This window comes from Croceivirga lutea (genome assembly GCF_014235875.1).
Taxonomy (GTDB): domain Bacteria; phylum Bacteroidota; class Bacteroidia; order Flavobacteriales; family Flavobacteriaceae; genus Croceivirga; species Croceivirga lutea.
The window spans coordinates 115,344-346,029 of the sequence record NZ_JACJUK010000003.1 but is presented as its reverse complement, the minus strand read 5'-3'; the positions used below and the strand labels follow the sequence as shown (position 1 = coordinate 346,029).

The 230,686-nt window shown below is 35.4% G+C and carries 220 protein-coding genes and 1 tRNA gene (2 of these 221 only partly in view); 124 read left to right on the top strand and 97 right to left on the bottom strand.

Annotated features, from left to right (window positions below; all coding sequences use genetic code 11):
• The 7 genes from hemF to hemA all read right to left on the bottom strand — a co-directional run.
• A protein-coding gene (gene hemF / locus H5V42_RS07795; protein ID WP_185782577.1) for an oxygen-dependent coproporphyrinogen oxidase crosses the window boundary here: on the bottom strand, nucleotides 1-414 show its 5' portion. Its footprint begins 489 nt before the window's first position; the window shows 414 of its 903 coding nt (coding positions 1-414); the start codon lies at nucleotides 412-414; its stop codon lies beyond the left edge, outside the window.
• The gene (locus tag H5V42_RS07790) at nucleotides 404-838 is read right to left on the bottom strand and encodes a DUF6973 domain-containing protein (protein WP_390809397.1); all 435 of its coding nucleotides are present in this window, start codon (nucleotides 836-838) and stop codon (nucleotides 404-406) included. Before H5V42_RS07790 ends, hemF begins: the two co-directional genes overlap by 11 nt.
• A gap of 71 nt (nucleotides 839-909) precedes the next feature.
• Nucleotides 910-1,461 (bottom strand): GNAT family N-acetyltransferase, encoded by a 552-nt coding sequence (locus H5V42_RS07785; RefSeq protein WP_185782575.1) that lies wholly within the window; start codon nucleotides 1,459-1,461, stop codon nucleotides 910-912.
• Nucleotides 1,462-1,470: 9 nt separating this feature from the next.
• The gene (gene hemE / locus H5V42_RS07780) at nucleotides 1,471-2,496 is read right to left on the bottom strand and encodes a uroporphyrinogen decarboxylase (RefSeq protein WP_185782574.1); all 1,026 of its coding nucleotides are present in this window, start codon (nucleotides 2,494-2,496) and stop codon (nucleotides 1,471-1,473) included.
• Nucleotides 2,489-3,142 carry a uroporphyrinogen-III synthase gene (locus H5V42_RS07775; protein WP_185782573.1) on the bottom strand — a complete coding sequence of 218 codons (654 nt, stop codon included), beginning with the start codon at nucleotides 3,140-3,142 and terminating at the stop codon, nucleotides 2,489-2,491. Before H5V42_RS07775 ends, hemE begins: the two co-directional genes overlap by 8 nt.
• The gene (gene hemC / locus H5V42_RS07770) at nucleotides 3,120-4,040 is read right to left on the bottom strand and encodes a hydroxymethylbilane synthase (protein ID WP_185782572.1); all 921 of its coding nucleotides are present in this window, start codon (nucleotides 4,038-4,040) and stop codon (nucleotides 3,120-3,122) included. The genes H5V42_RS07775 and hemC overlap by 23 nt, the downstream gene beginning before the upstream one ends.
• Nucleotides 4,037-5,293, bottom strand: a complete 1,257-nt coding sequence (gene hemA / locus H5V42_RS07765; protein ID WP_185782571.1) for a glutamyl-tRNA reductase — start codon at nucleotides 5,291-5,293, stop codon at nucleotides 4,037-4,039. Before hemA ends, hemC begins: the two co-directional genes overlap by 4 nt.
• A 195-nt stretch (nucleotides 5,294-5,488) precedes the next feature.
• Between hemA and H5V42_RS07760 the strand changes: the two genes are divergently transcribed.
• Nucleotides 5,489-6,364, top strand: a complete 876-nt coding sequence (locus tag H5V42_RS07760) for an AraC family transcriptional regulator (protein ID WP_185782570.1) — start codon at nucleotides 5,489-5,491, stop codon at nucleotides 6,362-6,364.
• Here H5V42_RS07760 and H5V42_RS07755 read toward each other — a convergent pair.
• The gene (locus H5V42_RS07755) at nucleotides 6,361-7,440 is read right to left on the bottom strand and encodes a mechanosensitive ion channel family protein (RefSeq protein WP_185782569.1); all 1,080 of its coding nucleotides are present in this window, start codon (nucleotides 7,438-7,440) and stop codon (nucleotides 6,361-6,363) included. The genes H5V42_RS07760 and H5V42_RS07755 overlap by 4 nt on opposite strands.
• A gap of 126 nt (nucleotides 7,441-7,566) precedes the next feature.
• Between H5V42_RS07755 and hemH the strand changes: the two genes are divergently transcribed.
• The 4 genes from hemH (at nucleotide 7,567) to H5V42_RS07735 (ending at nucleotide 11,938) form a co-directional block, all read left to right on the top strand.
• Complete coding sequence (gene hemH, locus H5V42_RS07750) at nucleotides 7,567-8,613, top strand: ferrochelatase (protein WP_185782568.1); 1,047 nt, start codon at nucleotides 7,567-7,569, stop codon at nucleotides 8,611-8,613.
• 14 nt (nucleotides 8,614-8,627) lie between these two features.
• Nucleotides 8,628-9,413, top strand: a complete 786-nt coding sequence (locus H5V42_RS07745) for a DUF3050 domain-containing protein (RefSeq protein WP_185782567.1) — start codon at nucleotides 8,628-8,630, stop codon at nucleotides 9,411-9,413.
• Nucleotides 9,414-9,428: 15 nt separating this feature from the next.
• On the top strand, nucleotides 9,429-10,814 hold the full coding sequence (locus H5V42_RS07740; protein ID WP_185782566.1) for an MATE family efflux transporter: 1,386 nt from the start codon (nucleotides 9,429-9,431) through the stop codon (nucleotides 10,812-10,814).
• A 107-nt stretch (nucleotides 10,815-10,921) separates the two neighbouring features.
• On the top strand, nucleotides 10,922-11,938 hold the full coding sequence (locus H5V42_RS07735; protein ID WP_229665611.1) for a lactonase family protein: 1,017 nt from the start codon (nucleotides 10,922-10,924) through the stop codon (nucleotides 11,936-11,938).
• On the opposite strand, the gene H5V42_RS07730 is transcribed toward H5V42_RS07735, so the two are convergent.
• The 6 genes from H5V42_RS07730 to H5V42_RS07705 all read right to left on the bottom strand — a co-directional run bounded on the left by H5V42_RS07730 (nucleotide 11,935) and on the right by H5V42_RS07705 (nucleotide 16,219).
• Nucleotides 11,935-12,321, bottom strand: a complete 387-nt coding sequence (locus tag H5V42_RS07730) for a DUF2306 domain-containing protein (RefSeq protein ID WP_185782564.1) — start codon at nucleotides 12,319-12,321, stop codon at nucleotides 11,935-11,937. The two genes, H5V42_RS07735 and H5V42_RS07730, sit on opposite strands and share 4 nt — an antisense overlap.
• A gap of 4 nt (nucleotides 12,322-12,325) precedes the next feature.
• The gene (locus H5V42_RS07725) at nucleotides 12,326-12,772 is read right to left on the bottom strand and encodes a YybH family protein (protein WP_185782563.1); all 447 of its coding nucleotides are present in this window, start codon (nucleotides 12,770-12,772) and stop codon (nucleotides 12,326-12,328) included.
• Between the two features lie 56 nt (nucleotides 12,773-12,828).
• Nucleotides 12,829-13,917, bottom strand: a complete 1,089-nt coding sequence (locus H5V42_RS07720; protein ID WP_185782562.1) for a DNA helicase PriA — start codon at nucleotides 13,915-13,917, stop codon at nucleotides 12,829-12,831.
• Between the two features lie 92 nt (nucleotides 13,918-14,009).
• Complete coding sequence (locus tag H5V42_RS07715; protein WP_185782561.1) at nucleotides 14,010-15,149, bottom strand: SPFH domain-containing protein; 1,140 nt, start codon at nucleotides 15,147-15,149, stop codon at nucleotides 14,010-14,012.
• Nucleotides 15,150-15,255: 106 nt separating this feature from the next.
• Complete coding sequence (locus H5V42_RS07710; RefSeq protein ID WP_241731857.1) at nucleotides 15,256-15,813, bottom strand: DUF427 domain-containing protein; 558 nt, start codon at nucleotides 15,811-15,813, stop codon at nucleotides 15,256-15,258.
• Nucleotides 15,814-15,841: 28 nt separating this feature from the next.
• Nucleotides 15,842-16,219, bottom strand: a complete 378-nt coding sequence (locus H5V42_RS07705; protein WP_185782560.1) for a DoxX family protein — start codon at nucleotides 16,217-16,219, stop codon at nucleotides 15,842-15,844.
• A gap of 43 nt (nucleotides 16,220-16,262) precedes the next feature.
• Here H5V42_RS07705 and H5V42_RS07700 point away from each other — a divergent pair, with 43 nt between their 5' ends.
• From H5V42_RS07700 to H5V42_RS07690, 3 genes are all read left to right on the top strand, one after another.
• Entirely contained in the window at nucleotides 16,263-16,625 is a 363-nt protein-coding gene (locus tag H5V42_RS07700; RefSeq protein ID WP_185782559.1) for a DoxX family protein, read from the top strand.
• 96 nt (nucleotides 16,626-16,721) lie between these two features.
• A complete protein-coding gene (locus tag H5V42_RS07695; protein WP_185782558.1) occupies nucleotides 16,722-16,868 on the top strand; it encodes a hypothetical protein in 147 nt (48 codons plus the stop codon).
• A complete protein-coding gene (locus H5V42_RS07690; protein ID WP_185782557.1) occupies nucleotides 16,861-17,226 on the top strand; it encodes a DUF2237 family protein in 366 nt (121 codons plus the stop codon). Before H5V42_RS07695 ends, H5V42_RS07690 begins: the two co-directional genes overlap by 8 nt.
• On the opposite strand, the gene H5V42_RS07685 is transcribed toward H5V42_RS07690, so the two are convergent.
• On the bottom strand, nucleotides 17,223-18,422 hold the full coding sequence (locus tag H5V42_RS07685) for an FAD-dependent oxidoreductase (protein WP_185782556.1): 1,200 nt from the start codon (nucleotides 18,420-18,422) through the stop codon (nucleotides 17,223-17,225). The two genes, H5V42_RS07690 and H5V42_RS07685, sit on opposite strands and share 4 nt — an antisense overlap.
• A 390-nt stretch (nucleotides 18,423-18,812) precedes the next feature.
• On the opposite strand from H5V42_RS07685, the gene H5V42_RS07680 reads away from it, so the two are divergent.
• A complete protein-coding gene (locus H5V42_RS07680; RefSeq protein WP_185782555.1) occupies nucleotides 18,813-19,457 on the top strand; it encodes an HAD family hydrolase in 645 nt (214 codons plus the stop codon).
• 2,079 nt (nucleotides 19,458-21,536) lie between these two features.
• Here H5V42_RS07680 and H5V42_RS07675 read toward each other — a convergent pair.
• Nucleotides 21,537-22,403: a fructosamine kinase family protein gene (locus H5V42_RS07675; protein ID WP_185782554.1), complete on the bottom strand. Its 867-nt coding sequence runs from the start codon at nucleotides 22,401-22,403 to the stop codon at nucleotides 21,537-21,539.
• 124 nt (nucleotides 22,404-22,527) lie between these two features.
• Between H5V42_RS07675 and H5V42_RS07670 the strand changes: the two genes are divergently transcribed.
• Both H5V42_RS07670 and H5V42_RS07665 read left to right on the top strand, forming a co-directional pair.
• Complete coding sequence (locus H5V42_RS07670; protein ID WP_185782553.1) at nucleotides 22,528-22,836, top strand: hypothetical protein; 309 nt, start codon at nucleotides 22,528-22,530, stop codon at nucleotides 22,834-22,836.
• Between the two features lie 30 nt (nucleotides 22,837-22,866).
• The gene (locus tag H5V42_RS07665; RefSeq protein WP_185782552.1) at nucleotides 22,867-23,565 is read left to right on the top strand and encodes a hypothetical protein; all 699 of its coding nucleotides are present in this window, start codon (nucleotides 22,867-22,869) and stop codon (nucleotides 23,563-23,565) included.
• Between the two features lie 19 nt (nucleotides 23,566-23,584).
• Here the strand turns inward: H5V42_RS07665 and H5V42_RS07660 are convergent, their stop codons facing one another.
• From H5V42_RS07660 to H5V42_RS07625, 8 genes are all read right to left on the bottom strand, one after another.
• Entirely contained in the window at nucleotides 23,585-23,974 is a 390-nt protein-coding gene (locus tag H5V42_RS07660; RefSeq protein WP_185782551.1) for a hypothetical protein, read from the bottom strand.
• A gap of 106 nt (nucleotides 23,975-24,080) precedes the next feature.
• On the bottom strand, nucleotides 24,081-27,293 hold the full coding sequence (locus tag H5V42_RS07655) for a type I restriction endonuclease subunit R (protein WP_185782550.1): 3,213 nt from the start codon (nucleotides 27,291-27,293) through the stop codon (nucleotides 24,081-24,083).
• Between the two features lie 9 nt (nucleotides 27,294-27,302).
• Nucleotides 27,303-29,093 (bottom strand): GmrSD restriction endonuclease domain-containing protein, encoded by a 1,791-nt coding sequence (locus tag H5V42_RS07650; protein ID WP_185782549.1) that lies wholly within the window; start codon nucleotides 29,091-29,093, stop codon nucleotides 27,303-27,305.
• A 3-nt stretch (nucleotides 29,094-29,096) separates the two neighbouring features.
• The gene (locus tag H5V42_RS07645) at nucleotides 29,097-29,783 is read right to left on the bottom strand and encodes a TIR domain-containing protein (RefSeq protein WP_185782548.1); all 687 of its coding nucleotides are present in this window, start codon (nucleotides 29,781-29,783) and stop codon (nucleotides 29,097-29,099) included.
• Nucleotides 29,784-29,787: 4 nt separating this feature from the next.
• Nucleotides 29,788-30,387 carry an SLOG domain-containing protein gene (locus H5V42_RS07640; RefSeq protein ID WP_185782547.1) on the bottom strand — a complete coding sequence of 200 codons (600 nt, stop codon included), beginning with the start codon at nucleotides 30,385-30,387 and terminating at the stop codon, nucleotides 29,788-29,790.
• A complete protein-coding gene (locus H5V42_RS07635; protein WP_185782546.1) occupies nucleotides 30,369-31,541 on the bottom strand; it encodes a toll/interleukin-1 receptor domain-containing protein in 1,173 nt (390 codons plus the stop codon). The genes H5V42_RS07640 and H5V42_RS07635 overlap by 19 nt, the downstream gene beginning before the upstream one ends.
• A gap of 3 nt (nucleotides 31,542-31,544) precedes the next feature.
• A complete protein-coding gene (locus H5V42_RS15160) occupies nucleotides 31,545-32,690 on the bottom strand; it encodes a restriction endonuclease subunit S (protein WP_206682538.1) in 1,146 nt (381 codons plus the stop codon).
• Nucleotides 32,680-34,248 (bottom strand): type I restriction-modification system subunit M, encoded by a 1,569-nt coding sequence (locus H5V42_RS07625; protein ID WP_185782545.1) that lies wholly within the window; start codon nucleotides 34,246-34,248, stop codon nucleotides 32,680-32,682. Before H5V42_RS07625 ends, H5V42_RS15160 begins: the two co-directional genes overlap by 11 nt.
• Before the next feature lie 451 nt (nucleotides 34,249-34,699).
• On the opposite strand from H5V42_RS07625, the gene H5V42_RS07620 reads away from it, so the two are divergent.
• The 4 genes from H5V42_RS07620 to H5V42_RS07605 all read left to right on the top strand — a co-directional run bounded on the left by H5V42_RS07620 (nucleotide 34,700) and on the right by H5V42_RS07605 (nucleotide 38,818).
• Nucleotides 34,700-35,134, top strand: a complete 435-nt coding sequence (locus H5V42_RS07620; protein WP_229665612.1) for a nucleoside deaminase — start codon at nucleotides 34,700-34,702, stop codon at nucleotides 35,132-35,134.
• 97 nt (nucleotides 35,135-35,231) lie between these two features.
• Nucleotides 35,232-35,771 (top strand): hypothetical protein, encoded by a 540-nt coding sequence (locus H5V42_RS07615; RefSeq protein ID WP_185782544.1) that lies wholly within the window; start codon nucleotides 35,232-35,234, stop codon nucleotides 35,769-35,771.
• A gap of 338 nt (nucleotides 35,772-36,109) precedes the next feature.
• Nucleotides 36,110-36,319, top strand: coding sequence for a hypothetical protein (locus H5V42_RS07610; RefSeq protein WP_185782543.1), 210 nt, complete (start codon nucleotides 36,110-36,112; stop codon nucleotides 36,317-36,319).
• Between the two features lie 948 nt (nucleotides 36,320-37,267).
• Complete coding sequence (locus H5V42_RS07605) at nucleotides 37,268-38,818, top strand: serine hydrolase (protein ID WP_185782542.1); 1,551 nt, start codon at nucleotides 37,268-37,270, stop codon at nucleotides 38,816-38,818.
• Between the two features lie 40 nt (nucleotides 38,819-38,858).
• Here H5V42_RS07605 and H5V42_RS07600 read toward each other — a convergent pair whose 3' ends face one another.
• The 3 genes from H5V42_RS07600 to H5V42_RS07590 form a co-directional block, all read right to left on the bottom strand.
• Nucleotides 38,859-39,623: an SOS response-associated peptidase gene (locus H5V42_RS07600; protein WP_185782541.1), complete on the bottom strand. Its 765-nt coding sequence runs from the start codon at nucleotides 39,621-39,623 to the stop codon at nucleotides 38,859-38,861.
• A 938-nt stretch (nucleotides 39,624-40,561) separates the two neighbouring features.
• The gene (locus H5V42_RS07595; RefSeq protein ID WP_185782540.1) at nucleotides 40,562-41,995 is read right to left on the bottom strand and encodes a Gfo/Idh/MocA family protein; all 1,434 of its coding nucleotides are present in this window, start codon (nucleotides 41,993-41,995) and stop codon (nucleotides 40,562-40,564) included.
• Nucleotides 41,996-42,020: 25 nt separating this feature from the next.
• A complete protein-coding gene (locus H5V42_RS07590; protein ID WP_185782539.1) occupies nucleotides 42,021-42,815 on the bottom strand; it encodes a 3-keto-disaccharide hydrolase in 795 nt (264 codons plus the stop codon).
• Nucleotides 42,816-42,919: 104 nt separating this feature from the next.
• On the opposite strand from H5V42_RS07590, the gene H5V42_RS07585 reads away from it, so the two are divergent.
• Nucleotides 42,920-46,060 carry a WD40/YVTN/BNR-like repeat-containing protein gene (locus tag H5V42_RS07585; protein WP_185782538.1) on the top strand — a complete coding sequence of 1,047 codons (3,141 nt, stop codon included), beginning with the start codon at nucleotides 42,920-42,922 and terminating at the stop codon, nucleotides 46,058-46,060.
• Nucleotides 46,061-46,070: 10 nt separating this feature from the next.
• The gene (locus H5V42_RS07580; RefSeq protein ID WP_185782537.1) at nucleotides 46,071-49,199 is read left to right on the top strand and encodes a WD40/YVTN/BNR-like repeat-containing protein; all 3,129 of its coding nucleotides are present in this window, start codon (nucleotides 46,071-46,073) and stop codon (nucleotides 49,197-49,199) included.
• Nucleotides 49,200-49,272: 73 nt separating this feature from the next.
• Here H5V42_RS07580 and H5V42_RS07575 read toward each other — a convergent pair whose 3' ends face one another.
• Together H5V42_RS07575 and H5V42_RS07570 are read right to left on the bottom strand one after the other, a co-directional pair.
• The gene (locus H5V42_RS07575; RefSeq protein ID WP_185782536.1) at nucleotides 49,273-49,812 is read right to left on the bottom strand and encodes a hypothetical protein; all 540 of its coding nucleotides are present in this window, start codon (nucleotides 49,810-49,812) and stop codon (nucleotides 49,273-49,275) included.
• 9 nt (nucleotides 49,813-49,821) lie between these two features.
• Nucleotides 49,822-50,433, bottom strand: coding sequence for a hypothetical protein (locus H5V42_RS07570; RefSeq protein WP_185782535.1), 612 nt, complete (start codon nucleotides 50,431-50,433; stop codon nucleotides 49,822-49,824).
• Between the two features lie 128 nt (nucleotides 50,434-50,561).
• Here H5V42_RS07570 and H5V42_RS07565 point away from each other — a divergent pair, with 128 nt between their 5' ends.
• From H5V42_RS07565 to H5V42_RS07545, 5 genes are all read left to right on the top strand, one after another.
• Nucleotides 50,562-51,110, top strand: a complete 549-nt coding sequence (locus H5V42_RS07565; RefSeq protein WP_185782534.1) for a CopD family protein — start codon at nucleotides 50,562-50,564, stop codon at nucleotides 51,108-51,110.
• 134 nt (nucleotides 51,111-51,244) lie between these two features.
• Entirely contained in the window at nucleotides 51,245-52,651 is a 1,407-nt protein-coding gene (locus H5V42_RS07560) for a sensor histidine kinase (RefSeq protein ID WP_185782709.1), read from the top strand.
• 54 nt (nucleotides 52,652-52,705) lie between these two features.
• On the top strand, nucleotides 52,706-53,488 hold the full coding sequence (locus H5V42_RS07555; RefSeq protein ID WP_185782533.1) for an enoyl-CoA hydratase/isomerase family protein: 783 nt from the start codon (nucleotides 52,706-52,708) through the stop codon (nucleotides 53,486-53,488).
• A gap of 21 nt (nucleotides 53,489-53,509) precedes the next feature.
• Nucleotides 53,510-55,057 (top strand): hypothetical protein, encoded by a 1,548-nt coding sequence (locus H5V42_RS07550; RefSeq protein ID WP_185782532.1) that lies wholly within the window; start codon nucleotides 53,510-53,512, stop codon nucleotides 55,055-55,057.
• Between the two features lie 39 nt (nucleotides 55,058-55,096).
• Nucleotides 55,097-56,170: a PA0069 family radical SAM protein gene (locus H5V42_RS07545; protein ID WP_185782531.1), complete on the top strand. Its 1,074-nt coding sequence runs from the start codon at nucleotides 55,097-55,099 to the stop codon at nucleotides 56,168-56,170.
• Between the two features lie 379 nt (nucleotides 56,171-56,549).
• Here H5V42_RS07545 and H5V42_RS07540 read toward each other — a convergent pair whose 3' ends face one another.
• Genes H5V42_RS07540 through H5V42_RS07525 form a run of 4 tightly spaced genes read right to left on the bottom strand, consistent with a single transcriptional unit; the run spans nucleotide 56,550 to nucleotide 59,899 of the window.
• On the bottom strand, nucleotides 56,550-57,974 hold the full coding sequence (locus tag H5V42_RS07540) for a Gfo/Idh/MocA family protein (RefSeq protein ID WP_185782530.1): 1,425 nt from the start codon (nucleotides 57,972-57,974) through the stop codon (nucleotides 56,550-56,552).
• 60 nt (nucleotides 57,975-58,034) lie between these two features.
• Complete coding sequence (locus H5V42_RS07535) at nucleotides 58,035-58,697, bottom strand: HD domain-containing protein (RefSeq protein ID WP_185782529.1); 663 nt, start codon at nucleotides 58,695-58,697, stop codon at nucleotides 58,035-58,037.
• Between the two features lies 1 nt (nucleotide 58,698).
• Nucleotides 58,699-59,448 carry a lysophospholipid acyltransferase family protein gene (locus H5V42_RS07530; RefSeq protein ID WP_185782528.1) on the bottom strand — a complete coding sequence of 250 codons (750 nt, stop codon included), beginning with the start codon at nucleotides 59,446-59,448 and terminating at the stop codon, nucleotides 58,699-58,701.
• Between the two features lie 40 nt (nucleotides 59,449-59,488).
• A complete protein-coding gene (locus tag H5V42_RS07525; RefSeq protein WP_185782527.1) occupies nucleotides 59,489-59,899 on the bottom strand; it encodes a BrxA/BrxB family bacilliredoxin in 411 nt (136 codons plus the stop codon).
• A gap of 109 nt (nucleotides 59,900-60,008) precedes the next feature.
• On the opposite strand from H5V42_RS07525, the gene H5V42_RS07520 reads away from it, so the two are divergent.
• From H5V42_RS07520 to H5V42_RS07505, 4 genes are all read left to right on the top strand, one after another.
• Nucleotides 60,009-60,743 (top strand): tellurite resistance TerB family protein, encoded by a 735-nt coding sequence (locus H5V42_RS07520; RefSeq protein ID WP_185782526.1) that lies wholly within the window; start codon nucleotides 60,009-60,011, stop codon nucleotides 60,741-60,743.
• Nucleotides 60,744-60,763: 20 nt separating this feature from the next.
• A complete protein-coding gene (locus H5V42_RS07515; RefSeq protein ID WP_185782525.1) occupies nucleotides 60,764-61,351 on the top strand; it encodes a HupE/UreJ family protein in 588 nt (195 codons plus the stop codon).
• A gap of 75 nt (nucleotides 61,352-61,426) precedes the next feature.
• Nucleotides 61,427-61,864 (top strand): deoxycytidylate deaminase, encoded by a 438-nt coding sequence (locus tag H5V42_RS07510; RefSeq protein ID WP_185782524.1) that lies wholly within the window; start codon nucleotides 61,427-61,429, stop codon nucleotides 61,862-61,864.
• A gap of 13 nt (nucleotides 61,865-61,877) precedes the next feature.
• Nucleotides 61,878-63,503, top strand: a complete 1,626-nt coding sequence (locus tag H5V42_RS07505; RefSeq protein WP_185782523.1) for a S41 family peptidase — start codon at nucleotides 61,878-61,880, stop codon at nucleotides 63,501-63,503.
• Between the two features lie 2 nt (nucleotides 63,504-63,505).
• Here the strand turns inward: H5V42_RS07505 and H5V42_RS07500 are convergent, their stop codons facing one another.
• Nucleotides 63,506-63,703 (bottom strand): hypothetical protein, encoded by a 198-nt coding sequence (locus H5V42_RS07500; protein WP_185782522.1) that lies wholly within the window; start codon nucleotides 63,701-63,703, stop codon nucleotides 63,506-63,508.
• Between the two features lie 12 nt (nucleotides 63,704-63,715).
• Complete coding sequence (locus H5V42_RS07495; protein WP_185782521.1) at nucleotides 63,716-64,291, bottom strand: MarC family protein; 576 nt, start codon at nucleotides 64,289-64,291, stop codon at nucleotides 63,716-63,718.
• Between the two features lie 262 nt (nucleotides 64,292-64,553).
• Here H5V42_RS07495 and H5V42_RS07490 point away from each other — a divergent pair, with 262 nt between their 5' ends.
• Nucleotides 64,554-64,910 (top strand): hypothetical protein, encoded by a 357-nt coding sequence (locus H5V42_RS07490; RefSeq protein WP_185782520.1) that lies wholly within the window; start codon nucleotides 64,554-64,556, stop codon nucleotides 64,908-64,910.
• A gap of 46 nt (nucleotides 64,911-64,956) precedes the next feature.
• Nucleotides 64,957-65,523 carry a DUF3109 family protein gene (locus H5V42_RS07485; protein ID WP_185782519.1) on the top strand — a complete coding sequence of 189 codons (567 nt, stop codon included), beginning with the start codon at nucleotides 64,957-64,959 and terminating at the stop codon, nucleotides 65,521-65,523.
• On the opposite strand, the gene H5V42_RS07480 is transcribed toward H5V42_RS07485, so the two are convergent.
• Nucleotides 65,516-67,402 (bottom strand): tetratricopeptide repeat protein, encoded by a 1,887-nt coding sequence (locus H5V42_RS07480; protein ID WP_241731856.1) that lies wholly within the window; start codon nucleotides 67,400-67,402, stop codon nucleotides 65,516-65,518. The two genes, H5V42_RS07485 and H5V42_RS07480, sit on opposite strands and share 8 nt — an antisense overlap.
• A gap of 84 nt (nucleotides 67,403-67,486) precedes the next feature.
• Nucleotides 67,487-68,221, bottom strand: coding sequence for a LytR/AlgR family response regulator transcription factor (locus H5V42_RS07475; RefSeq protein WP_185782518.1), 735 nt, complete (start codon nucleotides 68,219-68,221; stop codon nucleotides 67,487-67,489).
• Nucleotides 68,222-68,445: 224 nt separating this feature from the next.
• Between H5V42_RS07475 and H5V42_RS15295 the strand changes: the two genes are divergently transcribed.
• Nucleotides 68,446-68,574 carry a hypothetical protein gene (locus H5V42_RS15295; protein WP_262889916.1) on the top strand — a complete coding sequence of 43 codons (129 nt, stop codon included), beginning with the start codon at nucleotides 68,446-68,448 and terminating at the stop codon, nucleotides 68,572-68,574.
• 302 nt (nucleotides 68,575-68,876) lie between these two features.
• Here the strand turns inward: H5V42_RS15295 and H5V42_RS07470 are convergent, their stop codons facing one another.
• Entirely contained in the window at nucleotides 68,877-69,530 is a 654-nt protein-coding gene (locus H5V42_RS07470; RefSeq protein WP_185782517.1) for a gluconate 2-dehydrogenase subunit 3 family protein, read from the bottom strand.
• Nucleotides 69,530-71,248 (bottom strand): GMC oxidoreductase, encoded by a 1,719-nt coding sequence (locus H5V42_RS07465; protein WP_185782516.1) that lies wholly within the window; start codon nucleotides 71,246-71,248, stop codon nucleotides 69,530-69,532. The genes H5V42_RS07470 and H5V42_RS07465 overlap by 1 nt, the downstream gene beginning before the upstream one ends.
• Nucleotides 71,249-71,385: 137 nt before the next feature.
• Between H5V42_RS07465 and H5V42_RS07460 the strand changes: the two genes are divergently transcribed.
• The 5 genes from H5V42_RS07460 to H5V42_RS07440 are packed head-to-tail and all read left to right on the top strand — an operon-like array spanning nucleotide 71,386 to nucleotide 76,490.
• Nucleotides 71,386-72,378, top strand: a complete 993-nt coding sequence (locus H5V42_RS07460) for a sugar phosphate isomerase/epimerase family protein (protein ID WP_185782515.1) — start codon at nucleotides 71,386-71,388, stop codon at nucleotides 72,376-72,378.
• 24 nt (nucleotides 72,379-72,402) lie between these two features.
• Nucleotides 72,403-72,849 carry a DinB family protein gene (locus tag H5V42_RS07455; RefSeq protein WP_185782514.1) on the top strand — a complete coding sequence of 149 codons (447 nt, stop codon included), beginning with the start codon at nucleotides 72,403-72,405 and terminating at the stop codon, nucleotides 72,847-72,849.
• Nucleotide 72,850: 1 nt separating this feature from the next.
• Complete coding sequence (locus H5V42_RS07450; RefSeq protein ID WP_185782513.1) at nucleotides 72,851-74,062, top strand: nucleoside permease; 1,212 nt, start codon at nucleotides 72,851-72,853, stop codon at nucleotides 74,060-74,062.
• Between the two features lie 34 nt (nucleotides 74,063-74,096).
• Nucleotides 74,097-75,314 carry an MFS transporter gene (locus H5V42_RS07445; protein ID WP_185782512.1) on the top strand — a complete coding sequence of 406 codons (1,218 nt, stop codon included), beginning with the start codon at nucleotides 74,097-74,099 and terminating at the stop codon, nucleotides 75,312-75,314.
• A 39-nt stretch (nucleotides 75,315-75,353) separates the two neighbouring features.
• Nucleotides 75,354-76,490 (top strand): Gfo/Idh/MocA family protein, encoded by a 1,137-nt coding sequence (locus H5V42_RS07440; RefSeq protein ID WP_185782511.1) that lies wholly within the window; start codon nucleotides 75,354-75,356, stop codon nucleotides 76,488-76,490.
• A gap of 48 nt (nucleotides 76,491-76,538) precedes the next feature.
• Here the strand turns inward: H5V42_RS07440 and H5V42_RS07435 are convergent, their stop codons facing one another.
• A complete protein-coding gene (locus H5V42_RS07435) occupies nucleotides 76,539-77,000 on the bottom strand; it encodes an ASCH domain-containing protein (protein ID WP_185782510.1) in 462 nt (153 codons plus the stop codon).
• Nucleotides 77,001-77,120: 120 nt separating this feature from the next.
• Here H5V42_RS07435 and H5V42_RS07430 point away from each other — a divergent pair, with 120 nt between their 5' ends.
• The 6 genes from H5V42_RS07430 (at nucleotide 77,121) to nadD (ending at nucleotide 81,861) form a co-directional block, all read left to right on the top strand.
• Nucleotides 77,121-78,173, top strand: coding sequence for a sugar phosphate isomerase/epimerase family protein (locus H5V42_RS07430; protein WP_185782509.1), 1,053 nt, complete (start codon nucleotides 77,121-77,123; stop codon nucleotides 78,171-78,173).
• Nucleotides 78,170-78,910, top strand: a complete 741-nt coding sequence (locus H5V42_RS07425; RefSeq protein WP_185782508.1) for a 3-keto-disaccharide hydrolase — start codon at nucleotides 78,170-78,172, stop codon at nucleotides 78,908-78,910. Before H5V42_RS07430 ends, H5V42_RS07425 begins: the two co-directional genes overlap by 4 nt.
• Nucleotides 78,911-78,912: 2 nt before the next feature.
• Nucleotides 78,913-79,728: a 3-keto-disaccharide hydrolase gene (locus H5V42_RS07420; RefSeq protein WP_185782507.1), complete on the top strand. Its 816-nt coding sequence runs from the start codon at nucleotides 78,913-78,915 to the stop codon at nucleotides 79,726-79,728.
• Between the two features lie 98 nt (nucleotides 79,729-79,826).
• Nucleotides 79,827-80,684 carry a YicC/YloC family endoribonuclease gene (locus H5V42_RS07415; RefSeq protein ID WP_185782506.1) on the top strand — a complete coding sequence of 286 codons (858 nt, stop codon included), beginning with the start codon at nucleotides 79,827-79,829 and terminating at the stop codon, nucleotides 80,682-80,684.
• Nucleotides 80,681-81,280: a guanylate kinase gene (gene gmk, locus H5V42_RS07410; RefSeq protein ID WP_185782505.1), complete on the top strand. Its 600-nt coding sequence runs from the start codon at nucleotides 80,681-80,683 to the stop codon at nucleotides 81,278-81,280. The genes H5V42_RS07415 and gmk overlap by 4 nt, the downstream gene beginning before the upstream one ends.
• Nucleotides 81,277-81,861 carry a nicotinate (nicotinamide) nucleotide adenylyltransferase gene (nadD, locus tag H5V42_RS07405; protein WP_185782504.1) on the top strand — a complete coding sequence of 195 codons (585 nt, stop codon included), beginning with the start codon at nucleotides 81,277-81,279 and terminating at the stop codon, nucleotides 81,859-81,861. The genes gmk and nadD overlap by 4 nt, the downstream gene beginning before the upstream one ends.
• Here the strand turns inward: nadD and H5V42_RS07400 are convergent, their stop codons facing one another.
• Together H5V42_RS07400 and H5V42_RS07395 are read right to left on the bottom strand one after the other, a co-directional pair.
• Entirely contained in the window at nucleotides 81,862-82,578 is a 717-nt protein-coding gene (locus tag H5V42_RS07400) for a DUF6503 family protein (protein ID WP_185782503.1), read from the bottom strand.
• A gap of 11 nt (nucleotides 82,579-82,589) precedes the next feature.
• Nucleotides 82,590-84,863 carry an inorganic phosphate transporter gene (locus H5V42_RS07395; protein ID WP_185782502.1) on the bottom strand — a complete coding sequence of 758 codons (2,274 nt, stop codon included), beginning with the start codon at nucleotides 84,861-84,863 and terminating at the stop codon, nucleotides 82,590-82,592.
• Nucleotides 84,864-84,997: 134 nt separating this feature from the next.
• On the opposite strand from H5V42_RS07395, the gene dgt reads away from it, so the two are divergent.
• A complete protein-coding gene (gene dgt, locus H5V42_RS07390; RefSeq protein WP_185782501.1) occupies nucleotides 84,998-86,356 on the top strand; it encodes a dGTP triphosphohydrolase in 1,359 nt (452 codons plus the stop codon).
• Here dgt and H5V42_RS07385 read toward each other — a convergent pair.
• Both H5V42_RS07385 and H5V42_RS07380 read right to left on the bottom strand, forming a co-directional pair.
• Nucleotides 86,353-87,447 carry a DUF3078 domain-containing protein gene (locus tag H5V42_RS07385; RefSeq protein ID WP_229665614.1) on the bottom strand — a complete coding sequence of 365 codons (1,095 nt, stop codon included), beginning with the start codon at nucleotides 87,445-87,447 and terminating at the stop codon, nucleotides 86,353-86,355. The genes dgt and H5V42_RS07385 overlap by 4 nt on opposite strands.
• Nucleotides 87,434-89,182: a 1-deoxy-D-xylulose-5-phosphate synthase gene (locus H5V42_RS07380; protein WP_185782500.1), complete on the bottom strand. Its 1,749-nt coding sequence runs from the start codon at nucleotides 89,180-89,182 to the stop codon at nucleotides 87,434-87,436. The genes H5V42_RS07385 and H5V42_RS07380 overlap by 14 nt, the downstream gene beginning before the upstream one ends.
• Before the next feature lie 165 nt (nucleotides 89,183-89,347).
• On the opposite strand from H5V42_RS07380, the gene H5V42_RS07375 reads away from it, so the two are divergent.
• The 11 genes from H5V42_RS07375 to H5V42_RS07325 all read left to right on the top strand — a co-directional run bounded on the left by H5V42_RS07375 (nucleotide 89,348) and on the right by H5V42_RS07325 (nucleotide 104,966).
• A complete protein-coding gene (locus H5V42_RS07375; protein ID WP_185782499.1) occupies nucleotides 89,348-89,617 on the top strand; it encodes a response regulator transcription factor in 270 nt (89 codons plus the stop codon).
• Nucleotides 89,618-89,685: 68 nt separating this feature from the next.
• A complete protein-coding gene (locus H5V42_RS07370; RefSeq protein ID WP_185782498.1) occupies nucleotides 89,686-91,137 on the top strand; it encodes a C1 family peptidase in 1,452 nt (483 codons plus the stop codon).
• A gap of 63 nt (nucleotides 91,138-91,200) precedes the next feature.
• Nucleotides 91,201-91,629 (top strand): hypothetical protein, encoded by a 429-nt coding sequence (locus H5V42_RS07365; protein ID WP_185782497.1) that lies wholly within the window; start codon nucleotides 91,201-91,203, stop codon nucleotides 91,627-91,629.
• Nucleotides 91,622-93,070 (top strand): hypothetical protein, encoded by a 1,449-nt coding sequence (locus H5V42_RS07360; protein ID WP_185782496.1) that lies wholly within the window; start codon nucleotides 91,622-91,624, stop codon nucleotides 93,068-93,070. Before H5V42_RS07365 ends, H5V42_RS07360 begins: the two co-directional genes overlap by 8 nt.
• 104 nt (nucleotides 93,071-93,174) lie before the next feature.
• Complete coding sequence (locus H5V42_RS07355; RefSeq protein ID WP_185782495.1) at nucleotides 93,175-94,632, top strand: DUF5723 family protein; 1,458 nt, start codon at nucleotides 93,175-93,177, stop codon at nucleotides 94,630-94,632.
• A 10-nt stretch (nucleotides 94,633-94,642) separates the two neighbouring features.
• Nucleotides 94,643-100,012 (top strand): T9SS type A sorting domain-containing protein, encoded by a 5,370-nt coding sequence (locus H5V42_RS07350; RefSeq protein WP_185782494.1) that lies wholly within the window; start codon nucleotides 94,643-94,645, stop codon nucleotides 100,010-100,012.
• 1 nt (nucleotide 100,013) lies between these two features.
• Entirely contained in the window at nucleotides 100,014-100,757 is a 744-nt protein-coding gene (locus H5V42_RS07345; protein ID WP_185782493.1) for a hypothetical protein, read from the top strand.
• A 58-nt stretch (nucleotides 100,758-100,815) separates the two neighbouring features.
• Nucleotides 100,816-101,436: a hypothetical protein gene (locus H5V42_RS07340; RefSeq protein ID WP_185782492.1), complete on the top strand. Its 621-nt coding sequence runs from the start codon at nucleotides 100,816-100,818 to the stop codon at nucleotides 101,434-101,436.
• 92 nt (nucleotides 101,437-101,528) lie between these two features.
• A complete protein-coding gene (locus H5V42_RS07335) occupies nucleotides 101,529-102,977 on the top strand; it encodes a LytR/AlgR family response regulator transcription factor (RefSeq protein WP_185782491.1) in 1,449 nt (482 codons plus the stop codon).
• A gap of 28 nt (nucleotides 102,978-103,005) precedes the next feature.
• Complete coding sequence (locus tag H5V42_RS07330; protein WP_185782490.1) at nucleotides 103,006-104,199, top strand: CHASE2 domain-containing protein; 1,194 nt, start codon at nucleotides 103,006-103,008, stop codon at nucleotides 104,197-104,199.
• The gene (locus tag H5V42_RS07325; protein WP_185782489.1) at nucleotides 104,172-104,966 is read left to right on the top strand and encodes a hypothetical protein; all 795 of its coding nucleotides are present in this window, start codon (nucleotides 104,172-104,174) and stop codon (nucleotides 104,964-104,966) included. The genes H5V42_RS07330 and H5V42_RS07325 overlap by 28 nt, the downstream gene beginning before the upstream one ends.
• 77 nt (nucleotides 104,967-105,043) lie before the next feature.
• Here the strand turns inward: H5V42_RS07325 and H5V42_RS07320 are convergent, their stop codons facing one another.
• The gene (locus tag H5V42_RS07320; RefSeq protein ID WP_185782488.1) at nucleotides 105,044-105,847 is read right to left on the bottom strand and encodes a hypothetical protein; all 804 of its coding nucleotides are present in this window, start codon (nucleotides 105,845-105,847) and stop codon (nucleotides 105,044-105,046) included.
• A 176-nt stretch (nucleotides 105,848-106,023) separates the two neighbouring features.
• Between H5V42_RS07320 and H5V42_RS07315 the strand changes: the two genes are divergently transcribed.
• From H5V42_RS07315 to H5V42_RS07305, 3 genes are all read left to right on the top strand, one after another.
• On the top strand, nucleotides 106,024-107,340 hold the full coding sequence (locus H5V42_RS07315; protein ID WP_185782487.1) for a DUF5723 family protein: 1,317 nt from the start codon (nucleotides 106,024-106,026) through the stop codon (nucleotides 107,338-107,340).
• Between the two features lie 27 nt (nucleotides 107,341-107,367).
• A complete protein-coding gene (locus H5V42_RS07310) occupies nucleotides 107,368-108,522 on the top strand; it encodes a hypothetical protein (protein WP_185782486.1) in 1,155 nt (384 codons plus the stop codon).
• Nucleotides 108,523-108,599: 77 nt separating this feature from the next.
• The gene (locus H5V42_RS07305; protein WP_185782485.1) at nucleotides 108,600-109,049 is read left to right on the top strand and encodes a nucleoside deaminase; all 450 of its coding nucleotides are present in this window, start codon (nucleotides 108,600-108,602) and stop codon (nucleotides 109,047-109,049) included.
• Between the two features lie 235 nt (nucleotides 109,050-109,284).
• Here H5V42_RS07305 and H5V42_RS07300 read toward each other — a convergent pair whose 3' ends face one another.
• The 4 genes from H5V42_RS07300 to aspS form a co-directional block, all read right to left on the bottom strand.
• Entirely contained in the window at nucleotides 109,285-109,476 is a 192-nt protein-coding gene (locus H5V42_RS07300) for a cold-shock protein (protein WP_185782484.1), read from the bottom strand.
• 79 nt (nucleotides 109,477-109,555) lie between these two features.
• On the bottom strand, nucleotides 109,556-109,822 hold the full coding sequence (locus H5V42_RS07295) for a hypothetical protein (protein WP_185782483.1): 267 nt from the start codon (nucleotides 109,820-109,822) through the stop codon (nucleotides 109,556-109,558).
• A complete protein-coding gene (locus tag H5V42_RS07290; RefSeq protein WP_185782482.1) occupies nucleotides 109,819-111,603 on the bottom strand; it encodes a chloride channel protein in 1,785 nt (594 codons plus the stop codon). The genes H5V42_RS07295 and H5V42_RS07290 overlap by 4 nt, the downstream gene beginning before the upstream one ends.
• A 57-nt stretch (nucleotides 111,604-111,660) precedes the next feature.
• Nucleotides 111,661-113,409, bottom strand: a complete 1,749-nt coding sequence (gene aspS, locus H5V42_RS07285; protein WP_185782481.1) for an aspartate--tRNA ligase — start codon at nucleotides 113,407-113,409, stop codon at nucleotides 111,661-111,663.
• A 180-nt stretch (nucleotides 113,410-113,589) separates the two neighbouring features.
• On the opposite strand from aspS, the gene H5V42_RS07280 reads away from it, so the two are divergent.
• The 3 genes from H5V42_RS07280 to H5V42_RS07270 all read left to right on the top strand — a co-directional run bounded on the left by H5V42_RS07280 (nucleotide 113,590) and on the right by H5V42_RS07270 (nucleotide 118,473).
• Complete coding sequence (locus H5V42_RS07280; protein ID WP_185782706.1) at nucleotides 113,590-116,520, top strand: SusC/RagA family TonB-linked outer membrane protein; 2,931 nt, start codon at nucleotides 113,590-113,592, stop codon at nucleotides 116,518-116,520.
• Nucleotides 116,521-116,529: 9 nt separating this feature from the next.
• Complete coding sequence (locus tag H5V42_RS07275; protein WP_185782480.1) at nucleotides 116,530-117,843, top strand: RagB/SusD family nutrient uptake outer membrane protein; 1,314 nt, start codon at nucleotides 116,530-116,532, stop codon at nucleotides 117,841-117,843.
• A 279-nt stretch (nucleotides 117,844-118,122) separates the two neighbouring features.
• The gene (locus tag H5V42_RS07270) at nucleotides 118,123-118,473 is read left to right on the top strand and encodes a nicotinic acid mononucleotide adenyltransferase (protein ID WP_185782479.1); all 351 of its coding nucleotides are present in this window, start codon (nucleotides 118,123-118,125) and stop codon (nucleotides 118,471-118,473) included.
• 71 nt (nucleotides 118,474-118,544) lie between these two features.
• Here the strand turns inward: H5V42_RS07270 and H5V42_RS07265 are convergent, their stop codons facing one another.
• The 6 genes from H5V42_RS07265 to H5V42_RS07240 form a co-directional block, all read right to left on the bottom strand.
• Nucleotides 118,545-122,048 (bottom strand): efflux RND transporter permease subunit, encoded by a 3,504-nt coding sequence (locus H5V42_RS07265; RefSeq protein WP_185782478.1) that lies wholly within the window; start codon nucleotides 122,046-122,048, stop codon nucleotides 118,545-118,547.
• A 3-nt stretch (nucleotides 122,049-122,051) separates the two neighbouring features.
• Nucleotides 122,052-123,236, bottom strand: a complete 1,185-nt coding sequence (locus tag H5V42_RS07260; protein WP_185782477.1) for an efflux RND transporter periplasmic adaptor subunit — start codon at nucleotides 123,234-123,236, stop codon at nucleotides 122,052-122,054.
• A 6-nt stretch (nucleotides 123,237-123,242) separates the two neighbouring features.
• Nucleotides 123,243-124,589, bottom strand: coding sequence for a TolC family protein (locus H5V42_RS07255; protein ID WP_229665616.1), 1,347 nt, complete (start codon nucleotides 124,587-124,589; stop codon nucleotides 123,243-123,245).
• Nucleotides 124,590-125,195 (bottom strand): TetR/AcrR family transcriptional regulator, encoded by a 606-nt coding sequence (locus tag H5V42_RS07250; RefSeq protein ID WP_185782476.1) that lies wholly within the window; start codon nucleotides 125,193-125,195, stop codon nucleotides 124,590-124,592.
• A 203-nt stretch (nucleotides 125,196-125,398) separates the two neighbouring features.
• Entirely contained in the window at nucleotides 125,399-125,836 is a 438-nt protein-coding gene (locus tag H5V42_RS07245) for a hypothetical protein (protein ID WP_185782475.1), read from the bottom strand.
• A gap of 6 nt (nucleotides 125,837-125,842) precedes the next feature.
• On the bottom strand, nucleotides 125,843-126,370 hold the full coding sequence (locus H5V42_RS07240) for an RNA polymerase sigma factor (protein WP_185782474.1): 528 nt from the start codon (nucleotides 126,368-126,370) through the stop codon (nucleotides 125,843-125,845).
• Between the two features lie 136 nt (nucleotides 126,371-126,506).
• Between H5V42_RS07240 and H5V42_RS07235 the strand changes: the two genes are divergently transcribed.
• Nucleotides 126,507-127,481 (top strand): polyprenyl synthetase family protein, encoded by a 975-nt coding sequence (locus tag H5V42_RS07235; protein WP_185782473.1) that lies wholly within the window; start codon nucleotides 126,507-126,509, stop codon nucleotides 127,479-127,481.
• A 13-nt stretch (nucleotides 127,482-127,494) separates the two neighbouring features.
• Here H5V42_RS07235 and H5V42_RS07230 read toward each other — a convergent pair whose 3' ends face one another.
• The 4 genes from H5V42_RS07230 to H5V42_RS07215 are packed head-to-tail and all read right to left on the bottom strand — an operon-like array spanning nucleotide 127,495 to nucleotide 132,925.
• A complete protein-coding gene (locus H5V42_RS07230; RefSeq protein WP_185782472.1) occupies nucleotides 127,495-128,640 on the bottom strand; it encodes a lycopene cyclase family protein in 1,146 nt (381 codons plus the stop codon).
• A gap of 52 nt (nucleotides 128,641-128,692) precedes the next feature.
• Nucleotides 128,693-129,856 carry an MFS transporter gene (locus tag H5V42_RS07225; RefSeq protein WP_185782471.1) on the bottom strand — a complete coding sequence of 388 codons (1,164 nt, stop codon included), beginning with the start codon at nucleotides 129,854-129,856 and terminating at the stop codon, nucleotides 128,693-128,695.
• A 7-nt stretch (nucleotides 129,857-129,863) separates the two neighbouring features.
• Nucleotides 129,864-130,616 carry a 23S rRNA pseudouridine(2604) synthase RluF gene (gene rluF, locus H5V42_RS07220; protein WP_185782470.1) on the bottom strand — a complete coding sequence of 251 codons (753 nt, stop codon included), beginning with the start codon at nucleotides 130,614-130,616 and terminating at the stop codon, nucleotides 129,864-129,866.
• A 38-nt stretch (nucleotides 130,617-130,654) separates the two neighbouring features.
• Nucleotides 130,655-132,925, bottom strand: a complete 2,271-nt coding sequence (locus tag H5V42_RS07215) for a TonB-dependent receptor (protein WP_390809396.1) — start codon at nucleotides 132,923-132,925, stop codon at nucleotides 130,655-130,657.
• A gap of 63 nt (nucleotides 132,926-132,988) precedes the next feature.
• Between H5V42_RS07215 and H5V42_RS07210 the strand changes: the two genes are divergently transcribed.
• The gene (locus tag H5V42_RS07210; protein WP_185782469.1) at nucleotides 132,989-133,645 is read left to right on the top strand and encodes a metal-dependent transcriptional regulator; all 657 of its coding nucleotides are present in this window, start codon (nucleotides 132,989-132,991) and stop codon (nucleotides 133,643-133,645) included.
• Nucleotides 133,645-134,466 carry a ZIP family metal transporter gene (locus H5V42_RS07205; RefSeq protein ID WP_185782468.1) on the top strand — a complete coding sequence of 274 codons (822 nt, stop codon included), beginning with the start codon at nucleotides 133,645-133,647 and terminating at the stop codon, nucleotides 134,464-134,466. The genes H5V42_RS07210 and H5V42_RS07205 overlap by 1 nt, the downstream gene beginning before the upstream one ends.
• Here the strand turns inward: H5V42_RS07205 and H5V42_RS07200 are convergent.
• From H5V42_RS07200 to H5V42_RS07190, 3 genes are all read right to left on the bottom strand, one after another.
• The gene (locus tag H5V42_RS07200; protein ID WP_185782467.1) at nucleotides 134,463-135,578 is read right to left on the bottom strand and encodes an efflux RND transporter periplasmic adaptor subunit; all 1,116 of its coding nucleotides are present in this window, start codon (nucleotides 135,576-135,578) and stop codon (nucleotides 134,463-134,465) included. The two genes, H5V42_RS07205 and H5V42_RS07200, sit on opposite strands and share 4 nt — an antisense overlap.
• Before the next feature lie 3 nt (nucleotides 135,579-135,581).
• On the bottom strand, nucleotides 135,582-139,907 hold the full coding sequence (locus H5V42_RS07195; RefSeq protein WP_185782466.1) for a CusA/CzcA family heavy metal efflux RND transporter: 4,326 nt from the start codon (nucleotides 139,905-139,907) through the stop codon (nucleotides 135,582-135,584).
• A gap of 73 nt (nucleotides 139,908-139,980) precedes the next feature.
• Entirely contained in the window at nucleotides 139,981-140,379 is a 399-nt protein-coding gene (locus H5V42_RS07190; RefSeq protein WP_185782465.1) for a hypothetical protein, read from the bottom strand.
• 152 nt (nucleotides 140,380-140,531) lie between these two features.
• Between H5V42_RS07190 and H5V42_RS07185 the strand changes: the two genes are divergently transcribed.
• Nucleotides 140,532-140,765: a hypothetical protein gene (locus H5V42_RS07185; RefSeq protein WP_185782464.1), complete on the top strand. Its 234-nt coding sequence runs from the start codon at nucleotides 140,532-140,534 to the stop codon at nucleotides 140,763-140,765.
• 48 nt (nucleotides 140,766-140,813) lie between these two features.
• On the opposite strand, the gene H5V42_RS07180 is transcribed toward H5V42_RS07185, so the two are convergent.
• The 4 genes from H5V42_RS07180 to H5V42_RS07165 form a co-directional block, all read right to left on the bottom strand.
• Nucleotides 140,814-141,287 carry a hypothetical protein gene (locus H5V42_RS07180; protein ID WP_185782463.1) on the bottom strand — a complete coding sequence of 158 codons (474 nt, stop codon included), beginning with the start codon at nucleotides 141,285-141,287 and terminating at the stop codon, nucleotides 140,814-140,816.
• Nucleotides 141,288-141,360: 73 nt separating this feature from the next.
• On the bottom strand, nucleotides 141,361-144,579 hold the full coding sequence (locus H5V42_RS07175; RefSeq protein ID WP_185782462.1) for a VPS10 domain-containing protein: 3,219 nt from the start codon (nucleotides 144,577-144,579) through the stop codon (nucleotides 141,361-141,363).
• 133 nt (nucleotides 144,580-144,712) lie between these two features.
• On the bottom strand, nucleotides 144,713-145,471 hold the full coding sequence (locus H5V42_RS07170; protein WP_185782461.1) for an SDR family NAD(P)-dependent oxidoreductase: 759 nt from the start codon (nucleotides 145,469-145,471) through the stop codon (nucleotides 144,713-144,715).
• Nucleotides 145,468-146,214 (bottom strand): DUF6090 family protein, encoded by a 747-nt coding sequence (locus H5V42_RS07165; RefSeq protein WP_185782460.1) that lies wholly within the window; start codon nucleotides 146,212-146,214, stop codon nucleotides 145,468-145,470. The genes H5V42_RS07170 and H5V42_RS07165 overlap by 4 nt, the downstream gene beginning before the upstream one ends.
• A gap of 114 nt (nucleotides 146,215-146,328) precedes the next feature.
• On the opposite strand from H5V42_RS07165, the gene H5V42_RS07160 reads away from it, so the two are divergent.
• From H5V42_RS07160 to H5V42_RS07150, 3 genes are read left to right on the top strand one after another with little or no spacing between them, the layout of a single operon-like run.
• On the top strand, nucleotides 146,329-148,371 hold the full coding sequence (locus tag H5V42_RS07160) for a S9 family peptidase (RefSeq protein WP_185782459.1): 2,043 nt from the start codon (nucleotides 146,329-146,331) through the stop codon (nucleotides 148,369-148,371).
• Complete coding sequence (locus tag H5V42_RS07155) at nucleotides 148,355-148,786, top strand: hypothetical protein (protein ID WP_185782458.1); 432 nt, start codon at nucleotides 148,355-148,357, stop codon at nucleotides 148,784-148,786. Before H5V42_RS07160 ends, H5V42_RS07155 begins: the two co-directional genes overlap by 17 nt.
• Before the next feature lie 55 nt (nucleotides 148,787-148,841).
• Nucleotides 148,842-149,249, top strand: a complete 408-nt coding sequence (locus tag H5V42_RS07150) for a DUF2141 domain-containing protein (protein WP_185782457.1) — start codon at nucleotides 148,842-148,844, stop codon at nucleotides 149,247-149,249.
• A gap of 1 nt (nucleotide 149,250) precedes the next feature.
• On the opposite strand, the gene H5V42_RS07145 is transcribed toward H5V42_RS07150, so the two are convergent.
• On the bottom strand, nucleotides 149,251-149,676 hold the full coding sequence (locus H5V42_RS07145) for a TonB-dependent receptor plug domain-containing protein (RefSeq protein WP_185782456.1): 426 nt from the start codon (nucleotides 149,674-149,676) through the stop codon (nucleotides 149,251-149,253).
• A 188-nt stretch (nucleotides 149,677-149,864) separates the two neighbouring features.
• Between H5V42_RS07145 and H5V42_RS07140 the strand changes: the two genes are divergently transcribed.
• A complete protein-coding gene (locus tag H5V42_RS07140) occupies nucleotides 149,865-150,374 on the top strand; it encodes a hypothetical protein (RefSeq protein ID WP_185782455.1) in 510 nt (169 codons plus the stop codon).
• A gap of 143 nt (nucleotides 150,375-150,517) precedes the next feature.
• On the opposite strand, the gene feoB is transcribed toward H5V42_RS07140, so the two are convergent.
• Genes feoB through H5V42_RS07125 form a run of 3 tightly spaced genes read right to left on the bottom strand, consistent with a single transcriptional unit; the run spans nucleotide 150,518 to nucleotide 153,722 of the window.
• Nucleotides 150,518-152,752, bottom strand: coding sequence for a ferrous iron transport protein B (gene feoB, locus H5V42_RS07135; RefSeq protein WP_185782454.1), 2,235 nt, complete (start codon nucleotides 152,750-152,752; stop codon nucleotides 150,518-150,520).
• A gap of 13 nt (nucleotides 152,753-152,765) precedes the next feature.
• The gene (locus H5V42_RS07130; protein ID WP_185782453.1) at nucleotides 152,766-152,990 is read right to left on the bottom strand and encodes a FeoA family protein; all 225 of its coding nucleotides are present in this window, start codon (nucleotides 152,988-152,990) and stop codon (nucleotides 152,766-152,768) included.
• 57 nt (nucleotides 152,991-153,047) lie between these two features.
• Nucleotides 153,048-153,722, bottom strand: a complete 675-nt coding sequence (locus H5V42_RS07125; protein ID WP_185782452.1) for an SCO family protein — start codon at nucleotides 153,720-153,722, stop codon at nucleotides 153,048-153,050.
• 152 nt (nucleotides 153,723-153,874) lie between these two features.
• Here H5V42_RS07125 and rseP point away from each other — a divergent pair, with 152 nt between their 5' ends.
• From rseP to H5V42_RS07100, 5 genes are all read left to right on the top strand, one after another.
• Nucleotides 153,875-155,206, top strand: coding sequence for an RIP metalloprotease RseP (gene rseP, locus H5V42_RS07120; RefSeq protein ID WP_185782451.1), 1,332 nt, complete (start codon nucleotides 153,875-153,877; stop codon nucleotides 155,204-155,206).
• Nucleotides 155,207-155,268: 62 nt separating this feature from the next.
• Nucleotides 155,269-155,342 (top strand) — tRNA-Asn (locus H5V42_RS07115).
• A 178-nt stretch (nucleotides 155,343-155,520) separates the two neighbouring features.
• Entirely contained in the window at nucleotides 155,521-155,850 is a 330-nt protein-coding gene (locus H5V42_RS07110) for a YtxH domain-containing protein (protein ID WP_185782450.1), read from the top strand.
• Between the two features lie 11 nt (nucleotides 155,851-155,861).
• On the top strand, nucleotides 155,862-156,200 hold the full coding sequence (locus H5V42_RS07105) for a phage holin family protein (protein ID WP_185782449.1): 339 nt from the start codon (nucleotides 155,862-155,864) through the stop codon (nucleotides 156,198-156,200).
• Nucleotides 156,190-156,393 (top strand): hypothetical protein, encoded by a 204-nt coding sequence (locus H5V42_RS07100; RefSeq protein ID WP_185782448.1) that lies wholly within the window; start codon nucleotides 156,190-156,192, stop codon nucleotides 156,391-156,393. The genes H5V42_RS07105 and H5V42_RS07100 overlap by 11 nt, the downstream gene beginning before the upstream one ends.
• Here the strand turns inward: H5V42_RS07100 and H5V42_RS07095 are convergent.
• Nucleotides 156,374-157,477: a helix-turn-helix domain-containing protein gene (locus tag H5V42_RS07095; protein WP_185782447.1), complete on the bottom strand. Its 1,104-nt coding sequence runs from the start codon at nucleotides 157,475-157,477 to the stop codon at nucleotides 156,374-156,376. The two genes, H5V42_RS07100 and H5V42_RS07095, sit on opposite strands and share 20 nt — an antisense overlap.
• 335 nt (nucleotides 157,478-157,812) lie before the next feature.
• Here H5V42_RS07095 and H5V42_RS07090 point away from each other — a divergent pair, with 335 nt between their 5' ends.
• A complete protein-coding gene (locus H5V42_RS07090; protein ID WP_185782446.1) occupies nucleotides 157,813-158,715 on the top strand; it encodes a mechanosensitive ion channel family protein in 903 nt (300 codons plus the stop codon).
• Here H5V42_RS07090 and H5V42_RS07085 read toward each other — a convergent pair.
• The gene (locus tag H5V42_RS07085; RefSeq protein ID WP_185782445.1) at nucleotides 158,712-158,924 is read right to left on the bottom strand and encodes a hypervirulence associated TUDOR domain-containing protein; all 213 of its coding nucleotides are present in this window, start codon (nucleotides 158,922-158,924) and stop codon (nucleotides 158,712-158,714) included. The two genes, H5V42_RS07090 and H5V42_RS07085, sit on opposite strands and share 4 nt — an antisense overlap.
• A gap of 446 nt (nucleotides 158,925-159,370) precedes the next feature.
• On the opposite strand from H5V42_RS07085, the gene H5V42_RS07080 reads away from it, so the two are divergent.
• The 3 genes from H5V42_RS07080 (at nucleotide 159,371) to H5V42_RS07070 (ending at nucleotide 160,712) form a co-directional block, all read left to right on the top strand.
• Nucleotides 159,371-160,078, top strand: a complete 708-nt coding sequence (locus H5V42_RS07080; protein WP_185782444.1) for an SOS response-associated peptidase family protein — start codon at nucleotides 159,371-159,373, stop codon at nucleotides 160,076-160,078.
• Between the two features lie 224 nt (nucleotides 160,079-160,302).
• Entirely contained in the window at nucleotides 160,303-160,464 is a 162-nt protein-coding gene (locus tag H5V42_RS07075; protein WP_185782443.1) for a DUF1328 family protein, read from the top strand.
• 41 nt (nucleotides 160,465-160,505) lie between these two features.
• A complete protein-coding gene (locus H5V42_RS07070; protein WP_185782442.1) occupies nucleotides 160,506-160,712 on the top strand; it encodes a hypothetical protein in 207 nt (68 codons plus the stop codon).
• 50 nt (nucleotides 160,713-160,762) lie between these two features.
• Here H5V42_RS07070 and H5V42_RS07065 read toward each other — a convergent pair whose 3' ends face one another.
• Together H5V42_RS07065 and H5V42_RS07060 are read right to left on the bottom strand one after the other, a co-directional pair.
• Entirely contained in the window at nucleotides 160,763-161,866 is a 1,104-nt protein-coding gene (locus tag H5V42_RS07065; RefSeq protein WP_229665617.1) for a DUF748 domain-containing protein, read from the bottom strand.
• Nucleotides 161,850-163,385 (bottom strand): DUF748 domain-containing protein, encoded by a 1,536-nt coding sequence (locus H5V42_RS07060; protein WP_185782441.1) that lies wholly within the window; start codon nucleotides 163,383-163,385, stop codon nucleotides 161,850-161,852. The genes H5V42_RS07065 and H5V42_RS07060 overlap by 17 nt, the downstream gene beginning before the upstream one ends.
• 116 nt (nucleotides 163,386-163,501) lie before the next feature.
• On the opposite strand from H5V42_RS07060, the gene cls reads away from it, so the two are divergent.
• Both cls and H5V42_RS07050 read left to right on the top strand, forming a co-directional pair.
• On the top strand, nucleotides 163,502-164,923 hold the full coding sequence (gene cls / locus H5V42_RS07055) for a cardiolipin synthase (RefSeq protein ID WP_185782440.1): 1,422 nt from the start codon (nucleotides 163,502-163,504) through the stop codon (nucleotides 164,921-164,923).
• Between the two features lie 244 nt (nucleotides 164,924-165,167).
• Nucleotides 165,168-165,719, top strand: coding sequence for a hypothetical protein (locus H5V42_RS07050; protein ID WP_185782439.1), 552 nt, complete (start codon nucleotides 165,168-165,170; stop codon nucleotides 165,717-165,719).
• A 15-nt stretch (nucleotides 165,720-165,734) separates the two neighbouring features.
• On the opposite strand, the gene H5V42_RS07045 is transcribed toward H5V42_RS07050, so the two are convergent.
• The 3 genes from H5V42_RS07045 to H5V42_RS07035 form a co-directional block, all read right to left on the bottom strand.
• Complete coding sequence (locus H5V42_RS07045; protein WP_185782438.1) at nucleotides 165,735-167,255, bottom strand: GH3 family domain-containing protein; 1,521 nt, start codon at nucleotides 167,253-167,255, stop codon at nucleotides 165,735-165,737.
• 72 nt (nucleotides 167,256-167,327) lie between these two features.
• Nucleotides 167,328-167,891, bottom strand: coding sequence for a type 1 glutamine amidotransferase domain-containing protein (locus H5V42_RS07040; protein ID WP_185782437.1), 564 nt, complete (start codon nucleotides 167,889-167,891; stop codon nucleotides 167,328-167,330).
• Nucleotides 167,892-168,019: 128 nt separating this feature from the next.
• Nucleotides 168,020-168,187, bottom strand: coding sequence for a lmo0937 family membrane protein (locus H5V42_RS07035; protein ID WP_185782436.1), 168 nt, complete (start codon nucleotides 168,185-168,187; stop codon nucleotides 168,020-168,022).
• A 206-nt stretch (nucleotides 168,188-168,393) separates the two neighbouring features.
• On the opposite strand from H5V42_RS07035, the gene H5V42_RS07030 reads away from it, so the two are divergent.
• From H5V42_RS07030 to H5V42_RS06975, 12 genes are all read left to right on the top strand, one after another.
• Nucleotides 168,394-169,005 carry a hypothetical protein gene (locus H5V42_RS07030; RefSeq protein ID WP_185782435.1) on the top strand — a complete coding sequence of 204 codons (612 nt, stop codon included), beginning with the start codon at nucleotides 168,394-168,396 and terminating at the stop codon, nucleotides 169,003-169,005.
• A gap of 6 nt (nucleotides 169,006-169,011) precedes the next feature.
• Entirely contained in the window at nucleotides 169,012-169,503 is a 492-nt protein-coding gene (locus H5V42_RS07025) for a (2Fe-2S)-binding protein (RefSeq protein ID WP_185782434.1), read from the top strand.
• 2 nt (nucleotides 169,504-169,505) lie between these two features.
• Entirely contained in the window at nucleotides 169,506-171,665 is a 2,160-nt protein-coding gene (locus H5V42_RS07020; protein ID WP_185782433.1) for a xanthine dehydrogenase family protein molybdopterin-binding subunit, read from the top strand.
• Nucleotides 171,666-171,709: 44 nt separating this feature from the next.
• Nucleotides 171,710-172,345 (top strand): Crp/Fnr family transcriptional regulator, encoded by a 636-nt coding sequence (locus H5V42_RS07015; RefSeq protein WP_185782432.1) that lies wholly within the window; start codon nucleotides 171,710-171,712, stop codon nucleotides 172,343-172,345.
• Entirely contained in the window at nucleotides 172,346-174,064 is a 1,719-nt protein-coding gene (locus tag H5V42_RS07010) for a SulP family inorganic anion transporter (RefSeq protein ID WP_229665619.1), read from the top strand.
• A 68-nt stretch (nucleotides 174,065-174,132) separates the two neighbouring features.
• A complete protein-coding gene (locus H5V42_RS07005) occupies nucleotides 174,133-175,542 on the top strand; it encodes an MBL fold metallo-hydrolase (RefSeq protein ID WP_185782431.1) in 1,410 nt (469 codons plus the stop codon).
• Between the two features lie 4 nt (nucleotides 175,543-175,546).
• Nucleotides 175,547-175,927, top strand: coding sequence for a rhodanese-like domain-containing protein (locus H5V42_RS07000; protein ID WP_185782430.1), 381 nt, complete (start codon nucleotides 175,547-175,549; stop codon nucleotides 175,925-175,927).
• Nucleotides 175,927-176,517, top strand: a complete 591-nt coding sequence (locus H5V42_RS06995) for a methyltransferase domain-containing protein (RefSeq protein WP_185782429.1) — start codon at nucleotides 175,927-175,929, stop codon at nucleotides 176,515-176,517. The genes H5V42_RS07000 and H5V42_RS06995 overlap by 1 nt, the downstream gene beginning before the upstream one ends.
• Before the next feature lie 76 nt (nucleotides 176,518-176,593).
• On the top strand, nucleotides 176,594-176,944 hold the full coding sequence (locus H5V42_RS06990) for a rhodanese-like domain-containing protein (protein WP_185782428.1): 351 nt from the start codon (nucleotides 176,594-176,596) through the stop codon (nucleotides 176,942-176,944).
• A gap of 10 nt (nucleotides 176,945-176,954) precedes the next feature.
• Nucleotides 176,955-177,968, top strand: a complete 1,014-nt coding sequence (locus H5V42_RS06985) for a Tll0287-like domain-containing protein (protein WP_185782427.1) — start codon at nucleotides 176,955-176,957, stop codon at nucleotides 177,966-177,968.
• On the top strand, nucleotides 177,952-178,245 hold the full coding sequence (gene trxA / locus H5V42_RS06980; RefSeq protein ID WP_185782426.1) for a thioredoxin: 294 nt from the start codon (nucleotides 177,952-177,954) through the stop codon (nucleotides 178,243-178,245). The genes H5V42_RS06985 and trxA overlap by 17 nt, the downstream gene beginning before the upstream one ends.
• The gene (locus H5V42_RS06975; RefSeq protein WP_185782425.1) at nucleotides 178,238-178,960 is read left to right on the top strand and encodes an acetolactate decarboxylase; all 723 of its coding nucleotides are present in this window, start codon (nucleotides 178,238-178,240) and stop codon (nucleotides 178,958-178,960) included. The genes trxA and H5V42_RS06975 overlap by 8 nt, the downstream gene beginning before the upstream one ends.
• On the opposite strand, the gene H5V42_RS06970 is transcribed toward H5V42_RS06975, so the two are convergent.
• The 5 genes from H5V42_RS06970 to H5V42_RS06950 are packed head-to-tail and all read right to left on the bottom strand — an operon-like array spanning nucleotide 178,943 to nucleotide 183,197.
• Nucleotides 178,943-179,698, bottom strand: a complete 756-nt coding sequence (locus H5V42_RS06970; protein WP_185782424.1) for a sulfite exporter TauE/SafE family protein — start codon at nucleotides 179,696-179,698, stop codon at nucleotides 178,943-178,945. The genes H5V42_RS06975 and H5V42_RS06970 overlap by 18 nt on opposite strands.
• An 8-nt stretch (nucleotides 179,699-179,706) precedes the next feature.
• Entirely contained in the window at nucleotides 179,707-180,576 is an 870-nt protein-coding gene (locus tag H5V42_RS06965) for a sterol desaturase family protein (protein WP_185782423.1), read from the bottom strand.
• Nucleotides 180,576-181,511, bottom strand: coding sequence for a sulfurtransferase (locus tag H5V42_RS06960; RefSeq protein ID WP_185782422.1), 936 nt, complete (start codon nucleotides 181,509-181,511; stop codon nucleotides 180,576-180,578). Before H5V42_RS06960 ends, H5V42_RS06965 begins: the two co-directional genes overlap by 1 nt.
• Complete coding sequence (locus tag H5V42_RS06955; protein ID WP_185782421.1) at nucleotides 181,495-181,980, bottom strand: monoheme cytochrome C; 486 nt, start codon at nucleotides 181,978-181,980, stop codon at nucleotides 181,495-181,497. The genes H5V42_RS06960 and H5V42_RS06955 overlap by 17 nt, the downstream gene beginning before the upstream one ends.
• Nucleotides 181,977-183,197, bottom strand: coding sequence for a sulfite oxidase (locus H5V42_RS06950; RefSeq protein ID WP_185782420.1), 1,221 nt, complete (start codon nucleotides 183,195-183,197; stop codon nucleotides 181,977-181,979). The genes H5V42_RS06955 and H5V42_RS06950 overlap by 4 nt, the downstream gene beginning before the upstream one ends.
• 199 nt (nucleotides 183,198-183,396) lie before the next feature.
• On the opposite strand from H5V42_RS06950, the gene H5V42_RS06945 reads away from it, so the two are divergent.
• The 26 genes from H5V42_RS06945 (at nucleotide 183,397) to rimK (ending at nucleotide 205,817) form a co-directional block, all read left to right on the top strand.
• Nucleotides 183,397-183,603: a YgaP family membrane protein gene (locus H5V42_RS06945; RefSeq protein WP_185782419.1), complete on the top strand. Its 207-nt coding sequence runs from the start codon at nucleotides 183,397-183,399 to the stop codon at nucleotides 183,601-183,603.
• A gap of 153 nt (nucleotides 183,604-183,756) precedes the next feature.
• Nucleotides 183,757-185,019, top strand: coding sequence for an NAD(P)/FAD-dependent oxidoreductase (locus H5V42_RS06940; protein WP_185782418.1), 1,263 nt, complete (start codon nucleotides 183,757-183,759; stop codon nucleotides 185,017-185,019).
• A gap of 163 nt (nucleotides 185,020-185,182) precedes the next feature.
• Nucleotides 185,183-185,845 (top strand): peroxiredoxin, encoded by a 663-nt coding sequence (locus H5V42_RS06935; protein ID WP_185782417.1) that lies wholly within the window; start codon nucleotides 185,183-185,185, stop codon nucleotides 185,843-185,845.
• A 128-nt stretch (nucleotides 185,846-185,973) separates the two neighbouring features.
• Nucleotides 185,974-186,102 (top strand): hypothetical protein, encoded by a 129-nt coding sequence (locus H5V42_RS15290; RefSeq protein ID WP_262889914.1) that lies wholly within the window; start codon nucleotides 185,974-185,976, stop codon nucleotides 186,100-186,102.
• 103 nt (nucleotides 186,103-186,205) lie between these two features.
• On the top strand, nucleotides 186,206-187,561 hold the full coding sequence (locus H5V42_RS06930; RefSeq protein WP_185782416.1) for a cytochrome ubiquinol oxidase subunit I: 1,356 nt from the start codon (nucleotides 186,206-186,208) through the stop codon (nucleotides 187,559-187,561).
• A 10-nt stretch (nucleotides 187,562-187,571) separates the two neighbouring features.
• Complete coding sequence (gene cydB, locus H5V42_RS06925) at nucleotides 187,572-188,609, top strand: cytochrome d ubiquinol oxidase subunit II (protein ID WP_185782415.1); 1,038 nt, start codon at nucleotides 187,572-187,574, stop codon at nucleotides 188,607-188,609.
• A 274-nt stretch (nucleotides 188,610-188,883) separates the two neighbouring features.
• Nucleotides 188,884-190,338 carry an NAD(P)/FAD-dependent oxidoreductase gene (locus H5V42_RS06920; RefSeq protein WP_185782414.1) on the top strand — a complete coding sequence of 485 codons (1,455 nt, stop codon included), beginning with the start codon at nucleotides 188,884-188,886 and terminating at the stop codon, nucleotides 190,336-190,338.
• Between the two features lie 30 nt (nucleotides 190,339-190,368).
• Complete coding sequence (locus tag H5V42_RS15285; RefSeq protein WP_262889913.1) at nucleotides 190,369-190,497, top strand: hypothetical protein; 129 nt, start codon at nucleotides 190,369-190,371, stop codon at nucleotides 190,495-190,497.
• 9 nt (nucleotides 190,498-190,506) lie between these two features.
• Nucleotides 190,507-190,713: a DUF6132 family protein gene (locus H5V42_RS06915; RefSeq protein WP_185782413.1), complete on the top strand. Its 207-nt coding sequence runs from the start codon at nucleotides 190,507-190,509 to the stop codon at nucleotides 190,711-190,713.
• A gap of 150 nt (nucleotides 190,714-190,863) precedes the next feature.
• A complete protein-coding gene (locus H5V42_RS06910; protein WP_185782412.1) occupies nucleotides 190,864-192,171 on the top strand; it encodes a TolC family protein in 1,308 nt (435 codons plus the stop codon).
• A 7-nt stretch (nucleotides 192,172-192,178) separates the two neighbouring features.
• Nucleotides 192,179-193,270 carry an efflux RND transporter periplasmic adaptor subunit gene (locus H5V42_RS06905; protein ID WP_185782411.1) on the top strand — a complete coding sequence of 364 codons (1,092 nt, stop codon included), beginning with the start codon at nucleotides 192,179-192,181 and terminating at the stop codon, nucleotides 193,268-193,270.
• 9 nt (nucleotides 193,271-193,279) lie between these two features.
• Nucleotides 193,280-196,483 carry an efflux RND transporter permease subunit gene (locus H5V42_RS06900; protein WP_185782410.1) on the top strand — a complete coding sequence of 1,068 codons (3,204 nt, stop codon included), beginning with the start codon at nucleotides 193,280-193,282 and terminating at the stop codon, nucleotides 196,481-196,483.
• A 1-nt stretch (nucleotide 196,484) separates the two neighbouring features.
• The gene (locus H5V42_RS06895) at nucleotides 196,485-196,790 is read left to right on the top strand and encodes a hypothetical protein (protein WP_185782409.1); all 306 of its coding nucleotides are present in this window, start codon (nucleotides 196,485-196,487) and stop codon (nucleotides 196,788-196,790) included.
• Between the two features lie 9 nt (nucleotides 196,791-196,799).
• On the top strand, nucleotides 196,800-196,985 hold the full coding sequence (locus H5V42_RS06890; protein WP_185782408.1) for a YgaP family membrane protein: 186 nt from the start codon (nucleotides 196,800-196,802) through the stop codon (nucleotides 196,983-196,985).
• A gap of 49 nt (nucleotides 196,986-197,034) precedes the next feature.
• The gene (locus tag H5V42_RS06885; RefSeq protein ID WP_185782407.1) at nucleotides 197,035-197,592 is read left to right on the top strand and encodes a YeeE/YedE family protein; all 558 of its coding nucleotides are present in this window, start codon (nucleotides 197,035-197,037) and stop codon (nucleotides 197,590-197,592) included.
• Between the two features lie 3 nt (nucleotides 197,593-197,595).
• The gene (locus tag H5V42_RS06880; protein WP_185782406.1) at nucleotides 197,596-198,009 is read left to right on the top strand and encodes a DUF6691 family protein; all 414 of its coding nucleotides are present in this window, start codon (nucleotides 197,596-197,598) and stop codon (nucleotides 198,007-198,009) included.
• A 37-nt stretch (nucleotides 198,010-198,046) separates the two neighbouring features.
• Nucleotides 198,047-198,430 carry a response regulator gene (locus H5V42_RS06875; protein WP_185782405.1) on the top strand — a complete coding sequence of 128 codons (384 nt, stop codon included), beginning with the start codon at nucleotides 198,047-198,049 and terminating at the stop codon, nucleotides 198,428-198,430.
• 44 nt (nucleotides 198,431-198,474) lie between these two features.
• Nucleotides 198,475-198,837 (top strand): DUF7009 family protein, encoded by a 363-nt coding sequence (locus tag H5V42_RS06870; protein ID WP_185782404.1) that lies wholly within the window; start codon nucleotides 198,475-198,477, stop codon nucleotides 198,835-198,837.
• A gap of 27 nt (nucleotides 198,838-198,864) precedes the next feature.
• Nucleotides 198,865-199,305, top strand: a complete 441-nt coding sequence (locus H5V42_RS06865) for a molybdenum cofactor biosynthesis protein MoaE (protein WP_185782403.1) — start codon at nucleotides 198,865-198,867, stop codon at nucleotides 199,303-199,305.
• Nucleotides 199,287-199,736, top strand: coding sequence for a cyclic pyranopterin monophosphate synthase MoaC (locus H5V42_RS06860; RefSeq protein ID WP_229665620.1), 450 nt, complete (start codon nucleotides 199,287-199,289; stop codon nucleotides 199,734-199,736). The genes H5V42_RS06865 and H5V42_RS06860 overlap by 19 nt, the downstream gene beginning before the upstream one ends.
• Before the next feature lie 308 nt (nucleotides 199,737-200,044).
• On the top strand, nucleotides 200,045-201,445 hold the full coding sequence (locus H5V42_RS06855) for an arginine decarboxylase (RefSeq protein WP_185782402.1): 1,401 nt from the start codon (nucleotides 200,045-200,047) through the stop codon (nucleotides 201,443-201,445).
• The gene (speB, locus tag H5V42_RS06850; RefSeq protein WP_185782401.1) at nucleotides 201,432-202,367 is read left to right on the top strand and encodes an agmatinase; all 936 of its coding nucleotides are present in this window, start codon (nucleotides 201,432-201,434) and stop codon (nucleotides 202,365-202,367) included. The genes H5V42_RS06855 and speB overlap by 14 nt, the downstream gene beginning before the upstream one ends.
• Complete coding sequence (locus H5V42_RS06845; protein WP_185782700.1) at nucleotides 202,357-203,331, top strand: deoxyhypusine synthase family protein; 975 nt, start codon at nucleotides 202,357-202,359, stop codon at nucleotides 203,329-203,331. The genes speB and H5V42_RS06845 overlap by 11 nt, the downstream gene beginning before the upstream one ends.
• Nucleotides 203,332-203,333: 2 nt before the next feature.
• Nucleotides 203,334-203,657, top strand: a complete 324-nt coding sequence (locus H5V42_RS06840; protein ID WP_185782400.1) for a hypothetical protein — start codon at nucleotides 203,334-203,336, stop codon at nucleotides 203,655-203,657.
• Nucleotides 203,658-203,663: 6 nt separating this feature from the next.
• A complete protein-coding gene (locus H5V42_RS06835) occupies nucleotides 203,664-204,440 on the top strand; it encodes an RMD1 family protein (protein WP_185782399.1) in 777 nt (258 codons plus the stop codon).
• 3 nt (nucleotides 204,441-204,443) lie between these two features.
• A complete protein-coding gene (gene rimK, locus H5V42_RS06830; RefSeq protein WP_185782398.1) occupies nucleotides 204,444-205,817 on the top strand; it encodes a 30S ribosomal protein S6--L-glutamate ligase in 1,374 nt (457 codons plus the stop codon).
• Here rimK and H5V42_RS06825 read toward each other — a convergent pair.
• Nucleotides 205,812-206,759 (bottom strand): NAD-dependent epimerase/dehydratase family protein, encoded by a 948-nt coding sequence (locus H5V42_RS06825; RefSeq protein ID WP_185782397.1) that lies wholly within the window; start codon nucleotides 206,757-206,759, stop codon nucleotides 205,812-205,814. The two genes, rimK and H5V42_RS06825, sit on opposite strands and share 6 nt — an antisense overlap.
• Nucleotides 206,760-206,823: 64 nt before the next feature.
• Here H5V42_RS06825 and H5V42_RS06820 point away from each other — a divergent pair, with 64 nt between their 5' ends.
• Together H5V42_RS06820 and H5V42_RS06815 are read left to right on the top strand one after the other, a co-directional pair.
• Nucleotides 206,824-207,324 (top strand): hypothetical protein, encoded by a 501-nt coding sequence (locus H5V42_RS06820; protein ID WP_185782396.1) that lies wholly within the window; start codon nucleotides 206,824-206,826, stop codon nucleotides 207,322-207,324.
• The gene (locus H5V42_RS06815) at nucleotides 207,314-207,820 is read left to right on the top strand and encodes a nuclear transport factor 2 family protein (RefSeq protein ID WP_185782395.1); all 507 of its coding nucleotides are present in this window, start codon (nucleotides 207,314-207,316) and stop codon (nucleotides 207,818-207,820) included. The genes H5V42_RS06820 and H5V42_RS06815 overlap by 11 nt, the downstream gene beginning before the upstream one ends.
• On the opposite strand, the gene H5V42_RS06810 is transcribed toward H5V42_RS06815, so the two are convergent.
• The 4 genes from H5V42_RS06810 to H5V42_RS06795 all read right to left on the bottom strand — a co-directional run bounded on the left by H5V42_RS06810 (nucleotide 207,817) and on the right by H5V42_RS06795 (nucleotide 212,237).
• Nucleotides 207,817-208,515: a hypothetical protein gene (locus tag H5V42_RS06810; RefSeq protein ID WP_185782394.1), complete on the bottom strand. Its 699-nt coding sequence runs from the start codon at nucleotides 208,513-208,515 to the stop codon at nucleotides 207,817-207,819. The two genes, H5V42_RS06815 and H5V42_RS06810, sit on opposite strands and share 4 nt — an antisense overlap.
• A 123-nt stretch (nucleotides 208,516-208,638) precedes the next feature.
• Complete coding sequence (locus tag H5V42_RS06805) at nucleotides 208,639-209,016, bottom strand: hypothetical protein (RefSeq protein ID WP_188669509.1); 378 nt, start codon at nucleotides 209,014-209,016, stop codon at nucleotides 208,639-208,641.
• A 130-nt stretch (nucleotides 209,017-209,146) separates the two neighbouring features.
• Nucleotides 209,147-209,950, bottom strand: coding sequence for an NAD(P)H-binding protein (locus H5V42_RS06800; protein ID WP_185782392.1), 804 nt, complete (start codon nucleotides 209,948-209,950; stop codon nucleotides 209,147-209,149).
• A complete protein-coding gene (locus H5V42_RS06795) occupies nucleotides 209,943-212,237 on the bottom strand; it encodes a M20/M25/M40 family metallo-hydrolase (protein WP_185782391.1) in 2,295 nt (764 codons plus the stop codon). Before H5V42_RS06795 ends, H5V42_RS06800 begins: the two co-directional genes overlap by 8 nt.
• 129 nt (nucleotides 212,238-212,366) lie before the next feature.
• On the opposite strand from H5V42_RS06795, the gene H5V42_RS06790 reads away from it, so the two are divergent.
• Nucleotides 212,367-212,837, top strand: a complete 471-nt coding sequence (locus H5V42_RS06790; protein WP_185782390.1) for a CBS domain-containing protein — start codon at nucleotides 212,367-212,369, stop codon at nucleotides 212,835-212,837.
• Between the two features lie 54 nt (nucleotides 212,838-212,891).
• On the opposite strand, the gene H5V42_RS06785 is transcribed toward H5V42_RS06790, so the two are convergent.
• The 3 genes from H5V42_RS06785 to H5V42_RS06775 are packed head-to-tail and all read right to left on the bottom strand — an operon-like array spanning nucleotide 212,892 to nucleotide 214,523.
• Complete coding sequence (locus H5V42_RS06785; protein ID WP_185782389.1) at nucleotides 212,892-213,245, bottom strand: DUF2116 family Zn-ribbon domain-containing protein; 354 nt, start codon at nucleotides 213,243-213,245, stop codon at nucleotides 212,892-212,894.
• A gap of 9 nt (nucleotides 213,246-213,254) precedes the next feature.
• Nucleotides 213,255-213,827, bottom strand: coding sequence for a pentapeptide repeat-containing protein (locus H5V42_RS06780; RefSeq protein WP_185782388.1), 573 nt, complete (start codon nucleotides 213,825-213,827; stop codon nucleotides 213,255-213,257).
• A 3-nt stretch (nucleotides 213,828-213,830) separates the two neighbouring features.
• A complete protein-coding gene (locus H5V42_RS06775) occupies nucleotides 213,831-214,523 on the bottom strand; it encodes an SIMPL domain-containing protein (protein WP_185782387.1) in 693 nt (230 codons plus the stop codon).
• A 339-nt stretch (nucleotides 214,524-214,862) separates the two neighbouring features.
• On the opposite strand from H5V42_RS06775, the gene H5V42_RS06770 reads away from it, so the two are divergent.
• A complete protein-coding gene (locus H5V42_RS06770; RefSeq protein WP_185782386.1) occupies nucleotides 214,863-215,195 on the top strand; it encodes a single-stranded DNA-binding protein in 333 nt (110 codons plus the stop codon).
• A 144-nt stretch (nucleotides 215,196-215,339) separates the two neighbouring features.
• Entirely contained in the window at nucleotides 215,340-215,765 is a 426-nt protein-coding gene (locus H5V42_RS06765; protein WP_185782385.1) for a hypothetical protein, read from the top strand.
• Between the two features lie 307 nt (nucleotides 215,766-216,072).
• On the opposite strand, the gene H5V42_RS06760 is transcribed toward H5V42_RS06765, so the two are convergent.
• Both H5V42_RS06760 and H5V42_RS06755 read right to left on the bottom strand, forming a co-directional pair.
• The gene (locus H5V42_RS06760; protein ID WP_185782384.1) at nucleotides 216,073-216,915 is read right to left on the bottom strand and encodes a phosphatase PAP2 family protein; all 843 of its coding nucleotides are present in this window, start codon (nucleotides 216,913-216,915) and stop codon (nucleotides 216,073-216,075) included.
• A 16-nt stretch (nucleotides 216,916-216,931) separates the two neighbouring features.
• Entirely contained in the window at nucleotides 216,932-217,834 is a 903-nt protein-coding gene (locus tag H5V42_RS06755; RefSeq protein ID WP_185782383.1) for a histone deacetylase family protein, read from the bottom strand.
• A 66-nt stretch (nucleotides 217,835-217,900) separates the two neighbouring features.
• Between H5V42_RS06755 and H5V42_RS06750 the strand changes: the two genes are divergently transcribed.
• Nucleotides 217,901-218,857, top strand: coding sequence for an L-threonylcarbamoyladenylate synthase (locus tag H5V42_RS06750; RefSeq protein WP_185782382.1), 957 nt, complete (start codon nucleotides 217,901-217,903; stop codon nucleotides 218,855-218,857).
• Nucleotides 218,858-219,038: 181 nt separating this feature from the next.
• Entirely contained in the window at nucleotides 219,039-221,378 is a 2,340-nt protein-coding gene (locus H5V42_RS06745) for a hypothetical protein (RefSeq protein ID WP_185782381.1), read from the top strand.
• A gap of 61 nt (nucleotides 221,379-221,439) precedes the next feature.
• On the opposite strand, the gene H5V42_RS06740 is transcribed toward H5V42_RS06745, so the two are convergent.
• The 5 genes from H5V42_RS06740 to H5V42_RS06720 form a co-directional block, all read right to left on the bottom strand.
• Complete coding sequence (locus H5V42_RS06740) at nucleotides 221,440-223,566, bottom strand: Tex family protein (RefSeq protein WP_185782380.1); 2,127 nt, start codon at nucleotides 223,564-223,566, stop codon at nucleotides 221,440-221,442.
• 132 nt (nucleotides 223,567-223,698) lie between these two features.
• Nucleotides 223,699-224,010 carry a GIY-YIG nuclease family protein gene (locus H5V42_RS06735; protein WP_185782379.1) on the bottom strand — a complete coding sequence of 104 codons (312 nt, stop codon included), beginning with the start codon at nucleotides 224,008-224,010 and terminating at the stop codon, nucleotides 223,699-223,701.
• Nucleotides 224,011-224,142: 132 nt separating this feature from the next.
• Nucleotides 224,143-226,215 carry a methionine--tRNA ligase gene (metG, locus tag H5V42_RS06730; RefSeq protein WP_185782378.1) on the bottom strand — a complete coding sequence of 691 codons (2,073 nt, stop codon included), beginning with the start codon at nucleotides 226,213-226,215 and terminating at the stop codon, nucleotides 224,143-224,145.
• Between the two features lie 172 nt (nucleotides 226,216-226,387).
• The gene (locus tag H5V42_RS06725) at nucleotides 226,388-228,103 is read right to left on the bottom strand and encodes a DUF1501 domain-containing protein (protein ID WP_185782377.1); all 1,716 of its coding nucleotides are present in this window, start codon (nucleotides 228,101-228,103) and stop codon (nucleotides 226,388-226,390) included.
• Between the two features lie 11 nt (nucleotides 228,104-228,114).
• Nucleotides 228,115-229,623, bottom strand: coding sequence for a DUF1800 domain-containing protein (locus H5V42_RS06720; RefSeq protein WP_185782376.1), 1,509 nt, complete (start codon nucleotides 229,621-229,623; stop codon nucleotides 228,115-228,117).
• Nucleotides 229,624-229,789: 166 nt separating this feature from the next.
• On the opposite strand from H5V42_RS06720, the gene H5V42_RS06715 reads away from it, so the two are divergent.
• Together H5V42_RS06715 and H5V42_RS06710 are read left to right on the top strand one after the other, a co-directional pair.
• Complete coding sequence (locus tag H5V42_RS06715) at nucleotides 229,790-230,149, top strand: YraN family protein (RefSeq protein WP_185782375.1); 360 nt, start codon at nucleotides 229,790-229,792, stop codon at nucleotides 230,147-230,149.
• Nucleotides 230,150-230,201: 52 nt separating this feature from the next.
• A protein-coding gene (locus H5V42_RS06710) for an aspartate kinase (protein ID WP_185782374.1) crosses the window boundary here: on the top strand, nucleotides 230,202-230,686 show its 5' portion. 175 nt of this gene lie beyond the right edge of the window; the window shows 485 of its 660 coding nt (coding positions 1-485); it begins with the start codon at nucleotides 230,202-230,204; its stop codon lies off the right edge, out of view.

Sequence of the window (230,686 nt, the reverse complement as noted above, 5' to 3'; positions counted from 1 at the left end):
TGCATCTTCTTCAAATAAATAATATGGCGTTAAGTCTTGACCTCCACCAAACCATTGATCAACAATGTTTCCGTTTTTGTCATACATCTCAAAATAACGCCAATTTGCATGTACAGTTGGTACAAACGGATTTTTTGGATGTAAAACCAGACTTAACCCGCAGGCAAAGAAATCAGCATCTTTTACTCCAAAATACTTTTGCATACTTTCTGGTAAGGCGCCATGAACCGCGGAGATATTTACACCACCTTTTTCAAACACATTTCCATTTTCAATAACTCTAGTTCTGCCACCACCACCTTCTGGTCTTTGCCATACATCTTCCTGAAATTTTGCTTTTCCATCAATGGTTTCAAGCCTATGGGTTATGGTATTTTGTAATTCTTGGATGTAGGTGTAAAATTTATCTTTCATCTGACGCTGTAATATGTACCAATGAGTATTTTAAGTTTTTTGTTTCGTTTGAATGCTTAATTTTTACAGAGTTTTCTGCAAGTTCTAAAAAATAGTTAATTGCTTCTTCTGAAGTTGAAAAAGATTGTTCTTGGTAGGTTACTAAACCTACTAAGTTGTTATGACAGTCCATAACTTTTGCTAACTCTCTGTTAGGAAAAGCAAACTCATGCCAATCTGTTATATCTTTTGTCCAAGAAACAATTTTTTTGGTGTTTGTACTATACTTTTCACATGCTTTGGCAATAGCATAGTTCCAATAGGCATGTCTAAAAGCATTTGCAGGTCCATTTTTATAATGTGCTCTACCAAAATTAGCTGTAGAAACTATCATGCAGCTTTTTGTTGCCCTGTAAGTGGGTAATATAAAGGGTAAATGTTGCATACCCAGCTTTACTAATTTGATGAGCTCTACCCATTGTAACCTTTTAAAACTCTTTATTAGCGTTGTAATCTTCAAAGGTTATTTTTTGAGATATAATTAAGTTCATACAACTGCATAGTAACTAATTCTCCATTAGGTAATTGATGAGCCTTTGGTGCCTGCTTTACAAAATGAAAGTTATTTTTTAAAGCAACTTTTATACTGGCCACATTACTTTTATGTACCATAATTTGTAAAGTGTCGAGTCCTATTTCAGTTAAGCTCCAAGAAATTATTCGCTTTAAAAAAGCACTAATGATTCCTTTATTTTCATATTGGTATCCAATACAATAGGCCAATTCACCTTGTCCTTGTTTCTTTTGAAGTTCTTTTAGATATACCAGTCCTATTATTGTTCTATTTTCATTTTCTTTAATTACAAACAAATACTCTTCATTGGTATGGAATTGCTTTACTTTTTTAGCAACAAAAATTTCGGCTAAAGTTGGTGTTAGGTTTTGTTCTAAAGTTTTAGGAAAATAGGTTTTTAATCGGCTTTCGTTAGAAACTACAAAATTGCATAAGCGCCACGCATCTTTTTCATGAATGGGAGCCAGGCTATAGTTTGCTATTGAAATATTCATTGCAGTGTATTAGGCACTATATTCTTTGACTGCTTCAATAAAGGCACCTGCGTTTTCTATGGGTATATTAGGTAAAATACCATGTCCTAAATTTACTATGTAACGGTCTTTGCCAAACTCATCTATCATCTGTTTTACCATTTTTTTGATAGCTGCAGGGGGTGAAAGTAATCTAGAGGGGTCAAAGTTACCTTGTAGTGTTATTTGACCTCCTGATAAATATCTCGCGTTTTTTGGTGAGCATGTCCAATCTACACCCAAGGCAGAAGCACCGCTCTTAGCCATATCATTTAAAGCAAACCAGCACCCTTTGCCAAATAGAATAACAGGAATTTCATCTTTAAGCGCATCTACAATTTGCTGCATATATTGCATTGAGAATTCTTGGTAATCTACCGGCGATAGCATTCCACCCCAAGAGTCAAAAACTTGAATGGCATTACAACCAGCTTTTACTTTTTCTTTTAAATATGCAATAGTTGTGTCTGTTATTTTTTGAAGTAACGCATGAGCGGTTTTAGGGTCTGAAAAACATAATCCCTTAGCTAAATCAAAGTTTTTACTGCCTTGGCCTTGTACACAGTAACACAAAATTGTCCATGGAGAACCTGCAAAACCAATTAACGGAATTTCATTATTGAGTTTCTCTTTAGTCATTTTTATAGCATCCAATACATATCCTAAGCTATCTTGAATGTCTGGTACAATTACATTGGCTAAGTCTGCTTCGTTACGAATGGGATTAGGTAAATACGGACCAAAATTTGGTTTCATTTCTACATCAATATTCATGGCTTGTGGAATCACCAAAATATCACTGAATAATATTGCCGCATCCATGCCGTATCTGCGAATGGGTTGTACTGTAATTTCTGAGGCTAATTCGGGTGTTTGGCAGCGGGTAAAGAAGTCATATTTATTTTTTAACTCCATAAACTCTGGTAAATATCTACCTGCTTGGCGCATCATCCAAACAGGAGGCCTAGTAACAGTTTCTCCTTTTAAGGCTCGCAGAAATAAATCGTTTTTAATCATTTTGTTTTAAGTGTTTAATTGCCTGAACAAGTACATTTTCAATGGTTTGCTTAGTAGCAATTTTAATTTTATTTGTATGTTTTTTTGCTTCGGTTGCCGTGGTTTCTCCAATGCAAAAACACGTTCCTTTTACCTTGTTTTGTTTTGTAAAACTTTGAACACCACTAGGACTGTAAAAAAGAAGTCCGTCAAAATCTTGCTCAAAAGATTTTGGATTAAATGCGGTTTCGTAAGTCACCACCTCTTTAAGCTCAAGAGTTTTGTTTTCGCAAAGCCTTGGTATGTCTTCTTTTCTTAGATTACCAGATAAAAAAAGAAAAGATGTATCCTTGTAATGTTCAGTAATATATGCAGCTAAATCAGCCGCGTACTTAAATTGTTGAATTATTTCAAATCCATTTAGCTCTAAAAATTCTTTAGTTTTTTCACCAACACAAAAACAAGGTTTCTTATCAGCGTATTGATTAACATATGATTTTACGGCATTTTTACTCGTAAAAATATAATAGTCAAAAGGCTTTTTGGGTATTTCAAAACCAATTGGTTTTGTTTCTATGGCATTGTAATGTACAAAGCCTAACCCAGCGTTTAATAAAAGATGTTGTTGGGCGGTGGTCAATATTTTAGTTGATAGAACTGATTTCATTTTTAATACTTTCCATCAATTCTTTACCACCATCAGCAAGTACTAACTTGGCACAATGCGCTCCAAAGTCTTTTACTTTGGCTAACGGACATGTTTTTTCAATTTCAATTTTAGTTTTACCATCTAAAGAAAATAGCGCGCCTTTAAAAAATACCGTTTGTTCTTTAATGGTTGCAATAGCACCAATAGGTGCGGTACAACCACCTTCTAAGGTGCGTAAAAACTGTCTTTCTACAGTAACGGCAATTTCACTTTCAGGGTGATTTAACTTTTTTGTGGCAGTTATAGCCTCTTTGTTGTTTTCTAATGCCACTATTAACATTGCGCCTTGCGCAGGAGCAGGAATCATCCAATCTAGCTCTACAGCATCTTTTGGTAATAATTTAATGCGTTGTAGACCAGCCTTAGCGAAAATAGCACCGTTATACCCATTTTCAATAATCTTAATCAGTCTTGTGTTCACATTTCCTCTTAAGTCCACAACATTATGTGAAGGGTAGCGGTTCAACCATTGTGCTCTTCTTCGCAAACTACCTGTAGCTAATGTTCCAGTACCCTCTAAAAAATCAAGACCTAAATGAACCAATACATCTGTATTAGCTGCACGTTCTAAAACAGCTGTCTGAACTACACCTTTAGGCAATGCTGTTGGTACGTCTTTCATTGAGTGTACGGCAATGTCTATGTCTCCTTTGATTAAGGCGATATCTAAGGTTTTGGTAAAAACGCCTGTAATTCCCAATTCATACAAGGGCTTATCTAAGATTAAATCGCCATCAGATTTTACAGGAACTAGTACTGTGGCAAACCCAAGTTCTTCTAGTTTGTTTTGAACAGTAGTAGCTTGCCATAAAGCAAGTTCACTATCACGAGTTCCTATTCGAATTACTTTACTCATTTAGATTGAATTTCAAGATGAAAAACTTGTTGAATCCATTCTAAACTGTCTTCGGTATCAACGTTAGGGTCGCGTAAATGGTTGGCAAACTGCTTTGTTATTTTTTGAATAATTCGGTCAGAAATTATTTCAGCTTGCTGTTCATTAAAATCAGCTAATTTTTTTGATTGAAAATCAAGTTCTTCTGACTTTATTTCTTTCAATTTATCTTTTAAAGCACTAATTACTGGAGCAAATTTTCTGGTCTCTAGCCATTTTTGAAAATCAGCTTTTACCTCGCTTATTATCTTTTCAGCTTTGGGAATAAATGTTTTTCTACGTTCCAGAGTTTCATCAGTCATTTGAGAAAGTTGGTCTAAATGTAGCAGGGTTACATTGTCTAAATCTGTAACATTATCGTCTACATTTTTAGGAACTGATAAATCTAAAATTAGTAATGGTTTTTTAGTATGCAGTAATGCTTTAGAAACGGTAGGTAATTGGGCTCCGGTGGCAACCATTAATATATCGCATTTGCGAATTTCAGATTGTAATTGACCATATGGTTGAACATTTAAATTAAACTTACCAGCAATTTTATCTGCTTTTTCTTTAGTTCTATTAATTAAAGTTATGTGCGAGTTTGCGGTGTGTTTAACCAAATTCTCACAGGTATTTCTGCCAATTTTACCAGTTCCAAAAAGTAAAATATTCTTGTCTGAAACTTGGTCAACGTTGTCTAAAATATATTTTACCGCAGCAAAAGCCACAGAAGTAGCCCCAGTTGATAGTTCGGTTTCGTTTTTAATACGTTTACTTGCCTGAAGCACTGCATTGCATAACCTTTCAATAAAGTGATTTGTTAACGCTAGCTTTTTGGAACGAAAGAAACTTTGTTTTATCTGACTCGTAATTTCAAAATCACCAAGTATTTGACTATCTAAACCGGTACCAACTTTGAAAAGATGATCAATCGCTTCTTGGTTTTTATAAACGTAAGATACTTGTTGAAACTCTTCAACAGACCCTTTTGTTTCATCACATAACAATTTAATTAATTCGTAAGGATGTTGTGCAAAGCCATAAAGCTCGGTTCTGTTGCAGGTAGAAATGATTAATAAGCCGTCTACACCAATCTTTTTGGCTTCTAAAGAAACCCTATCGATTGCTGGCACGTCTAAACTAAATTTGCCACGTAGTAAGGCATCTGCCTTCTTGTAACTTAGTCCTACAGCGTAAAAAGAATGATGTCTAGAAAGGTTATAGGCTTTCATTCGAAATATAATGCATGCAAAAATATAATTACAATTGCGCAAAAAATAACGCTAGCGGTTCAATTAATATCTATATGTTGTAATTTTGTAGTTGAATGGTTAAAAGATTGGGATTATCAGGTTTTATAGTGTTTCACATTCGTTATTTATACTGATTCTTAATAATCATTTGAAAGGATTTAAATTTATTTAGAAATGAAAAGTATCGCTGAAGGTTCCGTTAAGGAAATTAAACTTGAAAATGATTTTTATTTGCTTCGTATTCAGAACGATAGTAATGAACTCTTTGCTTTTGAACGTTTTTTAGATAAAACAGTTATTCAAATGCATTTCTCCTTAAAAGGCGAAGCTGTGTTTAATTTTAATAATCGTAGCTATCAGTTACAAGTAACCGAAGAAAATTCTTTATTACTCTATAACACCCAAAAAGACCTTCCTTTAGATGTGGTTTTGCAGCCAAATACGTGGGTGGTATCTGTAATTATGTCTATTCAAAAATTTCATTCTCTTTTCTCTAGTGATGCTGGTCATATACCCTTTTTAGACCCTTCTTTTGGTGAAAAAAAGTATTATGGGCAAGAGCTATTAACCCCTGCTATGGCGGTTGTAATTAGCCAGTTAATGAGTAATGTATTGCATCCATCTATGGAAAAGCTCTACGTAAAGGCCAAGGTTTATGAACTTATTGCGCTGTATTTTAATAAAAATAACGATGCCGATTTACAACAATGCCCGTTTCTGGCTGATGAAGAAAACGTTCGTAAAATAAAATTAGCCAAAGACATTATTATAGAACGTATGGCTGAACCACCTACCTTAAATGAGCTTTCTGAAGAAATTGGGTTGGGGGTTAAAAAATTGAAAGAGGGTTTTAAACAAATTTATGGCGATTCTGTGTACGGATTTTTATTAGACCATAAGATGGATTATGCCCGCAAGCTGCTCGAAAGTGGTAGCTACAATGTTAATGAGGTTGGATTAAAAGTAGGGTATAGCACGGCTAGCCATTTTATAGCTTCGTTTAAGAAGAAATACGGTACTACTCCTAAAAAATACCTGAGTTCTATTTAAGAATTTCTGTCGCCTTTTTGTTTTTCTAAAGAACTGTCCTCTAAACGCACTCGCGTTCTGGCAATACTTTGTGGATATGTGTTTTGAATAAATACTACCATTTTTTCACGGATATGAACTCGTAAATCCCAAGCGGTTGAGGCATCTTTAGCACTAACTAAAATTCTGCTTTCTACATGGGCAGGTTTAGTATCGGTTACTTGAATGATACCCAATTCGCCATCCCACAAATCAGTATTGTTTAATATACGGTCGAGCTCTGCTCTCAATGCTTCAAACGGAATATCGTAATCGGTATATAAAAATACCGTACCCAAAATATCTGAATTGGTTTTGGTCCAGTTTTGAAAAGGTTGATCAATAAAATAGGGGGTGGGCACAATTAACCGTCGTTTATCCCAAATTTTTACGACCACATAGGTTAACGTTATTTCTTCAATTCGGCCCCACTCGCCTTCAACAATAACTACATCATCTAATTTAATGGGTTGGGCAATGGCAATTTGAATTCCTGCAATTATGGTTCCTATAAATTTTTGAGCAGAAAAACCTATGATAATACCCGCAACCCCGGCTGATGCAAATACACTTACGCCTATTTCCCTTATAGACTCAAATGTCATTAATGCCGCGCCCAAGGCTAAAATAACTATGACAAAAATTCCAATGCGTTCTAAAATATTAAATTGGGTGTATACTTGCCTTGCTTTTAGATTGTCTGCCTCATCAATATTGTACATGCTGGTAACAATTTTTTTCACAATCCCTAACAATACCAACAAAAACCAGGTGAATGAAAAAATAAATAGTAATGTACTTCCTTTTTTAAACCAAAAAGCAAATTCACTTAAACCCAATAGGTCCCTAAAAGATTCAATTCGTATAAAAATGGATAATAGAATAATTATCAACGGCCAAGAAAGTTTTTTAAAAGAACCTTTTGGTAGCAAATATTTTGGGTTTCTACCTATTTTTCTAAGAAAGAAAGAAACCAAACCATAGCTAATAAATAATAAAAGAATGGTAACAAGAATATAGAGGTGGTCTTGGGTTAAGATTTTCATTAGTTGCTGCATAGCTGCTAAATTGATAGGTGTACAAGTTAGCCATAGGAAAAATTGATTCCCAATAAAAAACTTCTTAATTCATAATTCCGTAAGTAAATCTGTGCTGTCGTATTTTTGTTAAAACGAAAATCTGCTATGAAAAAAGGAGTTCTTCTTGTTAATCTTGGGTCACCAGATAGTCCAACAAAAAAAGACGTTAAACCTTACCTAGACCAATTTTTAATGGACGAGAGGGTTATAGACGTTCCTCCATTGTTGAGAAATCTACTGGTTAGAGGTATTATATTAAATACACGTCCTAAAAAATCTGCAAAGGCATACGCTAAAATCTGGTGGGATGAAGGCTCTCCTTTGATAATAATTTCTGAACGCTTTAAAGAAAAAGTGGCCGATAAATTAAATATGCCTGTTGCTTTAGGTATGCGTTATGGTAGTGGTAGCATTAAAGAAGGTTTTCAAGAACTCGTGAACAAAGGTGTAGACGAAGTGTTATTGGTGCCATTATATCCACATTATGCCATGTCTTCATACGAAACTGTGGTGGTTAAGGCTTTAGAAGACCAACAGCAGTTTTTTCCTGAGGTTAAAGTAACTACCATGCCTGCTTTTTATAGTAATCAAGATTATATTAAGGTTTTAGCAAAAAGTATTGCTGAAGGTTTAGAAGGGTTTGCGTATGACCATGTGTTGTTTTCCTATCACGGTATTCCTGAAAGGCACATTAGAAAATCTGACCCTACAAAGTTTCATTGTAAAATCGATGGTACCTGTTGTAAAGTTAATTCAGTTGCACATCACACCTGCTACCGTCATCAGTGTTACGACACTACAGAGTTAGTCGTAAAAGAATTAGGTATTGCGCCAGAAAAATATAGTACTTCATTTCAGTCTCGTTTAGCAGGAGACCCTTGGTTAAAACCTTATACTGATTATGAATTTGAAAGATTAGCTAAAGAAGGTAAAACCAAATTGGCTGTGATTACACCTGCATTTGTTTCTGATTGTTTAGAAACTCTAGAAGAAATTGCTATGGAAGGTGAAGAAGAATTTAAAGAGGCGGGTGGAGAATCTTACAAACACATTGCTTGTTTAAATGACCGTGATGATTGGGCAGACTTAATGGTAAATTGGATTACAAACTGGGAAAAAGACGGTCAACTCCCTCAACTACACATTCGTTAGAAAAAATAAGTGCTATGACTATTGAAACTATTGAAAAAGAACTTTTACCACTTAGAAATCAGTTAAAAAATCACGAATTATACGCAGAACTTTCATCTATAAATGATATTCGACTTTTTATGGAAAGTCATGTGTATGCGGTATGGGATTTTATGTCGTTACTTAAGGCATTGCAAAATCAGTTAACCACAACTACACTTCCTTGGAAACCTAAATTGAATTCGGCTGCTGCCAGATTCATTAATGAAATTGTCTTAGAAGAAGAAAGTGATGTTAATGTGAATGGGCTTCCGCAAAGTCATTTTGAAATGTATCTCGAAGCAATGGTTGAAGCTGGTGCTGATGTTCAAAGAATTCAGATGTTGTTAACCGATTTTAAGGATTTGGACAATTTTGATACCACTTTAGAGGTAGCCAATTTATTACCAGCAGAACGAGATTTTTTAAAGTTTACGTTTTCTGTTATTCAAACACAAGAACCTCATATTATAGCAGCTGCCTTTACTTTTGGTCGTGAAGACTTAATTCCAGACATGTTTTTAAAAATAATTGAAGGTGCCGAAGCTCAAGGAAGTAGCTTTCCTAAGCTTGCTTATTATTTAAAAAGGCATATTGAATTAGATGGTGACGACCACGGACCGCTTGCGCTGAAAATGATACAGGAGCTTTGTGGTAATGACCATTTTAAATGGAATGAAGTTGCGGTATACAGTAAAAAAGCTTTAGAAAAAAGAATTGTGCTATGGAATAGTATTGCTGAGCGCATCAAACATAAAAAGACAGGTTTAGTAGAAGCCTAATGTATCTTTGCTTCAATGGCCAAAGTAACCTCTGAAGAATTAGGAATAGAACCTATTGGTAAATTGCTTGTAAAACAGGCGGTACCAGCTTCTATAGGTATCTTGGTAATGTCATTGAACGTTTTAGTCGATTCTATTTTCGTGGGTAATTGGATTGGTTCTATTGCCATTGCCGCGATTAATGTAGTCTTACCCGTTTCTTTTTTTATTGCTGCTTTGGGTATGGCAATAGGTATTGGAGGAGCAAGTATAATTTCTAGAGCTTTAGGTGCAGATAATAAAGAAAAAGCCCTAAAAACCTTTGGGAACCAAATTACCTTAACACTTCTGGTGACCATTACTATGGTTACCGTAGGCTTGTATTTTGTAGATACCCTAATTCCTGCTTTTGGTGGTAAAGGTGCCATCTTTGAACCGGCTAAAATTTATTATGTAATTGTTTTATATGGAGTGCCTTTTCTAGCGCTTTGTATGATGGGTAATGCAGTTATTAGAGCAGAAGGCAAACCTAAGTTTGCTATGATGGCCATGATTATACCGTCTATTGGTAATCTGATTTTAGATTACGTTTTTATATATCTGTTAGACTGGGGTATGCACGGTGCAGCTTGGGCAACAACGGCAGGTTATCTCTTGTGCTTTGGCTATATTTTTTACTTTTTTCTATCAAAAAACTCAGAACTTAAACCTAGCCTTACTCATCTTGGTCTAGACTTTCCTATTCTAAAAGAAATGGGGTCTTTAGGCTTTGTTACTCTTGCTAGGCAAGCCGTTACAAGTATAATTTACTTGCTCCTTAACAATATTCTATTCAGTTTAGGTGGCGAAGCTCTAGTTGCGGTTTATGCAATAATTGGGCGTATGTTAATGTTTGCGTTGTTTCCAGTTTTTGGGGTCACACAAGGGTTTTTACCCATTGCTGGTTTTAATTACGGCGCGCATAAATTTGAGCGTGTTAAAGAATCTATCTACACCGCTATTAAGTATGCGGCCTTAGTGGCTACTTTGGTTTTTATCATTTTAATGGTTTTTCCAGCGGATATCGCTAGTTTGTTCTTAAGTGATAGGCCCGATTTACCTCTTAAGGATAAAGAAACTAACGCTTTTGTACTAGAACATGCACCTTTAGCAATGCGGCTGGTATTTGCGGCAACCCCAATAATTGCCCTTCAGCTTATAGGTTCTGCTTATTTTCAAGCCATAGGGAAGGCTGTGCCAGCTTTGTTACTAACCTTAACGAGACAAGGATTTTTCTTTATTCCGCTTATTCTGCTGTTGCCCAATTTTTTGGGTGAACTTGGGGTGTGGCTCTCTTTTCCGATTGCCGATGTTTTGGCAACTATTGTTACTGGAATTTATCTATGGAAAGAAGTACACTATAAATTGACACCAACTAACTAGCTATTCCGTATTTTAGAATTTTTAAAAGCCAAACCATGAAATCTTTTTATATACTGCTGGTTAGCAGTTTACTGCTTTTTTCTTGTACAACTGATAAAACTCCTTGGATGAAAATTTATATAGGCACATATACTGATGGTCAAAGTGAAGGAATTTATACGGTAAAGTTCAATCCAGAAACGGGCGAATTGGATTCATTGCAATTAAAAGCGAAGCTCCCAAACCCTTCTTTTTTAGCCTTATCTCAAGATAAAACTAGGCTTTATGCAGTTCAAGAAACAGCCGATTTTGATGCTGATGGCGGAGGAATTACGGCATTTAAAATTACTGGGGAGCAGTTAGAAGAAATAAATACAAAGGGTACTGGTGGGGCACATCCTTGCCATGTTGCCTTGTCTAATAATGGGCAATTAGCGGTCAGTAATTATAGTGGTGGCAACCTAGCCGTTTTTGATATAGCTGCTGAGGGCGGTTTATCAGACCGTCAATTACTACAGCACAATCCTGCAGACACTACAGGTGTTGCTCATGTACATAAAGCCATTTTTAATAAAAACGCCTTATTTGTGGCAGATTTGGGTTTAGATGCCGTAAAACGATATGCAAAACAACCTTATGGCTGGATTCCTGCCAACCAAGCAACACTGGAATTTCCAAAAGGTGCAGGCCCCAGACATTTTGTATTTAACGCTGATGCTTCTTTTTTATATGTAATTAACGAATTGAATGCTACACTCACTGTTTTTGAACAAAATGCAGAGGGTAGTTACCGTCAAATTCAAAACATATCTACATTGGCTGAAGGTTTTAACGGTGAAAGTTTTTGTGCGGATGTACATTTATCCCCAGACGGAAATTTTTTATACGGTTCTAACCGAGGTGAAAATACAATTGTCATCTTTAAAGTTGATAAAGATTCTGGTAAGATTGCAACTGTAGGTAGAGAAAGTGTACAAGGAGATTGGCCCCGAAATTTCACGTTATCCCCTGATGGTAAATTTTTACTTGTTGCCAATCAAAAAAGCAATAACATCACTGTTTTTAAAAGAGATTTAGATTCTGGCGGCTTAATTTATACTCATGAGTATAAAATTGAAGCGCCTGTTTGTTTGGTGTTTAATTAACCAAAAAACAACTCATGCAAATAGCGGCCTGGAGCTAGAGTAAATCCACCGGCTATGCCAATTGCTCCTATGTAGAGCAACACCATTTTTCGTTGATGTGATTTAATTTTTCCTTTTTTAATAGCGGTATAGGCTGTAGGTACAGTCCAAATAGTTAAAAAGCTAAAAAGGTGAATCCATCCAAAGTGATGTAAAAACTGACTACCAACTCTTGCGGGCATAAACAGGCTAATTATCGCGGTAAATAGCATGAGTACCATGTAAACTTTTCCTAAAGTTCTATGGATAGCTGTTCCTTTTTTACCAAACAGACCATAAGCCCCTAAAAAAATACAAGGAACCACAGTTACTAAATGTAGATACATAAGGGTGTCGTAGTTCATTGCTTCAATTAATTTTTGCTGAGGTATCAGCAATTACTTTCCATTCACCGTTAATTTGCTTTAAAACAAGCATAAAAATACCGTTAGTATCGCCCACGCTTCGGGTTAAATGGTATTCTCCCATTACATAGTAGCTTTCTTCAGCAATTGGCGCAATCTCATTGAATTTAAATTTTAAGGTGCCAAAATGTTCTTTTGAAGGATAGCTCTTTCGGTATCTTTCAAGAGTTGCCTGCCAACCTTTAATTACTCCGCCACTTCCATAAAAAGTAAGTTCGTCAGATTTCCAATAACCTTCCATAAAGGTTTCAATGTCATAGTTGTTCCATGCATCTTCTTGGGCTTTTAAAATTTTAAGAATGGCGTTTCTATCTTTTTCATAAGCAGTATCCTGAGCATTACTAGGAAAGGCAAACACCAAAAGCAGACTAATCACAACTAATTTTTTCATGGGAGGTTTGGTATAGAATCCTTTAAAAATAAAGAAAACCACACCAATTAGTTGGGTTACTTGTTAAAAAAGACCAGTAAACCAATAACAATAAGTACTGCTAGTATGGTAAAAAATATTTTCCAAGCACTGTAGGGTCGTGTTCCAGAAATGGTTCCGTTTTCACCATTGACAAAGAAATTGTATTCTTTTCCATTGTACCTGTATGCACTTACGTAAACAGGCAACAAAATATGTTTAAAGGTCTCCTCTGATAATTTTACCTGCATGCTGCTCACCCGTTGCGTATCTCCGCCAATATCTTGTCTGCACCATCGCTTTGCAATTCGATCGGCTTCTCCCTTTGCTGATAAATGACCTTGACGTAACGGAATGGTGTATTTCTCAGTAACGAAACCTCTTAAAAAACTAGAATTAAAGGGTTGTAATAATTTTAAATTCCAACGTGCTATTTTAGAGGGCACACGACCTTTTCGCTGTTTTGAAGCTTCCACTAAAGTGTCATCTACAAAGCCAGATACTTGGCCAGATGCGGGGTACCATCGGGTTTTACGAACACGCTTACTTACCATCTTACCATTGGCGTTACGTACCCTTTTTGTCTCATAATAATATTCGCCTCGCTGCCCGGTGTATTGCGCATAAAGTTGAGCATCAAACGTCCAATAGGGTAAATAAAGCCCTTTGGTAAACTGTGGGTCTAAAGCTGCTTTTTTGAGGTTGTTGGGCGCAAACCATAAGCGCTTTACCCAGCGTTGAAAAATCTGGTAACTTTTCTTTTTATCTATTTGAAAAGGGAGTACCGCTCCAGGTAAAATCCATTCTTCTTTATACTGGTCTTCTAAAACCAGAGGCATACTGCAATACACACAGTGTAACGACTTGTAGTTTTCTTCTATATGCTGAGTGGCTCCACAATTTTTGCACTGGAGCATTGAAATTTCCTCACTGTGCCGCTGCGCCCCCATGGCATTTAAATAGGGGTATAATTCTAATTCTTCAAACCCATTTTCATTAATAATAGTCTCTTGATGCCCGCAATATTCACATGAAATATTTGTAGTTCCGGGTTGATATTTCATTTCTGCCCCGCAATTAATGCAGGGTTTTTTGAGCTCGGTATTTTTTACGGTGTTTTCTTCCATGTGGTCATTCCCGCGTAAGCGGAAATCTTTTGCTTTAATTCCCCTGATACAGCTTTGAGAACAGCCTTACAGGGTAGACAAAACCAGATTAATTAGGCGTTAGGTAATGGGGGTGGAGTATTACCGCCTAAAAACGACTTTAATTCTTCAACTTCTTGTAGAGCTGTCCAATTGGCCATGCCTTGTTTCCACACCAAACTATCTCTATTAATGGTACGGTTGGCAAATAGTGCTTTTAATTGATCAAAAGAAACCGGACCTTGTTGTGTTCCATTTACTGCATAGAAATACTGTACGGCAACTGGCATTGGTGGAGGTGCTGCAGCACTACCTGCTTGCGGAAAAGACTGCTGTTGCCCCATTGGGGAGCCGCCCATCATACCGCCCATTTGTTGCGCTAATACAAAGCCCATACCCATGCCCATACCAGCACCTGCAGTTCCGCCTTCATTTTTTGCAGCTAATTCCATGGCTTTAGCCGCTTTAAATTGGGCTAGTTTTTGCATGTCTAACTTGTCTAAACGACTGTATTCGAAGATTTCTTTCTTTAAATCTTCTGGCATGCTTACATTCTCGATATAGAATTTCTCTAAAGCAATACCAACACTTTCAAATTCTGGTGCCATAACCTCTCTACAGGTATCTGATAATTCAGAAGTATTTGCAGCATACAATTCAATTGGTAAATTGGCTTCGCCAACGGTATCTGTAAAACGGGTGGCAATTAGACTTTTTAAATGTTCATTGATTTCAAAGTTGGTAAAGTTGTTATCTGTACCTACGATATCAACGATAAACTTTCCGGCATCCGAAATTCTAAATGCATACGTACCAAAAGCACGAATTTCTACTAAACCAAAACGGTCATCACTTAAGGTAATTGGGTTTTTAGTGCCCCATTTTTCATCGGTAAATAAATGGGTATTTACAAAATACACTTCTGCTTTAAAAGGGGAGTTAAACCCGTATTTCCATCCTTTAAGTGTAGAAAGAATAGGTAAATTTTGCGTAGTAAGGTCGTAAGTACCAGGTGTAAATACGTCCGCTAGTTGACCTTCATTAACAAAAACGGCGGTTTGTCCTTCTCTAACAATAAGTTTTGCTCCATTTTTTATCTCGTTTTGGTAGCGTTCAAAACGATGTGCAATGGTGTCATCTGTATAATCTAGCCACTCAACAATGTCTATAAACTCATTGCTAAGCTTTTCTTTAATTTTTCCGAATATGTCCATTTATGTAGTGTTTACAAGTTGTAATGCTAAAGCTAACAAAAAACTAGAAGCTTCACTTTAGGTTAGTGTGAATTTGTGAAGAATTGTTACACCACTACGTAACTGTTTACCAATGACCAGTTTTAGGCTCTCCTTTAAACGGGCCAACAAACTCATCTGTAATCCATCCAGCATAGAAACAGCCAGGTTGTCTTCGAGCTTTTTCATCATCAACATAACAATCCAATGCATCAGGATAAAAACTATAATACGCAGTTAATTCTGAAAACTCTTGATACGGTTTTTCATATGACCACCCAACCATGAGTTGTGGCTTGTCTTTTAATGCCCAATAGGTGGCAGCACCTTTCCATTCGCAAAATGAGGACTTACCAGGTATTTTCACCAAAATATCCTGCTTTACATGTTGCGGCGGAATGTAATAGGTAGGAGGGTGGGCCGTTTCTAAAAGCATCATGGCCTCTGCACTACCAGCAATAAGCTCACCTTTGTATTTTACTTTAATAAGTTTTGTGGTTTTCTCTAGAACTGGCGGTCTGGGAAAATCCCATACAGAGCGCTGACCTTCATTTGGAGTTTCGGCAAAATCTGGTCGTTGTTCGCCTTTAAATTGCCAGTGTGTTCTTGCTTTTTGTAGCCAGTTTGGGATGGTTTTTTTCATCATGGTTATAGGTTTAATTCAGCTATAAGGATTATAAAATGCCGGTATAATTTAAGATGAGTAACAATGACAAAAACAAAAATGAAAAAGCTGGAAAAGCTTTTTTAAAGGGGTCTTTAATTTTTAAATGCATGCTAATAGCTCCACCCATTAGTATGGCCATTACAATTGCCGCCGGTAATAATAGTTGAGGAACCCATATAGAAAGCACCATACCAAGAGCACTTAATACTTTTAATCCGCCAACTATATACATTATAGTTTCTGATAGGCCGTAATTTTTAAACTCGGCTTTCATGCTATTAGCTTCACCGCCTCTGTATACAGTGGGTTTGTTAAATCGAATAAACCAAACATTAATAATGCTTAGAAAAATAAAAATCTTGATTGCAGTGAATAGATATTCCATAGTGTCTTTATTTTAAAATTTTACGTTCGTATTTTTGTAATTCATGTCAGTAGCAAACCCATTCCTCATCGGAATTCAATTATTTTCTGCCATTTCTTTTGTGTTTTTTGGCTTTTCTTGCCTTTACGCTCCATTCTTAAAATTGGAGTTTAAACGTTACGGATTAGTAAACTATAGAAGATTAACAGGTTACTTACAGTTATTAGGAGCTTTAGCTTTACTACTCGGATTGTTTTATAAACCTTTAGCTATTGTGGGCAGTTTAGGACTTTCTATTTTGATGTTCATGGGACTCGCTATCCGAATTAAAATCAAAGACTCCGTACGTAAGTCACTCCCCGCTGCTTTTTATGCTGTTTTAAACTTGATACTCTTCTTGTGGTTACTAAAATTTCATAATGTTTAATAAATTTACACAAAAGTTAAACAAAATTTGGTACCTTAGGAAAAAGAAGTACTAAATAACCGTTAAAAGTTCACGGTTGCCTAAAAATCAAATGCTATGAAAAAGAAATCTCACTTTATTACAGAACGCCCTTTAGCAGACATGCATGCAGACGGTGTGCGCTTTAGTGAATCAATTAGAGAAGCACTAAAAAACCAACAAACGATTTCTGAAGTAAAAAATCAACAACAAAACAATGCCTAAAAATGTGCTGGGTACACCATTGGTGGCCTGCTGCTTTGAACCAAAAACTGGATTTTACCGAGATGGTTTTTGTAAAACTGGTGATATAGATACAGGAACACACGTAGTTTGTGCTGAAATGACGGAAGAGTTTCTTCGATTTACATTGGAAAAAGGGAACGATTTGATTACCCCTATTCCTTTTTACCAGTTTCCAGGGCTACGACCAGGTGACCAATGGTGTTTATGCGTTTCTCGTTGGAAAGAAGCCTATAATGCTGGGGTTGCACCTCCGGTTAAATTAGAAGCTACCCACGAAAAAGCACTTAAATATGTTTCTTTTGAAATGTTGTTAGCACACAAACGTACAACTGATTAAGTTGTTTGTCTCAAGTAAGTAATTGCAGCATAGGCTGCTGCTTCTCCTGAGGCCATTGCGGCATTTAATGAACCATTTAAGGTATAGTCACCAGCTTTAAAAACACCCTCTGGTTGTGATGTAGCTTTTGGGTGCATGGTAACTGTGGGCAATTCGGGTAATGCCTTGGTAATTTCGTAATGTTTTAAAAGCATACCCACTTCTAAACCACAATATTCTTGCAACTCTTTTCGAACTTGTTTTTCCAATTCAAGCAAAGAAAGATTAGTTTCTTTAACTACGGTTACTGATAGTACGGGATAATCTGTAGTAAACAAATAGTACATATTATTAACCAGCGAATTTTCATCAGCAATTAAAGCAATTATTCCAGTATCAAAAGTTTTAGCAGCTGTTCTAAAGTAAAAGTTGTGGCAGCTTTTCCATTTTACATTTTCGTTTAACGGAAATGTTGATAGCATCGGTTTTTGAGATATGCTACTCCCATCACTTAGCGTGAGGGTTTCATTTGCTACTGCAACCACTTTTGTGTTATACTTGAAAACGGCTGTAGACAAACCATTTTTAAGTTGCTGGGCTATTGCACCAATACCCTTTTTAGGAACTGCTGCGTAGCCTTCTGCAAACATTTTAAAAATAAAATTGAACATTCTAGAGGACGTTCGGAGCTCCTCCTCTAAAAATATACCCGTAAAAAAAGGTTTAAAAAAGTTACTGATGATTGCTTCTGAAAACCCATAATTCCTTAAGAAAGTTATCGTTGAGGTATCTTCCGCCTCAAAAATTTTGGAAATGGATTGTTTTTTTAATTCTTGGGTTAGTTTAAAAATTTTCCATTTGTCTATTAAGGTTCCAACAGTAGAAATTAGTGTAGGCCATAAAGCCGATAAATCCCGTAAAGGGTCCCCAATTCTGGTTGTTTTTCCGTTTTTAAAAATCAAAGCCCCCGGTTTAAAATACTGTAGTTCCAAAGCTTCTAAATCCAGGTGTTTTTGAACTTGTGGGTACGCAGTTAGCATTACCTGAAAACCATGATCAAAGGCTATATCGTTTTCAATAGTAGTTTTAACTCTGCCGCCCACCTCATTGGTTGCTTCAATAATGGTGGTGTTAAACCCCTGTTCTTCCAACGTTTTAGCAGCTAATAATCCGCTAATACCTGCTCCTAAAATGGTAATCTCTGTTGTATTTTGCATAGTTTTCTATAGTTAAGCGATTGCCTATTGTGCTGCATTAACACCTCTTTACTCTTTTGATAGCTTTTTAATAGATTAATGACTGCAATTAGTTGGTGAGGCAACAAATACTTGTAAGCAGGCTTTTTTAGTTTAGTGTCCCATTTAGTTTTTAGGGTATTATCTAAGGCAATTCGTAAATAGCAGTGGTTCCTAAAGTTTAACTCAGGATACTGCTTTTCTAACTTTTCAGGCAAACCTTGATAAATCAATTTAATTGTTCATTAAAAATTAATTCAAAGTTAAACAGAAATTGAAGAATTTAATGCTTTGACACGCTAAGCTTTTTCGTAATAAAGGTTATACTAGGTAACTTGCCAGAAGCTACTATTTTTGCTCAAAATTTAAAGAATGGTAAAAGCAGTACTTTTTGATATGGACGGCGTAATTATTAACTCTGAACCGCTGCATTATAAAGCCTATCATCAAATGTTTAAGGACTTTGGAATTACCGTTGACGCTTCATTGTATGAAAGCTTTACCGGCATGGCCACCTTACCTATCTGCCAAATTTTGGTTGATCATTTTAACCTTGACTACGAGGCAAAAGAACTAGTTGCTCGTAAGCGTAGCCATTTTAAAGATTTATTTTTTAACGACCCCGATTTGCAATTGATTGATGGGGTTTTAGAGCGTATTCAAGACTATTATGAAAACGGATTAACCCTAGTTTTGGCGAGTTCTGCCTCAATGCCCAATATAAATAACGTGTTTAAACGATTCAATTTAGACCAATATTTTGTAGCTAAATTGAGCGGGGCCGATTTACAACAATCTAAACCGCATCCTGAAATTTTTAATAAAGCTGCCGCGGCTTCGGGCCACAAAAAAGAAAACTGCATGGTTATTGAAGATTCTACAAACGGAATTATAGCCGCTAAAGCTGCAGGTATTTACTGTGTGGGTTATGATAGTCCGAACTCTAAAAATCAGGATTATTCACAAGCGGATAAGGTAATTCACTCTTTTGAAGAGATTGCTTTTACTAAGTTGTAGTTTTCGCACACCTTAGGTTCTTTGGGTTTTAACCTAAGATTTTGTTTTATGTTACTAGATTGTCAGTTCGAGTGGCGGCCTGAAAGAGCGGTTGTATCGAGAACTGGTTGAGTTGAAAAAGCTTCTCGATACTAATTTTTTCCTATACTTCGACTGCGCTCCGTATTCACCTCGAAAATTTATTCGAAGTGACATTTAGTTACCAAACACAACCCCTTCCGTCCTGACTATCGTCAGTCCACCTTCCCCTAACTAGGGGAGGGAGTTTTTTTTATGTTTTTAGCTTTCTATTTTCATTGGAATGACAGTGAAACCAACTTCACGATTTGTCATTTCGATATGAGGCGCGAGCCGATTGAGAAATCTCTTAGTTTTCTTCATTTTCTTTGATTGTGCAACGACTAAAATTTAAAAATGCAGTGCATCTTTAAATTTTATGTGCGAGATGTAGCGCTGGTAAGCAAAAGAAAACACACTTTCCAGCAGGAATCCATTACGCTAAGAATTGCTTTTTAAAAGATTCCCATTTTCATCGAAATGACAGAGGTTAATTAAAGGGGAATCCGGCCTATTTTCAGATTTGTAGTAAATCAAGAAGTATTTGAGAAGGTTGAGGGAAATCGTCCAAAGAGTATTCCGATGACATCGGAAACGGTCTGGACGATGCGGACCAAAGACTTCGTTAGATTTCAAGAATCGGAAAATCAGCCTAGACTTTTTGGATACTTTTTTGGCAATGAAAAAAGTATCGGATACACAACCCTTTCCATCCTGACTATCGCCAGTCCACCTTCCCCTAACCAGAGGAAGGAGTTCTTTTGATGTTTTGGATTCCCATGTTCATTTGAATGACAGTGGTCAATTAAAGGGAGCCCGGCCTATTTTCAGATTTGTAGTAAATCAAGAAGTAGTTGGGTATAGCAGCAGGAAATCGTCCAAAGAGTATTCCGATAACATCGGAAACGGGCTGGGCGATGAGGACCAACAACTTTGATAGATTTCAAGAATCATAAAATCAGCCTAGACTTTTTGGATACTTTTTTGGCGATGAAAAAAGTATCGGATACACAACCACGCCTACGGTCGCCAACCTTTATCGACAAAAAACAAAAAACCAACTAGATTTCTCACACTTCACTGCGTTTTGGTTCGAAATGACATTTAGCGTTCGGAAAGCCTTTTCTAATGCTATAATTCCTGCGAAGGCAGGAATCCACTATAGCAATGAAAAAAGTATCGGATACACAACCCCTTCCGTCCTGACTATCGTCAGTGCACCTTTCTACTGAATCAAGATAAGCTCAGGCCTAACTAGGGGAAGGAGTTTAGTGTCATTTCGATATGAGGCGCGAGCCGAATGAGAAATCTCTTGGTTTTCTTCATTTTCTTTGCTCTCCAACGACTAAAATTTAAAAATGCAGTGCATCTTTAAATTTTATGTGCGAGATGTAGCGCTGGTAAGCAAAAGAAAGGAGACTTTCCAGCAGGAATTTTTACTACGTAAAACCCATCTCGAAACTCGGCCGTTCCGTTTCACGGAACAGGTACCATTCCGAGCTTTCTCAATGTATTCTTCTGTAAAGAAAACCACACATTAACCTTTTCGTCGTGGTTTTGTCATTCCTGCGAAAGCAGGAATCCATTACGCTAAGAATTGCTTTTTAAAAGATTCCCATTTTCATGGGAATGACAGTGGTCAATTAAAGGGAAGCCCGGCCTATTTTCAGATTTGTAGTAAATCAAGAAGTATTTGAGAAGGTTGAGGGAAATCGTCCAAAGAGTATTCCGATGACATCGGAAACGGTCTGGACGATGCGGACCAAAGACTTCGTTAGATTTCAAGAATCGGATACACAACCCTTTCCATCCTGACTATCGCCAGTCCACCTTCCCCTAACCAGAGGAAGGAGTTTAGTGTCATTTCGATATGAGGCGCGAGCCGATTGAGAAATCCCAAGAACAAACTAGATTTCTCACGCTTCACTGCGTTTCGGTTCGAAATGACCTTTAGCGTTCTGAAAGCCTTTTCTAATGTCGTAATACCTGCGAAAGTAGAAATCCAAAACCGCTTTCACTTCTTCACAAAAAATATCGTTTAACAATCTCGAGAACAGAGTTTTTATACGAAACCCCAAACATATTCAGGTGTGCCAATAAATAATACAATTGGTATAGTGCTGTGCGTTCGTTGCAACCACTGACTTCTGGGCGAATTTCATGATACGCATCATAAAAGCGCTGACCAAATCCACCAAAGAGTCGCGTCATAGCTATGTCCACCTCAGCATGCCCATAATATACTGATGGGTCTATTAAATACGGTTCCCCGTTTTCAGATATCAAATAGTTACCACTCCACAAATCGCCATGCAAGAGTGCCGGTTGTACCTCTGGGAAAAGCGCTTCACATCTTTTGAGCAATTTACTTTCAGTTGGCAGTTCCGTAGCCGTTACTAGTTGCGTATCTCTAGCTAGTTTAAACTGGGGTACTAATCGCTCTTGCACAAAAAAGTCTACCCATTTAGAATGCGTACGATTTTGTTGTGGCAGACTACCTATAAAATTAGCGTTTGAAAAACCGAATGTTGGTGGTGCAGACAACTGATGTAGTACCGCTAACTGCTGCCCTAATTTTTCCAAGTCGGTCGCACTGGCCTGTTTAGCGGTAATGTGCTCCATAACCAAAATGGCGTTACCTTCAAATGTACCACACCACAACACTTTAGGTACGCTTATGGTCTTAGTTTTGCGCAACGCTTGCAACCCTTGTTGCTCAGCTTCAAAAAGGGCTAAGCCCTGCGGGCTCCCATTAACCTTACAAAAAAACTGTTCGGTATCAGCGGTAATACCGTACGCAGCAGAAATATCGCCTCCCGAAACAGCACGTATACTGTTCACCCGAATACACAACACATAGGCTAAATGTTTTTGTAAGGCTTTATTCATTTTGGAGTTCATCTAAAGCTAAAGATACTACCTGCGCTCTTAGGGCTAAAAGCTTCATTTACTGTGGTTACGTTTGTATGCACTCGCTAAAAGTAGTAGTTTTAAAGTACCAACCATCCATCCTATGAATACGATACACCACTACCGCTCTTTTTGGATTGCCCTTATGGGCGTACTGCTATTTTCTTGTTCTACTGATAGTGACGGCGACGAACCTATGGAGGAGATTCCCGTAAACGCCAGACCCGTAATTGAAGACCAAAGTTTTGAGGTATTAGAAACCATTGGCGGCTTTATAGAAATAGGTCAAATAGAAGCCGTTGACCCTGAAGGTGGCGCCCTTAAGTATTTTATTGAAAGTGACTATCCTTTAGCGGTTAATCTAAATACCGGCGTACTGTCTACAGTGGCTAAAAATGTGTTTGATTACTAAACTACCCGCAGCATACAGGCTACCATTACCGTGCGCGATGCTGAAAGTGCTACCGCTTCAGCAACCATTACGCTAAACGTGCTCAATGTTGAGGATGGCCCACTAACCGATGCTCAAAAAGAATTTGTAGAAGAATACATTTACCTTACCTATAAACTATCACCAACCGCTTCTGGGGGTACGCTAAGCGAAAAATGGCAAGGGGTACTTAACGTATATATCGAAGGGGTTTCGGATAGTTATCTAAACACCCTCAACAGCTTTTTAGACGAATACCGCGGGTTTATTACCGATGGTACCGCCATACAGTTGGTAAATACCGCAGCTGAGGCCAACGTACACGTAATTTTTGGCCCAACCGAAGCTGTGCGAGAACAGTGGCCAGATATGTATGAGTTTATTAAAAGTAACCAGTTTGGGGGCTATGCCTTATACAACTCCACCTTTGACAATTACATTTTTCAGGGTAGAATTTGGATGGGTTACGAAGACGAAGGCCTTTTTAAACACGAGTTTGGCCACATTATTGGGCTGGGGCATACCTCTGACCAGTACTGTGCCGACGAAATTACCAGCGTTATGTGTTCTGGTGCGGCGCAAGAGTTTAACGACTTTGACCGTGAAATTATTAAAACGCTCTACCACCCAGATACTCCAGTGGGCTTAACCACCATACAAATGCGCGAACATGTGGAAGGGTTTATTGTAGCGAATGGGGTGGAGTTGTAGTTTTTCTCGTTAGGTAGAATTAACCCGTTCTACCCGATTTAATCAATGGTTCAAGTTTATTTTCTAAGTAGATTTCTACAGCAGCTACCCAATGGTAGTTTTTAGGGTCAGAAACATTAAAAAGTATCACTTTTGTCTCAGGTTTATCTGCTAAGGATTTCATTTGAAAAACACCTTTCCCAGAAGTATTATCTCTTATATGTTCCAATGCTCGTTTTCTGCTATTGGTTAAGTGACGCCCCACTTTGATTACCTGATTGTCTAACACAAACACATAGACTCCTGGGTTATACACATGTGTTTTAGTACAAGCGGCAAGTGAACTTAAGGGCTCTTCAATAATGGTGAAAAGATGAGTGATAGACCCAAATTCTTCTTGGAATGAAGCTTTAATCTTAGATGTAATCATTTTTATAGGTGTTTAATGCCTACCATAATACGGTATTAGTTTTTTTATAATTCTTTTTCAATTAGCTACAGTAGCTTTCCATCTTCATAATTAAAATGAACTAAATTCAGCTGGAATGTTTTTTAAAATTCTCCGCCTGTGAGAAGATTTCTTCATAAACTTCGTCTCTTTCTACTGGTGGATATCCAAATTCGTCTAAGAGTAGAATCAGTCCAACTTTTAAAGCTGCTTTAATATCGTCTCGTTTACTCCAATCAGGGAATTTTGCTTGACTATCAACTAATTCTTTTACCTTCTTAGCTAACTCAATTAACTTGTCTTCTGGATATGTAAAATCATATTTAGCACATAATTCTAAAAGAATATCATAAAAGGCTTTTTCTTCAAAGTCAATACCGAGCTTGTCACCTGCTTTAAATTCATCACGAACTTGCATTATCATCTCTGTTAATGCTTCTGCCATTTCTTCGTAAACTTCACTTCGTAAAATGTCGTTTTCACTTCTGTCATTGTATCTAGCTACCAAAGCATCCATCTTTTTAGTGAAATCAACACCTTTTACCTTATTTACTTTCTTCATTTCACCAATGGCTTTTGCCAATAGTTTTTGAAGTAGTTTAATTTTAGTGTTCGGTAATTTTATCTTGTCTATTTTGGCTAAATAATCATCATCAAAAATATCTTGTTCAGCTTCTGTGTTTTCGCCTAGTTTAAATATTTCTTCTACGCCATCACTTTGCAAGGCATCTTTAATCATATCACGCACTTTTGCGTTCATTTGAGCAGTGTCTGGTGCATCACCTTTAGTTAATTTGAATACGATAGAACGAACTGCTAAATAGAAATGCGTGTAATCTCTTTCCTCTTGCGTAAGCTTTTCACTTCCTGCACAAATGTCGTAAGCTGCTTTTAGCCTTTTAACCAAGCCCATAAAACGGGTTTCAGCTTCTTTGGTTACTTGTGAAAATTCAGCTGCTTTATTTAAGGTGTGTAATTGGTCTAATGAAGAGCCATTAAAATATTTACTATTGTCAAATTTGTGGAAGAACTTACCTAATAAATCTAAGTGATTACGAACTACAATTAAAGACGATTCTATATCTTCAAAATTATCTTGGTCGCCTTTTCCATATTTGGCTAAAGCCATATTCATAGCTTTTTTAATACCAATATAATCAACTACTAAACCTTTGTTTTTTCCTGCAAATTTTCGGTTTACACGAGAAATTGTCTGAATTAAATTGTGTTGTTGAATAGGTTTATAAATGTAAATACTGTCTAAGAAAGGAACATCAAAACCTGTTAACCACATATCTACAACAATGGCAATTTTAAAGTTAGATTTTTCGTTTTTGAACTGACGGTCTAATTCTTTTCTATACTCTTTTGTACCCAAAGCTTCATACAGTTCTTTTGGGTCGTCTTTTCCACGTGTCATTATCATTTTAACACGTTCCATTGGTTTTATTTCTCGTTTCTCTTTGTCGGTTAATTCTGCTCCGTCTTCCGCTTGTTTTATTTCTGCCCATTCTGGTCGTAATGCAATGACGTTTTTGTAAAACTCGTAAGCAATAGGTCTACTTGGGCAAACAAACATTGCTTTACCTTTTACAGTTGCACCTTCATTAATTCGGTTTTCATAATGATTAACAAAATCAACTGCAATTTTTTGTAGCACATCTGGGTCACCCAAAATAGCATTCATATTTGCCGATTGCTTTTTACTTTCTTCTACTTGATATTCATTGGCTCCAGCTTCGGCTGCTTCTTCGTAGTATTTCTCAATTTTTTCTAGTTCGCTATTGTTTAAAATCACTTTTGCAGCTCGTCCTTCATATACAATTCTTACGGTGATTTCATCTTTTACAGATTCTGTCATTGTATAAGAATCTACTACTTTACCAAATACATCTAATGTGGCATCAATGGGCGTTCCAGTAAAGCCAACAAAGGTTGCATTAGGTAATGAATCGTGTAAGTATTTTGCAAAACCGTAGGTTTTCTTAACCCCTTTTTCGGTAACTTTTATTTTTTGGTCTAAATTGGTTTGACTTCTGTGTGCTTCGTCAGAAATACAAATGACGTTGGTACGTTCTGTGAGCAATTCTAAATCTTCGGTAAACTTGTGTATGGTCGTTAAAAACACACCACCAGATTCACAACCTTGCAGTAATTCTCGCAAATGGTCACGACTTTCTACACTTACAATGCCATTATCTCCAACATAATTTTTTGCATTGGTAAATTGTGATGATAATTGGTCGTCTAAATCGGTGCGGTCAGTAATAAGAACAATTGTTGGGTTTTTAAAATATTCGCTTTTCATTAATAAGCGCGTTAAGAACAACATTGTAAAACTCTTTCCGCAACCTGTAGCACCAAAATAGGTTCCACCTTTTCCGTTACCATCTGGTTTTTGAGCTAGTTTAATATTCTCGTACAAAGCTCTAGCTGCATAATACTGCGGATAACGGCACACAATTTTTTCGTCTTTTTTACTACTGTCTGGTAAGTAAATGAAATTGCGAATAATGTCTCGCAAACGATTTTTGTGTAACATTCCTTGAACGAGTGTAAACATAGAATCTATGCCATCAACATCTTTTGCTAATCCAGAAACACGTCTCCAAGCATAATAAAACTCATAAGGTGCAAAAAAAGAACCTGCTTTATTGTTTACGCCATCACTTATTACGCAAAACGTATTGTATATAAACAGTTGCGGAATATCTCGCTTGTAGCGTGTAGTTAATTGTACATAAGCGTTATGGATGGTTGTGTTTTCTTGAATAGCTGTTTTGAACTCAAACACCACTAAAGGCAAACCATTCACATATAAAATACCATCTGGAATACGTTTGTGGCTACCTACAATTTCTAATTGATTTACAAATTTATAAATGTTGTTATCGCCAAAGGTAGGTTCAGGTTCTGAAACTTTAATTGTTTCTAGGTTTTCGCCCTGAACTTGTTTTTCTAAACCAGAAAAATCTATTAATTGTACGTAGATATCCTTTTGGTTTGGGTCTTCCCGTTTTAGTATAAACCCATCAGAAAGCATACGCATAAAACGTTTATTGCTTTCATATAAATCAGAAGCTGGCAAGGTTTTTAATTGTAAAATAATACCGTCTATTTCTGTGCTAGTAATGTTTTCTCTGCCATATTTTGAAGCTAAAAACAAACGTAAATCGTCTTCCAAAATCACTTCGTCTTCTGCACGATTTAGGGTAGTGCCTAAATGGTGCGGATAGCCTTCATTTGCTAATAACTCTCCAAAAACATTTTCTAGTTGTGCTTCTGTAAATTTTTGACCCATCCGTTACATTTATAAACTTTCGTAATATGCTTTTAATTTCTTAGACATCAGCTTACGCCTTTGTTCTAAAAATCTTGTGTAATCTTGATGTGTTGATTCTTTAATAAAAGACGGAATATCGTTAGCTCTAATATTTTCTTGTAAAGCATCTTTAGTATCTATAGTGCTAATTTCATTAATCCCTTCGTTTATTTGGGTTTCTATTTTGCTTAGGTATTCTACGGGTGGCATTTTACCTACTTTTATATTAGTTGCTTGCTCCGTGTACACAAAATTTGCTACTTGGTTGTATGCTTTTTGCGGATAACCGTTGGCTATTAAGTATTGTTTAGGGAAAATGTGATGAACATCTCCTCGTTGCTCAATAAGACTAGTAATAGTCATTGATTTAGATAAGAAGGCTGTGGCATTACTATTTACTTGAGCAGCCAAATACAAGGTATAGGCGTTATTGTTTACACTAGAACTTTCCAAGTCGTTAATTAAACCAAAATCCCAGAAGCCTTCTCCTAAATGCGCTTGCTCCATTTGTAACAAATAAGCTGCAATGCCCTTGGTGTTTATTTGTTTGATATCTTCATCTATTCTAGATTCTGCTGAGCCTGAATAACGACCGATAAAAATGGATAATATCATCCATCTTTTTACATAACCTTGTATTTCTGGTTCACTCATTCCTTCATCCCTTAATTTTAGGTATAAGGCGTAGGCAAAGTTTAAACTGTTTTGTGATGAAATAAGCTTTCTACTTATTAACCCAGTCGATTTTAATATCATTACAAACCTTTGGTAATTGGTTTGGTTAACAAAGGCTTCTAAGCCTTCTGAAAGCCTATTGTAACTGGCAGCTGCAATTTCATTTTCGTAAGTTCTGGTTTCAAAATTTCTACCAGATAATAAAGCGACCAGATCACTAAACTTACCGCGGCTAAATTTAAAAGTGAACGCCACACGGAGCATATCTATATAATCAGGGCAATACAAGTCGTCATTACCTGTAGCCATCCATTTAATAGCTTTATAGTAGTTGCTTTCTGCAAAATTGGTATCGTTATCTACAATATGTTTGTTGAAACCTTTATCTACCAATAAACGGCAGAAATAATCTACCATTTTGCGCATTTTGTTACCACCGTATTGCTCGTCTGAAGCAATTTTAGACATTACAAAATCTGCATTACTTAGTACCACACCTTTTTGATTGATACGAATAAAAATTTCGGTTACTGTATCTATATCTAAACTGGCATCTAGCTCAATAATACCAGCTTGTTTACTCTTTATTTTTTTAAGATTTTCTATTCTATCCTCAACCAAATCTTCATCTGCCTCAGGGTTATCTTTTAGGTATTGACGAATGGCTTTGGTAATAGAAATTTCATCATTTACAATAGGATTGATATTGTTAATCCATTCTGGACTTCTTTCTTTGGCTTTATTTAAAACTTCAAAAGCTTCAGTTAACGGATTAAAAGCAATACGAATATTAATTTCTTTATAGTTTTTGTTTAAAACACGTTGCCCTACTATAGCGGCTGTTAAGGCTGTAATACGCTGTTGCCCATCTATTAAAACTTTTTTACCTGCAGATAACTCTCCATTTTTTAATTTAACATCATGGTTGCGCCAAGTAATAATATAGCCTACAGGATAGCCTTGGTATAAAGAGTCTATTAAATCTCTTACCTTGGAAGCTTTCCATACAAAAGGACGCTGTATTTCTGGTATCGCGATATCGCCAGATTTTATCCAACTTAATAATGTTTCTACAGGTTGTTGGTGTACGCTATATTTTGCCATTAATTACCTAATTGTTTTTACAATGTTAAAATCATCCTTCTTATCTCGTAATTCTATTGCTTTGTCAATATATTTTGTAGGATTTACTATAAAATCAGACCACTTTACAGATTGAATATAAGAGCTATCGCCAGAGTAAACCCAACCGCCATTGCAAGCCCTTCTGTTTGGTTCTTTAACATTGAACATATTATCACGTATTATTTGAAACAAAATAGGAGTATTCAATTGTCTACAATTACATTCGCTATCACGTGTTATATAATATTCGTAACTTCCATTTTCATCTGGAAGTATAACGGCTATAACACCATTAGTGCTACTGGTCCTGCCTAATCTTGTTTGCTTTTTTAAAGAATATGAAACTTCCCAAGGAATCCATTGGTCTTTTTCAGATTTAAACGATTCCTTCATTCCTTTAGAAATCAAAACAACCGTAACACTACTATCAAAAATCTTGTCACCTAATTTTGAACTGATAGAAGAATCTGCCAAGTTCTCCATACTTTCATCATCATTTTCACCTTTATAAATATGGTCATCACCTGTTAGATGCTTTGAAATTTCATCTACATAATGTCTTGCTGTTGTATCAATTTTTATTTTACCAAAAATCGAGTCTACATATATATCTAAATCTTGTACTAATGAGTCAGAATATTTATATGAAACGAATACTTTTCTTGCCATACTTTTAAATTTTATCCATTAAAAAATCCTGAAACAAGGACATATACCCATAATCCTTTTCAAGTCTAGTGTTTTTTAGGTTTTGAGGAAATAAATTCTCATATACTAATTTAGTTGCCGCACCGGTACTAGCTATAGGAAGTAATATTGCTTCTGGGTAATATTCTTTAAACATTCTATATTCATCTTCAATACCATCCATACCTCCAATGAAAACTCCTGCTGCAAAATCTGATTCACTCAACATTCTTTCTCGCATATGAAGCAAAGAGAGGTCTCTATTATTATCAATGATATCAGTCAATATTACATTTTCGAATTTATTATTATCTTCTGGAAAGAACTTTTCAAATAACTTTGATTGATACAATGTAACGTGTTCTTGAATATTCATATCCAATTTTTGCATCACGTAATAAATTAATGGCGTTATTGAGGGATGACCACCCCATATTATTCTATGATGTGGCAATACTACTGTTGTCAGAGCAATAACTGCGTCACGAATTGCAATAATGTCTGCTGTTTCTATATACTTTACATCTCTATTAGGCAAGGGAATACTAGCAGATAGAAATATATTTTTTATGCCTTTTGTAGCCATAATTCAAAATCTTGTTTTTTTAGTGTTTTTATATCCTTTTTGAAATTGTCATTCAACCATTCCAAATGTTGCAACCATTTATCACGAATTCGCAAATCATCATATATCAATCGTATAGACACTTCATCGTATCCCATCAACTCTTTTTTGATTTCGGCAGATTGACAACTAGTAGATTGAGGGATACCAATAGTAGGTATGTAGATAATATGTTCTCCATTCGGTAAATCCTCTGTTAAAATCTTTTCAGGTTGTACAGTTACCTTTCGATTATTCTTTTCTGCAATGTTTCTAAATTCAGTAATTAAATTATCTTGTCTAGCTGCTAAATTTCTTGCGCGTACAGATTCCACTTCAGTAAGCACACCTTCTACCATTACTTCAATAAAGCGACCAGTACTATCTAACCTGTTATTGACAAAGTCATCTTCTGTTAATTGTATTGGGTAACTTATATAAGAAGATTTGTCTATATCCTTTATTTGATGATTTGGCCATACCAATTGTACTATGCCTATTTGCTTAGCACTTGCTTCTGCAAATTCTTCTTTACACCAATGACTTTCCAAAAAACCAGGAGTATTTAGTAGCACAATCACATCACAATCAGTCATACGATACCACAATTCATCTTGAAAGGGTTCTCCTTTCTGAATTGAATGCGTATCTAGAAATACATCAAAATTATAGGCTTCTAAAGCCTCGTATAATTGAATAGCTACAGCGGTAGATTCTGCTCTTCGGTAACTAATAAATACTTTTCTCGTGCTTCGTAACAATTCAAAAGCTTCTAAGACAACATTAGTAATTCTATTTACTTCATTTTCTGAATATTTAACAGCATTTTGATTTTCTAAAACGCTTGGAATATCATTTTCAAAACTGTCATAGAAGATTGGAAGTATCATTGTACCATCTTTCAGAAGCCTTTGAGTAACATCTAAATCCTTAAAATCGCTATTAGTGTCTCCAAAATATAATGCAAATGCAGGTTGGTTACCCTTATATTCATCTTCAATAGAAGATGCTGGAATAACTTTAATAAACTCTTCAGGCAATTTGAGATTCCTTAATTCTTCCCTTATCTGGTCAATAATTATTTGTCTTTCAGGAACGTTTGAGCCTAATGTTATGAGTTGATATTTATATTTCATTTTTTAAGACGATAATGTTTTAAGTTCAACTTGAGTCATCTTAGCTAATAACAGACTTTGTAGTTCTTTGAGGGTTTGGTTTTCTTTAGTTTGTAATTGAATTGAATTAAGAATACTTTTAGAAACTAAATAAAAACTAGTTAGCTCATCTTCGTCTGGTACTTGTATTTTCATTGTTGCTAAAATTGGCACGTATAAATTCCTTTGAGCACTACCTGTAGCCAAATCAATTAGCTCATTATAACTACTTTTTAAGGAGAAAAATATAAAAGGTAAATTATTGTCTTCTTTTGGTTTAATATTTATCACTGCTCTATTTCCACACATATAGTCATTCAAAATACCAAGTCTTCCAATAGTTCCTGATTTTGTAATTACGATAGTATGCGGTGCGAAAAGTAATGCACTGGCACCTGCACTTTCAAAGCCTTCTTCAGTTAATGTTCTACTTGTATTTAAAATAAAACCTCCGTTAACATCATTAGCGCGAAGCCATTTTATATTTCCATCAAAATAATTGGGATATTTTTGAGAAGGATTAACATAGCCTTCTTGAAATGAGCACAAATCTTTTAATAAATATTCTTCGCACTGATTTTCGGCCACTAATTTTTTATATAAGGCTTGCGCAGTAGCTTCTAGGTTAGCGTTTATTTTTTCGTTGAGTTGTATGCGGTTGGTCACCGTGTTGTAGTCATCTACTATTAGTTGTTGTTTTTCTATGGATGGGATGGGTAACGTCATATCCATAAAAGCATTCCAATCTAATTTACCTCTCACGTCAGAATCTGTATGAAACCAACAATTTCTATCAAACTCTTCACGAGTAAACCACATCATTAAGTATTCTGGTAATAATGCGTTGACATCATTAATTTCAAAAACATCATAAGCAGGTGAAACAATGAAATCGTAATCTCTATCAGAAAGTGCAATTGGCAGTCTTTTGTCTCTTCCAACGTGCATTCTATTACAAGCAAATTGATTGTTTGAAACTACCTTATATCTTGTCAAATCCGTACCAATTACATTTGCCACCGAAGGCATAAAAAACTTATCAATATTAATTCCATAAAGTATCTCTGCTAAACCATCTGTGTTTTTTACAGATATTCTTTTTATGTAATCACCTAAACGCTTATAGTTCATAACCTAAACTTTTAAAAACGTTCTGCAAATCAGTTTTAGAAGCTTCTTCTTGTGCTAAAAGGTCTTTTAATTCGGTTTGTAAACCTGTCATTTTGGTGTCAAAATCTAAGTTTTCGTCTTGGTTTACAAACTCAACATACTTGCTTGGTACCAATGAGTAGTCTTTTTTAATCACTTCCTCTTTGGTAGCCGAATAGCAGTATTCTGGAATGTTTTCATAGGCTTCTTCATTAGTCTGCCACGTATGGAAAGTATTAGCAATATCCTCAATTTGGGTATTTGAAAACTGTATATATTTCTTCTCAAAAGGCTCGCCTTTTTGGCGTAAGTCCATAAATAATATTTCGCTTTCGCGAAAGCGGTATTCTCTAGTTTCCGTTCCTTTGTTGACTGTTTTTTCAGTTTTGTTATTATTTAAAATCCAAAGCGTAACCGAAATATCAGTCGTGTAAAACATTTTCTGTGGTAGAATGACAATGGCTTCTACCAAATTGTTTTCAATCAATTTTTTACGTATTTTATATTCTTCACCGCCACCAGATAATGCACCATTTGCCAATATAAAACCAGCTACACCGTTATCTGATAATTTAGATACCATATTTAAAATCCAACCGTAGTTGGCGTTACTTTTTGGAGGTACATCATAACCTCTCCAACGTGGGTCATCCGTTAATTCGTTTTCACCTCTCCAATCTTTTTGATTGAAAGGTGGATTTGCCATTATAAAATCAGCTTTTAAATCTGGGTGTTGGTCGGCTCCAAAAGTATCGGCTGCTTTTTCGCCCAAATTGGCAGCAATACCACGTATGGCTAAATTCATTTTTGCCAGTTTATACGTAGTATTGGTATATTCTTGCCCGTACACAGAAACCTCTTTTTTGTTTCCGTGATGGTTTTCTATAAACTTAACCGATTGCACAAACATACCCCCCGAACCACAAGCAGGGTCGTAAATAATACCTTGATAAGGTTCTATTAATTCAGCAATAAGATTTACAATACTTTTCGGGGTGTAGAATTCACCTTTTCCTTTCCCTTCTTTGATAGCGAATTTGGCTAAAAAATATTCGTATACACGACCAACAATATCATTTTGTTTATCGGCAATGGTGTTTATTTCACTTATTTGGTCAATAAGCGATGCAAGTTTGGTTTTGTCTAATCCTAATCGTGAAAAATAATTATCTGGCAATGCACCTTTAAGCGCAGGATTGTTCTTTTCAATGTTGTGTAAGGCAGTATCTATTCTTGTAGCATTTGTTCCTACCTCATCATTTTCAACTTTTGCATATTTTTTTATGTATTCCCAACGAGATTTTTCATTTAAGAAAAAGACATTTTTCATATTGTAGAAATCCTTCATTTCTACATATTTCTCTTTTCCTTCTTCAATGAGCTCTTTTTTACGTTCTTCAAATTTATCGCTGGCAAATTTTAAGAAGATTAAACCTAGTACAACGTGTTTGTATTCGCTTGATTCTACAGAGCCTCTAAGCTTGTCACAGGCTTGCCATAATGTTTCTTCTATGGATTTGGTTTTTTCTTGTTTTGCCATTTATGTTAAATACTAAAATTTAAAGATTAATGATATTGTTCAAAAGATTTAAAGTCAATGTTCTTCGAAAAAAAATATTGAAAAGGTTAACAGGTTTCTTCATCCTAAACAGCATTTTTTAAAAAAATGTAGGTATACCCAAGTTGGGTTAAATGCAGTATTGCAGGAAGTTTTACTCTAGAGTCTTCGTTGAATTTCATTTAGAAATAAATAATACAAAAGGGGGAGATTAATAATAGGTTTCGGTACCCCCAAATTAACCAATCCCCCCTAAACAAAAAACAGATTTCCGTAATTTGAGGTTTACCTATAATCTAACTGGGGTTTTAAGATTTTTTAGGCAGAAGAACACTACAAAATTCTAAGCTTTTTTGGTACGCACTCATACTTCTGGTAGTAGAGCGCCAGTTACTGGAGTAATCCTACTATCTTTAAAAACAAAAAACTAAACATGCATAAAACGTATATGCGCATGGCTATTGCCAAAGCAAAAGAAGGCAAGGCTTCGCCCACCGGCGGTGCTTTTGGAGCGGTCATTGTATTAAAAGACCAAGTGGTATGTGCTGTGCATAACCAGGTAAAAAAAGAGCAAGACCTTACCCAACATGCTGAGCTACATGCCATACAAATCGCCGCTAAAAAACTGGGTAAAAAAGCGCTACAAGAATGTGTACTCTATACCAGTTGCGAACCCTGTATGATGTGTTTAGGTGCCTGCCATTGGGCGCAGTTTAAAGCCATTTATTTTGGCGCTTCGGCCCAAGATGCTAAAAAATACGGTTACGTATATTCCGATTGCTATTACCAGATGAATACGCAATTGCGGCACCAAGAATTTAAGATGACCCAGCTATTGGCTGAAGAAGCCGTGGCGGTGTGGGAATAAATTTTGGCTTGCGCCTAGTTCTAAAACGTATTGGAGTATCTTAGGGGTGTTAACCTTCCCCGTTTAAATTTACCAACATATGCAAAAATGGTTTTTAGTGCTTTGCTTCGTAGTTGCCGGACTTAGTTATGGGCAGACACGTTTTTGGGAGGATGCCATGAAAAAAGTAGAAGAAAGCAACATTCTCATCGCCCAGAAAAACTACGATGCGGCCTTAGCTAATATTCATTCGCTCAAAAATAGGTTAATGGCCAAACGCCTAACCGAAGAAGAGCTTTCTATTCTACAGATGGTGGTGGGCATTGAAATGAATGTGGCTGCACTACTAGAAGACTTTGATACCGTGCTAAAGCGCAATCAAGAATTTTCTAAAAAATTATATCCTGATAGTAGACGTAATGAGACGTTTGCAATTGCCTATTACGGGAATGTAATTCTGGAGCAGTACTACATCTATTTAGCCGATGCCGATAACTTGGCTACTTTAGAATCGGTCAAAAAGAATTTATACATAATTAAGAACAAAATAAAAGCCCACCGCTGGACGCATAAAGTGTACGCCGATACCTATGACCATACCATAGAAGTGTATGCCAATCTTATTTCCACCAAGATGAAGGAGTTAGGGGCGGAGTAAGGTGATGGATACGCCATTTTTTACGCTGTCATTCCTGCGATAGCGGGAATCCTTTTTTTTATAGCATTTTAATGAGTTAGGATGTCATTCTGGTATGAGGTGCGAGCCGATTGAGAAATCCCAAAAACAAACTAGATTTCTCACGCTTCACTGCGTTTCGGTTCGAAATGACATTTAGCGTTTTAGATGCTTTTTGTTCTGTTTTTGTCATTCCTGCGAAAGCAGGAAACCATTTTACTTGCCACCGATTTTAGTAGATTTCCATTTTCATGGGAAGGACAGGAGTAATTGTAGGGAAGCCCGGCCTATTTTCAGATTTGTAGTAAATCAAGAAGTAGTTGGGTAGCGCAGGAGGAAATCGTCCAAAGAGTATTCCGATAACATCGGAAACGGTCTGGACGATGCGGACCAAATACTTTAATAGATTTCAAGAATCGGAAAATCAGCCTAGACTTTTTGGATACTTTTTTGGCGATGAAAAAAGTATCGGAGACAAAAGCACGCCTACGGTCGCCAACCTTTATTTAGAAATCTCAAGAACAAATTAGATTTCTCACGCTTCACTGCGTTTCGGTTCTAAATGACATTTAGCGTTCTGAAAGCCTTTTGTTTCGCTGTCATTCCTGCGAATGCAGGAATCCATTTTACTTTACACTCATTTTAGTACATTCCCATGTTCATCGAAATGACAGAGGTTAATTAAAGGGGAATCCGGCCTATTTTCAGATTTGTAGTAAATCAAGAAGTATTTGAGAAGGTTGAGGGAAATCGTCCAAAGCGTATTCCGATAACATCGGAAACGGTCTGGACGATGCGGACCAAAGACTTCGTTAGATTTCAAGAATCGGAAAATCAGCCTAGACTTTTTGGATACTTTTTTGGCGATGAAAAAAGTATCGGAGACAAAAGCACGCCGACTGACATCAACCTTTATTTAGAAATCCCAAGAACAAACTAGATTTCTCACGCTTCACTATGTTTCGGTTCGAAATGACATTTAGCGTTCTGAAAGCCTTTTGTAACGCTGTCATACCTGCGAAGGCAGGAATCCATTTTACTTTACACTGATTTTAGTAGATTCCCATGTTCATGGGAATGACATTGGTTAATTAAAGGGAGCCCGGCCTATTTTCAGATTTGTAGTAAATCAAGAAGTAGTTGGGTAGCGCAGGAGGAAATCGTCCAAAGAGTATTCCGATAACATCGGAAACGGTCTGGACGATGCGGACCAAATACTTGGTTAGATTTCAAGAATCGGAAAATCAGCCTAGACTTTTTGGATACTTTTTTGGCAATGAAAAAAGTATCGGAGACAAAAGCACGCCTACGGTCGCCAACCTTTATCGACAAAAACCAAAAACAAACTATATTTCTCACGCTTCACTGCGTTTCGGTTCGAAATGACGTTTGTATATGTGGCTTCGAGAACCTCAGCCACCTTGCTTTTCCGTATTTAATTCCTTTCATACCTTTAGATTTCATAAAAACTACTATTCATGTGTAAAAAAATAGGCTTGTTGATTTTTCTATTTCTAATCAGTAGTTCACTAACCGCTCAAATTGAAGAAACTGAACTAGACCAACTAATAGAACGTACAAGAGCTACTTTTGAGGTGCCTGGCATAGCCGTAGGCATTCTAAAAGATAATGCAGTAGTATATGCAAAAGGTTTTGGGGTGAGTTCGTTAAACACGCAAAAGCCGATGAACGCAGATACTAAAGTGGGTGTGGCCTCTAATAGTAAAGGGTTCACTTGTTTTGCATTGGCCATGCTTATTGATGAAGGTAAGTTGGCTTGGGATGATAAGGTGCGAAAGTATATTCCTGAATTTCAATTACACGACCCCTATGTTACAGAAGCTTTTACGATAAGAGATTTAGTTACCCATCGTAGTGGTTTAGGGCTAGGCTCTGGAGATTTAATGTTTTTTCCGGAAGGAAGTGATTTTTCAATTCAAGACATCATAAACAATCAAAAGCACATAACGCCAGAGAGCAGATTTAGAACAGAGTTTCGATACAATAACAATATGTTCATTATAGCAGGAGAGGTGTTACGCCGTGTTAGCGGAAAAACTTGGGAAGATTTTATTGAAAACCGAATTATGAAGCCGGTTGGAATGTTGGCTAGCAAGGCATCTTACAACCGGGTTGCCGATAAATCAAATAGCATAGATGCGCATATAAGAACTGAGGGTAAGGTAATACAAATACCCCACGACTGGAGCGAAACAGCAAATGCAGCAGGTGGTATTGTTAGTACCGTAAAAGACATGTTGACCTGGGCTGAGTTTTTAATGAACGATGCTGTCACCAAAGAGGGTACGCAACTATTAAGTAAAGAGCAATTTCATGAGTTATGGCAGCTGCAAACACCACTTAAAGTAGGAATTAATGATATTTACGATTCTAACTTTAGAGGGTATGCTTTAGGTTGGTTTGTTACCGATGTAAAAGGCGGATTTAAGCAAGTTTACCATACAGGAGGTTTATTAGGTACGGTAACGCAGTTTACCATGATTCCAGATTTAGATTTAGCTATTGTCGTACTAACCAATCAAATGGTAGGTGCAGCATTTACTACCATTACAAACACCATAAAAGATAGTTATTTGGGTTATGATGATAGAAACTGGTTAGGGCAATTTGGTACAAAGCATACTAACTTTCTTAACTTGAACGACAGTATAAAACTAGCCGTTTATGATACGGTAGATAAGGTGAAAAACAGCGGAACTTTTCCTAAAGCCCATCAAATTGTGGGTACTTATAAAGATGCGTGGTTTGGGAATGTAGTTATTTCACAAAATGGAAATTCGTTGCGAATCGAAAGCGAAAGAAATCCACAAATCACGGGTCAATTACTACCGTTTTCTGCGACAAGTTTTGTGGCAAAATGGGATAATAGAAGTTTTGATGCTGATGTTTTTGTGAATTTTGTGTTCGATGAAAAAGAAAAAGCGCAATCTGCTACGTTAAAATTTATTGCACCTATAACAGATTTTAGTTTTGATTTTGAAGATTTAAAACTCAAACGTGTAGATTAACTAACCATTTTATTGATTTTTTGGGCACTATGTTTTACCATTAAAATGAGTTAAAATCAATAGAAACTTCTGTGTAGGCTACTTTATCACTTATGCCTGGGTAATTACTATTAACGGTACGACTATACAAATCTTTACTTACAGGATGGGCGCTGAGTTCACCTTCCCACAAATCGTCTTCTACTAATTCTTGAACATCTGCTCTAGTATTACCATTATGCAACCAAGAATCTATGTTTTCTTGCGGAATAATGACCGGACGTCTTTTTTTATCGTTATGAATCTTAGCAAACATAGGCGTGGCCGGCTTGGTGAGTATGGTAAACGTCCATCGGTCATCAGCGGTTTGGGTGTAAATACCGGCTAAATATAAAGGGTCACTGTCTGATTTATGAAAATAAAACGGCACTTTAAAGTCGCGCCCCTTTACTTTCACCTTGGTGTTATGGGGTTCGTAAAAACCATCAACCGGAATAATACAGCGCCGGTGTTCCCAAGAATAGCGGTATAAAAAATGGTCGAAAAGCTTTTCAGATTGCGCGTTGAGACCGCCAAAGGTTTTTGGGTTTTTAAAATAGGCCTTGTAATCTGTTTGCTTTTGTTTACTGGGCATAATTCCCCACATGGCAGGTACTAAACTGTTAGCATGCTCTTGAGGTACCATCCACATTATGGGGTGATTCCATCCGCTTGCATTAAAGTAGATGAGTTCCAATTCAGTTTGTGAATCTTTTAGTGCGGGCTCTACGTTTAGCCACTTTTTAAGCTCTAGCTTCTTACGCGATTGTTTGGTGTTGTAACACATAGGGGTAAGGTACAAAAGAAGTTTTATGTCAGTTCGAGTGGCGTCTTGTTAGCGGCGCTGAATCGAGAACTATTTAAGTTGAAAAAGCTTCTCGATACTAATTTTCTCCTACACTTCAAAAATTCACTCGAAGTAACATTTAAGTTCCAAGCACAACCCCTTCCGTCCTGACTGTCGTCAGTCCACCTTCCCCTAACCAGGGGAAGGAGTTCTTTTTGATAGTATTAGATTCTCATTTTCATGGGAATGGCACTGATGCTACGCATCACGATTTGTCATTTCGATATAAGGCGAGAGCCGATTGATAAATCTCTTGGTTCTCTTCATTTTCTTTGATTGTGCAAAGAAAACGAAGCAAAAGAAAGCACACTTTCCAGCAGGAATTTTTACTTCGTAAAACCCATCTCGAAACTCGGCCGTTTCGTTGCACGAAACAGGTACCACTCCGAGCTTTCTCAATGTATTCTTCTGTAAAGAAAATCACACATTAACCTTTTCGTTAGTTATTGTCATTCCTGCGAAGGCAGGAATCCACTTGCGAAATAGAATTCTTTAAAGACTATCATGTTCATTTGAATGACAGTGGTCAATTAAAGGGAGCCCGGCCTATTTTCAGATTTGTAGTAAATCAAGAAGTAGTTGGGTATAGCAGCAGGAAATCGTCCAAAGAGTATTCCGATAACATCGGAAACGGGCTGGGCGATGAGGACCAACAACTTTGATAGATTTCAAGAATCATAAAATCAGCCTAGACTTTTTGGATACTTTTTTGGCGATGAAAAAAGTATCGGATACACAACCACGCCTACGGTCGCCAACCTTTATCGACAAAAAACCAAAAACAAACTAGATTTCTCACGCTTCACTGCGTTTCGTATGCACTTCAAAAATTCACTCGAAGTGACTTTACTAAACTATTGTAATTACTAATGTAAAACCTAAAAATCACGATAGTCACCAGCCAAATACTGATTGGCTTCTTCTTCAGCAAACTTGGCGTTTTCAGCATCCCAATGTAAGGTCTGGTTTGGAAAACGGCCAGCAATAACACCTAATAGAATAGTTTCTGTTAGTCGCGCCGCATATGAAAAAGGTGCAGAACATTTATCTTTTCCTAAGCAGGCATCTACAAACTGATGGTAATGCTTGGGTGCATCCGCAGCATAGTTTCGAGAGGGTTCACTTAAATTGTATTTTTCAGTAAGTCGTTCAATGTCTTTTGATATATCTACATACTTTCCGTTTTTAATTTTTCGTGGTAGCTGCATAAAATGTGGTAGTAATAATCGCCCTTTTGTGCCAATAAACATGGCCCCTTGTTCTGGCAATTGTCCCTCTTCCATTGCTTTAGCTTCCAGCGATGTTAGCTCCTCCATGCTTTGAGCTTTATGATCCACCTTTTTGGTGGTTTTTGCTCCTGGTAGAATTAAATCTTCATGTGTTTTTGGCATTCCGGGACCATCATACCAAATCCATTTTAGTGTTTTTCCAGTGTATTTCGTGCCCGGGAATTCATAAGTCACGGTATTGTTAACAGGGAAACCATATCCATTTGGTGCTCTGCATTCGTTTTTAATGGTCATCGGCACATCTAGATTAAGCGCATTGTAAGGAGTGTCAAAAATATGCACCCCCATATCGCCCAAGGTACCACAACCATAATCTACAAGCTTTCGCCAATTGCCTGGGTGGTAATACCCTTCTTTATAGGGTCTTTTGGCTGAGGTGCCTAACCATAGGTTCCAATCTACTTGTGGTGGCACTTCGTCTTCACCTTCGGGCGGAGCCCCATCATATCCCCAATTTTTTGGACTCCATGCGTGTACGGTGTGTACTTTGCCAATAATACCATCTTGTATCAACAGTGTAGCCAACATATAATCGTAAAACGAATGTACCTGAATACCCATTTGCGTTATAAGGCCTTTTTCTTTAGCCATAGTATTCATAGCTCTAGATTCTGAAACGTAGTGGGTTAGTGGTTTTTGGCAATACACATGTTTATTGTTCTCCATAGCTAATAGAGATGCTGGGGCATGTGTATGGTCTGGTGTAGAAACGATAACGGCATCAATTTCATCAGCCATTTCTTCAAATAGTACCCGGTAGTCAAAAAATACACGGGCTTTTGGGTGCAATTTTCGGGCGGCAGATAAATTAATAGCATCAACATCACACAAGGCTACTACTTCAACTTGAGCGTGTGAAGAAATATCACGCAAATCTTCAGCACCCATATTACCAACGCCTATATGGGCTGTGCGTAGTTTGCCATCTGGAGAAGTGGTGGATTTAGCATGTAAGACAGATGGTGCTGCCATTAAGCCAAGGGCACCTATACCGCTTTTTTTTAGAAAATCTCTTTTATTCATTATTCAGTTAGTTTAGTTTTTTCAGTTAGTTTAATTTTTTTATTTTGATGTTTTTGAACCAGATGGGACTCGCATGGTCTTGTAATGCAATGTAACCGGTCTTGAATTTTCCGTAATCTGGAGCATTATCCCATTTACCCGAATTCTTTTTAGCATGCCAATCGTCTGACCACGGCACAAATTCTAGTAGTTTTTTACCATTTAACCAGTGTTCCACTTTTTCTGGAGTAAACACAATTTTAGAAGAATTCCATTCCCCAACCGGATGTAACACTTTTTGAGAGTCATCAGCAGTATGCATGGCGTAGTCGGCCCCAGTTTTTTGCCAATCTTGAAGCAGTTCTGGATGTTCAGCGCCAAATTGAGAATTGTAGCCTACCAGATCATGAATGTCAGCGTAGTTTTCATCATCAATTAATTGGTATTCTGGTGAGACCACTGGTGGACCTTCGTATCCTTCTTTAACATGGTAAAAAATTCCACTATTTCCGCCTTTTGGAAGTTTCCATTCGAGATACAATTCAAAATTATCAAATTCTTCAGCACCATACAAAATGTCTTTTCCGCCTTCATAGTCTTGCTCCATGCCCAATTCAGTATCAAAAGTAAGGGTGCTATCCACTATGGTCCATCCTGGTGGAAGGCTATCCATACCATAGCCTCTCCAACCTTCTGTTGAAGTGCCGTCAAATAAATATATCCATTCAGAGGTTTCTGTTTTTTCTACTTCAGCAGTAGTTTCAGTAGTTAACGTTGTCGATTTGTTCTTGCAAGCTAACAGCATACAGGCTAGCATAGCAAATACATAAATTTTATTCATTAGATAGTTGTTGGATTGAATCTCTTAAAGTACAAAATATTGTCTTAAAATATCTTGCGCATTTTCACTACATTTAATGCTAGCTAATTCAGAGAACAATCAACATGAAAACATTCACAGCCAAAGCCAGTGTGTTAGTACTGGCTACTTTCCTATTTACATTATCGGGGCATTCACAACGCCGAAAACAAAATCAAGATACCGGTCCTAAAGAAGAACTGTATTCTAGTTTGGAATACCGTTTAGTAGGTCCGTTCCGTGGCGGTAGGTCTGCGGCGGTAACCGGAGTTCCTGGCGAACCTAACCTGTTTTATTTTGGAGCCACTGGCGGTGGCGTTTGGAAAACTCTAGACGGTGGTAGAAGCTGGAAAAATATTTCTGACGGTTATTTTGGAGGTAGTATTGGTGCGGTTGAAGTGGCGCAAAGTGACCCTAACGTAATCTATGTTGGTGGAGGAGAAAAAACCCTTAGAGGTAATGTCTCTAGCGGATATGGAATTTGGAAAACTGAAGACGGGGGCAAAACTTGGATGAAAGCTGGTCTTGAAAAAAGTAGACATGTGCCGCGCTTACGAGTGCATCCTAAAGATTATAACACTGTTTATGCTGCTGTTTTAGGTGATATTTACAAGCCTACCAAAGAACGTGGGGTGTACAAAAGTACTGATGGTGGTCAAAGCTGGAAACAGGTGCTTTTTGTTAATGACCAGGCAGGTGCCGTAGATTTAACATTTGACCCAAATAACCCTAGAATTTTATATGCGTCTACGTGGCGTGCACAACGTACACCTTACAGTTTAAGTAGTGGTGGAGAAGGCTCTGCACTTTGGAAAAGTACCGATAGCGGAGAAACTTGGACAGAAATATCAACTAACGAAGGTTTTGCTAAAGGTACATTAGGTATTATTGGGGTGTCGGTTTCTCCAGTGAATTCTGAACGGGTGTTTGCTATTGTTGAAAATAAGAATGAAGGCGGATTATACCGTTCTGATAATGGAGGTAAAACGTGGACCAAAGTGAATAGCGAACGTAAATTACGTCAGCGGGCTTGGTATTATACACGTGTGTATGCAGATACAGAAGATGAAGATGTGGTATATGTATTAAACGTGCGCTACCATAAATCAACTGATGGCGGTAAAAGCTTTAAAACATTTAATGCGCCTCATGGAGACCATCACGATTTATGGATAGCTCCAGAAAACTCTAAACGCATGATTATTGGTGATGATGGCGGTGCACAAGTAAGTTATGATGGTGGCGAAACCTGGAGTACGTATTACAATCAGCCTACGGCACAATTCTACAGAGTAACTACAGATAACGCTTTTCCATATCGTATTTATGTAGCCCAACAAGACAATTCTACGGTACGTATTAAACACCGTTCAGACGGTGGCAGTATCTCAGAAAAAGATTGGGAGCCAACAGCTGGGGGTGAAAGTGCACATATTGCAGTAGATCCAACCAATAATGATATTGTGTACGGTGGTAGTTATGGCGGATTTTTAACACGAGTGAATCACGAAACAAATACCACTAGGGGAATCAACGTTTGGCCAGATAATCCAATGGGGTATGGTGCTGAAGGTATGAAATACCGTTTTCAGTGGAATTTCCCCATCATTTTTAGCAAACATGACCCTAAGAAATTGTACACCTTTAGTAATCATGTGCACCTTAGTACTAACGAAGGGCAAAGTTGGGAGTTGTTAAGTGATGATTTAACGCGTAATGATCCTGATAAACTAGTGAGTAGCGGTGGACCAATTACGCAAGACAATACAGGGGTAGAGTATTACTGTACCATCTTTGCAGCAAATGAAAGTCCGTTAAAAGAAGGTTTACTTTGGGTAGGTAGTGATGACGGATTAGTACATCTAACCAAAGATGGGGGTAAAACTTGGGAAAATGTTACCCCAACGGGTATGCCAGAATGGATGATGATTAACAGTGTAGAACCTTCGGCTTTTGATGAAGGTACTTGTTATGTTGCGGGTACTCGATATAAATTGGGTGATTTTACACCTTATCTTTATAAAACCACTGATTACGGTAAGTCGTGGACAAAAATAACGAGCGGTATAGAGAGTGAGCATTTTACTAGAGTGGTTCGCGAAGACCCTAAACAAAAAGGGTTGTTGTACGCAGGTACGGAAACCGGGATGTATATTTCGTTTAATGATGGCGCTTCTTGGAAACCTTTTCAATTGAATTTACCCATTGTACCAATTACCGATTTAACTATTAAAGACAACAATCTAATTGTAGCAACCCAGGGGCGTAGTCTTTGGATAATCGATGATTTAACGGTATTGCATCAGCTATCTAATGCTGCTAATGAAAGTACAGTAAAATTATTTGCACCAAAAGATAGCTATCGAACTAAGGGTAGAGCAAGACCGGCAGACAAACCCAGTTTAACAGAAGGTCAAAATCACCCTGCGGGTGTGGTAACTCATTTTTACCTAAATAATTTTGACAAAGAAAAAGATACCGTACAACTAACGTATCTGTCTATGAGCGGCGACACCTTGGCCAATTTTAGCACAAAAGCAACCGATAAAAATAAGATGCTTAAAGTTGAAAAAGGTGGTAATATTCATAATTGGAATACCAGAGGTAAAGGAGCAGAAAAACTAAAGGGTATGATTTTTTGGTGGGCTAATTTTAATGGAGCCAAAGCGGTTCCCGGTGATTATCAAGTTGCATTAAACGTGAATGGAAACACACAAACCGAACGGTTTAAAATTTTACCTGACCCAAGAGCTGAGGTTTCTGTAGCTGATATGCAAAAGCAGTACGATTTTATAACGAGCATTAATGAGACGGTAGATAAGGCGCATCAATCCATCAAAAAGATAAGAGGTATCAATGAGAAATTAGATGCGTTTATCAAACAAAATAAAGATGATGAACGTACCAAAACGTTGGTTGAAAAGGCTAAGAAAATGAAAGAAGGATTTAGTGAGGTTGAAAAAGCGCTATATCAAACTAAAAATAGAAGTAATCAGGATCCATTGAACTTTCCAATTCGTCTTACTAACAAATTAGCGCATTTAAATAGTTTGGTAAGTATTGATGATTTTCCACCTACAGCACAAGATATTGCTGTTAAGAATGAAATGACTACTAAAATCAGTTCAGAATTGGCCAAGTTTGATGCTCTAGTTGAAAAAGAAATGAAAGCCTTTAATGCTGAATTTAATCAGCTAGGTTTAAATTATTTGTCAATTGAGGAGTAATTTGGTAATGATGAAAAAATATCTTTTTGTTCTTGTATTGGGTGTTTTTGGGTATTTAGGTCTTGCTCAAACCGCTAACGACTATTTTAGTCCACTTAAATACCGAAATATTGGTCCGTTTAGAGGAGGACGTTCCGTAACGGCAACCGGTGTTATTGGTGACCCGCTAACCTATTACATGGGAACTACCGGAGGTGGACTTTGGAAAACCTCCACGGCCGGTCAAAAGTGGGATAATATTTCTGACGGTTATTTTAAAACGGGTTCTGTTGGGGCGGTGGCAGTGGCTCCTTCTAATCCCAATATCGTGTATTGTGGTATGGGAGAACATGCCCCTAGAGGGGTAATGACTTCCTACGGCGATGGGGTATACAAGTCTACAGATGCAGGTAAAACTTGGAAGCATATTGGTCTCACCAAAACCCAGCATATATCTCGTATCATTATTCATCCTACAAATCCAGATATCGTTTATGTAGCGGCACAGGGGGCATTGTTTCAAGGCAATCCTGAACGTGGAATTTATAAGTCGGTTGATGGTGGTAAAACATGGAAAAATACCTTGTTTGTAAATGAACTAACTGGCGCTTCAGAACTATCTATAGATGCTAACTATCCTGAAATAATGTATGCTGCTATGTGGCAACATCAACGTAAACCCAATATGGTAGTTAGTGGTGGTGAAGGTAGCGGCCTGTACAAGTCTACCGATGCTGGTGAAACCTGGACTAAAATCCATAAAGGATTACCACAAGAAAAGGGGAAAATGGCTATTGCAGTGAGTGGTGCCGATTCTAACCGAGTTTATGCCTTAATAGAGAGCGATTCCAACCAAGATAAAGGCGGATTGTTTGTTTCTAACGATGCGGGTGCTTCTTGGCAAATGGTGAGTGGCGATAATCGGTTGGTGCAACGCGCATGGTACTATATTGAAGTCTTTGCAGACCCCAACGATACCGATACGGTTTATGTGTTAAGCGCACCAGCTTTACGTTCTACCGATGGTGGAAAGACTTGGGAGAGATTATCTGGCACACATGGAGATTATCACGATTTATGGATTAATCCCGACAACTCTAATAATATGGTCATTGCTAATGATGGCGGAGCAGCGGTGAGTTTTGATTTTGCTAAAACATGGTCGCCACAAGACCATATGCCTACGGCTCAGTTTTACCGCATTAGTGTTGACAATTTGTTTCCGTATAACATTTATGGCGGTCAACAAGACAATACTTCGGTACGTATTGCAAGCAGGTCTTTAGGTAGATATAGTATTAGTGAACAAGATTGGACCTACGCTGCAGGGGGTGAAAGTGCCTTTTTGGCGTTTGACCCAGACAACCCTACACATGTTTTAGGCGGAAGTTACTTAGGCACTATAGAAGTGTTAGATATGGAAAGCAAAGCTTCTACGAAAATTATGGCGGCACCTATTCAATATTTAGGCAGGGAAGCCCGAAATATGAAGTATCTATACAATTGGAATGCACCTATCATTGGTTCCAAACACGAACCTGGTACGTATTACCATGGGGCACAGTTGGTACTACGCACACGCGATATGGGTAAGAATTGGGAAGAAATTTCACCCGATTTAACGCGTAATATTGATGAAAAGCAGGGTAATGGTGGCGGCCCATATACGAACGAAGCCGTTGGTGCAGAAAATTATGGTACGTTGGCGTATATGATAGAGTCACCTCATGAAAAAGGCGTACTGTTAACAGGTAGTGATGACGGTTTGGTTCATATAACCAAAAATGGAGGTGAAACTTGGGAAAATATCACGCCTAAAGGCATAGGAGAGGCTTTGGTTAATGCGATTGAAGTATCGCCGCACAATCCAGCCACCATTTACATTGCCACAACAAAATATAAGTTTAACGATTATACTCCTGCCATTTACAAGAGCACTAATTACGGCGCCTCTTGGGAGAAAATCAACACTGGAATACCGTATGGGGCATTTACCAGAGTTGTTCGAGAAGATACCAAGCGTAAAGATTTGTTGTATGCGGGTACTGAGCTGGGCATGTACATTTCCTTTAATGGTGGTGCCAATTGGGAGCCTTTTCAATTGAACTTGCCAACCACGCCTATTTTGGATGTAAAGGTGCATGAGCGCGATTTAATCGTAGCAACTTCCGGTAGGTCTTTCTGGATTTTAGACGATTTGGATGTACTCACCACTTATGAAAAATTGGATAGTAATGAAGTGAAAATCTATCAACCAGACGACGCTTACTTAGGGTCGTGGGGAAGCCCAATGAGTGGCAATACCGATAAGTTTACAGGTATACATCCTTTTGAAGGTATTAATCCAGCAAACGGAGTGGTGTTGTATTACGAGTTGCCTAAGTTGGATGATTCAGCAAACATCACCTTAGAAATACGTGATGAAAACAATGAATTGATTCGTTCGTTTACCTCTAAAAAGGATAGCACTTATGTGCCACACAACGGAGGGAGTGCACCACGAGCACCACAATTGCCTAAAAAAGAAGGATTAAATCGTTTTGTGTGGGATATGAAACATCCTATCATGCCGGGCGTACCTGGAGTCTATATCGAAGCCGGTTTTACGGGACATAAAGTAATTCCGGGCACCTATAACATCACGCTACAAGCTAATGGCAAAACGGTCACTACTAAGGCAGTGATTAAAAAGATAACTACATACAATGTTTCAACGGAGGATTATGAGGAGTTTGATGTTTTTATGAGTGCGATGGAAAAAGAGCTTACCACCATGCATGAGCTAGTAAATAACTTGTACCTTATTCAAAATAAACTAAATGGTATTTTACCCAAAGTTAAAGACAAAGAATTAAAACAAAAGGGAACCGAGTTATTAGCAAAATTAAAATCTTGGGATGAGGCTATGGTACAGCGCAAGTCGCAAGCCTATGATGATGTAGAGAACTTTCCAAATAAATTTACAGCAGAGTATTTATTCTTAATTAATCAGACAAATAGTGATTTGCCTAGAGTGAACACCGCTAATAAGGAACGTAAAGCAGAGCTAGAAAAAGAGTGGCAAACACTTAAGGCAAAGGCAACAGATTTAAAAAATAACACCATACCAGCTTATAACAAGTTATTGTGGGAGGCTGGTATTGGTGCGTTGAGTTTATAAGCAAGCCAAAGCTTTAAAAATTGGGTTAGTGACTAAATGGAGGGTATGTTTTTTTAAACAACCCTCCATTTTTTTATTCTGTTACTGTGAAAAAATATTCTTGAGGTGTGTTAACACCAATATTTTGAATATTCAAATACACGTTGTTTGGGGTGTAATTGTAATTTCCAAAATAAGTAAAATTGAAGTTTAATTGATATTCCCCAGGTTCCACCAAAACAATTGCGGTGGTAGAAGTGTAGGTTTCTGTAACAGGATTATAACTGGCTGAATTGGTTTCACCATCAGGTGAATAGTAATTTCTCTCTTCTGCAAATACTCGTTGATAGCTGTTAGAGAAGCTTGAAAATTTACTGAACTCAATGTCATAGAAAAACTCATTTGCACCTGTACTCTCAAAGATGTCTAAAAGATTTGGCTGGCCCTCTTCGGGAAGGTAACGGCTAAATTCTAACGTAAAATAAATGGTATCGCCAAGTTGATAATTTTCTTGATTATCAAAAACAAAACCATCTTCAATGGTAATCAAGGGACTAAAAAAATCGTCATCAGAAATGCAACTACTTATTGCAAACAAAAAGCAAACGCTCAAAATTCCAAATATTTTTCTCATAGCTAAATCTTAAAATCTATACCCAATATTAATACCAGATTGCGCAGTTGAAACGCCCCAATCGTAATCGTAATACGAATTTCGCCCTATTAAATCGCCTCCCAATCCAAAAACCAATTCGAGTGAAACACGCTTTTTGAACAATAAAAATTCTTGACCAATAGCAGCACCCAAAGCAAGATTGGTATAATTGTTTATACCTCTTCGATAAACTCCAAAACCAGCAGCTGTGGTTTCTCTACTAATACCGTCATAACGGCCTCCATAAATACTCGCAAAACCTTGAATAAAAAAACTTGTTCGTTGCGTACCTCTTACATACCAACGGGCAAATGGTGTAATCTCATAGTCGCGCGTACCATCACCAAAACCGTCTGTAAAATCAGAACTGCCATCTCCGTATCGTCCATACCATAAGCCAGCTCCTGCAGAAAATTTATCACTAAATCTGTTTTCATAAACTAAATACGCAGATGCATCTGCAAGTAAATAGATAGTGTTTAATGCTATTTCATGCTGGTAGTCTGGAATAGAATCTTGACTATGACTATGGTAGAGGTTTCCTATAAAGAAAGCGAAACAACAATATACTAGAGGTATATTTTTAGTTAATGGTCCCATAAATGGTAGCTTAGTTTTTACTAAGATGAAGATATATACAATAGGATGCATTAAGAAATTGTTAATTGCTTTGTTTTCAAAAAAGTTAAAAAGGTTGTAGTAAGTTTGTGATGTAAATCTGAGAGCATATGCAGGCATATTTTTACATTAAAGCACTTCACTTGATATTTGTAGTAACCTGGTTTGCTGGACTGTTTTATATTCCTAGATTATTTATTTACCATATTGAAGCAGCTGAAAAACCATCGCCAGAAAAAGAAATTTTGACTGCACAATTAAAGTTGATGACCAAACGATTGTGGAATATTATTACTTGGCCTTCAGCAATATTATGTACGCTCTTTGCATTGATACTGTTACACTTAAATTCTGGTTTAGTATATCAGCCTTGGATGCAAGTAAAGTTGGTGTTTGTGGTAGTATTGTGGGCATACCACATTAAATGTCATTTGATAGTCAAAGAATTACAGCGAGACAACATAAAATATACCTCTAGGTTTATGCGTATTTTTAATGAAGTAACAACGCTAATTCTGTTTGCCGTAATTTTTTTGGTAATACTAAAAAGCGCTTTTAACTGGATTTATGGTGTGGTCGGAATCTTTGTTTTAGGCCTTTTGCTAATGTTGGGTATAAAGCTTTACAAAAGTATACGAGATAAAAATCCGGATGCATGATACCGTTTTATGGCTAAAAAATTAGCGCACGATTTCTGTTAAAATGTGACTTTTGGTGCGATTCTTGCTAACTTTATTGAAAACCAATCGACTTGCTCAAAAATCTTTCGCTTAGATCTCGAATTTTTGTCGCCATGATTTTATTGGTGGTTATAGCTTCTGTACTTATTGCAGCTATAACGGTGTTTCAATACCGAGAACAATCACAAGATTACCATAGAAATCGTTTAGAACGTAAAGAAGAGCAAATTATACAAAGTATTAACTATGCCATTCGTGAAACTACCTACGAACCTACCACCAAAAATTTAAAATATATTTTCAGTAATGAAATCTATAAAATTGCTGATGTTCAGAATGTAAATTTTAGCATCTACGATTTAGAGGGTGAGCTAATTAAAAGTTCCAAGCCTAGTTTTGAACAGGATTCTATAAGTCATTGCTTAGACCCCATAATTATTAATAGTTTACGTGAGAGTATTAGTAAACGTTTTGTTGAAAAGAAATCGGCAGCGGGTGATAACTACCAAACTTCATATAATTACATAACCGACCCAAAATTTAAACCCATTGGTATTCTTCACTTGCCTTACTATGAAGACAACTCTTTTAACAATATGGAGCTTCGTGAGTTTTTGGTACGTTTAGGAGGGGTGTATGTGGTAATGTTAGTAATAGCAATTGTGATTGCCTACTTTATTTCTAAATACATTACCCGTTCGTTACAAACTATCTCAGATAAGCTTCGAAAAATGAATTTAACACAGCGTAACGAAAAAATTCATGTAGAAGATTCCAGTATTGAAATTGGTAAGCTAGTAGCATCCTATAATTCTATGATTGATGAATTAGAAGCCAGTGCCGCAAAACTAGCTCGTAGTGAACGCGAACAAGCTTGGAGAGAAATGGCAAAACAGGTAGCTCATGAAATTAAAAATCCGCTCACACCAATGCGGTTATCTGTACAAAGTTTTGAACGTAAGTTTGACCCAGACGACCCAAATATTCAACAAAAGGTTAATGAGTTTTCGAAATCTTTGGTGCAACAGATAGATATTATGACAAACATAGCATCTGCCTTTTCCAATTTTGCTGATATGCCAGCGCAGCAAAAAGAAACTTTGAACGTGGTAGATGTAACTAAATTGGCACTAGATATTTTTAATGAACCCTACATTCATTTTATTGCAGATACAGAAGAAGCAATTGCCAAATTAGACCGTACACAACTTATTAGAGTGGTCACTAATTTAGTTAAAAACGCAATTCAGGCTGTACCCGAAGTTTCGAACCCGCGTATTTTGGTTACTGTGGCTACTGAAAATGATATGGTTAAAATATGTGTTGCCGACAATGGCATTGGTATTGCAGACGAGGTAAAAGAAAAGATTTTTGAACCAAAATTCACGACAAAATCAAGCGGTATGGGTCTTGGTTTAGGAATGGTTAAAAACATAGTCGAAAATTATAATGGGGAAATAGCATTTACTTCTAAAGAAGGCCATGGAACCGTTTTTACGGTAAAATTTCCAAAGGAATAAAAGAATTTCTCTCTATTACATTATTTAAATTTACAACAAACGAATATCGCTTTTATGGACTACGAAAACATCTATATTGAAGAAGAAGGTAGCATTGCTACCATTACTATTGATAGACCTAAAAAACTAAATGCCCTCAACAAGCAAACCATACATGAATTGCACGTGGCGTTTAAAGAATTAGAAGAGGACAAAACAGTTAAGGTTATTTTAATTACGGGTAGTGGTGAAAAAGCCTTTGTTGCAGGAGCTGATATTTCAGAATTCTCAGATTTTGGTATAGCAAAAGGGGGTGAATTGGCTGCTAAAGGACAAGAAATTTTATTTGATTTTGTTGAAAATTTATCAAAACCCGTAATTGCAGCGGTTAACGGCTTTGCCTTAGGTGGCGGTTTAGAACTGGCTATGGCTTGTCATTTTAGAGTGGCTAGTTATAATGCAAAAATGGGCTTACCAGAAGTAACTCTAGGTCTAATACCGGGTTATGGTGGCACACAACGATTACCACAATTGGTAGGTAAAGGTCGAGCGTTTGAAATGATTACTACGGCTGCTATGATTTCTGCAGAACAAGCTTTAGATTATGGCTTGGTAAATTATGTGGTAGAACAAGAAGAGATACTACCACTTTGTAAGAAGTTGGCTGGTAAGATATCGAATAATTCTTCTGTGGCTATATCTCAGGCAATAAAAGCCGTAAATGCTGGTTATAAAAGTGAATTGAATGGCTATGCCGTTGAAATTGACGCTTTTGGTAAGTGCTTTGGAACCAATGATTTTAAAGAAGGTACAACTGCATTTTTAGAAAAACGTAAAGCTGATTTTCCAGGTTCATAGCTATTGGAAAGCATACCCCAAATGAAAAACCTACTTTGTATTCTGCTTTTAGTGGCTGGGTCTTGCCTTGCTCAAGATATGCCTATATCCTATGATTTTGGAGAAACTTTTAACGACCGTCATAAGTACTCTAATCTGGTGACCATGTCAGATGACGGTGATGGTGGCTACTTATTAGTTCGTTCGTACTATCAAGGTCTGGTTTTAAAACCTAAAGGATATCTAATAGAACGTTATGATGCCGATTTAAATCTGATTTCAGAATACAATTACAAGTTTAACGGTATGCAGTTCGTTGACGGTTTTTTTAAGAACGGTATTTTAAATCTGCTATTCTTTAACTACGATTTCGAAAAAGAACAATATGAATATTGGGTACACCAAAGTTCAGTCTTAAACTATGATTTTAAACCAAAACGTTTATTGGCTATAAAATCAGATGTGGTTAAAGGTGCTTTTGGTAAGAATTACTACAATCGAGATTTTAAAAAAGGCTTTTCAACTATTCTACTTTTTGATCAACAAAAGAATGGCTTTTTAATAAGCACCCATCATAGAAAAGGAAAACTTAATAAGCATACTTTACATCTTTTTGATGCTAGCTTAACTAAAAGATGGGAATATGATTTTTCTGCGGAAGTCGAAGAAAAAAATTATGCCTTTGAGCAGTTAGCCATTAGCAGTGATTTGAGTGAAGCCTATGTAATGGGCAAAGCGTATTTTAAAAAGAAACGTTTCAAGGCAGAAGAACGTAAATACCAATACGAATTAATAAAAGTATCTGAATCTGATGCGCAAACGCAAGCGTTTCAAGAGCCTGGTAAATTGCCAGAAGCGTTATATCCTATTTTAAAAGACAACAAATTGGTCTGTGTGGGCTTTTATGCAGATAGAAAAGATAACAGGTATAACGGTTTAAGTTATTATCAATTAAATCCGTCTACTTTAGCTATTTCAAAAGAAAAATACCATCCGTTTACTCAAGAATTTATGAATGATAAATTTGGACGAGACCAAGAAAAAGTAATTAAGAATCTGATTTTTAAAGGGGTTGAGGTTACCGCTGATAATGATATCATCTTTAACGCTGAAGAGTATTTTGTGACCAGTAGTATGCAAAATACGGGCACTGGTCAACGCATGAAAATTGAGCGTTACCATCATAACGATATTGTTAGTGCTAAAATAGATGCACAAGGTGAACTAGACTGGGTAAGAAATATCAACAAATTAGAAGTAACTCAAGGTGATGGGGCATATGCTTCTTATAGCTCTTACGCTAAAGATGGTAAAACCTATTTCTTTATTTGTACCGCTGCCGAAAACCCACAGGTATTTAATAATGAACGTATGGTTTTTAGACAAGGCTTTGGTAAAAACCGTAATGTATTTGTGATTTCTTTAAATGAAGCCGGTAAATTGTCTTATGAGAAAATTATTGATGCTAAAGAAGCTCGTTTACCACTTATGGTTTCTAAACCTTTTGTTACCAAAGAAAAAGATATAATGCTTTTTTATGCCAAACGTGGTAATAAGAAACAGTTGGTTGAATTAGAGTTTCAAAATTAGTAAGGATAAAATCCATAAATTTGGATTAAATCCTAATAATTGAATAAAAAGCATTTTGAAAAAGGTAGAGGCGCACAGCTAAATGTGCACAATAGGTTTTTGAGCGAAGTCTATGAAAAACGAGACGATTTTCTCGAATTCTGTCGTATTGAGGGTGAAGCGCCTGAAAACATCAAAACCGAATTTTTACCCATTTTTCCAAAAACCATTGTCAATAAAGTAACGAGTCCGGATGTGGGTATGAACTACTCTATGAATCCGTATCAAGGTTGTGAACATGGTTGTATTTATTGTTATGCCCGCAATGCACACGAATTTTGGGGTTACAGCGCAGGTTTAGATTTTGAACGAAAAATTCTAATTAAAAAAGACGCTCCTAAACTTTTAGAAAATCATCTTAAAAAAAAGAACTGGAAAGCAGAAACCATTGTGTTGTCTGGAAACACAGATTGTTACCAACCTGCTGAAAAACAGTACCAGATTACAAGACAATGTTTAGAAGTTTTTTACAAGTATCGGCATCCGGTGGGTATTATTACCAAAAACTCCTTGATATTGCGCGATTTGGATATTCTAAAAAAATTAAATGAAGAGCAATTAATAGGAGTGAACATTTCAGTAACCTCATTGTCTGAAGATACCCGAAGATTATTAGAACCACGAACCGTAACCAATAAAAAGCGACTACAAACCATACAAACCTTATCTGATAATGGTATACCCGTAAATGCTATGTTAGCGCCGATGATACCTGGCATTAATAGCCACGAATTATTAAAGTTGGCACAGAGCGCTGCAGCACATGGTGCAGTATCGTTTGGTTTTACCATTGTACGCTTAAACGGCGCCATTGGTCAATTGTTTACAGATTGGATTAGAAAAGCGATGCCCAATAAAGCGGAAAAAGTTTTACACTTAATTCAAGCTTGTCATGGAGGAACTTTAAATGACAGCCGTTTTGGGGTTCGTTCTAAAGGGGAAGGTAAAGTAGCTGAACAAATACATGCTATGGCCAAACTAGCAAAACAGAAGTATTTTGCGAATAAAACTTTTCCAAAATTGAGAACTGATTTGCATTCCGATTTTAAAGATGGGCAAATGAAACTATTCTAATACCTTAAAATTAAATTGAAAAAACCCAAATTAACGTACCAACAAGCAGGATAAGTGTTACTAGAAGTAGATAAACTAGAAAAAACATATCATTTTGTATTTTTCGTTGCGCCACTTGGTTTATTGTGGCCTTTATATTTTTTAATTCAAAATCGGTTACTGTTTTAAATTTCAACATTGTTTTTGAACGGGGGTATCTAATTACCTTTCGTTTTGTAGACTGTTTAAATTTTGCGCGTTGAGAGGGTTTTAAGCTAGCGTTCTGCTTAACACTATTGTTCATGTCTTGATAGGCGCTCATCTAAACTTAAATTTAGGCAAAAAAAAGCATTGCGTATAAGATGCAATGCTTTTTACAATATTTACTAAAGTTGATGTATTATTTTAACTCCCACCCTTTACGGTATTCACGTGTTACCCACTCGTTGGCTTTATCGTAATTGGTAATTTTCATGTTTTCACCATCCCATAGCAGTTTTCTTCTACCTTCATATTCAAAGGGGTCCCAATCACCAATCTTTTTACCAGGTTTTAATTTTTTGTATTGATATGCTTTTACGGCAAGATTACCCATAAGAACAGTTTCAGTTAATTTACCTGCTTTTTCAAAGTTAGAAGAGGTCTCTACACCAGTTAAACAACCCGCTACAAAGTTGGCAATATGTCCATCCATACCACCTTTTATTCTAGTGTATTTAGGTTGAGGAGACTTGTAAATCTCTTTTAACTCTGATGGTAAAAATCGAGCGTTTTGAGAATACGTATCAAAAATTAAGGTACCTCTGTCACCATACATAATGGTACCGCCACCAGATGAACCTATGGTTTCACCGTCTTTTAATTCGTCTGGTAAGTCTGGTTTAAGGCCACCATCATACCAGTTTAATTGTATGTCTCCATGATAATCATGCGCAAACTTTAAATGAATTTTAGAAGAAGGAGGGCAAGAATGACTGTAGTCGGCTTCAACAAAATCGCCTACCCAAACCGTTGTGCAGCTGGCTTCAGCTTCTTTTGGATAACCTAAATCTAATACGCTGAACGGGGTTTCCATTATATGGCAACCCATATCTCCTAGTGCTCCAGTTCCAAAATCCCAGAATCCTCTCCATTTAAAAGGTAAATAGGCTTCGTTATAATCTCGCATTGCTGCTGGCCCTAACCATAAATCCCAATCTAAACCTTTGGGTATACGTTGTTTTTCGGTTGGTTTTGGCACGCCTTGCGGCCAAACAGGTCTATTGGTCCAGCATTCAATAGTATGTATTTTACCAATAACACCACTTTCAACCCACTCTCTAGCAATACGGCTATCGTCACTAGATGCCCCCTGGTTACCCATTTGCGTAACTATACCATTTTCACGAGCTACCTGTGTCATTAAACGTGCTTCGTAAATATTATGTGTTAAGGGCTTTTCTACATATGCATGCTTTTTCTCACGCATAAAGGGTAGTGCTATACTAGCATGCGTATGGTCTGGTGTGGCCACCATTATAGCATCAAACTCTTTTAAATGCTTATCATATACTTTTCTAAAGTCTTTGTAGGTTTTAGCTTTTGGAAATTTTTTAAATGTTTCCCCAGCGCGTCTTTCATCTACATCACATAAGGCTACAAACTTTACTTTGCCCGTATTATGTAGACCATTTATAACACCGCTACCACGACCACCAACACCAAAACCAGCAACATAGAGAGTATCACTCGGAGGTACATGGGTTTTGCCTAAAACATGGCTAGGAACAATAGTAAATGCCGCAGCAGATGCCGTTGCATTTTTTATGAACTTTCGTCTTTGCATTTTTCATTTAGTTTAGTTGGACTTGAAGATACAAAAACCTGTTCTTAAAAAGCTTAAATTTTAGGCGTTACCATTCCATTCCGCATAAAACTGTTCTAAAAAATCAAGAAGGTATTGATGCCTTTTTTCGGCTAATTTTTTACCAGTTTGGGTGTTCATTTTATCTTTTAACAACAATAGCTTCTCGTAAAAATGGTTTAAGGTAGGCGAATTTGACTTTTTGTAGGCTTCTTTAGACAGATTGAGTTGTGGAGGCACATCTGGATTGTAGAGTTCTCTATTTTTAAAACCGCCATAATTAAAAGCACGTGCAATGCCAATAGCCCCTAGCGCATCTAAACGGTCAGCATCTTGTACAACAGCTAATTCTTTGGAGAAGAATTTAGTAGTGGAGTTGTTGTCAAGTGAGTTTTTATACGAGATATTCTCAATAATATTCTTAACATGAGTAATTACTTCTTGGTTAACAGCAATTGATTCTAAAAAGGCTACAGCCATTTTGGGACCCACGGTTTCATCACCATCAAAAAACTTAGCATCAGCAATATCATGCAATAACGCACCTAGACTAACGGTAAGAATATCTACGTTTTCATCTTTTGAAATTAGTAACGTGTTTTTAAAAACCCGCTGAATATGAAACCAATCATGCCCACCTTCAGCGCCTTTGAGTGTTTCTTTTACAAAGGCTATAGTTTTTTCTACAATTTCAGTATCCGTCATTTTATACGTTTATTCCTGAGGTAATGGTAGCTTCAATTTTTGCAATAAGTTCTATGGGGTCTCCCGTATTTTCTATAGGTTCATGAACCTGAAATTTTACGTGGTTGCCTAAGCCCATGGGAAATTTTCCATACTTCAATATTTTCCATGAATTATTAATACTAATAGGCACAATTAATGCATTAGGGGCATATTTCAGCAATATTTGTAGTCCTTTAGTTTTAAACGGTTTTGGTTCACCATTTCTGCTTCGAGTGCCTTCTGGAAATATTACCGCACTTCTATTATGTTTTTCAATATACTTACCTAGTTTAGCAACTTCTGTAAGGGCTTGTCTTGGATTTTTTCTGTCTATTAATACAGAGCCACCATGTCTTAAATTATAGGAAACGCTGGGTATACCTTTGCCCAATTCTTTTTTGCTCACAAACTTTGGATGAAACTTACGCATATACCATATAATTGGGGGTATATCATACATGCTTTGATGATTGGTAACGATTATCAAGGGCGTGTTTAATGGAATTTTTTCTCTCCCTTTAAAGGTGAAGCGCGTTCCTAAAATATTTAGACAGCGCATTAAAGACCAGTTTAAAATAGCAACGCTCTTTCTGTGCGGGTTATAGCCTAATACGTTAAAACAAAACCATTGTATAGGATGAAAAACAATTAGGCACAACCCAAAAAAGAAAAAGTAAATTACCGTTATTGGATAGGATAAAATTTTCACGCTATAAAAATAAAAAACCACTCCGTTTAAGAGTGGTTTAAATGATAAACTCTTTTAAATTTTAGCAATGCTCGTTATAAGCTTCCATTAAGTTTTCAGCAATCATTTCTGCTGGTCTACCTTCAATATGGTGTCTTTCAATCATATGAACCAATTCTCCATCTTTAAAAAGTGCCATACTCGGAGAAGATGGTGGAAAAGGAATCATTGCCGCTCTAGCTGTATTAACAGCTTCAGTGTCAACACCAGCAAAAACAGTAACCAAGTTGTCTGGCTTTTTGCTGTTTTGTAAGCTTAATTTTGCTGCAGGGCGGGCATTAGCAGCAGCACAACCGCAAACTGAATTTACAACAACTAAGGTTGTGCCTTTTTTTTCTAATGCAGATGCTACGGCTTCACTTGTATATAATTCTTCAAATCCGGCAACGGCCAAATCTTGTCTCATTGGAGCAACCAATTCTTCTGGATACATAGTCAATAATTTTGATTTTCAAAGATATAAGATTTGTCGAAGTTTACCTATGGTACTTAACAAACCTTTCATACGCAAAAACGTATCTTTAGGCCTTAAATTATAAAGCATGGTTAAATGGTTTGCAGCCATTCTTGGATATAGTTTATTTAGATTTCCTGGTGCTATACTTGGTTTTTTATTGGGTAGCTTCTTTGAAAACTTTAATAGTTCCAAAGCAGGTGGTAGTACTATTTTTCAAGATTTAACAAGACAAAACGTATCGCCAGCAGATTTTGAACTGAATTTACTATCGCTTTGCTCTATTGTTATTAAAGCAGATGGTCAGGTAAGTCAAAAAGAGTTGGACTACGTTCGCCAATATTTTGTAGCTACCTACGGCAAAGAACGTGCTAATGCAATTTTTCGAACATTTAATGAGGTTATTAAAAAGCGTGAAATTAACGCACAACGTATATGTCAATACCTAAATCAACGTACTAGGTATGAAGTTCGCCTACAATTACTTCATTTTCTATTTGGTATTGCACAAGCAGATGGCCAAGTTAGTCAGGCAGAAATAATAAAGCTAAAAGAATTGGCAGGCTTTTTTAGAATTGGGTCGAATGATTTTGAAAGTATAAAGGCCATGTTTTTTAAAGATGCTGACCAAGCTTATAAAATTTTAGAGATTGAAAAATCAGCTTCAAATGAAGAGGTAAAAAAAGCCTATCGTACTATGGCTAAAAAATATCACCCAGATAGGGTGGTTACTAAAAACGAAGCTATCAAAAAAGGTGCTGAAGATAAGTTTAAAGAGGTTCAAAAAGCCTACGAAACCATTCAAAAAGAAAGAGGAATTTAGGTATAAAACAGGCAGCTAGTATGAGTAATGATTTTGTTTTTTATGTAAAGTTGGGTTTAGAGCATGTGTTAGATTTTGCTGCGTATGACCATATTTTATTTTTAACTGCTTTGGCTTTGCCATTTACATTTAAAAGATGGAAAGCGGTATTACTACTAGCTACAATTTTTACCATTGCTCATTGTACCTCTCTTGCTTTGTCAGCTTATGAGGTACTTCAAATTAATAGTGCTATAATAGAGTTTTTTATACCAGTTACTATTGCACTAACCGCATTGTACAATTTATATTTAGTGTTTATAAATAGAGAACAAACCAATATCTATTTTCATGCAATTTCAACAGCATTTTTTGGATTAATTCATGGGTTTGGCTTTTCAAATTATTTTAATATGATGATGGCCGAAGAAACCGAAAAACTTTTGCCTTTACTAGGTTTTGCTAGTGGAATTGAAATAGCACAAGTTCTAATTGTATTAGCTGTTTTGTTGTTAGCATTTGTGCTACAAGACCTAATTGCAATAAAACAGCGCTTATTTATTGCTGTACTTTCTTTTTTAATTGTTCTAATAACAATACCAATGCTTATTGATACGTTCCCATCTTAAGGGCCACGTTAATTTTTACAAAATAAGGTTGCGGTTGCGTTTTTAGACCGGTATATTTAAAATTCAACTAGTTGTATGGCTGAAAGCAAGCAATTAAAATACGATAAAGCTTATTTAAGAATGGCTATGGAATGGGCTAAACTATCGTATTGTAAGCGTAAACAAGTTGGCGCAATTATTGTAAAGGATAGAATGATTATCTCTGACGGTTACAATGGAACTCCAACAGGTTTTGAAAACTTTTGTGAAGATGACGAAGGTTATACAAAATGGTATGTGCTTCATGCAGAAGCCAACGCCATCTTAAAAGTGGCAAGTTCAACACAATCTTGTACGGGAGCAACGTTATATATTACGTTATCGCCATGTAAAGAATGTAGTAAGTTGGTTCATCAAGCAGGTATAAAAAGAGTAGTGTATAAAACGGCTTATAAAGATACCTCAGGCTTAGATTTTCTTATTCGTGCAGGTGTTGAAGTTGAGCATATACCAATTATAGAGGAGTTAGCTTAAAACGAAAAAATCAATGAAAAAATACGGGTATATATTTCCAACCATTTTAGCCTTAGCGGTGGCTATTGGTATTTTCATTGGTGGTAAACTTCATTTTGCGGATTCTCCTGAAAAATTATTTTCAACCAATTCTAAAAAAGATAAACTCAACAGACTAATTGATTATATAGATTATGCCTATGTTGATGATATAGATACAGATAGTATTGTTGATGTCACCGTAAATAATATACTAGAAAAATTAGACCCACACTCAGTTTACATACCTAAAAGCGAAATGGAAAGTGTTACAGAGAACATGAAGGGTGATTTTGTTGGTATAGGTATTCAATTTAGAAGGGTAGGAGATACCGTAACTGTGTTACGAGCAATTAAAGATGGCCCTAGTGATAAGAAGGGCATAATTGCTGGAGATAAAATTCTTATGGCAGATGGTGATACCCTTTATGGTAAGCGAATTTTAAGTTCAAAATTGGTTAAAAAACTAAAAGGTAAAATAGGAACTTCGGTTAAACTAACTGTGTACAGAAAAGCCGAAGACCGTTTTTTTGATGTCACCCTTAAAAGAGATGTTGTGCCAATTAGAAGTGTGGTGGCTTACCATATGCTTACTACAGATATGGGTTTTATTAAAATTAATCGTTTTGCAGAATCTACTTTTTCAGAATTTAAGACTGCCCTTAGAAAATTACAAGCTCAGGGAGCACAAAAATTGGTTTTAGATTTACGGGATAACCCAGGGGGTTATCTCGGAATTGCAGAAAAATTAGCTGATGAGTTTTTAGAAAAAGATAAATTAATCTTCTTTACCAAAAACAAAAAAGGCAATATCAAAAGAGCCTTAGCCACTAAAAGAGGCACATTTGAGAACAAACCAATCTATGTACTTATTAATGAACGGTCGGCTTCAGCAAGTGAGATTATTGCAGGAGCATTGCAAGACAATGATTTAGGCACAATTGTAGGTAGACGTTCTTTTGGCAAAGGGTTAGTACAACGTGAAATGGATTTGGGTGACGGTTCTGCTGTTAGGCTAACCGTTTCTAGGTATTACACCCCTACAGGTAGATCTATTCAGAAATCTTATGAAAATGGTAATGATGATTATTATCAACGTTTTTTACAACGTTACCAAAGCGGTGAATTAATTTCAATGGATAGTATTAAAGTGGTAGATTCTTTACGTTTTACAACGCCTAAAGGCAAAGTAGTTTATGGTGGTGGCGGAATTATTCCAGATGTTTTTGTGCCCATTGGAACTCTTGATGAAGAACGTGTAGAAAGTCTTGATTCCAGTGGCTATATAGCTGATTTTGTTTTCTGGTTTCTAGAGAATGACCGGTTAAGATTTTACAATTATCCGCAGAATGAATTTATAGAAAACTATAAGGTTGACGATATTATTTTTGAGCGATTTATAGATTACTGCACAGCCCCAAATCTCAACATTAAAATGGATTATTACGGGCAAGAGGGTAAAATAAAATCGTATTTAAAAGCAGCTATTGCCGAGCAATTGTACTCTCCAAATTTGGCAAATGCAATAAAGGGTAAGCACGACCAAATGCTAAAACGAGTGCTAGATTTAGATAGTTTAGCAATACAATTACAAGAAGAAGGGCAGCTAGAAGCCTTTTAAAACTATTTTAGTTTTTGATGTATTTGTTTAGATAAATACAATATCAATAACAACACTATAGCACATAAGGAAGCCAAAATACCTATACAGGCAATAAGACTATTACCTTCAAAGGGATTTTCAAAATCTAAAAGAGTTACGTTATAAGTTGCTAGGCCTAAGGCTACAACCATTAAAATTAAAAGTAGTGTTCTGCTCATAAATTTATTTAATTATGACATTAGTCCGCCAATGTTTGCAGCAAAAAGTTTTACTGCAATAGCCATTAAAATAACGCCAAAAACTTTTCTAATTACACCTAAACCATTTTGGCCAAGCACTTTTTCTATGCGTTTAGATGATTTCAGAACAAAATATACGAAGATGACATTAATAATAATGGCAACAATTATGTTTTCTACATGATATTCCGCTCTAAGGGATAAAATCGACGTTAAAGTACCCGCACCAGCAATTAATGGAAAGGCAATAGGTACTATTGAAGCCGTTTCTGGTAGGTCATCTTTATACAGCGTAATTCCTAAAATCATTTCAATAGCTAGAAAAAAGATAATAAATGCACCAGCTACAGCAAATGAGTTTACGTCAATTCCAATTAGATTTAAAATGCGTTCCCCTACAAATAAAAAAGCAATCATAATACTTATGGCAACAATCGATGCTTTTTCTGATTGTATATGACCCACTTTTTTACGCAACGAAATAATAACAGGTATACTGCCAAGTATATCAATTACTGCAAAAAGTACCATTGTAGCTGTTGCTATCTCTTTAAAATTTAGGTTCATTTTTCCCTTTTTTAAAAAACGCTGCAAATGTAGGTTAAACAAGACAGTATAAAAGCTAAATTTTAGATAACATTTTGTTATTTAATGATAACATTTATCGACTAAAATCAACCATTCGTCTACACCCAATTTTCTTTTAAATACCACTTACTATCGACGGTTGGGTAAATAGCATCGGTAAATGGTAAATTTTAATCTAAATACGCTTGTGTTTAAGCAGTAGTAGTATTTTTCGGGAGAATAAAAACCCAAATTTAATACTATGAAATTCATCTATGGCTTGACATTTATATTATTGTTATGTAGTGCTACTACCCTAGCCCAAACAGCAAAATCAAATAGAGATTTATCAATTGAACAAACAAGAACGCGTAACTTGGTAGAGCGTTTCGATAGAAATTTAGTTGCTAAAAATGAACAACTTCAAAAAAAGCTTGAAAAGAATAAACTTAAGCTCGAAGCTATACATTGGGCAATTGAAAATGCTGAATTAAAAGATAAACAAAAGAGTAAGTTAAAAGAAGCACTAAACTCAAATGCTTATTCTGCCTCTTTAAGCAAGTTTATCGCTGAAAATAAGTCGGTGATAGATGACTACTTAAAAAGCATTGACGCTTAATCAAAAAATTCCTTATTAGAAGTTAACTTTGTCTTTTTGTTGAGATATGTTTCAAATTGGCAATACTTTAATTTCTGAAGAAATACTAGAAAATGATTTTGTGTGCAACTTAAATGCATGCAAAGGTGCTTGTTGTGTTGATGGTGATTCTGGTGCACCTTTAGAGGACCACGAAACTGAAATATTAGTAGATATTTTTACTGATGTGAAACCATTTTTGCGAAAAGAAGGTGTTGCAGCAATCGAAGAACAAGGCGCTTTTGTTAAGGGCTATGATGGGGAATGGGAAACGCCCTTAGTTAATAATAGTGAATGTGCTTATGTTATTTTTGATAATAACATTGCTAAATGCGGATTAGAAGAAGCTTATAATCAAGGTAAAACCACGTGGAAAAAACCCATTTCTTGCCATATGTATCCGGTAAGAATTCGAGAGTATTCTGAATTTATTGGTGTAAATTATCACAAATGGGAAATTTGCGACCCAGCTTGTGCTCTCGGTGTCGAATTAAAAGTGCCTATATACAAATTTGTGAAAGACGCTTTAATTAGAAAATTTGGCCAAAAGTGGTACTCAGAGTTAGAGGAAGTTGCTAAAGAATATCTTAAATAGTTGGTATTTTTAATACCACTTGTGTACCTGTTGATACCCCTTGTTGATCAAATAAATCAGATATGGTTATATCAAAATCATTCTGATAGTCTCTTGAGAAATTAGCTAGCCTTTCTTTTGTAATATCTATACCAACAGATTTTCTTTTAAGAACTCTTTTCTGTTTTGCTATTTCAGAAGCAGAGCGACCTACACCATTATCTTTAATTCTTATTTCTGTGTGATAATCATCTTTCTTTGAAACCGTAATCCATAGATTTTTCTCTCCTTCTTTGGGTGATAATCCATGCCAAATAGCATTTTCTAAAAAAGGTTGAAGTATTAAAGAAGGTATTTTAATAGCGGATGGATTTAAACCTTCTTCAATTTGAATTTCATAATTAATTTCTTCGTTAAACCTTATGTTTTCTATGTTAAGGTAAAGCTCTACTGTTTCTAATTCTTCATCTAAAGCAATTTCTTTCATAGAAGAACCTTCTAAAATACGGCGTATCAACTTTGAAAATTTATTGAGATAATGAACTGCCTTTTTCTGGTCATTATTTATGATATATAGCTTAATAGAGTTCAACGAATTGAATAGAAAATGCGGATTCATTTGACTTCGAAGCATATTTTGCTCTAAACTCAACACCTTTTTTTCACTATTAGATTTATATTGCCTGTAAAGTATAAAAAGCATAGTGCCCAGTAGGGTAAGCAACAAAACTCCAATTAAGATACTTGTATGGTTTTTTCTTAATTGAAGTTTATAAATTTCGCTCTCACTAGCAAGTTTAAGTATTTCATTATCCTTCTTTTCGGCCTCATACCGCAATAGAATATCATTTATATATCTAATATTTCTTGTATCAAGTAAACTTTTTTCTATGGCATAAGACTGTTCTAAATATTCTTTTGAGGCTCGGTAGTTTCCTGTTTTTTCTGCTAACTCAGAAAAATGACTTAATGCTTCTGCTTTTAAGTTTGGTATATTACTTTCTGTAGCTAATCGCAATCCTTGGTTCAGATGCTCATAGGCTGCTGCAAAATAACCTAATTGACCATTTGCCCAGCCTAAGTTGATATGAACGGTGCTTATAATAAAGTTATCTCCAATATTGGTGATTGGTTCTACAAGAGGAGTTAGTAAAGTGAGGGCTGTTTGTGGTTTGTTTTGCTTTAAATAGATTTGCGCAATACTGTTTTTACAAATTACTTGCCCGTAAACAGATTTAATTTCTTCGTTATAGGCTAATGATTTTCTGTAATAATTTAATGCCGTATCAAGCTCTCCTAAATGTTCGTAACAATCCCCTATATTTTGATTGTTAATTGCTAAACCTAATTTATTGTTTAAGTCTGCTTCAGATTGTAGTGCACTTTTAAACTCTTCAATTGCCATTTCATACTGCTCTAGCCATTGATATAAATTTCCAATACTGTTTTTAGCAACGTTTATACTACGCTTTAAATGAAGCGTTGGCTCTTCAACAGACTCTGCTAAAACCCGTGCTTGTTGACTATAATCTAAAGCATATCGTAAACTATCTGTTCTTCTATAGGTAACACCTATCATGTTTAAGCTAAAAACCTCTAATTCAACATTGTTAAGTTTTTGTGCAATTGTCAACGCTTCTTTATGATATTCTAATGAACGCTTGTACTTTGAAGTGTTTCTATAAACACGACCCAGTTGATTTAAAGCAAAAGATTGGCCTTCAGGATAATTGAGTTTTTTAGTCTTAGCTAAAAAATCATTCATTAAAATAGTATCATACCTATACTTTTTTAGTTCCTCATCTAATCCAGCGTAGGTAGTGGGTTTTAACTCAATTATTCTTTGTGTGGCGGTTATATAATCCTCAGGAAGTGTTTGAGCAATTAAATTTTTACTCAAAGTCAATACTACTATAAAAAATAGACATTTCTTTAATGACATTTTGGTATGGGGGTGTATTAACCAACTCATTAAATTAAAAGGTTATAGCAAATCTAGAAAATCAGATTTTTTTTGTCTTGAAACTGGAATTTTTTGACCAGAGGTAAGCACAACATAGCCATCTGTTTTTAAAAATTCTTTGATTTTTTCAAGATTTACAACATACGAATTATGTATTCTAAAAAAACTGTCGCTAGGAAGCATTTGATTAACTTCTTTCAATTTTTTGGTCAGTACTAATTTATGACCATCTTCTAAATAAAGGGTGGTGTAATTTCCATCAGATTCTGCATACAAAATCTCATTGCTTTCTAAAAAGATAAGCTTACCATCTGTATTGATACTTATTTTTTTGTTCAGAGCTTTTGCATTGAAGTTGAGTAGAATTTTTTCTAGGCGTTCTACAGATATATTTTTGGAATTATACTTTTTTATTTTTCTAATGGTTTCATTTAAATCATCAGTATCAATAGGCTTTAATAAATAATCTATAGCTTCATTCTTTAGTGCCTTTAGTGCGTATTGGTTATAAGCTGTAGTAATTACAATTGGGAAGTTGACTTTTTTGAGACTTTTAATAAATTGAAAACCGTCCATTACAGGCATTTCAATGTCTAGAAACAGACAATCTGGAGTATTATTATCTAAGAAATTAATTGCCTCATGAGCATCGGTAAATGAAGCAATAATTTTAACCTCATCGCTTAAATTGGTGAGTTCCCAACTTAAACTTTCTAAGGCCTTTGCTTCGTCATCAACCAATACGGCTTCTATCATTATTAATTTTTAAAGAAAGGTAAAGGTAAATTTTCGATAATACCAAGCCACCCCTTATGTATCAATGGTAGACAATTAATTATAAATGGTTTTATTTCTTTATAAATGGATTTTTAGACCATTTTCCCAACTATACAGGAATTCTTGCCAATTATACAAACAGCCCAATTCATAGGGGTTCTTCAAAGTATCTTCACTTCGAATTGAACTAAAACCATCTTGAAATGAAAAAGTGTGCGTTGTTTTTTTTCTGCGCGGTAGCGGCATTACTTATAGCTGCTATGGTTATGAATAAGGAGCAAAATGTACCTGAAGCAGAAATTGTTGCTAATGTTGAGGTTGTTGCCAATTAAGTATGGTATTAAAACTAAGAGTTTATTCTGAAATCAAATTGTGCGGCCAACCAACATGCAAAAAGTATGTATATGCAAAATAGTGGGGTTATTGTAGCGCATTTTTTAGGTATTAAAATAAGGTTTCGGGGGAACTACCTTATTTAAGAATAAAAAATATAACTCAATAACCTGGCCGCACTTTAATGCGTTGCAAAAATGCCCTTGACTACAGGTCAAGGGCATTTTTTTAATTTTGCGGGTTTGTAAAGCAAAAAAGTCACTCAACTGAGTGACTTTTGATTTTTTAGTAAAAAAATATATTACAATGACCAAGCCTTACCTTGGGTAAGTTCTTGTGCATCACCACACGCAATATATTCACCAGGTATAGAAGAGTACGCTAGCACTTCTTCTCCAATAAACTCAGTATTTTTATATGCCCATGTAGCTAAATCTCTAACATCATTCGCAAAAGAAAATCTAGAAATGTCTTCATCTAAATCTGCTTCTCCACCGGCCATAATAGCTTGCATGTAGTTAGAAATGCTCTCTGAATGCATTTTTTCAGTTTCGTCATCACGCTTTTTTAAATAGGTATCTAATAAAGGTGTAATATGCTCTGCTTTAACATCCATTAGGCTTTCCAAATCGGCATCCGCTTTAACTTTGTTAAAAAACGCATCCATATTCTTTTTAACCAGATTTTGTTGTTCTTCTGGCATAACTTCTTTCATAAAAGAATCTATAAAAACATGCACGTTTAACTCTGTAGCAGAAGGAGTATCTGTTTTTGGTAAAATAACATCTAATGTTTGTGCTAAGGCATATCCTTTTTCTTTTTCAAAAAAGGCTGGTGTCCAATCTGCATACGCCGCTTTACTTTCACAACTTTGTAGTACACTCAATAACGTTGGGGCTGCAACAGCGTAGCCAAAAGATAATCCTATTTTTTTTAGTGCTGATCTTCTTTCCATTATATATTTCCTTTTTTAAGTTGATCTGCAGCATGGTTTGCTGCCCTAGCAGTGAATGCCATATATGTTAACGATGGATTTACACAAGAGGCTGAGGTCATAAATGCACCATCGGTTACATAAACATTTTTACATGCATGTACCTGATTGTACTCATTTACCACCGAAGTTTTTGAGCTACTACCCATTCTTGCGGTTCCCATTTCGTGAATACCTAAACCTAAAGCATAAGGGTTGTCATAAGGTTCAATATCTTTTGCTCCAGACTTTTCTAGCATTTGAACAGCTTGATCTTGCATGTCCTTACGCATATTTAATTCGTTTTGTCTGATTTCTGCATCAAAAGTTACCGTAGGTAGACCCCACTGGTCTTTTTTATCGTAGTCTAGTACCATTTTATTATCATGATATGGTAATATCTCCCCAAAGGCTAACATATTCATGTTCCAACCACCTGGGGTCAACATAGCATCTTTATATGCTTTACCATAGTTGGCTTCCGCTACTAGATTTTCGTAATCGCCTCTACCGGCACCACCTTGGTATCCATAACCCCTGGTAAAGTCTTTCATATCAGAATCGCCACCTAAGTTTCTAAACCTAGGTACATAAATACCATTAGGTTTTCTTCCTTTATAATACTTATCATCAAAACCTTCCATTTTTCCACGAGCGCCTACTAAAAAATGGTGATCCATTATATTGTGACCTAGCTCACCAGAGTCGTTGCCTAATCCGTTTGGAAAACGGTCAGATTTTGATTGCATTAAAATAGAAGTGGAGGCAACTGCTGATGCACATAAGAAAATTACTTTGGCTTTAAACTCAAATTCTTCTTTAGTTTCGCGGTCTATTACTTTTACTCCCGTTGCTTTTTTGGTGTCAGCATCATAGATAATCTCATGCACAATAGAATCTGGTCTTAAGGTCATATTACCTGTACGCTCCGCAGCTGGTAAAGTAGAAGATAAACTGCTAAAGTATGCTCCAAAAGGACACCCTCTTATACATCGGTTTCTAAATTGACAACGAACCCTTCTGTCACCTTCAAATTTTTTATCACTATTGATATGAGCAACTCTACCTGCAGTGATAACCCTGCCACCAAAACTTTCTGCAACCTTTTGGCGAACATGGTCTTCTACGCAATTAAGTTCCATCATGGGTTCAAATTGCCCATCTGGTAATTGCGGTAAACCAAGAAGTTCTCCAGAAACGCCTATGTAAGATTCTACCTTGTCATACCAAGGGGCAATATCTTTATAACGAACAGGCCAATCAACAGCTATGCCTTCTTTTTTGTTAGCAGCAAAATCTATATCGCTCCAGCGGTAACTGTGTCTACCCCACATAATTGAACGTCCGCCTAAGTGATACCCACGCATCCAATCAAATCTTTTTACCTCATTATAAGGGTGGTCAACATCATCAACAAACCAATGGTGGTGAGGGGCTTTGACCGTGTAGCCAGTTCTAGCTTGTTTTTCTTGTCTTTTCTGTTGTTCTACAGGTAATTCTCCGTTATGCGGAAAATCCCAAGGATCTTTATGTGCTGTTTTATAATCATCTCGGTGTTTAACCATAGGGCCACGTTCCAAAACAAGTGTTTTTAACCCATTCTCACATAATTCTTTAGCTGCCCAACCGCCACTTATGCCGGTTCCAACTACTATAGCATCATAAGATTCCTGCTCTTCGTTGTAATAGAATTTACTCATTCAGTTGCAAATTGTTTATTCCCTAAAAGTATTAAAACTTAAATTAATTTTCTACATTTAATCCCTTAGAAAATTGAGAATATGTTACTCTAACGTTTTCGTAGATAGGAATTTCACACAACCAAAAATCAATCTAAATGAAAAAAAATCAGACAATTAGATTTCTTGTTTTAGCATTTTTTGCACTTGTGTTGTTTAGTTGTAAACAAACCAAAAAAGAAGAAGCTACCACGACATCAGAAGAAACTGTAGAAGCTACTATGAATTCTAATGAACCATTTTTTAAATTATCACTTGCGCAGTGGTCAATGCACAAAATGATTTTCGATAAAGAAATTAGCCCTTATGAATTTGCAGCAAAAGCTAAAGAATGGGGTTTTGAAGGATTAGAGTATGTAAGTGGCTTGTACTATGAAGAATTAAAGGCAAGCGATTTTTCTGAAGAGGCTATGCAAAACTTTATTGATAAAAGTAATGCTGAGGCAGAGAAACACGGACTTAAAAACTTACTTATTATGATAGATGGTCAAGGTAATTTGGCCGCTGCTGATGCTGCAGAGCGAAAAGAAGCTGCGGAAAATCATCATAAGTGGGTAGATGCTGCCGCTGCTATGGGCTGTCATTCTATTCGAGTTAATCTTAATGGAACTCAAGAACCAAAAGCTTGGATGGAAGCATCTGTAGATGGCTTAACGCAATTGGCAACTTATGCTAAAGACAAAAATATTAACATCATTGTTGAAAATCATGGCGGTCCTTCTTCTAACGCACAATGGTTAGCTGAAGTAATGCAAAAGGTAAATATGCCTAATTGTGGAACCCTACCAGATTTTGGAAATTTCTGTATTAAGAGAACAGAAGGAGATTATTATTCTTCTGAATGTTTAGAAGAATATGACAAATACAAGGGTGTAGAAGAATTAATGCCATATGCTAAAGCTGTAAGTGCAAAGTCTTATGTTTTTGATGAAAATGGAAATGAAGTAAGAGTAGATTATGAAAGAATGATGAAAATTGTAAAAGACGCTGGGTATACCGGCTATATTGGTGTTGAATATGAGGGTAGTGAACTTAGTGAAGAAGAGGGCATTCTAGCTACTAAAGAATTAATGTTAAAGGTTGGTCATTAATATTTTTTAACTTCTTGAACCAAAATGGGAGCGTTTTTTGAGCAACTTTTTGATTACAACTTTTACGCAAATAAAAAAATTATTGAAGCTTGTTTAGCGCAAAACGAGCTACCTATAAGTATTGAAAAAAAGTTTAGTCATATTCTTAACGCTCATCATATTTGGAATTCTAGAATATTGAAGGAAGAAGTGGTCTTCTCAGTTTGGCATATGCATCCTAAAGATTCTTGGTCAGAAGTGCATTACGATGTGCAACGCAAGACATTTGACATTCTTAAAAACACTCAAGATTTTCAATTACGAGTAGATTATGAAAGTAGTGAGGGTAAAATGTACATCAATGCAATAGATGATATTTTGTTTCATATCATTAATCATTCTACCCATCATAGAGGTCAAATTATAGCTGAGTTGAGAAGCTTAGATAGCATACCACCATCCTTAGATTATATATTTTACAAGCGAAAGTAAAATGCAAACCAAAGTTAAAATTCAACTATCAGTAATGATGTTTCTCGAATTTTTTGTTTGGGGTGCATGGTTTGTTACTATGGGTACGTATTTAGGAACCAATCTAAATTCAACCGGAGGAGAGGTAGGTACGGCTTACATGACTCAGGCTTGGGGTGCAATTGTGGCACCTTTTGTAATAGGTCTAATTGCTGACCGCTATTTTGCAGCTCAGAAATTGTTAGGGGTATTACATCTTTCAGGGGCAGTTTTACTTTACGTTATGAGTATGTCTACTGAATTTTCAGTTTTTTACCCCTATGTGTTGGGCTATATGCTTATTTATATGCCAACTCTTGCTTTGGTAAATGCTGTGGCATTTAATCAAATGAAAGATCCGTCAAAACAATTTGCTTCTATACGCTTTTGGGGTACTATAGGTTGGATTTTACAAGGGCTTTTAATTGGGTATGTGCTTTTGTGGGAATCTCAGGGGCAATTGCAACAAACATTTTTATTAGCTTCTGCAGTTTCTGCCTTTTTGGGTGTTTTTAGTTTTACACTACCAAATACTCCACCACCAGCAAAGGGACAAAAAGCAAATTTCCGTGATATAGTTGGGGCAGATGCTCTTGCTTTGTTAAAAGACAAAAATTATTTGATATTTTTCTTGTCTTCTGTGTTGATTTGTATACCCTTAGCATTTTATTACAGTTTCGCAAATCCTTTTTTAAATGAAGTAGGTATGGCAAATGCAGCTGGTAATATGAGTTTTGGGCAAATTTCAGAAGCACTTTTATTATTGTTACTACCTATATTTTTAAAACGATTTGGTCTAAAAATTACCTTGTTGGTTGGCATGCTTGCTTGGGTAATTAGATACGCTTTATTTGCTTTTGGAAATGCGGGCGAAAGTATTTGGATGCTCTTTTTAGGTATTGTATTACATGGTATTTGTTACGATTTCTTTTTTGTATCTGGGCAAATATTTACAGACTATAAAGCAGGAAAGAAAATACGTAGTGCCGCGCAAGGTCTAATAACACTAGCAACCTACGGTGTAGGTATGTTAATTGGTTTTAAAATCGCCGGTAGTATTGTGGATAATTATACCTTAGAAACTGGATTACATCAATGGAAGAATATATGGTTAATACCTTCAGCAATTTCAGCCGTAGTTTTTATCTTCTTTTTACTAAGCTTTAAAAACGAAAAAATTCAACTTAATAACTAATCAAATAAAAACATAAACTAACTAATATTTTAAAATGGAGCAGATAAACAAAAACAAGTTGTTTTTAGCGGCATGTGTTTCGCTAATTGTAACCTCAATGACTTTTGCAATTAGGGCAGGAATTTTAACCCAACTAGGCGTTGATTTTGGTATAAATAATACACAATTAGGTTATATCAATAGTATGGCGTTTTTAGGTTTTCCTATTGCAATGCTTGTAGGTGGGCTAATCTATAATTCTATAGGGCCTAAAAACTTACTTATAATTGCATTTATATGTCATGTGCTAGGTCTAGTACTAACCATTTTTGCAGGTGGTTTTTGGACATTAATTATTTCTACATTCTTTATTGGTGTGGCAAACGGTTCTGTTGAGGCAGCTTGTAATCCAATGATTGCAGATATGTATACCAATAATAGAACAGCCATGTTAAATAAATTTCATGTTTGGTTTCCAGGTGGTTTAGTAATTGGTTCTTTAGTTTCTAAATTTATGACTGATGCCGGATTAGGATGGCAACTGCAAATAGCAACCATGCTTATTCCAACTATCATATATGGTATACTGGTGTTTACGCAAAAATTTCCACAGAGTGAGAATATTGAATCAGATACTTCTTTAAATATTAAGGCGCTAGCAGACCCTTTGTTCATATTTATGATTGTATGTATGACGTTGACCGCTACTTCAGAATTTATACCACAACAATGGGTTGAAACCATTTTAGGTAGTTCTGGGGCAAGTCCTATGCTAGTTCTTGCACTAGTTACTGGTATCATGGCTTTAGGTAGATTCTTTGCTGGCCCACTGGTACATAAATTAAATCCTATTGGAGTTTTATTAATGTCTGCTATCATTACTGCTTCAGCAATTTACTTCATGAGTATTGCAGATGGCGGAATGATATATGTAGCAGCTGCCTTATTTGCTCTTGGAGTTTGTTATTTCTGGCCAACCATGATTGGCTTTACCTCTGAATACATCTCTAAAACAGGTGCGCTAGGTATGTCGTTAATGGGTGGTGCAGGTATGTTTGCTGTTTCTATTTGGAATCCAATTATTGGTTCACGTTTAGATACTGAAAAAGCAACTGCTTTAGCCTCTGGTTTGGTAGGTGAGGCTGCCGATATTGCTGCTGGTAGGTCTGTATTAGGTTTTATGGTGCTTTTCCCATTTGCCTTAGTAGTACTTTTTGGTATTCTATTCGCTATTAGAAAGAAAATTGAAGCTAGAAGAATACATACACATTAAATACAATTAAAATTATTAATCAAAAAAATAAAGTAAACAATGCCAAAGAAAATCAGATTAGGAATTTTAGGTGGTGGAGGAGAATCTCTAATTGGAATTTTACACAGAGTTGCTTCTCAAATAAATGACAACTATGAAATTGTTGGGGCGGTTTTTAATCCAGACCATGAAGTAAGTCTGGAGTTTGCAAAACACATTGATATTCCCACAAATAGAATTTATAAAGATTTTGAAACGTTAATTGAGGAAGAATTAAAGCTTCCTGAAAATGAGCGTATACAAGTTTGCTCGGTTCAAACGCCAAACTTTTTGCACTATCCGATGGCCAAAAAATTATTGGATAATGGTTTTCATGTGATTTGCGAAAAGCCAATGACGATGAATTTAGAAGAGGCAAAGTCGTTACAAGATTCTCATGAAAAATCAGGTAAGGTCTTTGCATTAACCCATACCTATACCGGTTATCCAATGGTTCGCCAGATGCGCGAAATGATAAAAGCTGGTGCTTTAGGTAAAATTCATAAAGTGGATGCACGTTATTATCAAGGATGGATTAACCCAATTATACATGATAAAGAGCAACGTTCTTCAGTGTGGCGATTAGACCCTACTAAAGCAGGAATTAGCTCTTGTATGGGAGATATTGGTGTGCACGCTTTTAATTTAGTTGAATATACTACCGGACTAGAAGTTAAATCTTTACTATGTGATTTTAACTACCTATATGATGACAACCAAATGGATGTTGACGGTACTGTGCTAATTCGTATGGGAGAACATGTAAAAGGTGTTATTCGTGGTAGCCAAGTAGCTACCGGTGAAGAAAATGGATTAGCAATACGAATTTATGGCCAAAAAGGTGGATTTGTTTGGGAACAAGAGAAACCTAATTTTTTATACTTTTTTGAAGAAGGTAAACCGCTACAAGTATACAAACCAGGTCATGCCTATAATTCTGAATTTTCTTTAGATGGAACCAAATTACCTGCTGGGCATCCTGAAGGTATTTTTGATAGTATGGCAAATATTTATTTGGGCGCTGCCAGGGCCATTAGAGGTGAAGCTCAAAATGATGGGGCTTATCCAACAATGCGTGATGGAGTTCGTGGAATGAATTTTATTGAAGCAACCGTTGAAAGTCACAAAAACGGTAATACATGGGTCAACTTAGACTAAATTTTAAACTAAACTGAAATCTAAAAGAGCGGCTTTATGCCGCTCTTTTTATTCAAATATTTTTTCAAATCGTTCAAAAACAATAATCATGCTTTCTCTAGGTGTTCTGTTAAATGGTTTCAATTCTCGGTTATAATAATCCCAATGAACCTGCTTCCAGTATTCCAAACTTTTGTCACCCTCGCCTTCCAATCTAGCATGTTCAGCATGAATTCCAAAATAGGGTATAAGTTTTACAGATGTTGTTTTTACAATACATTTAGCATCACCATCCCAATTGGTAACAATAAACGTATCGTTAAGTTTGGGTAGTGCTTCTTTCCTAAATTGAAGGCCTAATAACGAATGTGAGGTTGCTCTTTTAATATCTTTTTGAACCAATTCTGCTAGTTGATTAGCATCTTTTTCATTGTCTCCAAAATAACCAGATTTTGGTTTAGCTTGTTTGGCATACTTAGGATTAGCTTCTAAAAATCGTTTCCAAAGTGTTTCCACCGAATTGTTTATCATCAATTTATGATTTTTGAATTGTTGGGTTCGGGGGTATTTAGTATTTTTCAAGTTCGGTCGTCTAAAACGACAAATTCGTATTAATAACGTTAAAAAAACAAAAATAACATACAACCACCTATGAAAACAATTAAGGGACCAGCTGTTTTTTTGGCACAGTTTGTTGATTCAAAAGCACCATTTAACTCTTTAGATGGTATGTGCAAATGGGCAGCTGATTTAGGCTACAAAGGAATTCAAATCCCAACATGGGAAAATTTTCTTATCGATTTAGACAAAGCAGCAGAAAGTCAAGATTATTGTGATGAGCTCAAAGGGAAAGTAAATTCTTATGGTCTAGAAATTACGGAGCTATCTACTCATCTTCAAGGACAATTAGTAGCAGTGCATCCTGCATATGATATTATGTTCGATAACTTTGCCCCAGCGGAATTACATGGTAAACCTAAAGAAAGAACTCAATGGGCAATAGAAACGGTTAAAAAGGCTGCAACTGCTAGTCGTAGATTAGGTATTAAGGCACATGCTACTTTTTCTGGCTCTTTACTTTGGCATACGGCACATCCTTGGCCACAAAGGCCACCGGGTCTTGTAGAAATGGGCTTTAAAGAATTGGCAGACAGATGGCTTCCTATATTGAACCATTATGATGAGGAAGGAGTAGATGTTTGTTATGAGGTTCACCCAGGTGAAGATATTCATGATGGTGACACCTTTGAACGGTTTTTAGAGGCTACCGGTAACCATAAGCGTGTAAACATCCTTTATGACCCAAGTCACTTTGTGTTACAACAATTAGACTACATTGCTTACATAGACCATTATCATGAGTTTATAAAATCATTTCATGTAAAAGATTCAGAGTTTAATCCAACTGGTAAAAAAGGAGCTTTTGGTGGCTATAATGATTGGGGAGATCGTGCCGGTAGATACCGTTCTTTAGGTGATGGCCAGATAGATTTTAAAACCATATTTTCTAAATTGACCCAATACGGTTGCGATGTTTGGGCAGTAATGGAATGGGAATGTTGTATCAAAAGTCCAGAACAAGGAGCCCGAGAAGGGGCTAAATTTATTCAGGACCATATTATTGAAGCAACTCAAAAAACCTTTGACGATTTTGCAGGCGCTGAAACTGATACTGAAAAACTAAAACGAATTCTAGGATTATGAGATTAACATATATATTATTGCTAACCTTAGCAATAGTAAGCTGTAAACAAAAAGAAACTAAAAAAGAGGTGGCCGCAGAAGAACCAACTGAAACTGTAACAGATGAAAACCAATGGGAAGTTTTATTTGATGGAACTTCTTTTGATAATTGGAGCTATTATAGAGGCGGGGAGCTTACTGAGCCATGGAAAATTGAAGACGGGGCCTTAGTTTTTTACCCTCCAAGTAATCGACCAGAGGGTGAAAGCTATAACATTGTTACTAATAAAACATATACCAATTTTGTTTTACATGTTGAGTGGAAAATTGCAGAAGGTGGTAATAGTGGAATATTTTGGGGCGTTTATGAAGATGAAAAGTTTGGTCAACCTTATGAAACTGGTCCAGAAATTCAGGTTTTAGATGATGAAAGGCATCCAGATGCCAAAAATGGTACAACGCACCAGGCAGGGGCTTTGTACGATATGGTTGCTCCTTCAGAAAAAGTTGTTAAGCCAGCGGGAGAATGGAATACGTGTGTTTTAACAGTTAACCATAAAACCAACGAGGGTACTGTAAATTTAAATGGTACAGAAATCGTAAAATTTCCTGTTCATGGAGAAATGTGGGATCAAATGGTTGAAGATTCTAAATTTAATGGTTGGGAAGGTTTTGGTGCATATAAAACAGGTAAAATTGGATTGCAAGACCATGGCGATGTTGTAGCATTCAGAAATATTAAAATCAAGCAATTATAAAAATGAAAAATTATATAAAATCGCTTCTAATACTTGGTTTAGTTGCATCATGTAATACAAATGCCTCTAAAGAAACTGTTCTAGAAGAAGCGGAGAAACCGGTAGAAGGAATTGTTTACGAAGAATATCAAGGTGAAGAACCAACAAAACCCGAAGAAACTGAAATTTACGAGCCCGTTCCTCCAAGGGTAACACTATCTAAAAGAGGTATACCTAGTGATGCAATTGTGTTATTTGATGGTAGTTCTTTAGACAATTGGATTAGTACATTGGATAGTACCGCGGCCAAATGGACTATAAATGATGATAACAGTATGACCGTGGCCAATAAAACTGGAGACATACAAACCAAACAAAACTTTGGTAGTGTGCAATTACATATTGAGTGGCGTTCACCGGCAGAGGTGCAAGGTGAAAACCAGAGTAGGGGTAATAGTGGAATTTTCTTGAACAATCTATATGAAGTTCAAGTTTTGGACAATAACGACAATCCAACTTATGTAAATGGTCAAGTAGCATCTATCTACAAGCAACACATACCTTTAGCTATGGCTTCTTCTGAGACGGGTGACTGGAATGTTTATGATATTATTTATCACGCACCAGAATTCAATGATGATGGGGCCAAAATAAAGTCAGGTACGTTAACAGTTATTCATAATGGGGTATTGGTTCAAGACCATGTTGAAATTAAGGGAACAACACCGTATATAGGATGGCCTAAAAATCCTGCCCATGGTAGAGGTCCGTTACGTTTACAAGATCATGGAGATAATAGTAGAGTAAGCTACCGTAATATTTGGGTTAGAGAGTTGTAGTACTAACTTTATTTAGAAAATTAAATTTAAGAGCTAGCTTTGGATGTAATCATTTTAAGGCTAGCTTTATTTACCTTTGTTCAAATCCAAATTAGCTTATGATTAAATCCATGACGGGTTTTGGAAAGCACACCATGCAGTTGCCTTCTAAAAAAATCACAGTAGAGATAAAATCACTTAATAGCAAGAATCTCGATTTAACCGCAAGATTACCTCAAGTTTATCGCGAATTTGAATTGGAGTTCAGAAAACAAATTTCTGATGCTCTCCTGCGCGGTAAAGTTGATTTTACACTTTCTGTTGAGTTTACGGGTAAAGAGGCCTCAGCTTCTATTAACACCCCTGTTGTACTTAAATTTATGGATGAACTTAAGGCTATTGCAGGCGGAGATGATGTTAAGCTTTTAGAATTAGCGCTTCGCATGCCAGATACATTAACTACTGATAAAGACGAAATAGAAGAGGAGGAGTTAAGTGCTATAAGAGCAACATTGAGCAAGGCTTTAGAGGCAATTCAAGATTTTAGACAAACCGAAGGTAAGGTACTAGAAGATGACTTTTCTTTAAGAGTTAAAGCTATTAGAGAATTACTTTCTCAGGTAGAAGTCATGGATAAAAATCGGCTAGACGCAATCAGAGAGCGCTTAGAAAAGGCCGTATCTGATTTAAAAACCGATGTTGATCAAAATAGATTTGAGCAAGAACTCATCTATTATCTTGAAAAATATGATATTACCGAAGAAAAGGTTCGTTTGAATAATCATCTAAATTATTTTGAAGAAACACTAAACACCAGTGATTCTAATGGTAAAAAATTAGGTTTTATAAGTCAAGAATTAGGTAGAGAAATCAATACAATTGGTTCAAAAGCTAATTACGCGCCAATGCAACAATTGGTAGTTCAAATGAAAGATGAGCTCGAAAAAATAAAAGAACAAATGCTAAATGTTTTATGACAGAAGGAGGTAAACTTATCATATTTTCGGCGCCATCTGGCAGTGGTAAAACTACCATTGTGAGACATTTGTTAGCGCAGCCAGAACTTAATTTGGCCTTTTCAGTTTCAGCAACGTCTAGACCAAAAAGAGGAAAAGAAAAAGACGGAGAGCATTACTACTTTATGACCAAGTCTGAGTTTAAAAATCATATTAAAAATGATGACTTTTTAGAATGGGAAGAAGTATACCGAGATTGCTTTTACGGAACGTTAAAATCAGAGGTTGAACGTTTATGGGCAGAAGGTAAAAATGTGATTTTTGATATTGATGTGGTTGGTGGTCTACGAATTAAAAAGAAATTTCCTGAAGAAACCTTAGCCGTTTTTGTGAAACCACCAAGTGTTGATGAGCTAAAGATTCGCTTAAAAAAACGCAGTACAGAAAGCGAAGACAAAATAAATATGCGAGTGGCAAAGGCTTCGGTTGAAATGGCAACAGCACCACAGTTTGACAGTATCATCAAAAACTACGATTTAGACATTGCTTTACATGAAGCCCATCAATTAGTGGCTAATTACGTTGGTGCCAGCATACCCAGTTTAGAAGAAGAATGAAAAAAGTAGGTCTTTACTTTGGCACCTTTAATCCCATTCATATTGGTCATCTCATAATTGCCAATTATATGGCTGAATTTTCAGATTTAAATGAAGTTTGGTTTGTTATCACACCTAAGAGTCCGTTTAAAGTAAAAAAGAGCCTTTTAGATAATCATCATAGATACCAAATGGTGTTAGAAGCTATTGAAGATTATGATAAGCTTAAAGCCAGTACAATTGAGTTTAATTTACCCCAACCCAACTATACAGTGGATACGCTTGTTCATTTACAAGAAAAGTATGCTGATGGATATCAGTTTTCGTTAATTATGGGTGAAGACAACTTAAAAAACTTTCATAAATGGAAGAATTACGAGGTAATTCTAGACCAATACCAAGTGGTAGTATATCCACGAATTTCTGATGGTAAAACAACTCATGAGCTTATGAATCATGCTAAGATTTATAAGGTAGATGCGCCTATAGTTGAGATTTCATCAACCTTTATTCGTAAAGCTATTAAAGCGGGGAATAACATCCGACCTATGTTGCCAGCTGCAGTTTGGAACTATATTGATGAAATGAACTTTTACAAGTAATTAGAGGTTCTTCGAAAGCATATCAGTTCCTAAAAATGTATCATCACTGTTATAATACCATTTTCTAATTTTTGGCATTTTAATATCATTGATAGTTTCTAGGCTTTCAAGCAAAATGTACTCCCCATCGTTTTTACTTTCATCATGATAAAACTGATAAAGTTTCATTTCATAAGAAATTGGGTCAAAATAAAAATACCAGGTATCATCACCTACCTTCTTGTCATAAGTAACCTTTAACACTAAATATTCTTTTCCTTTAAAATTCTTGGCTACAACTTTTTCATCAATAGTGGTTCCAGGGTCTTTAAGCTTCATAGGTAAGCCGTATAGATAGGTATAATAATTTTTAAACATAGAAGCACGCTCACAACTTAAACCATACTTTTCTTTTGCATTTTCTGGTATAGACCTATTACCGTTAAAGGTTACTGCGCATGTGTCTTTATCAATTGCATAAGTATACGAATCATCAGCAATAACAACGTTTAAGTTAAAAAGTTGTTTTGGTAAATTGATAGTAATGGTACTATGTCTATCATTACCTTTTGGAGTTTTCATTACCACTTTAAAAGAATCATTAAAAGTACTCCAGTTGTTATTAGGGTCGTGAAAAGCAATGGCTTTAGTAAGGAGTTCAGAACCACTAATATCTTGGGCTGTAATCTTAGTGAATACTAGAAAAATTAACAAGAAAAAATAGAATCTAACTATCATGTTAATTGTTGTTATTTTTCAATTTTTGCTGGTTCCACAGAACTATCATGCTCAGTGTAGTACAACTCTAGTAACTTCATTGTAGTCTTAATAATGTCGTTGCTTTCTGTTAAGATAGAAAAATAAAGTGTGGTGTTTTTAGGACTTAATTCTTCGGTTCGCGTTCTAGCAATTTGTTGTTCAATCTTTCTATTGACCAAGTTCAAATGCTCATCCTTAGTATTTAAAATACCGGCAATGTCGTCGAATTTATTATTCTCAAAAGTGGTAGAAATTTTTTGAAGTAAGCTTTCTAAACGCTGGTCTAAATCTTTTAATTCTTTTATCTGATTATATTTTAACTTTTTGTGATTGTTATTTACGTGTTTATAACTAGATTTTGCAAGATATTCTAGTGACTGGGACATATCTTGGAGTAAGGATAAAAGCTTAATATAAAAGTTACTTGCTCCGCCGACGCTAGATTCATCTAGATTTTTAATAAAATAGAAGATATTATTCTGCAGGTTATCAATTTCTTTGGTGAGTTTATTGATATCCTTGTTGTTCTTTTTGAGATTATCAAGGTTGTGTCTAGCTAAACCATCAATTGTTTGGGTGTAAATTTTGTTGGTTCTTTCAACGAAGTTCACAATGGTTGCAGTACTTTCTCTGATAACACCTTGTATGGAACTACTTTCAGACCTTCTTAAAACCTCTTCTACTTTACTTTCTTTATTTCTCTTGTTGTGAGACATAAAATTGCGGGTTAATAGTACAGCAGCAATTAGTAACAGCACAGAAAGTCCCCAAATGCCTCCAGCATAAATTATGTATGCAATTATAGCAGCAGCAACAAAGGCGCAAATTGCGGTAAAAAACCAACCGCCAATAACATTCAATACCCCAGCCACTCTGTATACGGCACTTTCTGAGCCCCAAGCTCTATCTGCCAAAGAAGAACCCATAGCCACCATAAACGTTACATAGGTTGTAGAAAGTGGTAATTTCATTGATGTAGCAATAGAAATAAGTACGCTGGCAACCATTAAGTTTACAGAAGCTCTAACCATATCAAACGCTGGTTGGTCATGTTGTTTCCCTTTTGGAATGTAAACATTGGGTTTAACAAAGCGTTTATTGAAACTTTCGTGAACGCTTTTAGGAAATACTGCCGAAACACTATCAAACGCAATAACTGAAAATTTTACTATAATTCTAGATAAGAAATTAGGTTGAAAACGTTCTTCTCCCTCACCTTCTCTTGCAAGATTTATCTCTGTTTCTGTAACATATCTAGCTTTAGTTGAGAACCAAAGGGTACCAATCATGATTAAACCAGACAATAATAATAAATAAGGAGAAGTTCTAACCGCTACCGCTAAACCTTCCATGGTGTATTCATCTGCTGCAATACCTGAAGCTTGCCAATCTTGAAACGATTGTAAAGCAGCTATAGGTACACCAATAAAATTCACCAAATCATTACCTGCGAATGCCATAGCTAGTGCAAAGGTTCCTAACGTGATAATTACCCTATAAATGTTAACCTTAAAATTTGTAGAAAGTACCCAAGAAACAATGGTCCAAACACCAAAATTTATTAGCAAAAATAAGCTTGGATTCTCAGCAGCGAATCCAGTTAAGTTACCATTAAAAAGCTCAGCACTTTTTAGGCCTTTAACCAAAATAAAGTATACGATAGAGGTTATAGCAAAGCCACCAAAAATGGCACTTACGTATTTTGGTTGTTTGTTAAAGTTAAAGGTTATTAATAGTCTTGAAATTAATTGTACTATGGCTCCAATGGTAAATGCTATTGCGACCGAAAGTAGAATACCCGTGATAATTTCAGTAGCCTTTGCCGTGTTAATATAATTTCCTAGGGTCTCTACCCCACCAGCAGTACCAACTGTTTTTATTAAAGCCATAGCAACGGCTGCTCCTAATAATTCAAATACAATAGAAACTGTAGTTGAGGTAGGCATACCAAGTGTGTTGAAAAAGTCTAGAAGCAAAACATCGGTTATCATTACAGCCATAAAAATTATGATGATCTCTGCAAATACAAATTCACTTGGATTAAAAATCCCCTTTCGGGCAACTTCCATCATACCACTAGAAGACATAGCGCCAAAGGCAATACCAATACTGGCAACTATCATTATGGTTCTAAATGAAATAGCTTTGGAACCTAAAGCCGAATTTAAAAAGTTTACAGCGTCATTGCTGACACCAACAACAAGATCGGTTATTGCAAGAATTGCTAATGCTATAACCATAAAGATGTAGATGTTCTCTGCCATGGTTGATTTTGAAAGTACGCAAAATTCATACTATAATTCCGCTTACACGTTAATAAAATGTTACCAAATCTACGTGAATTGCTTCACTGAGCCTGCGTAACTGTTGTTATCTTAGCCACAAATATGAGAATTTAATGAACTGGGAAAAGCTACTTTCTTTAAAACGTTTTGGAGATACGCAAAAAAGACATCGCTCAGCACAAGATGAAACACGACTAGGTTTTGATGTGGATTATGACCGAGTTATTTTTTCTTCAGCATTTAGAAGTCTTCAAGATAAAACGCAGGTAATGCCATTGCCTGTGGCAAGTGCAGTAAATAGAAATTTTGTGCATACACGTTTAACTCACAGTTTAGAGGTATCTGTTGTAGCAAGAAGTTTAGGTAGAAAAGTTGGCAAACAGCTTTTGCAAAAATACCCAGTTTTAACTTCAGAATATGGGTATAAATTCAATGATTTTGGAGCAATTGTTGCGGCGGCTGCATTAGCTCATGATATTGGAAATCCACCTTTTGGTCACAGTGGAGAAAAAGCTATTGGCACCTATTTTAAATATGGTGCTGGCAAACAGTTTAAAGAATTGCTTAGCAGCCCTCAGTATCAAGATTTAGTAGATTTTGAAGGCAATGCTAACGGACTAAAATTATTGGTAGAATCTAAAGATGGTGTATCTGGTGGATTACGATTAAGTTATGCTACTTTGGGTGCTTTTTTAAAATATCCAAAAGCGTCTTTACCTAAAAAACCAACTACGGCTATATCTGATAAAAAATTTGGATATTTTCAATCGCAAACTGAATTTTTTAAAGATTTAACTAAAGATTTGGGACTCTTGCAGAAAACACCAGAAGGAGATCGTTTTCACCGCCACCCTCTTACGTTTTTGGTTGAAGCAGCAGATGATATCTGTTATACCATTATTGATTTTGAAGACGGAATAAATCTTGGATTGATTTCTCAAGACTATGCTTTAGAGTATTTAATTAACCTGGTTAAAGACACTATTGATACTAAAAAGTATAATCAAATCTCTAATGCTAAGGATAGATTGAGTTATTTACGAGCTCTAGCAATAGGTAATTTGGTAAATGATGCGGCCACTATTTTTCTTGCGAATGAAGAAGCTATTTTAAAGGGTGAATTTGAACACGCTTTACTAGACAAAAGTAAATTTGAACCCCAAATAAGTGATATTATTAAACTCTGCGTTGAAAAGGTGTATCAATCTAATGAAGTTATAGAAAAAGAATTAGCGGGGTATAAAATAATTTCCAATTTATTAGATGCCATAACAACAGCTATGTTAAATGCTAAAAATGAGAATACCTCTAATTATGATAAATTGCTTTTAAAAACATGCGGGTTAAAATTAGATACTATTGCCGATATGGACTTATATACCATTCTATTAGAAGCTAGTTGTTTTGTGGCAAGTTTATCTGATGGTGCTGCAGTAAATCTTAATGGTATGGTTACGGGTAACCATCTTTAGAATTTATAAACAAAACCTACTCCAAGTAATTGTTTAAACTGAATTTTGGCAATACCAGGGTCAATTACAGTACCGTCATCAGCAGTAACTTCATCAAACTTAATATCGTTATCAAATATTAAATGGGTTCCTATGTTTGCACTAACGTAATCATTTACCTTTAAGTTAAAACTCATCTCCCAGTCAACATCAATATTTCCAAAACTTTTAAGGTAGTCTGTATACAAATTCAAACGATGTTTCATTAAAATGTTCTTGAGAATTTCTTTCTCCCAAGTATTTGTAATTAAAAAACCAAGTTCCATAAAAGTATTTTCTCCTGGGTCAACACCAAATGCTCCTTGGTTGGAAAGCGCTTCATCTAAAACAAAAGTGGCTTTTTGGGTTAATGGTGAAATGTATAGGTTAAATTTTTTTCCTTCAGGCATAAAGGTAGCTCCACCCCCTAAAAACAAATAACCGGGTGCCATAAATGAAGATATAGGATTATCTCTATCAGGATATTTATAACCGTTAGAAAATTGGGTGTTAAAATTAAACTTGACAGAAAAATACCAAGGCGTTATAGTATCTTTTCTGTAGCCAAAAACAGAAGTATATCGTATAAAATCATCAGTTTTACGCAGACTTCGGCCTTCTTGTACATTTACGCCATATCTAAGTCTTAACTCATTAGACCAAGAAACTTTATTGAATTTATAATTACGAGTAAAATTGAGATTTGCTAGCCCTGATATGGAATTGTCTCCACCGGCATTCCAGTTCACAAAAGCAACTTCATTAATATTTAAGCTGAATTGGTTTTCGGAGTCCCAAAATGAAAAAGGCACAAAGCGTTTAAACTTTTCGTCTAAAGGTTTAGAATTTTTTAAAATTTTGTTAGGGTTAACGTTAACACGTTCAATGCCTCTTGCTTCTACATTAATTTTATTCTGAGGCCAACGAATTACAATAGTGTCAATTTTTACGCTATCGAGTTGTTTTTTAAGGCTGTCTAAAACCTGTGGTTGTTGTGCTTCAAGGTTTTGCATAAATCCTATCGCAAAAAAAGGCAATAGCAATAAACGCCAAATGTTTTTAGATGGTTTCAATGTATTCTTCTAAATTTTGTTTTGTTAGGCCGCAAATTTCATGCAATTCTTTAATTGTGCCATGTTCAATAAAAGAATCTTCTATGGCAAATACGGTTATGTTTTTGGTTTGGTTCATTTCATTTGCAAAATTTACAATTGAAGCACCAAAACCCCCAATTTTACAACCGTCTTCTAGAGTAGCTATGTAATCATATTTATCAAAAATTTGTAATAATAATTCGCTATCTAAAGGTTTTGCAAAACGCATATCATAATGACCCAAATTGTATTTTTCTGCTAGTTCTATAACAATATTACCAATTGGGCCTATGGTTAAAAAGGCAATTTTCTTTCCCTCTCGTAAGGTTACACCAGTGCCTAATTCTATTTTGGAAAACGGCTGTTGCCAATTTAATATACTTCCTCTACCTCTAGGGTATCTAATTGCTATTGGGTTATTTAGACCTAGTTGAGCTGTATACATTATGTTTCGAAGTTCCACCTCATTACGTGGAGAAAAAATTGTAATGTTTGGAATACAACGTAAATAGGCAATATCGTAAACCCCATGGTGTGTAGGGCCGTCTTGACCAACCAACCCAGCTCTATCCAAACAAAAAATCACGGGTAGTTTTTGTAAGGCTACATCATGTATTATTTGGTCGTAACCTCGTTGAAGAAAAGTAGAATATACATTACAGTAGGTATACAGCCCTTCCGCAGCCATGCCAGCTGCCAATGTTACTGCATGCTGTTCAGCTATACCCACATCAAATGCTCTATTTGGAAACTTTTGCATCATAAATTTCAAAGAACTGCCCGTAGGCATTGCAGGTGTGATACCTACAATTTTTTTGTTGGATTGTGCCAATTCAACTATGGTATGGCCAAATACATCTTGAAATTTAGGAGGATGATTTTCTCCACTATAAGTGATTTTTTCACCTGTTTTAGAATTGAATTTTCCGGGTGCATGGTAAGTTACTTGGTCTTCTTCTGCCTTTTGTAAACCTTTACCCTTAGTTGTTATTAGATGCAATAATCGGGGACCTTTTAATTCTTTTTGTCGCTGTAGTTCAGTTATTAAATGGTCTAAGTCATGACCATCAATTGGTCCAGAATATGACAGATTTAAACATTCAAAAATGTTTTCTTCTTTAGCAGTACCCTTTTTTACATTAGTTAGGTATTTTTTTAACGCTCCTACACTGGGATCAATACCAATGGCATTATCATTTAAAATAACCAGAACATCGGCATTGGTTTCTCCTAAATGATTTAATGCTTCAAATGCCATACCGCTAGCTATGGAGGCGTCACCAATAACCGCAATATGCTTATGGTGTTCGTTTTTAAGTTGTGAGGCCAACGCCATGCCTAAAATTGCAGATATAGAAGATGAGCTATGACCAGTGCCAAAAGCATCATAACTACTTTCATCTCGTTTTGGAAAACCACTTATTCCACCTAATTGGCGATTGGTTTTAAATATTTCTTTTCGTCCAGTTAAGATTTTATGACCATATGCTTGGTGACCCACATCCCAAATTAGTTTGTCTGTAGGTGTGTTAAACACATAATGCAATGCTATGGTTAGTTCTACTACGCCAAGACCGGCACCCAAATGTCCTTCTTTGGTAGCAACTATATTTATGATAAATTCTCTAAGTTCTTTGGCTAAATCAATTAAACTACCTTGAGATAGTTGTTTTAGGTCTTCTGGAGAATCAATGTTATCTAGTAATTTTTTCACTTCTCAAAAATATGGAATAACCTAAAGCAAAATAGATAATTAGTAGTTGTAAGAAATACCCTCTAACGGGTATGTTATTCACGACATTTGAATTTTCATTCACGACAAATATTTTGTAAACCATTGCTATTAAAGGAATTTAGAGGAAACCAAAAATTTTGAAGTATGGAGTTAGAAATCGTAGATAACAGCACTTTGGTAAAGCTTGGTAAACGAGTGTACCACATGAAAAAGACATTTGAAATAAAAAAAGGTGTATTTACAAGACGCGAAACTGAAATTATTAAGCACATGGCCGATGGTTTAACCAGTGATGAAATTAGTGCTGAATTATACATTTCTAAAAATACGGTAGATACCCATCGTAAGAATATTTACCGAAAAGGAAATTTTAAAAGCATTAGAGATGTTGTCCTTTACTCGTTGTTTCTATAACGCTTGTCAATTTTATTTGTTAAAGAAAAGCAAAAAGTCTAATTTCAAAACGAACCAATCTCAACAAAATGAAAAAGTTAGCAATTCTATTTTTACTTCTACCCTTATTTTCAGTTGCTCAAGTTCAAATACCAGCTACGGGTTTGATTATTGATGACTATTCGGATGAAGTATACCAAGCAACTCCCTTAAAATCTCCCGACTTAGGTTTTCAAGATGTGACAGCTGATATCTCTACAGCCTCTTTGAGAGATTTTACCCCAGAAATTAAATCACAAGATGAATATGGTACTTGTGTGGGTTGGGCCACTGCCTATTATGCCAGAACTATTCTCGAGGCAAGACAAAAACAATTGTCTGATAAAACCGAAATATCCAATTTGGCTTTCTCACCATTATTTACTTACCTAAATTCTAATGTAACTAGTGATTTTGACTGTTTAAAAGGTGCCTATTTAAGCAAAGCTCTAGAACATATGAGTACTATTGGAGCGGCTTATTTTAATGACTTTCCTGTGCTGTGCGCAGATGAAGTGCCAGAAAGTTTATTTGAGAATTCTCCAAAATTTAAGATTAAAGACTATACCAAGCTTTTTGATAAGGATGATGAAATGGATTTAAAAACCGAACAAGTAAAAAAGGCACTTATTGGTAATAACCCAGTTGTAATTGGTTTTAAAGTAGATTCTGATTTTGTAAGTGCTGAAGAGGTATACCTGCCAACAGAAGGAGTTGGTACTGCCGGTCATGCAATGTGCGTGGTTAGTTTTGATGACGATAAGTTTGGTGGTGCCTTTGAAGTGGTTAATAGTTGGGGCCCAGACTGGGGAAATAATGGCTTTACTTGGATACGATATAAAGATTTTGCCGAAAGAACTTCTTATGCTTATGAGATTATACCTTTTCCCGTAAAAGTAAACTCTAAAAATCAACTTTCTGGTTCTTTGGATATTACCGTAAGGGGTAAAGGTCCAATGGATGCAGTCTTAGCAAACAATGCTGACCCAAATACGCTAAAATTTCAAACTGTTGAAGTTGATGAAGAAATCGTTGGAATTGGCGATTATGTAACCAAAGAAAAGTATGGGTTGGAACGTTATTTTATGAATGCTAATGTAAATAAACCATCATATGTATATGTATTCGGCTATCAAGTAGGTAAAGGAGCTAATGTGTTATTTCCGCATCAAGAAAACTTGAGCGCCTACGTAAGTTCAGAAGATTCTTTTGTGAGATTACCTTCTAAGGGAAGTATTTATCGCTTAAATGATGATGGCGTGGATTCTGATTATACTGTGGTTCTCTTTTCTTTAGAAGAATTACCTATAAATGATATTGTGAGCAATATAAGTTCGAGTACTTCTGGCTCTTTGCTAGATAAAGTGTATTCTCAATTAGGAGATAAGCTTATTAATAATAATGATATGAAGCTTTTAGAAGATAAAGTGGGCTTTACAGCCGAGTTCGAAAAAGGTTCAGTAGCTATGTTGGTTTTAGATATTAGAAGAGAAAATCCGTAAGTCATGGCTAATTACAGGCTTACTTTCTTAGTGGTGAGTTTTGCAATACTCACATTGTCTTGTATGTCTAAGACAAAAACTGGAGCTGTTGCCGATAATTTAGAAATTAAAGCTTCGCAAACCACTTCTTTATTGAATACCTCGCAAATAGAAAAGTTGTCAGCTATTACTACCGTAAGTTTATATGATATGGTAAATTCTGATTATGAAGGTATAAAAGAAGCACAATTCAAAAGAAATTTAACACCTGAAGAAATTCAGCTTCTGATTCAGCAATTAACTAAGGCTACAAAAGATGAGAACTTTGTAGTAGACCCTTATTCTGAATATGCATATCGATTAAAATTAGAAGGAACAGATTATTTTCTGACTTTGAACTTTTATGAAGGTATGGAGCAAATTAAGATTGGAGACATCACCAGGGGAGTAGTAACTTCCAACGCTAATTCTGATTTTTTTGAAGCTATAAAAACAATCGTATCTAATGAATAAGTATTATACTTTTTGCCTATTTCTAGTATTAAGCCAATTTAGCATTGGGCAAGAAGGTTATTTTGGGTTTGATAGTGATGCTGAGGCTTTTGGTTTTCAAACTGTAGAACAAATCAAAGAAACTTGTTTGTCTAATAACGTAGATGAAAGCTCAAGGTCTTTTCAAATTGTAAGCCGAATCTTAAAGCAAATGGGATTGTACGATTTGCAATTTAAAATGAGCGAATGTCCCAATATCAAAAATGCAAGGGCACAGTTGGTTCCCAATGATGCGGGTGTAAAAGAACATTTTATAGTTTATGATAAAGAATGGCTAAATCAATTATCTGGCAATACTACCAATTGGGCGGCTATTGGCGTTTTAGCGCATGAAATTGCGCATTTTCAATTAGATCATGAAGTAAGAGGTGGCGGTAGCCGACCAGATTGGGAGTTAGAAGCTGACAAGTTTTTAGGATTTCAATTAGCAAAAATGGGCGCTTCGCTTTCACAAGCTCAAAGTTGTTTTGCCAAAGCTTCAATCAAAGGAACTAGAACGCATCCTCCAAAAGCTGAGCGTTTAGAAGCCGTGGAAATTGGATGGTCTCGTTTTAGATTAGAGTCGGCAAATCAGCTAACCGAAGACACCCGTTTACGTGATGTTACTCCACAATTAATTTTAGATAGGTATTCTAAAGAATTGGGTGGTTATAAGGTGTTAAATACGGTTTCAGGAATTGCATATGATGTACAAATCGAAGAAAAACATACGCTGTCTAATTACAAAACCAGTAGTTATACCTATATGCAACAAATGGATTTGACTCCAAGTGAATACACCATTATAGACGGGGATCAGGACGAAAAGTTTAGAGTAGTTACAACTAGCGGTATTTCTGGAGACAGCTTATTCTATAAAAGACCCATAAATAGCAACTCTTGGTCGTTGGGCGCACCACCCAACGGAACAGGAAACATACTAACTGTAGAAGACCATCAATTTATAGCATCAAGACAACCAAGATTAATGGCCTTTTTTGAACACCTAAAATTAACTTCAAAACCAGACCGTGCTCAATTTAATTATTTGAGAGTTCCGTTTAATCAACAAGAATGCTATGTTTTAGAATTGCCAGAGGTTATTATTGAAAAGGGTTCCAAAGATAAGTCCTGGTTTAGAGCTACCATTACTACAAAAAATTACTACAGCACAATTACAGGTTTACTTGTAGGAATGATAGAAGAAGAAAAAATTCACTATTTCAAAAAAGAGAAACCCATTATTAAAAAAGATAAAGAGTTTGTTCGTGAGACTGTTTTTTCGGAGTACCAACAATTCAATCAACAATTATTACCCAGTAAAATAAATACGGTTATTCAAGAACGAAATAATAGAGGGGTGTTACAAGAAGAAGGTAAAATGGAACAAACACGAACCCTAACCAATGTTAGTATACGGTGAATTAATGAAATACCTACTAAAGGGTATTTCGTAAAATTATTTAAACCAATAATTTAGAACAAAGCAGGTAAATAGGATATTTTAAAGCGCAAACCAACCATTCTATGAAAACGAAATTAACAATATTACTCCTATGGCTTTTTGTCGTCTCCCCATCTTTTGGGCAAACTAGTCAAGGACTTTCTTTTGATAACTATAATGGTATTTATAATATCGCTACAAATCCAGCATTTTCAGTCGAGTCTAAGAGTAAATGGCATATTAATGGCTTATCGTATTCTAGTCTTAATTTTACAGCTATTGGGGTTAATGATGCTTTAAGTTTAGAATACAATAAAAGTCCTAATGGTTTCAATGCAATATCATTTGAAGAAAACAATACTAGTAATGAAAACCTTCATAATGCCTTTACTGAACAAGATTGGTTGCTCCCCTCGGTAATTTTTAAACCCACAGAAAGATTGGCATTTGGCTTATTGTTGCGTGCAAGGCAGCTTACAAATTATTCAAATTTTAGTGGTAAGTTCTGGCAAGGATTAAATGCAAAAACTGGTTTTGAAAATACCGGCCCCATTCAAAACGACCCACATACTTTTGTAAATACATCTCATAGTTGGAGTGAGGTTGGTTTAAACATCTCTTACACGTTGGTAAACTCTGACAAACACCTGATTAAAATCGGTGGTACTGCTAAATTACTACTAGGGCAAGGTGTGGTAAACATTAGAGGAGACAATTTCTCTATTTCTAAAACCCAAGAAAATCCTAACCAAGTAACAATTTCTGCGGACTCATTAAAGTATTTAAATACCTATGAGAATCCTTTTAATTCAAATGCTGATATCATCACACAAATTGATGAAAATAATATTTTTGCTGGCCCATTTAATAGTTTTTTTAATTCAACCTCTACTTCTGGTAATCTAGGTGGTGATGCGGGTTTGGTATGGGAATACAGGCCAAGTACTACCAACCGTTTAGACAGGGGAGTGAGTGAGGCTGCTGTAAATTTATACAAACTCAAAGTTGCGGCTGCAATAGTTGATTTGGGCAGTATTACCTATGAAACTAATCCTAATACTGATGGAGCTATTGTTAATGATACCTACCAAATTTCACAATTACCATTGGCAACTTCAGATTTTCCGGATGAAAACTTAATTGCAGTGTTAAGAGAAGAAACAGGGGAAGAGGTGAATAGAAGCCAACCTCGCGGAGAAGTGAAAGTGTCTTTACCCACTGCAGTTAACGTAAATGTAGATTACCTTTTTAGCGCTAATCAGAACATTTACATTAATGTAAACTATATGCACCCTATACGAAAAAATACCGATGCTTTTTCTAATCAGAGAAACCAAATGGTAACGGTAACCCCACGAATGGAAAACCCAAATTGGAGTTTTTATTTACCACTTTCTTATGGTGTAGACAGCGGATTTGCTGGTGGTATTGGTGGTCGTTTTAAATTTATAACCGCGGGGTTATCTGTAAGCAATTTTGTAAATGAAGGCGGGCTTAATTATCTCTTTATAGGGATTAACCAAACCCTATTCAAACTTTAAAAATATTGGTATGAGAAAACTATTATTTATAAGTCTAGTGTTCTTTGCAACCTTAAAATTGCATAGTCAAAACTATACCTTTATTCCAGACGCTGCATTTGAGCAAGCTTTAATTAATCAAGGCTATGATGATGTTTTAGACGGACGCATTTTGACCTCATCAGCAGCGGCGGTGACCAGGTTAGAAATGTCTAATCAAAACCCAAAAATCACTGATATTACCGGTATTGAGGCTTTTACTAATTTAGAGTATTTTGAAGCCATTGACAATAGCATTGTTGTTTTAGATTTTACCAAAAACACCAATCTTCAAGAGATTAGATGCTGGCATAATAGCTCCAGTGACCGTACGGTTGAAATGTTAGATGTTACCGGATTAACCGCACTTACTTATGTGGGTTTAGACAATAATTTAATACGCGTTGCTGATTTTTCAACAAACAGTGCGTTGCAAATAGTAGGTATTCAGAACAATGAATTAACTAGTTTAAAATTTCATCCTAATGCAGACTTAGAGTTTCTACGTTTTGGCGATAATAGTTTAATTACTCATGTTGACATCTCTTCTAATGATACCAACATAAATACGTTTAGGGCTGTTAATAATCCTAATTTAACTTGTATTCAGGTGAGCAATTTAACTAATGCGCAAACCAATCCTAATTGGGAAGAAGACAATATTGGTAATTACTCAACCACCACATGTGCAGAAGCTGCTTTTACTTTGGTACCAGATGTTGGATTTGAACAATTTTTAATTGATAACTCTTGGGATTCAGGAGTGCCAGATGGAAGAGTTTTGACTTCAAATTTAAATTTTCAAGGAAGATTTAACGGTTTTAATATTACAGATGGTTCCTACAATATTAATGAGTTAACGGGTATTCAGGATTTTACAGATGATATAGAAGGTATTGATATTCAAAACCAACCCCTATCCATCACACCATATCTTGGCCCTAACCCAAATTTGAATTTGATAATTTTTCAGAATAACCCTAATTTAAATGATGTCTCTTTTTTGTCATTTTCAAATCTGACCAATATTACGTTAACAGGTAATGGGTTAGATAGTTTTTCAGTTACGGAATTCCCGCAATTAGCATCTTTACAAATTTGGGAGAATCTGAGCTTTTTAGACGTAACGCAAAACGTGAATTTAGATTCCTTGTCTCTTAACAACAATAATATTTCGGAAATAGATGTACTTCCACTTTCCTCGTTAACAACGTTAAGCCTTTACGGTAATAATATTGGTGATATTGATTTAAGTCAAAATACCAATCTAATTAGTTTGACTTTGGGAGAAAACAATCTGACAGAATTGGATATTTCCAATAACCTAAGCTTAGAACTATTGGATATTGGATATAATTCTATTTCCTTAATTGATGTTAGGCCTCATTCAACTTTGGAATTTTTAGACTTAGAATTTAATAATTTTTCAACTATAGATGTTACTCAAAATCCTTTGTTAACTCATCTATTATTAACTAACAATTCAATCTCCACAATTGATATTTCTCAAAATAGTAACCTAGAAGTGTTAGAGCTAGATGAAAATAATCTAACCGAGATAGATTTATCTCAGCAAACAAACTTGTTTCTCTTTTATATCAATGATAACCAAATCTCTGAATTAAATATTTCTAACAGTTTTGTAGAAGAAGCACCTGGAGTTTTTACCTTTTTTAATGCACAAAACAATCCTAATTTATCTTGTATTCAGGTAGACAATGTAACAGATGCTCAGAACAATACTAATTGGACAAAAGACCCAACAACTACGTACAGTTTAAATTGTGGTAATCAGCCATTTACCGTAACAACTTCTATTGGTGGAGATGTAGTTGATATAGACCCAGAAGCCTGTTGTACAGCTTACGAAATCACTGAGGGCGGACTACTAGAAATTTATTTTGAAGCTGACGCTATTGCAACCTTAGGTGAAGAATATATTGTTCAACTTTCTCTTTCTGGTAGCGAGGCAACTGAGGCAGATATTTCAAATAGGGAAAATAGTCCAACACTACAATACACCTATTCCGTAAAGGCTGGAAACCCAGACAATACTATGCAAATTGATATCCTGAATGATGGTATTGAAGAATTGGGTGGAGAAAATTTAAAATTAACTTTTACAGCAGTTGGTTCAAACTATTCTTTTACCGGAACTACGGTTTATGACATTACCATTAATGACCAACCAACAACACCATACACTGTTGCGGCTAACCTAACAAATGCAGGTAGTTTACCAAACTATACCGTAACTGAGGGGCAAACCTTTAATCTAAACCTTAATGCAGATGCAACTGCTCAAAACGGAACGGTATATAATCCAATTATCACGGTAACCAGAAACGGCGTTGATGCAACCGCTGATTTTTCGATTTCGGGTCTAAATCAACCAATAACAGTTAATAACGGTGTAAACCCTGATGGAAGTATTCAGTTTACTGCTAATGATGATGGTAATGATACTGGTGACCAAGTCTATACCATAACTGTGGCTTCTGAGAATACAGCAAATTATACTATACAAACGCCAGAAACTTTTGTGGTAACGGTGACAGATGCTTTAAATGCACCAATACTTTTGAGAACAACGGTAATAGGAGCTACACCGAATGGAAATAATTATGAAATATTAGAAGGACAGACTTTAGAGATACAAATAGAAGCTATAAATGGCATAGATGGAACTTCTTTTACCATACCATTAGATTTGAGTAATACTACTGCTCAAACTGCAGATTATACTGGGCCAGAAACCTCATTTGAGGTTACGGTAGATACCAATGCAAATCCTGATGGAGCTTTAACTTATGTAATTGTAGCCAATGATGGTGATGATGCGGGCGAGGTTCTCGATATCATTTTAGATCAACCAGTAGGGTATCAGTGGGAAGATGTCTCAGGTGACGGTTTTTTAAGAATTAGAGTTACAATTAATGAACCCTCAAGTACCGTATTTACAGTAACTCCAAGTATTGAAAATACAATAATTATTGGAGACTATCCAACTTTAGAAATAACAGAGGGAGACACTTTTAATATCAATTTTGAGTCTGATTCTAATGCCATTGAAGGAACTGAATACCAACCTCAATTCATAATTGAAGATGAAGAATTTGCTTTGGATTTGTCATCAGACTTCATTGTAAACTCTCAGCCACTCATAGTAAATAGTAATAACCCCGATGGTTTTATAGAATTAACTGCTCTTGATGATGGAGAAAATGGAGTAGATAGGGAATATTTGGTCTATATAACACCTGCACCTGACGAAGATTATTATTTTATTAATGAACCTCAAGTTTTTAAGATAATCGTAAAAAATAAATTAGACCCTAATGCTCCGTTTGCAATTGATATATTCTTCACTGGTAATTATCGATTAGACGATGTAGGAAGTTTAGCTTGTTGTTTTTGGTATTTAGTCGAGGAAGGTGAAAAAATAACAATTAATTATGATGCTGAGTCACAAGCTCCAAATGGTTCTGAGTATCAGGTTAAATTGAATGTTACACCCAATGGTTTTGCCCCAGATGACAGTGTGTATATCCCGTTCAGTGAAGATAATGATGACTATAGTTTTACTGAAAATGTTGATGAAGTGCTTACGAAAGTTGTTAATTCCAATGAAATCGATGGTTTCACGCAATTAACAATCGCTGATAATGTTGATGGTAATAATACCTTGGAATACTTCACCATAGAGTTTGATTCTGAAAACCCTATAAACTTTCGGGGGGCTGATGAATCTGACAACTTTACTTTTGTAATAATAGAAGCACCTTTTGCTCAGTTTCAAACCACTTTTCCCTCCGCCAGTGAACCTTCTGAAGAACAACCGCAAGCTGAAAACGGAGAGGTCTTTTTTAAAGTTGATAATCCTAACGTAGAAGACATTAAAGTTCAGTTTAGACTTACAGGTAGTGCCACTTATTTGGTAGATTATCAACTTGCTCCTATGGAAAGTATTGAGGTAGTTGATGAAGAAGCTCAAATATTTAGTATTCTATTAAACCAAGATGGTGAGGCTAGTGTTGTGGTGGTTCCAATTGATGAAGACGCAAATAATCAAGAGCCAGAACCAACCGAGTCTGTGATTTTTACCCTAGTTGATAGTTTTGGATATAAAGTTCAAGAAGGTGAGTTTGCAGAAGTTTCTATTTTGGATACCGATAGGTCTACAAATTTTGTTTTTCTTGCAGATGTTTCCGATGAAAATAAGTTGATTTATGAAGATCAATCTAGGGGGGCAACATCATTTTTTGAAGTTTCATTGCTTGATCAAGATAATATTGCCTTAACAGCTAGTGAAGATATTTTAGTTGAATTTACTATACAGAGAGAAAACAATCAACCTATAACAGGGGTAGATTATTTAATATTTGATGGTAATGATAATAATAAAACCAATATTTCACAGAATAGTGAGTTTTACGTTACTATAAAATCCGGAGAAAATAATGGATTTATTTCGGTCGAGGCTTTACCAGATACTGCAGTAGAACCCCAAAACGAAAGAATACAAATTCAATTAAGTTCGGGTTCCAATTACGAAGTTAGACAAATTGAAAAAACGGCTTCCATTGCCATTGTAAGTGAACAAAGAGGAGACCAATTTGATCCAAGTCAGATAATTGCAACAGTGAGTAGTCCAACCTGTCCAGGATTTAATGAAGGCGCCATTTTAGTTACCAATAACACGCAATTCAATTTTATAGCGGAGTTATTACCCACTCAAGAAAATGTTCCAAACCAAGAATTAGCTCAAGATAGCGATATTACTTTTGATGAATTGCCTGTTGGTGAATATGAAATTAGATTAACCGCTGTAGATAATGAAGAAATTATTGCACCTTCATTTAAACTGTCTATTAGAAATGCATTACAGGAAAATTCATTACTAGCTTCAACTATTGATAGTGATTTAAAAACAGCCAATCTTACGGTAAGCGGAAGTTCAAGATACCAAGTGCGAGTAAACAACTTGGTTTACGATTTTGAATTCGATGATAGAGAAGCTAATGACTTAAAAATACCAATTGAAAATGGCTCAAATAAAATTGTAATAACTGGTGAAGCAGTTTGCCAAGGCGAATTAAATACAGAAGTATTACTCTCTAATTATTCTATTTTCCCTAATCCGTCTGCAAATTTAATTTATGTTAACGGCCTTATGCCTAACGCAACTATAGATGTTTCATTTTATAATCTAATGGGACAACTGGTGTTTACAGAACAGAAAATTTGTAATGGTTCGGGCACTATGGAAGTTGATGTTTCTAAACTACCTCCTGGCTTATATATTGGTAAAGTAAAATCAACTTCCCAAGAGCTATTTCAATTAAAGTTATTAAAAAAGTAAGATGAAAAATTTAAGAATTATTACAATAGTATTTTTCACCCTAAACTTTTTTATAGGGTGCGAAGAAGGTGAATTTATTGCTGATACCTCTGGAGCGATAAATCTAACGGAGCCTAAAAAAGATGCCCTCTGTGAAGGCGGAGAGCCTCAAGGCAATGGTAGAATTTTAATCCCGTTTAGATGGACTTTAGAAGGGGATGATAGTTACGATAGTTTCACGGTAAATATTTATGAAGCATCTAATTTAGAGGCTCCGGTTGTTACAAGTCAAACTCAGAATGGAACTCAAACTTCTATTGAAATTGAATTAGAAAGAGGTAGAAATTTAACTTGGGAAGTTATTGGTAATATTTCTGGTAGCACAGATGTGGTCCCAAGTTTAAAATGGGGTTTTTATAGCGAAAGTATTCCTCAAAACGATAACGCTCCATTACCAACAAGAATATTATCCATAGAAAGAAGATTAGATAACTTTTTTATTACTTGGGATAATGATAATGAATCAGTAGATGAATTAACTTATAATATATATCGTTCCATCAGCCCTGGTATACAAGACATTTCAAATGAAAATAATTATACAAAAATTGGTAATACAAGAAGTGAAACAGATTCAAAAGAATTGACTTTACGTTTTACTGAATTACCTGATAGGGGTGAGTATATTTTTAGAGTAGAAACTATAAAATCTATCTCTAGCAGTATTCAGTTTACAACCAATTCGTACTCAAAATTTACCTATTAACCAATCTCCCATCCCCCACCAACAAAAACAATTTTATAAACCCTTTACTAAAGTAATTATGAGAAAATTAGTTGTTTTGGTGGCGCTTTTGGGCATAACCACCACCACATTTGCACAAACCGATGAGCAGTGCACCGATTTAAAAAGTAGAATACCGAAGAACTTAGTTGAACTGTCTGCATTTACAACTTTAACAGTAGACTTAGAAAACGATTGTACTTTTCAACCTATTCATTACCAAGTAAGAACAGAACAACCAACAACAGAAATTATAGCCCGTTTTACAGGTGAAAAGGTTGGAGATGATTTTGCTATCGAAAAAGTTGAACTTAAACATTTTGAAATAACCGAAAATGCTAGAACAGTAATAATTGATTCTGCTTACTTTAAAAATTCGGAGATTAATGATAGAATGAAGGTTATAGTTGTTTTATTAAGAAACTTAGACGATAAAAAGTGGGATGATGCCGAAGCCCGAAAGGCAAGACTAGAACAAGAAATTGTGGATTTTGCACTTATACCAGATGCTCCTGAATTAATCTCTAGTGAAATGATTATAGATATTCATATTAACAACGAGGAAGAACTATACCCCGAACCTGAAGTTTTAAGGTCTGGCGGAGAAGAAGTACTTGGTAGACCCTTTGGAAGTCACTGTAAAACTAAAGTAGTTTACTAAAAAAATATTAATTGAAGAGTTTTTATTGCACCCTTATTATTTTCATTTTTTATTTCTTCTCGTTTGCTCAAGATTTTAGCAAATTAGACAGTTTGCTCTTATCATATAAACGTTTAGAAATTGAATCATTAGAAAAGCAAATTTCATCAATTGAGAATCTTAAATTAAAACAGTTATTCCAATATGAAATTGCTTTTCAAAAAACGGGTGAGATTGTTGATACAAATTCTTTGAATTTAGATATAGTAGACGAACGTGAAAAAAGAATTGGGCAGTATTTACTTACTATTCTTAACAGCCGAATAGATGATAAAAAGTCAGCCACGCAAATATCACAATTATTAAAACTACTAAGAGAAGCAGAAATAGTATCAGATACAATTTACATCAACCTCGTAATTCAATCTATTAACGAAAAGCTTTTAAATAATTCAAAGAACTTATCTAGATATCTAAACTATATAAATGTAGCAGAAGATTATGCTCAGGATAGTGTTGATGTTTTCTATACAAATCTTCACAAGATTTTTTATGTAGAACTACAAAATGATGAAAATCCAAGTGGGATGCTTCCAGATGAAATTAAAGAAATCGACAGCCTATTTAAACAAGTAAGAAATAATGCAATATCTCCATACTTTATTGCTTATGCACAAAGTATGGAGAGCGTATTTGAATCTTTTGTAAAACAAGATCAAGTCAGAGCTTTACAACTTAATGATAGTGCTAGAATAAATTATGGTAAAAGGCCACATTATTATTCAAGGTATGGTATACAAAGTGTCAATTTTAATTCTGCGATTCTTTTATTTAAACTTTCAAAATTTGAAAAAGCAATAAAATTATTTCAACATGCCATAAATAATGAGCATAATCTAATCTATAAAATGGAGGGGTACGACTGGCTTCACAAATGTTATGATAGTATCGGAGATTATGGAAATGCCTATAGTGCATTCAAAAGAATGGGTGAAGTAAAAGATAGTCTAAATCTACTTAAACACGCATCAGAAATTGAAGCAATCGAATCCAAATACGACTTTAAAGAAAAAGAAAAAGAATTAGCTGCCCTCGCCCTAAACAATCAAAAACTCGTGAACAAACAAAATGTGTTGGTGCCAATTTTAATGGGAGTTATAATACTGGCCAGTCTTGTTTTTTTCCTATACAGAAAGTACAGGTCTAAAAGTGAACAATTAGAAGGGGAACAAAGTGAAACCCTTAAAAAATTAGATGAGATTAAAAGCATTGTAGTTAAAAACCATATTGTTTTAAAAGACAAACGTAAAGTATATGTGGCTGACCTTATGTTTATAAAATCAGAAGACCACTATCTAAACCTCTTTTTGGCAGACGGTAATAACTACTTTGTACGCGGTAAATTAAAAGATATCAAAGAAGAATTGCCACCTAATTTTATTCAGTGTCATCGTTCTTATATTGTAAACAGAAATTTTGTAAAACAACAAATGGCAACAATATTACTTTTGTTAAACGGGGAACGTGTACCCGTTTCTAGAAGCTTTAAAGATAACTTTTAATCAGCACTCAAATATACCAACCCCACGTATGACAGTTAACTCAAAATCAAAACTATTACTATTAGATACCTTACGGTGTATGGTATTTTCGGCAGGTATTTTGTTTATATTGTTTTTGTTAACCAGACTAATAAATTTTGGAGCATTCGATTTATACCGGTTAACCTTTAAAGAATTTAGTTTCTTAGATACCTATTACGCTGAAGATTTTAAAAGAGATAAAACCAATACTTGTGAAGAAATAGTACTGGTTAACGTGCAGCATTTTAACCGTTCAGAACTTGCTACCATAATTGAAAACATCCAAAAAGAACAACCCAAAGTTATTGGGGTCGATGTTATTTTTGACCATCAAAAAAAAGATAGCACAGATAAAAGGCTCTCTGCGGCATTGCAACCAGAAAATGTGGTTACTGCCTTTGCTTTTCAAAATAGGCAGCTAGTTAAAAATCATCCGGTATTGGGCGTTTTCAGACACAAATTGGGGTATGCTAATTTTAATTTTGATACGTACAATGCAGTTATTCGAAATTTTCAAGCAAAAAACACCTTTGAAGGTCACGAATACCAATCCTTCGGTTTGCGCGTAGCACAAACCTATTTAGGTACCCGTAAAAAATTACACTGGGTTGCTATTGATTCTAAAAGTATACCAATAAACTATAGCGGTGGCCTAAACCGGTATGAGGTGGTAAATGGTAATACGCTGTTGTTAGGTAAACCAGAACCAATACTGAAAAATAAAATAGTATTACTTGGTTATTTGGGTACCCCTCTAGGTAGCCAATTTGATATTGAAGACAAGCATTTTACACCTATGAATAAGGAGTTTTTAGGTAAGTCGGCTCCAGATACGTTTGGGGTAGTAGTACATGCCAACATTATAGAAATGTTAGTAAAAGATAAAATGCATTACATAGTTCCCAATTGGATTGTTTGGTCCATTGGGTTACTACTTACCTTTTTATCGTTGGCCTTTTTTATCACTTTGAACAAAAAAAGCCTGGCAACCTATATGTTTACCAGAAAAATAACACAACTTGCAATAACTATACTTTTTATAGGAGTTGCCCTATGGCTCCTATCAAACAATGTATACTTTAAAATTACCTCGGTAATTTGGTATATTGTTTTAAGTATTGAATGTATATGGGCGTATAAAGTATTTTCTAATTACACTAATAAAAAATTCGGATGGAAAAGTTATTTCTTTCAATCGTAGTACTACTTTGTATATGCGCAAGCAATCCAGTTTTAGCACAGAATCAAGAACAGTATTATTGTACGTATCTGGTTGAGGGGCAACCTATGCTAGATGATGAAAAAACCTTAGAAAAAGGCATGTTTGTTAGGCCTAATAATTTTCTAACCTTAGGCGAAGAAGACCATATTATCCTCATGGATCAAGATGGATATTATTATGAGATAAAGAAAAAAGCCATAATACCCTACGCCCGTATAAAACGCTACACAAAAAAGGAAGTGCAAAGTTCATTTTCTGTGAAATACTTAAAATACGTTTGGCAAAAACTATGGGAGCGGGAAGAAAGTGAAAATATAGGTGTTGTTTTTAGAGCCCCAAATTTGAGTAGAGCACTAAAACCTTTAGATAGCACTACTTTAAATGGCAATGCGGTTGCTTTTGAATGGAAAACTCCTGCAAATGATAGTTTGTCTTATTTTTTTCTAAGTGAAGAAAAAACAAAAGACACCTTATTACTTAAGCTTAACGGTAATCAATTGTATATACCTGTAGATGATAAGTTACTTAAATCAAATACATCTTATGAATGGTACGTAGGCACAGATAGTATTATTAAACCAAAGCTTTCAGGTTTTTCTAAATTGACCATTTTAAATGATGCTACTTTTAACGCCAAACTAGAAGAATATGAGCAACTAATTACAGAATTAGGTCATTTAGGTATTTCTAGAGAACAAGCTTTAGAAGCTATCTGTGAAGATGTTCGCTTTTGTGATATGCGCTAGTTCACATATACGGCTATATTTAGTTTAAATGGTAAAGCCCGTCAATTTGAGGGTTTTTTAGAAGTCTTAAAGTGAGATTACCTAAAAATGGCCGGTAGTTTACCTTGGTGTTTTTCATACAGTCCTAACCATTTGTCCCAGGTTTCTTTTTTAGAGTTAACCTCGGTAATTTTTACGGTAACAGACTGTAAAATCTCCATTTTTGGTAGTAATTGATAATCTATATTTCTAATGAGTTCCTTAGCGTCTGGCGCTGCGTTGTTAATATAAAACGGATTGAGCACAAACTCTTTTTTGGTGTTATTTTCATCATAGTAATCAAAGAGCACTTCTAACACAATATTTACAGTAGCATTTTTGGGTTTTAGTTTTGAAAGTGATGCTTGTAAGTCATAAGATTTTAAACCCATATAATAGTAACCCTCATGTTTTTCATAATTTCCAAATTCAAAAACAAAACTGCTCAATTCCACAGCTGAAGTTGCGTTGTCACCTTCAATAGTAAAAACAAGTTCTAAGTTTTCATCAATATAATTTATATCGTTGGCGTTCTTAAAAAAATTAAATTTGGCTTGGTCTTCATAAACAAACTTGGTAGGGTTGTAGAGTAACTTGGGTAAAAATCGTACTAAACTTACCAGACCCGCTTCAATAATAGGATTCACCAATCCACCTTGTAGTGCATCATCTTTTTGTTGAAAAGACAGCGTGGCATTTACATTAGCTAACTGTTCTATTTTAACCTTGTTGTTTTCCAAAGTATATACTGGGTTTTGGCCTTTGGCTTTTGTACAGCCAAAACCAACGCAAAAAAATAAAACGGTTGCACAAACATATTTTTGGGTGTGAACTTGAAAAAAGGGGGTGAAATTGATGGTCATGTTTTTGAATTTCAAGGTTACTACAAAGTACGATTTATATTCAATTCGCACTTTATCAAGTTAAAACAACTAAAGACTTAATAATAAGCTAATACAAAACATCAAAAAATACTCATTTGTTGGTATTTCTTAGCGTTAATAAAAAGCTCACCTTTATCCTTAAGAAAAACCAACCAATGAAATTCATTCTAGTTATAAGTTTTCTTTTTTGCAGTTGCATTGCTTTTTCACAATCGTATTTGGGATATATATCAGACAATTACTCTGGTCTACATAGTCTAACAGTCAACCCAGCAAATAGTGCAGATTCTAGAATGAAGCTCGATATTAATTTAGTTTCAGCGGGTTCATTAATTACCAATGATTACACTTATTTTAGTTTTTCTAACATTAATGAAATTATCGAAGGAGAAGAGTTAGATAACATTGTTCGTTTTCCTTCTAACAGTAATGAAGCCTTTGCAGATTTTGATGTTTTAGGGCCTTCATTTATGCTTAGCATTGCCAATAAACAGGGTGTCGGAATAGTAACCAGAGTACGAGCATTAAATACTTACAGAAATATTAACGGTAATCTTTTAGAAGCGGTTATCAATAGTTTCCCAGATGAAAATTTTGCTTTTGAACAACAAAACCTTAATGCCATTACGCACATTTGGGGAGAAGTTGGTTTTGTATATGGTAGAACTTTAATAGATACAGATAGACAACTGCTAAAAGCCGGGGTAACTCTTAAATATTTATTAGGTGCAGGTGTAGCAGAAACCAGTTCTAATAATTTGGCAGGTAGTTATTCTTTTAATAACAATACGGTAGATTTAAATGGAGATTTATCTTATTTAATAACCTATGAAGAGGAGCAATCTGCTGATGAGTTTTTAAACGACCTCACTGGTGGTTTTGGTTTGGATTTAGGAGCTTCATTTGAACTTAAGGACAAAAATGCAGGTTTACGAACTAATGTGCATAGCGATTATAAGCTTCGTTTGGGTGTGGCCCTATTAGATGTAGGTTCCATAACCTATAAAGACAAAGAAAGTTACTCGTATACCTTAAATGCTGTGGTAGATGCTGACCAAATTGAAGAAGACTTTGAAGAGGCCATTCAAATTAACTTTGAAGAACAAATAACTAGAGGAGATTATAAAGTAAAACTACCTGCATCACTACGTTTTACCGCTGATTATAAAGTTACCCAAAGCCTATATATCAATTTAGATATGCAACAACGCCTAGTAAATGCAGATTTACGCTTTAATAGTGCCAATTTAAACAGAATCACCCTTACCCCTAGATATGAAAGTAGACTATTTGGTTTTTACCTGCCAATTACACATACAACACCTGGTAATCTATTTGTAGGTAGCGGTTTTAGATTAGGACCTTTATTTGTTGGTTCTAGTACATTATGGTCTACTTTATTGTCTGATACCTCCTCCGCAATTAATGGTTACATAGGTTTTAAAATACCTATTAAACGAAAGAAATTTTAGCAAACCCTATACTTAAATACAATAATCATGATTAAATTAAGAGTGAGCAGAATTCTACTTTGTGTAGTTTTTTTGACTTTTATTGCCTGTGATAATGAAAGCGAAGTAGACGATACTACAGATGACCAAGTTAGTATGCAAGATGATGATACTACTGGTGAAGATAATGACGACGACACCACAGGTGACGATGATAACTCAGATGATGACACCACAGACGATACAACGTCTATTGCGTTGGAACAAATAAGCTCAGAAATCACCATAGTTGATGGTACTGCCGTACAAGGTCTTCCACCACAACCAAACGGTAGTTTAGATTTTCAGATAGCAACAGAAGACCAGTCGGCCTATCTAGGAACCGGTTTTTTAATTACAGTGAGTTCAGATGATACACCAACCGGTGCTTATATTTTGTTTAAAGACGCTAATGGTAATGCGGCCGAATCGTATTTTGATGTAAACTTCGCAGCTGAAAAATCAGCAAAACGTTTAGGCTTAAGAGGTAAACATGCTACTACAAGCCAAACTGCCAAGATGGTTGATAACCAATTTATTGAGGTGGCTTTTACACAAAACATGCCTACAGGTAATTTTTGTTATGACATTTGCTTGTATGATAATGCTAATAATATCAGTCAGATAGTTACCAGATGTGTAACTGTTGACGAATGGGGCGGGGATACCAACATTACTGGAAATTGGCTATTTGATAGAGAACTAGAAAACGGGATTGTTCTAAGCAACGATGCTGGTGAAACCACAGTTGCCTGTAACGCAGGCGGCAGTATTACTGTTCTAGAAGAAATGATAGAAAAAGATGATTGGTTTTTAAGTCTTCAACCGGGTGGTGACTACTATGAAGAATACGACTTTTTAAGCTATGATTTGGATGTGGATAAAACCGCAGCTGATTGTGAAGCTGCTTATCTTACAACAGAGATTGCTTATAAAGACAGATATATTGGTAAGTGGTCTTATAATGCTTCAGGATTAACCATTGTTGATTTTGCATATGAAGATTTAAATGATAGTGCGAATAATGAAACTTTTGAATCTGGTGAGCTTTATTTTTATGAAGTAGACGCTGAAATCATTGATGGAGAATTGGTGCTTTCTGAAACTGTAAGTTTTGAAGGTGAAGCCGTAACTTATCAAGCAATATTTAAGCCTGTTGAATAAGCTGTAAGAAATCTAAAGCCCGACAGTATTGTCGGGTTTTTTTATGCCCTTATCTTTGGAAAAAATCAGTGCTGTTGATGAAAAATCCGTTTGACGATAATTACTTTATGAAAAAAGCCTTACAAGAGGCTGAAATAGCTTTTGAAAGAGGAGAAGTTCCCGTTGGGGCAGTCGTTGTGGCAAAAGACAGAATTATAGGTAAAGCGCATAATTTAACTGAACAATTGAATGATGTTACCGCACATGCCGAAATGCAAGCCATAACCGCAGCTTCTAATTTTATCGGAGGTAAATATTTACATGGTTGTACTTTATACGTTACCCTAGAACCTTGCCAAATGTGTGCTGGAGCTTTATATTGGAGCCAGATTTCAAAAATTGTCTATGCGGCGGCAGACTTAGAAAGAGGGTATAACGTCATGGGTACATCTTTACATCCTAAAACCGAAGTAGTGAGCGGCATTTTAGAAAAAGAAGCTGCTGACTTACTCAAACGTTTTTTTATTCAAAAAAGGAATCTAAACTAGATAAGTGCTGAATTCTAGTAATTAAATTCTATTGGTATCTTGAACTGCACAAATGAATGTTAGGTCGAGTGTGCTAGAGCCCTTTTTCTAACTACCTACTGTGCTCATAGTGGCAGTATTGGTTTTAAGTTTTACTGAAGTAAAATTTGCGTTTATTTAAGGAGGTTTCAGTAAACTAAAAAACCCTGACTTTGAGGTCAGGGTCATTAAAATCATTCAAAATAAAATATATTTATTAAAGTAACTGTACTTGAACAGCTACTATACCTTTTCTGCCTTCTTCTTCTTGATATTCTACTTTGTCACCTTGAGAAAGTTCTAATCCGTTCAATGAAGTTGCATGAACAAAAATGTCTTTGCCTGTTTCGTCATTAGTTATGAAACCATAACCTTTTGAATCGTTAAAAAATTTTACCGTGCCGGTCATTTTAAAAAAAAATTAGTATGAATAACGAAAATAATAGAATAGTTGCTTGACAAAGCGTTTTAACAAAGAAATAATATGATTATTGCGAATTATTTGTCTTTTTGCCTTCCTTATTTTTCATTTTATCAATATTTTCTTTGGTTAACATGTAATCTTTCATGTTTTTACCTTTGCTTTCTTTAATAAGAAATAGTGGCATAGCCACAAAAAAGAGGCTGAGCGTACCAAATCCAATAAATTTATGAGCTAAAGCTTCATTGTCTGGTTTTAGTTGAAATCCATAAATAATGGCGCCCAAAGAAGCTAGTAAAATACCTAAAGTTAGATAGTTATATTTCTTTTTCATCGGGTATAATTTAGAAGTTCTCTGCGGTAAGCTGTCAATAATTTTGATTTAGATACAAAACCATAGTATTTTTCATTTTTAATAACGGGTAAATTCCAAGCACCACTTTCTTGAAATTTCTGCATTATTTGTTTCATATCATCTTTTTCATAAAAAATCTTTTCTGGCGGGGCATGCATTAAGGTTTCTACATACGTTACCTCATACAAATCAGCATTGAACATTATTTCCCTAATATCATCTAAAAGTAGTATGCCCATAAGTTTTTGGTCCACATTTACAACTGGAAAAATATTACGCGTAGATTTTGTCACTGCCTCTTTAAGCATTTCGCCTAAAGTCATATTAGGTCTAACCGATTTAAAATTAGTTTCGATAACATCGTCTAATTGCATCAAAGTTAATACTGCTTGGTCTTTGTTGTGGGTTAGCAATGCACCCTGTCTTGCTAGCTCCCTAGTGTAAATGGTATAATCCAAAGTATTTCTCGTAATTAAATAAGAAATGGATGCAGTTATCATTAAAGGTACAAATAGCTGATATCCACCGGTGATTTCAGCAATCAAGAATATTGCTGTTAAAGGCGCATGAATTACCCCAGCAATAAGCCCAGCCATACCTATAAGCGTAAAATTAGCTTCAGATACCTGAAATCCAAAACCTAAATTATTAATAGCCTTTGCTACAACATTACCTAAAGCACTACCCATTACCATAGTCGGAATAAAAATTCCACCGCCACCGCCTGCGGCAAAGGTGGTTGTCATTGCAATAGCTTTAAAAATGGTTATACCAAATAACAAGGCAATTACTACCCAAATGTTATGGGTGTAATCATCAAATGGGGTTGTACCTAAGGCCGTTAAATGATTACCATCTAATAAATTGTTGATAAAACCAAAACCTTCTCCATAAAGCGGGGGAATAAAATAGAGCATTATACCAATAGCTAAACCGCCAACTAACAAGCGATATTTTGGACTTTTAAGAGGTTTAAAAAGTTTAAATATTCCAAAATACATTCGCGTAAAATAGATAGAGGCAAAACCAGTACTCACTCCAAGTAGTAAATAAAACAAAGTATCATTTAAATCGAATCCTTGGGTTAATGAAAAACTGAAAAGCGATTCGTTTCCTAAAAAAAAATATGAGGTTAACACTCCAGATATTGAGGCCAAAAGTAAGGGCAGTACGGAAAGCATAGTTAAATCCAAACTAAAAACTTCTACTGCAAAAATAATAGCTGCTATGGGCGATTGAAATATAGAGGAAATAGCACCAGCGGATGCACAAGCAACTAATAGCGAACGTGTTTTGGCATCTACATGTAGCCACCTACTTAGCCAAGAGCTTAAAGCAGAACCCGAAGCAACTGCGGGGCCTAATAAACCTGTTGACCCACCAAAACCTACTGTTAATGGAGCTGTTATTAAAGGGGTATAAATTTGTTTGGTACTTAAAACACCTCGTTTTTTTGAAAGCGAAAATAAGATGCTTGAAACGGCATGCTCTAATTTTTCTTTATGCACGTATTTTACGTAAAGAAACACTAATGTTAACCCAATTATAGGTAGGATAAAGTACAATTGATTCTCAGAGAAAATAATACCTTCTTCTAAAAAAGCCTCAATAAAATAGGTAAGATTTTTTAGCGTTACAGCTGCCAAACCTGCTAGAAACCCAATAACTACACTTAAAATTTGTACAAAAGTTTTGTTAGAGAGGTTTTTGTACCTCCATTTTAAAAACTTTGTGAGTAAAGACTTTTTTTTATTGGGCATTGCACCTGTTGGGTCTAGTATAAATGTATAAAAAAACCCGCCAGAGGCGGGCGTTAATTATAAATCCAGTTTTAGGTGAAGTTCTTTTAATTGTTCATTGTCAATAGTGGCTGGTGCATCTATCATTACGTCTCTACCACTATTATTTTTTGGAAAAGCAATAAAATCTCTGATGGTTTCTTGCCCGCCTAAAATAGCTACCAGTCTATCTAAGCCAAAAGCAATTCCTCCGTGTGGTGGAGCTCCATATTGAAACGCATCCATTAAAAACCCAAACTGCGCTTTTGCTTCTTCTGGCGAAAAACCTAGATGTTTAAACATAACAGCTTGTGTTTCTTTATCGTGTATACGTATAGAACCACCGCCGATTTCATTACCGTTTAGAACCAAATCGTAGGCATTAGCTTTAACTTCACCTGGTCTACTATCTAATAAATCTAGTTGGCCTGGCTTTGGAGAAGTAAAGGGATGATGCATAGCATGATAAGTACCTGTTTCTTCATCCAATTCTAATAATGGAAAATCAACCACCCAAAGCGGAGCAAATTCATCTGGTTTACGTAAACCAAGTTCCTGCGCTAAATGCATACGTAAGGCACTCAATTGTGTTCTAGTTTTGTTGGTTTCCCCTGATAATACCAAGATTAAGTCGCCTGGTTTTGCATTAGTTACTGCGGCCCATTTAGCTAAATCTTCTTGATTGTAAAACTTATCTACGGATGATTTAAAACTTCCGTCTTCATTACAACGGCAGTAAACCATACCTTTAGCTCCTATTTGAGGTCTTTTTACCCAATCAATAAGCTTATCTATTTCTTTTCTAGTGTATGAGTTTCCGCCTGGCACAGCAATACCAACTACCAACTCAGCAGTATTAAAAACATTAAATTCTTTATGTTGTGTAATAGAATTTAACTCGCCAAACTCCATTCCAAATCTTATGTCAGGCTTGTCGTTACCATAACGCTTCATAGCCTCATCATAAGTCATGCGAGGAAATTTCTCAATATCTACACCTCTTATAGTTTTTAGTAAGTGCTTAGTTAGACCTTCAAAAGTGCTTAAAATATCTTCTTGTTCAACAAACGCCATTTCGCAGTCAATTTGAGTGAATTCTGGCTGACGATCTGCACGTAAATCTTCGTCTCTAAAGCACTTAACTATTTGAAAATATTTATCCATGCCACCAACCATTAGCAATTGCTTAAAAGTTTGAGGTGATTGGGGTAAGGCATAGAACTGGCCTTCATTCATTCGGCTAGGTACTAAAAAATCTCTAGCGCCTTCTGGTGTAGATTTAATTAGATATGGGGTTTCCACCTCAATAAATCCTTGCTCAGATAAATAATTACGAACAGCAATTGTTACTTTATGTCTAAAGATTAAATTGTTTTTAACCGGATTTCTTCTAATATCTAGATATCGATACTGCATACGTAGTTCTTCACCACCGTCAGTCTCATCTTCAATAGTGAATGGAGGAAGTAAAGCTTGGTTAAGCACGTTTAGTTCTTTCACCAATACTTCAATCTCTCCTGTGGGTATATTTGGATTTTTAGAGGCACGCTCAATTACCTCACCCTTTACTTGAATAACAGTTTCTCTGCCAAGGCTTCGCGCTTTTTCTAGTAAGTCGGCGGCACTACGTTCTTCATCAAAAACAAGTTGCGTAATACCGTAGCGATCACGAAGGTCTACCCATACTACAAATCCTTTATCTCGTAATTTAGATACCCATCCGCTAAGGGTAACGTTAGTACCTGTATTTTCTGCTCTTAACTCTCCGCAACTATGGCTTCTGTACATGCCTAAAAATTTTAGCTGCAAATGTAAACAGTTAAAGTATCTTATTTAAATTTTTTCGAATTCCATATTAATTCACGAAAACGTTTGCGAAACCTTAAATTTTTATTAAAAAAAACCAAAGGTCTTCTAAACTTTCCTACTTTCCTACATATAATTTACTAACAAATTAAACATATGAAAATGAAACTTACCTTACTTAAGAGGGGGTTGTTATTGTTGTTTGCAGTATTGCCATTCTTGGCTTTTTCGCAAGGAACCGTGTCAGGAACAATAACAGACAACTACAACCTACCTTTGCCGGGGGTTACAATTATTGAAAAAGGAACCACAAATGGTAGTTCATCAGATTTTGATGGAAACTACAGTATTCAGGTTAACTCTTTCCCGGCAACGCTCCAATTCTCATCATTAGGTTACACTACTATCGAAAGAGAAGTAAGTAGTGCAACAACGCTAGATGTAATTCTAGATGAATCAGCTACTGGTTTAGAAGAAGTAGTAGTAACAGGTTTAGGAACTTCTATAAAAAGAAGTAACCTGGCCAATGCCGTAGCTACAGTTTCTTCTGAAGAACTGGTAGGAACTACAGGTCAAACAACGGTAGATGGTGCTTTATATGGTAAAGTACCAGGTGTAAACATTACCTCATCCTCAGGTGCTCCTGGTGGGGGTTTTGCACTTAGATTGCGTGGTGTTTCTTCTATTAATGGTAATAACCAGCCTTTAATTATTGTGGATGGTGTTTACGTAAATAATGTTGAAATACCTTCTGGCTTACGCTTTGCTTCTGGTGCTAACCAAGGAAATGAAGAAAACGCTGGTAACCGTTTAGCAGATTTAGATCCAAATGATATTGAAAATATTGAAATATTAAAGGGCTCCTCTGCTGCAGCTATTTATGGTCAGCGTGGTAATGCTGGTGTAGTTATCATTACAACTAAAAGAGGTAAAGGCGGTAAAACCAGAATTAATTTTAGACAAGATGTTGGTTTTAATGAAATTGCTAATCCGTTAGGAATTAGACCTTGGACAGAGCAGTCTGTGCTAGATACTTTTGGGCAAGATGAAGCTGATAAATTCAATGCTGTTATTGCTTCTCAAGGTGCTTTATATGACTATGAAGATGCCATTTATGGAGAAACGGGTTTAATTACTGAAACTAGCTTAAGTGCTACTGGTGGTGGTGAGAAAACAAAATTTTATTTGGGTGGTTCTTATAGAGATGAAGAAGGTATTGTAAGAAATACCGGATTTGATAGATTCTCTTTACGAGCGAACATCGACCACAGAATTTCAGATATTTTTGATTTTACATCTACAACCAATTTTGTTAGAAGTAATTCTAGCAGAAGTTTTACAGGTAACGAAAACGAAGGTGGTTTAAGTTATGGTTATGTATTAGCTTTTACGAGACCTTGGAATAATCTTTTTCCTGATGCTAATGGTAATTATCCAAACAACCCTAACTTTTCTGGTAACCCAATTTTTGTTCGCGATAATACTGAAAACTCAGATGCTAACAATCGTATAATACAGGGTTTAACCTTAAACACAAAGCTGTTGACTACAGATATTAATCGTTTACGTTTTTCCAATAGTGTTGGTGTTGATTATTTAGCGAACGAAACATTTGTTTACGTTCCAGAAACGCATCAAGCCCAGCAAGGTAGAAGTGATGCTGGTTTTGTGGCTCAAGGTAAAAATAACTTTACTCAGTTTAATACCTTATCTACTTTAGTTTGGAATCATGATGCTATGGAAGGCGACCTTGGGTTAACAACTCAAGTAGGTGTGGCGTATTTATATCAAGATGCTAACTTAATCAATGCCAGAGGTACGGGTTTAGCAGCAGGTCAAACTAGTGTAGACCAATCTGCAAATCAGGTAACTGATCAATTCAGAAGCGAGGAAAAAGAATTAGGATACTTTGGTCAGGTTGAAGCAAACTATAAAAACCAGTTTATTGGAACTTTAGGCTATCGTATAGATAAATCTACTCGTAATGGCGACCCCAATAAATTTTATGGTTTTCCAAAAGCATCTCTTGCGGTAAATGTGGCCAATTTTGATTCTTGGGGTATAGAGGCTATAAATCAGTTAAAATTTAGAGCTGCTTATGGTGAAACCGGTAACCCTGCTAGTTTTGGTTCTACCTTTACAAGTTTAGGTGCAAGTAATATTGGTGGTGTAATTGGGCAATCAGCAGTAGGTGTTAAAGGGGATGCAAACGTTGAACCAGAAACAGCCAGTGAAATTGAAGTTGGTTTTGATATTGGCTTTTTAGATAGTAGATTCTCTTTAGAAGCTACATACTACAATAAGCAGGTTAAAGACCTTATTTTAACCAGACAATTGCCAGCTTCATCTGGTTTTACACAAGAAACCACCAACTTGGCAGACTTGAAAAATCAAGGTGTGGAATTAGCCGTTAATGCAAATGTTGTTGAAGGTGAGGACTTTAATTGGACATCTGGATTTCAATTTTATTTAAATAGGTCTGAAATTACCCGTTTAGATGTTCCAGCTTTTGCTCAACCCGGAGCAGGTTTTGGTACAGGTTTAGGTACTATTTTTATTGAAGAAGGTCAACCAGTTACTCAATTAGTAGGTAATATTGATGGTACGCTTACACAAGTAGGCAATACAGAGCCAGATTTTCAAATGGCGTTTAATAACAACTTGACCTTATTCAAGAATGTTGACGTTTCATTCTTATTTCAACTTAAAGCTGGTGGTGACAACTTAAACCTATCTGAGTTTTTGAATGATTTAGGTCAAACTAGTGTTGATTTAGAGACCGAGGCAGGTCAAGCTAGGTTAGCTACACCAACTAATGCTATACGTTTTGTTGAGCCTGCAGGGTATTTACGCTTAAGAGAAGCTGCCGTGTATTACAGATTTCCTAGAGACGTGATTGATTCTATTTTTGGTGAAATTGTAGATAGTGTTAAACTCGGAGCTTCTGGTAGAAATATTTTTACGATAACTGATTATACCAGTTATGACCCAGAAGTTTCTGTAAATGGTGGTGCAGGTCTGTCTACCGGTATAGAGGTAACGCCTTTTCCAAGTTCAAGACAGTTCTACGTTCACTTAAATGTTAATTTCTAAAAAATTCAAATGAAAAATATAATGAGAACAATTTTAAAATCTTGTTTGCTCTTGTTACTTGGTTTTGCTGCCTCTTGTTCTTTTGATGAGGTTGTGGATCCTAACGGACCAAGTGTTGATGGTGTGCAATCAGAAGCATCTAAAGGGCAATTAAATGAGCTTGTAGTAGGTATAGAATCTACATTGCGTAACGGTCTAGCTATTGAGACCACAGCTAGTGGCACCATGGCGAGAGAACTGTATCTATTTGATGCTGATCCAAGAAATACAGGTGATTTGTTGGGTAAAAACGGAATTGGATTAGATAACAACTCTTTCTATAGCACGGGGCAATGGAGTGGAAGCTACCGTTGTATCAAAAATGCGAATTTGTTGATTGAAGGTGCTACAAATACAGATGCAGTTAATGACGAAGAGCGTAACGGTTATTTAGGTTTTGCCAAAACCATAATTGCTTATGAGTTAATTCAAATGGTGAAGTCTTATGATAGAGCAAGAATAAACGTAAGTGATTTTGATAATTTAGGTCCAATTGAAGATGCTGCTACTGTTTTAACTTATGTTAGAACCTTATTAGAAGAGGCTAACGGTAATTTGTCTGGCGCTGGGTCTTCTTTTGCGTTTAACCTAAGTTCTGGTTTTGCCGGCTTTGATTCGCCTTCAACTTTTGCTCAGTTTAATAGAGCTGTAGCAGGTATGGCTGCGGTATATGATGGTGATGGTACTACAGCTTTATCTTATTTAGGTAATTCTTATTTAGATTTAGCAGGAGACCTAACTATAGGACCTAAACATATTTTTGGCTTGGGTGGTGGTGACCAATCTAACGGCTTGTTTAAAGTTGATGGTGAAAATGGCGACCAAATTATTGTTCATGATAGTTGGATTAATGATGCGGAAGCTGGTGATACTAGGGTAACTTCGAAAACCAATCCAAGACCAAATCCACAAGCTCAAGATGATTTAAATGGTACCAATGAAACAAATTTATACGTTACCAATACTTCACCAATTGATATAATGCGCAATGAAGAGCTAATTTTGTTATATGCTGAAGCAAGTATTCTTGCTAATAATTTAGACGATGCAGAAACTGCGCTAAATGTGGTTCGTAATGCAGCGTCATTACCAAATTATTCAGGAGCATTAAGTACAGCGGAACTTACAACTGAAATGCTTCAACAACGTAGATATTCTCTTTGGTGTGAAAATCATAGAATGTATGATTTAAGACGTTATGGTTTATCAAGTACTTTACCAATAGATCGAGCAGGAGACCAAATTTTTGATACACTTCCTGTTCCGTTATCAGAGAATGAGTAGTTATTAAATCAAGCTACTACGTATACAACCCGCTCTGTTATGAGCGGGTTTTTTGCTTTTTATACATAAATAAGAGCAACTTGTGTAATTGTTTTGAGGGTGTAAACAAATTATTCGTAACATTAGATTAACAATAAATTTACAAATTAAGTGTTTTAAAGTATTGATATTCAACTATTAAAATTTATAATGTAAATTTAATGTTACGTAAAAGTTTATCAAATGTAAATTTATTGTATCTTTGTAAACAGATAGATACAATAATAAAACCCAAGAATTATGAAGAAAGTATTATTAATGGTGGTTCTGTTGCTAGCGGGTTATTCGTATTCTCAAAATAATACCGATCCCAAACTTGAAAAAGTAGGTAAATTAATTAAAGCAACATATTATCATGACAATGGAGAAATAGCCCAAACAGGTTATATGCTTCAAGGAGAATTACATGGCCAATGGTTTATGTATGATGTTAACGGAAAAAAGGTTGCCTCTGGTAAGTACAATAAAGGTGCAAAAGATGGCAAATGGTTTTTCTGGGATGACCAAATATTACGTGAAGTTGATTTTGCAAATAATCAGATAACTAACGTAAAAAATTGGAATCAATCTGAGATTGTTTCAATACACTAATTAGGGTTTAGTGTTTAAAGAAAAACCCCGGCTATTAGCCGGGGTTTTTACTTTTGTAGCCAACCGATTGGTTAGGCAGCTTGCGCTATTTCTTCTTCACTAGTTTGGTGCTTTACGTAACTTCCTTTAATTCTTAACTTAATTCGGTACACAATATTAAATAACACTGGTACAATTATTAGCGTTAAGAATGTGGCTACTATTAAGCCAAAGATAACTGTCCACGCTAAAGGACCCCAGAAAATAACATTGTCACCACCAATATAAATTTGCGGGTCAAATTCACTAAATAAAGTCATAAAGTTGATGTTTAGACCAATTGCTAATGGTATTAAACCTAATACAGTTGTAATTGCTGTTAATAGTACGGGTCTTAAACGTGCTTTACCACCTTTTACGATTGCTTCAGAAGCTTCTTCTATGGTTAACAATTCATCGTCAGATACGCCAATAGCCACCTTTTTACGGTCTAGAAGTATTTGCGTGTAATCTAATAGTACTACCCCATTATTTACCACAATACCGGCTAGTGAAATAATACCCATCATCGTCATCATAATTACGAATGACCATCCTGTAATAATTAGCCCCCCAAAAACACCTATAAAACTTAAGAAGATGGCAATCATGATAATGGTTGGCTTAGATATACCTCCAAACTGGAATATTAAAATCAGCATAATAAGGCCTAATCCTCCAAAGAAGGCACCCATTAAGAATTGCATTTGTTTGTTCTGCTCTTCTATTTGGCCAGTATAATTGAATTTAACACCCTCAGGAAGGCCTTTAAATTCTTCCATCTCTTTTTCAATCTCAGCTACAATTGCACCAGCATCTGTAAAACCAGGTTTAAGAGCTGAATATACGGTCACTACACGTTTAGAGTCTACATGTTTAATAGCACTGAATGATGAAGTATTTTTAGCTTCAGCAACAGCGGAAACAGGAATCTCTTTAATTTGACCAGAAGCGGGATCCCTAAAAATCATGTTTTGATTAAATAAGGCACTGGTATTGTAACGTAAGTCTTCATTAAAACGAACGTTTATATCATAATCTTCACCGTCTTTTTTGTAAACTCCGGCTTTATCTCCAAATAAAGACCGTCGTAATTGTTGACCAACCTGCCCAACAGAGACTCCAAGTTCACCAGCTTTTTCTCGGTCTACTAATACCTGCATTCCTGGTTTACCCTTGTTTACATCAATCTTTAATTCTTCAATACCAGCAATATTTTTGGTGTTGATAAAATCTCGCATGCGCTCTGCAGTATTGATTAATGTGTCATAATTCTGACCTTCAATTTCTATATTTATAGGGTACCCTGCTGGGGGACCAACTGCATCTTTTTCTACAGATATGGTTACACCAGGATATATTCCGTTAAGTTCATCTTGGATAGTTAATCGTAAGTCTTCGGTGTCTAATCCGTTTCTATACTTAAACTCACGCATAGATAGGGTTATTTTACCACGATGGGGCATATCAGCTGCACTACCACCTTCAGTAAATGGGTTTTGTGCACCTTGGCCTACCTGAGAAACACTAGATTCTACCAAATAATTATAATCACCATTGGTATATTTATCATTATTGACAACTCCGTAAACTCGAGATTCAATGGCTTTTGTAATGGCATTGGTTTTATCTATATCTGTTCCTTGTGGATATTCGATATACACATATATTTCATTAGGGGTATTGTCTGGAAAAAATTCCACTTTGGTTCGTTGTGTGCCTAAAGACCAACCAAACAACATAAATGAAATAATTAATAAAACAAAAATACTACCCGCATACCAATACACATTTTTACCACGAAGCGCATTTTTTAGCTGACCTTCGTAAAAGTTTTCAAGTTTTACGAGTGTTTTTTGCTGAAAATTGATGGCGCTTTGTTTTAAAACATATTTATAAATCCAAAATAGAGCTGCGGTTACAATCATTAAAGTTCCTAATCCTCTTACAGGACCACCAACTAAAAGAATTAATAAACCAAATCCTCCTAGTATAATGGATAAGCGTATTAATTGTTTTCTAGTTAATACTTTTTCACCCACTTCCATGAACTGAGATACCAGCATAGAGTTCATAAAAATGGCTACGAATAAAGAGGAACCAAGTACTACAGATAAGGTAATTGGAAAGAAAATCATAAATTCTCCCATAATACCAGGCCATGTTCCTAAAGGCACAAATGCAGCTACCGTTGTTAAAGTTGAAACAATAATAGGAATGGCTATTTCTCCGATACCTTTCTTAGCAGCTTCTTTACGCGATAGGCCCTCTTTCTCCATTAAACGATACACATTTTCTACAACTACCACGCCGTTATCTACCAACATTCCAAGACCCATTATCAAGCCAAATAGAATCATAGTATTTAAGGTATAACCTAAAGCAGAAAGAATCATAAAAGACATGAACATCGACATAGGAATAGCAAAACCAACGAATAATGCATTTCTAAACCCTAAGAAGAACATTAAAACAGTGACCACCAGAATAATTCCGAATATGATATTATTTACAAGGTCTTCTACCTGATTTAAAGTTCGGCTAGAAGAATCGTTTGCTATAGAAACTGATAAATCTTTTGGGTAATAATTAGCTTTAGCTTCTGCTACAATTTCTCGAATTAAATCAGAAGCTTCAATGGTATTTTTTCCTGAACGTTTTTTAATGTCTAGCATTACAACAGGGTCACCAAAGTCTCTGGCAAATGTGGTTTTGTCTTCTTCTTTAAAAGAAATTTGAGCAATATCTTTAAGATAAATGGCTCCATTTTCAGATTTAACTACAAAGTTTTCAAGTTCTTTGGGTTGGTCAACTTCGCCAATAATTCTAATGGTTCTACGTTGGCCACTGGTTATGAGGTTACCGGCAGACATGGTCATGTTTCCATTAGCAATAGCTTGGATAACATCGTCAAAATTTACCTTAGACGCCATCATTTTATAAATGTCTACGGCAACTTCAACTTCTTTCTCTTGGGCTCCCCTTATATCAACCTCTTTAATTTGAGGTAAATCTTCTATTTCATCCTCTAAATATTCTGCAAACTCTTTTAGTTTTTCAACCGGATAATCTCCGGTTAGGTTTACATTCATAATAGGGAAAGACTCTGATAAGTTAAGGTCAAACACATTAGGTTCTACTTTTGCGCCATTAAAAACAGGCCAATCTTCACCTGCCTTCTCACTATCAACCTCGTCTTTTACCTTTTGTTTTGCACTTTCAACCGTAATATCTTCATCAAATTCAACTACCACCATAGCGTAGTCTTCTTGAGAAGTAGAGGTGATTTCTACTACATTACTAATGTTTTTTAGTACATCTTCTAATGGGTCTGTAATTAACCGTTCCATATCCTCTGCGGTATTTCCAGGATATATGGTACTCACATAAATTTTAGTTTCCTCTACCTCCGGAAAATCTTCTCTCGGCATGCCAAAATAAGAAGACAATCCAATGATTAGGAATAACCCAATCATCACATAAATAACTGACGGATTATTTATGGCCCATGTAGATAAACCAAATTCTTTATTGGCGTTCTTTTTAGCTTTTTCCATCGATTATTTATTTGCTGTTGCGGTTGAATCTAAAATTTTTACTGATTGGCCTTCTCGAACTCTACGAGCACCTTCGACAATTAAATTTGTTTTTGCCAATAAACCATCTAAAACCTCTACGAAATCTCCTTGGGTTTTACCTAATTCAACTATGGCCTTTTTTGCAATTTGCTCACCATTTTCTTCGACAACCAAATACACATACTGTTCGCCTTCAGCGTTTTCTGATACAACACTTTGTGGAATCAAAATAGCTTCCTTACTGGTATAGTCATTGATTTTAACTTGTGCAGTAAGATTAGGTTTGATAGTGCCATTTTTATTAGAAACCGGTATTTCTACGGTGAAAGCTCTATTACTTGGATTTATAAAATTCCCGGTTTGTCTTACTTGTGTAGAAACGCTTTCTCCCAAGACTGGGAAAAAAACTTCCACGGCTTTGCCTGGAGTAACGTTAGGCAAATGTGCTTCTGGTACTTCAACCTCTACATACATGTCTGAAAGGTTTACTATTCTAAATACTTCTGAACCCGGTCCAGGACTTACCACAGTACCTTGGTCTTTTATAACATCATCAATAATACCAGAGAATGGTGCTCTAATAGATGATTTTCCTAATTGACTTTCCATTTGCTTTACAGCATTTTCTTGAGCTTCAAACTGTGTTTTAGCCTGTAAGTATTGAATTTCTGAGCCAATATTTTGGTCCCATAAACGCTTTTGGCGTTCAAAGGTTGTTTCTGCTAATTCTAATTGCGTTTTCATTTGCGCTAATTGATTAGATAGTCCACCATCATCAATTGAAGCTAATAATTGGCCTTTTGCTACACGCTGGCCTTCCTTCACATACACCCTATTCAATGTTCCGGCCATTTCTGGATATACCAATACATTTTGACGCGTCATAACATCTCCTTGTAATTCTAAATAGTGTTGAAACTCTTTAGGGGTAATTTCCATGGTAGTTACTAGAGGTAACTTAGCATTATCATCAAGTTCTAAAATTGCAGAATCTAATAGTTTTACTTGGTCCTCTAATGACTTTATATTCTCGCTAACAGCATCTCTCTTTGCTCTTAACTCTTCTAAATCATTAGAAGCTATAACGGTTTCAATAGAATTATTACCTCCACCTCCGCAAGAGGCTAATAAAATTCCTATGATTGATAGTTGAATTAATTTTTTCATTGCTTTTTAATTTTTTGACTCTTGATTGATTATGTTTTCTAATGCTGTTTTTTTGTTGATGACATCAACCATAGATTGTAAGTACTCTTGTTGTGTTGAATACAATTGTGTTTGCGCTTGTCTTAGCTCAAAACTTGTAGCCAAACCTTCAGAATATTTAATCTGATTTTTGTTTTCTATACGTTCTGCTAAATCTAAATTGTCTTTAGAAGTTTGGTATTCTTCTATCGCCAATATGTAATCACTTTTGGCTGTAGCATGCTGTAATTTAATCTGTGATTCTGCTTGGGTTAATTGTGTTTTAGCTTTGTCTAATGCAATTTTAGCTCGTTGTGTTGAGGCACTTCTTTTAAGAGAACTAAATATGGGAATGTTTAAATCAACCCCTAGAACTGAATAATCAAACCAATCTACGTCTCCAAAAAAGTTGAATTCGTTACTAAAAGATTGGCTACCATAATTCACAAAAGCATTTAGTGTTGGTAAAGCCTTACTTTTTGCCAATTTTAATTCTAGTTCACGTTGTTCATTTAGGTTTAATGCAATCTTATAATCTGTATTATCATCCAGTATAAATGAATTTTCAATAAGATTAAAATCTATTTGTTCTTGGGTTAATTCATCTAAATTTTCAGTTAATTCTGTAGGATGGTCTATTGGCAGCCCCATCATTAAATTCAACATTTGTTTTGTAATGTTTTCTAAACGAATAGCGTTTTTTAACTGATTTTCGATAGAAGACAAAGTAATCTGTAGTTGGTCTACATTTTCTTCTTCACCTAAACCATTTTCATATAGTTTTTTTGTTTCGTAAAGATTTTTTTCAAGAGTTTCTTTATTCTTTTCTAAAATGGAAACACTTTCTTGGGCAAGTAATACATTACCATAGGCTTCTATAACAGAGGCTTTTACTTGCAAATCGTTCTTTTCTTTTGAGTTATCTGTATAGCGTAAAAACGCTTCGCTAGCTTGAATGCCAACAATATAAGACCCATCGAAAATCATCTGCGTTAACGTAGCGGATGCGTTTACTGATTGCGATTGACCAAACACTACTTCTTGGAAAGTTCCTGGTTCACCGCCAAAAAATTCTGCAGGAATTTGACTTACAGGTTGTTTTAATTGGTTCTGATAAGATACAGTTCCATTAATTTGTGGTAATCCCGCGGCAATAGTTTCCCATTTCTGTTTTTGCGCATCGGTTAAATCTCTATTGGCATTTATAGCGTCATAATTGTTCTCTAAGGCAAAAGCTACCGCTTGGTCTAAGGAAAACTCATAGGGTGCTTCTTGTGCCATTATTGGCACTGCCCATAATAGTTGTATTAAGGTTATTTTTAGTAATGTTCGCATTTATTCTTGGTTTGAATTGATGATTGTGTTCAAAATTTGTCTTCCTTTTGGGGTAACAATTCCCCTTAGGTGGTATTCTAGATAATAGTCAAATACTTCTACTTTACTAAATAGTGAGGTTGGAAAAAGACTGTCGTCTTTTATAGTGCTTACACCTGAAAAATATATTCTAGAAACAAATTGAATGTTTAAATTGTCTCTATAAATGCCCATGGCTAAACCCCGTTCAATATTGTCAACTATACAACGGTGCATTACTTCAAATTGTTTGGCATTTAAAGTCTTATAGATTTCTGGGTAATATTTTTGCAATTGATACCCAGGTGATTTTTTTTCGTTTTTTAGATGCATCATCACAAAACGTTTGATTTCATAAAGCTCCTCAATTGGGTTTTTTTGATGAGATACTATCTCGTCTATACCTTCAGAAATATCACATTGCACTTGAGCAGTACATTGTTCTATTAGTTTAGTTTTGTTAGGAAAGTGTGAGTAAATGGTTTTTTTAGATATACCCATCTCCTGCGCAATATCATCCATGGTTACACTTTTAAAACCTAGGTTCAAGAACAAATCGGTAGCCCTATTTAATATTTTCTCTTTCATATTCGCGGGCAAATGTAACTTGGAAACTTAGAAAACAAAAAAAGTTTCCAAGGTTTTACAATTCTTTAACATTGCGAATACTTTTTTATAATGTTTTTAAGGATTTGATGTTTTTTGAATTGTTGCTATCTTCATTTTCAATGTTTTTTGTACGGAGGGTAAAAAAGCCAAAAAACGGTGTGTAAGTTTTATACTCCCTTTTACTAGTTGTCTTCTTGTTTGTTTTCATGATTGTTGTTTTTTCGATTGATATAGTCTTTAAATGCCTTTTCTCCTTCTTCTTCCCAGAAATCGTCATACAATTCCCATTCAGAAAAGTCTCTTCTCCAAGAACCACATTTAAGGTCTTGGGTAAAGTGTTTTTTGTGTTTAGAGTGGTTTTTGTGTTTTTTAGAATCGCTACCGCCTCCAAATCCAAAGATTAGTTTGGCTAATACAAGTATTCCTAAGGCTTGCCAGTAGTCAACAGTTACTAAACCAAACAGTTCAGGCATTAACCAATTCCATAAACGCATTAGTACATAAACTGCTAGTAAAAACAGGACCACAAAAAATATAAATATGGCAATACCTTTAAATATTTTTTTTGCCCAGTGTTCGGCATTTTTTTCAAGTTTCTTTTCTAAATCTATACTTCTCATACTATTTTATTTAAATCTTTTTAATTTTTTATTTAGTTGTGCTAGGGCTCTATGTCTTCTAGACATCAATGTTCCCATAGGTATCCCTGTTTTTTCTGATAGCTCTTTATAACTGTATCCTTCAAAATCTATAGCAATAATAATATCACTGTATTGCGGTTTTAAACTCAGTATTACTGGGCGTAATTTTTGAATCATTTTTTCAGAATACATGTTGATATAAGCTATATCTTCATCTTCTTGATAGCTTAATAATTCGTTTTCCAAGAGCTCATTAGAACTAACATATTTTTTAGTTCGTAATACATCAATAATTCTATTCTTTAAGCTGTAGTAAACAAACCCTCCTATATTGTTTATTGGTATGGCATCTTCTGGCCGAGAAAGCACTCGCAATGCCACATCTTGTATTAAATCGTCCGCATTTCTATCCACAGAATCACCCAACCGCGACCTTACATAACCTTTTAGGCTCTGATATTCCTCTCTGATAAATTCAGATAACAGATTTTGATTGGTATTTTTTTTGGTCATTGGTTGTTAGCTATAATCTGCTTTCAATAGTAAAGACGATGCTTTTATATGTTATTGCATTTTTTTTTCAATAGTTAGACGATAAAGAGCTGTTTTTGTTAAAGAAAATGCCCGTATTTTTGATAAAAATTGAAGTATGCAAAGCATTGAAGCTTACCGTAAAGCTTTTCTAGATTATCTACAAGAACAGAACATTTCTAAAGAACCTATGAATCTTTATAGTCCGGTCTCTTACATTATGGGGCTAGGAGGTAAGCGCATGCGACCAATTCTTACTTTAATGGGCTGCCATTTATTTGCTCCAGATTTTGAAAAAGCATTGCCAGCAGCTATGGCCGTTGAGGTTTTTCATAATTTTTCTTTGGTGCATGATGATATTATGGATGATGCACCATTACGAAGAGGAAAGAAAACAGTGCATGAAAAATGGGATATTAATACCGGAATACTCTCTGGTGATGTAATGTTGATTAATGCATACCAATATTTAGAAGGCTATAACTCAGATCAATTAAAAAATTTACTTCATCTTTTTAGTAAAACAGCAGTTGAGGTTTGTGAAGGGCAACAATTTGATGTTGACTTTGAACAACGTACAGATGTTACCATACCTGAATATTTAGTAATGATTGCGAACAAAACTTCGGTCTTGGTTGCAGCAGCACTGCAGATGGGAGCCATAGTTGGTGGAGCTTCTGAAGAAAATCAACAGCGCATTTATGAGTTTGGTAAAAATTTAGGAATTGCTTTTCAGTTGCAAGATGATTATTTAGATGCATTTGGTGACCCAGAATCTTTTGGTAAACAAGTTGGTGGCGATATTATTGAAAATAAAAAAACCTTCTTGTATTTAAAAGCATTAGAAATGGGTTCCTCTGAAGCTAAAAATTCACTGTTAAATTTATTTAGTATTCAACCTGAAGACTCTTCTTCTAAAGTAGCATTGGTAAAGTCTATTTTTGAAGAAAGTGGTGCCAAAAATGCCATTTTAGCTGAGGTTAAAAAATATACAGATTTAGCCTTTGAAAGCTTACATAAAATTGAAGTGAATGCCAATAAATTAAAAGTTTTTCAACTGTTTGGGGAGCAACTTATGAAAAGAACGGTTTAATATATACCGAAGGTTATAAAAATAATCTTTTCAATAGCGCTTTCATAAATGGAATTTTAGGGCATGCCCAAATAATTTGAAAATCTTCCCAAAGCGAGCTGTCTTCATCTAAAAATCTCAAAATCATTTGTGGTGGGCAATTTTTAAAAATGGCGCCAAATACCGTACTACCAATTTTGTTTTTTTTAGACAACACATCTAGTAACAATAAATCATAGTACCAATACTTGGTTTTTTTCTCAAAGTTTAAAAGAGACTGATTGGTTTTTAAAAATTCTTTGAGCTGATTTACTTTCTTATAGCTTTTATAAAAGGTATATCCGGTGCTTGATTTTGCCCATCCTCCAGCTATACCTATTTTTATATAATGTTCGGTATTATATTTCCAAAATTTATAACAAGTCATAGGTATATTGCCTTGCTCTATAGCTTCAACAGTATAATTTTTTACCTTCAAATGTTCTTTAAGATAGGTTTTTATGGTATTTTCATAAGCTTCTTTTTCTAATAGCTTATCAGAAAATAAGGTGTATTCTACTAAGGCTTCATTTTTAGAAGTAGGTAACACGTACATAAATCGGGTATTACCATTTTGCGAAATGGAAAAATCCATAAAGGTTGCTATGTTTTCATCAAAGTAGGGCTCTTTGGTCTTTATAAACCAACCTATAAAATGTTGTTGTAAAACAGGATATTTAGATTGTTCAAATAGTTCCTCATAATTAAACCTGCTATCAAAAACATACTTAGTGGTATAAGAACTAGTTTTGCACTTTACCTGCTCATTTTCAGGGGAGTGAATCACATCTAAAACTTCATCCCCAATTACTTTAATATTTGAGTATTGCTTTAATTTATTTATTTGATAGGTGTAAAAATCAATAGCTTCAACCTTTTTATAGCCAAAAGGTGTTATGGTTTCAGTTAATTCAAAATCATTAGTTTTAAATTTAATTTTATCCCAAATTTTTGAAACGTAAGGGTGATTATTCACAGATGAATCTTCCCAAAAACACCATGTTCTATCGTTTGTGTTTTTTTGACTTTTTTCAATCAAGAGAATATTTTTTTCACTAAAAAAATTGTCTTCACCTATAGCCGCAGCTAATAAAAGACCCGAAGCTCCTGCGCCAATAATTATATAGTCGTATTCAGGCATGGTTAAATATAAAGCTACTTACTGTATTTAATGTTTTTTAACGAGTGTAATTTCAATCGTACTTTGTTTTATAAAGAGCAATAAAACCTAAAATTGGTCCAATTGCTAGTAGTAACAAATAGTAATAGGGATAATTTATATTCACAAGCACAATTTGTAGGCTAATAATAGTTACTAGGTAGCCCAAGCAATTAACAATGGTCAAGGCGGTGCCTTTTAATTGTGGGTAGGCATTATTAGCTACTAAAGTAGAGAGCATGGGTGAATCTGCTACTACTGCCGCTCCCCAAATGTGTAAAAAAACTAGGGCAGGTATAAGAGCATTAAAACTTAAAATTAAAGGCGATAATAAACAGCATAATGCAGATATTAGTAAAGCAGTTTTAGCAGTTTTGCGTGGGCCAATTTTAGTAGAAATATATCCTGAAAACATACAAGCTACCCCTCCAACACCAATTATGCTAAATGTATAAATTGAAATATTTAAGTTATTTCCAGATAACTCGTTAAAGGTTTCTACTATAAGCGGTAATAAAGCCCAAAAGGTATAAAGCTCCCACATATGACCAAAATAACCAAAAGCGACTCGTCTAAACTTCTTCGCTGCAAATATGTTTTTTATTGCATATAGTTCCAGTTTTTGGGCAGGTTTTCTATAAGGACCGTTTGGTACAAAAAGAAGAATTAATAGGCCTCCTAGTATCGATAGAACCGAAGTTATTTGCAAAATAAGCTGCCAAGATATTGATGATGAAACTCCGTTTAATAAATGTGGAAGTGCTGTGCCTACAACAAGTGCACCAACTAAAAAACCCAAAGATTTACCTAAACCTTTTTCAAAATAATCTGCTGCGATTTTCATCCCCACAGGGTAGATTCCTGCAAGAAAAAAACCCGTTAAAAAACGTAAGGTTAAAATACTCCACAACAAATTGCCTCCCCAGCAAACACTAAAATTGGCAAATGCCGCCAAAACAGCGCTAATAAAAAATACACGTGAGGGCGAAAAACGGTCAGCAATATTAAAAAATGCATAACACAAAGTACCTAGTATAAAACCCATTTGTATAGCAATAACCAAATTGCCTAAAGCGGTTTCTGGCAAATTAAAGGCATTTACTAATTGGTCAATAATTCCGTTTGTTGCAAACCACAAAGAGGTGCAAAGAAATTGTGCTAACACAATTACAGGTAAAATATGTTTAGGTGTTTTCATTAATTCTTCAATGCAACTCAGAGGTTGCGTCTAAATTTGTCTTTGAAGAATCAGCTAATAGCTTATGAATTTCTTTTAGCTCTTTGTCTGTTAGGTATCTCCATTTGCCTAAAGGAATATCTAAGTTGATATTCATGATTCGGTAACGCTCAAGACGCGTAACCTTATTACCAAGGTATTCTGTCATACGTCTAATTTGCCTGTTAAGCCCCTGGGTGAGTATTATTTTGAATTGATACTTGTCTACCTGTTCAACAAAACACTTACGGGTTACCGTATCTAAAATAGGAACACCATTCCCCATTTTATCAATAAATTTTTGAGATATTGGTTGTTTTACGGTTACCAAATATTCTTTTTCATGATTGTTGCGTGCTCTTAGAATCTTATTTACAATGTCGCCATCATTAGTTAGTAAAATTAAACCTTGACTGTCTTTGTCTAAACGCCCAATAGGAAAAATACGCTCAGGATAATCGAGGTAATCTATAATATTATTCTTTTCTCTACGGGTATCCGTAGTGCAAACTATACCTCTTGGTTTATTAAAAGCTATATAAACGTTATCAGCTTTTTTAGTGCCAATTAATTTACCATCAAGTCTAACTTCATCAGTAGCCATAACCTTACTACCCATTTCAGCTAAGTCACCATTTATAGTAACACGCTTTTGCTCTACAAGCTTATCTGCTTCTCTTCGAGAACAATACCCAACTTCACTAAAGTATTTATTGACTCTAATTGGTTTATCAGTATCCATACTTACGAAAGTAATGGGAATTCTCGTAAATATAAATGCTAAAAAACAGAATATCGTAATCCAAAGAAAGCTCTAATGCCTTGGTTTGGTCCATATACGTAACTTGGATCAAAGGTTAGCGCAAACGGATTGTCTGCAGTAGGCACCACATTACCACTTGCATTAAATTGCACATTACGGTCAAAGGGGTCATTGGCTCTAGCAATAATAAATGGGTTTCCACGATTTGGAGTCCAATCTAACAGATTCTTTACACCTCCATAAAATTCAAAATTGGGAATACCCTTGTACGTGAACTGAATATTCTGAATACTCCAGGTTGGTGAAAACTCACTTCTGGGATCTAATTCACCCAATAAAGGTAATCGCATTGGGCCGTACAAATTACCAGTATAATCTAGACTTAAGTTAAGGCTTCTAATAGTGTAAGAAAGATTCCATGTGCCTGTAAAACTTTCGGTTAATATTTGTTCCTGCGTAATACCATTTTCGGTATTTGTAACATCTTGGTAGGTAGCTCCTATTAAGAACTTTATGCCATTAGGGAACACCAAATCAAAATTTGCCGAAATACCTTGAGAGACTGATTTACCCTTTAAATTATCATAAATAATTTGATTTGGATTGGTATCGTAATCTGGCAAAATTTGATTACTGAAACGGGTGTAAAATGCTGAGGCATCAAAACTGATAAAAGTGCCATTGTTGGCATATATTTTTTTAAGATAGTTGACATTAAAATTTACAGAACGTTCTGGTTCTAGTTCTTCTGCTATAATTACATCTCGTGCACCAGTTAAAGCGGCATGGTCTTCTGTAAACAAGTTAACTACCCTGAATCCTGTTCCAAAATTTAAACGTAGAATATCATTATCAGTTAATTTATAGCGATAGGCACCGCGAGGAGTAAAGATGCTACCATGTCGACTATCATAATCGTATCTAAGACCACCTAAAAGCGAATGCTTTGAATTGAATTTTAATTCATCTTGAACGAACACCGAAGGAATACTAACTTCATCTTCTAAATTGGCCGTTGCTGGTGTATTGTCATCATAGTAATTGTACCTAATAGCAGCGCCCAAAAGAAAATCGTGTTTTCCCAATGTTTTATCCCATGTTAGTTGTCCAAAGCCAATTCGTTGGTCTGCTATATAAGGTATGTCACCGTAAACTGAATTTTGATGATGACTGTTATAAGAAACAGACAGCAGCATTTTTTCTTTAGTGGGTAGTTGGTACTTGCCAATTACTTCCCAACGGCGTGTGTAGATACTTTCGCCATAGACTTCATTGCCACCTCTAAATTTCGGTGTCCATTGGAGTTCACCACCCCAGCGGTCTTCATAAAAGAACCGACCAGCAACAGCGAATAATCGTGAATTTTTGCGTTTAAGGTTCCACTTCTGAAATATAGAAATACGGTCTTGCAGTGTTAAATCAGTGATGTTGTCGTTGTTGTTATCAATAGGGTTATCGTATCTAAAATAATTTACCCCCAATAAGGCATCGGTTTTTTTGCCTACACTAAATTTGGTGCCAACGTCTAAATTAAATTCTCCCCAGCTAGAACCAAAAGTATCTACAAAGAAGTTTGGTGCTTCTGGCGCGTGTTTTGTAATAATATTAATTAACCCGCCTACCGCTTCACTACCGTATAAGGTAGATGCAGGACCTTTTACAATTTCAATTTGGTCTATTAGTGAATTAGGGATGCCAGAAAGACCGTATACCGTGCCAAGGCCACTAACAATAGGCATTCCATCAATTAATACTAAAGTATATGGACCCTCTAAGCCGTTTATGTGAATATCGCCGGTATTACATACGTTACAATTAATTTGAGGCCTAACACCATTTACATTTTGCAGTGCTTCAAAAACATTAGCAGTCGGATTTTGCTTTAAAAAAGTGGGGGAGTAGACTTCTACGGGTACCGGACTTTCCATTCGGTTTACGGCCTTTAAAGTACCAGTAACCACCATTTCATCTAAAGCTTCTGCAGCAGCGGTCATCTCTATTTTTACTAGTAGATTTTGACCTTCACTAAGGGTAATGGTTTTTTGATATGGCTCAAAACCAATTGCCGTTGCCATAATAACATAATTGCCTTTTGCTAAATTTTTAAATTGAAAATAACCGTTCTGATCACTAGCGGTTCCTTTATTTGTTTCCTTCAAAATTAGATTTACAAACGGTAAAACCGCTCCATTTTCTGACACACTACCAGAAATTGAAGCAGTTTGCCCAAATGCAAACTGACTAAAAACTAAGAAAATCAAGATATTTCTAATTGTCAAAATAAAAATTTAGACAAATCTAAAAATTGATTTTGATAAATAAAAATGTATTTTTGGAGAAATCTTTACCCGTTGACACGTTCAGAGGAGAATTACATAAAAGCCATCTTCCATTTAGGAGGCAATGCATCAACTTCTGTTGCTACTAATGCTATTGCAGAAGAAATGGATACCAAACCATCTTCAGTAACAGATATGGCAAAAAAGTTAGCAGATAAAGGTCTTGTTAACTATGTGCGTTATCAGGGTGTTTTATTAACTGAAAAAGGTATAAAAACAGCTTTAGGTATTATTAGAAAACATCGTTTGTGGGAAGTGTTTTTAGTTAAAAAGCTTGATTTTTCATGGGATGAAGTGCATGAAGTTGCAGAACAATTGGAACACATAAAAAGCGAAAAATTGATTGATAAAATTGATGAGCTTCTTGAGTTTCCAAAATATGACCCTCACGGTGACCCTATTCCCACTAAAAATGGTGAATTTCAAGAAAGAGATAAGCAATTACTTAGCGAAATGCCTTTGTCATCTACAGGTATTTGCGTAGGCGTAAAAGATTCTTCTTCTTCATTTTTAAAATTTTTAGATAAAAATCAAATTGCACTTGGTGAAACTATTCAAATACTGGATAAAGAAGATTTTGATGATTCGTTATTAATCAAAATTGCAGAGCGTGAATTTCATATTTCTCATCAAATTGCGGCTAACTTATTTGTTAAAAAAAATAGCTAATGGAAAGTATTATATCCTATTTTGAAAGCATTGACCCTGTATTAGCAGCCTTATATGCTACACTTTTTACTTGGGGCCTCACGGCTGCAGGAGCTGGATTGGTTTTTCTATTTAAAAATCCAAAACGCGGTTTTATGGATGGTATGCTGGGTTTCACGGGTGGCGTAATGGTAGCGGCGAGCTTCTGGAGCTTACTAGCACCTGGAATAGAAATGAGTCCAGGTGAAGGTTTTGTTAAGGTGATTCCGGCGGCAGTTGGCTTTTTATTAGGAGCTGGATTTATTTTTGGCTTGGATAAAATTCTTCCTCATGTGCATATCAATTTTAAAACTAGCGAAGCAGAAGGTATTAAAACACCTTGGCATAGAACAACTTTACTTGTGCTAGCCATTACCTTACATAATATACCTGAAGGATTGGCAGTAGGTGTGCTTTTTGGCGGGGTAGCTTCTGGTTTTGAAGGCGCTACCATAGGTGGAGCAGTTGCCCTAGCAATGGGGATTGGTTTACAAAACTTTCCTGAAGGTTTTGCGGTTGCCGTACCCATGCGTAGACAAGGGCTGAGTCGTAGAAAAAGTTGGATGTACGGGCAAGCTTCAGCAGTTGTAGAACCCATTGCAGGTGTATTGGGTGCTTGGGCGGTATTAACTTTTGAACCTATTTTACCTTATGCCCTAGCTTTTGCCGCTGGTGCTATGATCTTTGTGGTGGTAGAAGAAGTAATACCAGAAACCCAACAAGATAAATACACAGATATTGCAACCATGGGCTTTATTGCTGGGTTTATAATAATGATGACCTTAGATGTGGGGCTGGGTTAATTAGCTAATAGCTCAAAAGCACCATTAATTAAAAATTGAGTGCCATCTTCAAAATCTTCGGTATTCAAAATTTCAACATAACTATTCAGTCGGGAGCCAATGGTTACCAAACGCTCTTCAAATTTATAATTGCCGTTCTCTTGCTCTGAAAGTACCAGAACGCTAAAATCACCATCTTTTTCAACTACTGCATTCTCTGGTAAAGCCAATGCTTTCTTTGAATCGATTTGAATGGAAGCCTCAACGAACATTCCAGTTAGCAACTTATTTTCAGTATTTGGATGACCGTGAACCTTTATAGTTCTATTGGTTTCGTCTACCGCAGTACCCACTAAATAGACTTCTCCTTGGTATTGGGTGTCACCAGTTTCTGGAATTAAAAAATTAATATGCTGTCCTTTTTTAATTTTTAGCGCATCTTTTTCAAAAACAATCAATTCTAAATGCAAATGGTCATTATCTACAATTTGAATTATTTCTGAACTTGGCGAAACGTAACTACCTTTATTTACATTAACCTGCGTTACACTGCCAGATATAGGAGCATATAAGGTGCTTTGAGAGCTAATTGTACCAGATTCAACGGTTTTAGGCGAAATGTTTACCATTTGCAATTGTTTTTGTAAGGTTAAATAGTTGGCCTTGGCCATTTCATAATTGCTTTTGGCTTGTAAAAAGTTCTTTTCGGAAGTTATATTTTCCTCCAATAAGGTCTTATTACGTTGATATTCGGATTGTAAAAATTCAAGATTATTGTAAACTGTGAGATACTCTTTTTGTAAGCGTACAAATTCTTGATTTTCAATAGTAACCATGGGTTGCCCTTTGGTTACGTTATCTCCTACAATTAAATGTGTGTTTTTTACAAATCCGCCCAAAGGTGCAGTTACAATAGCCTTATTTTGTGGCGGCACATCTATCATGCCTGTAGTTTGGACACTAATTTCAAAATCTTGTTGGATTAGAGTTCCTAATGAAAAATTATTACCGCTGAATTGTTCTTCACTCAAAATAATACCTGAAGCTTCATTTGCTTCAGTCTCGTTTTCTTTTTTGGTGCCACAATTCGCAAGGAATAGGGCTAGTACTATGTATGTTACAAATGCTTTCATGACTTAATTACTAAAGGATAAATAGTTGATGGATATAAGGGTTTGGTTATACTGGTTTAAGGCTTCTAGATAGTTGAGTTCTATGGTATACGCATTTTCCAAAGTTTGGATGTACTGGAAAAAATCAATTTCTCCATTTTTAAAACTAGCCTGTGCCACCTTTAAAAGTTGCGATGCTAGCGCTTTGCCTTCATTTTCATAATAACTGAGCTCTGATTCGTATTGCGTTAAAAGGTTTTGCATTTCTTGCCTTTCTTTAGCTAAATTTTTGTTCAACTGGTTATTTTCTATAGCTACAATTTCAGCTTGTAATTTTGCTGATTTGGCTTTGCTTTTTTGACCAAAGAATAGTAAGGGTAGCTTTATACCAAATTGTACACCGTAAAGGGTATTGTCTAAACCGTCATTGGAGCCTTGAAAATATTCCAAGCTTAAATCGGGTAAAAAACCTTGATTTTGGAGCCGTTTTTGTGCTAAACTAAGTTGATGCCTATTTTCTAAATACTGCTTTTCTAAACCAATGTTTAAGTCATTGCTATTATAATCTAATCGACTAGGAGTTTCTTTTTTAATAGCTAAGGAGTCTTTACTCTGAACTAAAAGTTGTAACTGGAGCAACCGGTTTTTGACTTCTTGTGTGGCTTTATTCTTTTGAAGGGTGATTTCTTTCTGTTTGGCTTTTGCCGTTACGTTCTCCAAGTAATTGGTTTCTCCAAGTTCAAAACGTCTTCTGGCAGAATAGGCAAATTGGGCATAAATACTATCTAACTTTTGGTATAACGCTAGTTTTTGCTGCTGGGTTTGGTAATCGTAGTAGGCCTGTTCTAACTGTTTAAATACTTGCTTTTGAGTAATTTGATAAACCGATTCTTGAAGTCGTTCGTTTAATTTTTGCACCTTGTTTTTAGCAACATAAACGGTAGGAAAACTAAAGGTTTGCTGTGCCCCAAAAACATTTATAGGTAAATCGTTTCTAGCAATATTATTCTCATCGTATTGATAATACACCTCAGTTTTTTCAAAATCAAATGCCAACCCTCTATTTGCTTTGGTTTGTTCTATTTGTAAGGCTGAAGCTTTTATAGAAAGATTGTTTTCAATTGTAATAGCCTTTAAATCATCTAAACTTAAAGGTTGTTGTGCAAAACCCGATAATGGTAACGCCAAGCATACGCCTAATAATAGCCTTTTTGATGCTTGAGGGCTCCCTTTTCTTTTAAGGGAATTGAAATAGGCATACAGTACTGGTAACACTACAAGGGTTAAAAAGGTGGCTGAAACTAACCCTCCAATGACCACGGTTGCTAAAGGGCGTTGTACTTCTGCTCCTGCTCCTGTGGAAATTGCCATGGGTAAAAATCCTAAGGCCGCAGCAGAGGCTGTGAGTAAAACGGCGCGCAAACGGTCTTTTGTTCCTTGTTGTATTAAGGCTTCCATGGTATCGAAATTTTGTTTTTTTAAATCTTTAAAATGTTCAATAAGTACGATGCCATTTAAAACGGCAATCCCAAAAAGTGCTATAAATCCAACTCCTGCAGAAATGCTAAAAGGCATACCACGCAACCACAACAATAGTACACCACCAATAGCTGATAATGGAATTGTTGCAAAAATGAGTAAAGCTTCTTTAACGGTTTTAAACGCAAAGTATAGCATGATAAAAATGAGTGCTAATGCTATAGGAACAGCTACAAATAAACGTTCTCTGGCACTTTGTAAGTTCTCAAATTGACCACCATATGAAATTGAATAACCTACGGGTAATTTTATCTTAGCGTTTATTAATTGCTGCACATCATCAACAACCGATTGTAAGTCGCTATTACGAACATTAATACCCACAACAATACGTCTACGGGTATCGTCTCTAGAAATTTTTGCGGCTCCTTTTTGATAGGTAATTACAGCTAATTCACTTAGCGGAATTTTATTGTCATTAGGGGTGTCTACATACAAGTTTTGTAGGTTGGTAATATCTTTTCTGTTCTTATCATCTAAGCGTACCACCAAATCAAATTGTTTCTCTCCTTCAAAAACATTGCCTACTGTTTTACCAGCAAAACCCATGGAAACCATTTCGTTTAAGGAAGCAATATCTAGCCCATGCTGGGCAATTTTTGCTCGGTTATAGGTAACATTCATCTGTGGTAAGCCTTCTACTTTCTCAACGGTAATATCTGCAGCACCCGCTACATTTTCAATAAGTGTTTTTATTTCGTTGGCTTTGGAATTTAGTACAGTTAAGTCTTCTCCAAAGATTTTAATGGCAATATCTGCTCTTACCCCAGTAATTAATTCGTTAAATCGCATTTCTATAGGTTGGGTAAACTCTACTTCCATTCCCGGTAGCATACTCAGGGTTTCTTTAAACTTATCAGCAAGTTCGTCTTTGGTTTTTGCGGATGTCCATTCTGATTTTGGCTTTAGTACAATTATGACATCGCTTTCTTCCATAGACATGGGGTCTGTAGGCACTTCGGCCGCACCAATTCTACTAACCACCTGTTTTACCTCAGGAAAGGAATCCAGTAAAATTTGTTCGATTTTAGTTGTAGTGGCTACTGTTTTTTCTAAAGAAGTACCGGTTTTTAATACGGGTTGTATTACAAAATCACCCTCATCTAAAGTGGGCACAAATTCTGAACCCATGGTGCTGAACAATAGGCTAGTGCCCACAAGTAGGCCAACAGCCACAACCAAAACCATCCTTTTCTTTTGCAAGCCCCACTCCAATATAGGTTCAAATCTTTGGTTAAGCCAATGCATTAATTTTTGAGAAAGTCCATTTTGTTTTGTTGATGGTTTAATAACTAAAGAAGCTATTACTGGTACGTAGGTAAAACACAATACCATTGCACCAATTAGAGCAAAGCTAAAGGTCAGTGCCATAGGCTTGAACATTTTGCCTTCAACACCGCTTAAGGATAAAATGGGGATGAAAACCAATAGAATAATCAATTGGCCAAAAACAGCAGAATTCATCATTTTTGAAGCTCCAGTAAAGGTGATTTCATCTTTTTTAGCCTGAATTTCGGCTTTATTACCCGTGTTTAGCTGGTTTTGATTTTTAGTGAACTGAAAGGCTATAAATTCTACAATGATAACAGCCCCATCTATGATAATGCCAAAATCAATTGCGCCCAAACTCATTAAATTAGCATCTACACCAAAAAGGTACATTAAAGAAAGTGCAACTAACAAACACAACGGAATTACCGATGCTACTACCAAACCAGACCGCCAATTGCCAAGTAATAACACCACTACAAAAATGACAATTAAACAACCTAAAATTAGGTTTTCAGTTATTGTGAGAGTAGTTCTACCAATTAAATCACTTCGGTCTAAAAATGCATTGATATAAACTCCTTCTGGTAACGATTTTGAGATTGATGCTACACGTTCTTTAACAGCTTCAATTACCTTTTTGGAGTTAGCATCTTTGAGCATCATTACTTGGCCCAGTACTTTTTCGCCTTCTCCATTACCTGTAATAGCTCCAAAACGTGGTGCTTTACCAAAACCAACTTGGGCCACATCTTTAATTAAAATGGGCTTGCCATTTCTATTTTCAACTACAATATTTTTTATATCGTTTAGATTGGTAACCAAGCCTTCTCCGCGAATAAAGTAAGCCTGATTTACCTTTTCAATATAACCGCCACCCGCAACACTGTTGTTATTTTCTAATGCAGAGAATATTTTGCTGGCGCTAATATTTAAGGCATTTAGTTTTTGAGTAGAAATGGCTACCTCGTATTGTTTTAAATAACCTCCCCATGTATTTACCTCTACTACTCCGGGTATTCCGGATAATTGTCGTTTAACAATCCAATCTTGAATGGTACGTAATTCGGTTGGTGAATATCGATTTTTAAATTCGGGCTCCACATCTAAAATGTACTGGTAAATTTCTCCAAGACCAGTGCTAATAGGACCCATTTGAGGACTGCCAAATTCGGAAGAAATACGTTCTTTGGCCGATTGTATTTTCTCAGCTATGAGTTGTCTGGGCAAATAAGTGCCCATCTCATCATCAAAAACAATGGTAACCACAGATAAACCAAACTTAGATATGGAGCGAATTTCCTTAACGCCCGGTAGATTGGCCATTTCCAACTCTACGGGATACGTTATAAACTGTTCAATGTCTTGGGTTGATAGGTTTCTAGACGTAGTTATTACCTGTACCTGGTTGTTGGTAACATCTGGCACGGCTCCAATAGGAATTTTGGATAAGGAATACAACCCAAATCCTACAATAAATAGGGTGAATAAGATGACAATAACCTTATTCTTTAAACTGAAGTTAATGATATACGAAAGCATAATTCATAGAAATAGAAAATAGTGAGGACTACGAACTAGGTTCATAGTCAAAAAAAATATAAGAAAGGAGATTCTATGAATTCTTGGGAGGCTGCAATAAACCGTAGGTTAAATCAAAAGAATAAGATATTTGATAATGAAAATAAGCCTCTTTTGTGATTGAAGCTTCCATTAACGAATGGAATGGAAATCCAGAGGAAACAACAAAATCTAGGGTAGAAAAGGCATAGCCTGTATGTTGAAAAGGAAGTTTTTCATGGTCAGATTGTTCTTCTTTATGCTTTTGGCTGTGTTCTGTTTTTAATTCGCCATAATGTTTAGAAACAAATTCAACAAAAGAATCACCATAGGCTTTGTTATGAAACGTATAATGTTCTATCAACTCATCAATTTCAATCAAATCATTAATTTGAATGTTGATGCTTTGTAGTAAAATTACCGTGGTAAGTAATATGGTTATTAATCTTTGCATATAACACTTCTAAAGTACAATATTTGGTGCTAATTGTCACGTTTTCAGTTTATTTAGAATCAATCTAGGATTTGATTAACTAGAATCTTTAACCTTGTTAATTACATTTAGTTTAAGATTAATTAACTTTGTAATAACATTTAAAAATACTGATGTCTAAAAAAAGTAAACTTAAAAAGGCTCTAAAAGTGGCAAAAAAGGACCTAAAAACAAAAGATAAAGCTGCTAAGAAGGCTTTGAAAAAATTTAATAAGCTAAAAAAGAAAAAGGGAAAAAAGAAAGCGTTAAAGAAAGTTGCTAAAGTTGTAAAAGTAAGACGCATAATGGCCAAGGCCGCCGCAAAAAAAGCAACTAGTGCAAAAAAAGCGTTTAAAAAGGTTGCCTAAACATAACTATACTAACTCAAAATTAAGAGGTGTTTTGCACCTCTTTTTTTATTTTAAGTTATCTAAAAGTTTGGTGTAATCGTATTGTAAATCTTCATGTAAACCACCAATCTTTTTATGAAGCAATACGAGTTGTCTTTCATACAAATTAGACAAAGTTTTGTTTCTTTTAATAGATGGTCGAAGTTCACCAAGTTTTTTACAGAAATAGAGTAGGAGTTCTACTTCGGTTTCTTTTTTGCCAGAATAACGAATATATTTTTTAAGTCCTCGTAGAATTTTACGAACACTTTTTTTTATGTAATAATAGGTTTTAGTGTTAATCTCAGAAAATTGAACGTCTACGGTCTCTTTAACCCCAGTAATAAAACCTTCTTCATCCTCGGCCTCAAAAAGTAAATATGTTAATAGCTCTTTATTCTCTAATTTAAATTTGGCTAACCTAAGGCATAGCAACATTAGTTCTTCTGAATCTTTATACTGGAGTTCTTTTTTTAATTGGGCTACGGTGGCGGCTTTCATGTGCTAAAAATAGGTAAAAGAAATCCCCTTCTTTTTAAGGAAGAGGATTTTTTAATTTTAGGTTTACTAGTTTTTATTCTTCAATCATAGGTGCGCCAATAGCAGTTAACTGTTGTTCTAAAGCTGGCAGTTTGCCTGCAGCGGTATTAACCTTAGCCTCTATCGATTTTAATTGACTTGCCGCTCTATTTATAGCCTTTTTATGAGTGCCTGTTGGGCCGTAGGTTGTGCTTAGTGCTCTTCTACCTAAATACCGAACATCATTTGGTGTCGGATTCTGATTAGCGCCTACCTCGTTTTTACTTTTGTTTCCAAAGAGCTGAGTTTCTAAATCAGTAAGCTCTGATTTTAACTCAAATAAAGAATTTGCCAAATTTGCGGGTTGACTATCTGCTAATAGAAAAGCACGTTTCATAGCTTCTAACCTTTCATTAGTCTTCTCTAATTTTTGATTTGTTTTGCTTAAACGGAGCACAAAAGCGTCATAACTTTCTTTAAAGGCAATTCTTTCGTTATTAGGAATACCCTCTAGAGCAGGTTCTAGCAGCGGAACAACTTCAAAGCTTTTTGGTCCAGCTAAGGGTGTAATACTACCTTCCTCCATTTTAGATAAGGTAATGGTGTATGTGCCCGGCAACACCTCAGTTCCACCAAATTGTCTTTTAGGTTTTTCTAGCGGAACAATGTTTTTAGTATTCGTACTAAGATCCCAAGTAATGCGGTTAAATCCTTTTTTTGGTTTTGTGGTCAACGTTTTTACCACTGCACCTTTTTGGTCTTTTATGGTAAATAGAAGCATAACACCTTCTTCTGCAGTTTCTGCATCTAAGGCCTCCCAACCTGGGAAAGGAATGTTCTGCTTATTCTTGCTCAAATTCTTCTCTTTATCTTTTCGCTGGTCTTGTAAAGACTTGTATTCATCACGAATAAAATAGGTGAACGTGGCACCGTATTTTGGATTTTCTGCAACATACTGATTTGCACCTTGACTACTTACATCGTCTATTTGATTATACCAATACGCCTTTCTATTATTGAACAGTAATGCTTCATTAGAAGACAAATCTGCAGTATTCAAATTTCTTAGTGCACTGTAATCATCTAATACATAAAAACCGCGACCAAATGAAGCACCTACCAAATCATTTTCTCTTCGCTGAATGGCAATATCTCTAAATGAAATTGTTGGTATACCACCTTCTAGTTTTATCCAATTGCTGCCACCATTATTGGTGAAATAAATACCAAATTCCGTAGCTAAAAACAGCAGATTTTTATCCACATGGTCTTGAACCAAACGCCACACCAATAATTTACTTGGTAGGTTGCCAGTAATAGATTTCCATGTTTTGCCCGCATCGGTACTTTTAATTAAATAAGGTTTAAAGTCGCCATTTTTATGATTGTCTAAAGCGGCATAAACCGTATTGGCATCGTATAAATCTGCTCTAATATCATTTACAAAAGCGTTGGCAGGTAATCCTTTTAAGTTTTGGTAATTGAATTTTTGCCAGTTGGCACCACCATCTTCAGAAACCTGAATAATACCATCATCTGTACCCGCATAGAGTAACCCTTCTTTTATAGGTGATTCTGCTAAAGAGGTTATTGTACTAAAGGTTGACATTGCTTTTAAATCCCAAGGATTGTCCCAACTTTGCAAACCACCCATAATAGATTGCTTAATACGCTCTAAACCTTTGGTAAGGTCGCCAGATACGGCTGTCCAATCATCTCCTCTATTATCTGAGCGCCACACACGGTAAGAGGCTACATATATGCGTTTAGGGTCGTGCGGACTAATTAAAATAGGCGCATCCCAATTGAATCGTTCATAAGGTTCGCCTTCTCCTGCTTGTGGTTGAATGTAGACGCTTTCACCAGTTTTATGGTCAATTCTAAACAATGTTCCTTGTTGAAATTCACCGTAGGTGATGTCTGGGTTACCCGGTTCAATGGCAGATTGATGCCCGTCTGCTCCTAAAACCTTTTTCCAATCACGATTTAGAATACCATCTTCTCTCATGGTTCTAGAAGGTCCTTTGTGAGAACCATTATCCTGGGTGCCTGCATAAATATTGTAAAAGGGCTCAGAATCATCTACTGCCAACTTATAGTATTGGGTAATAGGTAAATTATCAAAATAACGCCACGTTTTAGTGTCATCATACGTTTCGTAAAGCCCACCATCAGAACCCATTAAAATATAATTGGCGTCGTTCTTTTTAAAGGCCATAGCATGAACATCGCTATGCGTTTTATCTCTATTCATTCTACGGTAGGTTTTACCGTGATCGTCCGATACTAATACATAATTATTCATTAAGTAAATTCTACCTTCATGGTGTGGGTGTGCGTACAGTTCCTGATAGTAATGAGGCCCAGTTCCTCCTGAAACCATGTCAGACTGCTTACTCCATGAGCTACCTCTATCTCTAGAAATAAATAAACCACCTTTGGTACGGTCCAATTCAATTGCTGCGTAAATAATGTCTGGGTTAAAAGGGGAAATGGCCAATCCAATTTTACCTAAGTTTGATTTGGGTATACCGTTGGTTAATACTGTCCAAGTTTCACCGCCGTCTGAACTTTTGTGCAAGCCAGAACCAGGCCCGCCACCCATATAGGCGGCAACGGTTCGGTGTCTGTCCCAAGTGGCAGCATATAAAACATCTGGATTTCTAGGGTCTATTAACATATCGGTAACGCCTGTCCATTCTTCATTTCCTAACGTTTTTTTCCAAGTAGTGCCACCGTCTGTAGATTTGTATAGACCTCGTTCGCCACCTTTGTTCCATAGGGGACCTTGAGCGGCGACCCAAATTGTGTTAGAATCTTCTGGATGCACAATGATTTTTGATAAATGTTCTGTTCCAGAAAGCCCCATGTTTTTCCATGTTTTGCCCGCATCTGTACTGCGGTAAATACCATCGCCAAAACCAACATGGCGACCACCAACATTTTCACCCGTACCTACCCAAATGGTATGTGGGTTGTTAGGGTCAATGGTAATACAGCCAATAGAATAGCTTTTTTCATTGTCAAAAATAGGCTCCCAAGTAGTACCTGCATTGGTTGTTTTCCAAACCCCGCCGGAACCAACGGCAGCATAAATAATACTTTCATTAGTTGGGTCTATGGCTATGTCTGCCAAGCGACCAGAAGTAAATGCTGGACCAATATTCCTGAATTTTAGTCCTTTTAAATTTTTGGAAGACAGAACGCCTTCGTTTTCTTGAGCAGTAAGTAGAAGGCTGCAACTCAAGAAAAGTAGTAGTGTAATTTTTTTCATGTTGTATTGAATTAGCTATTTGTGAGAAACAAGCCAATAATTTACAAGCATTTATGAAGTACTGCAATTTTGAATAGCCACTTTTGCAATCAAAACATTCGTATTCATAAAATTTTAACTTTCTTGATAACTATTAGCCACGTAAATAACTGGCACCATTAACATCTACAATAGTTCCAGATGTATATTCTGCCCCATCCGAAGCCAAAAATAGTATAGCATGTGCAACCTCCTCGGGTTGTGCCATGCGTTTAAACGGTGATTCGCGCAAAAGGTTATCACGCTCTGTTGGTGTTAGCGTTACCGCGGCCATTTCGGTCTCTGTAAACCCTGGGGCTACCACACCTAAGTAAATTTTGTGTGGCGCTAACTTTTTAGCCAAAGACTGACTCATAGCGTTTAATGCTGCCTTGCTAGCGCCATAAGCTGGTTTTGTGGGTTCGCCCCTAAAAGCTCCTCTAGAAGAAACATTTACAACACGGCCACCACCCGTTTGCATCATGGCTTGTGCCGCGCAATACGTTAGGTTGGCAGCGGCAAATAAATTGGTTTTAAAAGTAGTTTCCCAGGCAGAAGACCATTCATCTAAACTAACCTTATCTATTTCATGAAAAATAGAAATACCGGCATTGTTTACCAGCACATCTAGTTGCCCGTATACAGTAATAAATTCTTCAATTAATTGCTGGCAATTTTCTTTTTCTGATATGTCTTTTTGAAACAATTGGTGCCCTTCCCCAGGTAAGTTATCTAGTGTTTTTTGGGCTTCTTCTGTATTTGATTTAAAATTGATGCCTACATGGGCGCCCTTTTGGGCAAAGGCTATAGCAGTTGCTTTGCCAATTCCGCGAGAGGCTCCAGTTATTAAAACATTTTTACCATTGAAATTCATTTTATTCTATTTTCTATTAAGAAAGTTAAGTATTCACCTTTTTGCTTTAATACATCGTACACTTCAAAATATTGTTCGGAAGCAACGCGCTCCATTATTCCAAGAATATTTGAGTTTTTAAAAATAATTTCTACGGCTGGGGTTATCTCTTCTTCTGCAATGGTGAGTTCGTATTGATGTCTTTCTAATACTTTAAACACTTGTTTTAAGTCGTTATAATTACTAGCATAAATTCCTGCTTCTAAATTTTCTATAAAATTGTTTAGGCTTATTTCGCTTTCATGTATTTGATTATAGTAATTGTAATAATCATAAATTGCGTCTTCAATCTCAGTGCCTTGAAGATTAGCAATGTAACCCGAGTTTTTTATAGCATCAAACCCAGATGGGTTGATAATAAGGTACTGTTCTCCTAAAATAGGAGCAATTCTTTCTACAACGCTTAATGAAACGGAATCTTTAAAAGTAAGTTTCATGAATTCCATTGCAGCTTCATTTTGTGATGCCCTTAAAAATTTTATGTGGTTAATTGCTACGGTATCAGTTTGAACGTTTTTTCGAATACTATTTAAATACCCGTTAAGTTGCGCATTGGTTTTTGCGTTTTCATTAGCATTGTTAATTTTTAAAGCAATAAGAATACCTATTACTACCAAAAAAATTTCGCCAATAGCGTAAAGCAAATACTTTCGAAACCTATTTTCAGCCAGTAGTTTTTGACGAAAACGATTAAAAAACTTCATTTGGATTGGTATTTCACTCTAAATATAATCAGTTTATTACACTATAGCCCATACTAGAGCTATTGTTCAAATGCAGCTATTGCTTTACCTTTAAAAACAGCTAAAAAATAGACCATGCAAAAAATTCTAATTACTACTTTATTTCTCTTATTCAGTTTTTATGGATTCTCCCAAAAATCAAACTTCACTTATCTAGATATTTTTGAACTGCAATATGTTACTGACCCTCAAATTTCGCCAAACGGAGATTGGGTTGTGTACAAACGAATGGGGTTCGATGTAATGAAAGATAGGGCTTGGGGTAACCTTTGGATGCTTAAAATTGATGGTTCTCAGCATCAAAAGTTGACCTCTAGAGAAGTTTCAGAAAGTAACCCAACGTGGTCTCCTTCTGGAGATAGAATAGTATTTAGTAGCAGTACTGATGAAGGTTCAGAGATTTACGTATATTGGGTTGCAACGGGCAAGGTAGCTAGACTTTCGCAGCTACCATTTTCGCCTAGTGCTATAACATGGTCGCCAGATGGAAAACAATTGGCATTTTCAATGAAGGTTCCTTCAAAAGCTCCGGTTTTAGCCAAAATGCCGCCAAAACCCAAAGGGGCTAAATGGGCTGACGCGCCTCGTATAACCGATAGAGTTTATCACGAACGAGACGGTCGCGGCTATATAGCGCCAGGATTCAATCATATCTTTACTATGCCTGCCAACGGGGGCGCTGTAAGACAATTAACAACGGGTAATTGGAACCATGGTGGAGCGTTGTCTTGGTCACCAGACGGACAAAAAGTTTATTTTTCTGCAAATAGGGTAGCAGATTGGCAATATAGATTTAGAAATTCTGAAGTGTATTCGGTTACAGTAAATTCAGGCGAAATAGAGATATTAACAGATAGAGATGGCCCTGACAGTAGTCCAAAAATTTCACCAGATGGTAAACTAATTGCCTATTTGGGTTATGAAGATAAAAAGCAAGCTTATCAAGTAAGAAAGTTACATCTAATGAATGCCGATGGCACTAACAAGCGTAGTATTTCAGATGAATTAGATAGAAGTATTTCAGGCATTACTTGGGATAGCAAAAGCAATGGCTTGTATTTTAATTATGATGATAAGGGTAACGGTAAAGTTGGTTACATAACAGTGGAAGGAAAAGTCACCAAATTAGTCGATAATAGGGGAGGTACTACACTTGGTAGACCTTATGGTAGTGGTTCTTTTAGTGTTGCTGATAATGGTACAATAGCTTTTACACTATCTAGGCCAGAATTTCCTGCAGAGTTGGCTATTAAGACTGCAAAAGGCAAGGTGAAAACCATAACCAATTTAAATAGCTCGCTGTTAGATTTTAAAACTTTAGGAAACGTTGAAGAGGTTTGGTATACTTCATCTTTTGATGGTAGAAGTGTACAAGGCTGGATTGTATACCCGCCTAATTATGATAGCTCAAAAGAATACCCTTTTTTAGTTGAGAATCATGGGGGTCCTATTCTGAATTATGGAGATAGATTTTCTATAGAAATGCAACTATATGCAAGTGAAGGTTTTGTTGTTTTTTATCCTAATGCAAGAGGCAGTACAAGCTATGGTGAAGAGTTTGGTAATTTACTTTATCGAAACTATCCAGGTCAAGATTATAATGATACCATGGATGGTGTAGACCATTGTATTAAAATGGGTATTGCCCATGAAGATAAATTATTTGTAACTGGTGGTTCTGCTGGGGGAATTATGACCGCTTGGATGATTGGTAAAAACAATCGTTTTGAAGCTGCAGTTGTAGCAAAGCCAGTTATGAATTGGATAAGTAAAACACTAGTTGCGGACAATTATTTTGGTTACGCCAATTCTAGATATGAAGGTCAACCTTGGGAAAATTTTGAACACTATTGGAAATTTTCACCCCTTTCGTTGGTAGGTAATATAGAAACGCCAACCATGGTTATGGTGGGTATGAACGATTTGCGTACGCCACCTAGTGAGGCCAAACAGCTTTATCATGCTTTAAAATTGCGAAAGAAAGAAACCGTGCTGGTTGAAATACCCGGCGCAAGTCATGGTATTGCCAATAGACCTAGTAATTTAATAACTAAAATTGCACATACGGTGGCATGGTTTAATAAATATAGAACAGCTACGAATGAAGAAAAAGAGTAATTGGTTTTGGAATGTTGTAATTGCTTTAACTTTAATAGGGTGTACCTTGGCATTTGCTTTACATTATAAAAACTACACCTCAATTGAAGAAGGCAATTTTAAATTAATGTCTGGTATTTATAGACAACAAATTCCACTAACAGCTTTAAACAGCATTGAATGGATGCCTAAAATACCTGAAATGGAACGCAAAAATGGCTTTTCATGGTTGGCAAAAGAAAAAGGTGTGTTTATTGATAGTATTACCGGAGCTAATATTTACGTTTTTGTAGATGATTTAAGACAGCAAAAAGTTAAAGTGACACATTCAGACTCTTTACTTTTGTACTTTAATTTAGCAGACAGTTTAGAAACGCAAAAAATATTTGCATCTCTCGAGGCGGCAATCACTAAAAAAGCTGAAAGTTTAAAATAACGTATACTTAAGTTTAAAAAGAATAGTTTTGTTTTACATCCAATACAATAGTACTGTGAGAATACTTCTATTACTTCTTATATTTTGCTCTGGTTTTGCATTCTCGCAAAACGATTTATCTATACAAGTTCATGGTGTGCCTGATTCTCAGGGGAAAGTTAGCATTGCTATCTATGATAATGAGGAAGGCTTTTTAAAGTTTGATAAAGTTTTTAAATATGATAGTATTGCGGCTGAAAAAGGTATTACCAAAATATTAGTTAAAGATTTACCTATTGGTGAATATGCCGTAGCAGTATTTTACGATGAAAACAGCAATGATAAGTTGGATACAAATTGGTTGGGTATTCCAAAAGAAAAAGTTGGGTTTTCTAAATCAAAAATGAAAACTTTTGGTCCGCCTAATTTTAAAGAATGTGCTTTTAAGGTTACATCAAACACAAATATAGACGTGGTACTTTAATCTATTGATACGTTGTAATTTTAATAACTCCACTTGCAGCTCTAGAACCGTAAAACGATGCATCTGTATCGCTTAATACCTCAATTTTTTTAACATTAAAATTATCTACAAGTTCTTCTACAGAACGAAATGAATTTCCCACCGGATAATCATTTAAAATGTAAAGGGGTTCATAGACATTACCTTGATTTGCACCTTGTATGTTATTTCCTGCATTACTAAAGGTATTAGTTGCCTTAGTAATTACTGGAACCCCATTTCTTAAAGAAATACCTGGGAGCTTTCGTATTCTGGTTAGTAAGGGTATGTTACCTCTATTTAACTGGTCAGGAGTTTGTGTATCTGCGGCGGTAGTCTCTCCAGATTGTTTTGCTGTACCACAAGAGAGTAGTAATAAAGCTATAAGCAGGTAAAAAAATGATTTCATCTAGTTTAGTTTACCATTTCAATTTACATATAAGTTGTGTACTTTCTTAATAAATATTAAAGTTTGCTAACAAAGCGTTAAATACAAAACAATATGTTCTATTCCTATGTTGCTGAAAAATAAACTGTTGTAACTTTCGTTAGTATACTAGGGCACTACCGAAAAGCAATCACCAAAAATCTATTCGTATGAAAACTACCATTCTTGGTTTGTTAGCCCTATTCTTTGTTACTTCTTTAAAAAGTCAAGAAACCGTGGATATAGACGGTAGGCTGCAACCTATTTTAAACGATTTCTTTAACGACTGTGAATCTTATGGTATCGATTACCACGACAAATTATTTCAATTAAAAAATATTGATTTAACTAATAGTCTTCCTTTAGAAGAAGGTAACACTGTTATGGGAATGGTAACGCGTGATAGCGAGGGTAAAATTGAAAATATTCTCATAAATTGGGTTGCTGCGGTAGACCCTGAGATTTTAAAGATTGTAGCTTATCATGAATTTGCACATCATTTTTTAGATTACAAACATACTTGTGCCGATTGTGATGAAATTATGGCCGTAAATAATGCGAGTTATTTTAATGTAGCCCAAGATTGGGATAATCAGGTAAAAAAGCTATTTGTAACCTCTCCGGTTTATCAAAAACAGCAATTAGGGGTTAGCTATAATGAGTTTGAAGAGTTAAATTAAGAACATCCGCAATTACTTTCACCACAAGATTTACTTTTGTTTTTATTGGATGCTTGGAGCGGTAAAGGGTAAATAAACTTATGCACTACATAACCCAATGCCCAAACTAAAATTAGTATTGCAATTACAATTTGTATCATGATTTAACTTAGTATTTGATATGCGCTCATTGCCACAACGTAGGCAAACAGGCTCATAAATATTAATTGAATTAAGGGCCATTTCCAAGAGTTTGTCTCTCTTTTAACAATTGCTAGGGTGCTCATGCATTGCATAGCAAAAGCATAAAATAACATCAGTGAGACTCCTGAAGCCAAGTTAAATAACGGTTTACCTTTATCATTCAATTCTGCAGCCATTCTATTTTTAATGGTTTCTTCTTCGTCGTTACCAACACTGTAAATTGTTGCTAAGGTGCCTACAAAAACTTCTCTTGCCGCAAAAGATGTAATAACAGCTATACCAATTTTCCAATCGTATCCTAATGGCTTTACAATAGGTTCAATAGCTTTTCCAGCATATCCTATAAAAGAATGTTCGAGTTTGTAGCTCGCAATTTCTTGGTTTTTTGCTCGCTCAAATAGTTGATTATTAAGGATACGAAGTGAGTCTTGTTCTGGGGTAATTTTTAGTGGATTAGGTATGCTGCCTGTGGGTTGACCCTTATTTTCACTATAATTTAACAAATTCTTTTTGATGTAGTTTTTGCTGTAGTCGTTTAATCCGTTTTCTTCAATACGTTGGCTAACGATTTCTTCTGCATTTTTAAAATTTTCAGAATACCCATAGGACCCTAAAAACCAAAGAATAATAGAAATGGCTAAAATTATTTTACCGGCCCCAAAGACAAAACTCTTTGTTTTTTCTACTACTGTGTAAAAAACATTCTTAAAAAGTGGTAAACGGTAAGTAGGCATTTCAATCATAAAGAAAGACCTACTTCTAATTTTCAGCATCTTGTTCAGAGCCATAGCTGAAAATAAGGCCATTGCAAAACCAATTAAGTATAATAAGAATAAGGTTAAGGCCTTAAAACTTATGCCTAAAAAAGTACCCTCGGGTATCACCAATGCAATTAAGATTAAATAAACGGGTAACCTTGCAGAGCATGTGGTAAATGGCACTACCAGAATTGTAATTAGTCGTTCTTTCCAATTTTCAATTGTTCTGGTTGCCATTACTGCAGGTATTGCACATGCAGTTCCTGAAATTAGTGGAACAACACTTTTACCACTTAAACCAAATGGCCGCATTAACTTATCCATTAAAAAAACCACCCTACTCATATAACCAGACTCTTCGAGTATGGAAATAAAAAGGAATAAAAAGGCAATCTGAGGTATAAAAACGGCAATACCACCTATACCGGTAATAATACCTTCGGAAAGAAGATTGGTTAAAATTCCGGGAGGTAACGTGTTTTTAATCCAGTCACTTACAAAAGCAAATTGTTCATCAATCCAATCACTGGGGTAACTACTCCATTCAAAAATGGCTTGAAAGATTAAAAGCAAAATGGCAAAGAAGATTACATAGCCAAAGATTTTATGCATTAATATCTTGTCTAAAGAAGCTCGTAAACCTTTTGCTGATGGGTAATCTACTTTATAAGATTCTTTTAAAACACCATTAATGAATTGGTATCGTAGAACTGTCTCTCTATGCTGTAATTTTTTTAGCTCCTCCTTCTTCTTGGTCTGAAAAGAGGTTAATCTGTCTAAAGACTTTTTTTCTATTGAAGTGAAATTTACATCTTGAGTGATAACCAACCATAGTTTGTAAATATCTTCTTTAGGAAAAACAGTTTTCAAACGTTCAAAATAGGTAGGATCAATTACAGATACATCTGTATTAGGAGAATTGGATAACGTATCATACGCAGCAATAAGGTCTTTTATCTTTTCGATACCTTCTCCTTTACGGGTACTTACAACCGCTATTTTGGTGTCTAATTGTTTTTCTAAAAGTTCAACATCAATAGAAATACCTTTTCTAGGCATTTGGTCAGCCATATTAATAACCAAAATGCTGGGTATTTTTAAATCTTTAATTTGAGTAAATAGCAGTAAGTTTCGTTTAAGGTTTTCTACGTCACTTACCACTACAGCCACATCAGGATATAATGAATCCTTTTTGTTCATTAAGAGTTCAACTACAACACTTTCATCTAAAGATGTAGTGTTAAGACTATATGTTCCAGGTAAATCTAATATTTGAGCTTTAATACCATTAGATAGCTTGCATGAACCTATCTTTTTTTCAACCGTAATACCCGGATAATTACCCACCTTTTGATTTAAACCAGTAAGCGAATTAAAAACTGAAGTTTTACCAGTATTTGGGTTACCAATTAGTGCAACATTAATGGTTTTGCTCATTAGGCGGTGGTAATTAAAGTAACTCTATTTCTATTTTGGCTGCTGTTGATTTTCTAATTGCAATATGTGAGCCATTAACGTTAATATAAATGGGATCATTTAGGGGAGCAATTTGAACTAGCTCAACGGTATTGCCTGGTAGACAACCCATTTCTAATAGCTTAATATGTGGTAAAAAGCTGTGGTATTCTTTAATAATTGCTCTTTGACCTACCTTAAGTTCTGTTAGATTAGCCAACTTTACTATTTAGATTCATTTTAAGTAAGCAAAGGTAACGTAAAATACCTAATTCTTCTATTGCTCGTATGATTCTTTTAAGATTCTAATATCTTTTAAAAGTTTTTTTACTTCTTGTTCGTTGGTACCGTCATAATAGCCACGGATACGTTTTTCTTTATCAATCAAAATAAAATTTTCGGTATGTATCATATCAAAAGTGCCTCCATCACCATCTGTCTTTACGGCTAAATAAGACTTTCTAGCTAAATCATAAATCTGCTCTTTATCTCCTGTGACCAAATTCCATTTGGCATCTATTACTCCTTTTTCTACAGCATACTCTTTTAGCCTGGGAACCGAATCTATTTTTGGTGTAACTGAATGCGAAAGCAGCATTACATCTTCCATTTCTAAAATATCTTTTTGCAAGCCCGCCATATTTTTTGTCATTATTGGGCAAATGGTCAAACAGGTTGTAAAAAAGAAGTCAGCTACATAAATTTTATCTTGGTAATCTTCTTGGGTAATACTATCACCGTTTTGGTTAATAAGTTTAAAATTAGCAATGGTGTGCTGTTGTTTTTGTCGGTGTAGTGAACTATCTACCAAATCTGTATTAACCATAGATGGTTGATAGATTGGAAGCCGGTTTTTGGGCTTAAGCGCATTATACATTAAAATAATGATAACTACAGATAAAAAGAGTAGTACAAGGCCTAAAAATTTGTATTTGGCAAAAAACTTCAACATAAGTGCAAAATTACGGCTCAAGTATTTTTTTAGAATTGATTTTCATTAATTTCTTGCCAAATCTTTCTTAAAAATTTAGTGTGATAACTCTTGGTTTTTTAAAGATGATTCAAAAGTTTACCTTTGTGCGCTTATACTTCTAATACATACAAATGGGACTATTTACACAGATTGTAATGTTCATCTTAATCATTTCAATCTTAGTGATTCTTCATGAACTTGGGCATTTTTTGCCAGCAAAATGGTTTAAAACCAAGGTTGAGAAATTTTATCTGTTTTTTGATGTTAAATTTTCACTTTTTAAAAAGAAAATAGGTGAAACCGAGTATGGTATTGGTTGGCTGCCTTTAGGAGGCTATGTTAAAATTGCCGGTATGATTGATGAGAGTATGGATACCGAGCAAATGAAACAAGAACCACAACCGTGGGAGTTTAGAAGTAAACCCGCTTGGCAACGTTTAATTATTATGTTGGGTGGTGTTACTGTAAACTTCTTATTAGCATGGATTATTTACACCTTTTTGCTTTTTAATAATGGAGACACTTATGTGCCTACTGATCGTCTAAAAGATGGTATTGGAGTATCAGAAATTGGCGAAGCTCTAGGTCTACAAAGTGGTGATTTAATTTTATCTGTTGACGGTAAAAAAGTAAAACGTTTAGATGACGCCAGATTAGATATTGTTTTAGGTGATGAGGTTACTGTTTTAAGAAACGGTAAAGAAGAAACCTTTGCCTTAACTGATGAAGGCAAAAAAATATTATTTGAGAATGGCAGAAGTAGATTCTTATCTCCAAGATTTGAATCTGTTATTGGCTACGTAGCTGATAGTTCACTTGCAAAAGCAATTGACCTTAATGTTGGGGATGTAGTTACCCAAGCTAATGGCAAACCTATAGCTTTCTTTGACCAATTTGAGAAAGAGATTAGAGCAGTTCAAAATGATACGTTAAGATTCACAGTTTTAAGGGATGGTAAAGCATTAGCCTTACAAACTTTTAAGAAAGAAGGTGAACGTTTAGGAGTTTTACCAGAAATTACTGAAGAAAAAATTGAAGAACTCGAAGTAACCGATACGTATAGCTTTTTAAGTGCTATTCCCGCTGGTTTTACCAAGTCTATTAAAGTTTTAACAGACCAAGTAAGACAATTTAAAGTTATTTTCAATACAAAGACAGGCGCTTACAAGCAAGTTAAAGGACCAATTGGTATAGTAGAAATGATGCCAGAAACCTGGAATTGGACTTTCTTTTGGTCGTTTATGGCCATGTTTTCTGTTTGGTTGGCATTTATTAATGTATTGCCTATACCTGCTTTAGATGGTGGGCATGTTATGTTTTTACTTTACGAAATGATTACCGGTAGACCGCCAAGCGAAAAGATTTTAGAACGTGGACAAATAGTTGGATTCATAATTTTAATGAGCTTAATGGCTATTATTTTTGGTAATGATATCTGGAATATTATAAAACGTTTCATTTAATTGAAAAAATTGTTTGTTCTATTTTAATAAACAATTATATTTGCACCCGCTTTACTGAAAATTCCTCCATAGCTCAGTTGGTTAGAGCACCTGACTGTTAATCAGGGTGTCGCTGGTTCGAGCCCAGCTGGAGGAGCAAAGCGAATTAAAAACCACCTTTCATAGGTGGTTTTTTTGTTTATGTCACCTATCTAAGTCTTAAAAATCAAGATTCTTTTATTAATGCCTTGTTAATGCGTTAATCATTACAGGATTTGAACTAAGACTTGTATGCACCTCCTATTACTTTAGCAGTGAATCAAAAAAATAAAACTATGAGTGATAGCAGTAATACAATTTTAGGAATTTTAGCAGGAACAGCAATTGGTGCCACAATAGGTATTTTATTTGCCCCTGATAAAGGTTCTAGCACAAGAAAAAAACTAGTAGAAGAAACCAATTCAGTTGCCAATAGTGTGGCAAGTGAAGCAACACATTTAAGAGATCAAATTGCAAGTTCTCTTACTAGTGGTAAAGGCAAACTAGAAGACCATGTAGATTCTTTAGTTACAGATGCTAGTTATAAGACTGAAGATATTATTACAACCCTAGAATCTAAATTAAAAGATTTAAAGGCAAAGAATAAAAAATTACAACAATCGTAAAAACTAACTTTATGATTGGAGACCAATTATCAACAGCTGCTAATCAAACTAAAGAATTAGCAACTAAGTCATTTGATTACTACAGGTTAAAATTGTTCGCATTTTTAGCCGGTAGTTTGTCATGGCTATCAAGATTAGCAATCATGGGCGTATTGCTTACCCTCACCCTTTTATTTGTAACTACAGGGTTTGCTTTATACTTAAGTGAACAGTTAGATAGCCCTTTATTAGGATTTCTAATAGTTGGAGGCTTTTTTCTATTGCTGATGGGTGTGTTCTATATATTAAAACAAAAAATTGAAGACAAATTAGTTCAACGTCTTTCTAAAGAATATTTTGATGAAGAATAGCTATCATAATTTAAAGGAAGTAAAACGTGACCTTAAAATCCTTAGATTAGAAAGAGACATAAGTCTTGCCGAATTAGAAGGTTTAAAAAGTGAGGTTCAAAACGAATTTACGCTTAACAATATGCTTTTATATGCTATTGAAGGCGTAAAAAAATATGGAATGTTTTTTCTAATTAAAAAGTTGCTGGGCTAAGCTTCTTCTCTAAATTACTACTTGGTAACCCACCTTTACCTTTTCTGTTTTTATCTTGCTTTACTTTAATGGTTTGAATTTGATGATTTTTAAAATCAGTTGGGCTCAAACCATATTTATTTTTAAAGATTTTTGAAAAATAACTTCTGCTCGTAAAACCTATAGTATAAACAATTTCAGATATAGATAAATCAGTGGTTACCATATAATCTCTAGCAGCTTCTAATCGAATGTGTCTAATGTATTCGTTTACTGTTTTTGTATATAACAATTTAAAACCTTCTTGCAATTTTGCCTGAGTAATGCCGCTTTCTAGAGAAAGAGACTGCAGCGTGTATGGTTTTGAAGGATGGTCAATTATTTGTTGCGCCAATTCTCTAACTATTTCTAATTCTCTAGTTAACAAACTAGTTTCTACTTTTTTGTTTTTAGAAACTTTGTCGTGCTGTGCAATGTGCATTGATAAAATTTCATATACCAAGCCTTGCATTTTAAGAATACGAATCATCCCCTTTTCAGAGGTATCATTTAAAGCGGCAATCTTATCCGCAAGTTTTAAATTATAGCTTCCAAAAAATGAAAATGCTTTTTCATGATCTGTATCTATAAAAACGTTGTACAGTTTTTGATTGAGCTGTTCAACATTATTCAATCTCTTTTTTAAGAATTTTCTTCTTACAATCTGGATAACATTAATCTTCAGCTTTTCGTTTTTAGGAAAATAACCATAATTGTAACCCCCATCTATACTTGTTATAATTACAGATTGAAATTGTTCTAATTTTTTCTTTTCTTCATCTTTTTCAAACCTATGTTCGCAATAGCCTTCTAAACAATACGTAAAATGAATTGGATTGTATTCTGAAGTATCCATCACCAATTCTATATCTTCAAAGAATGTAAGGTCATATTCCAATAGATTAACTCCCCAGTCAAAACCTACAAAAGTGATTGTGCCATTAGCTTTGGTATTGGCAACCTTAAGTTGTTGCTCTCCCCATCTTTCAGTCAATTCGCCACCAATATTATCTTGTATTTGTTCCAATACGCCTAAGCCAGAAGCAGCATCAATTTGAATTTTCATAGGATTTTGAGTTTTTGGTTGATATTGTTTAATCTTTTGGTGTGTAAAGTTAGAAATTATTCTTGCTACTATTGTTAATAATATTTTAATGTAAATCTTGATTTAAGTCAAAAAAGACAATAAATACATCAAAAACGACCATTTTTTATAAAAAACGAACCTAAATTGGTCCTTTATTAATGTAAAATACATAAAAAAATTGTTTGTTAAATAAAACAAAAAATTAAACAAAGAATAGATTGAACTTACTTTTTATGTACGAAAGTAACTGGTATGTAGATTTTTTACCGGTATTAAACTTTTCTAAATAGAAAAAATAAAAGAAAAATTGATTTATGGAAGATAGATTTAGCACAGCGTTTAAAGCAATGTGGAAAAAATTAGATACTTGGTTTGATACCCTGATTTTGAATTTGCCAAATATCATCTTGGCGATAGTGGTGTTTACTATTGCATTAATCCTTTCTAGATATATTAAAAAATTAGCCTTAAAACTAATGTCTCGTAGTAGACTGCAAGAGAGTATGAAAAGGGTACTAGCAAAAATTATATCTGTGGCTGTTATTTTATTAGCCATGTTTTTAATTCTTGGGATTTTAAATCTCGGAAAAGCGCTAAATACCATTTTAGCTGGTGCTGGTGTTGCGGGTCTTGCTGTTGGTTTAGCACTACAAGGTGCTTTAGCCAATACATATTCTGGTTTAGTGTTGTCTTACATTAAACAAATAAAATTTGGCGATTGGATTGAGACAAATGGTTATGAAGGTGAAGTGATTGACCTTGATTTAAGGGCAATTACAGTGAAGCAGGTAGACAATAATCTGGTCTACATACCTAATAAGTTGGTTATTGAAAATCCTATTAAAAATTATTCAACAACTTCACAATCAAGAGTTATTTTAGAATGCGGGGTAGGTTACAATAGTGACCTTGAACAAGTAAGAGAACTGGTGAAAGAAACCATAATAGAAAATTTTGATGCTGTGACTAAAGAGAATGAAATCATATTTCTTTATCGTGAATTTGGAGACAGTTCTATAAATTTTGAAACTCGCTTCTGGATTAATTCTACCTCTGCCATAGAGGTTGCAAAAGCTAAGACAGAGGCAATGATTAAAATTAAAAAGGCTTTTGATCAAAACAGCATTAACATTCCGTTCCCAATACGAACCTTAGATGTTTCAAAAGAAACCTTAAAAGATTTAGCTACTTATCAAAAGCGTGACGATAGTAATTAATCGTCACGTTCTACTTCAGTTTCGCTTTTTAATACCTTGCTTCCGTCATCTTGTTCAATGAATAAAGCCTTATTGCCTTTCTCACCATTTCGGGTAATGGTACTTCCTTTGATAGTTTTAGTTACCTTGTTAGTATAGGTTTCAATAACTTTACCTTTTGCGGTACCGTTACCCCATTTCCAACGAACTTTTGTTCCTTTCAGTATCATATCTTTTTTTTCTTCAAGATTCAAAATTATTCGCCGGCATCTTTGTTCATTTAAATGAATTAACCAAATAGTTGTGCTTAAATAGTATTTGAGAAAAACATTCTATCAAATGAGCACCAACTGAAAAAGGGCTAGTATTAGTTTTACATTCTCAAATTATAACAAACTATGATACTTTTATTTTTAGGTCTTTCTTTAGGATTTGCAATAGGTGTTTTGTTAACCATCTTAGCAAAATCAGATATTGTTTACCCAACCAGATTAGAAATGGAAGAAACTTCTGCTTAACGTAAATTAATAGTGTTTAACGTTTTTTGCATCCTCCCTTGTAAAACTATAAAATAGTTAAACAGTAGTAGCAAATAGATTATTCTTTACATTTTATGAACTAAGAAAGCTAATAATCATTTCTTTACTTGCATATCTATAAAAAATAAAAAATTGTAATGATTACCAAGCTTTCAAATACTGCAGATAGAAAAGCGATTGAAAGAGAATTTGAGCTTGATTTTAAATATCCTGACATCTATTCTCCTGAAATTGTAATAAACGGAGCTGCAGAATCTAACATACCTCTAATTACAGCTAGAAATCTTTCTCAAATAGAATTGGGAATATGGGGGCTTATGCCGCAAGATTGTAAAGAAGACTGGGAGGTCTTTCAAGGCATTCAAATGTCTTTAAGCGTAACAAAAAATCAGGTTAAAAAAGTTTCTTGGATTAAAAAACTATTTAAATCTAGAAGAGCTCTATTAATTGTAACTGGCTTCTTTTGTCACTTTTATAAAAACGGAGAACTATACCCATATTATATAAGCTTAGAATCTGGGAAGCCTTTCTTTATCGGAGGAGTTTTTTCAATGCTTAATGATGGTTTTCTTAGCTGCGCCCTAATAACGACTACCGCAAACAAGTTTATTTCAAAGTTCAATAATCTGAGCAACCAAATGCCGGTGATTATTCCAAAAGAAAAAGCATTTGATTGGATTCTTTCTAAAAAAACTGAAAAGTTTTATCACTCTTTAATCGACAAATCGGCCAATGTAAAATTGAAAGCCTACCCCGTTGCTAAAGAATTATTTAACAACAATATTATTTATGGTTCAATATTACAGCCGGTGCAATATCAAGATATTCCAGAAGGTAATTTGTAAACACTAAAAAAGAATTTTATTATAAACCTTATTCTGCACCAACGTAGAATAGGGTTTTCTTTTTTTTGCCTTATATTTTTGATAATCAATTGGTTAAAATTATCCTAACAATATGGAATGAGCTAAGCATTCTGGCGATACCATCAAATAGACTACCAAAATACTAGGATATTTGTGTGTGACTGATTAAGAGTTAATCAGCTATAACCTAAAAACAATAAACTATGTTACGTTGGACAATAATATTACTGATTTTGGCAGTTATTGCCGGAGCTTTTGGATTTGGTGGAATTGCAGCTGGTGCTGCTAGTATAGCAAAGATTTTATTCTTTGTATTCATTGTACTATTTGTGATTTCTTTAATCTCAGGTAGAAAAAGAATTTAAATACAAAAACAACTAGAAATACAAACCTAAAAAACATAAAAATGAAAAAATTATATAGCCTTATTTTCCTATTATTATTTACTGGATTTACCACGTTAACCATGGTGAACTGCAGAGATACTAATGAGAAAAAAGATAGTATAGAAGAAGTTGGAGAAGACATGGAAGACGCAGCTGAAGATGTTGGTGATGCCGTGGATGAAACAGCTGATGATGTTGAAGACGAAGATTTAGGAGACGATAACTAAAATACTATCTGTTTAAAACTAAAAAAGTCCTTTCAATTGAAAGGACTTTTTTAATTTTCTTGTTTTTCTTCTACAGCATCTTTAAAATTAATCTCATTATCTGTTTTATTTACAAATGCTTTAATCCATCCATTTTTTACCAAATTAAAGATGGTGGGCCAAGCCTTACCTTGCACTTTATTTAAGTCTCCTTTAATAGGCACTTTTGTTGCTAAAGTGTTATTTCCTTTGTTTTTCAATATAAACTTAAAAAAGCCTACAAATCCCTCCCATAAAGTCTCCAAAAACTTATCGTCTTTACCAATTAATTTGGAGTCTTTTAATAGCGGCTTTACATAACCGGCTAAATAGCCATCAGCAATTGCAACCTCACTATAAACATTAAATTCACCCTCTTGAAAATCGATTCCCGCATAATGTCTAATAAAATTATTTAGCGCTCTAACATTTGCTTTTTCTAAAGACAAAGAAACATCCATATCTGGTATCTGTTTTACAATATCTAATTCACCTTCTAAAGTCATTTTACCTTGACCAATAGACAGGGCTGTTGCAGAAATAGTAGAGGGTAAGTTTTCATCTGTTCTAACCACGTTTCTAAGATTACTTGCTTCTAAAGAAATATCATTTAAATACAAATCAATATTTGGTTCAGCAGTTAATTGTACAAAGGCAGCTTTGCCATTGTAAATACGTAAACGGTTTAAATCAATTGGAACAAGGTCTGTTAATGCTTTGGTCCAATCATCATAGGCTGCATCTTCACCTTGTATTTGTTGATCTTCAAAAACATATATAAACTGTGGTTCTTTCATCACAATTTCACTTACAATTTTACCTTTGAACAAAGAGTTCCATTCAATGGAGATATCTGTTTCTTTAAAGTTTAAAAAAGGTACTTCTGTATTGGCGTTTACTTTATTTAAATACAAGTTTTGTATAACGTACGCCCCACGTAGTAATGAAATGTCGATATCTTTCACATTTCCGGTATATCCTGGAATATTTTCTAAGGTTTTATTTACATAATTTTTTACGATATAGGGTAACGCAACACGAAAACTAATAAGGAGTACAATTAGCACAAGGGGTAATAAAATGCGTTTCTTTTTAAGCCAATTTGTTTTCATCATCATTTTAGTCTTTTTTTCCATTTCCGGTAACCGTTTCTTTAATACCAGATTGTATTGCTAACCATTGATAGTTGAAAAATGATTTATGAGCTACACGTTCTGTTTCAATTTTTCCATAGCGGTAACCTTCAGCGTCTGTTTTTGAACCATCATTGGTAAACAGGTTAACAATACCCGTAAGTAATTTATTAACTCCCAATAAATCTTTTCGAAGTACTTTAAATTTAAAGTCGTCATAATTCATTTTCATATCACCTGTGGTACGATAACTGTCACCGCTAAATGTGAAGTACATTTTATCTATTTCACCTTCAACCTCTACATTTAGGTTAGCTCTTAAAAAAGGATTTAGTGTAGTGGTATTAAAATGAGATAATTCTCCTTTAGTTAAAAAGGCGGTTGATTTTGCTGGGTTCTCAAATGTCCAATCTAGATTAAATTGACCGTTACCCATTAATTGAGAACTTGTTTGAATATGTAAGGTACTATCTAAAGGAAAATTTAACTCCTGTATTTCAACATGAATTTCTTCTAATTCTAATGGTTTAGGCTCTCTTTTTAAAGAGGTTCGTTCGGCGTATTTTAAGTGTCCGTTATGCAATGCAAAAGCATCAATATTTATTGGAATTTGAACCTGTTTAAATTGATTGGTGATAAACGCTTTAGTTGTAAAGTCATCTGGTAATAATTTGTCTCTGTAAAATTCAAAAAGGGGTTCAATAATTGAAATTTTATCTAATTGTATTGTTAGCTTATTGTTAGAAAGAACCTTTACTTTTTGTAGTTGAATTTCTGGTATTTCAATATGGTAATAATCCCTTTCTTTTGGTAAATATTGAGATAATTCATTTTTGCTGTAAATAGTTGCTAATAAAAAGTGTTGAGCGGTTAGGTTGTTGTTTTGGAACAGTAAATTCTGTACACTAATTTTTTCCCATTCGCCTAGAGTATATTCTAGGTTTTTAAAGCTGAGTTTTTCTAGTTTTGGTACTGGTTTTTGTCTGGTTTTTTCACCATCAATTGTAACATTCTTTATTATACTGTTTAATTTATAAAGAGATAGAATAGTATCTTCTTGTATGCTGTCTAATTGTAAAAGAGAACCATTATTGAGAATAATTTCTTTAATATAAATTTTGTTTTTTGCCGTGCTATCTGTCTTAATTGATTTAGGGGTTGAGTTTTTATATAATGATAAAGCAGGTTTAGTAAAATGAATCTTGCCTATTTCAATATTTTTCTTGGTTAGATATGACCATAGATTAAAATCTTGAACTTTAACCTTAGTTATTGAACCTTTAACAGCATTCTTCATAAAAGAAATTTCTCTTTTAGATTTAAGTTCGTTAAAAACAATTGTCTTATTTAAAATGCTAACTTCCACAGAGCTAAATGCAACAAATTCATTTAATTTCTGGTTGTTTCGAAGCTTTTTTTCAATGAACGAATTACCATAATTAAATGCGATAAAAACAAAAATTCCTATAACCAAAAGTGCTATCAGTAACTTAATAAGTTTAGATGGTGCGATTTTTTTCATTTAAAAGGGAAGATATACCCGAAAGTAGGTTAAGTTTAACTGTATTAAAATTATTGTTAAGTCAAAAGCCTCACCCGTTTGTTTAAGGATATTATTTAAACGTATATTAGAATGGTATGCAGAACTTTTGGATATATAGCTACATATTAATTACCCTTTGGGCCGTTGTAACCATAATTTTTTATGGTTCTAGACCAACAAAGTCAATTGCTTGGGTGCTAGCTTCAATTTTTCTCCCTTTTCTAGGTCCACTTTGCTATTATTTTTTTGGTGTTAATAGAAAAAAATTCAAATTCTTCAGACTAAGACACAGTTTAAAACGGCAACTCTATGATGGCGAAAATAGAGAGATTATTGCCGTTGAGAGCACTCCATTCGACCATGAAAGTGGCTTTAAAAAGCTAGTGCAATTAATAGAAAAAAATTCTTTCCTATACGCTTCTTCTGGTAACAAGGTTACACTATTAAAAGATGGCGAAGATACTTTTGAGCACATATTTAGTGCCATAGAAAATGCGCATCACTTTGTGCATATGCAGTATTTTATTCTTGAACAAGGTCAGCTTTTTAATAGGTTGTGCCCTTTGTTAAAATCTAAAATAGAAGAAGGAGTTGAAGTGCGCATTATTTATGACTCTTTTGGAAGTTATAAAATGCGAGGAAAGCCGAAAAAACAGTTGCAAGAAATTGGTGTTAAAATATATCCTATTTTACCCATACGATTTGGAAACCTTTTATATACGTTAAACTATAGAAATCATAGAAAAATAGTCATAGTAGACGGAAAAATTGGCTTTACTGGTGGCGTAAATGTTACAGATAAATATATAACCTACGATAACCCTTTAGGTAAATGGGAAGATTTACATCTAATGCTTAAAGGACCAGTAGTAAACAGTCTACATAGAATTTTTATTAAAGACTATTTTTTTGCTAGTAAGGAAGAAGGCTTACTCAATAAAAAGTATTTGCCTAAACCTACAGAAGAAGGCAATTCTATAGTGCAAATTGTGTCTGGTGGGCCAGACTCTCCGCAATCTGTAATTATGCAGCAATATATTGCTATGATGCATTTAGCAGAGAAAAGTATAACAATAGCTAACCCATATTTTATACCCGGAATTGCATTTTTAGAAGCTATGAAAATTGTTGCTTTGAGCGGTATAAAAATCAAACTTATCGTTCCTAAAAAGTCAGATTCTCTAATAGCTAAATACAGTATGTTTTCCAATTTTGAATCGCTTCTTAGTGTAGGTGTAGAAATCTATTTAAGAAATGAATTTTCTCATAGTAAGGTGTTAATTGTAGATGATAGCATTGCTTCTGTGGGTTCTGGAAATTTTGACTATAGAAGCTTTGAACACAACTACGAAACTAATGCGCTTATTTATGATGAAAAATTAGCGCAAAGTATTGCTAAAAGTCTAGATAAATATTGTAAGCCTTTAGCACAGTTACATTTTGATAGTTTTAAAGCTAGACCACGATATCAAAAGTTTTTAGAAGGTTTGGCAAAATTTATGAGTCCTCTACTTTAAAAGGGTCAATCATTAAATAGAATAGAATAAAAAAACACATTGCTTTTGGCTACTTTGAAGTAAAATAAAAGCGATGAAAACAGTATTTAAAAACATCACCTTTTGGGTTATAATCCTATTCTATTTAAGCTTATTAAAACTGATAAAATTCTTACCCATATCCTCGTAAATTAAATTAATGAAGCTTAAAAAATTCCTCGTTTTTTTAACCATAAGCGGTATGCTATTTTTTGTAATTAATGTTATGAAGCAACAACCAATTTTTAAGGCTCCCAAGACAATTTCTGAAGAAGTTGAAATTGCGCTTTCCTATTATCCAGATTTAAATGAAATACCAATTGAATTTAAATTTAAGGAGCACATTAAAAAATCTACTATGCAAGCCCAGCCAAAATTTTCGAGTTTTTTTAAATCTCGAAAAAAAAGAAGCTATGTGGTTTTAATAAGTAAGCATATTAAAATATCAGATAAAGAATTTAACACAAAAGACATCCCAAAAGAAGTAATGATTGGTTGGTTAGGCCATGAACTAGGTCATATTGTAGATTATCAAAGTAGAGATAATTTAAACTTATTAGGTTTTGGGCTTCACTATTTATTTTCAGTAGATTATATAAAACATGCAGAACGTACTGCTGATTCTGTTGCAGTAGACAGAGGTATGGGTGATTATATTATTGCAACAAAACGTTTTATACTTGACCATGCTGAAATTTCAGAAACGTATAAAAATAGAATGCGTAAATTTTATTTATCTCCAGAGGAAATAATGCAGATGATTGACAAAGTTGATTGAGTATCTAACTAAGAATTATTGTTTTTGAACAAAGGCTTCCCATTCGGCAAATTTTTCTTCTCCCATTACCCTTTCCATTTTTACTTGTCCGCCTTTCTTTTTATTAGCACCACTCCATTCGTAAAATATTTCAGGTTTTATTAGGGTCACCTTAACACCTTCTAAGGCTTTACTGCGTGCCACTCGGTAGTTTTTGTTGGCCTCTTTAAGAAAAGTGTCTAAAGCTTTAGCCAAGGTGTTACCGTCTAAATCATTTTCGGTACCTAGATACCACGAATGGTAAAAACCGTCATCAAATCTTTTAGCACACAAGGTGTATTCTGGAAGCTTTATCTCGAATTTTTCTTCTAAATGTTTAATTCCGTCATTTAGTTTGTTTACTGATAGTTGTGAACCAACTGTATTTAAAAAGAATTTGGTTCTACCTGTTATTTTAATTTCTGCGCGTTCTACATCTGTAAATTCAATAGTATCGCCAATTAAATATCTCCACGTTCCTGAAACAGTAGAAATAATTAGAACGTAATCTTGATTCTTTTCAACTTCAGATAATGTTAAGGAAGGTGCGTCTTGTGATAAGGAGCCATCAGCTTGAATATATTCTGGCTCAAATGGTACGAATTCAAAATAAACGCCATTATCAGTAATTAATCGCATGGCATCAGTTTCTGGTCGTGCTTGAAATGCCATAAATCCTTCAGAAGCCAAATAGGTGTCAATTATAGTAATGGGCTTTCCTAGCAGTGCATTAAAACTCTTTTCATAAGGGTCAAAGGCAACACCACCAGAAGTATACACCTGTAAATTGGGCCATATTTCGTGGATGTGCTTTAAATTGTGAGTTTCAATGACTTTTTTCATCATAAGTTCCATCCAAGAGGGAATGCCACTCAGTGCTCCAATATCCCAATTGGCTGCTTCTTTGGCAATTTTTGTAACTCTATCATCCCAATCATCAATTTTAGCAATTTCTTCTCCTGGTTTGTAATATCCTTTAAACCAAAACGGAATATTACTAGCACTAATTCCACTTATTTCACCCTCTAAATGTCCTTCGCGTTTTTCTAAATCAGTTGAACTCCCAAGCATCATAATTTCTTTTTCAAAAAAATCAGCTGGAATATCAAAATTATGTAAGGCTAAAACTTGCTGAATACCTGCGTTTCTAATGGCTTTTACCATGTCGTTGGTTACAGGTATGCGTTTACTTGTTTTACCAGTTGTACCTGAGCTTAGCGCAAAGTAATCTGGTGTTCCAGGCCAAGTTACATTTGTTTCACCTTTGTGTAGCTGTGACCACCATTGGGTATTTATTTGATTGTAATCATGGTATGGAACCTTATTAGCGAATTCTTGGGCTGTATGTTCAGCATTTAGGATAGAATTAAAATGGTAATGTTCTCCAAACTTGGTATCTCTAGCAGTGGTTAAGAGTGTTTTTAAAACCTCTTCTTGCTCTTCAACGGGGTTTTTGTTAGAAGTTAACTCTCCGGTTAAATTAATTACGCCTTTTATAATATTCCCTATTATTGCCATGATAGTGTTTTAATTAGAAAATGCTGAAGCGAAAGTCTTTCGCTTCAGCATCATGTAAAATGTTTCAAAAATTTATGCGTTCGCCGTTTGCTCTTCGTGTTTACCTTCTTTAATTTCTTCAATGGTTTTTGATATGAAAGCTGGCAAATCGTCAGGATTTCTGCTGGTGGTTAAACCTTCGTCTACCACAACTTCTTCATTTACCCAATTAGCGCCAGCATTTATAACATCGTCTTTAATACTATGGTAAGACGTTACTTTTCTATTTTCAATAACATCAGCACTAACTAACAACCATGGTGCATGGCAAATTGCAGATACTGGCTTGCCACTTTTAAAAAAGGCTCTAATGAAGTTTAGTGCATCTTCATCTGTTCTTAGGGTATCAGGATTTGCCACACCGCCTGGTAATACTAAAGCATTATAATCTTTTTCGGTTGCATTAGTTACCAATTTATCAACTTTAATGCTTTTGCCCCAATTATCACCATCCCAACTTTTAATCACGCCCTCTTTAATAGAAATAATATCTACTTGAGCTCCCTCATTTTTGAGTGCATTATATGGTTCAAATAATTCTGATTTTTCAAATCCGTTTGTTGCTAATACCGCAACTTTTTTGTTCTCTAATTTCATAGTCTATTTTATATTTTCAATGTTGTCTTCCACTAAATTACAGCTCTGTAATACTGTGGTTTTGCTCATTTAAGTTGTTCTTTAATGCTATTAATTTGTTTAACAAAACTTTAAAATTGACCGTAAAATTATAATGGACTTCTTCCTCTGATAATGTTATAAAGAATTACGATTACCGCCAAAACAATTAATATGTGAATAAGGTTGCCCGTAGCAATACCTGGAATAATTCCTAACATACCAAATAACCAAACTACTATACATATAACGGCTACTAACCACAATAAACTTCTCATCGTTTTACTTTTTAAATTCATTTCAAAGCTAAAAATCAATACACTAGCTAATTGACTATAAGCAGATTATGATTAACCCATATTCTAAATGTTGAGTTTTTTAGTATAATAAAGACATCTTGTCTTATACAAATCAACCGTTTTAGTGATGTTTTTAATTGTTTCAACAAGGCTCTTATTATTTGTATCTTGGAGAAAACTTGTACATGAATAGTAATCGAATTGTTTTATTTGTTGCCATAGGTTTACTCACCATAATGGTTGTAGCTAATTCAATTAATTCTAATGGAGACTATATTCCATTAGACAGTTTGGAAATCTCGGCTGCAGACAATACAGAAAACTTTTCCAAATTAATGGATGTGCTTACACATCCAAGATGTATGAATTGTCACCCCAATGATAATATCCCAAAACAAGGTATAGACCGTCATCCGCACTATTTTGATATGGCTAGGGGTGAAGATGACCACGGCTTTAAAGCAACAAGCTGTAATACGTGCCATCAATCAGAAAACAATCCTTACTCTGGGGTTCCTGGGGCACCACATTGGGCATTGGCCCCTGCTTCAATGGGTTGGCAAGGATTATCTCATGAGCAAATAGCCCAACGTTTATTAGACAAATCAACCAATGGTGGTAAAGACCATAAAGCGTTGGTAGAACATTTAACACAAGACAAATTGGTATTGTGGGCTTGGGAACCTGGGGTTGATGCTAATGGAAATTTAAGAGAAACACCACCAATTTCTAAGGAAGAATATATTCAAGTTGTGGAAGAATGGTTTGCCAATGGGGCTGTAATACCAGTTAACTAAATTATTATGACAATTAATTTTACTTTAAATGGAAGCGCTGAAACCGTTACGCTTTCAGATGATATGACCCCATTACTATGGGTAATTCGAGATATCTTAGGGCAAAAAGGCACCAAATTTGGCTGTGGAAAAGCAGCCTGTGGTGCGTGTACAATACATGTTAACGGAGAAGCAGTAAGGTCTTGTTCTTATCCTATAAAGTTTGCCGAAGGTAAAAAGGTGGTTACCATTGAAGGCTTAGGAACACTAGACAATCCTCATCCTGTTCAACAAGCTTGGGTAGAAAAAGTTGTTCCACAATGCGGTTATTGTCAACCTGGTTTTATGATGGCTACTGCTGCTTTATTAGAAAAAATTCCGAATCCAACAGATGAAGATATTGATAAAAATATTATCAACATTTGTAGGTGCGGAACATACTATCGTATGCGCAAAGCCATTCAAAGAGCAGCGGAAATTAAGGCAAATGAATTAATAGAAACTTCTAAAACTTCATAAATATGGGTGAGAATAAAAAAGTTTCTAGAAGAAAATTCTTAGTTAGAGGTGCAGTAGGTACTGCTGGTGTTTTGGCTGTTGGAACATATCTATTTAGAAATCCTATTCGTAGACAAATATTGGCTTACGCCAATTCAGCTGATTCGCCCTATATGGGTAGTGGAGTTGAACCTTTATTGTGGTTTGAGTTAACCTCAGCGAATAAAATAAGACTGTATTCTCCAAAAGTAGAAATGGGCCAGGGTACGTTCACTGGTATGGCACAATTGGCCGCAGATGAGTTGGAAGTACCTATTGCAATGATTAAGGTGGTGCATGCACCTTCTATTACTGGAAATATAGACAGCTTTGCAACTGGTGGCAGTACTTCTATAGCCAGTTTGTGGATGCCCTTGAGAGAATTAGCCGCAACAATGAGAGAAATGATTTTGGCTGCTGCTGTTGAAAATTTAGGAGTGCCAAAATCTGATTTAAAAATTAAAAACGGTGTTATAAAAGTAAATGGGGAGCAAATAACCTTTGCAGAATTAGCTGAAAAAATTTCAGAATGGCCAGAGGTAGATACCCCAGAATTAAAAAAGATTTCTGACTATAAAATCATTGGTAAATCGGTACCTCGTGTTGATTTAGATGATAAAGTATTTGGTGCTCCAATTTTTGGGATGGATGTAGATATACCTAACATGGTTTACGGTGCTGTAGTTAGACCCGAGCACATAGGGGCTACTTTTATAACTGCTGATGTTAGCAAGGCACAAAATATGCCTGGTGTACTTAAAATTGTTGAAGAGGAAGATTTTGTAGGTGTTATAGCCAAAAGCTTTATTGAAGCTGAAAATGCAAAGCATGCTATAAAAGTAACTTGGGATGCACCTACTAATTTACAATTAGCGGATATTGAAAATAAAATGAAGGTGGGCAATGGTAAGCCCACAATAATTCAAAAAAATGGTGCTGAAATCTCGGATCCAGAAGTGCAAATGGAATTTACTACTCCAATTGGTGCTCATGCACAAATTGAACCCAACGGCGTAGTGGCAAATGTCACAGAAGAAGGGGCTACCTTATATCTTTCTACTCAGGTAGTTGCTATAACACAAAAAGAAGTGGCTAAAAGATTAGAACTTGATACTGAAAAAGTAAATATTGTACCTACATTTTTGGGTGGTGGTTTTGGTAGAAGGTTACATACACCACACGCAATGCAAGCAGCCGTGATGTCAAAAGCGGTAGGTAAACCAGTGAAATACTTCTTTAGTAGAAAAGAAGAATTTCAGCATGATATGTTTCGCCCTCCTACGCATCATGTACTTAAAGCTAATTTGACTGATGATGGAAATATTGCCCACCTTCAACACGATTTTTCTAGTGGTGATGTAGCTATAGATTCTGCCTTATTGCCTAGCGCATTAAATTCTTTTTTAGGAGCAGATGTTGGGGCTATACGTGGCGGGTTTTGTCAATACCTAAATATTCCTAAAATTAGAACAACATCTTGGCATGTAGAGTTACCTTTTGCAACCAGTTGGTGGCGTAGTTTAGGGTTGTTGGCCAATACTTTTGCTTGGGAAAGTTTTATGGACGTTTTAGCTGAAAAAGCTGGTAAAAATCCAGTTGATTTTCGCTTAGCACATATTCAAAATGATAAGTCAGGTGAGCGTTTATGTAATGTAATTAAAACCGCTGCTGAAAAAGCAGGCTATCAAGATACGGTTATCAATGGTAAAGCTATGGGATTTGCCGCTTCAACTGATGCAGGCACGCCTTGCGCTCAAGTTGTTGAACTTTCAATAGTGGAAAATCAAATTAAAATTCATAAAGTTACTTGTGTGTTAGATCCTGGATTGGCCGTAAATCCTGACCAAGTAAGAGCACAATGCGAAGGTGCTATTATTATGGGTATAAGCGCATCGGTATTTGAAAAAATGACCGTAAAAGATGGTCAATTAAATCCTACAATTTACGGACCATATCAAATGGCATTACTAAAACATGCTCCTAAAGAGATAGAGGTAATTCTATTACAGGGTAGAGAAACTCCTGGTCCGGTGGGGGAACCTCCTCTTGGCCCAATTGGAGCAGCTATCGCAAACGCAGTGTATCGTATTACAAATAAGAGATTAACAAGTATGCCGTTTCAAGAGGCATTGCAAAACATGTAACTATAGTTACCAAACTTAAAGCATTCATTTTCTAATTTCGTGTCGTGATTAATGAACTAAATACAAGTTTCGGAAATACCTTTGAGCAGCCACTTATTACAGAGATTGCCCAAGTTGGCACTTTTAAAGAGGTTCCTGCAGGTTTTAAACTAATTGAAATAGGAGATTATGTGAGGTATATGCCGTTGTTGATTGACGGTGTAATTAAAATTTTACGTGAAGATTCTGAAGGAGATGAGTTACTGTTGTATTATTTAGAACAGGGTGATACTTGTAGTATGACAATGGCATGTTGTTTAGGTGATGCCCAAAGTGAAATTCGTGCAATTGCTGAAACAGACGCCAAACTTATCATGATTCCAATTCGTAAAATGGAAGAGTGGACGGCTAAATATCGTACTTGGCGTAATTTTGTTTTTGAAAGTTACCATGCTCGTTTAAACGAATTGTTACATACAGTAGATAGCATTGCGTTTATGAATATGGATGAACGCCTAATGGAATATCTTCATAAAAAAGCAGAACTCAATAAAAATAATATCATTACAAAAACCCATCAAGAAATTGCCTACGATTTGCATAGTTCAAGAGTGGTGATTTCTAGACTGCTTAAAAAGATGGAAAACCTAGGTAAAATTAGTTTGAACCGAAATCAGATAGTTCTGAATAACCAAAAATAATTGAAGCAATTTTTACCCATATTAGATTGGCTGCCCAAATACAATAAAGCAAATTTGTCTAGTGATGTTTTTGCTGGAATTACAGTTGGGGTACTTTTAATTCCGCAAGGTATGGCATATGCCATGATTGCTGGCCTACCACCTATTTATGGCCTTTATGCTTCTTTAATGCCGCAAGTAGTTTACGCTTTTATGGGGTCTTCTAGGCAGTTGTCTGTAGGTCCGGTTGCTATGGATTCTCTTTTGGTGGCCTTAGGTTTAGGAGCATTATCATTATCTGGTGTCAATGAGTATGTAGCTATGGCTATTTTACTGGCTTTTATGATGGGTGTGGTTCAATTAATTCTTGGTGTAGCCAAAATGGGTTTTTTGGTAAATTTTTTATCTAAACCTGTTATTAGTGGTTTTACTTCTGCTGCAGCTATAATTATTGGAATGAGCCAACTAAAGCATCTGTTAGGAATTGATATTCCGGGGAGTAACAAAATTCAACACTTGTTTGTACAAGCAGTAAATGCAATAGATGGCACACACTTACTAACATTATCTATAGGTATTGTAGCTATTGTACTTATTAAAATTATGAGAAGAATAAATAAAAAAATACCCTCAGCACTTATAGTGGTGGTGCTGGGTATTGTAACTGTTTATTTATTTCAATGGAATTTACAAGGGGTAAAAATTGTAGAGCAAATACCGTCTGGCTTACCATCTTTTCAACTACCAGAGTTGAACTCAGAAAGAATAGGTGATTTAATACCTGTAGCATTAACCTTAGCTTTGATAGCTTTTATGGAGGCTATTTCTGTATCTAAGGCTGTTGCAGAACGTCATCCAGAATATGAAATTGATGCTAATAAAGAACTAGTGGCATTGGGAACCTCTAATATTGTGGGTTCTTTTTTTCAATCTTACCCGGTTACCGGGGGTTTTTCAAGAACCGCGGTTAATGATGAGGCGGGAGCAAAAACTGGAATTTCATCCGTGGTAAGCGCCCTTGTTATTGCCCTTACCTTATTATTTCTAACACCACTATTTTATTACTTGCCAAATGCAGTACTCGCTGCAATAATAATGGTTGCTGTATTCGGATTAATAGATTTTAAATACCCAGTTCAACTTTTCAATAGAAGAAAAGATGAGTTCTTTTTACTCATCGCCACCTTTATAATTACTTTGACTATTGGCATTAAAGAGGGTATTTTAATTGGTGTTCTGCTATCACTATTAATCATGGTATATAGAACATCTGTGCCTCATGTTGCCATTTTAGGTAAAATAAAGGGTATGGATTATTTTAAAAATATTAAACGCTTTACTGAAGGTGTTGAAAATCCTGAAGAAATTTTAATGCTTCGTTTTGATGCCCAACTGTATTTTGCAAACGCTGCTTTTTTTAAAAAAACCATTGAACAACAGGTAGAGAAAAAAGGCAACGCCTTACAATACATAATTTTAAATGCTGAAGCAATTAACTATATTGATAGTACCGCTGTATTAATGTTACAAACCGTGGTAGAAGAACTAAAGCAAAAGAACATAACATTTAAAATTGCAGGCTCCATAGGGCCAACAAGAGATATTATTCATAAAAGCGGCTTGGTTAATGTAATTGGGCAAGAAAATATCTATGTTAGAACTGCTGAAGCTTATGAAGATTGTTTACAAAAAGTTGGAAAATCAGAATTACAAAATAAAGTAGCATTACAATACAAGTAAGTTCTTGTAACTAAAGTGACAAAATATCTGATAGATAGGTTGTAATTTTAATTAAAATTTGAAAGAAGATGAAAATTGAGCAAATATATACAGGTTGTTTAGCGCAAGGTGCGTACTATATTGAAAGTGAAGGTGAAGTAGCTGTTATAGACCCCTTAAGAGAGGTTAAACCTTATCTAGAAAGAGCTGAAAAAGCTAATTCTAAAATCAAATATATTTTTGAGACGCACTTCCATGCCGATTTTGTAAGCGGGCATGTTACGTTATCTAAAGAAACTGGAGCCCCAATTATATACGGCCCAAATGCCAACCCATCTTTTGATAGTATTGTGGCCACAGATGGTCAAGAATTTCAATTAGGTAAAGTTACCATTGTAGTATTACACACACCAGGGCATACCATGGAAAGTACTACCTACTTATTGAGAGATGAGAATGGTAAAGACCACGCTATATTTAGCGGAGACACCCTTTTCTTAGGTGATGTTGGTAGACCAGATTTAGCTCAAAAGGCAGCGGATATGACGCAAGAGCAGCTCGCAGAAACCCTATTTGATAGTCTAAGAAATAAGATTATGCCGCTGGCAGATGATGTTATAGTTTATCCTGCTCATGGTGCTGGTTCAGCCTGTGGTAAGAATATGATGAAAGAAACCGTGGATACCTTAGGTAATCAAAAGAAAATGAACTACGCGCTTCGTGCAGATATGAGTAAAGAAGAATTTGTAAAAGAAGTAACTGATGGATTAATGCCTCCTCCACAATACTTTCCTTTAAATGTAAAAATGAATAAAGAAGGTTATGAAGATATAGATGAGGTTTTGGAAAGAGGTACGCAACAACTGTCACCAGATGCATTTGAAGCTGCAGCAAATGAGACAGGCGCTATAGTTTTAGATGTACGTCATCAAAATGATTTTGCTAAAGGACACATTCCGCGTTCTATTTTTATAGGTATTGATGGCGGATTTGCACCATGGGTTGGTGCCTTAATAGGTGATGTTAAACAACCTATTTTACTAGTAACCCCAGAAGGTAGAGAAGAAGAAGTAGTTACAAGACTTTCTAGAGTAGGTTTTGATAACACTTTAGGCTATTTAAAAGGTGGTTTTGAGGCGTGGAAAAATGCGGCTAAAGAATATGATACCGTAAGTTCTGTAAGTGCTTCAACACTCAAAGAAGCTTTAGAGGACAATGTGCCTGTTTTTGATGTTCGTAAACCAGGAGAATATATTTCGGAGCACATAGCCTCTGCGCATAGTACACCATTAGACTTTTTAAATGAGCATTTGGCGGAATTTCCTGGTAAAGAAAATTTTTATATTCATTGCGCTGGTGGGTATCGAAGCATGATTGCAGCTTCAATCCTAAAAAGTAGAGGAATACATAATTTAATTGATGTGGCAGGGGGTATGAAAGCCATAAAAGAGGCTGATATTCCAGTTACAGACTATATTTGTCCTAGCACAATTAAATAGTTCTATGAAAATTTTATTAAAAAGCAATATACTTATTTTGGGATTGGTGGTTTTTTTTAGCTGTCAATCCCAATCTAGTTCTACGATATCTAAAATTGATAAAGTCCATTTAAAAGATAATGTCATAGGTAAAGATGTTCAATTAATAGATGTTAGAACACAAGAAGAGTTTGAAGCTGGTTATATTGATGATGCTGTAAATTTTAATATCAGTGACAGTAATACTTTTCTTCAACAAATAAAGACGCTAGATAAGTCTAAACCGGTTTATTTATACTGTAAAATGGGTGGTCGTAGTAATAGAGCAGCAGAAATTCTAAAACAAGAAGGCTTTGTTGAAATCTATGACTATTCTGGGGGTTATAATGATTGGGTTCAAGAATAATGAATACAAAATTAAACGCTGAATATTGGAATTCTAGGTATATTGATAATCGAATGGGATGGGATATAGGTTACCCTTCTACACCTATAAAAACCTATGTAGACCAACTTCAAGATAAAACCATTTCTATTTTAATACCAGGGGGCGGTAATGCCTATGAAGCTGAGTATTTACACAATCAGGGGTTTAAAAATGTAACTGTGGTAGACATTGCACCCGTTACAAAACAGGGCTTTTTAGATAGAGCTCCACATTTTCCTGAACATCATTTTATTGTCAAAGATTTTTTTGAATTAGAAGGACAATTTGATTTGATTCTTGAACAAACCTTCTTTTGTGCACTAGCTCCAGAATTGCGAAAATCTTACGCTGTAAAAATGCACGAATTATTAAAGCCCCATGGAAAATTAGTGGGTTTGCTTTTTGATTTTCCACTTAAAGATGGCCCTCCTTTTGGCGGTTCTAAAACTGAATATTTAGGATATTTTGATTCACTTTTTAATAGTAACGTCTTTGAAAAATGTATCAATTCTATAAAGCCTAGAGAAGGAAAAGAATTTTTTATAAATCTTTCTAAAAGAATCGCTTAAAACTAATCTTGTGTAACAACTGTTACTGTTTAAGGTATTCAAGAGAGCTATTTTTAACATCTTAAATACTTAAACAATGTCGTTTTTAAAAGCAATTTTTGGCAGCAAGCCACTATCAGATAAAATCCAAATTTTACAAAAACCAGCATATCAGAAGGCCATTAAAAATGGTAGTAAAGTACAATTAGTAGATGTACGTACGGCTAGAGAATACAATAATGGTCATATAAAAGGAGCTAAAAATTTTGACTTTTTTAGTTCAAGCCAATTTAAAAATGGTTTTGAATCTTTAGATAAAAGTAAGCCTGTTTATTTGTATTGCCAATCGGGTAACCGTAGTCAAAAAGCAGCCTCTAGACTGGTAGCCATGGGCTTTGAAGAAATCATTGATTTAGCAGGTGGCTATTCTGCTTGGTCTAGAAATTAAAACTGTTGTTATGGGTAAACTATATGGTATTTTAGGACTCATCACTATTTTATTCTTTTCTTGCAAAAATCAAAAATCAGATAAAGAATTTACAACTATTACTAATGATAGCTTGGTTGTTTCCAATGCTATAGAAGGTAAAAAGTTACTAGAACAGAAGTGTTATCTGTGTCACAGTCCTTCCGCTCCAGAAAAACAAGGTAGGGTAGGTCCACCAATGATTGCGGTTAAAGCGCACTACTTAGAAGACTCTACCACAAAAGAAGAGTTTATTGAAGCTTTTACTTCTTTCGTATTAAAGCCCGCAAAAGAAAATGTAAAACTTAAAGGCGCTGTAAAAAGATTTGGGTTAATGCCTAAATCAATTTACGAGAAAGAAGAAGTTGAAAAAATTGCCTCATTTGTTTACGATTATAAGATTGAAGAGCCAAACTGGTTCAAAACTCATTGGCAAGATCATGGTAAAAAGCTGTATAAAAATGATTCACAACCTGTTTTGAGTTTTACTAATGAACAACTTTCTTATAAGGAACTTGGACTGAAATACGCTTTGGGAACTAAAAAGGTTTTAGGCAAAAATTTGATGGGAACAATACAAGATTCAGGGGTTGCTAAAGCTGTTGAATTTTGTAATATAAAAGCCTATCCGTTAACTGATAGTATGGCAGTAGCATATAACGCAAAGATTAAAAGAGTTAGTGATAAACCAAGAAATCCAAAAAACACCGCAAATAAAATTGAGTTACAACATATTGAAACGTTTAAAAAAAATGTAGCTACAAATGAAAAAATAGCACCCATTGTTGAAGAAGGTAACCAGGAGGTACATTTTTATTATCCCATTATAACTAATGATATGTGCTTAAAATGTCATGGTAAACCTAAAGAGAATATTACTTTAGAGGTTCAGAATTTGCTTTCTGCCAAATATCCTGAAGACAAAGCAACGGGATATAACGTAAATGAAGTAAGAGGTATTTGGAGTATAACTTTAGATAAGAAAGAAGATGTCCAGTTTCAATGAAATTATTTCTGGGGATAAACCCGTATTAATAGATTTTTTTGCAGAATGGTGTGGTCCTTGTAAAATGATGCCGCCTATTCTTAAAGAAGTTAAAGATACACTTGGAAATGATGTTAAAATCATTAAAATCGATGTGGATAAAAACCAACCATTAGCTGCACAATATCAAGTTAGGGGCGTGCCTACTTTAATGCTATTTAAAGATGGAAAATTAAAATGGCGACAATCTGGTGTGGTGGCTTCTAATGATTTAGTTCAAAAGATTAAGAATGCCTAAGATTACGATAGTTGTAGTAGTATTGGTTAATATCATGGTTAGTTGTAAAAAATCATCAACACTTGATGGAGAAATTGCTATTTCAGGAGCAATGAAAAATGTGATGTGGCAAGGGCAATTAGACGGAGTAATTAATTTAGATACTATTTCAAACACAAAAAATCTTTATGGTTTAGGGCCTTTAAGTAATCTAAAAGGCGAACTATTAATTTTAGACGGACAATTTTTTCAATCTAAAGTACTATCTGACTCCACCATGTTGGTTAAAAAATCACCTAAAGCGGAGGCTCCTTTTTTTGTATACGGGTGGCAACAAAATTGGAAAAAATTGGACTTGCCAAAAGAAATTTCGACTGTATCTAGTTTAGAAAGGTGGATTCCAACCCAGGTTGGAGAAGTAAATAAACCGTTTATCGTTAAACTAATTGGTGTTGTGAGTAATGCAAAGATTCATATTCAAAATCTGCCAGATAATACCAAGGTGTCTTCTCCAAAAGAAGCGCATATAGGACAAGTTAATTACAGTATTGGAAAAGAGGAGGTAACAATAGTTGGTTTTTATTCAACAAAACATAAAGGCATTTTTACACATCATGACAGTAATTTGCATTTACATTTAATCACCAATAACTTACAAAAAATGGGTCATTTAGATGATGTTGCTTTTTCGGAAATGAAAATATTCTTACCCACGCAGTTATACCAATACAACTAGATAAACTAAAGATAAAGCAAAGAGTAAAAAAGCATAATATCTTTTGAAATTGGTATTTGAGCTCAAATTACCCGCTTTAGCACCAAAGTGATTGGCTATAAAATAGCCTAAGAATACACAAATAACCAGGGTCCAATTTACAGGCATTTCTGCATTGTATTTTAAAAACCCACCTAGACTAACCGGTGGTAATAATATGGCTAAGCTCAGGGCGCGAGCATAATTTTTATCCATAGTAAAGAACTGTATTAAAACGGGCACCATTAGAACTCCTGCGCCAATTCCAAAAAGACCACCAAAAATGCCAGTTATAGCACCTAATAGAAATATCCAGCCATGTGCAATTTTCTTTTTAGGACTTGATTTACTAGAGATAAAAGAAAAGTTTTTGAGTTGCAATACACCCAAAAAAATAAGTAGAATGGCAAAATACAGTCTCATATCCATTTCGCCAATGTAGAAAGCAAAAACAGCACCCAAATAAGAGAAAATGCAATACGAGACTACCCCGATAATTATAGACGGCAATAATGCTTTAACCTCTTGTTTTAATGATAATACACCAAGAAAACTCATTGGTCCCATCATTATAGCTAACATGCTACCCTGAGCTTGTAATTGCGTTAAGCCTGCAAATAGGACTAATGCTGCTACAATAAATGGTCCGCCGCCGATACCTGCATAGCCACCAACGTAACCTGTAATTAACCCTATAAGAAGGTATATAAGTATGTCCAAATTAGCGCTTAATTCTTTTTAAAACCATAAAACAGTTGCCCCCAGAAAGAACTTGGCATTTTTTCATCTCCAGGGTACCCCAAAGGTACCAATCCGCTATCTTCTGGAATGTGATTTGTTTTAAAAATGTAATCCCACAGGCTTAAACTAATCCCAAAATTAACGCCGAAACTACCTTTGGGTAAGGTGTATGCATGGTGGTATAAATGCATTACAGGATTGTTGAATATATATTTTAATGGGCCGTAAGATAATTTAATATTAGCGTGATTTAAATGGCCAATGGCAATTGCCGCAAAGTGTACAATGTAGGCTTGTTCGGGCTCAAAGCCACCTAGAATCATTACACCAAATGTTTTTAGTGGTTTATAAAGTATATTTTCCATCCAATGGTAGCGTAAATGCGCAGCAAAACCCATTTCTTTTACACTATGGTGAACTTGATGAAAACGCCATAATGCTGGAAACTTATGTAAGCAAACATGAGTGAACCATTGCACAAAATCTAATAGTATAAAAAATACCAGAAGTTCAGCCCATACCGGCCAACCAGATGTATTTAGTAAAGCCAAGCTTTCTGCTTTTATGCCAAACTCTGCGAAAAGCAAACCGAGTATCTTATAAACCCCGCTTATAACAATCGCAAAAACAAAGAAATTGAAATACATGTAAAAAGCATCCATCCAAAAATCTTTTCTGAATGCAGATTGATTTTTACGCCATGGAAATAATAGCTCCAATAGCCAAACCAGCAGCGAAATTGCCGTTAACCCCCAGAAATAGTTTTTATACCATGGAACATCAAAGGTTATAGCTTTCCAGGTGTAATTTACAGTTCCATTAAAAGCGGATATAAAGGCGTCTAAATACTGTTCCATTATTCAAAAATTTCAGTTTTAACATCATATTCAATGGGTAAATCATAATTGCTCCATTCTGTCCAAGAGCCATCATAATTTCTAACGTTTGTATACCCTAATAATTCTGTCAACACAAAAGTAGTATGCGCAGAGCGTACACCAGAATGACAATACACAATTATAGGTTCATTTTTATTTGGTAAATATGGGTGATATATTTTTTCTAATTCTTCAATAGAACGAAATTTTTTAGAAGCGTTGTAATCAACAGCTTTTGCCCAATCTATGTGGATACTTGTAGGAATTCTACCGGCTTTACCTGCTCCTTTTTTGTTGCGATAACCAGAATATTCATTTTTAGTTCTAGTATCAACAATGGTGATTTGTACATTTTGGTCTAAAAGCGCTTTTAAAGCAACACCTTCAATATGTTTAACAGGGTTTTCTTGTGTAATTATAAAATTTGTAGAATTTCTAATAGGTTCTTTAGTGTTGAATTCAAAACCAGCTTCTAGCAGAGCACTAACGCCACCGTTTACAATTCTAGTGGTGGTTATACCGTAATTATCCAAAATCCACCATAGGCGTGCCGCTTCACAAGAGCCTTTATCATCATATAGAATTAGGGTATCTTCATTAGTTATTCCCTTTTCAGAAAATAAAGATTGAAGTGCTTCTTTAGTTAACATCATTCCATTTGAAGTATGTTTTGCATCTTCAATATCTGTTCTCCATAGTTGAATAGCTTTTGGTAGGTGACCGGCTTTATAATTCTCGTAAGGTCTTAAATCAACTACAACATAACCGTCTTGCGATACTAAGCTTGCAATTTCAGAAGCTTCAATAAGGGTTTTAAATTCCTTTTTGGCAAGACTCTTTGAGCTCTGATTGGATTGACAAGCCAGCGCAAAAAATAATAGTACCGGCACTAAAAAACTACTCTTTAAGCTCATACCACTCAATATTGGCTAAATTTTGTCTGCGACCTTTTTTTTCTGGCGCATAATGCGTAGCCAAATAATTAACTATAATTTCTTCGTTTTTACCTAAATCCCATAAGTTTTGGGTGTCTTGCATCCACTTTATTGTGGCTTTCCAACCTTCTTTGTTCATTCGGTTTTGGGTAACCAATTTGGCAGAATGACAATTAGTGCAATTGTTTACAACGGTCATTAATCCTTCACCTTCTACAAAACCTGTACGAACATGTATGCCATCTTCAATCTTATCAAAATTTTCATTTGGGTCATCATTTACTACAACTAAATCTGTACTATCTGGTTTAGGTGTAAAAGCGGATAAGGTTGGGTCAACCATGATATATAGTAAAACAGCGGCAATACTCATAAAAAATACAAAGATGATTACGCTTAGCTTTCGTAATTGTTTTACCGAATGTTCAAAATTGTTATTCTGCATCATACAACTTTTACCGCTATTCTATGACAAGCATTGTTTAAATATCCTTTTGGATTCCATCCAGGTAAAACCATAGGTTGACTATTGCTTTGACTATCTGTGGCTCTCGCCCAAACTTCATAATATCCCTTTTCTGGGAAGCGTATGCTAGCTTTAAAATGCTGCCACGCTAAACGGTTACTTGCCATGGCTAAATCACATTTTTTCCAAGTACTTCCAAAATCTATAGAATATTCCATTTTAGTTACCTCCAATTCACCCGCCCATGCATGACCTCTAATGGAAAGTTGTTGTCCTGTTTTTATTGTTGCGCCGGTTTTTGGATACGTGATTAAAGATTTTACGGGCATAGATTCTATAATGCACATATCTTCATCGTCTACTTTTTCTCCTGGTGCTACTGGTTTGCAAGGAACCCGATAAGAAGACCCTACCATTTTTGGACCATCATGCACTTTGTTTCTTACACTTATACTTGTTAGCCACTTGCCCGAAGCAGATGCCGGCCAACCGCCACATACTAAACGTAACGGATAACCGTGGGCTAAAGGAATAGCCTCACCATTCATTTTAAAGGCAATCAAAGTTTCTTCTTGCAATGCTTTTGCTATAGGTACACCTCTAGATATAGGTTCTTTAGTGGGGTCTCCACTTAAGTGGGTGTCCGCAGCATGGTAGCCAATATATACTGCATCAGATTTTATGCCTACATCTTCTAAAACATCTTTTAAGCGTACACCTGTCCAATTTGCACAGGCTACTGCTCCAATGGTCCACTGATTGCCTTTTGCAGGAGGATTAAATTCACTTCTACCATTACCTCCACATTCTAAAGTTAATTGATAGGTGTATTGTTTGAACTTCGATTTTAGTTCGTTTAGACTGTATGTTTTTTTCTGGTTAACAGATTCACCGTCGATGATAAGTTTCCAGCTATTAACGTCAATTGCTGTAGGTATTTTACCATTATTTCTAATGAACATGTATTTATTGGGGGTTATCTTATCATCTAAAAGATGAGCCTGAGCTTCCATGTTCCAAGGCTTATCATTTAAAACTACCATTTCTTTATCCTTTTTAAACATTGAAAATGGGTCTGGGTCTTGCAAGCCTAAAGGAATATAGCCTGCTGGTAATTTTTTGCCAAAAACAATAGGAGTGCCGATAATACTTCCCATTGCAGCTAAGGATAAGTAGTTGTTAAATTTTCGTCGGTTCATGCTGTTGAGTGTGAATTTGTTAAAAATAGTTGATTAGAATTATTGAATTTGTAACCTAAGTTACATCTCTTTGCTTTGTACATAGTTACTTTTGATTATGAAGACAAAAATGTTGTTGAAGTTAATTGCGGTTTGTACGCTTTGTTTTCTACTAATATCAGGAATTGTAGTTTTAATTGAAACCCTATAAATAGCTATTATGAAAAAGAACATGGGAGGTGCTGACCGCATCTTAAGAATATTGGTAGCAATACTATTTTCGGTATTATTTATAACGGGTGTAGTCGAAGGCACATTAGGTTATATACTACTTGCAGTAGGTGCTGTGTTTTTACTTACAAGTTTTGTTAGTTTTTGTCCTTTATATACCATTTTTGGAATTAATACATGTAAAGTAAAAAACTAAATTTTTGGTTGGTTCAGTTAAAAGCCGCTCTATATAGAGCGGCTTTTCTTTTTTTAATAGTTGGCTATTGTATTGAGAAGAATGTAACAAATGTTACATAATATTGAGATGTTCGTATTTATATTACAGAGAATTTAACTAACTGACAAAATTATGAAGTCGCATTATCAAGTATTAATCATTGGAGGGGGAACTGCAGGTATTATGACCGCTGCACAGTTACTTAAAAAAGATGCCAAAACAAGTATAGGCATTATTGAACCCTCTGATACCCATTATTATCAACCCGCATGGACCCTAGTAGGTGCTGGTACCTACGATTTTAAAAAAACTGCAAAACCTATGGCAGAAGTAATGCCTTCTGGTGTTGACTGGATAAAAGATAAGGCGACAGGTTTTGACCCCGAAAATAATGCAGTAACTACAGAAGCCAATGGTATTGTAAACTACGATTTTTTGGTAGTGGCTCCGGGCTTAGTTATGGAACCTTCTATGATAAAAGGTTTACCAGAAGCTATGGAAAAGGGCATAGCTTGTAGTAATTACACCGACCCTGAACATACGTGGCAAACCATTAAAAACTTTAAAGGGGGCAATGCACTTTTTACGCAGCCAACTACTCCTATTAAATGTGGTGGCGCACCACAAAAAATTGCCTATTTAGCAGCAGATTATTTTAGAAAAAATGGACTGGCAGCTAAAACCAATGTCATATTTGCCACCCCTGGTACTGTAATTTTTGGAGTGAAAGAAATTCGAGATACCTTAATGAAGGTTATTGATCGATACGGAATTCATTTTAAACCTTTTTATGCACCAAAATGGATTGATGTAGAAAATAAGATTGTTCATTTTAATCATACCGCTCCTGAAGAAAATCAGTGTGTAATTAATGAGGATAATCCTTTAGGGGAAAAAATGTATGGTGATGCTGATATAGAAGTGCCATTTGATATGTTGCATCTTGCACCACCACAAGCAGCACCAAAATTTATTAGAGACTCCGTGTTATCAAATGATGCTGGTTGGTTGAACGTAGACCATTTTTCTATGCAACACAATCAATACCCTAATATTTTTGGATTAGGTGATGTAGCTGCGTTGCCTACAGCTAAAACAGGTGCAGCAATTCGTAAACAAGTGCCTATTGTTGTAGATAATATCTCAATGTTAATTGCCCATAAAGCGGCCACCAATAAATCGTATAATGGTTACTCTTCTTGTCCGTTAGTAACGGGTTACGGCAAAATGACTTTAGCAGAGTTCGATTACAAAAATAATTTTATACCTGACCCAAAATTAAAACGCATGCTTGTCTTTGATAGTTCTAAAGAGCATTGGAGACTATGGATGCTTAAAAAATATGGCTTACCCTATTTGTACTGGAATAAAATGCTGAAAGGCGAAAATGTTTAAAGCGTAAAGACGGTTAATAGCCGTCTTTTTTACTTCAGAAAAACAAATGTTTTGTTAAAATTTAAACTCAATTAGGTTAGTGTAACCCAGGTAACTTTTCTTTATTATATGATAGTATACATTTATTAAAAATTAAATAAATATAATTAAAATCTATACTATTATGAATGATTTATTAAATGATAATCCGGTTACTTCAATGCCAAGAATAGGGGATATTGCACCAGATTTTGAAGCAGTTACTACAAAAGGGAACATAAAACTTTCTGATTTTGCTAAGGACAAATGGATTGTTATGTTTTCTCATCCTGCAGATTTTACACCTGTTTGTACTACAGAAATGAGTGGTTTTGCGCAACGTAAAGATGAATTTGATGCACTAAATACTGAGCTATTAGGTTTGAGTATTGATAGTATACATGCACATTTAGGTTGGGTGCAAAATGTAAGAGTAAACACAGGGGTGTATTTTGATTTTCCAATAATTGCAGACTTAGATATGAAGGTGTCTAAATTGTATGGCATGTTGCAACCTAACGAAAGTGAGACAGCTGCAGTAAGAGCAGTTTTCTTTATAGACCCAAACAAAAAGATAAGGTTAATTATGTATTATCCACTTAATGTAGGTAGAAATATGGATGAAATATTACGTTCATTAGAAGCTTTACAAACTTCAGACAAACATAAGGTGGCAATGCCTTTAGATTGGAAAAAAGGTGATAAAGTTATTGTTGGGCCTCCTAAAACCTTAGACCAATTAAACGAAAGATTAGCAGATGATACGTTAGAAAAAGTAGATTGGTATTTGGCTAAAAAAAGTATCTAGTAAAAACATATACTAGTTAAACAGAATAGTGATAAAGGGGTGGTTAAAACCACCCCTTTTTTTTATGAGAATTATCATATTTTCAACTTAATCAATCTACTACATTTACTTTACTAAAATTAAAAATTATGCTTTTAACTTCATTATTTCCATTAGTTTCTTGGGACAACGGCGTTTTAATGATTGGGGTTTTTGCTGCTGTTGTTGTAATTCTTGTTGTAGCTGTACTTCTAATGATGCGTAGCGGAAAAAGTTAAGTTGTTGGTAACGGTGTTAAAAAAGATTTAAAACACAGTTAAAGTAACCGGAGTTACGTTTGCTCAGTTTTGTACCCTATAATTTTGAGAAAACTTACATTATATGGATACAGAAATCCTCGCAAGAATCCAGTTTGCTTTTACTGTAGCCTTTCATTACATATATCCACCATTAAGTATTGGTTTAGGCTTATTAATGGTTGTTTTTGAAGGTCTTTATTTAAAAACAGGCAAGAAGCAATATGAAATTTTAACCCGTTTTTGGTTAAAAATATTCGCGATAACCTTTGGTATAGGTGTGGCTACGGGCATCATCATGGAGTTTGAATTTGGTACCAATTGGTCAGTTTACTCTAAATATGTTGGTGATATTTTTGGTAGTGCCTTAGCGGCAGAGGGTTTATTTGCTTTTGGTCTAGAAAGTACCTTCTTGGGTATTTTACTATTTGGGTGGAACAGGGTTTCTCCTAAAGTTCATTTTATATCAACCATTGGTGTCTTTTTAGGGTCCATGTTTTCCGCAGTTTGGATTGTGGTGGCCAACAGTTGGCAACAAACCCCTGCGGGTTACCATATTGTTGGTGAAGGTTTAAATGCAAGGGCCGAGGTAACCGACTTTTGGGCCATGGTCTTCAATCCATCGAGTGTAGACCGTATAATACATGTTTGGCAAGGTGCATTTCTTTCGGGTGCCTTTTTAGTGCTAAGTGTACATGCCTATTACCTTCTAAAAGGCAGGTACGTAGAAATTTCTAAAAAAGCTTTTAAAATAGCTTTGGCGGTAGCAACCCTTGTTTCGTTAACACAGTTGGCTTCCGGGCATAGCTCCGCAGATGGCGTAGCAGAAAACCAACCGGCTAAATTAGCCGCTATGGAAGGCCATTATGAACCATCTGCAGCTGCTGATTTGTACCTTTTTGGATGGGTAGATAACGATTCGCAAGAGGTTACGGGAATCGGTGTTCCTGGTGGACTTTCGTTTTTGGTACATCAAGATTTTGAAGAACCCGTTGCGGGATTAAATGCTTTTCCTAAAGATGAGGTGCCAACACAAGTTAATGCCGTATTTCAGTTTTACCATATCATGATTTCCATTGGCATGTTTTTAATAGGTTTAACCCTCTATGCTTGCTACTTGTGGTGGCGCGGAAAATTGTTTGAGAAAAAATGGTTGTTAAGGATTTTTGTTTTATCGGCACTATTACCGCAGATAGCCAATCAGGTAGGTTGGTTTGCCGCAGAAATGGGTAGGCAGCCTTGGGTGGTTTACGGTCATTTAAAAACCAGCGACGCTTTTTCTCAAGAGGTGTCTTCCAATCAGATTCTATTTTCTTTGATTTTGTTTTTTGTGGTGTACACCATCTTGTTTTTACTATTTCTTTACTCGGTAAATAAAAAAATAAAACACGGCCCATATGAAGAAGCAGAAAATCCAAACGAATTTTTAAAATATACGTAATAGGTACAGCATGGAAACATTTTTAGGCATAGATTATCCCACTTTATGGTACTTGGTTGTTGGACTATTATTTTCTGGTTACGCCATTTTAGAAGGTTTTGATTATGGTGCCGGCGCTTGGCATTTGTTCTTTAGAAAAGATATGAGTAGGCGTATAGCCATTAACGCTATTGGTCCTATTTGGGATGCCAACCAGGTTTGGTTAATAATTGGTGGTGGCGCATTGTTCGCTGGTTTTCCGGTAATGTACGCCACTATGTTATCGGCCATGTATATTCCTTTTATGCTTTTTTTAATGCTATTGGTGTTGCGTTCAGCGGCCATAAAGTTTAGAAGTGCGGAAGAAATGACTTGGTGGCGAAAAACGTGGGATATTGTTTACTTTCTTTCCAATACCCTAATTGGTTTTCTGTTGGGTGTTGTTTTGGGTAATGTGTTACAAGGGTTTGAACTGCATGAAAATCATGTGTATAAAGGTGGTGTATTCCTTACGTTCTTAAATCCGTATGCTATCTTAACTGGGTTAACCACTTTATCTATTTTTATGACCCAAGGGGCTATTTTTCTCTTGTTGAAGACAGAAGGCCGGTTGTTTGCTAGATTAACGTTTCTTTTAAAGAAGGGAATGATTTTCTTTATCGTAACTTTTGTTTTTACTTCGTTCTATACTTTAATCTATTTGCCCGGGGTAATCGATAAGTTCAAAGAAAACCCAGTGTTTTTTGTCATTCCTATTTTGGCATTTTTAGCGGTGGCCAATGTGCCTAGATTGGTGTCTAAAAAGAAGTACATGCAAGCCTTAATATTTTCTTCGTTGACTATGGCATTTTTACTAATGTTGGTGGCTTTTCAATTGTATCCCGTATTGCTGCCTTCAACAATAAATCCTGCTTATAGTGTTACTATTTATAATGCGGCTTCTTCGCAAAAATCATTAGGTATTATGCTAACTATTGTGCTAATTGGAGCACCCTTATTGGCCATGTATTTCTTGTTCCTTTACCGAACTTTCAATGGTAAAGTAAAATTAGATGATACCAGTTATTAGTCTTCTTTTTTCTTACTGAACTTAAAGATGAGCCATATAAACCCAATAATAAAATGAAGCAAAATGATACCACCAATTATGTAGATAAATGTGTTAGAATCGTTTCTCATGCTTGTTGTGTTTTAATCTAAAAAAGAAAAAATTTTAAGTTAAAGTTAGTTTGCTTAGGTTGTTAGTTTGGTAACTAAGGTTACCAATAGAGGTGACCAAAGTTGCTGATTGGTATGGGTATGTGACCCTACCTTTAAATCACATTTAAATAAAGCAAACTAAAATGTCTAAAATCGTAATATTAGGGGCCGGCATATCTGGCCATGTGGCGGCTTCGCATTTAAGACGAAAATTAGCTAAGGAACATCAGGTTGTTGTGGTCTCGCCAAATAGCAGTTATCAATGGATACCATCAAACATTTGGGTGGGTATAGGCCGTATGCAACCAGAACAAACCAAATTTCCACTGAAACCTTTATACAAAAAGAAGGGTATTGAATTTAAGCAAGCAAAGGTTACAACTTTTCACCCAGAAGGTGATGCTGAAACAGAAGCTCCGTTTGTAACAATTGAATATGTTGCGGAAAAAGCTGGGCAAACAGAAAAGGTAACTTACGATTATTTGATAAATGCCACGGGACCCAAACTTAATTTTGAGGCAACAGAAGGCTTAAAACCTGGAACCAACGGGGTGTATTCCGTTTGTACCTATTCACATGCAGACCATTCTTGGAAAGCGCTAGAGCAAGCTATTGCTAAAATGAAAAAAGGGGTTAAGCAGAAAATTGTTATTGGTACAGGGCACGCAAAAGCAACTTGCCAAGGCGCTGCATTTGAATATATTTTAAACGTAGAACAAGAGTTAAGGCGACATAAGGTGCGTGATATGGCAGAAATTACTTGGCTGTCTAACGAATATCAATTGGGCGATTTTGGTATGGACGGAATGTTGTTGAGTTACGGTAGCAATATTTTAAAATCTGCTGAGATGGTAGAAATGATTTTTGAAGACCGAGGTATAAAATGGATTTTAGGTGCTGGGGTAACAAAAATTGAAGCGGGTTTGGCACATTATGAAAATTTAGATGGCGAATACAAAACCGAACCTTTTGATTTTGCTATGCTTATCCCATCTTTTTCAGGGCATGGATTTAAAGCGTATGATAAAAAAGGAGTAGATATTACAGATAAATTATTCAAAGGTTTTATGTTGGTGGATGCGGATTATACACCTAAACCTTATGAAGAATGGAAAGTGCAAGACTGGCCAGAGACCTACCAAAACCCCCACTATGAAAATATTTTTGCTCCAGGTATTGCTTTTGCACCTCCCCACGGTATTTCAAAGCCTAGAAAAAGTAAAAATGGTACAGATATTACGCCAGCGCCACCTAGAACAGGTATGCCTTCTGGTATTACGGCAAAATTAGTTGCAGATAATTTAATTGATAAAATTAAGGGTAAGCATAAAACCTTACATCATAAAGGTTCCATGGGTAATATGGGTGCTGCTTGTATAGCTAGTGCAGGGTTCGGAATTACTAAAGGTAGTGGTGTTAGCATCACAACATATCCCATTGTTCCAGATTTTGAGAAATATCCAGACTCACATGGAAGAAAGTTAGGTCAGACATTTGGTGATATTGGTTTAGCGGGGCACTGGTTAAAATTGGCATTACATTATGCCTTTCTGTACAAAGCCAAAATGAAACCATTTTGGTGGTTAATTCCAGAGTAAGCATAAGGTTCATTTATAAAAACTACTAAAATGACAAGAAGAATATCTAAAACAAAACAATTTATAATGATGAACCCCATCATTCAGTTTTTTAAATTCATTTATTTAAGTTTAAAAGTATTGGTAATTGTAGCTGGCGGTCACGGCGGCACACGTTAATACATTTATATGACTAAAAAGGGAATACTAATAACAGCAGTTGGGGTTATCGTTGGCCTATTGGCTGGATATGTTTATTATACTGAAATTGGTTGTTTGTCCGGCACCTGCCCCATTACATCAAAACCCTTGAATAGCACCTTATATGGAGGTCTGTTAGGCGGTCTTTTGTTTTCTATTTTTGTGCCCGATAAAAAGAAAAAGAAAAGCGAATAACTGCACAAAACAGTATAGCAGATAACCGTTGTTTTTACCGTGTAAAAGCAACGGTTATCTATTTGTAACCTGGGTCACCAAGTGGGGTAACCAAGGTTACTGCACAAGAAAATCCATGGGTCTACTTTTGAATTAAAATTAAAATAGACCATGAAACAATTGTTGTTTTTCGCTTTTATATGTTTCTCAGTTGTGGTGCTACACGCACAACAAACCGTTCCTATTTCCTTAGAAAAAGCTTTAGAAGAAGTTCAAAAAGCTAATGTGCAGCTAAAGATATCGGCCTTAGAAGCCAATGCGGCAAAGGCAGATTATGGTATGAGTAGTGCTACGTTTTTACCAAACATTTCTATATCTCATACTGGTATTACAACCACCAATCCGTTAATGGCCTTTGGTTCCAAATTAAATCAAGAGGTGCTTACAGCGGCAGATTTTAATCCAGATTTATTAAATGACCCGGATGCTATTGAGAATTTTGCTACCGTTATTTCTGTGCAACAACCGCTGTTTAATGCGGATGGATTTCTAAAACGAAAGGCAGCAAAGTCAACTTTTGAGGCTAAAGAATTACAGTTTCAAAGAACACAAGACTACATGCAATTTGAAACAGAAAAGGCATACATGCAATTACAGCTAGCTCATAAAATGGTTGCCGTACTTCAAAAAGCAGATACCACGGCAAAAGCCAATAAAAAACTAACGAAAGATTATTACGACCAAGGTCTCATTCAAAAAGCAGATTGGTTACAGGCTCAAGTGCGCGCCTCTCAGGTTAACGACCAATTGCAACAGGCCTTGAGTAACCTGAGCAATGCATCAGATTATTTAAAATTTTTGATGCAAACCACTATTGAAGGTAACCTTGAACCACAAACAGATTTAAGACCAACGGTACTAGAAACGCTTACCATAGATGCTACTTTAGATAATAGAGCAGATGTTAAAGCAATGCGAAAGGCTGCTGAGGCCTACAAAGCCAATGCAAAAGCAGATAAATTAGCTTTTTTACCCAGATTAAACGCCTTTGGAACCTATGAGTTATATGATGATGAAGTATTTAAGGCCGGAGCAAATGGGTATACTTTAGGGGCAAGTTTAAGCTGGGATATCTTTAAAGGTTCCCAGCGTTTTTCCCAAGCTAAAAAAGGCAAAATAAATGCTGATAAAGCCCAATTAGAATTGCAGTCTTACAAGGCTAAGAGCAACATGGAGTTAGACAAGGCCAAACGCATGTTAGCCGTTGCTAAAAGTCAATTAGCATCATCTGCCTTGGCTTTGGAGCAATCAGAAGAGGCGTTAAAAATACGGACCAACAGATTTAAAGAAGGTCTTGAAAAAACCACAGACTTACTAATGGCAGAAACTCAGTTGGCAGAACAACAACTTACTCACTGCCAAACCATTTACGAACACAATTACGCACTAGCATACTTTAAATTTTTAACCAAAGAATAGTACTACCATGAATACATTATTTTCCATAATTAAAAAGGGCTTTGCTTTTAGTATCCTTACTGCACTTATAGTTGCTTGTGGAGAGGATAAGAAAGTAAGTCCAACAGAAAAAGACCCTATAAATGTAAAAGTAGCACAAACTGCAACCACTAATACAGGTTATGTGCAAGCGGGTAGTGGTCAAATAACCCCTATTAACAGTGCAACCTTAAGCACTAGAATGATGGGCTTTGTAGAAAGAATACCGGTTAAAGTGGGGCAAAAGGTTCAAAAAGGCCAGTTGCTTTTAGTTATTAAGAATACCGATTTACAAGCTAAAAAAGCACAGGTAGATGCTGGTATTTTAGAAGCTACTGCAGGTTTTAATAATGCCGAGAAGGACTACCAACGATTTCAAAATTTATTCAATCAAAACAGTGCGTCACAGAAAGAGTTGGACGATATAACCGCACGCTACCAGATGGCCAAAGCTAGATTAGAAGCGGCCCAGCAAATGAAAAATGAGGTCAATGCACAATTCGCTTATGCTAACATAAAAGCTCCTTTTAGTGGTGTGGTCACCAATACCCATATTGATGAAGGCGCTATGGCAAATCCGGGTATGCCCTTGGTAAGTATAGAAGGTCCAGGCGTCTATGAAATTGAAGCTAAAGTAGCAGAGCGTGTTATTAACCAAATAAGTGTTGGAAAAGAGGCCAACGTTTACATAAAAGCTTTGGATAAAACAGTTAAGGGAGAAATTATGGAGCTAAGTACTTCTGCTCAATTTTCTGGTGGTTTGTATGTGGCGAAGGTTAAGTTAAACGAAACGCCTAAAGAGCTACGTTCGGGTATGTTTGCCACGGTATCAATTGCTGTAGAAGAAGGTATCCAGTTTAACAGTAATGTTACTGTACCTAAAGCGGCCTTGGTAGCAAACGGTCAGCTTACGGGTATTTACACAGTTGGTCCAAATAATACCGCCATTTTACGTTGGTTACGGCTTGGGAACACTATTGGAGACCAAGTAGAGGTAATATCTGGTCTCACTAAAGATGAAACCTACGTGGTTTCTGCAGAAGGTAAATTATATAACGGCGCTAAGCTATCCATTCAATAATAGAACATCATGAAAGAAGGTTTAGCAGGTAAAATAGCAAAGGGGTTTTTAACCTCTAAATTAACGGTACTTCTAATGATTGTATTTATGGTCATTGGCGTATACAGTTCGTTTTTAATTCCTAGGGAAGAAGAACCACAGATAGATGTGCCCATGGCCGATATTTTTGTAGGTTATCCTGGAGCAAATCCTACGGAGGTGGAATCTAGAATCACCAAGCCATTAGAAAAAATCATCTCCAATATTAAGGGTGTAGAATATGTGTATTCTACCTCTATGAACCAAGCAGGTATGGTGATTGTACAGTTTTACGTAGGTGAAGATATTGAGCGTTCCTTGGTTCGGTTGTATGATGAGATTAATAAGCATATGGACCAAATGCCAGAAGGTGTAACCATGCCGTTGGTAAAAACGCGTGCTATTGACGATGTGCCTATGTTAGGCTTAACGTTGTGGAGCAAAACGTATGACGACTATCAATTAAGTCAGATTTCAGATGAGCTTATCAATGAAATTGAAAAGGTGAACGATGTTTCCATCACCAAAAAAATAGGAGGTAGAGAACGGCAGTTTCGTGTGGTTTTGGATAAAGAAAAATTATCTGGACTAGGTTTGGATTTTTTAATGGTGGCCCAAATGATAAAGGCCAACCACAGCCAAATGGATGCCGGTAATTTGGTTAGTAATGATAATGAGTTTCATGTAACCACGGGTAATTTTTTAGAAACCCAACAAGATTTAGAGCAATTGGTTGTAGGTACTAATAACAACCAACCCATTTATTTAAAACAAGTAGCTCAAATAGTAGATGGCCCAGAATTACCTAAAAACTATGTTGCTTTTGGTTATGGGGCTGCCAATGCAGAAGCACGTTCATCATATCCTTCAGAATATCCGGCGGTAACCATTTCCATTGCCAAGCGCAAAGGGGCAGATGCCATGAAGATTGCCGATGTGGTGCTAGAGAAAGTAGAGCATTTAAAAAAGACTTTACTAACAGAAGATGTACAAGTTGCTATTACCCGTAATTACGGGGAAACGGCGTCACAGAAGGTTTCAGAATTATTGTTACACTTAATAGGAGCTATTGTAGCGGTAACTTTTGTAGTAATGTTAGCCATGGGCTGGCGCGGTGGTTTGGTAGTATTTCTATCGGTACCTATCACATTCGCTTTAACCTTATTGAGTTACTATTTATTGGATTATACCTTAAACCGAATCACTTTATTCGCTTTGGTGTTCGTAACCGGTATTGTGGTGGATGATTCCATTATCATAGCAGAGAATATGCACCGGCATTTTAAGATGAAACGTCTGCCGTTTAAAGATGCAGCGTTGTACGCCATTAATGAGGTTGGTAACCCCACAATTTTAGCCACGTTTACCGTAATTGCTTCGGTATTACCTATGGCATTTGTTTCTGGTCTAATGGGGCCTTATATGTCTCCTATGCCAATTGGAGCTTCTATTGCTATGCTGTTGTCCTTATTCGTAGCATTGACCATTACGCCTTATTTGGGGTATTTATTCCTTCGTGAAAAAGAGAAAAAAGGTGCACAAAAAGAAGAGGTTAAAACGGTACAAGACACCTTTATCTACAAATTGTACAATCGTTTTGAGCGTCCGTTAATCGAGAATAAGACAAAGCGTTGGGCCTTTTTAGGAATTACGGTTGTTTTATTGTTGGGTTCTATGGTATTGTTCTTTACCAAATCTGTTGCCGTAAAAATGTTGCCTTTTGATAATAAGAACGAATTTCAGGTAGTCATAGACATGCCAGAAGGTACCACCCTAGAACGTACTGCGGTAGTTTCTAAAGAAATTGCCACTTATTTGTCGCAACAGACCGAGGTTGTGAATTACCAAGCTTATATAGGTACTTCTGCCCCCATTACCTTCAATGGTTTGGTGCGTCACTATGATTTAAGAAAGGGAAGCAACGTGGCAGATATTCAAGTAAATCTAGTAGATAAACACGACCGTAGTATTCAGAGTCATGATATTGCTAAAAAATTCCGTAAACCGGTTCAAGAAATCGCTAGCCGTTACAATGCCAATGTTAAGATTGTTGAGGTGCCACCAGGCCCTCCTGTTTTATCTACTATTGTAGCAGAAATTTATGGACCTGACTATGAGAAACAGATTGAAATTGCGGATAAGGTTCAGCAAATTTTGAACAACACTACTGATGTGGTAGATGTGGATTGGATGGTAGAAAGTGACCAGGAACAGTACAATTTTACGGTAGACAAAGAAAAAGCCATGTTGTACGGGGTAAGTACTACCCAAATAGTGCATACCATGAATATGGTGCTCTCTGAGAATCCCGTAACACATATGTATCAAACCGATGCTTACAATCAAGTTGGCGTTATATTGACTACAGCAGAAAAAGACCGCTCTAGTTTACAAGATTTGCTGCAAGTTAAAGTGGCCTCTAAAAATGGAGAGTTGTATCCTATTGGTGATTTGGTTACCGTAGAAAAGGGGATTAAGCCAAAGAGCATTTACCGTAAAAATCAAAAACGGGTAGTGTATGTAATGTCAGATATGGCAGGTGAATTGGAAAGTCCTGTTTATGCTATTTTGGGTATGACAGATAAATTAAATCAGATTGACTTACCAGAGGGGTATACTATGAACGAACTGTATATGGAGCAGCCCCAATACCAAGATAACTTTACCGTAAAGTGGGATGGTGAATGGCAAATTACCTTGGAGGTATTTCGCGATTTAGGTATTGCTTTCTTAGGAGTAATCATCATTATCTACATGTTAATTGTAGGATGGTTCCAAAACTTTAAAGCTCCTTTAGTGATGATGGTGGCCATACCCTTATCCTTGGTTGGTATTGTATTGGGCCATTGGATAATGGGTGCCTTCTTTACAGCAACCTCATTTATTGGAATGATTGCCCTTGCGGGAATCATGGTGCGAAATTCAGTATTGCTTATAGACTTTGTTAACCTAAGGCTAGAAGATGGCGTTGGATTAAAACAAGCTGTGATAGAGGCAGGTGCGGTACGTACTACACCTATATTACTAACTGCGGGTACGGTGGTAATAGGTGCCTTTGTAATACTTTTCGACCCCATTTTTCAAGGTTTGGCCATTAGTTTAATGGGTGGTACCATAGCTTCAACAGTATTGACCTTATTGGTGGTGCCGCTTGTGTATTATATGATAGAACGTAAAAACTTTAAACAAGACTAAAATGAAACTCATAATAATAACTGCGGTAAAAGAATATGAGAACAGTGTTTTTAAATTACTAAAAACGGCTGGGATAGAACATTTTAGCGGTTCACCTATTGATGGTTATAAGACCGTACCCACTGTTTTAATGGAAAGCAGTTGGTTTCCTAGTGATAAAGCTGGGGCTGCTTCTAGTCTGTTCTTTTCGTTTACAGAAGAAGAAAAAGTAGATGCACTTTTTAACGCTATAGAAAAGTTTAATTCAGAATTACAATCTACAAACCCGGTTAGGGCTGTAGAATTACCCATATCTAGATATATCTAATTATAAAACATGAAAAATAGAATTGTAAGAGCCGTAGCAGGAAGCTTTGTATTAATAAGTTTATTGTTGGCCGTATATGTAAACCAAAATTGGCTTTGGTTCACTGCTTTTGTAGGGGCCAATTTATTGCAATCATCATTTACCAAATGGTGTTTATTAGAAGATATTCTTAAAAAGTTCGGGGTTAACGACTAAAAGCCTATTTGCCTAATTCTACGTATTTTTGCCGTCTCAAAATACAGGTATGACAAAAATATTAGAACCGTGGCCTTGGTATGTTTCTGGGCCGTTAATTGCCTTAACCATGGCAATCCTCATCTTAATGGGGAAACGTTTTGGAATGTCTTCTAATTTAAGAACTCTATGTTCTATTGGTGGGGCAGGTAAGCTAGCAGATTTTTTCAGATTTGATTGGAAAGCACAACGTTGGAATTTGTTAGTTGCGGTTGGTGTGTTTGTTGGCGGATTTATTGCACAAAACTTTTTATCGCCCAATGATGCCGTGGCTATTTCTGAAAATACAATTGCTAAACTAAATACACTAGGTTTTGAAGATGGCGGACAAGCCTATATGCCCCAAGCCTTATTTGAAAACCAGGTTTTTTCTAACCCTAAAAATTTAGTATTACTAATTCTGGGTGGATTCCTTGTAGGCTTCGGCGCGCGTTATGCCGGTGGTTGTACTTCGGGCCATGCCATTTCTGGTCTAAGTAATTTACAGTTACCATCGCTTATCGCTGTAATTGGTTTTTTTGTAGGTGGTTTGTTAATGGTTCATGTAATCTTTCCAATATTATTCTAAGCTATGAAAAGTGTTTTGTATTTATTGATAGGAACTTTCTTTGGTATCGTCTTATTTAAGTCAGAGGCAGCTAGTTGGTTTCGTATTTATGAAATGTTTCAGTTTGATTCTTTTCATATGTACGGTATAATTGGTTCAGCTTTGGCGCTTGGTATTTTATTTACTCAGCTCACTAAAAGAAAAGGATTAAAATCTTTCTATGGAGAGAAAATAGTAATTGCAGATAAGGATAAATCGTTTTACCGTTATGCAATAGGTGGTGTTTGCTTTGGATTGGGTTGGGCACTTGCGGGTGCATGCCCTGGACCTATGTATGTTCTAATTGGGGCGGGTTATGTTCCAATTATTATTGTATTAGCATCCGCAACTATTGGAACTTTGGTGTACGGAATATTGAAAGATAAATTACCACACTGATGAATTGATTTGTAGATTTACAATTCTAATCAACCCTGTGTCAAAAACTATTTGCATAATTGAAGATGACCTCGTATCGCAGTTCGCTTCGCGATACAGTATCAACCAATATTCAAATCAAACCTATGAGGTTATCGTTTGCAATAATGCTGAAGAGGCCCTAGAATTGTTTACAGATTATTTAGAAGAAGAATATCCTATTCCTGATATTATATTATTGGACTTAGTAATGGGTGATATGGATGGATGGGAATTTCTAGACCATTTAGAAGTGCTGTTAAAGAACAGGCCAAAGCCTAAAATTTATATTTTGTCTGCCTTCTCAAAAATAAAAGACAGAGAACAAGCAAAAGCACATCCACTTATAGAAGGGTATTTTGATAAACCGTTAACTAGAAGTAGCCTCGCTAAAATTTTGTAGAAACGTTTTATTTTATTCACATAGTTGTCGTAGTATCATAAGTTATGAAGATTAGAATCAAAGGAAATTCAATACGACTGCGCCTTACCAGAACTGAGGTAGAAACCTTTTGTGCTGAGAGAGAGTTTGGTGATAAAACTGAATTTGGTACCAACACCTTTTTCTATGTTTTAAAAGCCAAAGACAAAATAAAACACATGGAGGCCTCTTTTAAAGAAAATACTATTACCGTGTTTATACCAGCAGAAAATTGTAACTCCTGGGCAAATTCTGCTACCATTGGTTATAATGCTGAAATGCCGTTATCTAATGGTCAAACTTTAAAAATTTTGGTAGAAAAAGATTTTGTTTGCATGGATGAACGTTTAGAAGACCAATCTGATAATTATCCTAACCCAAAGCTTTAGTACCTTAGTGCAAAACAATTCATTTTAATGGATACTAAAATCAAAAATGTTTTTGTACAGGGTGCTATAACTCCAGATTTTATAGCGAATTCCATAGCAAAACATCAGACAAAAACTACTATTGGTGCACATGATATCTTTCTTGGGCAAGTTAGAGCAGACAATATTGATGGCAAAACAGTTACTGCTATAGCGTATACGGCTTACGAAAGTATGGCCAATCAAAAGTTTCATGAAATAAGAGAAGCTACTTTTGAAAAGTATGAGTTAACCTGTATGCATATTTACCATAGCTTAGGTAAAGTTAATACTGGAGAAATATGTTTATTTGTTTTTGTTTCTTCTCCGCATAGAAAAGAAGTTTTTGAGGCGTTGCATCACGTGGTAGAAGAAATTAAAAAAGAAGTCCCCGTTTTTGGCAAAGAGTTGTTTAAAGACGACTCATACCAGTGGAAAGTGAATTCGTAAGTATGGTTGATATTACCCAAAAACAAAATACGCATAGAACCGCAATTGCACAAGCAGTGGTTAAAGTAGGTTCTATTAAAACCATTGAAGCTATTAAAAACCGAACCGTTCCAAAAGGTGATGTTTTTGAAATGAGTAAGGCGGCTGGGTTTATTGGCATAAAGAAAACACCAGAATTATTGCCAGACTGCCACCCGCTACCAATTGAACATGCTGCCGTTGCTTATGAAATTTCTGGACTAGAGATAATCGTAAACGTAACCGTAAAAACGTTTTATAAAACCGGGGTTGAAGTTGAAGCTATGCATGGGGCTAGTACTGTAGCATTAAATCTCTATGATATGCTGAAACCAATTGATAAAGAGATTGAAATTCACACTATAAAATTGCTACAAAAAACTGGCGGAAAGTCAGATATAAAAAATTTTTAGTTTTTGTTATTCATATTAAATTTTTGATTTCCTTTGCTTCGCTTTTTGGCTGAACATTGAAATGTGTTTTTATGTTCGGGGGTTTGCATGTTAGGAAGCGCACTTCAAACCAGGTTAAAGGATTAATCGCCCGAAATTTAAAGCTGACTTCCCTTTTTCAAATGACTATCATAGATAGCCAGCATCCCTATTTTTTTGTTCCAACTACCCAAGAACAATTTCTTATTTGAATTAATCAAGGCTTAAAGCTGTCTTAACCTAGATCTGATTAATCATTTACAATTTTACTTACAATACATTTTATTTTAATGAATATTAAATACCGAGATTTAATAGATCAAACCTATTATTTTCCGCAAGAAGAGTTTACTCTTCAAGAAGACAACCTTGAGTTCCATGGTATTCCTTTGATGGAATTGGCAAAAGAATATGGTACACCCTTGAAGTTTACCTACTTGCCCAAGATTTCTAGAAACATTCAGCGTTCTAAAAGGTGGTTTGCTGAGGCTATTGAAAAATTAGACTACAAAGCATCTTATAATTATTGTTATTGTACTAAAAGTTCTCATTTTCAGCATGTATTAGACGAAGCGCTTAAAAATAATATACACATTGAAACTTCTTCGGCATTTGATATTAATATAGTTGAGACTCTAAAACAAGGCGGTAAAATAACTAACAATACCTATATTATTTGTAATGGGTTTAAAAGAGCTCAATATATTGATAACATAGCAAGGCTTATCAATACGGGCCATGAAAAATGTATACCAATAATTGATAATTATGAAGAGCTTAGCTTGCTTTCAGATGCTATTAAAGATAATTTTCAAATAGGTATACGCATAGCTTCTGAAGAAGAACCAAAGTTTGAATTTTATACTTCTCGTCTTGGTATAGGCTACAAGAACATTATACCTTTTTATCAAGAGCAGATAAAGAATAATGACCAGGTTGAATTAAAAATGCTTCACTTTTTCATTAATACAGGTATTAGAGATAATGCGTATTACTGGAATGAGTTGGTAAAATGTTTAAAGGTATACACTAGATTAAAAAAGATGTGTCCGTCTTTAGACAGCTTAAATATTGGTGGCGGTTTTCCTATTAAAAACTCATTAGCTTTTGAATATGACTATGGTTATATGATTTATGAGATATTAAATCAGATAAAATTAACCTGTGAAGAAGCTGAGGTTCCTGTACCTCATATTTTTACAGAGTTTGGCAGTTTTACAGTTGGCGAAAGTGGTGGAGCAATTTATAAAGTGCTGTATCAAAAGCAACAAAACGACCGTGAGAAATGGAATATGATTGATTCTTCTTTTATTACTACGTTGCCAGATTCATGGGCAATTAACAAACGTTTTATTATGCTTCCCATAAATAGATGGAATGATGAATATGAACGTGTTTTATTGGGAGGATTAACGTGTGATAGTGATGATTACTACAACAGTGAACAACACATGAATGCAATATATTTACCTAAATATAAAAGAGAAAAAGACTTGTATATCGGCTTTTTTAATGTAGGAGCATATCAAGAAACCATAGGAGGATTTGGAGGTCTACAGCATTGTTTAATTCCACATCCAAAACATCTATTAATAGACCGTGACGAAAACGGGAACATCACAACAAAACTTTTTAAACAACAACAATCAGCAGCTCAAATGCTGCAAATTTTAGGTTATGAGCAAGAATAAAACCTACGCAGGTATTCCACAAGAATATGCGCAGTTAGACAAATCAAAAGTTGTCTTAATTCCAGTTCCTTATGATGGAACAAGCACATGGGGTAAAGGCGCAGATAAGGGCCCTGAGGCTTTTTTGTATGCATCAGAAAACATGGAGTTGTATGATATTGAAACAGGGACAGAGGTTTATAAAAATGGCGTGTATTTAGCAGAAGCAATTACTGAAAATAGCTCGCCAAAAGCTATGGTAGAAGCCGTGCATAAAACTACCAAAGACTTTATAAAACGAGGGAAATTTGTTACGCTTTTTGGGGGTGAGCATTCTATATCTATTGGAACAATTAGAGCATTTAATGAATGTTTTGATGATTTAACAGTTTTGCATATTGATGCACATGCAGATTTAAGAGAAAACTACCAAGACACACCATTTAATCATGCTTGTGCTGTACATGAAGCAAGCAAAAAAACAAACCTAGTTCAGGTAGGTATTCGTAGTATGGACGCTATTGAAAAAACCTTTATGGATGAGGATAAAGTGTTTTTTGCTCATGAAATGGTTAATGATGAGTTTTGGATGGATAATGTTATTGAATTGCTTGGCGAAAATGTTTTTATAACATTTGATTTAGATGCTTTTGACCCTTCAATTTTACCATCAACAGGAACTCCTGAACCAGGTGGAATGTTTTGGTACGAGACCTTAGATTTTTTGAAAAAAGTTTTTGAAGAAACTAATGTTGTAGGTTTTGATATTGTAGAATTATGTCCTAATAGCGTTGACCGTTCATCAGACTTTTTAGCTGCAAAGCTGTATTACAAAATGTTGAGTTACAAGTTTATGGAAGAAGATTTCTCAGAGGAGGAGTTAATGCTAGAAAAACGGAAAGCGGGTAGTAAAAATTTTAAATTCGAAGATGATGAAGACTAAAGGTGAAATTTCAAACTTTATTCAAAAATATTTTCTTCATTTTAACTCCGCTGCATTGGTTGATGCAGCTAAAGGCTATGAAGATCAGCTTAATAACGGTGCAAAAATGTTGGTTTCTTTGGCCGGTGCCATGAGTACTGCAGAACTAGGTAAAATTTTTGCAGAAATGATTCGCCAAGATAAAGTGCATATCATTTCTTGTACTGGAGCTAACTTAGAGGAAGACTTAATGAATTTGGTTGCGCACTCACACTACAAACGTGTGCCAAATTATCGTGATTTAACTCCGAAAGAAGAGTGGAATTTGTTAGAAAAAGGTTTAAATAGAGTTACAGATACCTGTATACCCGAAGAAGAAGCTTTTAGAAGATTACAAAAACACATTGTTGAAATTTGGAAAAAAGCTGAGGCTAACGGTGAACGTTATTTACCGCATGAGTATATGTATAAATTACTATTGTCTGGAGTGCTTGAGCAGTATTATGAAATTGATATTAAAGACTCATGGATGTATGCCGCAGCACAAAAGAATTTACCTATAGTAGTTCCTGGTTGGGAAGACAGTACCATGGGTAACATTTTTGCCTCTTACGTGTTAAAAGGTGAATTAAATGCTAGTACCGTAAAGTCAGGCATAGAGTACATGACCTTTTTAGCAGATTGGTATACCGCTAATTCTCAAAACGGAATTGGATTTTTTCAAATAGGTGGTGGTATCGCAGGTGATTTTCCTATTTGTGTGGTTCCTATGCTTTACCAAGATATGGAACAAACAGATACCCCTTTCTGGAGTTATTTTTGTCAAATTAGTGATAGTACTACAAGCTATGGTTCGTATTCTGGCGCGGTGCCCAATGAGAAAATAACTTGGGGTAAATTAGATATTGATACCCCTAAATTTATTGTTGAAAGTGATGCTACAATTGTTGCACCCTTAATTTTTGCTTACCTTTTAGATATGTAATTATGGATAAAAATTCACATTTAAAGAGAGTCATTGTAGACTTTAAAAAATTAACGCCAGAGGTGTTAAAACTTACTGTTGAGTGCTATCCTGATGGTTATGGTGATAATGATATTATTTCTTTTAAAAATGCACAAGGTGAGCGTATTGAAGCTGTTGAGGTTTTAACTAAAGACACTAAGTATTTAGTCAAAATTAGTGAAAAACTAGAAAAGACTATGGCTAACTATGTTGAAGAAGATTATGCTGACTTTGAAGATGATGATGCAGAAGCGGTTGTTGATCCTTTTAAAGACAGTGACAATGAAAATAACGATGAAGTTTAGTTCGTTGTGGGTTTTGTAAAGGCTTACCAAATTGCATCTTCTTTATCTATAAGAGAATGTAAGTCTAAAATTTTGTATCAATTAGTTTTCTCAGATAGCAACGAGCTTTTTTACCGTAGTAATGAAAGAGGATTTGTATATATTTTTCAATACGGATTAATTGCTTTTTATGAAGTTTCAGACAACGAAATCAACAACGTATTACAACAGGTTAAGCCTTTTGCAAGAAATGTAATTGATGAGCCTTTTTTTGATAGTATAGAACTCGTTCTTAATCATACCGAAGAAAAGGTTGCTTTTGAACACGTTTTTTTATTAGATAGTGATGTAGAAGCTATACGTTTAGTAATGTTGCACACCTCTCAATCTGTTGCATTAGATAGATTCGATGCTATTACAGAAGACTTGTTAACCAGCACAAATAGCCACACAAGCTATTTGGAACAAAACGGTAAACTAGATATTAGGGGTAATAAACTCAAAAGATTTATTGGAAGAACATTAAATGTAAAAAATCTTATTGCAGAAAATCTTTACATTTTTGATTCTCCAGACATGGTTTGGGAAAGTGAACGCTTAAATTCGTTGAACCAACAATTAAAACAAACCTTCGATTTAAAAGATAGACATAGATACATTCATGACCGTATTGCTATTGTTAAAGACAATTTAGAGTTGTTCAAAGACATTATGGACCACAAAGAAAGTAGTAGGTTAGAATGGATTATTATTATCTTAATTTTGGTTGAAGTGCTTGATCATTTTATAGTAAGATTAATATAGTTTATGGATATTAAAGACCTTAAGGTTATTGGCTCAGAAGAATGGTGTGTATTTAACGAATTAGGCGTACCTGGCATTAAAGCTAGGGTTGATTCTGGTGCAAAAACATCATCAATACAAGCATCAAACATTAAGTTAATTGTAAGAGGAACACAAGAATGGGTGAAGTTTGAAATAAATCCACTACAAGAAAACCGAAGTATTTCTTTACAATGCCAAGCTCCGTTAGTGGATAGGAGAATGGTGAAAAGTTCTTCTGGAATTTCAGAAGAACGCTTGGTGGTAAAATCTGCAGTAACCTTGGGTGATTCTACATTTGATATAGAACTTACCTTAGCCAATAGAGATACCATGGAGTATCGTATGTTGCTGGGTAGAGAAGCTTTAAATAATAGATACATTGTAAACTCTGCTGAGAATTTTTTGATTCAAGATTTTACAGAGGAAGAAATTGAACAACGCTATGCACCTTTTTACAAAGAAAAAACAGGTTTACGAATTGGCCTTTTAGCAAGTAACAAAGAGCTTTATAGTAATAAACGTATAATGGAGGCGGCAAAAGCACGAGGGCATGATATTACCTTTTTGAATGTTGAGTTGGCCTACATGAAATTAGATGCACTTTCACCTGAGATACGTTATCGAGGTGGTAATATCTTAAACGCTTTTGACGCCATAATTCCAAGAATAAAACCATCAGTAACGTTTTATGGTTGTGCATTACTTAGACAGTTTGATGCCCTTGGCGTGTATTGTCAAAACTCAGCTGAGGCTATAAAACAATCTAGAGATAAATTATTTTCTTCACAGCTTTTTTCAAAACACGATATTCATATTCCAACCACAGGTTTTGCCAAATCTCCAATGGACACAAAAGACCTTATAAAAATGGTTAATGGAGCGCCTTTGATTATAAAATTATTAGAAAGCACACAAGGTAAAGGAGTTGTTCTAGCGGAGACCAATAAAGCTGCAGAAAGTGTAATCAACGCATTTAAAAGTGTGCAAACCAATATTTTGGTACAAGAGTTTATCAAAGAAGCAGGGGGGCAAGACATACGGTGTTTTGTAGTTAATGGTAAAGTAGTTGCTGCTATGCAACGACAAGCCCAAAAAGGTGAATTCAGAGCAAATATTCACCAAGGTGGAAAAGCTTCAATAATTAAAATTACTGCTGAAGAACGTAAACTTGCCCTGAAAGCAGCCAAGGTGCTAAACTTAGCGGTTGCTGGGGTTGATATTATACGTTCTAATAAAGGACCACTTTTGTTGGAAGTTAACTCATCTCCAGGTCTTGAAGGTATAGAAAATGCTACAGGTAAAGATATTGCCAACCAAATGATACAGGCAATTGAGAAAAAATTGAAGTTTTCATGATAAACTTCTAAGATTTTCTAGCATAGCTTTGGTGGTTTTGGCTAAATCAAATTTGTGCTCCCAATTCCAATCTGCTCTTGCTTTAGAATCATCAATAGAGGAGGGCCAAGAATCGGCAATAGCCTGTCTAAAATCGGGTTCATAGTTAATGGTGAAGTCGGGTATGTGTTCTACAATGCTCGCCGCTATTTCTTTAGGAGCAAAACTCATAGCCGCCAAATTATAAGATGACCTAATTGTTAATTTGTTGCTGTCTGTTTCCATCAATGAGATAGTAGCTCTTATGGCATCATCCATAAACATCATAGGCAACAAGGTATCTTCACTCAAAAAACTAGTGTAATAGTTATTAGCTAATGCTTTGTGATATATTTCAACAGCATAATCTGTAGTTCCACCACCAGGTTGTGTTTTCCAGCTTATTAATCCAGGATAACGAACACTTCTAACATCTACATTGAACTTTTTAAAATAGTATTCACACCACCGTTCTCCAGCCTGCTTACTAATACCATATACGGTACTTGGTTCCATTAAGGTGTGCTGTGGGGTGTCTTCTTTTGGGGTGTTCGGACCAAAAACAGCAATGCTTGATGGCCAAAAAATCTTATTGATTTTACGCTCTTTTGCCAAGTTTAATACATTAAAAAGCGAATTCATATTTAGATTCCATGCCCGCATCGGAAACTTTTCAGCAGTAGCACTTAGCATTGCAGCCATTAAATAGACTTCATCTATTTCATAGTACATTACAACATCTTCAATGGCCTGATAATTGGTCGCATCTAAAATTTCAAATGGACCAGAACTCATCATTTTTTCATTGCCTTCGCGTATATCACTGGCAATTACATTATCGGCTCCATTTTTTTCTCGTAAAGCCATAGTAAGTTCGGTTCCAATTTGGCCACAAGCGCCTAAAATCAAAATCTTTTTTGCCATATTAAAGTCTAGTTAATTCAATTTTTTCAAAGATAGCTTATCTCAAAAATCGTACTTTCGTTTTATGCGTAGTTTTATCATTTTACTAACTTTTTTATTTGTAGGAGTAAGCTGTGGCAATAAGACAAATGAAGAGGCTGTACAAGAAACTGAGAGTACTGAGTTGTTCACTTTTCAAGGTACGCCCATGATAACAATATTGGGAGCTTCAGCTAAAGATATGAGCAAGCAGTGGATTGCTTTTAAAAGCCTTGAAACTAGTTTTGATATTATGTTTCAATCGGCAACCAACGAAGATTTACTACTAGCTATTAAAGATTTGCTTCAAAAAACAAAAGATTTAGAGGTTTCTAAGTTTCCTGATGAATTTGATAACCAAAAAATTAAAAGTAGGCTTACCATATTAAGAACTTTCTTGTTGAAGGTAGAAGCAGGGTTAGAAGGTAATAGAGACGTTAGTGAAGGTATTCAGCAAATGGTAGTTGCTTATAACAATGTAAGAGGACAAATGAATAATATTGCTAATAATCCTTTGGATACACAACTAATTTTAGATGAAGAGTAAACTATTTTTGGTACTACTTTTTGTGGTAACTAACGCTTTTTCACAAGAAGAAAAAAAGGCTATTACTACTACTTTAGATGATTGGCATAATGCTGCCGCAGAAGCCGATTTTGAAACCTATTTTAATCTTATGACACCTAATGGGGTGTTTTTAGGTACAGATGCTACTGAAAATTGGCAGAATAGTGAATTTAAAGCTTTTTCAAAACCTTATTTTGATAGGGGTAAGGCATGGAGTTTTACACCAGTAGAACGTAATATTTATGTTTCTGGTAATTACGCTTGGTTTGACGAATTACTAGATACTCAAATGGAAATTTGTCGTGGTTCAGGTGTTTTACAAAAAATAGATGGTTCTTGGAAAATAGCGCATTATGTGCTGTCAATTGCAGTACCAAACAAAACTGTTGATGCTTTAATTGAGCTTAAAAAAGAAACCGACAGTTTACTTCTTATAGATTTAAAAGAAAAATATAAGTCAACTAAAAATAACTAGTTTTCCTCTGTAGTTCCTTCAGTTTTTCTAGATTCAAGCGCCTGTTTACTTAAACTTGCTAAGTTAAAATTAGGCTCAATTTGTAAGGCTTGATCCATTAAAGCAATAGCCTCATCAATCTTGGTCTTGTCTTGATTAAAAATAGCTAAACCTTTCATGTGTAAGAATGCTGCCTTTAACGATACCTCATAAGGCTGTTGTCTTTCGTAGAAAGCATACTTCATATCATTGGTGGCATTGGCAATACCAAACTCAATATCAGTAGTGGCACCAGCTGTATCACCAGTTTGTATTTTTAAATCGGCCATCTCATAAGCTAAATACGGGTCTTTTTTTCTATTAAAAAGTAACTGAAAATGTTTAATTGACCGTTGCGGTTGGTTTATAGCTTGTAATGAAAAAGCCTTTACTTGCAATGCCAAATCTGAATCACCTGGATTTTCTTCAATACCTACAGTATTTAATGCTTGTACGTGCTGGTTATTGTTCATGTAAACAAAAGCCAGTGTGTCTCTACGTTGTTGTGATGGGTCCAGAATATTAAGATGAGTAAGAGCGTTAATTACCCCATTAATATCACCTTGTAATTTCATTTCTTTATAGAACGCTTTATAATGCTTTGTCAGGGCTGCATTATCTTGAGCTACACCATAAAAAGAAACTAATAAAACAAAGACTACAACAAACTTCTTCATATCTTAATTTTAGCGTGCGGCAAAACTAACTATATTTTGCCAATAACAAGTGATTTAGTTATGCTTAGAAAACAAAAAAAGATGCGCTAGGGCATCTTTTTCAAAAGCAATTTCGAGGGTTTCCTACACTGCTAATAAAGCAACGTTGTTCTGGGTGTATGTTTGTAGTAATCGCGCATAAAAGGCAAGACTTTTTACATCTGTCTCCATGGTTGACTTTAAAAACACACGAAGATTTTCAAAGAAAATGTTAACAGGTACGGTTGAAAGTACCATGTTTAATTTACTTGGATTGTAATCTTCTTCATTAATGATAACATCCATTTTAATACGGTGTCTATTATAGTCAATAGTTATGCAAGCAGCACGATAATGATTCTTTAATAGTTGTTTGTGGAACTCCTGATAGTTTTCTAAAGGAAAACCGTTTTGATCCATGCTATCATCAATTAATTTTTCCATTTCCATCAAGATTCTCGTTCCTAATCTTGAATTTTCCATCACACTTTTGGTTTATTGATATGGGACAAAGTTATGGGAGATAGCGTATTTACTAGGAAAAATGTGAATATAATTAACATTAAAAATGTAACAAAGTTGTGAAATGCTAATTTTGTGATGTGAAATTTACTTAGGTAGTGGTAATCGACCAATCGTAATAATACAGAAAATTCTTACAAACTATGTTTTTTTTAACTATTTTTTCATTTTTTTTAACATACGTAGGAATTTTAAGTCCCAATTTTGACGCTTCATTCTTGTAATATTCGCTTTTCTTTGGATGATATGGATATACCCCATTTACAATTTTACCCCAATAGTTTTGTTGTATAATCGATGAAATAATCCCAATACAATCGTTTAAGTGAATAAGATTAATTAGTTCCTCACCATTTGTGAGTTGTTCTTTTTTAACAATATGATTTACAGGATGTCTATTATTACCCAATAACCCTCCAAATCTTACAATGGTAGTTTTAAAGTTGGTATTAGGAGTTAAGTTAGATTCTACTTCAACTAACTGTCGTCCAGATTCTGTGTTAGGTTCTGTTGGAGAATACTCGGTAATTTCCCCTTCTATATTTCCATAAACTGAAGTGCTACTTGCAAAAATGACTTTTGATACCGAACTTTCAATTATAGCTTTCTCCAGATTTTTAATCTTCGAAACATACGATTGGTAAGGTGGTTTTCTATGTTTAGGAGGAATGTTAATTATAAGAATTTCCACATCTTTCAAAAAGCCAGAAATATCTCCTTCAATTTTATTCTCAAATAGCGCTATAACATAACTTTCTACACCATTAGCTGTGAGTTGGGATACTTTTTCTGGATTGGTGGTTGTACCCTTTACACGACACCCTTTCTCAAGTAAATGTTTAGCAAGAGGTAATCCTAACCAACCACAACCTATAATACCAATTATTTTAGTCAAGCGTAATGGTTTTAGTTATAATTACCGCATCGTTTAATACAAAAGGCATTGGAATTTCATTATCCGGTCTAGGAGGTACAGTAAACATTTTGTGTTCAAGCAAGTCATTAGAAGACTCATAAATCTTAAGCTCTAATTTGTCTTTGGTATCTATTACCAATTCCAACTCAGTGTAATTATTGTCACTAATGTAGTGTGTTAACAGTCTACCTTTTTTACTCTTTTCATCTAAATAAAAATTAGAAAGTGTAATACCATTAACTTTTGCTGATTTTAAAGGAATATTGTTTTTATAAATATCTATTCTATTTATGGTACGCTCTGATTTAATACAGAATTGAAGTTTTCTATTACCATTACTAATAGTATCCAATTCTTTTACAATACTTGGTTGAAGTAGTGTTTTTATCGGGGCTGGGGCCACAGCCTTAAATCTTGTATTGTATTTACTACTAATAGTTTCACCAATTGTATCTTTTGATACATCTGTTGAATTTTCTAGGTAACCCATATTCCAATCGGTGTAAATTTTGTCATAGGTTGCCCATTGCGCCTTATTTTTATCTGCATCAAGCAGGTAAACTAATGAAGTTGGTTTAGGTGCGTCTGTAGTAAACCCCCATCTAATCCATACATGTGTTCGAACATTGTAGAAAATAAAAACACCCAAACAAATTAGAGCAAGCGTAAGTTTATATTTAAACTGTTGAAAGACTGTTAGTGAAAAATAAAAAATGAAACAGCTCAGCAAGGCAGAAGAAACTAATAATTTTAGACCTAAACCAATTGGGAATAAAGTCGTAAAAGGCGCAAAAATTGCAATTGCCGGCGCAGCCAAAAAGGCTAGCAACAGGGGTTCAGGTTTCTTTTGGTTTATTGTTACCAGTAAGGTAGCTAACAATCCATATAACGGAATAATAAAAAATGCTGCTCCTTTTAAATATATATTTAGGCCTAAACAAACCAATAACCATAATAGAATTGGCGCAATAAGTAGATTCTGAACATCAATTTTTCTGAACTCTCTATAAATTAAAATGCAGGTTGTAATACTAAAAAAACAAACAATGATGATGTAATATTTGCCCCAATAAACAAATCCGTGAAGAACGTCATTAAACCATGGGTACCACCATTTTAAGAATGGCCAGAGTATATAGCCAAATACTCCAGAGATAACCAAAGAGAGTAGTAATGGGGTAAAGCCAACAAGTACGGAACGCAGATGTAATTTCTTAGTTTTAAAACCATTCCACAACAAAGCAATAAATGCTAAAAGTGCTATAAAGTACATGGGCCATATCCAATCAAAAGGATAGGTAACCATTTTGAATAGCGGAACATTAAAATAAACATTGTCATTTAAACTTTTTACTGCTGACAAGTCTGTGTTGGCAAAATGGTTTAGAAGTGGCACTAGATAACTGCCTTGATGTGCTAGTGAATTTCTATCTAAACGTTCGTAATTATCTAAAGCAGTATGATAATCATAGTGATCATCTATAAAAGCGAAATTAAATCCGTCAACATCAAGATTTTCTCTAAAAGATGTTAAGTCGGTATCATTTGGTAACATTTTATAAATACTGTACGCCAAAGAATTACCAACGGGATAATCGCTATTTGCTTTTGCAAACTCATTAATTAAGTGTTGGTTTCCCCTATTAGTTTCTACCAACATAATGCTGGGACCACCACTACCTCTTGCTTCAAAATTTAAAATTAGTCCAACATCTTCAGCCCATGGATGTTCATTCACAAATTTTTCAGCTCCATTAAGCCCTATTTCTTCTGCATCTGTAAATAAAATGATGATATCATTTGTAGGTTCTTGGTTTTTTTCTAAAAAAGCACGAGTGGCTTCTAAAATAGTGGCGACACCACTTGCTGCATCACTTGCTCCTAAAGATGAATGCGTATTACTGTCATAATGGGAGAGCAACAATAAAGCTTTGCCAGAATTAGAACCATGTATTCTTGCAATGATATTTTTTACATAACCAAGATTACCCCAATCTTCTCGTAAAGAAAAACCCTCTTGAGTTTCTACTTCTAAACCAAGTTTACGCAGTTGTTCACTTACATAATCTTTTACTTCATCATGTGCTGGAAAACCAACCGCATGAGGCTTTTTAGACATTTCTTTAACATGGGTTAAAGCTCGGGTAGTAGAAAATTCTGTTAATGGCTTGTTTTCTGTTTCATCGTATTTGGGTGTTAACGAATAAAACGTCCAATAGGTTACAAAAACCAAAAACAGCACTGCTATTGTTTGGGAAAATTTCATAAAAAAGTGTTGGTAGGTGGTGCGTTAAATATAGAAAATATTGAGGGCTATTTTTTTTGGGTTTAGTATTAAAATATGAAATTCGTAAAATTTTACGTAACTTACTAAATCAACCGCAAAATAAATAGCATGGCAATAAAAAGTTTTCAAGGAGTAAGGGCAAAAATTGATAATAAGAAAAATACAGATGCGCCAATTTTAGTTTCTGATTATATGACAAAGAAATTGGTGACATTTACTCCCCAACAATCAATTTTGGAAGTGATGGAAGCTTTTGCCAAATATCATATTTCGGGTGGGCCCGTTTTAGATGATAATGGCTTTTTAGTAGGTATTATATCTGAGGCAGATTGTATGAAACAAATTTCTGAAAGCAGGTATTTTAATCAGCCTATATTAGATAAAAGTGTTGAACGTTTTATGACTAAAAATGTAGAGACCATACCAGAAGATATGTCAATTTTTGACGCGGCAGGTGTTTTTAATCGTCACAATCGTAGAAGGCTTCCTGTTATGAAAGATGGTTTGCTAGTTGGGCAAATAAGTAGAAAAGATATTGTAATTGCCGCATTAAAGTTAAGTGGAGTCAATTGGAAATAAACTTAATTAAAACTAAACTATATTTCAGCCTTTCAATTTTTTGAAAGGCTTTTTTTATTCGCGTTTAACAATCATATAAAAGTCATTGTCTAAGGGTAAATACCCTAAATCATAGATAAAAAAATAGGTAGTTCCTTTTTTAGTGGTGTACGTATTGGTGATGTATTCAAAATCAAATCCGCTGTTTGTTAACTTGGTTTTAGTGGTTTTGGTTTTTCCATCCGTTAATTTGTAGCTATTTAAAACCCTATAGTTTTTACGTAATCTGTTATTTATGTTTCTAATTAAGTTTTTACTGTCTTTATTCTGTTTATTGTTGTAAGCGTTTCTACAATAATCAGAGCAAAATTTTTTGTCTGCTCTCCCTTGAATAGGAGTATCACATTCTAAACAGGTTTTAGTATCCATGACTTAAAGTTATTCAATTTGAAGATTAAACTTTTGTAATAAACCAGGCAGGCTATTCATTGAGAACTTGGCTTTAAGCATAGTATTCACGGTAGGGTCAATTACAACTTCTAATGCAGCGCTAAAATCTACTAGTTTTAAATTAGAAGATTCAAAAATGGTGTTTTTTAAGTTTGAACCGCTAAAAATACTTCCTTCCAAATTTGTGTTGGTAAAGTCAACCCCATTCAAATTACAATCTTTGAAGTCTGTTTTAGGTATTTGCATTCGGTTAAATGAAGCTAAATGAAGGTTACATTTGGTAAATGAAAATGAACAAAGCATGCTGTTTGTATTTTCAAACTGAATTCCAACCAACTTGCATTCTTCAAAAACAACTGAATTTAAAGTTGTATGGGAGATATTGGCGTTAGTTAAATCACAATTTTTAAAAGTACAATCTGTAAAATATTGATTGTCTAAAAAAGCACCATTGAACTTACACTCAATAAATATACATCCCTCATATTCTGCTTTGGCCAACTTGTTTTGGGTGTAATCTTTACCTATAAATTCTTTGTCTATAACAAAGGATAACCCCATTGCTTAAAGCGATATTTTAAACTTAACGTTTACTGTGGTTTCTACTTTGATTTTTTCAAAATCTATAGCTAGGGGCTCTGGTGAAGCATCCATTACCGCCATAGACTTCATTTCCATTCTAGTATTATATCTTGGGTAATATGGTTGTGAGTTATCTACAATATGTATGGCACTCTCAACGGTTTGCCCTAATGGTTTAGTAAGGGCTATTGCTTTACGTTTAGCTTTTTCTATAGCCTTAGATTTAAGTTCTAGTTCCAATTCATCCATTTTAGAATATTCAGTTTTTTCTAAATAGGTATTTGCTAAACCCATATCTTCAAGAGCGGCCATTACTTTACCAGCCGTTAAACCGTCATAAACTACTAGTGAAAATTGTTTGCTTTTCATTACATCTTTACTTCTAAGAAAATATTTCTTGTAGTCGCTACTTAAATCTTTAATGACTAATTGCTTATCTATATTAATACCGAGCTCTTTAAGTTTGCTAGCCATTTTATTTTCTTGTTCTTCAACAGATTTTCGGCCTTTTGAATCTGCCTCTTGTATAGTTATACTTAAATAAATTCTATCAGGAGTAATTGTAGTGTCAACTCTTGCTGTTGTCTCTAGATAAGGGGTGTCTAAAAAGTTTTTTGACTGTGCCATGGTTAGTAGTGGTAATAGAGTTAAAAGGAATAAAATGATTTTTTTCATAATAGCTTTTTAAAGATACGTATTGATAAATGTACTTAAATGAGAATAAAGGTTAACAAAGCCTATGCCAGAAGATGAACCTTTTGGTGAGTATTGCTTTTGATTGAGTAAAGTGGTAAAATCGTTTAGTTTCAGTTTTTTTGAAACTTTACATAAGTCATAATTTAATATTTCTTGTGGCACTTTTATTTTAAAATAAACGACAACAAACGACTACAAACGTTTACAATCGAAAGTAAATGTGTTTTAACCGATTATCAAATAACACTCTTTTTAGGTTTGCCTTGTCGATTGAAAGTCGGTCGATAGTATTAACTGTTTAACATTAAAATTAAAATTATGAACGCACTAAAAAACAAAGTACAGTTGATTGGAAATTTAGGTCAAGATCCTGAAATCATTAGTTTAGAAAACGGAAACAAACTTGCTAAATTTAGCATTGCCACTAGTGATAGCTATAAAAATGCCCAAGGACAAAAAGTAGAAGACACCCAATGGCATAATATCGTAGCATGGGGTAAAACTGCTGAAATAGTCGAAAACTACCTAAATAAAGGTAAGCAAGTAGCTATTGAGGGTAAACTTACGCACAGAGCATATGAAACTAAAGAAGGTGAAAAAAGATATATAACCGAAGTTCGCTGTAACGAGCTCTTACTTTTAGGAAAATAAGTACTAATACCTAGTATTTATATAAAAAGGAGGCAATGCCTCCTTTTTTTTGTGTTAAAAGACAACTGCTAGTTAGGGTTTTTATTTAACCAATTGTTAAGAACTTAAATGGCTACTACAACGTAAATACTATAAACGCTTGCTATGAAACCCCTTCTTTTCTGGTTGTTGTCTTTTGTTTTTTTAATAACATTTAGCTTAAATGCTCAGGATGTTAGTATAGCCTCATCTATTTATTTTCAGAATAGGGCAAAAGAAGACGCTGCTTATGAGCAGTCTGTGAAATTTAAAGATACTTCAGATGAAGAAGATTTTTGGAAAGATCAGAAAGGATACGAGAAAGATTTAAAGAAGAAAAATAAGGAGGCTTATTTGGTTTATATGAAAAGCAAAAAAGAAGCGTATGCTAAACATTCAAAACACTGTAGTGATGCTTGTGAGCATAACAAAAATTTTTATAGTCACACCTACTCTTATCAGAGCTATGAAAGAACATATTATCCAAGAAGATTGGTGATGGGAGCTCAGCTACGAGTTGATACTCCAAAGTTGAGTTTGGGTAATTTTTAAATTTTTTGATTGATGATTGGTTGACCGGTGGCGGACATGTTCTGCCATCGGTTTTTTTATGCTACTTTTTTTAGTAGGTCAAAACACGGACATTTTTTGCATCTTTTGTGCTCACCTTTTTTATACTTATCGCAGCATTTGGTTTTGCATTTTTTAGGATTTAAATCCTTTAATCGCGTCGCCTGAAGTTTTTTAGCTTTCTTACCCATATTTCGAAAGCAAAAATAATTATTTTTAATAAATCTAAATAAGAAATATTCTAAAATAAGCTAAACTACTCGTATTAGGTATTACCAATTTAGGATTACTAAAAAGTTACGCGTAGTCCTACGGTATTTAAACCAAATTGTAAACTGTAGTTTACTTGGTTTCTACTGTCGTTGTATTTTTCATTGTACTTTTTATCCAAATACTTATCAATAGATTCTACAATAAAAATGCTTAAAGCGGTACTAAAAGCAACATCAGATATCCAATGGAAACCATCTGCCACTCTAACAATACCAGGTATCATTCCAACAGTATAAAACCCAGCTTTTATCCACGGACTTTTAAATTGTTTACCAATAGCGTAGGCATTGCTAAAAGCTAACATAGCATGTCCAGAAGGGAAAGAATCATAATTGTAAACACGGTCTAAATGTAAAGGGTCAAAAGTGCCAGAGGTAGCCCCACTTTTTGGTCTTGCTCTACCCACAATACGTTTACTTACTTGTTGCAGCAGGCCTCCTGCTGTTGCAGAAGAAATAAGTAAAACTCCGGTTCTACGAAGTTTTTCGTTTTTTGTAAAAAGGCCAGTTAAATAAACTGCACCAGTGAACATGTAGTTATTATTTGGGTTTCCGTATTTATGGCCGTAATTTTTTACTGCTTTAGGTACATCTTCTTCCCAACCTCGGGTCCAATCATAAATTTCATCATCTACCAAAAACAAAGCTAGCGTACCCCCTGTTAGCATACCAAAATCACCCCATTGTTCACCTTGCCAATGAGCTGGTCGGCTATACGCATAACCCATACCACCAAATACATTACCCATATCATAGGTAAACTCATTCCATAACTTATCTTCTTTTGGTTCTGATATATCTTGGGCAATAGATGATGTAATTAGAAGAAATGTAAATAGAAGGCTACTTATCGTTCTCATTAAAAATTTTTAGCCGTCAAAAATAGGTCTCTTGAGCAAGTTTATAGGTATTTACGTGTGCTTTTAAGATAACCTTAATATCTGGCGAATATCCACCGCCCATACTGCATTGAATCGGAATATTATTTGCTTTTGCGTGTTTAAATACGGTAGCATCTCTTTCTGCACAGCCTTCTATGCTTAAGCCTAAAGTTCCCAGCTTATCAGAAGCTAACACGTCAACTCCTGATAAATAAAAAATAAAATCTGGCTTTTGCTGTTTAATTAGTTGAGGCAAGGTTTCAGTAAGTATTTTTAAATAGGTTTCGTCAGTAGTATTCTTGGGTAAGGCTATATCTAAGTCTGATTCTTCTTTTTTGAAAGGGTAATTGCCTTCACCATGCATAGAAAAAGTAAATACGTTTGCCACTTCTGAAAATATTTCAGCGGTACCATTACCTTGGTGCACATCTAAATCTACAATCAAAATTTTTTTGGCCAACTGGTGAAATAATAAATAATGAGCAGCAATGGCTTGGTCATTCAACAAGCAAAATGCTTCAGCTCTATTGGTATATGCATGGTGGGTGCCACCTGCAATATTCATACTTACCCCATGCGCTAATGCAAAATGACAGTTTTGTAGGGTTCCTTGGGCTATTATTCGCTCTCTTTTTACAAGAATATCAGATAGTGGAAAACCACTTTTTCTAATTTCTTTAGGGGTTAATTCTAAGTTGATTAGCCTTTGGTAATAATTTTCTTCATGGGCGCGTAAAATATCCACTTTTGAAGCTAAGGTGGGTTCAAAGAAATTTTCTTCAGTACTAATACCCTCATGTTTTAATTGTTGTGGCAACAACTCGTACTTTATCATCGGAAATCGATGTCCTTCTGGTAACGGATGTTTGTAGATAGGATGGTAGGCAATTTTAAGCAAAGTTTTTTACCCAAAGGTCGTATAATTATGTCCCTGACCAAAAGATAATCGTCTTACCTTTGTTTCATGTTTTCCGCAATCACTACAGATTTAGATAGATGTCGTCAATTATTAAAAAGCGGTGAAGTTGTTGCTATACCTACAGAAACTGTATACGGCTTGGCAGCAAACTGCATGGATGATACAGCTGTAGAAAAAATTTTTAAGACTAAAGGTAGACCAACATTCAATCCTTTAATAGTTCACATTCATTCTGTAGAACAGTTGCAAGTATTAACTAAAAATGTTCCAGAAAAAGCCAAGCTTTTAGCAAGAAAGTTCTGGCCCGGACCATTAACTTTAATTCTTCCAAAAAATGAAAAGGTAAGTGATTTGGTTACTGCAGGTAAACCCACTGTGGGTATACGTATGCCAAATCACAAATTAACTCTTGAGTTATTGGCAGGGCTAGATTTTCCGGTTGCGGCACCTAGTGCTAACCCGTTTACTCGAGTTAGTCCAACTTCTGCTCAAAATGTAAATCAATATTTTGGAGACGCTGTTACAGTTTTGGATGGCGGTCCTTGTATTATAGGTTTAGAATCTACTATTGTTGGCTTTGAAGATGATTTGCCAGTGATTTATAGAAAAGGAGGAGTAGCTATTGAAGAAATTGAAGCATGTGTTGGTAATGTAAAGTTATACATAAGAGAGGAGAATACCCCAGTTGCACCAGGTATGTTGGGTAAACATTATTCGCCCAAAACACCATTACTACTATCTCAGAATATAGAGAAATCGTTGTCTGAATTTAAAAACAAAAAAATTGGTATTCTTTCGTATTATCGAGATGATTATTCCGGTAGTCTAGTTACTAAAGTGCTTTCTCAATCAAAAAACTTAAAAGAAGCTGCGCATAATCTTTATCAATATTTGCACCAATTAGATGCTATGAATCTCGATATCATCATTGCTGAAGAACTACCAGAAGTAGGCTTAGGACGCTCAATAAACGACCGTTTGCAGCGCGCCCAGAATTCATAAACATTATTAAGCAGATTTAATTTACCTATAAAAATACCAATATACGGGTATTGTCATTAGAATCTTTTGCAGCTAAACTTGTAGTGTACTATTTCTTCCCCTAAAAAGGTTTCCCAAAACGCCTTCATAATTTAATTATGCTTTTGTATGGTTTACTAAGAATCCAAATATTTTTTATATTATGAAAAATAGCAAATTAAGCTTACTTTTTGTTTTACTAGTACTCATTTTTGTGGGGTGTGGTAAAGAAGATGAGACTCCAAATCCGGAACCCGACCCCGTTCAGGAAGAACCTGATCAAGAAGAACCAGATGGTACCAACGAACCTACAGTATTGACAGGTGTTTTTAAAGATGGTGCTGTAGAAGGATTAACTTTTGAAACTGCAACCCAATCTGGAACCACAAATGGTAATGGTGAATTCTCTTATGTTGAGGGTGAAACAGTTACCTTTAAAATAGGAGAACTTGTTTTAGGGTCTGCCACTGGCCAAGACCTCATTACTCCAATAACTCTTGCTCAAACTTTAGATGCAAATGCTACTATAGAAAACCCTGTATCTCAGAATATTGCGGCGCTTTTACAAACTTTAGATATCGATGGTGATGAAAGCAATGGTATCACAATTACTGAAGAATTAGCCAGTACTATTACTATTACAGAAATTGATTTTAGTCAACCTATTGAAGCAGTATTAGCAGATATTGTAATAAACATAAGTCAAAGCTTGGGGCTTGCTTTAAACGTGGTGTATCCGTCAGAAGCAGCCGAAAATATGGCGGCTTCTTTGGGTATTTCGTTTTCTGCGCCAGAAAATTTGGTTGTATCTCATTTTGTAAATGGTATACAACCCTTTTTTCAAACATGGGATTATACCTATACATCAACTAGTGCTATTTATAAAACAACTTTTAACGCTGATGGTGCTCTGCAAGCTGTAGCAGTTGTAGCTCGGTATTCGGGTAAAGTTTTTTATGAAGCTGAAGTAAATTCAACAAATGCTAATGGTCTACCAGAGAGTTTGCTTTTAACAACCTATGGAGCAAATAGTTTAAAAGGAACGTATTCTGCTACAAATGCTACTAACCAACGTTTGGTGCAATTAACTTACAATGCCTTAAACCAAATAAGTGTAATTGGGTTTGTAGTGCCAGATGGGTCAAGAATTGATAACAATTATATCACTGCTCACGACACAGCTAACAGGCCACTTTCTTATTTTAGAGATTTTGCGGAAGAAGACCCAACCAGAGACTTTACTATTACTTGGAATTTAACCTATAACAATGATTTAATAGCAACCGCACAACGTATTTATAATGACCAACGTGCGGATAATAGTAGTTTTTACTCACGTAGAAACTTTAACTATACTTATAATGACCAAAACAATATTTCGCTAATTACGTATGATAGACTTTTTGAAGACAATTTTTTCCAAAATGGCGAATTGGTTTTTACCTCTTCAGAAGCGAGTGTTACTGATTCTTTTGAATACGATACTAATAACAAATTAGTTTCTTATGTGGAATCTCAGCAAGGCACTACTAGTGACGGAGTTTCATTTTCATCTACCGGAACTTACACTTATAATCAAAATGAAGTGCTAACATTAAATACTTATGAAAGTAGTAACGGTCAAGTTGGAACAACAATTTATCAAAACGGTGTACAAACATCAACTGAAACATATAACAATGGCCAGATAACTTACGAAAGTGAAAATTTTGAAGATGGTTCTAGCATTACAACAAGTTATTGGTATGACGAGAACGGTCTTATTAGTTATAAAGAGATAACAGAGTTCGGGGTAGATAGTATACAAGGTAGACGTGTAGAATATTACTTTGAGGGTAATCTAGACTTTTACATTATTGAAGAATATAATGGATACCAACTTGCGAAATCAACCGAATACTTAGCCAATGACCAAATATTATCGGTTAGTTATTATAATGAAATTGGGCAACGAACACGTTTAGATGTATATTTTGATGGAAGTTTTAATTACTACCTAGAATATGAATATGATGCCAGTGGATTTGTAACTACAGAATATTCTATTTGGCCAGATGGAGAAGTATATGGTATTAGAAACTTCACCTATAATGAATTTGGTTTTACTTCTATAATAACTTACGCCTTCCCTGATGGAACTATATATTTAACTGAAGAATTTGAGTATGATGCTAATTTCTTCCTGTCTAGATTAACAGGTTATGGTCAAAATGGTAATGTTAGTTATATTTTGTTCTATGAAGACGGTGTTTTAGTTAGAGAAGAAATTTATGATGAAAATGGTGATTTAGTTGATGTTATTGATTACACTACAACCGGTAAATCAGCAATAAAAACTTCAAAATACCTAAAGTCAAAATCACGGCCAGAAAATAGTGATAGTATCTATGTGTTAGAGGTAAGAGAAAGATTAAGAACGCAACGAAATGTAGCTTCCGAAATATTTAATAACAAGTTAAGAATAACTGCAAAAAAGGTAAAGAATACCGCTATGCAAAAGTAAAGTGGAAACCTTGTTTTTAGTTTGAGTTAGTTAGCAATCCCCGACCTTGGTCGGGGATTTTTTATGCTTTGTGTAGTTTTAATTGAATACGTTTTCGTTTTACATCCACATCTAAAACTTTTACAATTAACTGTTGATGCAAGCTCACAATGCTATTGACATCACTCACATAGCTATCAGATAAATTGGAAACATGAATCAGCCCACTTTCTTTTATACCTACATCTACAAAACAACCAAAGTTGGTGATATTGTTAACGATGCCGGGCAGCAATTGACCTGACCTTAAATCTTCTATAGTTCTAATATTTTGGTCAAACGTAAAAGCTTTGGCTTTTTCCCTTCGGTCTAGTCCGGGTTTTTCTAGCTCTTCAAGAATATCTTGTAAGGTTGGCAAACCAATGGTTTCCGTTTGGTATTTTTTTAGGTTGATGTTTTTTAGCACTGCTGTATTGCGTACAATCTTGGTTAATGGAACACCTTGGTCTTTTGCCATTTGTTTTACAATACCATAACTCTCTGGATGTACGGCCGAATCATCCAATGGATTTTCCGCATCACGAATACGTAAAAAGCCAGCCGCTTGTTCAAAAGCTTTACCCCCTAAGCGAGGCACTTTTTTTATTGCTTCTCTAGAAGTAAAAGCCCCATTTTCTGCTCTGTGATTAACTATATTTTCAGCTAGTTTTGGACCAATACCAGAAACATAACTCAAAAGCGATTCACTCGCCGTGTTTACGTTTACCCCAACCGAGTTTACACAGCTTTCTACCACGGTGTCTAAGGCGGTTTTTAATTTAGATTGGTCCACATCGTGTTGGTATTGTCCAACACCAATACTTTTGGCATCAATCTTAACCAATTCTGCCAAGGGGTCTGCTAAACGCCTACCTATAGAAACGGCTCCACGTACGGTAACATCGTAATTTGGAAACTCGTCTCGAGCTATTTTAGAGGCAGAATAAATACTGGCTCCAGCCTCACTCACCACAAATACTTCTAAATCGCGCTTAAAAGGGGTGTTTTTTACAAAGTTTTCAGTTTCTCTAGAAGCAGTACCGTTACCAATGGCTATGGCTTCAATTTTATAGGCATCTACTAAAGAAGCTATCTTTTTACTAGCTTCCCTAAATTGTTTTTGTGGCGGATGCGGATAAATGGTTTCGTTATGTAACAGATTGCCATTGGCATCTAAACAAACCAATTTGCAACCCGTTCTAAACCCAGGGTCTATGGCTAAAATACGTTTCTCTCCTAAAGGTGGGGCTAAAAGTAATTGCCTTAAATTTTTGGTGAATACCGCAATGGCCGCCTCGTCTGCTTTTACTTTAGCTTGCTTTAAAATTTCGTTGGATAAAGAAGGTAGTAGCAATCGTTTATACGCATCTTCTACCGCCATGGCTATCTGGTCTGCACAGGCATTGTTACTTTTAATAACCTTTCGGTCTATTCTATCCAAGGCATGGTCGTCATCAATACTGATTTTAACGCGAATAAACCCTTCGCTCTCCGCACGAAGTATGGCTAGCAATCGGTGCGATGGACAGCGGGAAAGGGACTCGTTCCAATCAAAATAATCTTGGTATTTCTGCGCCTTTTCATCATCTTTTTTTGTGCCGATTACCTTAGTTTCTAACTGGGCAAATTTTTCTAACTGCGTCCTTATCTGGTTGCGAATATCTGTACGCTCATTAATCCATTCTGCAATAATATGTCTTGCGCCTTCTAAAGCAGCATTCTCGTTTGGTACATTTGCGTTTGTGTATTTACCCGAGGTAAAGTCCAAATCTGTAGTGCGCTGCGCCATGATGATTTTTGCCAAAGGCTCTAATCCATTTTTACGCGCTTTTTCTGCCTTGGTTTTTCTACTTTTCTTAAAGGGAAGGTAAATATCTTCCAAGACCGTGGTGTCTACTGTTTGGTCTATTTTAGTTTTTAGTTCTGATGTTAAAGCATCTTGCTCTTCTATAGCTTTTAAAATGGTAGCCTTACGTTTCTCTAGGGCTTCAAAAGCTTCTTTAAACTTTACAATTTCACCAATTTGCAACTCGTCTAAATTATCTGTACGTTCTTTGCGATAACGGGCTATAAAGGGTACGGTACAATCTTCATCTAGAAGACTTACGGTGTTGGCTACGCTTTTGCTGTCTAGTTGGGTGTTTTGGGTGATGAATTGGATTGCGTTCATAGATGTAGAAGATTTAGTGCTGTCAGGTCGAGCGCAGTCGAGACCTTGTTTAATATCAAGTATTTTAAACTCTCGACTGCGCTCGAGGTGACATTATCACAAGTTGATATTTTTCGATGATAAATTAAAATATTACGAATTGTACTTTGAATGCGTAGCATTTCTACATTCAGATAAAATTTGTAAAAGGTCAAAATCACCATTTGCTAATGCTAACTTTTTCTTTGCGCTCCATTTCTTGATTTTCTTTTCAAAAAATATAGCTTCAAGAACATGATTGAATTCTTGTTTAAAAATAAGTTTTACCGGTCTTCGTTTAAATGTAAAGCTATTCGGGTTTAGACCATTTTGGTGTTCAATTAATCGCCTAGCAATATCATTTGTAATGCCGGTGTAGGTTAGTCCATCGGAGCAAAGTAATATGTAAACATAGTAACTAAACATAACTTTTTTGGCCTAGTGTTCACCTTTAATTAATTGTCAGGTCGAGCGCAGTCGAGACCTAAATAAGTATAGGTGTTTTTTACTCTCCCCTGCAATCAATTAGTAATTAGAAAATTAAAGCGCGGCTATGTGCTAACTAATTCCCTCCCCATTGGCAACCCCATCTTCATCTGGGTTTACGAAAACCAATTTGTTATCCGTGTTTTCCGTCATTAAAATCATGCCTTGGCTTTCTACACCTCTTAATTTTCTTGGCGCTAAATTCACCAATACTGTTACCTTTTTACCTACAATGTCTTCTGGCTTAAAACTTTGTGCAATACCAGAAACAATAGTGCGCACATCTATACCTGTATCTACTTTAAGCACCAATAATTTATCTGCCTTTGGCATTTTTTCTGCCGCTAAAATGGTCCCAACCCGAATGTCTAATTTGGTAAATTCTTCATAGGTGATGGTTTCTTTCTGAGGCGCAGCATCGGCATTGGTGCTGGCGTTACTTAGTTTGGTGGCTTCTAATTTTTCCAATTGGGCTTCTATTTCTTTGTCTTCTATTTTACGGAAAAGTAGTTCGCTTTTATTTATAGTCTGGCCATCGGCAAGTAAAACTTCTTTTGAACTAATGTCTTTCCAATCTAGCGAGTTTTCGCTTGAATTAATACCAAGTATGCCTTTTAATTTAGCGGAAGTAAAAGGCAAGAAAGGTTCACTCAATATGGCAAGTGCAGAAGCTATCTGTAGCGCTACGTACATTATGGTTTGGGTACGGGCTTCATCGGTCTTTATTAATTTCCAAGGTTCCTCATCTGCCAAATATTTGTTCCCCAAACGGGCTAAATTCATTAATTCTTGGCTCGCTTCTCTAAAACGGTAACGCTCCAAAGAATCGGTTAAGATTTGCGGATAGGTACGCATGGTTTTTAAGGTTTGCGAATCTAATTCAGTAAATTCTGAAGGGGTAGGCACCACGCCGTTGTAATATTTGTGTGTTAATACGGCTACACGGTTAATAAAGTTGCCAAAAATGGCTACCAACTCGTTGTTATTGCGAGCTTGAAAATCTTTCCACGTAAAATCGTTATCCTTGGTCTCTGGTGCGTTTGCAGTTAAGGTATAACGCAACACATCTTGCATGTCTGGGAATTCTTGTAAATACTCGTGCAACCAAACCGCCCAATTTTTAGAAGTGGATAATTTGTTGCCTTCCAAATTCAAAAATTCGTTTGCCGGTACATTCTCTGGTAAAATAAAATCGCCATGTGCTTTAAGCATACTTGGGAAGATAATACAGTGAAAGACAATGTTATCTTTCCCAATAAAATGCAACATTTTGGTGTCTTGGTCTTTCCAGTAGGGCTCCCATTCTTTATTTTCCCTAGCAGCCCATTCTTTGGTAGAAGAGATATAGCCAATAGGGGCATCAAACCAAACGTACAATACTTTGCCATCTGCACCGGGTACTGGAACGGGAATACCCCAATCCAAATCTCTGGTAACCGCACGGGGTTTTAAGCCATCGTCTATCCAAGATTTACACTGCCCGTATACATTGGGTTTCCAATCTTTCTTATGACCTTTAAGAATCCATTCTTTTAAAAAGTCTTCATACCGGTCTAGGGGCAAAAACCAATGTTTGGTCTCTTTTAGAGTGGGAACTGCTCCAGAAATGGTTGATTTTGGATTGATTAAATCCGTAGCGTTTAAAGATGTGCCACAATTTTCGCACTGGTCGCCATACGCTTCTGGATTACCGCACTTAGGGCAGGTACCGGTAACAAAACGGTCTGCTAGAAATTGGTTGGCTTCTGCATCAAACAACTGCTCGGTAGTTTCTTCTATAAAATCCCCTTGTTCGTATAATTTTTTAAAGAAATCAGACGCAGTTTCATGGTGAATTGGTGCAGACGTTCTAGAATAATTATCAAAACTAATCCCAAATTCCGTAAAGGAATCTTTAATAATTGTGTGATACTTATCTATAATTTCTTGTGGCGAAACACCTTCTTTTTTCGCTTTCATGGGTATTGCTACGCCATGCTCATCACTACCACAAATAAAAGCGACGTCTTTACCTTGCAAGCGCTGATAACGTGCGTAAATATCTGCGGGTACGTATACGCCAGCTAAATGCCCAATATGAATGGGGCCGTTGGTGTATGGCAAAGCAGCGGTAATGGTATATCTAGAAGGATTGTTCTGCGACATTTTAACTCTAATTAAGCCGCAAAAATAGGCATTTAGCTACTGTTTTTGTAACATTCTGTTGCTAGAGTTAAAGGCATAAAAAAACCTCCGAAGACTAAATCCAACAATTTGGGGCGGGGTGAAGTACATTCGGAGGTTACTGGAAATAAAATGTGGGGTTATTTCCTAGTGATTACATAATCATTACTGATTTACTCATTTTCTGATTGGCTACATTTATTTGATAAATATATTTACCTGTAGAAAGTGTATCTCTTACACGTTCTCTAATATTAATTTCTACTGAACCTTCTGTGACCATTTCATTAAAAACAGTACCTACGTTCTGACCTAAAATATTGTACAACTGTATGTCTACGTGGGCTGTAATTGGCATCTCTAAATGAATATGTGGCGCTTGTTCCGTAGGATAGTACGGAGTGTGTACAATTTGAGTTGAAGTTTCTGCACTACCAACCTCACCATTATCTCTAGGCGGTGTATCAATTGGAGTAGGTGGGTCACTATCCATAGCAATATCTGGAAATTCAACGCCACTACAATTAAAGCCTAAATCAACTGGAGAATACGGGTGGTCTAACATATGTTGTTCCACCTTATCTATAGGTACACACAACCATTCAGCTAAAACTGTAGCATACAAATCTCTAAAATCCATGGTGTATTCTAGATTGCCACGGTTATTAGGTTCATCTAATCTTGGGTGTTCACCAACAAATGCACTGCCGTTTAATCCAGAACCAAAGAAGAGGGTAGGTGCTGCTTTTCCGTGGTCTGTACCATTTGAGCCATTTTCAAAAATTCGTCTACCAAATTCTGAAAACGTCATGCTCAATACTTTATCATCTTGTTGTGTAAAAGCAATGTCTTCGTAAAAATTGTTTATAGCAATTGATAAGGTCGACATTAAACGTTCATGTGCTAGCGGTTGATTGCCATGAGTGTCAAAACCACCCATAGATATCATATATACTTTTGTACCTAGATTACCTTTTATTAACCGTGCTAGAAGGGCCAATTGTCTTGCAAAACCGTTGTCTTGATATTCCACTTGGTTTTGACCGCGCATGTAAGCATCGTGAATCTTACCAGCGTATTCATATGTGGTATTGGCAACACCTCTTAAAAATCGAAGTTGGTCACCATACATACAGTCACCAAAGAGTGAATTGGTTAAATCATAAAATTCACCAGTTTGTGCAATTTCTTCAAGTTGGTCAACATTATTGGTCACAAAGGCGTAGTTGGTTTCATCGCCTTGAAAAACCAAATTTGAAATGCTACCAATTTGTACAGCAGCTGGTGCTTCAGGTGGGTTTACCAAATAGTCAGGGTAGATATCTTCAAAATACCTACCCATCCATCCGGTATTTAATCCATTGAAACCCGTTGTGGTCAGGTCTGTGTTCGCGTAAATGTCTGACCCTGTAAAGTGGGATAAGCTCTGATTCTGGTATCCTACCCCATGAACAGCTTTAAATTGCCCTTCTCCCCACATTGGTTCTAGAGAGTTCATATAAGTGGGAACCCCAAAATCATCAGTAAGTTTTAAAATCTTACTTTCTGGAATATAAATATTGGGTCTTGCATTAGCATAAGTGTCGTATTGTTGTATAGGAATTACGGTACTCAATCCATCATTACCTCCATTTAAACGAATAAGTATTAGAATATTATCGGTTTCAGCAGCCGCAATAGCAGCTGTTAAAGGTGATGGGGCTGAAGCAGATAACATATTGTGTCCTAGAAGCATAGTTCCAGAACCTGCAATACCTAAGGCTTGTAAAAAAGACCTGCGACTCCAGTTTTTATGTTCCTGGTCATGACCTTCATGTTCAAGACCTTTATATGGTGATGTTGTCTTATGATTATCGTGATTATCGCACATTGGGGTAGGTTTTATTTTAGTTGGAATTCGGGTTGTCTGCTTAAATAACGTAGAAGTGTATACACCTGTATTGGTGCTTCCATACTTACGGCTAACATCCATAAACTTAACCCATCATCTATATAATCTGGTGAGTAATAGTTTTCTGGTACATCGTCTATTTTAAATGCATCCATAGCATTTTCAAAATCTTGTTCTGTAAGTAAACCTTTGGGAGTAAACTTGTTTACTAGGGCACGTACTACAATTTCAGGATTTGATGTATTGCTATCTGCAGGTCCCACCAAATCCATGGCTACGGTTCTAAAAAGCTCCTGGTCTGCTTGAAACATTAGGTCTATAAAAACCTCCATAGTTAACCATCTACCAATAATGTAGTTGGTATTAATCCATTGGCGGTCGCGTTGCCAACCAGCTACATCAACGGGTTCAAATACTTGTTGACCAATTAATGCACTAGCATCGAGCATATTTTGTACAAAACCACTGTCGTAAGAAAAATTCATTTCTTTGGCAAAGTTGAAATATAGGTCAACAGGTGATTTTATGATAACACCTATTGCTTCTTCATCAAAAAAGTGTTCACTTTTAAAGAGTTGTCTTAGAACGGGGGCAATTTCAAAGTTGTTGCTTACAAATGTATTTGCTAAACCATTTATGATAACGTCTGCATTACCTGTAGCATCTTGAGAATCTGGATGCACAAAAAATTCATATAATTTCTTGCAGATAAAATAGGCTATTTCATTTGCTCGCTGAGTAAATAAAATATCAATTACATCATCATAACCCCAATTACCCGTTTGGCCAAAAATAGTTTTTGGACCTTCATCAAAACGGTCTGCTCTAAACGTAACTTTGGTACAGCCAACTTCACCGCGTTCAACATAACCCGTAAGTGCTTTGGCAGTTTCTACAATGTCTTCTTCAGTATACCCATTACCATCACCCAGAGTAAATAGCTCATAAAGTTCTCTTGCGTAATTTTCGTTTGGATTATTACCATTATTGAAGGCACCATCTAAATAGTATAGCATGGCACTAGTTAATCCTACTTCACTAATTAAAGTTCTAAAATTACCAAGAGCATTACGTTGTAAGCAATCTATATACTCGTATAAGAAGGCATTACAATCATAAATACTTTTTTGGGTAACCACGTGGTTAGACCAGAAAAAACTTAATCTGTCTCTTAAATTATTAGCAAGCATTTGTTCACCATAAGAAATGGCAAATTCTTCTGCTTGTGTTCTAAATAATTGTCTTCTTAAATCGTCATCTGCAGGGTAATCGGCATTTGTCCAATTAGCCCATTCTGGTGCAGCAATAGTAGGTGAGTTTAACGCCTGGTCAACTAAATTATCAACTAAGGTATTGGCGGTTTGACCAACGCCTTGTGATATTTGTTCATGAGAGGCACTAAACCCTAATCTTCTATATAAATGCTGAACCCTAAGAATATCTAAGGCTGGAGCGTAGGTAGCTAGACCGGATGTATTACAGTTTACAAACATTTCCATAGCAAAAAGGCATAATAATTATTTCGCATAGCTTTGGGCAACTATGTGTTGTAGGTAGGTGTGGTTCTTGAGGTTATAAATTTAAATTCAAATTTGGAGAATACGACAAAATGTGTCTTTTTTTCGATGAAATGCATCTATTTTTTAATTTTTTAGATTTTTTTGAATGGGGGTTCATAATGAATTTGGTAAGCTAGGTGAGGAAAAAGCCGTTGCTTTTTTGATAAAGAATGGGTATCAAATTAGATACCGAAACTATAGATATTTAAAAGCAGAAATTGATGTAATTGCTCAAAAAGGTGAAACCCTAGCAATTGTTGAGGTGCGCTCTAGAAGCTCTGAGTTTCATGAAAGTATAGCCGATACCATTGGTAAAAAAAAGATAAAATTATTGATAATGGCAGCAGACCATTATGTTGTAGAAAATGATTTAGATGTTGATGTTAGGTTTGATGTAATTACCATCTTAAAAAAAGGCAATTCGTTTATATTAAATCACTTGGAAGATTGCTTTAATTTTTTCTAACCATTTGTTTTATTTATAACAAAAAGTTATTTTTGCCCTCAAACCTACCAATATGAAAACAATATCGGCTGTAGTTGAGCAATACATTAAAAAAAAGCCATTCTTGCAAAGTGCATTGGCACAGGGTATTATTAACCTTACTTCACTATCTCGTCAAATACGACCAGAGATTGCAGATGTGTTAGGTAAAGATGTAAAAGATGGTGCTATAGTTATGGCTTTAAAGCGTCTTTCAGATGATTTAGAGTTTCGTGCCACGCACCGTATTGTAAAAGTTTTAAAAAATATTGGTGAAATTACAGTGCGCTCTAATCTTACTGACTATACCTTTCTTTCCTCAGAAACTATTTTGGCTCAACAGGCTAAATTATTAGAAAAAGTTCACGAGAATCAAGACATTTTCTACACCTCTTCTAGAGGTGTTAATGAAATAAATATTGTTGTAAGTAATACGCTAGACAATGTTGTTGAAGATTTTTTTAAAGATGAACGTTGTACCCAAAAAGCTACCAACCTTTCTTCTGTAACTGTTAAACT

Coding starts and splice junctions, on each gene's coding strand:
- H5V42_RS06885 (WP_185782407.1), top strand. CDS start 197,035: ATGACAAAAATATTAGAACCGTGGCCTTGGTATGTTTCTGGGCCGTTA.
- H5V42_RS07205 (WP_185782468.1), top strand. CDS start 133,645: ATGGAAAGTATTATATCCTATTTTGAAAGCATTGACCCTGTATTAGCA.
- H5V42_RS07305 (WP_185782485.1), top strand. CDS start 108,600: ATGAAAAATCCGTTTGACGATAATTACTTTATGAAAAAAGCCTTACAA.
- H5V42_RS06795 (WP_185782391.1), bottom strand. CDS start 212,237: ATGAAATTTTCCCAAACAATAGCAGTGCTGTTTTTGGTTTTTGTAACC.
- H5V42_RS07350 (WP_185782494.1), top strand. CDS start 94,643: ATGAGAAAACTATTATTTATAAGTCTAGTGTTCTTTGCAACCTTAAAA.
- H5V42_RS06950 (WP_185782420.1), bottom strand. CDS start 183,197: ATGAACCGACGAAAATTTAACAACTACTTATCCTTAGCTGCAATGGGA.
- H5V42_RS06775 (WP_185782387.1), bottom strand. CDS start 214,523: ATGAAAAAAATCATTTTATTCCTTTTAACTCTATTACCACTACTAACC.
- H5V42_RS07125 (WP_185782452.1), bottom strand. CDS start 153,722: ATGTTGAAGTTTTTTGCCAAATACAAATTTTTAGGCCTTGTACTACTC.
- H5V42_RS07475 (WP_185782518.1), bottom strand. CDS start 68,221: ATGATAGAAGCCGTATTGGTTGATGACGAAGCAAAGGCCTTAGAAAGT.
- H5V42_RS06955 (WP_185782421.1), bottom strand. CDS start 181,980: ATGATGCAGAATAACAATTTTGAACATTCGGTAAAACAATTACGAAAG.
- H5V42_RS07050 (WP_185782439.1), top strand. CDS start 165,168: ATGAAGCAACAACCAATTTTTAAGGCTCCCAAGACAATTTCTGAAGAA.
- H5V42_RS07700 (WP_185782559.1), top strand. CDS start 16,263: ATGTCAGTAGCAAACCCATTCCTCATCGGAATTCAATTATTTTCTGCC.
- H5V42_RS06790 (WP_185782390.1), top strand. CDS start 212,367: ATGGCAATAAAAAGTTTTCAAGGAGTAAGGGCAAAAATTGATAATAAG.
- H5V42_RS07160 (WP_185782459.1), top strand. CDS start 146,329: ATGCAAAAAATTCTAATTACTACTTTATTTCTCTTATTCAGTTTTTAT.
- H5V42_RS06930 (WP_185782416.1), top strand. CDS start 186,206: ATGGATACAGAAATCCTCGCAAGAATCCAGTTTGCTTTTACTGTAGCC.
- H5V42_RS07275 (WP_185782480.1), top strand. CDS start 116,530: ATGAAAAATATAATGAGAACAATTTTAAAATCTTGTTTGCTCTTGTTA.
- H5V42_RS07080 (WP_185782444.1), top strand. CDS start 159,371: ATGATTACCAAGCTTTCAAATACTGCAGATAGAAAAGCGATTGAAAGA.
- H5V42_RS07155 (WP_185782458.1), top strand. CDS start 148,355: ATGAAGAAAAAGAGTAATTGGTTTTGGAATGTTGTAATTGCTTTAACT.
- H5V42_RS06855 (WP_185782402.1), top strand. CDS start 200,045: ATGAATATTAAATACCGAGATTTAATAGATCAAACCTATTATTTTCCG.
- H5V42_RS06965 (WP_185782423.1), bottom strand. CDS start 180,576: ATGGAACAGTATTTAGACGCCTTTATATCCGCTTTTAATGGAACTGTA.
- H5V42_RS06805 (WP_188669509.1), bottom strand. CDS start 209,016: ATGGAAAATTCAAGATTAGGAACGAGAATCTTGATGGAAATGGAAAAA.
- H5V42_RS07510 (WP_185782524.1), top strand. CDS start 61,427: ATGGCTGAAAGCAAGCAATTAAAATACGATAAAGCTTATTTAAGAATG.
- H5V42_RS06840 (WP_185782400.1), top strand. CDS start 203,334: ATGGATAAAAATTCACATTTAAAGAGAGTCATTGTAGACTTTAAAAAA.
- H5V42_RS07375 (WP_185782499.1), top strand. CDS start 89,348: ATGGAGTTAGAAATCGTAGATAACAGCACTTTGGTAAAGCTTGGTAAA.
- H5V42_RS06815 (WP_185782395.1), top strand. CDS start 207,314: ATGAAGAGTAAACTATTTTTGGTACTACTTTTTGTGGTAACTAACGCT.
- H5V42_RS06845 (WP_185782700.1), top strand. CDS start 202,357: ATGAAGACTAAAGGTGAAATTTCAAACTTTATTCAAAAATATTTTCTT.
- H5V42_RS07645 (WP_185782548.1), bottom strand. CDS start 29,783: ATGGCAAGAAAAGTATTCGTTTCATATAAATATTCTGACTCATTAGTA.
- H5V42_RS07680 (WP_185782555.1), top strand. CDS start 18,813: ATGGTAAAAGCAGTACTTTTTGATATGGACGGCGTAATTATTAACTCT.
- H5V42_RS07245 (WP_185782475.1), bottom strand. CDS start 125,836: ATGAGAAGTATAGATTTAGAAAAGAAACTTGAAAAAAATGCCGAACAC.
- H5V42_RS07300 (WP_185782484.1), bottom strand. CDS start 109,476: ATGACCGGCACGGTAAAATTTTTTAACGATTCAAAAGGTTATGGTTTC.
- H5V42_RS06870 (WP_185782404.1), top strand. CDS start 198,475: ATGAAGATTAGAATCAAAGGAAATTCAATACGACTGCGCCTTACCAGA.
- H5V42_RS06990 (WP_185782428.1), top strand. CDS start 176,594: ATGTCGTTTTTAAAAGCAATTTTTGGCAGCAAGCCACTATCAGATAAA.
- H5V42_RS07020 (WP_185782433.1), top strand. CDS start 169,506: ATGGGTGAGAATAAAAAAGTTTCTAGAAGAAAATTCTTAGTTAGAGGT.
- H5V42_RS07560 (WP_185782709.1), top strand. CDS start 51,245: ATGATTTTATTGGTGGTTATAGCTTCTGTACTTATTGCAGCTATAACG.
- H5V42_RS07660 (WP_185782551.1), bottom strand. CDS start 23,974: ATGATTACATCTAAGATTAAAGCTTCATTCCAAGAAGAATTTGGGTCT.
- H5V42_RS07500 (WP_185782522.1), bottom strand. CDS start 63,703: ATGAGCAGAACACTACTTTTAATTTTAATGGTTGTAGCCTTAGGCCTA.
- H5V42_RS06735 (WP_185782379.1), bottom strand. CDS start 224,010: ATGTTTAGTTACTATGTTTACATATTACTTTGCTCCGATGGACTAACC.
- H5V42_RS07675 (WP_185782554.1), bottom strand. CDS start 22,403: ATGAATAAAGCCTTACAAAAACATTTAGCCTATGTGTTGTGTATTCGG.
- H5V42_RS07590 (WP_185782539.1), bottom strand. CDS start 42,815: ATGAATAAAATTTATGTATTTGCTATGCTAGCCTGTATGCTGTTAGCT.
- H5V42_RS07315 (WP_185782487.1), top strand. CDS start 106,024: ATGAAATTCATTCTAGTTATAAGTTTTCTTTTTTGCAGTTGCATTGCT.
- H5V42_RS07360 (WP_185782496.1), top strand. CDS start 91,622: ATGAATAAGTATTATACTTTTTGCCTATTTCTAGTATTAAGCCAATTT.
- H5V42_RS07580 (WP_185782537.1), top strand. CDS start 46,071: ATGAAAAAATATCTTTTTGTTCTTGTATTGGGTGTTTTTGGGTATTTA.
- H5V42_RS07200 (WP_185782467.1), bottom strand. CDS start 135,578: ATGAAAGCATTTGTAACATACATAGTACTAGCCCTATTCCTTGCGAAT.
- H5V42_RS06890 (WP_185782408.1), top strand. CDS start 196,800: ATGAAAAATAGAATTGTAAGAGCCGTAGCAGGAAGCTTTGTATTAATA.
- H5V42_RS07535 (WP_185782529.1), bottom strand. CDS start 58,697: ATGACGGATACTGAAATTGTAGAAAAAACTATAGCCTTTGTAAAAGAA.
- H5V42_RS06920 (WP_185782414.1), top strand. CDS start 188,884: ATGTCTAAAATCGTAATATTAGGGGCCGGCATATCTGGCCATGTGGCG.
- H5V42_RS07725 (WP_185782563.1), bottom strand. CDS start 12,772: ATGAAAAAATTAGTTGTGATTAGTCTGCTTTTGGTGTTTGCCTTTCCT.
- H5V42_RS07065 (WP_229665617.1), bottom strand. CDS start 161,866: ATGGAAAAAAAGACTAAAATGATGATGAAAACAAATTGGCTTAAAAAG.
- H5V42_RS07355 (WP_185782495.1), top strand. CDS start 93,175: ATGAAAACGAAATTAACAATATTACTCCTATGGCTTTTTGTCGTCTCC.
- H5V42_RS07260 (WP_185782477.1), bottom strand. CDS start 123,236: ATGAAAAAATTAATTCAACTATCAATCATAGGAATTTTATTAGCCTCT.
- H5V42_RS07570 (WP_185782535.1), bottom strand. CDS start 50,433: ATGGGACCATTAACTAAAAATATACCTCTAGTATATTGTTGTTTCGCT.
- H5V42_RS07340 (WP_185782492.1), top strand. CDS start 100,816: ATGAGAAAATTAGTTGTTTTGGTGGCGCTTTTGGGCATAACCACCACC.
- H5V42_RS06745 (WP_185782381.1), top strand. CDS start 219,039: ATGAAAAATAGCAAATTAAGCTTACTTTTTGTTTTACTAGTACTCATT.
- H5V42_RS06895 (WP_185782409.1), top strand. CDS start 196,485: ATGAAACTCATAATAATAACTGCGGTAAAAGAATATGAGAACAGTGTT.
- H5V42_RS07395 (WP_185782502.1), bottom strand. CDS start 84,863: ATGGCAGAGAACATCTACATCTTTATGGTTATAGCATTAGCAATTCTT.
- H5V42_RS07070 (WP_185782442.1), top strand. CDS start 160,506: ATGAAAAAATTATATAGCCTTATTTTCCTATTATTATTTACTGGATTT.
- H5V42_RS07030 (WP_185782435.1), top strand. CDS start 168,394: ATGAATAGTAATCGAATTGTTTTATTTGTTGCCATAGGTTTACTCACC.
- H5V42_RS07005 (WP_185782431.1), top strand. CDS start 174,133: ATGAAAATTGAGCAAATATATACAGGTTGTTTAGCGCAAGGTGCGTAC.
- H5V42_RS07185 (WP_185782464.1), top strand. CDS start 140,532: ATGTCTAAAAAAAGTAAACTTAAAAAGGCTCTAAAAGTGGCAAAAAAG.
- H5V42_RS07745 (WP_185782567.1), top strand. CDS start 8,628: ATGACTATTGAAACTATTGAAAAAGAACTTTTACCACTTAGAAATCAG.
- hemC (WP_185782572.1), bottom strand. CDS start 4,040: ATGAGTAAAGTAATTCGAATAGGAACTCGTGATAGTGAACTTGCTTTA.
- H5V42_RS06880 (WP_185782406.1), top strand. CDS start 197,596: ATGAAAAGTGTTTTGTATTTATTGATAGGAACTTTCTTTGGTATCGTC.
- hemA (WP_185782571.1), bottom strand. CDS start 5,293: ATGAAAGCCTATAACCTTTCTAGACATCATTCTTTTTACGCTGTAGGA.
- H5V42_RS07490 (WP_185782520.1), top strand. CDS start 64,554: ATGAAATTCATCTATGGCTTGACATTTATATTATTGTTATGTAGTGCT.
- H5V42_RS07255 (WP_229665616.1), bottom strand. CDS start 124,589: ATGCGAACATTACTAAAAATAACCTTAATACAACTATTATGGGCAGTG.
- H5V42_RS07730 (WP_185782564.1), bottom strand. CDS start 12,321: ATGAACTACGACACCCTTATGTATCTACATTTAGTAACTGTGGTTCCT.
- H5V42_RS07110 (WP_185782450.1), top strand. CDS start 155,521: ATGAGTGATAGCAGTAATACAATTTTAGGAATTTTAGCAGGAACAGCA.
- H5V42_RS07605 (WP_185782542.1), top strand. CDS start 37,268: ATGTGTAAAAAAATAGGCTTGTTGATTTTTCTATTTCTAATCAGTAGT.
- H5V42_RS06945 (WP_185782419.1), top strand. CDS start 183,397: ATGAAAAAGAACATGGGAGGTGCTGACCGCATCTTAAGAATATTGGTA.
- H5V42_RS07515 (WP_185782525.1), top strand. CDS start 60,764: ATGAGTAATGATTTTGTTTTTTATGTAAAGTTGGGTTTAGAGCATGTG.
- H5V42_RS15160 (WP_206682538.1), bottom strand. CDS start 32,690: ATGAACTATAAGCGTTTAGGTGATTACATAAAAAGAATATCTGTAAAA.
- H5V42_RS07565 (WP_185782534.1), top strand. CDS start 50,562: ATGCAGGCATATTTTTACATTAAAGCACTTCACTTGATATTTGTAGTA.
- H5V42_RS07165 (WP_185782460.1), bottom strand. CDS start 146,214: ATGAAGTTTTTTAATCGTTTTCGTCAAAAACTACTGGCTGAAAATAGG.
- H5V42_RS07740 (WP_185782566.1), top strand. CDS start 9,429: ATGGCCAAAGTAACCTCTGAAGAATTAGGAATAGAACCTATTGGTAAA.
- H5V42_RS07400 (WP_185782503.1), bottom strand. CDS start 82,578: ATGATAGTTAGATTCTATTTTTTCTTGTTAATTTTTCTAGTATTCACT.
- H5V42_RS07455 (WP_185782514.1), top strand. CDS start 72,403: ATGGGAGCGTTTTTTGAGCAACTTTTTGATTACAACTTTTACGCAAAT.
- H5V42_RS06780 (WP_185782388.1), bottom strand. CDS start 213,827: ATGGGGTTATCCTTTGTTATAGACAAAGAATTTATAGGTAAAGATTAC.
- gmk (WP_185782505.1), top strand. CDS start 80,681: ATGACAGAAGGAGGTAAACTTATCATATTTTCGGCGCCATCTGGCAGT.
- H5V42_RS07760 (WP_185782570.1), top strand. CDS start 5,489: ATGAAAAGTATCGCTGAAGGTTCCGTTAAGGAAATTAAACTTGAAAAT.
- rluF (WP_185782470.1), bottom strand. CDS start 130,616: ATGGATACTGATAAACCAATTAGAGTCAATAAATACTTTAGTGAAGTT.
- H5V42_RS07620 (WP_229665612.1), top strand. CDS start 34,700: ATGCATAAAACGTATATGCGCATGGCTATTGCCAAAGCAAAAGAAGGC.
- H5V42_RS07250 (WP_185782476.1), bottom strand. CDS start 125,195: ATGAAAGAGAAAATATTAAATAGGGCTACCGATTTGTTCTTGAACCTA.
- H5V42_RS07240 (WP_185782474.1), bottom strand. CDS start 126,370: ATGACCAAAAAAAATACCAATCAAAATCTGTTATCTGAATTTATCAGA.
- H5V42_RS07785 (WP_185782575.1), bottom strand. CDS start 1,461: ATGAATATTTCAATAGCAAACTATAGCCTGGCTCCCATTCATGAAAAA.
- H5V42_RS07485 (WP_185782519.1), top strand. CDS start 64,957: ATGTTTCAAATTGGCAATACTTTAATTTCTGAAGAAATACTAGAAAAT.
- H5V42_RS07310 (WP_185782486.1), top strand. CDS start 107,368: ATGATTAAATTAAGAGTGAGCAGAATTCTACTTTGTGTAGTTTTTTTG.
- H5V42_RS06985 (WP_185782427.1), top strand. CDS start 176,955: ATGGGTAAACTATATGGTATTTTAGGACTCATCACTATTTTATTCTTT.
- H5V42_RS06910 (WP_185782412.1), top strand. CDS start 190,864: ATGAAACAATTGTTGTTTTTCGCTTTTATATGTTTCTCAGTTGTGGTG.
- nadD (WP_185782504.1), top strand. CDS start 81,277: ATGAAAAAAGTAGGTCTTTACTTTGGCACCTTTAATCCCATTCATATT.
- H5V42_RS06810 (WP_185782394.1), bottom strand. CDS start 208,515: ATGAAGAAGTTTGTTGTAGTCTTTGTTTTATTAGTTTCTTTTTATGGT.
- H5V42_RS06935 (WP_185782417.1), top strand. CDS start 185,183: ATGAATGATTTATTAAATGATAATCCGGTTACTTCAATGCCAAGAATA.
- H5V42_RS07235 (WP_185782473.1), top strand. CDS start 126,507: ATGCAAAGCATTGAAGCTTACCGTAAAGCTTTTCTAGATTATCTACAA.
- H5V42_RS07345 (WP_185782493.1), top strand. CDS start 100,014: ATGAAAAATTTAAGAATTATTACAATAGTATTTTTCACCCTAAACTTT.
- H5V42_RS07755 (WP_185782569.1), bottom strand. CDS start 7,440: ATGCAGCAACTAATGAAAATCTTAACCCAAGACCACCTCTATATTCTT.
- H5V42_RS07370 (WP_185782498.1), top strand. CDS start 89,686: ATGAAAAAGTTAGCAATTCTATTTTTACTTCTACCCTTATTTTCAGTT.
- H5V42_RS06820 (WP_185782396.1), top strand. CDS start 206,824: ATGCGTAGTTTTATCATTTTACTAACTTTTTTATTTGTAGGAGTAAGC.
- H5V42_RS07295 (WP_185782483.1), bottom strand. CDS start 109,822: ATGAAAAAGAAATATAACTATCTAACTTTAGGTATTTTACTAGCTTCT.
- H5V42_RS07440 (WP_185782511.1), top strand. CDS start 75,354: ATGCCAAAGAAAATCAGATTAGGAATTTTAGGTGGTGGAGGAGAATCT.
- H5V42_RS06975 (WP_185782425.1), top strand. CDS start 178,238: ATGCCTAAGATTACGATAGTTGTAGTAGTATTGGTTAATATCATGGTT.
- H5V42_RS07230 (WP_185782472.1), bottom strand. CDS start 128,640: ATGCCTGAATACGACTATATAATTATTGGCGCAGGAGCTTCGGGTCTT.
- H5V42_RS07100 (WP_185782448.1), top strand. CDS start 156,190: ATGAAGAATAGCTATCATAATTTAAAGGAAGTAAAACGTGACCTTAAA.
- H5V42_RS15285 (WP_262889913.1), top strand. CDS start 190,369: ATGACAAGAAGAATATCTAAAACAAAACAATTTATAATGATGAACCCC.
- H5V42_RS07775 (WP_185782573.1), bottom strand. CDS start 3,142: ATGAAATCAGTTCTATCAACTAAAATATTGACCACCGCCCAACAACAT.
- H5V42_RS06865 (WP_185782403.1), top strand. CDS start 198,865: ATGGATACTAAAATCAAAAATGTTTTTGTACAGGGTGCTATAACTCCA.
- H5V42_RS07025 (WP_185782434.1), top strand. CDS start 169,012: ATGACAATTAATTTTACTTTAAATGGAAGCGCTGAAACCGTTACGCTT.
- H5V42_RS07175 (WP_185782462.1), bottom strand. CDS start 144,579: ATGAAAAAAATTACACTACTACTTTTCTTGAGTTGCAGCCTTCTACTT.
- dgt (WP_185782501.1), top strand. CDS start 84,998: ATGAACTGGGAAAAGCTACTTTCTTTAAAACGTTTTGGAGATACGCAA.
- H5V42_RS07715 (WP_185782561.1), bottom strand. CDS start 15,149: ATGGACATATTCGGAAAAATTAAAGAAAAGCTTAGCAATGAGTTTATA.
- H5V42_RS07425 (WP_185782508.1), top strand. CDS start 78,170: ATGAGATTAACATATATATTATTGCTAACCTTAGCAATAGTAAGCTGT.
- H5V42_RS06905 (WP_185782411.1), top strand. CDS start 192,179: ATGAATACATTATTTTCCATAATTAAAAAGGGCTTTGCTTTTAGTATC.
- cls (WP_185782440.1), top strand. CDS start 163,502: ATGCAGAACTTTTGGATATATAGCTACATATTAATTACCCTTTGGGCC.
- speB (WP_185782401.1), top strand. CDS start 201,432: ATGAGCAAGAATAAAACCTACGCAGGTATTCCACAAGAATATGCGCAG.
- H5V42_RS07270 (WP_185782479.1), top strand. CDS start 118,123: ATGAAGAAAGTATTATTAATGGTGGTTCTGTTGCTAGCGGGTTATTCG.
- H5V42_RS07330 (WP_185782490.1), top strand. CDS start 103,006: ATGACAGTTAACTCAAAATCAAAACTATTACTATTAGATACCTTACGG.
- H5V42_RS07450 (WP_185782513.1), top strand. CDS start 72,851: ATGCAAACCAAAGTTAAAATTCAACTATCAGTAATGATGTTTCTCGAA.
- H5V42_RS07790 (WP_390809397.1), bottom strand. CDS start 838: ATGCAACATTTACCCTTTATATTACCCACTTACAGGGCAACAAAAAGC.
- H5V42_RS07140 (WP_185782455.1), top strand. CDS start 149,865: ATGAAAACTACCATTCTTGGTTTGTTAGCCCTATTCTTTGTTACTTCT.
- H5V42_RS07420 (WP_185782507.1), top strand. CDS start 78,913: ATGAAAAATTATATAAAATCGCTTCTAATACTTGGTTTAGTTGCATCA.
- feoB (WP_185782454.1), bottom strand. CDS start 152,752: ATGAGCAAAACCATTAATGTTGCACTAATTGGTAACCCAAATACTGGT.
- H5V42_RS07430 (WP_185782509.1), top strand. CDS start 77,121: ATGAAAACAATTAAGGGACCAGCTGTTTTTTTGGCACAGTTTGTTGAT.
- H5V42_RS07225 (WP_185782471.1), bottom strand. CDS start 129,856: ATGAAAACACCTAAACATATTTTACCTGTAATTGTGTTAGCACAATTT.
- H5V42_RS07195 (WP_185782466.1), bottom strand. CDS start 139,907: ATGCTTTCGTATATCATTAACTTCAGTTTAAAGAATAAGGTTATTGTC.
- H5V42_RS07105 (WP_185782449.1), top strand. CDS start 155,862: ATGATTGGAGACCAATTATCAACAGCTGCTAATCAAACTAAAGAATTA.
- H5V42_RS07585 (WP_185782538.1), top strand. CDS start 42,920: ATGAAAACATTCACAGCCAAAGCCAGTGTGTTAGTACTGGCTACTTTC.
- H5V42_RS07555 (WP_185782533.1), top strand. CDS start 52,706: ATGGACTACGAAAACATCTATATTGAAGAAGAAGGTAGCATTGCTACC.
- H5V42_RS07435 (WP_185782510.1), bottom strand. CDS start 77,000: ATGATAAACAATTCGGTGGAAACACTTTGGAAACGATTTTTAGAAGCT.
- H5V42_RS07290 (WP_185782482.1), bottom strand. CDS start 111,603: ATGCCCAATAAAAAAAAGTCTTTACTCACAAAGTTTTTAAAATGGAGG.
- H5V42_RS07000 (WP_185782430.1), top strand. CDS start 175,547: ATGAAAATTTTATTAAAAAGCAATATACTTATTTTGGGATTGGTGGTT.
- H5V42_RS06960 (WP_185782422.1), bottom strand. CDS start 181,511: ATGAGCTTAAAGAGTAGTTTTTTAGTGCCGGTACTATTATTTTTTGCG.
- H5V42_RS07045 (WP_185782438.1), bottom strand. CDS start 167,255: ATGGCAATAATAGGGAATATTATAAAAGGCGTAATTAATTTAACCGGA.
- hemH (WP_185782568.1), top strand. CDS start 7,567: ATGAAAAAAGGAGTTCTTCTTGTTAATCTTGGGTCACCAGATAGTCCA.
- H5V42_RS06995 (WP_185782429.1), top strand. CDS start 175,927: ATGAATACAAAATTAAACGCTGAATATTGGAATTCTAGGTATATTGAT.
- H5V42_RS06915 (WP_185782413.1), top strand. CDS start 190,507: ATGACTAAAAAGGGAATACTAATAACAGCAGTTGGGGTTATCGTTGGC.
- H5V42_RS07190 (WP_185782465.1), bottom strand. CDS start 140,379: ATGCAAAGATTAATAACCATATTACTTACCACGGTAATTTTACTACAA.
- H5V42_RS06720 (WP_185782376.1), bottom strand. CDS start 229,623: ATGGAAATGTTTGTAAACTGTAATACATCCGGTCTAGCTACCTACGCT.
- H5V42_RS07415 (WP_185782506.1), top strand. CDS start 79,827: ATGATTAAATCCATGACGGGTTTTGGAAAGCACACCATGCAGTTGCCT.
- H5V42_RS07040 (WP_185782437.1), bottom strand. CDS start 167,891: ATGAAATTAGAGAACAAAAAAGTTGCGGTATTAGCAACAAACGGATTT.
- rseP (WP_185782451.1), top strand. CDS start 153,875: ATGGGACTATTTACACAGATTGTAATGTTCATCTTAATCATTTCAATC.
- H5V42_RS06715 (WP_185782375.1), top strand. CDS start 229,790: ATGGGGGTTCATAATGAATTTGGTAAGCTAGGTGAGGAAAAAGCCGTT.
- H5V42_RS15295 (WP_262889916.1), top strand. CDS start 68,446: ATGAAAAAGTGTGCGTTGTTTTTTTTCTGCGCGGTAGCGGCATTACTT.
- H5V42_RS07705 (WP_185782560.1), bottom strand. CDS start 16,219: ATGGAATATCTATTCACTGCAATCAAGATTTTTATTTTTCTAAGCATT.
- H5V42_RS07720 (WP_185782562.1), bottom strand. CDS start 13,917: ATGGAAGAAAACACCGTAAAAAATACCGAGCTCAAAAAACCCTGCATT.
- trxA (WP_185782426.1), top strand. CDS start 177,952: ATGTCCAGTTTCAATGAAATTATTTCTGGGGATAAACCCGTATTAATA.
- H5V42_RS06900 (WP_185782410.1), top strand. CDS start 193,280: ATGAAAGAAGGTTTAGCAGGTAAAATAGCAAAGGGGTTTTTAACCTCT.
- H5V42_RS07460 (WP_185782515.1), top strand. CDS start 71,386: ATGAAAAAAAATCAGACAATTAGATTTCTTGTTTTAGCATTTTTTGCA.
- H5V42_RS07280 (WP_185782706.1), top strand. CDS start 113,590: ATGAAACTTACCTTACTTAAGAGGGGGTTGTTATTGTTGTTTGCAGTA.
- H5V42_RS07265 (WP_185782478.1), bottom strand. CDS start 122,048: ATGGAAAAAGCTAAAAAGAACGCCAATAAAGAATTTGGTTTATCTACA.
- H5V42_RS07670 (WP_185782553.1), top strand. CDS start 22,528: ATGAATACGATACACCACTACCGCTCTTTTTGGATTGCCCTTATGGGC.
- H5V42_RS07445 (WP_185782512.1), top strand. CDS start 74,097: ATGGAGCAGATAAACAAAAACAAGTTGTTTTTAGCGGCATGTGTTTCG.
- H5V42_RS07710 (WP_241731857.1), bottom strand. CDS start 15,813: ATGATGAAAAAAACCATCCCAAACTGGCTACAAAAAGCAAGAACACAC.
- H5V42_RS07640 (WP_185782547.1), bottom strand. CDS start 30,387: ATGGCTACAAAAGGCATAAAAAATATATTTCTATCTGCTAGTATTCCC.
- H5V42_RS06740 (WP_185782380.1), bottom strand. CDS start 223,566: ATGAACGCAATCCAATTCATCACCCAAAACACCCAACTAGACAGCAAA.
- H5V42_RS07495 (WP_185782521.1), bottom strand. CDS start 64,291: ATGAACCTAAATTTTAAAGAGATAGCAACAGCTACAATGGTACTTTTT.
- H5V42_RS07695 (WP_185782558.1), top strand. CDS start 16,722: ATGAAAAAGAAATCTCACTTTATTACAGAACGCCCTTTAGCAGACATG.
- H5V42_RS07320 (WP_185782488.1), bottom strand. CDS start 105,847: ATGACCATCAATTTCACCCCCTTTTTTCAAGTTCACACCCAAAAATAT.
- H5V42_RS07170 (WP_185782461.1), bottom strand. CDS start 145,471: ATGAATTTCAATGGTAAAAATGTTTTAATAACTGGAGCCTCTCGCGGA.
- H5V42_RS07685 (WP_185782556.1), bottom strand. CDS start 18,422: ATGCAAAATACAACAGAGATTACCATTTTAGGAGCAGGTATTAGCGGA.
- H5V42_RS06765 (WP_185782385.1), top strand. CDS start 215,340: ATGAAACCCCTTCTTTTCTGGTTGTTGTCTTTTGTTTTTTTAATAACA.
- H5V42_RS07365 (WP_185782497.1), top strand. CDS start 91,201: ATGTCTAAGACAAAAACTGGAGCTGTTGCCGATAATTTAGAAATTAAA.
- H5V42_RS07465 (WP_185782516.1), bottom strand. CDS start 71,248: ATGAGTAAATTCTATTACAACGAAGAGCAGGAATCTTATGATGCTATA.
- H5V42_RS06725 (WP_185782377.1), bottom strand. CDS start 228,103: ATGTGCGATAATCACGATAATCATAAGACAACATCACCATATAAAGGT.
- H5V42_RS07520 (WP_185782526.1), top strand. CDS start 60,009: ATGGTTAAATGGTTTGCAGCCATTCTTGGATATAGTTTATTTAGATTT.
- hemE (WP_185782574.1), bottom strand. CDS start 2,496: ATGATTAAAAACGATTTATTTCTGCGAGCCTTAAAAGGAGAAACTGTT.
- H5V42_RS07505 (WP_185782523.1), top strand. CDS start 61,878: ATGAAAAAATACGGGTATATATTTCCAACCATTTTAGCCTTAGCGGTG.
- H5V42_RS07145 (WP_185782456.1), bottom strand. CDS start 149,676: ATGAAATCATTTTTTTACCTGCTTATAGCTTTATTACTACTCTCTTGT.
- H5V42_RS07075 (WP_185782443.1), top strand. CDS start 160,303: ATGTTACGTTGGACAATAATATTACTGATTTTGGCAGTTATTGCCGGA.
- H5V42_RS07625 (WP_185782545.1), bottom strand. CDS start 34,248: ATGGCAAAACAAGAAAAAACCAAATCCATAGAAGAAACATTATGGCAA.
- H5V42_RS06825 (WP_185782397.1), bottom strand. CDS start 206,759: ATGGCAAAAAAGATTTTGATTTTAGGCGCTTGTGGCCAAATTGGAACC.
- H5V42_RS07575 (WP_185782536.1), bottom strand. CDS start 49,812: ATGAGAAAAATATTTGGAATTTTGAGCGTTTGCTTTTTGTTTGCAATA.
- H5V42_RS07060 (WP_185782441.1), bottom strand. CDS start 163,385: ATGAAAAAAATCGCACCATCTAAACTTATTAAGTTACTGATAGCACTT.
- rimK (WP_185782398.1), top strand. CDS start 204,444: ATGGATATTAAAGACCTTAAGGTTATTGGCTCAGAAGAATGGTGTGTA.
- H5V42_RS07035 (WP_185782436.1), bottom strand. CDS start 168,187: ATGAGAAGTTTATTGTGGTTAGTAGCCGTTATATGTATAGTAGTTTGG.
- aspS (WP_185782481.1), bottom strand. CDS start 113,409: ATGTACAGAAGCCATAGTTGCGGAGAGTTAAGAGCAGAAAATACAGGT.
- H5V42_RS07540 (WP_185782530.1), bottom strand. CDS start 57,974: ATGCAAAGACGAAAGTTCATAAAAAATGCAACGGCATCTGCTGCGGCA.
- H5V42_RS07085 (WP_185782445.1), bottom strand. CDS start 158,924: ATGATACTGAAAGGAACAAAAGTTCGTTGGAAATGGGGTAACGGTACC.
- H5V42_RS07650 (WP_185782549.1), bottom strand. CDS start 29,093: ATGGCAAAATATAGCGTACACCAACAACCTGTAGAAACATTATTAAGT.
- H5V42_RS07470 (WP_185782517.1), bottom strand. CDS start 69,530: ATGGAAAGAAGATCAGCACTAAAAAAAATAGGATTATCTTTTGGCTAC.
- H5V42_RS07090 (WP_185782446.1), top strand. CDS start 157,813: ATGGAAGATAGATTTAGCACAGCGTTTAAAGCAATGTGGAAAAAATTA.
- H5V42_RS07550 (WP_185782532.1), top strand. CDS start 53,510: ATGAAAAACCTACTTTGTATTCTGCTTTTAGTGGCTGGGTCTTGCCTT.
- H5V42_RS07735 (WP_229665611.1), top strand. CDS start 10,922: ATGAAAATTTATATAGGCACATATACTGATGGTCAAAGTGAAGGAATT.
- metG (WP_185782378.1), bottom strand. CDS start 226,215: ATGTCGCAGAACAATCCTTCTAGATATACCATTACCGCTGCTTTGCCA.
- H5V42_RS06760 (WP_185782384.1), bottom strand. CDS start 216,915: ATGAGAACGATAAGTAGCCTTCTATTTACATTTCTTCTAATTACATCA.
- H5V42_RS06785 (WP_185782389.1), bottom strand. CDS start 213,245: ATGGATACTAAAACCTGTTTAGAATGTGATACTCCTATTCAAGGGAGA.
- H5V42_RS07095 (WP_185782447.1), bottom strand. CDS start 157,477: ATGAAAATTCAAATTGATGCTGCTTCTGGCTTAGGCGTATTGGAACAA.
- H5V42_RS15290 (WP_262889914.1), top strand. CDS start 185,974: ATGCTTTTAACTTCATTATTTCCATTAGTTTCTTGGGACAACGGCGTT.
- H5V42_RS07600 (WP_185782541.1), bottom strand. CDS start 39,623: ATGTGTTACAACACCAAACAATCGCGTAAGAAGCTAGAGCTTAAAAAG.
- H5V42_RS07325 (WP_185782489.1), top strand. CDS start 104,172: ATGGAAAAGTTATTTCTTTCAATCGTAGTACTACTTTGTATATGCGCA.
- H5V42_RS07180 (WP_185782463.1), bottom strand. CDS start 141,287: ATGAAAGCCGCCACCGTAGCCCAATTAAAAAAAGAACTCCAGTATAAA.
- H5V42_RS06750 (WP_185782382.1), top strand. CDS start 217,901: ATGTTTTCCGCAATCACTACAGATTTAGATAGATGTCGTCAATTATTA.
- cydB (WP_185782415.1), top strand. CDS start 187,572: ATGGAAACATTTTTAGGCATAGATTATCCCACTTTATGGTACTTGGTT.
- H5V42_RS07635 (WP_185782546.1), bottom strand. CDS start 31,541: ATGAAATATAAATATCAACTCATAACATTAGGCTCAAACGTTCCTGAA.
- H5V42_RS06940 (WP_185782418.1), top strand. CDS start 183,757: ATGAAGTCGCATTATCAAGTATTAATCATTGGAGGGGGAACTGCAGGT.
- H5V42_RS07655 (WP_185782550.1), bottom strand. CDS start 27,293: ATGGGTCAAAAATTTACAGAAGCACAACTAGAAAATGTTTTTGGAGAG.
- H5V42_RS06770 (WP_185782386.1), top strand. CDS start 214,863: ATGAACGCACTAAAAAACAAAGTACAGTTGATTGGAAATTTAGGTCAA.
- H5V42_RS07690 (WP_185782557.1), top strand. CDS start 16,861: ATGCCTAAAAATGTGCTGGGTACACCATTGGTGGCCTGCTGCTTTGAA.
- H5V42_RS07525 (WP_185782527.1), bottom strand. CDS start 59,899: ATGTATCCAGAAGAATTGGTTGCTCCAATGAGACAAGATTTGGCCGTT.
- H5V42_RS07595 (WP_185782540.1), bottom strand. CDS start 41,995: ATGAATAAAAGAGATTTTCTAAAAAAAAGCGGTATAGGTGCCCTTGGC.